Origin of the sequence: Plantibacter sp. VKM Ac-2885 (genome assembly GCF_015351205.1) — a bacterium.
In the GTDB taxonomy this organism is placed as follows: Bacteria; Actinomycetota; Actinomycetes; order Actinomycetales; family Microbacteriaceae; genus Plantibacter; species Plantibacter auratus.
In genome coordinates this window covers 1-225,754 of the sequence record NZ_JADKSK010000001.1, presented here as the reverse complement: position 1 = coordinate 225,754, position 225,754 = coordinate 1, and the positions used below count along the sequence as shown (strand labels likewise).

220 protein-coding genes, 3 tRNA genes and 2 pseudogenes (1 of these 225 cut by a window edge) are annotated in these 225,754 nt (G+C 68.7%); 115 read left to right on the top strand and 110 right to left on the bottom strand.

All coding sequences use genetic code 11. The annotated features are described in order from the left end of the window. Positions 1-1,272 carry the 3' portion of an MFS transporter gene (locus ITJ66_RS01115; RefSeq protein ID WP_194642915.1) on the top strand. The gene continues 78 nt to the left of window position 1, outside the view, so 1,272 of the gene's 1,350 nt are visible here — the last part of the coding sequence; its start codon lies beyond the left edge, outside the window; the stop codon is at positions 1,270-1,272. Positions 1,273-1,351: 79 nt separating this feature from the next. Here the strand turns inward: ITJ66_RS01115 and ITJ66_RS01110 are convergent, their stop codons facing one another. The 4 genes from ITJ66_RS01110 to ITJ66_RS01095 form a co-directional block, all read right to left on the bottom strand. Beyond that, positions 1,352-1,717 carry a hypothetical protein gene (locus tag ITJ66_RS01110; protein ID WP_192018882.1) on the bottom strand — a complete coding sequence of 122 codons (366 nt, stop codon included), beginning with the start codon at positions 1,715-1,717 and terminating at the stop codon, positions 1,352-1,354. Positions 1,718-1,781: 64 nt separating this feature from the next. Then, positions 1,782-2,222: a hypothetical protein gene (locus tag ITJ66_RS01105; RefSeq protein ID WP_194642913.1), complete on the bottom strand. Its 441-nt coding sequence runs from the start codon at positions 2,220-2,222 to the stop codon at positions 1,782-1,784. 1 nt (position 2,223) lies between these two features. Then, positions 2,224-2,745, bottom strand: a complete 522-nt coding sequence (locus ITJ66_RS01100) for a GNAT family N-acetyltransferase (protein ID WP_194642911.1) — start codon at positions 2,743-2,745, stop codon at positions 2,224-2,226. A 12-nt stretch (positions 2,746-2,757) separates the two neighbouring features. Further along, positions 2,758-3,756 (bottom strand): acetylxylan esterase, encoded by a 999-nt coding sequence (locus ITJ66_RS01095; protein WP_194642909.1) that lies wholly within the window; start codon positions 3,754-3,756, stop codon positions 2,758-2,760. Positions 3,757-3,851: 95 nt separating this feature from the next. Between ITJ66_RS01095 and ITJ66_RS01090 the strand changes: the two genes are divergently transcribed. After that, positions 3,852-4,673, top strand: coding sequence for a DeoR/GlpR family DNA-binding transcription regulator (locus tag ITJ66_RS01090; protein WP_191939973.1), 822 nt, complete (start codon positions 3,852-3,854; stop codon positions 4,671-4,673). A 61-nt stretch (positions 4,674-4,734) separates the two neighbouring features. Here ITJ66_RS01090 and ITJ66_RS01085 read toward each other — a convergent pair whose 3' ends face one another. From ITJ66_RS01085 to ITJ66_RS01065, 5 genes are all read right to left on the bottom strand, one after another. Next, the gene (locus ITJ66_RS01085; protein WP_194642907.1) at positions 4,735-5,628 is read right to left on the bottom strand and encodes a LacI family DNA-binding transcriptional regulator; all 894 of its coding nucleotides are present in this window, start codon (positions 5,626-5,628) and stop codon (positions 4,735-4,737) included. A gap of 73 nt (positions 5,629-5,701) precedes the next feature. After that, positions 5,702-7,606, bottom strand: a complete 1,905-nt coding sequence (locus ITJ66_RS01080; protein ID WP_194642905.1) for a BNR-4 repeat-containing protein — start codon at positions 7,604-7,606, stop codon at positions 5,702-5,704. Positions 7,607-7,645: 39 nt separating this feature from the next. Continuing rightward, complete coding sequence (locus ITJ66_RS01075; RefSeq protein ID WP_194642903.1) at positions 7,646-8,980, bottom strand: ABC transporter substrate-binding protein; 1,335 nt, start codon at positions 8,978-8,980, stop codon at positions 7,646-7,648. A gap of 95 nt (positions 8,981-9,075) precedes the next feature. Further along, positions 9,076-10,014: a carbohydrate ABC transporter permease gene (locus tag ITJ66_RS01070; protein WP_228501415.1), complete on the bottom strand. Its 939-nt coding sequence runs from the start codon at positions 10,012-10,014 to the stop codon at positions 9,076-9,078. Then, positions 10,011-10,916 (bottom strand): carbohydrate ABC transporter permease, encoded by a 906-nt coding sequence (locus ITJ66_RS01065; RefSeq protein ID WP_228501413.1) that lies wholly within the window; start codon positions 10,914-10,916, stop codon positions 10,011-10,013. The genes ITJ66_RS01070 and ITJ66_RS01065 overlap by 4 nt, the downstream gene beginning before the upstream one ends. A 215-nt stretch (positions 10,917-11,131) precedes the next feature. Between ITJ66_RS01065 and ITJ66_RS01060 the strand changes: the two genes are divergently transcribed. From ITJ66_RS01060 to ITJ66_RS01045, 4 genes are all read left to right on the top strand, one after another. After that, positions 11,132-11,671 (top strand): hypothetical protein, encoded by a 540-nt coding sequence (locus ITJ66_RS01060; RefSeq protein WP_137242905.1) that lies wholly within the window; start codon positions 11,132-11,134, stop codon positions 11,669-11,671. A gap of 75 nt (positions 11,672-11,746) precedes the next feature. After that, positions 11,747-12,178: a hypothetical protein gene (locus ITJ66_RS01055; RefSeq protein WP_194642901.1), complete on the top strand. Its 432-nt coding sequence runs from the start codon at positions 11,747-11,749 to the stop codon at positions 12,176-12,178. Between the two features lie 88 nt (positions 12,179-12,266). Then, complete coding sequence (locus tag ITJ66_RS01050) at positions 12,267-12,668, top strand: peptidoglycan-binding protein (RefSeq protein ID WP_165766954.1); 402 nt, start codon at positions 12,267-12,269, stop codon at positions 12,666-12,668. A gap of 81 nt (positions 12,669-12,749) precedes the next feature. Continuing rightward, positions 12,750-13,163 carry a peptidoglycan-binding protein gene (locus ITJ66_RS01045; protein ID WP_119863533.1) on the top strand — a complete coding sequence of 138 codons (414 nt, stop codon included), beginning with the start codon at positions 12,750-12,752 and terminating at the stop codon, positions 13,161-13,163. Positions 13,164-13,248: 85 nt separating this feature from the next. Here ITJ66_RS01045 and ITJ66_RS01040 read toward each other — a convergent pair whose 3' ends face one another. The 5 genes from ITJ66_RS01040 to ITJ66_RS01020 form a co-directional block, all read right to left on the bottom strand. Further along, positions 13,249-15,351, bottom strand: coding sequence for an alpha-galactosidase (locus ITJ66_RS01040; RefSeq protein WP_370582528.1), 2,103 nt, complete (start codon positions 15,349-15,351; stop codon positions 13,249-13,251). Positions 15,352-15,358: 7 nt separating this feature from the next. After that, a complete protein-coding gene (locus ITJ66_RS01035) occupies positions 15,359-16,681 on the bottom strand; it encodes an ABC transporter substrate-binding protein (RefSeq protein WP_085511468.1) in 1,323 nt (440 codons plus the stop codon). Between the two features lie 78 nt (positions 16,682-16,759). Beyond that, positions 16,760-17,629: a carbohydrate ABC transporter permease gene (locus ITJ66_RS01030; protein WP_079704354.1), complete on the bottom strand. Its 870-nt coding sequence runs from the start codon at positions 17,627-17,629 to the stop codon at positions 16,760-16,762. After that, positions 17,626-18,570, bottom strand: a complete 945-nt coding sequence (locus tag ITJ66_RS01025) for a carbohydrate ABC transporter permease (RefSeq protein ID WP_194642899.1) — start codon at positions 18,568-18,570, stop codon at positions 17,626-17,628. The genes ITJ66_RS01030 and ITJ66_RS01025 overlap by 4 nt, the downstream gene beginning before the upstream one ends. Further along, positions 18,567-20,576: a beta-galactosidase gene (locus ITJ66_RS01020; RefSeq protein ID WP_194642897.1), complete on the bottom strand. Its 2,010-nt coding sequence runs from the start codon at positions 20,574-20,576 to the stop codon at positions 18,567-18,569. Before ITJ66_RS01020 ends, ITJ66_RS01025 begins: the two co-directional genes overlap by 4 nt. Positions 20,577-20,727: 151 nt before the next feature. Here ITJ66_RS01020 and ITJ66_RS01015 point away from each other — a divergent pair, with 151 nt between their 5' ends. Beyond that, positions 20,728-21,750, top strand: a complete 1,023-nt coding sequence (locus ITJ66_RS01015; RefSeq protein ID WP_194642895.1) for a LacI family DNA-binding transcriptional regulator — start codon at positions 20,728-20,730, stop codon at positions 21,748-21,750. 78 nt (positions 21,751-21,828) lie between these two features. Here the strand turns inward: ITJ66_RS01015 and ITJ66_RS01010 are convergent, their stop codons facing one another. From ITJ66_RS01010 to ITJ66_RS00985, 6 genes are all read right to left on the bottom strand, one after another. Then, positions 21,829-22,110 carry a hypothetical protein gene (locus ITJ66_RS01010; RefSeq protein ID WP_194642893.1) on the bottom strand — a complete coding sequence of 94 codons (282 nt, stop codon included), beginning with the start codon at positions 22,108-22,110 and terminating at the stop codon, positions 21,829-21,831. A gap of 86 nt (positions 22,111-22,196) precedes the next feature. Next, a complete protein-coding gene (gene rarD / locus ITJ66_RS01005) occupies positions 22,197-23,099 on the bottom strand; it encodes an EamA family transporter RarD (RefSeq protein WP_194642891.1) in 903 nt (300 codons plus the stop codon). A gap of 54 nt (positions 23,100-23,153) precedes the next feature. Then, positions 23,154-24,395, bottom strand: a complete 1,242-nt coding sequence (gene manD, locus ITJ66_RS01000; RefSeq protein ID WP_079704346.1) for a D-mannonate dehydratase ManD — start codon at positions 24,393-24,395, stop codon at positions 23,154-23,156. Between the two features lie 30 nt (positions 24,396-24,425). Continuing rightward, positions 24,426-25,817 (bottom strand): MFS transporter, encoded by a 1,392-nt coding sequence (locus tag ITJ66_RS00995; RefSeq protein WP_194642889.1) that lies wholly within the window; start codon positions 25,815-25,817, stop codon positions 24,426-24,428. A gap of 63 nt (positions 25,818-25,880) precedes the next feature. Beyond that, complete coding sequence (locus ITJ66_RS00990) at positions 25,881-26,885, bottom strand: L-idonate 5-dehydrogenase (RefSeq protein ID WP_194642887.1); 1,005 nt, start codon at positions 26,883-26,885, stop codon at positions 25,881-25,883. Continuing rightward, positions 26,882-28,399 carry a mannitol dehydrogenase family protein gene (locus ITJ66_RS00985; RefSeq protein ID WP_194642885.1) on the bottom strand — a complete coding sequence of 506 codons (1,518 nt, stop codon included), beginning with the start codon at positions 28,397-28,399 and terminating at the stop codon, positions 26,882-26,884. The genes ITJ66_RS00990 and ITJ66_RS00985 overlap by 4 nt, the downstream gene beginning before the upstream one ends. 154 nt (positions 28,400-28,553) lie before the next feature. Here ITJ66_RS00985 and ITJ66_RS00980 point away from each other — a divergent pair, with 154 nt between their 5' ends. Further along, entirely contained in the window at positions 28,554-29,519 is a 966-nt protein-coding gene (locus ITJ66_RS00980; RefSeq protein ID WP_192018862.1) for a LacI family DNA-binding transcriptional regulator, read from the top strand. 24 nt (positions 29,520-29,543) lie between these two features. On the opposite strand, the gene ITJ66_RS00975 is transcribed toward ITJ66_RS00980, so the two are convergent. Genes ITJ66_RS00975 through ITJ66_RS00955 form a run of 5 tightly spaced genes read right to left on the bottom strand, consistent with a single transcriptional unit; the run spans position 29,544 to position 32,986 of the window. Further along, complete coding sequence (locus ITJ66_RS00975) at positions 29,544-30,317, bottom strand: ABC transporter permease (protein WP_194642883.1); 774 nt, start codon at positions 30,315-30,317, stop codon at positions 29,544-29,546. Then, positions 30,314-31,273, bottom strand: coding sequence for an ABC transporter ATP-binding protein (locus ITJ66_RS00970; protein WP_194642881.1), 960 nt, complete (start codon positions 31,271-31,273; stop codon positions 30,314-30,316). The genes ITJ66_RS00975 and ITJ66_RS00970 overlap by 4 nt, the downstream gene beginning before the upstream one ends. After that, positions 31,270-31,494 (bottom strand): helix-turn-helix transcriptional regulator, encoded by a 225-nt coding sequence (locus ITJ66_RS00965; RefSeq protein WP_079704339.1) that lies wholly within the window; start codon positions 31,492-31,494, stop codon positions 31,270-31,272. Before ITJ66_RS00965 ends, ITJ66_RS00970 begins: the two co-directional genes overlap by 4 nt. Then, positions 31,491-31,913, bottom strand: a complete 423-nt coding sequence (locus tag ITJ66_RS00960) for a hypothetical protein (protein WP_192018859.1) — start codon at positions 31,911-31,913, stop codon at positions 31,491-31,493. The genes ITJ66_RS00965 and ITJ66_RS00960 overlap by 4 nt, the downstream gene beginning before the upstream one ends. Beyond that, positions 31,910-32,986 carry an ABC transporter permease gene (locus ITJ66_RS00955; RefSeq protein WP_194642879.1) on the bottom strand — a complete coding sequence of 359 codons (1,077 nt, stop codon included), beginning with the start codon at positions 32,984-32,986 and terminating at the stop codon, positions 31,910-31,912. Before ITJ66_RS00955 ends, ITJ66_RS00960 begins: the two co-directional genes overlap by 4 nt. A 122-nt stretch (positions 32,987-33,108) precedes the next feature. Between ITJ66_RS00955 and ITJ66_RS00950 the strand changes: the two genes are divergently transcribed. Beyond that, the gene (locus tag ITJ66_RS00950; protein WP_370582527.1) at positions 33,109-34,266 is read left to right on the top strand and encodes a low temperature requirement protein A; all 1,158 of its coding nucleotides are present in this window, start codon (positions 33,109-33,111) and stop codon (positions 34,264-34,266) included. A gap of 118 nt (positions 34,267-34,384) precedes the next feature. Here ITJ66_RS00950 and ITJ66_RS00945 read toward each other — a convergent pair whose 3' ends face one another. Beyond that, positions 34,385-35,062, bottom strand: coding sequence for a hypothetical protein (locus ITJ66_RS00945; RefSeq protein ID WP_194642877.1), 678 nt, complete (start codon positions 35,060-35,062; stop codon positions 34,385-34,387). Positions 35,063-35,143: 81 nt separating this feature from the next. Continuing rightward, positions 35,144-35,230: transfer RNA gene (locus ITJ66_RS00940), tRNA-Leu, on the bottom strand. Between the two features lie 238 nt (positions 35,231-35,468). On the opposite strand from ITJ66_RS00940, the gene ITJ66_RS00935 reads away from it, so the two are divergent. The 7 genes from ITJ66_RS00935 to pknB all read left to right on the top strand — a co-directional run bounded on the left by ITJ66_RS00935 (position 35,469) and on the right by pknB (position 44,392). Continuing rightward, entirely contained in the window at positions 35,469-36,215 is a 747-nt protein-coding gene (locus tag ITJ66_RS00935) for a DUF3662 and FHA domain-containing protein (RefSeq protein ID WP_194642875.1), read from the top strand. After that, the gene (locus ITJ66_RS00930; protein ID WP_064294019.1) at positions 36,212-36,748 is read left to right on the top strand and encodes an FHA domain-containing protein; all 537 of its coding nucleotides are present in this window, start codon (positions 36,212-36,214) and stop codon (positions 36,746-36,748) included. The genes ITJ66_RS00935 and ITJ66_RS00930 overlap by 4 nt, the downstream gene beginning before the upstream one ends. A gap of 4 nt (positions 36,749-36,752) precedes the next feature. Then, positions 36,753-37,997, top strand: a complete 1,245-nt coding sequence (locus ITJ66_RS00925; protein WP_191939956.1) for a Stp1/IreP family PP2C-type Ser/Thr phosphatase — start codon at positions 36,753-36,755, stop codon at positions 37,995-37,997. Then, positions 37,987-39,384 (top strand): FtsW/RodA/SpoVE family cell cycle protein, encoded by a 1,398-nt coding sequence (locus ITJ66_RS00920; protein ID WP_079704333.1) that lies wholly within the window; start codon positions 37,987-37,989, stop codon positions 39,382-39,384. The genes ITJ66_RS00925 and ITJ66_RS00920 overlap by 11 nt, the downstream gene beginning before the upstream one ends. Then, positions 39,381-40,856, top strand: a complete 1,476-nt coding sequence (locus ITJ66_RS00915; protein WP_071261991.1) for a penicillin-binding protein 2 — start codon at positions 39,381-39,383, stop codon at positions 40,854-40,856. Before ITJ66_RS00920 ends, ITJ66_RS00915 begins: the two co-directional genes overlap by 4 nt. Then, positions 40,853-42,601 (top strand): protein kinase, encoded by a 1,749-nt coding sequence (locus ITJ66_RS00910; RefSeq protein WP_192018855.1) that lies wholly within the window; start codon positions 40,853-40,855, stop codon positions 42,599-42,601. The genes ITJ66_RS00915 and ITJ66_RS00910 overlap by 4 nt, the downstream gene beginning before the upstream one ends. Positions 42,602-42,700: 99 nt before the next feature. Beyond that, positions 42,701-44,392, top strand: a complete 1,692-nt coding sequence (pknB, locus tag ITJ66_RS00905) for a Stk1 family PASTA domain-containing Ser/Thr kinase (RefSeq protein WP_194642874.1) — start codon at positions 42,701-42,703, stop codon at positions 44,390-44,392. A gap of 114 nt (positions 44,393-44,506) precedes the next feature. Here pknB and ITJ66_RS00900 read toward each other — a convergent pair whose 3' ends face one another. The 3 genes from ITJ66_RS00900 to ITJ66_RS00890 are packed head-to-tail and all read right to left on the bottom strand — an operon-like array spanning position 44,507 to position 46,109. Then, the gene (locus ITJ66_RS00900) at positions 44,507-45,142 is read right to left on the bottom strand and encodes an aminodeoxychorismate/anthranilate synthase component II (RefSeq protein WP_194642872.1); all 636 of its coding nucleotides are present in this window, start codon (positions 45,140-45,142) and stop codon (positions 44,507-44,509) included. Next, positions 45,139-45,300, bottom strand: a complete 162-nt coding sequence (locus ITJ66_RS00895) for a hypothetical protein (protein WP_162852296.1) — start codon at positions 45,298-45,300, stop codon at positions 45,139-45,141. Before ITJ66_RS00895 ends, ITJ66_RS00900 begins: the two co-directional genes overlap by 4 nt. A 2-nt stretch (positions 45,301-45,302) precedes the next feature. Beyond that, positions 45,303-46,109 (bottom strand): class E sortase, encoded by an 807-nt coding sequence (locus tag ITJ66_RS00890; RefSeq protein ID WP_191939953.1) that lies wholly within the window; start codon positions 46,107-46,109, stop codon positions 45,303-45,305. Between the two features lie 78 nt (positions 46,110-46,187). Between ITJ66_RS00890 and ITJ66_RS00885 the strand changes: the two genes are divergently transcribed. Further along, entirely contained in the window at positions 46,188-46,433 is a 246-nt protein-coding gene (locus ITJ66_RS00885; protein ID WP_064294026.1) for a cell division protein CrgA, read from the top strand. Positions 46,434-46,814: 381 nt separating this feature from the next. On the opposite strand, the gene ITJ66_RS00880 is transcribed toward ITJ66_RS00885, so the two are convergent. Together ITJ66_RS00880 and ITJ66_RS00875 are read right to left on the bottom strand one after the other, a co-directional pair. Then, positions 46,815-47,507: a rhomboid family intramembrane serine protease gene (locus ITJ66_RS00880; RefSeq protein ID WP_228501411.1), complete on the bottom strand. Its 693-nt coding sequence runs from the start codon at positions 47,505-47,507 to the stop codon at positions 46,815-46,817. Between the two features lie 165 nt (positions 47,508-47,672). Further along, the gene (locus ITJ66_RS00875) at positions 47,673-48,230 is read right to left on the bottom strand and encodes a peptidylprolyl isomerase (RefSeq protein ID WP_064294028.1); all 558 of its coding nucleotides are present in this window, start codon (positions 48,228-48,230) and stop codon (positions 47,673-47,675) included. Between the two features lie 104 nt (positions 48,231-48,334). On the opposite strand from ITJ66_RS00875, the gene ITJ66_RS00870 reads away from it, so the two are divergent. Next, positions 48,335-48,859 carry a hypothetical protein gene (locus tag ITJ66_RS00870; protein WP_079704327.1) on the top strand — a complete coding sequence of 175 codons (525 nt, stop codon included), beginning with the start codon at positions 48,335-48,337 and terminating at the stop codon, positions 48,857-48,859. Positions 48,860-48,929: 70 nt separating this feature from the next. On the opposite strand, the gene ITJ66_RS00865 is transcribed toward ITJ66_RS00870, so the two are convergent. The 11 genes from ITJ66_RS00865 to dnaA all read right to left on the bottom strand — a co-directional run bounded on the left by ITJ66_RS00865 (position 48,930) and on the right by dnaA (position 60,936). Next, complete coding sequence (locus ITJ66_RS00865; RefSeq protein WP_079704326.1) at positions 48,930-49,352, bottom strand: NUDIX hydrolase; 423 nt, start codon at positions 49,350-49,352, stop codon at positions 48,930-48,932. Between the two features lie 74 nt (positions 49,353-49,426). After that, positions 49,427-49,499 (bottom strand) — tRNA-Ala (locus ITJ66_RS00860). Positions 49,500-49,554: 55 nt separating this feature from the next. Beyond that, a tRNA-Ile gene (locus tag ITJ66_RS00855) sits at positions 49,555-49,628 on the bottom strand. 87 nt (positions 49,629-49,715) lie between these two features. Further along, complete coding sequence (locus tag ITJ66_RS00850) at positions 49,716-50,123, bottom strand: DUF3566 domain-containing protein (RefSeq protein WP_056010202.1); 408 nt, start codon at positions 50,121-50,123, stop codon at positions 49,716-49,718. After that, the gene (gene gyrA, locus ITJ66_RS00845) at positions 50,113-52,737 is read right to left on the bottom strand and encodes a DNA gyrase subunit A (RefSeq protein ID WP_079704324.1); all 2,625 of its coding nucleotides are present in this window, start codon (positions 52,735-52,737) and stop codon (positions 50,113-50,115) included. The genes ITJ66_RS00850 and gyrA overlap by 11 nt, the downstream gene beginning before the upstream one ends. 126 nt (positions 52,738-52,863) lie before the next feature. Continuing rightward, positions 52,864-54,873, bottom strand: coding sequence for a DNA topoisomerase (ATP-hydrolyzing) subunit B (gyrB, locus tag ITJ66_RS00840; RefSeq protein WP_064294034.1), 2,010 nt, complete (start codon positions 54,871-54,873; stop codon positions 52,864-52,866). A 123-nt stretch (positions 54,874-54,996) separates the two neighbouring features. Next, positions 54,997-55,521, bottom strand: a complete 525-nt coding sequence (locus tag ITJ66_RS00835) for a DUF721 domain-containing protein (RefSeq protein WP_137242931.1) — start codon at positions 55,519-55,521, stop codon at positions 54,997-54,999. Beyond that, positions 55,514-56,734, bottom strand: a complete 1,221-nt coding sequence (gene recF / locus ITJ66_RS00830) for a DNA replication/repair protein RecF (RefSeq protein ID WP_194642870.1) — start codon at positions 56,732-56,734, stop codon at positions 55,514-55,516. Before recF ends, ITJ66_RS00835 begins: the two co-directional genes overlap by 8 nt. 160 nt (positions 56,735-56,894) lie before the next feature. Next, positions 56,895-57,785 (bottom strand): phosphogluconate dehydrogenase (NAD(+)-dependent, decarboxylating), encoded by an 891-nt coding sequence (gene gnd / locus ITJ66_RS00825; RefSeq protein WP_064294036.1) that lies wholly within the window; start codon positions 57,783-57,785, stop codon positions 56,895-56,897. 17 nt (positions 57,786-57,802) lie between these two features. After that, entirely contained in the window at positions 57,803-58,954 is a 1,152-nt protein-coding gene (gene dnaN, locus ITJ66_RS00820; protein WP_064294037.1) for a DNA polymerase III subunit beta, read from the bottom strand. 560 nt (positions 58,955-59,514) lie between these two features. Beyond that, positions 59,515-60,936 (bottom strand): chromosomal replication initiator protein DnaA, encoded by a 1,422-nt coding sequence (dnaA, locus tag ITJ66_RS00815; RefSeq protein ID WP_064294038.1) that lies wholly within the window; start codon positions 60,934-60,936, stop codon positions 59,515-59,517. A gap of 327 nt (positions 60,937-61,263) precedes the next feature. Between dnaA and rpmH the strand changes: the two genes are divergently transcribed. The 8 genes from rpmH (at position 61,264) to ITJ66_RS00775 (ending at position 68,414) form a co-directional block, all read left to right on the top strand. Further along, positions 61,264-61,401, top strand: a complete 138-nt coding sequence (gene rpmH / locus ITJ66_RS00810; protein WP_056010217.1) for a 50S ribosomal protein L34 — start codon at positions 61,264-61,266, stop codon at positions 61,399-61,401. Continuing rightward, complete coding sequence (rnpA, locus tag ITJ66_RS00805; protein ID WP_354002394.1) at positions 61,340-61,771, top strand: ribonuclease P protein component; 432 nt, start codon at positions 61,340-61,342, stop codon at positions 61,769-61,771. The genes rpmH and rnpA overlap by 62 nt, the downstream gene beginning before the upstream one ends. Then, the gene (yidD, locus tag ITJ66_RS00800; RefSeq protein ID WP_194642866.1) at positions 61,768-62,079 is read left to right on the top strand and encodes a membrane protein insertion efficiency factor YidD; all 312 of its coding nucleotides are present in this window, start codon (positions 61,768-61,770) and stop codon (positions 62,077-62,079) included. Before rnpA ends, yidD begins: the two co-directional genes overlap by 4 nt. 9 nt (positions 62,080-62,088) lie before the next feature. Then, positions 62,089-63,072, top strand: a complete 984-nt coding sequence (gene yidC, locus ITJ66_RS00795; protein ID WP_064294040.1) for a membrane protein insertase YidC — start codon at positions 62,089-62,091, stop codon at positions 63,070-63,072. A gap of 8 nt (positions 63,073-63,080) precedes the next feature. After that, positions 63,081-63,584: a R3H domain-containing nucleic acid-binding protein gene (locus ITJ66_RS00790; protein WP_064294041.1), complete on the top strand. Its 504-nt coding sequence runs from the start codon at positions 63,081-63,083 to the stop codon at positions 63,582-63,584. A 30-nt stretch (positions 63,585-63,614) separates the two neighbouring features. Then, positions 63,615-64,256 (top strand): 16S rRNA (guanine(527)-N(7))-methyltransferase RsmG, encoded by a 642-nt coding sequence (gene rsmG, locus ITJ66_RS00785; protein ID WP_194642864.1) that lies wholly within the window; start codon positions 63,615-63,617, stop codon positions 64,254-64,256. 2,197 nt (positions 64,257-66,453) lie between these two features. Further along, a complete protein-coding gene (locus tag ITJ66_RS00780) occupies positions 66,454-67,356 on the top strand; it encodes a ParA family protein (RefSeq protein WP_274500041.1) in 903 nt (300 codons plus the stop codon). Then, complete coding sequence (locus tag ITJ66_RS00775; RefSeq protein WP_194642860.1) at positions 67,356-68,414, top strand: ParB/RepB/Spo0J family partition protein; 1,059 nt, start codon at positions 67,356-67,358, stop codon at positions 68,412-68,414. The genes ITJ66_RS00780 and ITJ66_RS00775 overlap by 1 nt, the downstream gene beginning before the upstream one ends. A gap of 268 nt (positions 68,415-68,682) precedes the next feature. Here the strand turns inward: ITJ66_RS00775 and trxA are convergent, their stop codons facing one another. From trxA to ITJ66_RS00740, 7 genes are all read right to left on the bottom strand, one after another. Beyond that, a complete protein-coding gene (gene trxA, locus ITJ66_RS00770) occupies positions 68,683-69,003 on the bottom strand; it encodes a thioredoxin (RefSeq protein ID WP_064294045.1) in 321 nt (106 codons plus the stop codon). Positions 69,004-69,048: 45 nt separating this feature from the next. After that, the gene (gene trxB / locus ITJ66_RS00765) at positions 69,049-70,059 is read right to left on the bottom strand and encodes a thioredoxin-disulfide reductase (protein ID WP_137242937.1); all 1,011 of its coding nucleotides are present in this window, start codon (positions 70,057-70,059) and stop codon (positions 69,049-69,051) included. A gap of 151 nt (positions 70,060-70,210) precedes the next feature. Next, on the bottom strand, positions 70,211-71,827 hold the full coding sequence (murJ, locus tag ITJ66_RS00760; protein ID WP_194642858.1) for a murein biosynthesis integral membrane protein MurJ: 1,617 nt from the start codon (positions 71,825-71,827) through the stop codon (positions 70,211-70,213). Then, positions 71,820-74,159 carry a DUF6049 family protein gene (locus ITJ66_RS00755; protein ID WP_194642856.1) on the bottom strand — a complete coding sequence of 780 codons (2,340 nt, stop codon included), beginning with the start codon at positions 74,157-74,159 and terminating at the stop codon, positions 71,820-71,822. Before ITJ66_RS00755 ends, murJ begins: the two co-directional genes overlap by 8 nt. 134 nt (positions 74,160-74,293) lie before the next feature. After that, the gene (locus ITJ66_RS00750; RefSeq protein ID WP_194642854.1) at positions 74,294-75,973 is read right to left on the bottom strand and encodes a DHA2 family efflux MFS transporter permease subunit; all 1,680 of its coding nucleotides are present in this window, start codon (positions 75,971-75,973) and stop codon (positions 74,294-74,296) included. Positions 75,974-76,049: 76 nt separating this feature from the next. Continuing rightward, positions 76,050-76,775, bottom strand: a complete 726-nt coding sequence (locus tag ITJ66_RS00745; protein ID WP_137242941.1) for an IclR family transcriptional regulator — start codon at positions 76,773-76,775, stop codon at positions 76,050-76,052. Continuing rightward, positions 76,772-78,262, bottom strand: a complete 1,491-nt coding sequence (locus tag ITJ66_RS00740; protein ID WP_194642852.1) for an APC family permease — start codon at positions 78,260-78,262, stop codon at positions 76,772-76,774. The genes ITJ66_RS00745 and ITJ66_RS00740 overlap by 4 nt, the downstream gene beginning before the upstream one ends. Before the next feature lie 212 nt (positions 78,263-78,474). Here ITJ66_RS00740 and ITJ66_RS00735 point away from each other — a divergent pair, with 212 nt between their 5' ends. The 3 genes from ITJ66_RS00735 to ITJ66_RS00725 all read left to right on the top strand — a co-directional run bounded on the left by ITJ66_RS00735 (position 78,475) and on the right by ITJ66_RS00725 (position 82,639). After that, entirely contained in the window at positions 78,475-79,953 is a 1,479-nt protein-coding gene (locus tag ITJ66_RS00735; RefSeq protein WP_086472465.1) for an APC family permease, read from the top strand. 61 nt (positions 79,954-80,014) lie between these two features. Then, positions 80,015-82,057 carry a primary-amine oxidase gene (locus ITJ66_RS00730; RefSeq protein ID WP_194642850.1) on the top strand — a complete coding sequence of 681 codons (2,043 nt, stop codon included), beginning with the start codon at positions 80,015-80,017 and terminating at the stop codon, positions 82,055-82,057. A gap of 9 nt (positions 82,058-82,066) precedes the next feature. After that, on the top strand, positions 82,067-82,639 hold the full coding sequence (locus ITJ66_RS00725) for a hypothetical protein (protein ID WP_194642847.1): 573 nt from the start codon (positions 82,067-82,069) through the stop codon (positions 82,637-82,639). Between the two features lie 19 nt (positions 82,640-82,658). Here ITJ66_RS00725 and ITJ66_RS00720 read toward each other — a convergent pair whose 3' ends face one another. Then, entirely contained in the window at positions 82,659-83,039 is a 381-nt protein-coding gene (locus ITJ66_RS00720; protein WP_064294055.1) for a hypothetical protein, read from the bottom strand. 256 nt (positions 83,040-83,295) lie between these two features. Between ITJ66_RS00720 and ITJ66_RS19635 the strand changes: the two genes are divergently transcribed. Further along, positions 83,296-86,892, top strand: a complete 3,597-nt coding sequence (locus ITJ66_RS19635) for an efflux RND transporter permease subunit (protein ID WP_228501405.1) — start codon at positions 83,296-83,298, stop codon at positions 86,890-86,892. Next, entirely contained in the window at positions 86,855-88,480 is a 1,626-nt protein-coding gene (locus tag ITJ66_RS00710; RefSeq protein WP_137242946.1) for a methyltransferase, read from the top strand. Before ITJ66_RS19635 ends, ITJ66_RS00710 begins: the two co-directional genes overlap by 38 nt. A gap of 20 nt (positions 88,481-88,500) precedes the next feature. Here ITJ66_RS00710 and ITJ66_RS00705 read toward each other — a convergent pair whose 3' ends face one another. Together ITJ66_RS00705 and ITJ66_RS00700 are read right to left on the bottom strand one after the other, a co-directional pair. Further along, positions 88,501-88,758, bottom strand: coding sequence for a Txe/YoeB family addiction module toxin (locus ITJ66_RS00705; RefSeq protein ID WP_064294057.1), 258 nt, complete (start codon positions 88,756-88,758; stop codon positions 88,501-88,503). A 5-nt stretch (positions 88,759-88,763) separates the two neighbouring features. After that, positions 88,764-89,015: a type II toxin-antitoxin system Phd/YefM family antitoxin gene (locus tag ITJ66_RS00700; RefSeq protein ID WP_064294058.1), complete on the bottom strand. Its 252-nt coding sequence runs from the start codon at positions 89,013-89,015 to the stop codon at positions 88,764-88,766. 150 nt (positions 89,016-89,165) lie between these two features. On the opposite strand from ITJ66_RS00700, the gene ITJ66_RS00695 reads away from it, so the two are divergent. From ITJ66_RS00695 to ITJ66_RS00685, 3 genes are all read left to right on the top strand, one after another. Next, positions 89,166-90,110, top strand: coding sequence for a DnaJ domain-containing protein (locus ITJ66_RS00695; protein WP_137242947.1), 945 nt, complete (start codon positions 89,166-89,168; stop codon positions 90,108-90,110). An 88-nt stretch (positions 90,111-90,198) separates the two neighbouring features. Beyond that, positions 90,199-91,149, top strand: a complete 951-nt coding sequence (locus tag ITJ66_RS00690) for a G5 domain-containing protein (protein WP_194642845.1) — start codon at positions 90,199-90,201, stop codon at positions 91,147-91,149. Between the two features lie 109 nt (positions 91,150-91,258). Continuing rightward, a complete protein-coding gene (locus ITJ66_RS00685; RefSeq protein WP_194642843.1) occupies positions 91,259-91,810 on the top strand; it encodes a type 1 glutamine amidotransferase domain-containing protein in 552 nt (183 codons plus the stop codon). A gap of 296 nt (positions 91,811-92,106) precedes the next feature. On the opposite strand, the gene ITJ66_RS00680 is transcribed toward ITJ66_RS00685, so the two are convergent. Together ITJ66_RS00680 and ITJ66_RS00675 are read right to left on the bottom strand one after the other, a co-directional pair. Beyond that, entirely contained in the window at positions 92,107-92,370 is a 264-nt protein-coding gene (locus tag ITJ66_RS00680; RefSeq protein WP_064294061.1) for a GlsB/YeaQ/YmgE family stress response membrane protein, read from the bottom strand. Positions 92,371-92,466: 96 nt separating this feature from the next. Next, positions 92,467-92,640 carry a CsbD family protein gene (locus ITJ66_RS00675; RefSeq protein WP_064294062.1) on the bottom strand — a complete coding sequence of 58 codons (174 nt, stop codon included), beginning with the start codon at positions 92,638-92,640 and terminating at the stop codon, positions 92,467-92,469. 194 nt (positions 92,641-92,834) lie between these two features. Between ITJ66_RS00675 and ITJ66_RS00670 the strand changes: the two genes are divergently transcribed. Beyond that, positions 92,835-93,917 (top strand): alpha/beta hydrolase, encoded by a 1,083-nt coding sequence (locus ITJ66_RS00670; protein WP_161578587.1) that lies wholly within the window; start codon positions 92,835-92,837, stop codon positions 93,915-93,917. 10 nt (positions 93,918-93,927) lie between these two features. Here ITJ66_RS00670 and ITJ66_RS00665 read toward each other — a convergent pair whose 3' ends face one another. Together ITJ66_RS00665 and ITJ66_RS00660 are read right to left on the bottom strand one after the other, a co-directional pair. Beyond that, positions 93,928-94,848, bottom strand: a complete 921-nt coding sequence (locus tag ITJ66_RS00665) for a hypothetical protein (protein WP_124767816.1) — start codon at positions 94,846-94,848, stop codon at positions 93,928-93,930. A 111-nt stretch (positions 94,849-94,959) separates the two neighbouring features. Next, on the bottom strand, positions 94,960-95,733 hold the full coding sequence (locus ITJ66_RS00660; protein ID WP_194642841.1) for a 1-acyl-sn-glycerol-3-phosphate acyltransferase: 774 nt from the start codon (positions 95,731-95,733) through the stop codon (positions 94,960-94,962). A gap of 119 nt (positions 95,734-95,852) precedes the next feature. Here ITJ66_RS00660 and ITJ66_RS00655 point away from each other — a divergent pair, with 119 nt between their 5' ends. The 3 genes from ITJ66_RS00655 (at position 95,853) to ITJ66_RS00645 (ending at position 98,640) form a co-directional block, all read left to right on the top strand. Further along, positions 95,853-96,464 (top strand): TetR/AcrR family transcriptional regulator, encoded by a 612-nt coding sequence (locus ITJ66_RS00655; protein ID WP_064294065.1) that lies wholly within the window; start codon positions 95,853-95,855, stop codon positions 96,462-96,464. A gap of 156 nt (positions 96,465-96,620) precedes the next feature. Next, entirely contained in the window at positions 96,621-97,067 is a 447-nt protein-coding gene (locus tag ITJ66_RS00650) for a Fur family transcriptional regulator (protein WP_191939941.1), read from the top strand. Positions 97,068-97,182: 115 nt separating this feature from the next. Then, positions 97,183-98,640, top strand: coding sequence for a catalase (locus ITJ66_RS00645; RefSeq protein ID WP_079704299.1), 1,458 nt, complete (start codon positions 97,183-97,185; stop codon positions 98,638-98,640). A gap of 72 nt (positions 98,641-98,712) precedes the next feature. Here ITJ66_RS00645 and ITJ66_RS00640 read toward each other — a convergent pair whose 3' ends face one another. After that, complete coding sequence (locus ITJ66_RS00640; protein ID WP_137242951.1) at positions 98,713-98,925, bottom strand: hypothetical protein; 213 nt, start codon at positions 98,923-98,925, stop codon at positions 98,713-98,715. A gap of 97 nt (positions 98,926-99,022) precedes the next feature. Next, a complete protein-coding gene (locus ITJ66_RS00635) occupies positions 99,023-99,658 on the bottom strand; it encodes a uracil-DNA glycosylase (protein ID WP_158596626.1) in 636 nt (211 codons plus the stop codon). 136 nt (positions 99,659-99,794) lie between these two features. On the opposite strand from ITJ66_RS00635, the gene ITJ66_RS00630 reads away from it, so the two are divergent. From ITJ66_RS00630 to ITJ66_RS00620, 3 genes are all read left to right on the top strand, one after another. Continuing rightward, entirely contained in the window at positions 99,795-101,273 is a 1,479-nt protein-coding gene (locus ITJ66_RS00630; RefSeq protein WP_124767811.1) for an MFS transporter, read from the top strand. A 63-nt stretch (positions 101,274-101,336) separates the two neighbouring features. Then, positions 101,337-102,170, top strand: a complete 834-nt coding sequence (locus tag ITJ66_RS00625) for a siderophore-interacting protein (RefSeq protein ID WP_124767810.1) — start codon at positions 101,337-101,339, stop codon at positions 102,168-102,170. 109 nt (positions 102,171-102,279) lie between these two features. Continuing rightward, positions 102,280-103,155, top strand: coding sequence for a hypothetical protein (locus tag ITJ66_RS00620; RefSeq protein ID WP_124767809.1), 876 nt, complete (start codon positions 102,280-102,282; stop codon positions 103,153-103,155). A gap of 18 nt (positions 103,156-103,173) precedes the next feature. Here ITJ66_RS00620 and ITJ66_RS00615 read toward each other — a convergent pair whose 3' ends face one another. After that, positions 103,174-103,566, bottom strand: a complete 393-nt coding sequence (locus ITJ66_RS00615; RefSeq protein WP_124767808.1) for a (deoxy)nucleoside triphosphate pyrophosphohydrolase — start codon at positions 103,564-103,566, stop codon at positions 103,174-103,176. A gap of 214 nt (positions 103,567-103,780) precedes the next feature. Between ITJ66_RS00615 and ITJ66_RS00610 the strand changes: the two genes are divergently transcribed. After that, positions 103,781-107,314, top strand: coding sequence for a bifunctional RecB family nuclease/DEAD/DEAH box helicase (locus tag ITJ66_RS00610; protein ID WP_194642839.1), 3,534 nt, complete (start codon positions 103,781-103,783; stop codon positions 107,312-107,314). On the opposite strand, the gene ITJ66_RS00605 is transcribed toward ITJ66_RS00610, so the two are convergent. Then, entirely contained in the window at positions 107,289-107,912 is a 624-nt protein-coding gene (locus tag ITJ66_RS00605; protein WP_124767806.1) for an NAD(P)H-dependent oxidoreductase, read from the bottom strand. The genes ITJ66_RS00610 and ITJ66_RS00605 overlap by 26 nt on opposite strands. 93 nt (positions 107,913-108,005) lie before the next feature. On the opposite strand from ITJ66_RS00605, the gene ITJ66_RS00600 reads away from it, so the two are divergent. From ITJ66_RS00600 to ITJ66_RS00590, 3 genes are all read left to right on the top strand, one after another. Then, positions 108,006-108,587: a TetR/AcrR family transcriptional regulator gene (locus ITJ66_RS00600; protein WP_370582526.1), complete on the top strand. Its 582-nt coding sequence runs from the start codon at positions 108,006-108,008 to the stop codon at positions 108,585-108,587. A gap of 143 nt (positions 108,588-108,730) precedes the next feature. Continuing rightward, positions 108,731-110,281, top strand: coding sequence for a S1C family serine protease (locus ITJ66_RS00595; protein WP_241160973.1), 1,551 nt, complete (start codon positions 108,731-108,733; stop codon positions 110,279-110,281). Between the two features lie 125 nt (positions 110,282-110,406). Beyond that, positions 110,407-111,624: a DUF429 domain-containing protein gene (locus ITJ66_RS00590; RefSeq protein ID WP_194642835.1), complete on the top strand. Its 1,218-nt coding sequence runs from the start codon at positions 110,407-110,409 to the stop codon at positions 111,622-111,624. An 8-nt stretch (positions 111,625-111,632) separates the two neighbouring features. Here the strand turns inward: ITJ66_RS00590 and ITJ66_RS00585 are convergent, their stop codons facing one another. Beyond that, positions 111,633-112,130, bottom strand: a complete 498-nt coding sequence (locus ITJ66_RS00585; protein ID WP_124767802.1) for a DUF2809 domain-containing protein — start codon at positions 112,128-112,130, stop codon at positions 111,633-111,635. Further along, on the bottom strand, positions 112,127-113,491 hold the full coding sequence (locus ITJ66_RS00580; protein WP_370582525.1) for an LssY C-terminal domain-containing protein: 1,365 nt from the start codon (positions 113,489-113,491) through the stop codon (positions 112,127-112,129). The genes ITJ66_RS00585 and ITJ66_RS00580 overlap by 4 nt, the downstream gene beginning before the upstream one ends. 63 nt (positions 113,492-113,554) lie before the next feature. On the opposite strand from ITJ66_RS00580, the gene ITJ66_RS00575 reads away from it, so the two are divergent. After that, positions 113,555-114,838 (top strand): M18 family aminopeptidase, encoded by a 1,284-nt coding sequence (locus tag ITJ66_RS00575; protein WP_137242961.1) that lies wholly within the window; start codon positions 113,555-113,557, stop codon positions 114,836-114,838. Positions 114,839-114,929: 91 nt separating this feature from the next. Here the strand turns inward: ITJ66_RS00575 and ITJ66_RS00570 are convergent, their stop codons facing one another. The 3 genes from ITJ66_RS00570 to ITJ66_RS00560 all read right to left on the bottom strand — a co-directional run bounded on the left by ITJ66_RS00570 (position 114,930) and on the right by ITJ66_RS00560 (position 119,102). Next, a complete protein-coding gene (locus tag ITJ66_RS00570; RefSeq protein ID WP_192019996.1) occupies positions 114,930-116,015 on the bottom strand; it encodes an NYN domain-containing protein in 1,086 nt (361 codons plus the stop codon). A 65-nt stretch (positions 116,016-116,080) separates the two neighbouring features. Continuing rightward, positions 116,081-117,559 (bottom strand): SulP family inorganic anion transporter, encoded by a 1,479-nt coding sequence (locus tag ITJ66_RS00565; RefSeq protein ID WP_124770051.1) that lies wholly within the window; start codon positions 117,557-117,559, stop codon positions 116,081-116,083. A gap of 130 nt (positions 117,560-117,689) precedes the next feature. Next, positions 117,690-119,102, bottom strand: coding sequence for an aminopeptidase P family protein (locus ITJ66_RS00560; protein ID WP_194642833.1), 1,413 nt, complete (start codon positions 119,100-119,102; stop codon positions 117,690-117,692). A 181-nt stretch (positions 119,103-119,283) separates the two neighbouring features. On the opposite strand from ITJ66_RS00560, the gene ITJ66_RS00555 reads away from it, so the two are divergent. Beyond that, positions 119,284-119,667 (top strand): hypothetical protein, encoded by a 384-nt coding sequence (locus ITJ66_RS00555; protein ID WP_198425018.1) that lies wholly within the window; start codon positions 119,284-119,286, stop codon positions 119,665-119,667. 33 nt (positions 119,668-119,700) lie between these two features. On the opposite strand, the gene ITJ66_RS00550 is transcribed toward ITJ66_RS00555, so the two are convergent. Further along, positions 119,701-120,261 carry an Lrp/AsnC family transcriptional regulator gene (locus ITJ66_RS00550; RefSeq protein ID WP_079003723.1) on the bottom strand — a complete coding sequence of 187 codons (561 nt, stop codon included), beginning with the start codon at positions 120,259-120,261 and terminating at the stop codon, positions 119,701-119,703. A 174-nt stretch (positions 120,262-120,435) separates the two neighbouring features. Here ITJ66_RS00550 and ITJ66_RS00545 point away from each other — a divergent pair, with 174 nt between their 5' ends. From ITJ66_RS00545 to ITJ66_RS00525, 5 genes are read left to right on the top strand one after another with little or no spacing between them, the layout of a single operon-like run. Further along, a complete protein-coding gene (locus tag ITJ66_RS00545; protein ID WP_197977346.1) occupies positions 120,436-122,019 on the top strand; it encodes an ABC transporter substrate-binding protein in 1,584 nt (527 codons plus the stop codon). After that, the gene (locus tag ITJ66_RS00540; protein WP_228501403.1) at positions 122,003-123,076 is read left to right on the top strand and encodes an ABC transporter permease; all 1,074 of its coding nucleotides are present in this window, start codon (positions 122,003-122,005) and stop codon (positions 123,074-123,076) included. Before ITJ66_RS00545 ends, ITJ66_RS00540 begins: the two co-directional genes overlap by 17 nt. Next, positions 123,073-123,954, top strand: a complete 882-nt coding sequence (locus ITJ66_RS00535) for an ABC transporter permease (RefSeq protein ID WP_079704282.1) — start codon at positions 123,073-123,075, stop codon at positions 123,952-123,954. The genes ITJ66_RS00540 and ITJ66_RS00535 overlap by 4 nt, the downstream gene beginning before the upstream one ends. Positions 123,955-123,992: 38 nt before the next feature. Beyond that, the gene (locus tag ITJ66_RS00530; protein WP_194642830.1) at positions 123,993-124,814 is read left to right on the top strand and encodes an ABC transporter ATP-binding protein; all 822 of its coding nucleotides are present in this window, start codon (positions 123,993-123,995) and stop codon (positions 124,812-124,814) included. Next, entirely contained in the window at positions 124,811-125,590 is a 780-nt protein-coding gene (locus ITJ66_RS00525; protein ID WP_079003721.1) for an ABC transporter ATP-binding protein, read from the top strand. The genes ITJ66_RS00530 and ITJ66_RS00525 overlap by 4 nt, the downstream gene beginning before the upstream one ends. Before the next feature lie 94 nt (positions 125,591-125,684). Here ITJ66_RS00525 and ITJ66_RS00520 read toward each other — a convergent pair whose 3' ends face one another. Next, positions 125,685-126,452 (bottom strand): DUF1353 domain-containing protein, encoded by a 768-nt coding sequence (locus ITJ66_RS00520; protein WP_194642828.1) that lies wholly within the window; start codon positions 126,450-126,452, stop codon positions 125,685-125,687. A 179-nt stretch (positions 126,453-126,631) separates the two neighbouring features. On the opposite strand from ITJ66_RS00520, the gene ITJ66_RS00515 reads away from it, so the two are divergent. After that, positions 126,632-127,570: a phosphodiesterase gene (locus tag ITJ66_RS00515; RefSeq protein ID WP_229939153.1), complete on the top strand. Its 939-nt coding sequence runs from the start codon at positions 126,632-126,634 to the stop codon at positions 127,568-127,570. 242 nt (positions 127,571-127,812) lie between these two features. Next, a complete protein-coding gene (locus ITJ66_RS00510; RefSeq protein ID WP_194642826.1) occupies positions 127,813-128,892 on the top strand; it encodes an SDR family oxidoreductase in 1,080 nt (359 codons plus the stop codon). Between the two features lie 107 nt (positions 128,893-128,999). Here the strand turns inward: ITJ66_RS00510 and ITJ66_RS00505 are convergent, their stop codons facing one another. After that, complete coding sequence (locus ITJ66_RS00505; RefSeq protein WP_194642824.1) at positions 129,000-130,745, bottom strand: stealth family protein; 1,746 nt, start codon at positions 130,743-130,745, stop codon at positions 129,000-129,002. An 82-nt stretch (positions 130,746-130,827) separates the two neighbouring features. On the opposite strand from ITJ66_RS00505, the gene ITJ66_RS00500 reads away from it, so the two are divergent. From ITJ66_RS00500 to ITJ66_RS00470, 7 genes are all read left to right on the top strand, one after another. Next, entirely contained in the window at positions 130,828-132,279 is a 1,452-nt protein-coding gene (locus ITJ66_RS00500; protein WP_194642822.1) for a CCA tRNA nucleotidyltransferase, read from the top strand. A 129-nt stretch (positions 132,280-132,408) separates the two neighbouring features. After that, positions 132,409-133,725 (top strand): sugar ABC transporter substrate-binding protein, encoded by a 1,317-nt coding sequence (locus tag ITJ66_RS00495; RefSeq protein ID WP_194642820.1) that lies wholly within the window; start codon positions 132,409-132,411, stop codon positions 133,723-133,725. 38 nt (positions 133,726-133,763) lie between these two features. After that, the gene (locus ITJ66_RS00490) at positions 133,764-134,783 is read left to right on the top strand and encodes a D-2-hydroxyacid dehydrogenase (protein ID WP_137242971.1); all 1,020 of its coding nucleotides are present in this window, start codon (positions 133,764-133,766) and stop codon (positions 134,781-134,783) included. A gap of 243 nt (positions 134,784-135,026) precedes the next feature. Beyond that, entirely contained in the window at positions 135,027-136,655 is a 1,629-nt protein-coding gene (locus ITJ66_RS00485) for an ABC transporter substrate-binding protein (RefSeq protein WP_079704272.1), read from the top strand. Between the two features lie 124 nt (positions 136,656-136,779). After that, positions 136,780-137,853, top strand: a complete 1,074-nt coding sequence (locus ITJ66_RS00480; RefSeq protein ID WP_124767788.1) for an ABC transporter permease — start codon at positions 136,780-136,782, stop codon at positions 137,851-137,853. Positions 137,854-137,855: 2 nt separating this feature from the next. After that, positions 137,856-138,980 carry an ABC transporter permease gene (locus ITJ66_RS00475; RefSeq protein ID WP_194642818.1) on the top strand — a complete coding sequence of 375 codons (1,125 nt, stop codon included), beginning with the start codon at positions 137,856-137,858 and terminating at the stop codon, positions 138,978-138,980. Then, positions 138,977-140,698 carry an ABC transporter ATP-binding protein gene (locus tag ITJ66_RS00470; RefSeq protein ID WP_194642816.1) on the top strand — a complete coding sequence of 574 codons (1,722 nt, stop codon included), beginning with the start codon at positions 138,977-138,979 and terminating at the stop codon, positions 140,696-140,698. Before ITJ66_RS00475 ends, ITJ66_RS00470 begins: the two co-directional genes overlap by 4 nt. A gap of 118 nt (positions 140,699-140,816) precedes the next feature. Here the strand turns inward: ITJ66_RS00470 and ITJ66_RS00465 are convergent, their stop codons facing one another. Further along, positions 140,817-141,131 (bottom strand): YbjQ family protein, encoded by a 315-nt coding sequence (locus ITJ66_RS00465; protein ID WP_064294105.1) that lies wholly within the window; start codon positions 141,129-141,131, stop codon positions 140,817-140,819. Positions 141,132-141,395: 264 nt separating this feature from the next. On the opposite strand from ITJ66_RS00465, the gene ITJ66_RS00460 reads away from it, so the two are divergent. Together ITJ66_RS00460 and ITJ66_RS00455 are read left to right on the top strand one after the other, a co-directional pair. After that, entirely contained in the window at positions 141,396-141,623 is a 228-nt protein-coding gene (locus ITJ66_RS00460) for a hypothetical protein (RefSeq protein WP_194642814.1), read from the top strand. 116 nt (positions 141,624-141,739) lie between these two features. After that, positions 141,740-143,458, top strand: coding sequence for a bifunctional 3'-5' exonuclease/DNA polymerase (locus ITJ66_RS00455; RefSeq protein ID WP_194642812.1), 1,719 nt, complete (start codon positions 141,740-141,742; stop codon positions 143,456-143,458). A 76-nt stretch (positions 143,459-143,534) separates the two neighbouring features. Here ITJ66_RS00455 and ITJ66_RS00450 read toward each other — a convergent pair whose 3' ends face one another. Both ITJ66_RS00450 and ITJ66_RS00445 read right to left on the bottom strand, forming a co-directional pair. Continuing rightward, positions 143,535-144,638 (bottom strand): hypothetical protein, encoded by a 1,104-nt coding sequence (locus tag ITJ66_RS00450; RefSeq protein ID WP_194642810.1) that lies wholly within the window; start codon positions 144,636-144,638, stop codon positions 143,535-143,537. Next, a complete protein-coding gene (locus ITJ66_RS00445) occupies positions 144,635-145,942 on the bottom strand; it encodes a heparan-alpha-glucosaminide N-acetyltransferase domain-containing protein (RefSeq protein WP_194642808.1) in 1,308 nt (435 codons plus the stop codon). The genes ITJ66_RS00450 and ITJ66_RS00445 overlap by 4 nt, the downstream gene beginning before the upstream one ends. A 204-nt stretch (positions 145,943-146,146) precedes the next feature. On the opposite strand from ITJ66_RS00445, the gene rpsF reads away from it, so the two are divergent. The 5 genes from rpsF to dnaB all read left to right on the top strand — a co-directional run bounded on the left by rpsF (position 146,147) and on the right by dnaB (position 149,824). After that, on the top strand, positions 146,147-146,554 hold the full coding sequence (gene rpsF, locus ITJ66_RS00440) for a 30S ribosomal protein S6 (protein WP_217485263.1): 408 nt from the start codon (positions 146,147-146,149) through the stop codon (positions 146,552-146,554). A gap of 5 nt (positions 146,555-146,559) precedes the next feature. Then, positions 146,560-147,081 carry a single-stranded DNA-binding protein gene (locus ITJ66_RS00435; RefSeq protein ID WP_194642806.1) on the top strand — a complete coding sequence of 174 codons (522 nt, stop codon included), beginning with the start codon at positions 146,560-146,562 and terminating at the stop codon, positions 147,079-147,081. Between the two features lie 65 nt (positions 147,082-147,146). Then, positions 147,147-147,410 carry a 30S ribosomal protein S18 gene (gene rpsR, locus ITJ66_RS00430; protein ID WP_056010351.1) on the top strand — a complete coding sequence of 88 codons (264 nt, stop codon included), beginning with the start codon at positions 147,147-147,149 and terminating at the stop codon, positions 147,408-147,410. A 12-nt stretch (positions 147,411-147,422) separates the two neighbouring features. Further along, positions 147,423-147,875: a 50S ribosomal protein L9 gene (rplI, locus tag ITJ66_RS00425; RefSeq protein ID WP_194642804.1), complete on the top strand. Its 453-nt coding sequence runs from the start codon at positions 147,423-147,425 to the stop codon at positions 147,873-147,875. Between the two features lie 575 nt (positions 147,876-148,450). Beyond that, the gene (gene dnaB, locus ITJ66_RS00420; protein ID WP_369808454.1) at positions 148,451-149,824 is read left to right on the top strand and encodes a replicative DNA helicase; all 1,374 of its coding nucleotides are present in this window, start codon (positions 148,451-148,453) and stop codon (positions 149,822-149,824) included. Between the two features lie 571 nt (positions 149,825-150,395). On the opposite strand, the gene ITJ66_RS00415 is transcribed toward dnaB, so the two are convergent. Then, positions 150,396-150,668 (bottom strand): hypothetical protein, encoded by a 273-nt coding sequence (locus ITJ66_RS00415; RefSeq protein ID WP_194642802.1) that lies wholly within the window; start codon positions 150,666-150,668, stop codon positions 150,396-150,398. A 67-nt stretch (positions 150,669-150,735) separates the two neighbouring features. Further along, positions 150,736-151,698 (bottom strand): Imm47 family immunity protein, encoded by a 963-nt coding sequence (gene imm47 / locus ITJ66_RS00410; RefSeq protein ID WP_194642800.1) that lies wholly within the window; start codon positions 151,696-151,698, stop codon positions 150,736-150,738. An 847-nt stretch (positions 151,699-152,545) separates the two neighbouring features. Between imm47 and ITJ66_RS00405 the strand changes: the two genes are divergently transcribed. Then, positions 152,546-153,055, top strand: a complete 510-nt coding sequence (locus tag ITJ66_RS00405; RefSeq protein WP_370582524.1) for an RES family NAD+ phosphorylase — start codon at positions 152,546-152,548, stop codon at positions 153,053-153,055. Positions 153,056-153,101: 46 nt separating this feature from the next. Here ITJ66_RS00405 and ITJ66_RS00400 read toward each other — a convergent pair whose 3' ends face one another. Continuing rightward, complete coding sequence (locus tag ITJ66_RS00400) at positions 153,102-153,599, bottom strand: CGNR zinc finger domain-containing protein (protein WP_137242992.1); 498 nt, start codon at positions 153,597-153,599, stop codon at positions 153,102-153,104. Between the two features lie 85 nt (positions 153,600-153,684). On the opposite strand from ITJ66_RS00400, the gene ITJ66_RS00395 reads away from it, so the two are divergent. Then, complete coding sequence (locus tag ITJ66_RS00395) at positions 153,685-154,557, top strand: alpha/beta fold hydrolase (protein WP_194642798.1); 873 nt, start codon at positions 153,685-153,687, stop codon at positions 154,555-154,557. A 62-nt stretch (positions 154,558-154,619) separates the two neighbouring features. Here ITJ66_RS00395 and ITJ66_RS00390 read toward each other — a convergent pair whose 3' ends face one another. From ITJ66_RS00390 to ITJ66_RS00380, 3 genes are all read right to left on the bottom strand, one after another. Beyond that, positions 154,620-155,495, bottom strand: coding sequence for a hypothetical protein (locus ITJ66_RS00390; protein ID WP_194642796.1), 876 nt, complete (start codon positions 155,493-155,495; stop codon positions 154,620-154,622). Between the two features lie 93 nt (positions 155,496-155,588). After that, complete coding sequence (locus ITJ66_RS00385) at positions 155,589-156,518, bottom strand: hypothetical protein (protein ID WP_194642794.1); 930 nt, start codon at positions 156,516-156,518, stop codon at positions 155,589-155,591. A 129-nt stretch (positions 156,519-156,647) separates the two neighbouring features. Then, positions 156,648-157,886, bottom strand: coding sequence for a hypothetical protein (locus ITJ66_RS00380; protein WP_194642792.1), 1,239 nt, complete (start codon positions 157,884-157,886; stop codon positions 156,648-156,650). On the opposite strand from ITJ66_RS00380, the gene ITJ66_RS00375 reads away from it, so the two are divergent. After that, a complete protein-coding gene (locus tag ITJ66_RS00375; RefSeq protein WP_137242997.1) occupies positions 157,887-158,774 on the top strand; it encodes a MerR family transcriptional regulator in 888 nt (295 codons plus the stop codon). Positions 158,775-159,000: 226 nt separating this feature from the next. Here ITJ66_RS00375 and ITJ66_RS00370 read toward each other — a convergent pair whose 3' ends face one another. The 3 genes from ITJ66_RS00370 to ITJ66_RS00360 all read right to left on the bottom strand — a co-directional run bounded on the left by ITJ66_RS00370 (position 159,001) and on the right by ITJ66_RS00360 (position 161,564). After that, a complete protein-coding gene (locus ITJ66_RS00370) occupies positions 159,001-159,345 on the bottom strand; it encodes a cupin domain-containing protein (protein WP_194642790.1) in 345 nt (114 codons plus the stop codon). Between the two features lie 51 nt (positions 159,346-159,396). After that, positions 159,397-160,614, bottom strand: a complete 1,218-nt coding sequence (locus ITJ66_RS00365) for a Fic family protein (RefSeq protein WP_194642788.1) — start codon at positions 160,612-160,614, stop codon at positions 159,397-159,399. Positions 160,615-160,727: 113 nt separating this feature from the next. Next, positions 160,728-161,564 (bottom strand): hypothetical protein, encoded by an 837-nt coding sequence (locus ITJ66_RS00360; protein ID WP_194642786.1) that lies wholly within the window; start codon positions 161,562-161,564, stop codon positions 160,728-160,730. Between the two features lie 133 nt (positions 161,565-161,697). Here ITJ66_RS00360 and ITJ66_RS00355 point away from each other — a divergent pair, with 133 nt between their 5' ends. Continuing rightward, on the top strand, positions 161,698-162,417 hold the full coding sequence (locus tag ITJ66_RS00355; RefSeq protein ID WP_194642784.1) for a hypothetical protein: 720 nt from the start codon (positions 161,698-161,700) through the stop codon (positions 162,415-162,417). An 81-nt stretch (positions 162,418-162,498) separates the two neighbouring features. Then, positions 162,499-163,185, top strand: coding sequence for an ankyrin repeat domain-containing protein (locus ITJ66_RS00350; protein ID WP_137243004.1), 687 nt, complete (start codon positions 162,499-162,501; stop codon positions 163,183-163,185). Positions 163,186-163,310: 125 nt separating this feature from the next. On the opposite strand, the gene ITJ66_RS00345 is transcribed toward ITJ66_RS00350, so the two are convergent. From ITJ66_RS00345 to ITJ66_RS00320, 6 genes are all read right to left on the bottom strand, one after another. Next, positions 163,311-163,673 (bottom strand): hypothetical protein, encoded by a 363-nt coding sequence (locus ITJ66_RS00345; RefSeq protein ID WP_137243005.1) that lies wholly within the window; start codon positions 163,671-163,673, stop codon positions 163,311-163,313. 64 nt (positions 163,674-163,737) lie between these two features. Continuing rightward, complete coding sequence (locus tag ITJ66_RS00340) at positions 163,738-166,593, bottom strand: FAD-binding and (Fe-S)-binding domain-containing protein (RefSeq protein WP_370582523.1); 2,856 nt, start codon at positions 166,591-166,593, stop codon at positions 163,738-163,740. A gap of 118 nt (positions 166,594-166,711) precedes the next feature. Further along, complete coding sequence (gene nagB, locus ITJ66_RS00335; protein ID WP_194642782.1) at positions 166,712-167,497, bottom strand: glucosamine-6-phosphate deaminase; 786 nt, start codon at positions 167,495-167,497, stop codon at positions 166,712-166,714. 19 nt (positions 167,498-167,516) lie between these two features. After that, positions 167,517-168,413, bottom strand: coding sequence for an N-acetylmuramic acid 6-phosphate etherase (murQ, locus tag ITJ66_RS00330; RefSeq protein WP_194642780.1), 897 nt, complete (start codon positions 168,411-168,413; stop codon positions 167,517-167,519). A gap of 87 nt (positions 168,414-168,500) precedes the next feature. Then, positions 168,501-169,664 carry an anhydro-N-acetylmuramic acid kinase gene (locus tag ITJ66_RS00325; protein WP_370582522.1) on the bottom strand — a complete coding sequence of 388 codons (1,164 nt, stop codon included), beginning with the start codon at positions 169,662-169,664 and terminating at the stop codon, positions 168,501-168,503. Then, entirely contained in the window at positions 169,661-170,986 is a 1,326-nt protein-coding gene (locus ITJ66_RS00320; RefSeq protein ID WP_202937948.1) for an MFS transporter, read from the bottom strand. The genes ITJ66_RS00325 and ITJ66_RS00320 overlap by 4 nt, the downstream gene beginning before the upstream one ends. Positions 170,987-171,188: 202 nt before the next feature. Between ITJ66_RS00320 and ITJ66_RS00315 the strand changes: the two genes are divergently transcribed. From ITJ66_RS00315 to ITJ66_RS00305, 3 genes are all read left to right on the top strand, one after another. After that, positions 171,189-172,079, top strand: a complete 891-nt coding sequence (locus ITJ66_RS00315) for a MurR/RpiR family transcriptional regulator (protein WP_194642774.1) — start codon at positions 171,189-171,191, stop codon at positions 172,077-172,079. A gap of 21 nt (positions 172,080-172,100) precedes the next feature. Next, the gene (locus tag ITJ66_RS00310; RefSeq protein WP_194642772.1) at positions 172,101-172,619 is read left to right on the top strand and encodes a MarR family transcriptional regulator; all 519 of its coding nucleotides are present in this window, start codon (positions 172,101-172,103) and stop codon (positions 172,617-172,619) included. A gap of 75 nt (positions 172,620-172,694) precedes the next feature. Then, positions 172,695-173,099, top strand: a complete 405-nt coding sequence (locus ITJ66_RS00305) for a VOC family protein (protein ID WP_194642770.1) — start codon at positions 172,695-172,697, stop codon at positions 173,097-173,099. On the opposite strand, the gene ITJ66_RS00300 is transcribed toward ITJ66_RS00305, so the two are convergent. After that, entirely contained in the window at positions 173,054-173,563 is a 510-nt protein-coding gene (locus tag ITJ66_RS00300) for a hypothetical protein (RefSeq protein WP_194642768.1), read from the bottom strand. The genes ITJ66_RS00305 and ITJ66_RS00300 overlap by 46 nt on opposite strands. A 143-nt stretch (positions 173,564-173,706) precedes the next feature. Beyond that, positions 173,707-174,180: a GNAT family N-acetyltransferase gene (locus tag ITJ66_RS00295; RefSeq protein ID WP_194642766.1), complete on the bottom strand. Its 474-nt coding sequence runs from the start codon at positions 174,178-174,180 to the stop codon at positions 173,707-173,709. Between the two features lie 121 nt (positions 174,181-174,301). Between ITJ66_RS00295 and ITJ66_RS00290 the strand changes: the two genes are divergently transcribed. The 8 genes from ITJ66_RS00290 (at position 174,302) to ITJ66_RS00255 (ending at position 179,558) form a co-directional block, all read left to right on the top strand. Continuing rightward, a complete protein-coding gene (locus ITJ66_RS00290) occupies positions 174,302-174,859 on the top strand; it encodes a dihydrofolate reductase family protein (RefSeq protein ID WP_194642765.1) in 558 nt (185 codons plus the stop codon). Positions 174,860-175,024: 165 nt separating this feature from the next. Continuing rightward, positions 175,025-176,053, top strand: a complete 1,029-nt coding sequence (locus tag ITJ66_RS00285; protein ID WP_194642763.1) for a hypothetical protein — start codon at positions 175,025-175,027, stop codon at positions 176,051-176,053. Beyond that, positions 176,050-176,421 carry a GntR family transcriptional regulator gene (locus tag ITJ66_RS00280; RefSeq protein ID WP_194642761.1) on the top strand — a complete coding sequence of 124 codons (372 nt, stop codon included), beginning with the start codon at positions 176,050-176,052 and terminating at the stop codon, positions 176,419-176,421. The genes ITJ66_RS00285 and ITJ66_RS00280 overlap by 4 nt, the downstream gene beginning before the upstream one ends. Before the next feature lie 73 nt (positions 176,422-176,494). Continuing rightward, positions 176,495-176,878, top strand: coding sequence for a cupin domain-containing protein (locus tag ITJ66_RS00275; RefSeq protein ID WP_071262105.1), 384 nt, complete (start codon positions 176,495-176,497; stop codon positions 176,876-176,878). A 131-nt stretch (positions 176,879-177,009) separates the two neighbouring features. After that, complete coding sequence (locus ITJ66_RS00270; protein WP_228501401.1) at positions 177,010-177,507, top strand: NUDIX domain-containing protein; 498 nt, start codon at positions 177,010-177,012, stop codon at positions 177,505-177,507. Between the two features lie 68 nt (positions 177,508-177,575). Then, a complete protein-coding gene (locus tag ITJ66_RS00265) occupies positions 177,576-178,034 on the top strand; it encodes an NUDIX hydrolase (protein ID WP_194642758.1) in 459 nt (152 codons plus the stop codon). A gap of 86 nt (positions 178,035-178,120) precedes the next feature. Then, positions 178,121-179,020 carry an arginase family protein gene (locus ITJ66_RS00260; RefSeq protein ID WP_194642757.1) on the top strand — a complete coding sequence of 300 codons (900 nt, stop codon included), beginning with the start codon at positions 178,121-178,123 and terminating at the stop codon, positions 179,018-179,020. A 229-nt stretch (positions 179,021-179,249) separates the two neighbouring features. Beyond that, positions 179,250-179,558 carry a hypothetical protein gene (locus ITJ66_RS00255; RefSeq protein WP_194642756.1) on the top strand — a complete coding sequence of 103 codons (309 nt, stop codon included), beginning with the start codon at positions 179,250-179,252 and terminating at the stop codon, positions 179,556-179,558. A 112-nt stretch (positions 179,559-179,670) separates the two neighbouring features. On the opposite strand, the gene ITJ66_RS00250 is transcribed toward ITJ66_RS00255, so the two are convergent. The 4 genes from ITJ66_RS00250 to ITJ66_RS00235 form a co-directional block, all read right to left on the bottom strand. Continuing rightward, the gene (locus ITJ66_RS00250; RefSeq protein ID WP_086472353.1) at positions 179,671-180,507 is read right to left on the bottom strand and encodes an alpha/beta fold hydrolase; all 837 of its coding nucleotides are present in this window, start codon (positions 180,505-180,507) and stop codon (positions 179,671-179,673) included. 249 nt (positions 180,508-180,756) lie between these two features. After that, positions 180,757-181,827, bottom strand: coding sequence for a S41 family peptidase (locus ITJ66_RS00245; RefSeq protein WP_194642755.1), 1,071 nt, complete (start codon positions 181,825-181,827; stop codon positions 180,757-180,759). Between the two features lie 104 nt (positions 181,828-181,931). Then, positions 181,932-182,159, bottom strand: coding sequence for a hexameric tyrosine-coordinated heme protein (locus ITJ66_RS00240; protein ID WP_194642754.1), 228 nt, complete (start codon positions 182,157-182,159; stop codon positions 181,932-181,934). A gap of 27 nt (positions 182,160-182,186) precedes the next feature. Then, complete coding sequence (locus tag ITJ66_RS00235) at positions 182,187-182,735, bottom strand: carboxymuconolactone decarboxylase family protein (RefSeq protein WP_194642753.1); 549 nt, start codon at positions 182,733-182,735, stop codon at positions 182,187-182,189. Between the two features lie 122 nt (positions 182,736-182,857). Here ITJ66_RS00235 and ITJ66_RS00230 point away from each other — a divergent pair, with 122 nt between their 5' ends. The 3 genes from ITJ66_RS00230 to bla are packed head-to-tail and all read left to right on the top strand — an operon-like array spanning position 182,858 to position 185,093. Continuing rightward, positions 182,858-183,742: an AraC family transcriptional regulator gene (locus ITJ66_RS00230; RefSeq protein ID WP_192003914.1), complete on the top strand. Its 885-nt coding sequence runs from the start codon at positions 182,858-182,860 to the stop codon at positions 183,740-183,742. 8 nt (positions 183,743-183,750) lie between these two features. Continuing rightward, positions 183,751-184,158, top strand: coding sequence for an SRPBCC family protein (locus ITJ66_RS00225; protein WP_194642752.1), 408 nt, complete (start codon positions 183,751-183,753; stop codon positions 184,156-184,158). Further along, positions 184,155-185,093, top strand: a complete 939-nt coding sequence (bla, locus tag ITJ66_RS00220; RefSeq protein ID WP_194642751.1) for a class A beta-lactamase — start codon at positions 184,155-184,157, stop codon at positions 185,091-185,093. The genes ITJ66_RS00225 and bla overlap by 4 nt, the downstream gene beginning before the upstream one ends. Before the next feature lie 14 nt (positions 185,094-185,107). Here bla and ITJ66_RS00215 read toward each other — a convergent pair whose 3' ends face one another. Next, on the bottom strand, positions 185,108-186,157 hold the full coding sequence (locus ITJ66_RS00215; protein WP_194642749.1) for an SDR family oxidoreductase: 1,050 nt from the start codon (positions 186,155-186,157) through the stop codon (positions 185,108-185,110). An 85-nt stretch (positions 186,158-186,242) separates the two neighbouring features. Here ITJ66_RS00215 and ITJ66_RS00210 point away from each other — a divergent pair, with 85 nt between their 5' ends. The 9 genes from ITJ66_RS00210 to ITJ66_RS00170 all read left to right on the top strand — a co-directional run bounded on the left by ITJ66_RS00210 (position 186,243) and on the right by ITJ66_RS00170 (position 191,828). After that, positions 186,243-186,557, top strand: coding sequence for a helix-turn-helix transcriptional regulator (locus tag ITJ66_RS00210; protein ID WP_194642747.1), 315 nt, complete (start codon positions 186,243-186,245; stop codon positions 186,555-186,557). A gap of 98 nt (positions 186,558-186,655) precedes the next feature. Further along, positions 186,656-187,264: a DUF3887 domain-containing protein gene (locus ITJ66_RS00205; RefSeq protein WP_194642746.1), complete on the top strand. Its 609-nt coding sequence runs from the start codon at positions 186,656-186,658 to the stop codon at positions 187,262-187,264. Between the two features lie 520 nt (positions 187,265-187,784). Next, entirely contained in the window at positions 187,785-188,309 is a 525-nt protein-coding gene (locus ITJ66_RS00200; RefSeq protein ID WP_370582521.1) for a hypothetical protein, read from the top strand. A 205-nt stretch (positions 188,310-188,514) separates the two neighbouring features. Next, positions 188,515-188,766, top strand: a complete 252-nt coding sequence (locus ITJ66_RS19630; RefSeq protein WP_228501399.1) for a hypothetical protein — start codon at positions 188,515-188,517, stop codon at positions 188,764-188,766. 9 nt (positions 188,767-188,775) lie between these two features. Beyond that, positions 188,776-189,192 carry a MerR family transcriptional regulator gene (locus ITJ66_RS00190; RefSeq protein ID WP_194642744.1) on the top strand — a complete coding sequence of 139 codons (417 nt, stop codon included), beginning with the start codon at positions 188,776-188,778 and terminating at the stop codon, positions 189,190-189,192. Between the two features lie 152 nt (positions 189,193-189,344). Next, entirely contained in the window at positions 189,345-189,788 is a 444-nt protein-coding gene (locus tag ITJ66_RS00185) for a hypothetical protein (RefSeq protein WP_194642742.1), read from the top strand. After that, positions 189,781-190,107, top strand: a complete 327-nt coding sequence (locus ITJ66_RS00180; protein ID WP_086472344.1) for a transcriptional regulator — start codon at positions 189,781-189,783, stop codon at positions 190,105-190,107. The genes ITJ66_RS00185 and ITJ66_RS00180 overlap by 8 nt, the downstream gene beginning before the upstream one ends. 111 nt (positions 190,108-190,218) lie before the next feature. Next, a complete protein-coding gene (locus ITJ66_RS00175) occupies positions 190,219-190,572 on the top strand; it encodes a UBP-type zinc finger domain-containing protein (protein WP_194642740.1) in 354 nt (117 codons plus the stop codon). Continuing rightward, entirely contained in the window at positions 190,569-191,828 is a 1,260-nt protein-coding gene (locus tag ITJ66_RS00170) for an FAD-dependent oxidoreductase (RefSeq protein ID WP_194642738.1), read from the top strand. The genes ITJ66_RS00175 and ITJ66_RS00170 overlap by 4 nt, the downstream gene beginning before the upstream one ends. Positions 191,829-191,868: 40 nt before the next feature. On the opposite strand, the gene ITJ66_RS00165 is transcribed toward ITJ66_RS00170, so the two are convergent. Next, the gene (locus tag ITJ66_RS00165; protein WP_194642736.1) at positions 191,869-193,089 is read right to left on the bottom strand and encodes an MFS transporter; all 1,221 of its coding nucleotides are present in this window, start codon (positions 193,087-193,089) and stop codon (positions 191,869-191,871) included. A gap of 31 nt (positions 193,090-193,120) precedes the next feature. Further along, on the bottom strand, positions 193,121-193,936 hold the full coding sequence (locus tag ITJ66_RS00160) for an SDR family NAD(P)-dependent oxidoreductase (RefSeq protein ID WP_228501397.1): 816 nt from the start codon (positions 193,934-193,936) through the stop codon (positions 193,121-193,123). A gap of 174 nt (positions 193,937-194,110) precedes the next feature. Between ITJ66_RS00160 and ITJ66_RS00155 the strand changes: the two genes are divergently transcribed. Next, positions 194,111-195,190, top strand: a complete 1,080-nt coding sequence (locus tag ITJ66_RS00155) for a GlxA family transcriptional regulator (RefSeq protein ID WP_194642734.1) — start codon at positions 194,111-194,113, stop codon at positions 195,188-195,190. Here ITJ66_RS00155 and ITJ66_RS00150 read toward each other — a convergent pair. From ITJ66_RS00150 to ITJ66_RS00130, 5 genes are all read right to left on the bottom strand, one after another. Further along, positions 195,187-195,990, bottom strand: a complete 804-nt coding sequence (locus ITJ66_RS00150; RefSeq protein WP_194642732.1) for a family 1 encapsulin nanocompartment shell protein — start codon at positions 195,988-195,990, stop codon at positions 195,187-195,189. The two genes, ITJ66_RS00155 and ITJ66_RS00150, sit on opposite strands and share 4 nt — an antisense overlap. 2 nt (positions 195,991-195,992) lie before the next feature. Beyond that, positions 195,993-197,060: a Dyp-type peroxidase gene (locus ITJ66_RS00145; RefSeq protein WP_194642730.1), complete on the bottom strand. Its 1,068-nt coding sequence runs from the start codon at positions 197,058-197,060 to the stop codon at positions 195,993-195,995. Between the two features lie 9 nt (positions 197,061-197,069). Then, positions 197,070-197,969, bottom strand: coding sequence for a helix-turn-helix domain-containing protein (locus tag ITJ66_RS00140; protein ID WP_194642728.1), 900 nt, complete (start codon positions 197,967-197,969; stop codon positions 197,070-197,072). 95 nt (positions 197,970-198,064) lie between these two features. Further along, positions 198,065-199,282, bottom strand: a complete 1,218-nt coding sequence (locus ITJ66_RS00135) for a cupin domain-containing protein (protein ID WP_194642726.1) — start codon at positions 199,280-199,282, stop codon at positions 198,065-198,067. 127 nt (positions 199,283-199,409) lie between these two features. Next, a complete protein-coding gene (locus ITJ66_RS00130) occupies positions 199,410-199,955 on the bottom strand; it encodes a hypothetical protein (RefSeq protein WP_194642724.1) in 546 nt (181 codons plus the stop codon). 184 nt (positions 199,956-200,139) lie between these two features. On the opposite strand from ITJ66_RS00130, the pseudogene ITJ66_RS00125 reads away from it, so the two are divergent. Next, positions 200,140-200,961 (top strand): annotated as a pseudogene (locus ITJ66_RS00125) (helix-turn-helix transcriptional regulator); the annotation flags it as partial. A gap of 38 nt (positions 200,962-200,999) precedes the next feature. Here the strand turns inward: ITJ66_RS00125 and ITJ66_RS19625 are convergent. From ITJ66_RS19625 to ITJ66_RS00100, 6 genes are all read right to left on the bottom strand, one after another. Continuing rightward, positions 201,000-201,569 carry a hypothetical protein gene (locus ITJ66_RS19625; RefSeq protein ID WP_370582520.1) on the bottom strand — a complete coding sequence of 190 codons (570 nt, stop codon included), beginning with the start codon at positions 201,567-201,569 and terminating at the stop codon, positions 201,000-201,002. A 97-nt stretch (positions 201,570-201,666) separates the two neighbouring features. Next, the gene (locus tag ITJ66_RS00120) at positions 201,667-202,527 is read right to left on the bottom strand and encodes a helix-turn-helix transcriptional regulator (protein WP_194642720.1); all 861 of its coding nucleotides are present in this window, start codon (positions 202,525-202,527) and stop codon (positions 201,667-201,669) included. 7 nt (positions 202,528-202,534) lie between these two features. Beyond that, complete coding sequence (locus tag ITJ66_RS00115) at positions 202,535-204,166, bottom strand: chromosome partitioning protein ParA (protein ID WP_194642719.1); 1,632 nt, start codon at positions 204,164-204,166, stop codon at positions 202,535-202,537. A gap of 124 nt (positions 204,167-204,290) precedes the next feature. Then, on the bottom strand, positions 204,291-205,025 hold the full coding sequence (locus ITJ66_RS00110) for a FadR/GntR family transcriptional regulator (protein ID WP_194642717.1): 735 nt from the start codon (positions 205,023-205,025) through the stop codon (positions 204,291-204,293). Positions 205,026-205,066: 41 nt separating this feature from the next. Beyond that, a complete protein-coding gene (locus ITJ66_RS00105) occupies positions 205,067-206,533 on the bottom strand; it encodes an APC family permease (protein WP_194642714.1) in 1,467 nt (488 codons plus the stop codon). 61 nt (positions 206,534-206,594) lie between these two features. Further along, complete coding sequence (locus ITJ66_RS00100) at positions 206,595-207,374, bottom strand: carbon-nitrogen hydrolase family protein (protein ID WP_194642712.1); 780 nt, start codon at positions 207,372-207,374, stop codon at positions 206,595-206,597. A 125-nt stretch (positions 207,375-207,499) separates the two neighbouring features. Here ITJ66_RS00100 and ITJ66_RS20060 point away from each other — a divergent pair. The 4 genes and pseudogenes from ITJ66_RS20060 to ITJ66_RS00085 all read left to right on the top strand — a co-directional run. After that, positions 207,500-208,093, top strand: a pseudogene (locus tag ITJ66_RS20060) (NAD(P)H-dependent flavin oxidoreductase); the annotation flags it as partial. 91 nt (positions 208,094-208,184) lie between these two features. Further along, positions 208,185-208,481 (top strand): hypothetical protein, encoded by a 297-nt coding sequence (locus ITJ66_RS20055; protein WP_370582635.1) that lies wholly within the window; start codon positions 208,185-208,187, stop codon positions 208,479-208,481. A 70-nt stretch (positions 208,482-208,551) separates the two neighbouring features. After that, positions 208,552-209,211 carry a hypothetical protein gene (locus tag ITJ66_RS00090; protein WP_192003894.1) on the top strand — a complete coding sequence of 220 codons (660 nt, stop codon included), beginning with the start codon at positions 208,552-208,554 and terminating at the stop codon, positions 209,209-209,211. Continuing rightward, positions 209,208-209,474, top strand: a complete 267-nt coding sequence (locus tag ITJ66_RS00085; RefSeq protein ID WP_056010480.1) for a hypothetical protein — start codon at positions 209,208-209,210, stop codon at positions 209,472-209,474. The genes ITJ66_RS00090 and ITJ66_RS00085 overlap by 4 nt, the downstream gene beginning before the upstream one ends. 213 nt (positions 209,475-209,687) lie before the next feature. Here ITJ66_RS00085 and purB read toward each other — a convergent pair whose 3' ends face one another. Together purB and ITJ66_RS00075 are read right to left on the bottom strand one after the other, a co-directional pair. Next, positions 209,688-211,070 (bottom strand): adenylosuccinate lyase, encoded by a 1,383-nt coding sequence (gene purB / locus ITJ66_RS00080; RefSeq protein WP_064296029.1) that lies wholly within the window; start codon positions 211,068-211,070, stop codon positions 209,688-209,690. Then, the gene (locus tag ITJ66_RS00075) at positions 211,067-211,594 is read right to left on the bottom strand and encodes a low molecular weight protein-tyrosine-phosphatase (protein WP_079704175.1); all 528 of its coding nucleotides are present in this window, start codon (positions 211,592-211,594) and stop codon (positions 211,067-211,069) included. Before ITJ66_RS00075 ends, purB begins: the two co-directional genes overlap by 4 nt. A 176-nt stretch (positions 211,595-211,770) precedes the next feature. On the opposite strand from ITJ66_RS00075, the gene ITJ66_RS00070 reads away from it, so the two are divergent. After that, the gene (locus ITJ66_RS00070; protein ID WP_137243043.1) at positions 211,771-212,079 is read left to right on the top strand and encodes a hypothetical protein; all 309 of its coding nucleotides are present in this window, start codon (positions 211,771-211,773) and stop codon (positions 212,077-212,079) included. Further along, entirely contained in the window at positions 212,072-213,514 is a 1,443-nt protein-coding gene (locus ITJ66_RS00065; RefSeq protein WP_194642710.1) for a hypothetical protein, read from the top strand. Before ITJ66_RS00070 ends, ITJ66_RS00065 begins: the two co-directional genes overlap by 8 nt. Positions 213,515-213,534: 20 nt before the next feature. On the opposite strand, the gene ITJ66_RS00060 is transcribed toward ITJ66_RS00065, so the two are convergent. Beyond that, complete coding sequence (locus ITJ66_RS00060) at positions 213,535-213,927, bottom strand: phage holin family protein (RefSeq protein WP_086472327.1); 393 nt, start codon at positions 213,925-213,927, stop codon at positions 213,535-213,537. A 100-nt stretch (positions 213,928-214,027) separates the two neighbouring features. Between ITJ66_RS00060 and ITJ66_RS00055 the strand changes: the two genes are divergently transcribed. From ITJ66_RS00055 to ITJ66_RS00005, 11 genes are all read left to right on the top strand, one after another. Beyond that, entirely contained in the window at positions 214,028-215,179 is a 1,152-nt protein-coding gene (locus ITJ66_RS00055) for a histidinol-phosphate transaminase (RefSeq protein WP_370582519.1), read from the top strand. Beyond that, complete coding sequence (locus ITJ66_RS00050) at positions 215,176-216,315, top strand: thiamine pyrophosphate-dependent enzyme (protein ID WP_194642708.1); 1,140 nt, start codon at positions 215,176-215,178, stop codon at positions 216,313-216,315. The genes ITJ66_RS00055 and ITJ66_RS00050 overlap by 4 nt, the downstream gene beginning before the upstream one ends. Further along, positions 216,312-217,292, top strand: coding sequence for an alpha-ketoacid dehydrogenase subunit beta (locus ITJ66_RS00045; protein WP_079704170.1), 981 nt, complete (start codon positions 216,312-216,314; stop codon positions 217,290-217,292). Before ITJ66_RS00050 ends, ITJ66_RS00045 begins: the two co-directional genes overlap by 4 nt. A gap of 26 nt (positions 217,293-217,318) precedes the next feature. Then, positions 217,319-218,692 (top strand): dihydrolipoamide acetyltransferase family protein, encoded by a 1,374-nt coding sequence (locus tag ITJ66_RS00040; protein ID WP_194642705.1) that lies wholly within the window; start codon positions 217,319-217,321, stop codon positions 218,690-218,692. Between the two features lie 97 nt (positions 218,693-218,789). Continuing rightward, positions 218,790-219,764 (top strand): metal ABC transporter solute-binding protein, Zn/Mn family, encoded by a 975-nt coding sequence (locus tag ITJ66_RS00035; RefSeq protein ID WP_194642703.1) that lies wholly within the window; start codon positions 218,790-218,792, stop codon positions 219,762-219,764. After that, positions 219,761-220,615, top strand: a complete 855-nt coding sequence (locus ITJ66_RS00030) for a metal ABC transporter ATP-binding protein (protein WP_194642693.1) — start codon at positions 219,761-219,763, stop codon at positions 220,613-220,615. The genes ITJ66_RS00035 and ITJ66_RS00030 overlap by 4 nt, the downstream gene beginning before the upstream one ends. Next, the gene (locus ITJ66_RS00025) at positions 220,612-221,511 is read left to right on the top strand and encodes a metal ABC transporter permease (protein WP_192019540.1); all 900 of its coding nucleotides are present in this window, start codon (positions 220,612-220,614) and stop codon (positions 221,509-221,511) included. Before ITJ66_RS00030 ends, ITJ66_RS00025 begins: the two co-directional genes overlap by 4 nt. Positions 221,512-221,603: 92 nt before the next feature. Continuing rightward, on the top strand, positions 221,604-222,005 hold the full coding sequence (locus tag ITJ66_RS00020; RefSeq protein WP_079704165.1) for a Fur family transcriptional regulator: 402 nt from the start codon (positions 221,604-221,606) through the stop codon (positions 222,003-222,005). 7 nt (positions 222,006-222,012) lie between these two features. Continuing rightward, on the top strand, positions 222,013-223,101 hold the full coding sequence (locus tag ITJ66_RS00015) for a permease (protein WP_370582518.1): 1,089 nt from the start codon (positions 222,013-222,015) through the stop codon (positions 223,099-223,101). Continuing rightward, positions 223,094-223,906, top strand: a complete 813-nt coding sequence (locus ITJ66_RS00010) for a TIGR03943 family protein (protein WP_228501393.1) — start codon at positions 223,094-223,096, stop codon at positions 223,904-223,906. Before ITJ66_RS00015 ends, ITJ66_RS00010 begins: the two co-directional genes overlap by 8 nt. Further along, positions 223,896-225,362, top strand: coding sequence for a hypothetical protein (locus tag ITJ66_RS00005; protein WP_194642691.1), 1,467 nt, complete (start codon positions 223,896-223,898; stop codon positions 225,360-225,362). Before ITJ66_RS00010 ends, ITJ66_RS00005 begins: the two co-directional genes overlap by 11 nt. The last annotated feature ends 392 nt before the right edge of the window (positions 225,363-225,754 follow it).

Sequence of the window (225,754 nt, the reverse complement as noted above, 5' to 3'; positions counted from 1 at the left end):
GAGCGATCACGCCGCATGCGGAAGGTCATCTGGGCCGCCGGAGCAGGTCACTTCGTCGAATGGTTCGACTTCGGCCTCTACGGCACGCTCGCGACCGTCATCAGCCTCAACTTCTTCCAGCAGGGCAACACGCAGGCGGCCCTCCTGTCCGCATTCGCGGTGTTCGGCGCCGGCTTCGTGATGCGCCCCCTCGGTGGCCTCTTCTGGGGCTCGCTCGGTGATCGCATCGGCCGGAAGACCGTCCTCGCCACGGTGATCCTCGTGACGTCCGGAGCGACGGTCGTGATGGGCCTCCTGCCGACGTTCGACCTCGTCGGCCTCTGGGCGCCGATCCTGCTCGTGATCGTGCGGCTCGTGCAGGGCTTCGCCGCCGGGGGCGAGAGCTCGGGTGCCACGACGCTGCTCGCCGAGTACGCCCCGTCCAACCGACGCGGCTTCGTGACGAGCTTCATCGACGTGTTCGGGTTCGCCGCCTTCGTGGTCGGTGCCGGCCTCGTCCTGCTGTTCACGTCGACACTCGGCGCAGACGCGCTCAACGAGTGGGGCTGGCGTGCGCTGTTCTTCCTCGCCCTGCCGCTCGGCCTCGCGGGCCTCTACCTGCGGAACAAGCTCGAGGACACCCCGGAGTTCCAGGCGATCCAGGCCAAGGGGGCCGTGTCGAAGTCACCGTTGCGGACCTCGTTGCGCACGTCCTGGAAGGCGCTGCTCTTCTGCGTCGGCTTCGTCGTGATCAAGGCCGTCGGCCACTGGATCCTCCAGACCTTCATGCCGTCGTACCTGCAGACCGACCTCGGCTACTCGCAGCCACTCAGCTACGGGGTCACCGTGCTCGGGCTGCTCGCGATCGCGATCCTCGTCCCGTTCATGGGCCTGCTGAGCGACCGCATCGGCCGGAAGCCGGTGATGATCGCCGGTTGCGTCGGGTTCCTGGTCCTCACCTACCCGACGCTGATGCTCATGAGCGCCGGCAACTTCGCGGCCGCGGCCATCGCCATGGTGATCCTCGGCGTGTTCATGGCCGCATACGACGGCGCGTCGAGTGCCGCGATGGCCGAGCTGTTCCCGACCAGCATCCGTTACGGCTCGATGGCGATCGCGTACAACCTGTCGGTCGCCGTGTTTGGTGGGATCACGCCCTACTTCGCGACGTTCCTGATCGCCTCGACGGGTAACCGGTTCGCGCCCGCGTTCTACGTGATGGCGGCCGCGCTCATCACCTTGATCGTCGTGCTGCGGGCCCGCGAGACGGCCAAGCTGCCGCTCCCGCGCTGAGCGACCCGGACGAACGCCGGCGTCGACCAGAGGGGTCGACCAGAGGGGTCGACGCCGGCGTTTGTCGTGCGGGTCCGACTCAGCGGGCGAAGTCGCGGAGGTCGAGGTCGGGATCCTCGAGCACGTCCGAGGTCTCGATGGAATCGCGTGGCTCGTAGGCCGTCGTGGACGGACGGATGTCGTCGAGGTAGCCCTGCAGGCGCGATTCGGCCTCACTGAAGTCCGGTACGTCCTGATCCCAGGCGTGCGGCACGGACAGCACGTCGTTGCCGAGACCGATCACGAGCTGGGCTGATGCGTCTTCGACGTCGGAGTCCACGACGATCGGAATGGTGACCGCTTCAGCGCGTCCGCGCTTCGCGAGCTCCGCCGTCAGTTCGACCAGCAGGGCCGCGACCTCGTCGGTCGTCACAACGTTCTCACCCGCGTATGTAATGCATCGCATGCATCAACCCTGCCGGATCAGGCCTGGAACCTCAGGCCCCTTGACACCCGGTGGGGCCGGATGACTAGGCAGCTCCGAGGCCGGACTCGGTCGAGGACGACCGGCGGCGGCTGGTCCGCCACGCTCGCCACGCTCCCGTCGACCAGAGCGCCCAGACGACGAGAAGCGGTTGGAACACCAGTCGGACACCGCGTGCGAGATCACTGTCGAGCCCGAAGGCGTCGGTGCCGCGGACGAACTGCTCGATGTTGCCGGGGAACACCGCGACGAAGAACGCGGCGACGATCCAACCGACGGCGACGCGGTACCGGGCGAGAAGGATCAGCGAGAGGCCGAGCAGGATCTCGACGACTCCCGACGCCACGACGACCACGTCGACCGGCAGGGGCAACCACTGCGGCACCTGGGCGACGAACGACTGCCGCGCGAAGGTGAGGTGGCCGACGCCGGCGAAGACGAGGGCCGCTCCGAGGAGCCAGCGGGCGAGTGTGCGGACGAACTCCATCTCAGCTCGCAGCCGTCACGGCGTACTTGAAGCCGCGGTGCGAGCCGACGAAGCCGAGTCGTTCGTAGAAGCGGTGGGCGTCGACTCGGGCCTCGTCGGAGGTCAACTGCACGATCGACGAACCGGTCGCCGGAGCGGCGACGTCCGTCACCCAGCGCATCATGGCCGATCCGACACCACCGGAGCGCAGGCTCGATGACACACGCACCGCTTCGACCAGCAGCCGTGTCGATCCGCGACGGGCCATCCCGGGGATGCGGGTCAGCTGCATCGTCGCGATGACGGCCTCCGCCGCGTCGACGACCAGCAGGATCTCGTTCGCCGGATCGTCGATGAGGTCCGCGAGCGCACGCTCGTAGGCGGGGAGATCGCTCTCCTGGGCCTGGTCACCACGGGACGCGCTGATCGGGTCGTCGGCGAGGAGCGCCATCAGCGCGTCGAGGTCGGCGAGGGTGGCCCGGCGAAGCAGCAGTTCCTGTCCCGGCGTGGTGAGGGTGGTGGGGAGCGTGAGCGCGGCGATCATCGTTCCACCCTCTCACCTCTCGCTGGCAGCTCCTGCCACCGCGAGCGCGACCGACCGGAGTGCGTGCGCCCTCGTCGCCGCGTACGACTCCTCCAGCACGGCTTCGAGCCCCGGGTACTCGGTGTGCCCGGCGGGGAGGACACTCAGCTCGAGGTCCTCGAGAGCGTTGGCGACGGCGAACTGCCCGGGTGGTGGCACGTGTCCGTCCCAGAGCGCGGCCTCCACCCGCACCGGCACGTGGATGAACCCCGCGGCCGTCGAGGCGTCGAAGAACCGCAGGACCTCGCGCACCTCCGGGTGCTCGGCGACGTGGTGTCGCACACGCTCCCCGCTCCCCTCGCACGGCAGGCGCAGACGCAGGTCGTACTGACCGAAGCTCGGCACCACGAGCGTCGCTCCGACGAAGCGGTCGTCCCACGGCAGGGCGAGCGCACCGATCCCACCGCCGAAGCTCTCACCGACGAAGTAGAGCGGGAGCGGTCCGACGACGTCGAGCAGCGCCGACGCCGCGTGCCAGAGGTCGACGGCACAGCGGCCGAGCGCGTACCGCTCGACGCTGTCGATGCCGAACAGGACATGCCCGTCCTCCGGTGTCGGCGCTCCGAGTCCCGCGTTGAAGACGCCCTGGCCGCGTGCGATCGGGAAGATGACGGCGGCCTCGTCCGGGACGCGGGACCAGTCCGGCGCGTCCCGCCCGCCGTAGCCGTGCCCGTGCACCATCCCGAAGCGCGCCTGCCCGTCCGCCGGCGTGGCGAGCCATCCGCGGAGGCGAAGGCCATCGGCGACCGTGTGCTCGACGACGAAGACCTCGTGGGCACCCTGTCGGCCGATCGGGGTCAAGACCGGATCCGGAGACACCTCACGTGCCGCCGCGTACCACCCGCGCCACAGCTCCTCGAATCCGGCCGGCGGCACGACCGGTTCGATCGCCAGGAGCGCCTCGAGGTCGTAGCCGTAGGTGCCGTCGCGAACCTCGTCGCCGAACCAGTCCCGATGTCGTACCTCACACATGCGTTGTCCGCCTCCGTCTCGTCGTCGTGGATCGCCGGTACCGAGGTTCGCCGTGCGCGCGTGCCAGACTGGCAACCGGGTCGAAGGAGGACGCTGTGCTCGGTGCGGAACGCAGATCGCAGATCATGTCGGAGGTGCGCCGCAACGGTGCGGCGAGCGTCGTCGACCTCGCGACCGCACTCGGCGTCAGCGAGATGACCGTGCGACGCGACATCGAGCAACTCGCGACGGAAGGCCTCGTCGACCGCGTCCGTGGTGGCGCCACCACGCCCCGCCTGCCCGACCGTGCCGAGCTGGGCTTTCCCAACCAGGCACGCCGACTGCTGGCCGAGAAGCGCGCCATCGCCCGTCGCGCGGCCATCCTCGTCGAGCCCGGCATGTCGGTCGGCCTGTCCGGCGGGACCACCACCTGGACCCTCGCCCAGGAGCTGCGAGCCATCCCGGAGCTCACCATCGTCACGAACTCCCTCCCGGTGGCCGACGTGTTCGCACGGCCCGACCGCGCCGACGAGCCGTACACCCAGACGGTCGTGCTGACCGGCGGCGTCCGCACCCCCTCGGACGCCCTGGTCGGTCCGGTCGCCGTGCGCGCGATCGAGTCCCTGCACTGCGACGTCGTCTTCCTCGGCGTCCGCGGGATCGACCTGCAAGCGGGACTGACGACCTCGAACCTCCTCGAGGCCGAGACCAACCGGGCGTTCGTCGGGGCCGGGCGCCGCTCCGTCGTCCTCGCCGACCACTCGAAGTGGGGCGCCGTGGGGCTGACGACGATCGTCGACCTCCGCGAGGTGGACCACCTCGTCATGGACGACGACGTGTCCGAGGACGTCGAGACCACGCTGCGCGCGCAGTTCGGCGAGGTCTGGCTCGCCCCGGTCGCCTCCGCTTCGGTGGACGACGACCGTATGGACGCCTGACCGCGACACGTCCAGCACCCCGGCACAGCGGAGCGCCGGCCTGCCCTGCCGCTCATGGACCTCAGCGTGCCGTGCTGTCGCGCACGACGATCCGCGCGTCGACGACCACGTGCCGGACCGGGGTGTCGGCACCGGGCGGGGCGGCGATCTGGCGTTCGAGCTCGGTGAAGGCCGCGCGCACGATCGCGTCGTAGTCGGGAGCGACCGTCGTGAGTGACGGGGTCGAGAACTGGGCGGCGTGGACGTCGTCGATGCCGATCACCGCGACCTCCTCGGGCACCCGTCGGCCGGCTTCGTGGAGGCCCGCGAGCACGCCGAAGGCGATCGAGTCGTTGGAGCAGACGACGCCGTCGAGCTCGACGCCCTCGGCGGTCATCCGACGCATCACGCGGCGTCCCTCTTCGGGGGTGAACGCGTCGACGTGCCCGATGAGCGAGGGCTCTTGCGCGAGCCCGAGCCGCGCGACCACGTCCCGATACCCGGCGTACCGCTGATCCGCCGCGTCGGACGGACGTTCGTCCCTGGGCCCGATGAACGCGATACGAGAGCAGCCGGCCTCGGCGAGGTGCGTCGTCGCGGCGTCGGCGGCCGCCCGGTTGTCGATGGAGATGTGCGTGAACGGGCTCACCTGGATGTGCTCGCCGAGGAGCACCAGGGGCCCCGGGGAGGTCCGCCGCGTGAGGTCGCCGACCGTCAGCGAGCGGGGGATGTGGATGAGTCCGTCCGTGAGCGGCAGGCCCACCCCGTTGGCGATGTCGACCTCGCGGTCGTGGTCGCCCTCGGTGTGCTGGATGAGGATCGACAGTCCGCGCTCGTCGGCGCCGCGGACGAGGAGCGTCGTGAGCTCCGCGAAGTACGGTTCGTCGAGGTTCGGGACGGCGAGCGCCACCATGCCCGTGCGCGAACGGCGCGGTACCGGTGCCGACCGCTGGGAGCCGAAGGCGGCGTCCGACATGGTGCTGCTCCTCACTGCTGACCGGGTGGATCCCGGCCGCTCGGGACCGTTGCGGTCCCGACTGAGCACAACGCTATCCCGGGACATCGTCGTTCCTCGCGGATTCGGTGGCCGGTGCCGCGATCGCCTCGATCTCGAAGACCCGCGCGACGTCGGTCGCCGAGGCGGACGGGTCGGTGATGAGGAGGCGCACCGCGTCGACCACGAGTCCGTCCACGGACGCGGTGACGGTGCCTGCGGCGTTGTCGTCGAACCGTCCGACCTCGACCCAGGCACCGCCCGTCCGGATCTCGATCGTGAAGTCACGGAGCACCGAATCGGTCGAGGCTCCCCCGGCGTAGCCGCTCTTGACCCTGACCTCGGCGAGCGCCGTCGGGGTCTGCCAGGCGGCCGTGATCGTGGGTGCAGTGTCGCCGACCGCGGAGATCCAGCGACTCGCGTCCGTGCACACGCCGTCGACGGCGAGTGCCCCGCCGGTGTCGGCTCGCAGCGCGGAGGAGGCCGTCACGGTGGCTCCGAGCGCGACGTTCGTCCCGCCGAGCTCGCCTCGGAGTCCGGACACGATGTCGGCGAGCGTGGTGCCGCCGGTCTCCGCGGCCGTACCGCGGGGGATCGAGGCCCAACGCAAGGTCCCGCGGGTGGTCTCGCTGACCGGCGCCGTCAGATAGAGGACGTCCGTCCCGCTCGCGGTCTCCGCTCGCAGCCGCTGCGGGCCGGACGCCGGATCACCCACCGCACGAGCCGCCCAGCCCGAGTCGGCTCCCCCGCGCTCGAGTCGGACCACCTGGCTGCGGTTCTCGCCGCACACCTGCACGGCGAGGACCGCGTACACGCGGTCGACACCACCGGCGCTCGTCGTGTCGATGCCAGCGACCGTCGAGACGCCCGAACCGAGCGCGGAGACGTCGATGAGCGACTCGTCGCTCCAGGCTCCGCCGTCCCATGAGGCGTAGCGGACGTCGTATGCGGTCTCGTCGGCTTCGACGAACCGGTAGACGATCCCCGCGAGCGCCGTGCCATCGAGGGCGAGTTTCGCGGTCTGCAGCGCCGGCGTGTAGCTGCCGATGGCCTCACCGGCACCGAAGGGGCGCCAGACGACGGATCCCGGGGTGGTCGGGGTGATCGGTCCGGTGAGCGCTGTCCCCGCGACGTCGGCGAAGGAACCGTCGGACGGGTCGTACGTCGCGTACGACCCGAGGTGCCGCGCCGGGTCCGCCGGGAATGGGCCCCATTCCCACAGCACGTGGACGCGGCCGTCGGCGTCCACCTCGAGGTCGTCGGGATAGAAGGAGTAGCCGGTCGCTGCGGCGACCACCGCTTCGCGTTCCCAGACACCGGTGTCGAGGTCGTACCGATAGAGCCGCCCCTCACGTCGTCCTTGTGCGTCCGTCCCGACGCGCACGAGTACCCAGGCGTCGCCGTCCGGCCCGCGCGCCGTCACCGGATAGGTGATCGCCGCGTCGAGGTCGGGCATGGACGACGTCGTCTCCACGAGCGAGGTGACGTCGCCGGGTGCACTGGACCGGAACACGTTCCACTGCTCGTTGTGCATCGACACGAAGGCGTGGATGATGCCGTCGCCGTCGACCACGATCGACGGCTGGTTGTGACCGTTGTCGTCGGTGAAGGTCACGCAGGCACCGCCGGCCGTCGAGCGCAGGCACCCTTCGGTCCATGTCCCGTCCGCGCCCCGCGAGGCCAGGTGCACCTCGTGCTTGGACGCGGTGGACGCCGGCGCGTTGAAGGCGAAGTAGGAGACACCGTCGACGACGTCGAGCGGTCGCCACCAGCCGGCCTGGTTCGACGTGTCGACGGTGACGGGCACGGTCTCGACCGAGTCGGTCACCGTACTCGCACCCTCGTCGCTCCGCACTGGTCCTCCTGGAGCGGCGACCGCCGGCGCCGTCACCCCCAGCGCGAGGACCGTGAGTGCGGCCGCGGCGAGCGCGCGGACGGTGTTCGATGAGCTGCGTCGCATGGTTCCCCCGGTGCCGGTCACGATCGTCCGATCCGCGGCTCAGCCGACGAGCTTCTGCGCGGCTGCCCCGGCGGCCTTCATGGCTTCAGCGGGCTTCTCCTGGCCGACGAGGACCGCCTGCACCTTCTCCGCGATCTTCGTCTCGATCTGCGAGTACTGGACGAACTTCCAGAACGGGTTCGTCGAGCTCGTCTTGGTGATCCGGTCGCTGAAGTTCGTGGCGAACGAGTCGTTCTTCACGGCGTCGGAGTTGAGCGCGTCCTCGGTCGCCGGCGGCAGACCACGGGCAGCGAAGTCCTCGAGCACGGTCTCCGGGTCGGACGTGACCCACTGGGCGAAGTCCGCTGCGGTGCCGGCGGCCGGACCGTCGACCACGGCGAGCGCCCCGCCCCACACGAGCGCACGGGGCGTGTCCCCCTGCTTGAGGACCGGCCGGGAGACCGGCTGCAGCTTGCTCGCGAAGTCGGGGTCGGGTGATTCGCCGGTCACGGCGCTCCGTCCGACGATCGCGTCGTCGTAGATCGCGGTGCGTCCCTGCGCGAACAATGAGCGTGCGTCGAAGCGGTCGACGTCTGCTGCGATGAGGCCCTGGTCGTACAGGCTCTTGTACCAGGTGACCGCCTCGATGCTCGCGTCGTCGCCGATCGTGACGGTGTCCCCGTCGACCAGCGGACTGCCGAAGGTCTGCATCCAGATGAGGATGTCCTTCAGCTGCGCGGCCTTCGTCGACGCCGCGTAGGGGATCATGCCGTTGCCGAGGCCCTTGAGCTGCTTGAGTGAGCCCTCGAACTCGTCGATCGTCGTGGGGAACTCGCCGATGCCGGCCTGGTCGAGGATCGCCTGGTTGGTGACGAGGCCGATCGCGCCGATCGTCCACGGGAGGCCGTACTGCACGCCGTCGAACGACGCGGCCGTGAGTCCCGCCTTCGTGTAGCCACGTCCTTCGGTCAACCCGGACACGTCCTGCAGCTTGCCGAGGCTCGCGAGCGAACCGAGCCAGGCGACGTCGACGTGGGCGACGCCGGAGAACTGCCCGCCGCGCACCTGCAGCATGAGCTGGTTGATGTACTCGTTGTAGGGGAAGGAGACCTCGCCGACGTCGATCTTGGCCTTGCCCTCGTATTTCTGCAGGAGGCTCTGGATGGCGGGTGCCGAAGCCTTCTCGGTGAGCGACCAGCTCGCGAAGTCGAAGTCGGTCGCGGTTCCGCCGGCGGTCGCCTTCGGGATGGAGCCGGCTCCTGGGGCGGCTCCGGTCGGGGCGCACCCTGCGAGGGTGGCCGCGGCGACGCCGATGCCGAGGAACTGCAGGGCGCGGCGGCGGGTGATGACGGTCTGCTGTGCGGCGGTGGCGAAGGACGGGGTGGTGTGGGACATGGCTCCTCCTCGAGCGTGATCCTGGTGGGACGTGTCTGGGTTGGTGGAACGGATTGTGGGGAGGCCCGGCCGCGGGCCGGTTCGGGGTGCTGCGCTCAGCCCTTCACGGCACCGGCGGTCAGTCCGCCGACGAGGTGACGCTGCAGGGCCATGAACGCGATCGCCACGGGTAGGGAGACGACGAGCGATGCGGCCATGAGCTCGGGCCAGGCCGTGGCGGCCTCGCCGACGAAGGTGTTCACGAGGCCGGGCGGGAGCGTCTGCTTGTCGGGACCCGCCAGGGTGAGCGCGAAGATGAAGTCGTTCCACCCGCGGACGAAGGCGAACAGGCCCGCGGCGACCAGGCCGGGTGCGGACAGCGGCAGCACGATGGAGTGGATGATCCGCAGTCGAGACGCCCCGTCGACGCGAGCCGCCTCGATGAGTTCGTCCGGGATCGTGTCGAAGAACCCCTTCAGCATCCAGACGCACAGCGGCAGGGTGAACGTCGTGAACGAGAGCACCAGCGCCGCATAGGTGTTCAGGAGTCCGTAGGCGCTGAACACCGAGTACAGGGTGATCAGCAGCAACGCCTGCGGGAACATCTGCGAGGCGAGCACGAAGTACATGAGGGATCGACGCCCGCGGTAGCGGAACTTCGAGAACGAGTAGCCCATGTAGGCCGAGACGATCACGGACAGCAGGGCGGTGATGACGGACACGATGATGCTGTTCCGCAGGTAGCCGAACAGGTCCGGGTTCGATGCGAGGGCGGTGTAGGCCTCGAAGCTGATCTCCGTGGGGAAGAGCTTCGGTGGGTAGGAGAAGACCTGGGCTCGCGGGGTCAGCGAGGTGGCCAGCAACCAGTACACCGGCAGCAGCCCGAAGCCGCCGCAGACGATCACCGCGACCCAAGCGCTGATCCGGACCGCCCGGCTCTCCGAGCGGAAGAGCGACGGTCGGCGTCGCAGCGTGCCGAGCTCGGTCGCGACGAACGGCGGTTGCGGGTCCGGTGTGGTGTCCTGCGGTGCAAGCGGGGCGGTGGAGACGCTCATTTCTGCTCGCCTTTCTCCGAGAATCGGACGTAGACGACGACGAGCGCCATCAGGAGGATGAGCCAGAGCAGTCCGAGGGCGCCCGCGTGGCCGAGGTCGAAGCCGCGGAAGGCGGTCTCGTAGACGGCGGTGGCGAAGGTCTGGGTGCTCCCGGCCGGACCGCCGCCCGTCAGGACGTAGATGATGTCGAAGTGCTGGAAGTTCCAGATGAACTCGAGCAGCAGGACGAGGCCGATGATGCCCTTCAGCTGCGGGACCGTGATCGAGAAGAAGCGTCGGATGGTCCCGGCGCCGTCCATCTCGGCCGCCTCATGGAGTTCCTGTGGCACGGTCTGCAGGCCGGCGAGCAGCATGACCATGATCCAGGGGAAGGACTGCCAGGTCTTGGCGACGATCACGGCGAACATCGCCGTCTGCGGTTGGGCGAGCCAGGCCTGCGCGTCGACCCCGAACAGGCCGAGGACGGCGTTCGCCACCCCGTAGTTCGCGTTGAAGATCCACATCCAGAGGAACGACACGACGACACCCGGAACGAGCCAGGGGATCAGCATGAGTCCGCGCAGCATCTTGGCACCGCGGATGCGCGTGTTGAGCGCGAGGGCGAGCGCGAAGCCGATGATGAAGGGGGCGATGGTCGTCCCGAGGGTGAAGACCATGGTCTGCCCGAGCAGCTTGAGGAAGTCACCCTGGAGCACGTCGATGATGTTCTGGAATCCGACGAACTCGCGTCCGGGGACGACCAGGCTCTGCTTGAAGAACGCCGTGACGAGCGCGGTCAGCAGCGGATAGGCGACGACCGCCACCAGGAGCGCGAGCCCCGGGAGGACGAGGACGAACGCGAACATCCCGTCCGGCATCCGTCTTGGTTTGTTCGAAACTGTATCTAACTGTGAAGTCGTCATACTCACATCCTTGTGAGGAGCATTCCGCTGCATGCGGGGCCTCCTGGGGCGGCGGCGCTCTTATCAGCGGCCAAGTGTTGTTCAGCATGCCCGGTGTCCGCGTGACAGGTCAACGCGCGGTGGTCACGGTTCAATAACGGACTGTTCGTACTTGATTGAAACTGTCTCTTAAGAGCGTCCGTCCGCTGCCGGAGTGGACATGGGAGAGTTGATGGGTGAACTACGACCTCAGCGCTCCTGCTCGCCGCGACATCAAAGGCCTCACGGCCGCCATCGAGTCGGCCGAGGACGCTGCTTCACTGCAAGCGCGTCTGAGCGTGCCCCGCTACGGCGTGTTCGACCTCGTCGGCCGGGCCCGCCGCTCGCCGATCATCGGCGGACTCCTCCTGGCCGGCACGGCACTCGATCAGAACGGCAAGCCGACGAAGCCGTTGCAGGTGCTCGAGTCGATCCCCGAGCTCGACCCCGTCGACCCCGACGCCGGTGCTGTCGCCGCTCAGCTCGCCGAGCTCTCACACGGCGACCTCGTCACGGTGCGGTTCTCCGATGGCGCTTACGGCGACTTCGGAGTGACCGGCATCGCCGTCTGGTCGGTCCCCGGCACCACCTTCCTCGTGGGCGGCTGGCTCATCGGTTCCGCGGGTGCGCCGGCGCCCCGGGTCACCGAGCTCGTCCGTCTCGCACCCGTCGGCGACCACCCGTGGCCCGTCCCGGCCCAGATCACCGTCGTCGGCGAGGACATCGGCATCGACTGACCGCGCTTCGTTCGCCCGAAGAAGGGCGAACGAACAGACACCGGAGGCGCTGGGGGGGGCGAACCGATGAGCAGGATGGTCCGCGAAGTCGTCTCGGCCGGGATGATGTGCCTCCCGTTGACAGCTGGGATCGTCGCTGCCTGGACCGTTCTCCCGACCGCACCCCCGACGCTCGACGTCCACGTCGACCGGAACGGAGTGGTCGACGGTACCGCGCCGACCTGGCTCATGGTCGCAGTCCCGCTCGTGCTGTCCGTAGTCGCCGCGATACTCGGCCTCGCCGGGCTCCGCGAGTCGTGGCAGGCGAACCGTCGGGTGCAGCGAGCTCTGGCCGGAGGAGCAGCCGTGCTGGATCTCGTCGTCTGGATGTGGTCGGTGGAGTTCACCCGATTGGCCGGCACGGGAGCCGACCTGGTCGCGCTGCCGGTCGTCCTCTCGGTGTTCGGCGCGATGTTCTGGGGCGTCCTCTGCTTGGTCGTCACCCCGCCCGATCTCCTCGCGGACTGAACCCGGGCATGGGCACCACTGCCCATTCACCGCTCGAGACGCTCGACCTACGCTCGTGGGGTCCGAGCAGTCGACCGAGAGGAACATCATGACCACACGAACGATGCGCAACAGGATCACCATCGCGGGGGCCGTCCTCGGTCTCGCCATCGCCGGCTCCGTCGGCGGGGTCGCCACCGCCGCCCCAGCCGAAGCCGCAGGTCAGTGCGTCGACTACCAGTACTCCATCGGCGGCGACGGCGGGTGCGTCGCCAACATCCAGACGCTCCTCAACGCCTTCAAGACCGGAGGTCCCCAGCTGGAGGTCGACGGCCAGTTCGGCGAGCAGACGCGAACGGCCGTCATGGCGCTCCAGAGCACCTTCGGCGTGGAGCCCGACGGGGTCGTCGGCCCCGACACCTGGGCCCAGATGTGCACCCCGCACATGGGCCCCGGGCCGATCACGTGGTACCCCTACGATGCTGCTCGTGCCTCCGGCTGCAACATCTGATGGGCACCACTCCCCATTCACCGCTCGAGACGCTCGACCTACGCTCGTGATGTCCGAGCAGTCGACCGAGAGGAACATGACATGACCACACGAACGATGCGCAACAGGATCACCATCGCGGGGGCCGCCCTCGGTCTCGCCATCGCCGGCTCCGTCGGCGGGGTCGCCACGGCTGCACCGGCCCAAGCGGCGGGCCAGTGCGTCGACTACCAGTACTCCGCCGGCGGCGACGGTAGTTGCGTCGCCAACATCCAGACCCTGCTCAACGCCTTCGGACCGAGGATCCCCGGTGGTGTGACCAACCTGGAGGTCGACGGCCAGTTCGGCGACCAGACCCGAGCAGCCGTCGTCGCCTTCCAGACGTACTGGGGCATGCAGGTCGACGGCGTCGTGGGCGCCGAGACCTGGAACATCCTCTGCGGGCCGCAGATGGGCCCCGGGCCGATCTCGTGGTACCCGTACGACGCGGCGCGCGCCTCAGGCTGCAACATCTGACCGGACCCGCACGACGACACTCCCTCGCCCGTGTTCGGGCGAGGGAGTTCTCGTTCGCCCGGGAACGGGCGAACGAACGCGGCGGCTACTCCGCGTCGAGGGTGAAGAGCTGCGCCTGCTCGGGAGCGAGGAGCGGCATCGCGATCCCGACCTCGGCCAGCGCGCGGCCGGTGAGCACGACCGAGCCCTCGGTCAGCCACACCGGCGGCACGTCCTGGATCGACCGGGCGGGCGCGCCGAGGTCGAGTGGGCGGACCCGATAGCGACGCTCGGGATCGAGGCCGGGCACCCGGAGCGGCGCGGGGATCGCCGTCAGCGGCGCGGCGAGCGCCACCTGCGCGACGATCGCGGACGAGCGGTCCTGGGCGATCACACCGTGCGCGTGCAGTGCCGGGTCGGCGCTGTCCATGCGGACGACCTCGCCCGTGTGCAGCAGCGGGCGGAGGCGCTTGTAGTGCGCGATCCACGCCGCGATCAACTCGAGTTCCGACTCGCTCGCCTCGTTGAGGTTCCACTCGATGCCAGCGCTCCCGAAGAGCGCCGTGGCGAGGCGGAACGCGAGGTCCGAGGTGCGCCAGGTGGTGTGCGAGCGGGCCGCACCGAGGTGACCGCCGAGATACTCCGGTGGAACGACGAGCGCCGTGTAGCGCTGGATCGACTGCCGCTCAAGCGGGTCGTTCGTGTCGCTCGTCCACACCCGCTCGACCCGCTCGAGGATGCCGAGGTCGATCCGCGCGCCACCTGACGCGCACGACTCGATGTCGACACCGGGGTGCAGCGCACGCACCTCGTCGAGCAGTCGGTAGAGCGCCGTCGTCTGCCGGTGCGCCGAGCCGCCGAGGAGGTCACGGTTGTGGTCCCACTTGAGGAACGCGATGTCGTACTCCGTCAGCAACGCGTCGAGTCGTCCGAGGAGGTACGCGAAGACGTCCGGGTTGTCCAGGTCGAGCACCCGTTGGAAGCGCCAGGTCGGAGCGTCCGGATGCCCGAGGACCCAATCGGGATGCGTGCGCGCGAGCTCGGAGTCGGGGTTCACCATCTCCGGCTCGACCCACAGGCCGAAGTCCATGCCGGCGCCGTTGACCGCGTCGATGAGTGGCGACAGCCCGCCCGCCCAGCGTTCCGGGTCGACGAACCAGTCGCCCAGCGCACGGCGGTCGTCCGTGCGACCGGTGAACCAACCGTCGTCCAGGACGAACCGCTCGACACCGACGCGCTTCGCCTGCTCGACGAGGGTGAGCAGTGTCGGCAGGTCGTGGTCGAAGTACACGGCCTCCCAGGTGTTCAACACCACCGGGCGGGGCTTCGTGATCGTGCTCCACGAGCGGATCCAGGGGTGCAGTCGCGCGGAGACGCCGTCGAGACCCGCGTCGGAGTAGACGGCGACCGTCCACGGCGACTCGTAGGTCTCCCCCGGTGCCAGCGTGACTTCACCGGGCGCGAGGAGTTCACCGGAGCCGGTGACCACGGGACCGAGTGGCGAGCGCTCACTCCAGATCACCTTGTCGCCGCTCCACGCGAGGTGGGTCGCCCACACTTCGCCGCTGCGGAAGTCGAAGCCGGGTGCGCCCGCGACGGACAGGAACGCGTCGTCGTGACCGGGTCGTCCGTGACGGTGCTCGCGCGTCCAGGCACCCTGCCCGAGGCGGTGGCGCTGCGGCGTGCGCTCGTGCGTCCAGAGACCGGTGAAGTCGAGGAGTTCGGTGGCGCGGCCGGGAACCGGGAGCACGACGGCGAGGGCGTCGACGGCGAGCGGTCGGTCGACCTCGGCGTCGTTCCGCACCGTGTGCCGGACGCGAAGCACACCCTGGGGGGTCAACTCGATCGTCGAGACGATCGTCACCGCGGCGCGCTCGTCGGACGTCGTCAGGATCAGCGAGGTGTCGGTGGCCTGCTGGTCGATCAGCCGCAGCGCGAGCAGGTTCGACGCATCGGTTCCGCCCGGCCGGTGCACGCCGACACCCGGGCGGCCGCTCCAACCGTCGAACACGGTGGGCAGGAGGCTGAGGCGCGGCGGGGCGTCGATGGAGGAGGGCGGGATCGCCGGCGTCAGCCCGTGGGCGAGGGCGATGAGGGAGTCGGCGGCGAGTTCGCCGACATCGGCTCCCCAGTGGAGGATGGTGGGCACCTTCGTGCCGCGGGCGTCGACGATCAGGCTGACGCCCGCGGCACGAAGGTGGTGGATCACTGTTCTGTTACTCCTTGACGGGGATGGACTGCGCCTTCAGGGCGTCGATCGTCGCGGACTGGCCTTTGGTGAGAGCGTCGAGCAGGGTTCCGTCACCGGAGACCGCAGCCTTGAAGCCGTCGGACACGTCGTTGTACGTCTGCGTCATCGTCGGACCCCAGGCGAAGTCCTCAGACACCTCGGAGGAAGCCTCCGCGAAGACATCGTAGATCGGCTGTCCGCCGTAGAAGTCGACGCCCTCCTTGAGGACGGGCAGGTTCAGGCCCTCCTTCGTCGCCGGGTAGATGTTGGCGCTCTTGTTGAGCATGGTGAGCGCCTCATCGGAGGTGTTCAGCCACAGCGCGAACTTCGACGCCTCATAGGGGTGCTTGGAACCGGTGAAGACGGCGGTCGAGGAACCGCCCCAGTTGCCAGCCGCGGAGTCGCCGGCCTCCCACTGTGGAGCCTTCGCGACGGCCCACTTGCCGGCGGTGTCGGGAGCACCCGACGCGATGGAGTTCGCGCCCCAGACGGCGGAGTTCCAGGTCCAGGCGGCGCTGGAGTTGTAGGCGTTGTCCCACTCGGTCGTCCAGGTGGGGACGGTCGAGACGAGGTCCTCGTCGATCAGGTCCTGCCAGTAGTCGGCGACCTTCTTGGAGGCGGGGTCGGTCAGATCGACGGTCCAGTCGGAGCCGTCGTTGTCGAACCAGCTGCCGCCGGCCTGCCAGACGAAGCCGGCGAACTGGTTGATGTCACCCTGCGAGAAGTTGGTGATGTAGGCACCGGTGGCGCGGACCTGCTTGGCGGCCTCCTTGTACTCGGCCCACGTCGTCGGGATGGCGATCCCGTTCTGCTCGAACAGGTCGGCGCGGTAGAACATGGCCATCGGGCCGGAGTCCTGCGGGACGGCGTAGACCGAGTCGGACTCACCGAGCGAGACCTGACCCCAGGTCCAGTCGACGAAGTCGTCCTTGGCGGCCATGACGTCGTCGCACGCACCGAGGTCCATGAGGCCGTTCTGCACGCGGAAGTTCGGCAGGGCGTCGTACTCGATCTGGCCGAGGTCGGGGGCGTTGCCGGCCTTCAGCTGGTTGAAGAAGTTCTGGTACGTACCGCTGTTGCCGTTCGGGCCGGTCTGGACCTTGACCTGGATGTCGGGGTTCTCCTTGTTCCAGACGTCGACGACCTCTTCGATGCCGGGGATCCAGGAGGTGAAGCTGAGGTCGACCTTGCCCTCGGCCGGGGCGCAGGAGGCAGCAGCACTGCCGCCCTCCGACCCGGTGGAGGAGCAGCCGCTCAGGACGACGGCCGACAGCACCGCTGCGGCGACCGCTGTTCTCTTGAGGTTCATAGCGAATCCGTTCTTCTGTGAATGGTGCGGGATGGGTGTTGGTGCGGGATGGAGAGGAGTGTCAGCTCGTCGGTCCGACTACTTCACGGCGCCGGCACCGAGGCCGGAGCGCCAGAACCGCTGGAGCAGGAGGAAGGTGATGACGAGCGGGATGATCGACAGGAATGCGCCGACGAGGACGTAGAGGCGCAGCTCGGGGATCTGGTTGACCTGCGAGTTCCAGGAGTAGAGCCCGAGGGTGACCGGGAACAGGGCTTCGTCGCGCAGCATGATGAGCGGCAGGAAGAAGTTGTTCCAGATGGCGACGAACTGGAAGAGGAACACGGTGACGAGCGCCGGGAACATGAGTCGCACGGAGATGGTGAAGAAGGTCCGGATCTCACCGGCACCGTCGAGACGCGAGGCCTCGAGGAGTTCCTCGGGCACGCTCGACGCCGCGAAGATCCGCGTCAGGTAGACACCGAAGGGGCTCACCAGCGAGGGCAGGAAGACCGCCCAGAACGTGTTCGTGAGGCCCACCTGGCTGAAGATGAGGAACAGCGGGAGCGCGAGCGCGGTCGCGGGGACGAGCACACCGCCGAGGACGACGTTGAAGATCAGGTCGCGTCCCGGGAACCGGTACTTCGCGAGGGCGTAGCCGCACATGGCCGCGAAGAGCGTGCCGAGCAGTGCGCCGAGGCCGGCGTACAGCACCGAGTTCAGCATCCACTTGAGGTAGACGCCGTCGCGGTAGGCGACGAGCTGGCCGATGTTCTCGAACAGGTTGAAGTCAGCGAACCAGAGCGGAGCCGAGTTGCCGAACTGCGCTGACGACTTCGTCGAGGCGATGAACAGCCACCAGATGGGGATGAGGAAGTAGAGCGTGAAGACGAGCATCACGATGAGCGCGCCGGCGCGCGACAGGCGGCTCTCCTGCGGGCCGCGGCCGGTGGACAGGATGGCGGTCATTTGCCTTCCTTTCGCTGCGTGAACTTCAGGAACCCGAAGGAGAGGACGAAGGTCGCCAACGCGAGCACGACCGAGAAGGCGGCTGCGAGGTTCACGTTCGGGATGGACGAGGTGGTGTAGACGGTGAGGTTCGGGGTGAAGGTGCTGCTGACGGCCGAGCTGAAGGTGCGGAACACCTGCGGCTCGGCGAGCAGCTGCAGCGTGCCGATGATCGAGAAGATCGCCGTGAGCACGATCGCCGGCATCACGAGCGGGATCTTGATCGACCAGGCGATGCGCGCCTGACCGGCGCCGTCGAGCCGGGCGGCCTCGTAGATCTCCGTCGGGATGGAGAGCAGCGAGGAGTAGATGATGAGCATGTTGTAGCCGACGAACACCCAGGTGACGACGTTCGCGATGGCCCAGAGCACGAGGTCGGCCGAGAGGAAGTCCACGCTCTGCGTGACTGCGGTGAACGGCGACAGGTTCGGCGAGTAGAGGAAGCCCCACATGATGGCGGCGATCACGCCGGGCACCGCGTACGGGACGAAGAACGCGAGACGGAAGAACCGCTTGCCTCGTAGGAGCGGTGAGTCGAGCAGCAGCGCGAAGAGGAGCGCGAGCCCGAGCATCACCGGCACCTGGACGACGCCGAACAGGAGCACCCGTCCGACGGACTGCCAGAACGGGCCGTTCTGGAAGACCTGCACGTACTGCGCCAGTCCGCCGAACACCTCCCGTGCTTGACCGAAGGTGCCGTCACGCTCGATCACGAGCAGCGACTGGTAGACCGCGTACCCGATCGGCACGAGGTAGAACAGCGTGAACAGCACGGCGAACGGGACGATGAAGATCGCGATCGCCCGCTTGTGCTGCACCACCGCCTTCGGCAACTTGGCCGCCCTCGGCGGGCGGACGGGCCGTGGCGACGTCGCCTCGGCCGTCTCGATGTTGACGCTCATCGCGTGCGGTCCTCTCTGATGACGCGCACGGCGCCGGCTGGCACGCGTGCGATGGAGTCGACGGGTTCGCCGGTGACGAGCTCGCGCCCGCTGGCCGGCAGCTCGACGTCGTTCGTCGAGTGGTTGATGAGGAAGAGGTAGCTCCGTCCCTCATCGGCGCGGCGGACGACCTCGAGGCCCGGCTGGTCCGGATCACCCTGCGGCAGCGCCCCGGCCCCCGCGGCTGCGTCGCGGAGCACCTCGTCGAGCGCGACGGCATCCAGGTTCGTCGCGAGGTACCAGGCGTCGCCGCCACCCGCGATGCGGTTGCGCGTGACGGCCGGGCGACCGGCCGACGGGCCGTCGGCGAAGGAGTCGACGACCTCGGCACCGCGGGCGCGGGTCCGCTCGGACCAGGCCGTCGCGGTCCGGCCCGACGCGAGCGTCAGCACCTGGCCGGGGAGGACGGGGGCGAACTCCTCGACGTTGACGCCGAGCAGCTCACGGAACGCGCCGGGGTAGCCGCCGGGGCGGACCCGGTCCTCCTCGTCGGCGATGCCGCTGAAGAACGTGACGACGGCGTGCCCACCGGCTGCGACGAAGTCCGAGACGACCGCGGCCTCGCTGTCGCGCACCAGGTACAGGTTCGGGACGACGACGAGCCGGTAGGCGGAGAGGTCGGCGCCCGGACGCACGACGTCGACGGTGTGACCCAGACGACGCAGCGACGCGTGGACCGCGTGGACCTGCGAGAGGTGGTCGATCGCGTGGGTCGGGCGACTCTCGCCGTCGGCGGCCCACCAGTTCTCCCAGGAGAAGAGGAGGGCGACATCGGCCTGGACGCGCGTGCCGGTGATCTCGTCGAGTCGGTCGAGGGTGCCGCCCAGCTCGACGACCTCGCGCCACACGTCCGAGTCGGTACCCGCGTGCGGCAGGAGGGCCGAGTGGAACTTCTCCGAGCCCTGCAGCGACGCCCTCCACTGGAAGAAGCAGATCGCCTCGGCGCCCTTCGCGACGTGCGTCAGGGAGTTGCGGGTCATCTCGCCCGGTGCCTTCGCGAGGTTCTGCGGCTGCCAGTTGACCGCGCCGGTGGACTGCTCCATGAGCAACCACGCACCGCCACCCGCGAGACCGCGCGTGAGGTCGCTCGCGAACGCGAGTTCGGCCGTGGGGTCCGCGAGGCGGTTGTCGAGGTAGTGGTCGTTGGCGACGACGTCCATCTCGGGCGCCCACTGCCAGTAGTCGAGGTTCCGGATGTGCGCGGTGACCATGAAGTTGGTCGTGACTGGCACCGAGCTGTGGCGGCGCAGGACCTCGAGCTCGGCCCGGTAGTAGCCGAGGAGCTCGTCGGAGGAGAAGCGGTGGAAGTCGATGACCTGGCTCGGGTTCCGGCTCGACAGGGTCAAGCGCGGCGGCAGGATCTCGGCGAAGTCGCTGTACTGCTGGCTCCAGAACGACGTGCCCCACGCGGTGTTCAGGCGTTCGATCGTCTCGTAGCGGGCGCGGAGCCAGCCCCGGAAGGCCTCGGCGCTCTCGTCGTCGTAGCAGAGCGCGTTGTGGCAGCCGAGTTCGTTCGACACGTGCCAGAGCTCGACGGCGGGGTGCTCGCCGTAGCGTTCAGCGACGCGCTCGACGAGTTCGAGGGCGTAGCGACGGAAGACCGCGGACGACGGGCACCAGGCCTGGCGACCGCCGGGGAAGCGCGTCGTCCCGTCCTCGGTCTCGGGGAGGATCTCCGGGTGCCGGAACGTCAGCCACGGTGGCGCCGATGCGGTGCCGGTCCCGAGGTTGACCCGGATGCCGGCCTCGTGGAGCAGGTCGAGGATCTCGTCGAGCCCGGCGAAGTCGAACTCCCCCGGCCGTGGCTCGAGGTGCGACCAGCCGAAGATGTTGAGGGCGACGAGGTCGACGCCCGCCTCCTGCATGAGCGCGACATCTTCGCGCCAGACGGACCGATCCCACTGCTCGGGGTTGTAGTCGCAGCCGTAGGCGATGCCGTCGTGGCTGAACGTGGGGGTCGTGCTCATGGTGCCTTCCGCGATCTGTGAACGTGCACAGATCGAAGAGCGACAACTCCACGTTGAGAGTCTGTGAACGTACACAGAGTAGGCGTGCGTTTCTGAATCTGTCAACACGGAGCCCTCCGAAGGCCGCCCCGACCGGCGCTAGGGTGGAGCCGTGACCCCTCCGCCGACCCGACGCAAACGAGCGACGGTGCACGATGTCGCCGTCGAGGCCGGCGTCTCCCGGGGCACGGTCAGCCGGGTCGTCAACGGCGAGCGCTACGTGTCCGCTGAAGCGCGCGAGGCTATCGAGGCCGCCATCGAGAAGGTCGGCTACGTGCCGAACACGGCCGCCCGGAACCTCGTCATGCAGCGCACCCAGGCCGTCGGTTTCGTCGTCCACGAGCCGCACAGCCTGTTCGTCGACGACCCCAACATCGGCAACATCCTGCTCGGGGCGAACGAGGCCCTGTCACAGGCAGACCACCAGCTCGTCTGTCTGGTCGTCGACTCCGAGCGCGACACCGACCGCATCACCCGGTACCTCTCGGGCGGCTTCGTCGACGGGGTGATCATGGTGTCCGCCCGCCAGAACGACCCGATCACGCGCGTCATCGAGCGCCTCGGCCTCCCCGCGACCTTCGTCGGCCATCCGCCCGACCTCCGTGAGCTCCCCTTCGTCGGGATCGACAACCGGTCGGCATCGGTCGACATCACCGGTGAGCTGATCGGCGCCGGCCGACGGCACATCGGCATGATCGCCGCAGCCCTCGACCGGGATTCCGGCTCAGACCGACTCGCCGGATTCCGCGATGCGCTCGGCGACCGCTTCGACGAACGACTCGTCGTGGAGGTCCCGCTCTACTCGCACCAGGACGGCTTCGCCGGCATGTCGGAGCTGCTCCGCCGCGAGCCGGCCGTCGACGGCGTGTTCGCGGCTTCGGACGCCGTCGCGGCCGGAGCGCTCGAAGCCCTTCGGGCGGCAGGGCGGAGCGTGCCGGAGGACGTGTCGGTCGTCGGCTTCGACGACTCGGCGTGGGCGCTCCGTTGCCACCCGCCCCTCACCACGGTCCACCAGCCGGCGGCGGCCGTCGGTCAGCGCGCGGCGGAAGTGCTCCTCGCGCAGCTCCGGGGCGAGACGATCTCGCCCATCGGCTCGTTCGTCCCCACGTCGATCGTGCGTCGCGGGAGCGTCTGACCCTCTTCGTTCGCCCATTCTTGGGCGAACCAGCACTCCGTCGCCCAAGAATGGGCGAATGAATGCCGGTGGAGCGACTCAGAGCTGCGGCGACGGCCGTCGGATCGCGGCGCGCTTGGCCTCGTCGAAGGTGTCCACATGCAGCCATTCAGGCGGGCTGGGCGCCACGATGAGGACGTCGTAACCGGCGCCCTGTGCCTCGACGTATGCGAGACAACATTCGGGTGAGGAGGGATCGGCGTCGTTCGAGATCCGCCATTGCCGGGCACCGATCGGGACGACGTGGTGCCGTTCGGACGAGTCTCGCGCTGGAGGAAACGGCGACTCGAGCGACAGTGCTGGAGCATGCTTCGTAACCATGCCATCAGGTTAGGCGCGCTCGCGGAACGCGTCCCGAGGCTTGACTTCACAGGTTCGCGGCGACGCGCCGTGCTGGGGGACGGCGGTCAGCGCGGGCGTCGCACGGTCTCGAGCCCCAAGAGCACGAGGGCCGCCACGATCGGGCCGTAGACGAACCCGTCGGCGAACGTCAGGGATTCGCCGAGGAGCAGGACCGCCACGAGGACCAGCAGCACCGGTTCCAGGTAGCTGAGCAGTCCGAAGACGCCGAACGACAGCAGGCGACTCGCGACGAGGTACAGCACGAGGGCGACGCCACCGATCACCCCGAGGAGCACGATCCCCCAGCCCAGCTGCGGGTGCGCGGCCAGGACGGCGAGTGAGGCCGGTTGCAGCGCCAGCACGATTGCGACGGGGACGAGGACCGCCAGCTCGAAGCAGAACGCACCGATGGAGTCGAGCCCGGCTCGGCGCCGGATCGCGAAGTACACCGGGTAGCCGACGGCGACCGCGATGGTCGCCCAGGACAACCCACCGGCCACGACGATCGCGGCGGTGACGCCGATGGCGGCTGCAGCGACCGCAGCGATCCGGAGCGGTGCGAGTCGCTCCCGATGCAGGACGACGCCGACCACGACCATCGCCAGTGGCATCAGCAGGTAGCCGAGCGCGAGTTCCAGCCCGTGCCCCGTCTGCGGTGCCCAACCGAAGAGCCACAGCTGCAGGGACAACAGGAGCCCGTCGAGGACGACCACGAGGACGAGGAGCGGACGACGTGCGAGACGGACCGCGATGTCGCGGACGTCCCGCCACCACCCGAACACCGCGATGAGCGTCGCCAGCACCGGCACCGTCGCGATCACGCGCCAGGCGAAGATCTCGTTCGCCCCGAACGGTTCCAGCAGCGGTGGCAGGAAGAACAGCGCCGCGAACAGGAACGAGGCGACGACGGAGACGAGGACCCCGCGGGGCGTCGTCTCGCGATGCTCAGGGGGAAGGGCGGCCGTCACGGGTCCTCACCCTATCGTCGGCGCGACCGCCGGCCGATGCTATGCCGCCGCCACTCACCAGTCGTGGACGGTGCCGTCCGTCAGCCGGTTCACCGGCAGGTACGCCTTCGTGTACTCGAACGCCGCAGCCGCGTCCTCGTCGAGTTCGACGCCGAGGCCGGGCTGCTCGCCGGGGTGCAGGAAGCCGTCGTCGAAGGTGAAGGAGGTCTGGAACACCTCGAGGGTCTGCTCGTTGTGCGGCATGTACTCCTGGATCCCGAAGTTGTGGATCGCGAGGTCGAGGTGCAGCGCTGCGGCCATCCCGATGGGCGAGATGTCGGTGGGGCCGTGGATGCCGGAACGGATCCCGTAGATCGCCGCGAAGTCGAGCAGTTTCTTCATCGCCGTGATGCCACCGGTGTGCGTCACCGCCGAGCGGACGTAGTCGATGAGGCGCTCGGTGATGAGGGTCTGGTAGTCGTACACCGAGTTGAAGACCTCGCCGATCGCCAGCGGCGTGGTCGAGTGCTGGCGGACGAGTCGCAGGGCGGTCTGGTCCTCCCCCGGTGTGCAGTCCTCGAGCCAGAAGAGCTTGTACGGCTCGATGTCCTTCGCGAACCGGGCGGCCTCGATCGGCGACATGCGGTGGTGTCCGTCATGCAGGATCCGGAGGCCCGTCCCGAAGTCCTCGCGGATCCGTTCGAAGACGCCCGGCATGTGCGCGAGATAGCCGGCGGTGTCCCAGGACTCCTCGGTCGGTGCCGTGGCCGCCGAGCCGTCCGCCGCGCGCTTCGCCGGCTCGTAGTCGTAGCGGACGCCGGGCCCTGAGGCGGACACCCCGTACACCTGCCCGAGCCCCGGCACACCGGTCTGCACGCGCACCGCGGTGAACCCGAGCTCCTGGTACCCGGTGATCGCGTTGGCGAGCGCCTGGTAGTCCGTCCCCGAGGCGTGGGCGTACGCCCGGATCCCCGACCGACTCGCGCCGCCGAGCAGCTGGTACAACGGCACCCCGGCCTTCTTGGCCTTGATGTCCCAGAGCGCCATGTCCACCGCGGCGATGGCCGCCATCGTGACGGGGCCGCGCCGCCAGTAGGGTCCGCGGTACAGGTACTGCCAGGTGTCCTCGATGCGGTCCTCATCGCGGCCGATCAGCATCGACGCGACGTGGTCGCCGAGGTACGACGCGACAGCGAGCTCGCGCCCGTTGAGGGTCGCGTCGCCCCAGCCCACGACACCGTCGCTGGTGGTGATCTTCAGGGTGACGAAGTTCCGGCCGGGACTCGTGACGATGACGTCCGCGCGTTCGATGCTCATGAGGTTCCTTTCGAGGAGGTCGGATGCCGGTCAGATGGCGTCGCGCGGGTCGGTGAGGTCCCGACCGGCGACCTCCGGCATCCAGATGGACGCGACCAGGGCGCAGAGGGTGAAGACGCCGAGCATGATGATGATCGGGATGAACGAACCGGTGGCGGCGGACACCCAGGCGGCGGCGATGACGGGGCCCGCGCCGGTCGCGACGATCGCCGCGATCTCCCGGGCCATCGCCGTGTAGGTGTAGCGGTTCCGCGCGCCGAAGAGTTCCGGCAGGGTCAGGTTCTCGAGCGACGCGAAGCTCATCACGGCCAGGTTGTGCAGGACGACGTAGCCGACGAACACCTGGACGGTGTCCTTGCTGTGGATCATGAGCATGGTCGGGACGATGATGATGAGCGCGATGATCGCCCACACCATGTACATGCGCTTCCGTCCGTACCGGTCACCGAGCCAGCCGGAGAGCGGCACGGTGATGAAGGCGACGAGCGAGGAGACGATGACGGCGTTGACCCCGATCGACCGGTCCAGCAGCAGGACGACGGTGATGTAGCTGATGAGGTACGTCTGGACGAGTCCCGAGTTGCCGGCCTGACCGAACCGCAGGAGGAGCGCGATGCTGAACGCCTTGATCGGCTTGCGGTTCATGGCCTCGAGGGTGCGGAGGTTGCCGGTCTCGGTCGCGAGGGCGATGGTCTCCTGCTTGGTGAGCGCCTTGCCGTCGACGACGTCGTCGCGCTCCTCGAAGACCGGGCTCTCCTTGAGGTTGAAGCGGACCCAGACCGCGAAGAGCATGATCACGACGCTGCCGATGAAGGGGATGCGCCAGGCCCAGGCGATGACCTCGTCCTCACTGAACGCCAGGAGCAGACCGGCCCACAGCGCGGAGGCGAGCAGGGTGCCGCAGTTGGTCCCGAGCGCCACGAGCGATGCGATGATGCCGCCTCGCTTGGCCGGGGCGTACTCGGCGAGCATGACGCCGGCGCCCGAGATCTCGGCACCGGCTCCGAAGCCCTGCGCGATCCGCAGGAGGACCAGCAGGATCGGCGCGAGGATGCCGACCTGCGAGTAGGTCGGCAGGAAGCCGATGAGCGTCGTCGACAGGCCCATGAGCAGGATCGTGTAGAAGAGGACCTTGGTCCGGCCGGTCTTGTCGCCGAGCCGGGCGAAGAAGAACGCGCCGACCGGACGGGCGACGTAGCCGACCCCGTACGTCGCCATCGCGGCGACGACGGCCATGGCCGGGTCCTCGTTCGAGAAGAAGAGGTCGGCGAACACGAGCGCGGCGGCCAGCGAGTAGAGCTGGTAGTCCATGAACTCGAGCGCGGTGCCGAGCCACCCGGAGATGGCGGCGCGGACGAGGTCGCGGACGGATCGGTTCGCGGTGGGGTCGCCGGTGGCGACGGACGATTTGGGTTCTGACATGAGGTACTCCTTCGGACCTACGGGATGCAGCGGAAGTTGGGGTGGGAGTGTGCGGTGGGTGGCTCAGAAGGCGAGGAGCACCTTCGCCGAGCGGGACGAGTCCCGAGCGACGGCGAAGGCGTCGACCGCCTCCTCGGCTGGGATGACCTGGGTCACGACGGGGTCGAGGAGATCGCCCTCGGCGAGGAACGCGATCGCGTCGTCGATCTCGGTGGAGAAGCGGAACGCGCCGCGGATGGTGAGCTCCTTGGCGAGCATGGGGGCGAGGTTGATCGGGCTGTCGGCGTCGGGGAGCATGCCGACCTGCACGATCGACCCGCCTCGTCTCGCGGCCCGGACCGCCTGGGTCAGGGCGACCGGCGCGCCCGAGCATTCGAAGACGACGTCGTAGGACTCGTCGGCGACGGCGTCGCGACCCACGAGCAGGAGCTCACCGGCTCCGACGGTCGCGGCGCGTTCCAGTGCCTGTTCGCGCATGTCGCTCGCCGCGATCGACGCTGCACCGGTCCGGCCGGCCGCGGCGACCACGAGCAGACCGATGGGCCCGGCACCGATGACGAGGACCCGCGCGCCGCGCACGTCGTCGGCCAGCCCGACCGCGTGCATGGCGACCGCGAGGGGTTCGGCGAGCGCCGCCCGCTCGAGCGGGAGTCCGTCGGGCAGGACGCGCACCATCGAGTGTTCGACGATCAGGTACTCCGAGGCCCCACCCTGTCGGTGCGGGTTCGCCGCGGCGCTCCCGAGGTAGTCGCCGCCGGGCCTCAGGTGTGGGCGGTCCTCGAGCCCCGGCAGGGTCGGGCCGTATCGCGCCGGGTGCACGGTGACCCGGGTGCCGGGGGCGAGCCGACCGGAGGGGTCCACGTCGACGACGGCCGAGAGCTCGTGGCCGGGGGTGAGCGGTTCCCGGATGACGTACTCGCCGTTCGCTCCGTTGAAGTAGTAGTGCAGGTCGGAGCCGCAGATACCGACGTACCGCACTCGGAGGCGGACCTCGCCGTCGCGTGGTTCCGGCGTGGGGGTGTCCTCCCAGCGGATGTCCTCCGCGCCGTGGATCGCGAGCGTCTTCATCGGTGGGCTCCTGTCGTGGTCATGGGTGCCTGCGAGGCGGCGATGCTGTCGCGGATGGCCGCGTCAACGCCGTGTCGACGGATGGTGTCGATCAGTTCGCCGACCCGCGAGATGAAGGTCGGCTGCTCGGCGAGATCCTGCCCGAAGAGGTGCAGCTCGGCGATAACCCGCTGCGCGAGATGCCGACCGTCCGTCGACGTGTCCGCCAGCCGGGTGAGCTCCTCGCGGGCCGGATCGACCATGGCGCGCGCGTGCGGACCGGGGTCGAACCCCGGCATCGGGGCGATGCAGGACAGGTAGGCCGCAACCGTGAGGGCGATGAGGTGCGGAACGGATCCGGCCTCGAGCAGACGGAGTGCGGGTTCCGGGATGCGCTGGCGGAGCTTCACCGATCCGTCGGTGCCCACCTGCGCCGTGCGGTGCCCGAGGGCGTGGTTGGCCCAGCGTTCGAAGAGCTGCCGCTCATACGTGCGGACGTCGACGCCGGACGGGAACCGCACGGACGGTTCGTACTCGTCGCGGAGGATCGCCAGTGCGGCGGATTCGACGGCGGTGTCGGCGATCGACTCCGAGATCGTGGCCACCCCGCGGAGCGCACCGAGGTAGGCGATGAGCGAGTGCGTCCCGTTGAGGAGCCGCACCTTCATCTGCTCGTACGCCCCCACCTCGTCGGTGAACACGGCGCCTCCGGCCTCCCAGGCGGGACGCGCAGCGGCGAAGCGGTCTTCGATCGCCCACATCGTGAACGGTTCGGCGGAGACCGGTGCGTCGTCCCGGACGCCGAGGCGGGCTGCCACGAGCTCGCGCAGTTGCGCGGTCGTCGCCGGGACGATGCGGTCGACCATGCTGGACGGGAAGGCGACCGCGCTGTCGAGGTAGGCGAGTGCTTCCGCGCCCTCGGTGCCGCGCAGTTCGGAGAGGAAGGCTCGGACGAGCGCCTCCGTGCGAGCGCCGTTCTCGCTCAGGTTGTCGCAGCTCAGGATCGTGATCGGGGCGCCGCTGCCGGAAGCCCGCCGCTGCAGACCGCGAGCGAGCTGGCCGATGGTCGTCTGCGGGGCACCTCCCCGGAGGTCGGCTGCGATCAGCGGGTCGTTCAGGTCGAGGAGGCCGGTCGACGGTGAGGCGCTGTAGCCGTGCTCAGTCACGGTCAGCGTGACGACCCGGATGCGGTCGTCCGCGAGGGTACCGACCACGCGCTCCGGATCCTCCGTCGCGACGAACACGTCGGTGTGCACCGCAGGCACGGAGAACGAGGCCCCGGTGGGTGAGATCTCGGCGACCGTGTAGCGGAGATCCTGCGCTTGCATGGCGTCGACGACCGCTCGGGACCGGGATGCGACACCGACGATGCCCCATTCATCGCTGCCCGCGCTGAGCGCAGCCGCCGTGTAGACGGCCTGGTGCGCTCGGTGGAAGTTGCCGAGGCCGAGGTGCAGGATGCCGGCGGCGGACGGTTCCGGGTGCTCCGGACGCGGGCCCGAACCGGCGCCCAGTCGCGGCGGCAGGGCCGTCATCGCCGAGCCTCGGGGCACTGCGTCGTCGGCTGGAGGAGATCCGCGTCGATCATCATGAAAGTGATTCTGAATGGTTTGTACAAAGTTTGTCAAGTAGTTTCATGGCAGCGCGATGCCGCATCATGAGTACACCCGACCCCGCGAAGGATCAACCGTGACCGCCACCCTCACCGATGTCGCCCGTCACGCGGGCGTCTCCATCGCCACCGCGTCGCGGGCGTTCGGCGAGCCGGATCGCCTTGCGAACGCGACGCTCGAGCGGGTCCTCACGGCGGCGGCGGACCTCGGGTACTCGAACCCGAACGGCTCGACGGCGGAGAAGACCTTCGGCGTCATCGTCCCCGACATCGCCAGCCCGGTCTACGCGACACTCCTGAAGGGCGTCCACGCCCAGGCCTGGCAGGGACGCCACCGCCCGGTGTTGTTCGACACCGATGAGGACCTGCATCGGGAGCACGAGCAGCTGGAACTGGCGCGGAAGCTCAACGGGATGCTCCTCTGCTCGCCACGCCTCCCGGACGACGAGATCCGCGCGCTCGTCGGCGACACCCCGGTCGTGGTGGTCAACCGCATCATCGACGGCCTGCCCTACGTCGTGATGGACACCGAGAGCGGGCCACGGCAGGCGGTCGAGCACCTCGCCGCCCTGGGTCACCGACACATCGCCTACGCGGCCGGTCCGAAGCACTCCTGGGCGGACCTCCGCCGTGGCGACGCGGTCGCGGCGGCATGTGCACAGCTCGACATCGAGTTCACCCGCCTGGGCCACCAGGCGGCCTCGATCCAGGGCGGCCTCGCCGCAGCGGCCACGATCGTGGCGAGCGGCGCGACGGCGGTCATCGCCTACAACGACCTCGTCGCCCTCGGCATCGACGCCGGGATCACGTCGATGGGCAAGCGCTGCCCCGAGGACCTCAGCATCATCGGCACCGACGACATCGAGATGGCGTCCATCCGCCAGCCCGGTCTCACCACCGTGCGGCTCGCGATCAACCGGTGCGGGTCGTTGGCGGTCGAGGTGCTGCTCCACGCCATGGCCGGAGGGTCGCCCCGTTCGGTCGCGAGTCTCGACTCGCAGCTCATCGTGCGCGACTCGACGGCACCCCCGCGCCGGGCCTGAAGCGACGGACGGCAGCTTCGCCGATCAGCCGGCGTCCCATCGGTGGAGCCGGGCGGCCGCGAGACCCGACACGAGCGCGCACGCCGCCATCAGGCTCCAGACCACCGCGAGCGGTACGGGCTGAGGGCCTTGGGAGATGGTCGCCTCGAGCGCGCCGACGATCCAGGTCGTGGGCAGGAGCCGGAAGAGACCGGCGACCCACTCCGGAAGGAACGCGAGCGGGAAGAGGGCCCCGGACGTGGCCAGAGCGAGCATCGGCAGCAGGTACGCGAGTTGCATGGCGATGTCCGGGTTCGACAGCCGGGCGGCGAGGAGATAGCCGAAGCCGAGCAGCATCGCGCCGCCGAGCAGCATCGTGACGGCGACCGCGACGAGATCGGAGAGCGGACGGGTCGGCACCGTCCAAGCGGCCAGGGCGAGGATCACCGCGGCCTCGCCGACGACCATCCCCACACGGATCGGCAGGTGTCCGAGCAGGTACGCGTCGCGTCGGGCCGGCGAGGTCGACAGCGCCCGCAGCAGGCCGGTGCTGCGATGCCGGACCAGCGGGACCGTGGTGAGCATGAACGCAATCGCCATCAAGCCCGTGCTCGAAACGAGCGGGAGGCCTCGCTCCAGCACGCCGGCCGGGGTGCCGGACGCCGTCGCCACGAGGGCGTCCACACCCCAGAGCAGTCCGATCAAGGCCAGGAAACTCGCCACGAGCGCGATGATCGAGCGCGGGTCCCGGACGAGGTCACGCGCGTGAGCCGCGGCGAAGCTCCGGACCTGCGCTGGGAACGCATGCGTCGCACTCATGGGCTGTGGGCCCGGTCGCCCTCGGCTGCAGACGTCGGCCGATTCGCGAGATCGACGAAGAGATCCTCGAGTGACCCGTGGGCCACTCGGAACCCGCGCGGTCTGAGACCGGTGGAGAAGGTGAGTCGGCGCAGCACGGCGTCAGGGTCGTCGGTCACGATCCCGACCAGGCTGACGGCGCCCTTCGCCGTCACGGTGATCTCGCCGGGGATGTCGTGCGAACGCAACTCGTCCGCGGTGGTCCGGCCGGGGACTTCGAAGGTCACCGTGGCCGTCGCGGCGTGTTCCCGGACCAGGGTCTCCGGCTCCCCCGAGGCGGCGATCGAGCCGTCCACGAGGACGGCGATCCGGTCGCAGACCTGGGTGGCCTCGTCCATGTGGTGCGTCGAGAGCAGGATCGTGGTCCCGCGTTCCTGCTGGCGCCGAATGATGCTCCAGAGGTTCCGTCGGGCCTGCGGGTCGAGTCCGGCCGACGGCTCGTCGAGGACGACGATCTCGGGATTGCCGATCAACGCGATGGCGATCAGCAGGCGACGCTCCTGGCCGCCTGAGAGGTGCTTGACGCGCACGCGCCGTGCCTCCCCCAGGTCGAGCTCGTCCAAGACCTCCTCGGGGCGCCGCACGTCGCGGTAGAACGACGCGAAGAGGTCGAGCGTCTCCGCGACCGTCAGCGTCGGGAACAGGGTGGCGGCCTGCGGCTGCACCGCCATCCGCTCGGTCACGTATCGGCGGTCGATCGACGGGTCTCGTCCGAGCACCCGGACGGTTCCGTCGGTGGGACGGAGGAGTCCGACGATGGTCTCGAGCGTGGTGGTCTTCCCGGCGCCGTTCGGTCCCAGCAGTCCGAACACCTCGCCCGCGTGGACCCGGAGGGAGACGTCGCGCAGGACGCTCCGGTCGCCGTAGCGCTTGCTGAGCCGGTCGACGGTGACGACCACTCGGTCCGATCCGTTCATCGTCGTCCTCCAGACGGCGGGGCATCGTGTTCACCCGGGAAGAAGATCTCCTCGATCGGGCGGGAGAGCAGTGCGGAGACCCGGAACGCCAACGGCAGGGAGGGGTCGTAGCGCCCGGTCTCGAGTGCGTTCACCGTCTGCCTGGAGACGCCGAGTGCCTCAGCGAACTGGACCTGGGTCCACCCGCGTTCGGTGCGCAGGGCGCGGACGTCGTTCTTCATCGGGTGGCCCGGAAGGAGACGACACCGATGGTCACGCCCCAGACCGCCATCCCGCCGATGAACACCCACCATTCCGGCTGGGGGACGACGACACCGGCGGTCGACAGGAACACGACCGCGAGGCTGATCAGCATCGCCGCGCCGAACCCGATGGCGAGACTCAGCACGATCACTCCGCGCTGCAGTTCGTCGACACGGCGCACGTGCCGGATGAGGGCGATCACGATCCACACCACCGGCACGAGCGGGACGAGTGCGACCGCGACGGCTGCGGGCGATCCCGGCTCGGTGGGGAACAGCTCCGGCAGGAAGAGGAACGTCACGAGGAACCCGACGGCACCGGCCGCGATCTCCCACATGTATCTGCGGGACGCACGACGCTCCTGCGGCGTCGATCCCCGTGTCGTGTGTTCGTTCATGCTGCCACCTCTCGTTGCGTGTCGGACATCGTGGTCGTCCACCCATCGCGCTCGGACTGATCCCACTCGAACCACCGCACGGCGAGCACGCCTGCTGCGACGGTGACGAGCGACATGAGCCCCCAGAGCGCGGGGACGGGGAGGAACGGTTCGGCCCCGGTCAGTGAGGCACTCGCGGCGGCGACGAACCAGGTGGTCGGCAGGCAGTTCATGGCGACCTGCACGGCGGCGGGGAGGATGGACTGCGGCAGGAGCCCGCCCGACGCGAACACGAGCCCGATCGTCACCATCACCATCGTCTGTTGTGTCGCCTCGGCGTTCCGCGATCGGGCGGCGAACACCAGCGCCAGAGCGAACAGCATCGCCGCTCCGAGGAGGAACGAGACCCCCAGGGCCAGGAGGTCCACGCCGTCGACGTACCTGCGCCAGACTGCGATCCCGGTCGTCAGCACCAGGATCCCCACCGCCACCAGCGCGCGCAAGGGGAGCTGGGCGAGGAGGAAGGTCGACCGGCGGAGCGGCGTCACGCCGAGCAGCCGGAGCAGCCCGCGCTCCCGCATCGCCACGAGTGGGACGGTCGTCCCGATGAACGCCAGGCTCGCGACCCCGACCAGGACCACGATGCCGAGGTTCTCCTGGAGCGGGTCGATCTTCACATCGCCCTCGTCGTCCGTCACCGTCACCCCGTGGGCCGGGACGCCTGCGTCGCGCAGCCCTCGCCAGATCGGGTCCCACGCAGCCTGGTCCGCGGCGTCGAGCACGACCAGGGCGCGCCCCTCGTGCACGGTCACCCGCGTGTTCCGATCGGGAGCGCCGTCGGCGACCACCCGCACACCGGCCCGTTCCAGCGCCGACGAGACTCCCGGGTCGTCCGTGTCCAGCGCGACGACCGGAGCAGGGCCCAGGACGACGAACGCGAGCCACATGGAGACGTAGATCACGAGGATGATGCCGGTCATGAACCACATCGAGATCCCGGTGAGCGGGCTCCGGAGCACGTCGCGAGCGCTCATCGACGCCAGCCGCCGGAACGCGGCGCCACCGCGTCGGGCCGACGTGTCGTCCGCCGTCATCGTCGGCGCACCTGGACGATCGGGGTCGAAATGACAAGGAAACCTGACATACGTCAAGCATGCTTGTCATCCGGTGATGTGTCAAGCTTCCTTGGCAACGACAGGCACGGCAGGATGGGATCGTGCTGAACCGACTGGGTCTCCTCCGTATGACCGGCCGCGACCCCGGTGAGGGGCACCGGGTGGCGAGCCCGTTGGAGCTGCTCTTCGATCTCGTCTTCGTCGTCGCCGTGTCCCAGGCCTCGCAGAACCTCCACCACGGGATCGTCGAGGGCCACGCGGCGGAGACGACCGTCTCCTACGCGATGATCTTCTTCGCCATCTGGTGGGCGTGGATGAACTTCACCTGGTTCGCCTCCGCCTTCGACACCGACGACTGGCTGTACCGCCTCACGACGATCGTCCAGATGGCAGGTGTCCTCGTCCTCGCCGCCGGGGTGCACGATGCGATGGTCGACGGCCAGTGGGCGATCATCACCGTGGGATACGTGATCATGCGATTGGCGATGGTGGCGCAGTGGGTGCGCCTCGCGATCTCGGATCCCGAGCAACGGGCGGTCGCGCTCCGATTCGCCATCGGCATCAGCCTCGTCCAGGTGCTCTGGGTCGCCCGTCTCGCCCTGCCCGTCGAGGGGCAGTTCTGGACCTTCTGGCCAGCCATGCTGCTGGAGGTCCTCGTACCGGTGTGGGCCGAACGCATCCACCGCACCCCCTGGCATCCGCATCACGTCGCGGAGCGATACGGGCTGTTCACCCTCATCCTGCTGGGCGAGAGCCTGCTGGGGTCGGCGAACGCCATCATCGACGCGGCCAACAGCGACGAGCGGATCGATGGGCTCGTCGGCCTGGCCGTCGCCGGCATCGTCCTCGCAGCCGGCATGTGGTGGATCTACTTCAGCCGGGAGCAGGGCGATCGGCTGACCTCGTCACGCGAGGGGTTCGCCTTCGGGTACGCCCACTACGTCGTCTTCGCCGCCGCCGGTGCCGTCTCGGCGGGCATCGAGGTGGAGCTCGACCTCCTGACCCACGCGGGCGAGCACCTCACCGCGTCCGACGCGTCGTTCGCGCTGACCGTCCCCGTGTCGGTGTTCATGGTCGCGGTGTGGGTCGTCCTCCTGCGCGACAGGATCTCGACGACGGCCTCGGTCCTCTTCCTCCTGGCCGCCGCAGCCGTGCTCGCATCTGCGGCAGCGCCGATCGTGACCGTCCTCGGGACAGCAGCCGCCGTCGGGCTCGCCGTCCTCGTCCTGGAGGTGCAGCGCATCCGCGGGCGTCGGTGACGCCGCCATGCATCAGCAGCAGTCGGATCCTGACCTTCGGGACGTCTTCACTGCACGTTCGAAGCGGCTGCACGGAGCACTTCACGTCGCCGAACCGGGCACGTGACGGACTGACCGGTCACCGCCGTGGGCGGGCGTGACCACCTTTGGCCAGATCCATGTACCAGTTGTAGAGCGAGGACCGCTCCGCCACGAGCTCGAGGTACACCTGCCGCGCGCGTTCATCGTCCGCCACGAGGAGGTAGCGCTCATCGTCGAGGATTCCTCCGACACCGGCGGTCGTCGTCTCATAGGCGTACTGCTCCTCGATCGACGTCATCGCCCGCAGTTCGTCGAGGTACCCGACGAGGACCGGAAGATAGGCGCCCTGCGCGATCCGCCAGGCGGCCTTCTCCTGCGCGCGCCGGAAGCAGATCGCCAGATCACGCGGGAGCGCGCGCGCGAGTGGTTCAGGATCCCCCGCCGTGCCGGGCGCCGCGCCGAACGCCCTGACGAAGTCGACCCGCAGCGAGTTGCCAAAGGTGCTGAACGCCGCAAGATCTCGGGTCGACTCGGCCGAGATGACGAGGGTGTAGCCGTCGTGGTAGCTCGACGGACGGTGTGAACTGCGGCGATCCGGCACCGCGAGCGGAGCGTTCACCCACTCGCGGACGATCGCCGACGTGCGGTCGCGATCGTCGATGTGCGTCTCGGCGCTGCTGAACGCCGACGAGTAGTCCGCCAGCAACTCCAGCAGCACTCGACCGTCGTGCAACATCGTGATCGCGATGCTCACCGGCTTGCGGAGGGTCTCCATGTCGACACGGTAGCGGTCGCGGCCCGCCACCGGGAACGACGAAGGCCCCCGATTCCTCGGGGGCCTTCGTGTCACATCCACTGGTGCGCGAGGCGGGACTTGAACCCGCACGCCCTTTCGAGCACTGGCACCTGAAGCCAGCGCGTCTGCCAATTCCGCCACTCGCGCGAGACACCAGACGTCACCGCTCTCGCGGCAACTTATCGAGGATAGCACGCGGAGCCCGGGTGGCAGAACACCGGAGATCCGCGCCAGAGCAGGACGAAACGGCCCCGACGGTCCGGTGTCGATGCTGATCTCCTGCTGCCGAGCGGGTGAACACCTGGCGTCGGCGCCCGCGTCGATTGGCCTCGTGTGCAGGCAAACCGTCTAACATTGCCTGGACACCGACACGAATCGAGAGACCGTGGGCATTCTGGACAACTTCGAGAAGGGACTCGAGCGCGCCGTCAACGGCGCCTTCGCGAAGACCTTCAAGTCCGGACTCCAGCCGGTCGAGATCACGAGCGCGCTCCGACGCGAGCTCGACACCAAGGCCGCCGTCGTCTCCCGCGACCGCATCCTCGTGCCGAACAAGTTCACCGTCCGCATGTCGCTCACCGACTTCGAGCGCATGGACGCCATCGGCCCCTCCCTCATCGACGAACTCGGTTCGCTCGTCCAGAAGCACGCCAAGAGCCAGGGGTACTCCTTTCCGGGTGCCGTGACCATCAAACTCTCCGGCGACCGCTCCCTCCCCGACGGCCTCGTCCAGATCGACAGTGTCAACCTCAAGGGCTCTGTCACCTGGGCACCCGTGCTCGACATCGGCGGCAAGCGCTACCCGATCACGCAGGCCCGCACGGTCATCGGCCGCGGTACCGAGGCCGACATCACGATCCCCGACACCGGCACCTCGCGGAAGCACGTCGAGATCCTCTGGGACGGCAACGCCGGTCAGGCGCGCGACCTCGGCTCGACGAATGGCTCGAAGCTCAACGGCCAGCCCTTCCGCCAGGCGGCCCTCTCCCCCGACTCCGTCATCGAGATCGGCCGCACCAGGATCGTGTTCCGGGTGGTCGCCAAGGCCGGCGGATCCGATCGCCAGATGAGCGACGCGACCCGACGTCACGATGTGTCGTCGTTCGGCGACTCGTGGGGGGACGGCGCGTGAGCGAACTGACCCTGCTGGTCCTCCGCATCGGCTTCCTGCTCCTGCTCTGGACGTTCGTCTTCGGCATCGTCTACGCCCTCCGCACCGACCTCTTCGGACCGCGCGTCCGGAAGCCGCAGCAGCAGTCGTCGAACGGAGCTCCGGCCACCCCACCGCAGCCGATGCGCGCCGCGACCGCCCCGGCCCCCAGTCGGCCCGCTGCCGGTGGATCGAGCGGCACGCCTCCGCGCGCCACGGTTGACAACACCTCGCGCCTCGTCATCGTGTCCGGCCCCAAGCAGGGCACCGAGCTCCCGCTCGGCCGCGAGCCGATCACCATCGGTCGTTCAGCGGACTCCGGCCTCATCATCCGCGACGACTACACGTCCACGCATCACGCACGCCTCATGCTCTGGAACGACGAGTGGATGGTCCAGGACCTGGATTCCACCAACGGCACCTTCCTCGCAGGCAAGCGCGTGAGCGTCCCGACGCAGATCCCACTCGACACCCCCGTCAAGGTCGGCCAGACCAGTTTCGAGTTGCGGCGGTAACCCGGTGACGACCAGCGGCGCCGGCGCAGCGCTCTCCCACGTGGGTAAAGTGCGCTCAAACAACCAGGATTCCGGATACTCCGGGCATCACCTGTTCGTCGTCGCCGACGGCATGGGTGGCCACGCCGGCGGTGACGTCGCCTCGGCGATGGCACTCAACCGCATCATCGAGGCCGACGAACCGTATCCGTCCTCCGAAGCCGCTGAGGCGACGCTCCAGTCCGCGATCCTCGCGGCGAACTCCATCCTGGGCGACACGGTCTCGAAGCACCGCGAGCTGACGGGCATGGGCACCACGGTCTCCGCGCTCGCGGTCATCGGCAACGAGGTCGCCATCGCCCACATCGGCGACTCCCGCATCTACCTCTTCCGTGAGGGCGAGCTCAGTCAGATCACGGTCGACCACACCTTCGTCCAGCGCCTCGTGGACTCCGGCCGGATCACGGCCGAGGAAGCGATGGTCCATCCCCGCCGATCGGTGCTGATGCGCGTCCTCGGCGACGTCGACGCCTCCCCCGAGATCGACACGATGACGCTCGGGACGCAGCCGGGTGACCGCTGGATCCTCTGCTCGGACGGTCTGTCGGGCGTGGTCGACGAGACGCACATCACCGCGACCCTCACCGAGCAGCTGTCGGCGCAGCGCACTGCCGAGAAGCTCGTCCGGCAGAGCCTCGACCGCGGTGCACCGGACAACGTCACCGTCGTGGTCGTCGACATCGTCGACGAGCCGGTGAGTGACGGTGAGCCCGTCGTCGTCGGTTCGGCCTCGAAGCCGGTGGCCTTCGCGCTCACCCCGTCGGTGAAGAAGCCGTCACTCATCCCCAACAGCTGGCTGCACCCGGGGCGGGTCACCTCGCTCGGCAACTCGCACTTCGAGCCCGCCTCCGAGGACTACCTCGACGAGCTCATCGAGGAGGACGAGCGTCGCGCGAGACGTCGGCGCATCACCTGGCTCGTCGGCCTCATCGTGGTCATCGTCGCGATCGTCGGCGGTGTCGTGCTCGGGTACGCGTGGACCCAGACCCGCTACTTCGTGGGAGGCGACACGGACACCGTGGTCATCTACCAGGGCATCCAGCAGGACGTCGGCCCCATCAAGCTCTCGAACGTCAAGGAGGACACCGGCATCCCGCTCGGCTCGCTCTCCGACTTCGACCGCCAGGCCGTCGACCAGACCATCAGCGCGTCCTCGTTCACCGAGGCCCTCGACATCGTGAAGCGATTGCGGGTGACCGATGACCAGTGACGTCGCAGCCCCCATCCAAGCCGACACCGGCGTCATCAAGACGATGCGCCGACTCCGGCTGCCGAAGAAGCTCCGCAACCTCGAGCTCGCGCTGCTCATCTTCGCGTTCGCCATCAACGCCGTCGCGGTCATGCTCGTGCAGCTCGGCGCCCTCGGACACCTCGATTTCGCCCTGATCACCTTCGGCTCGGGCCTGTCACTCCTGGTCCTCGCCTTCCACATCGTGCTGCGCTACACCGCGGCGGAGGCCGACCCCTTCCTGTTGCCGATCGCCACCGTGCTCGGCGGCGTCGGCATCGCTGAGATCTACCGGATCGACATCGCCCTCGGCGACTCCGGTTGGGCGAGCGCCGCGGTCCGACAGATGGTGTGGAGTGCGATCGCGATCGCCGGGGCCATCGCCGTGGTCCTGATCATCCGCAACCACCGCGTGCTCTTCAAGTACACGTACATCGCCGGCCTCTTCGCCTTCGTCCTCCTCCTGCTGCCCCTGCTGCCGGGCATCGGTCGCGAGGTCAACGGAGCCCGCGTCTGGATCGGCATCGGCGACGCGGTCACCTTCCAGCCCGGCGAGATCGCGAAGATCGCTCTCGCGGTGTTCTTCGCCGGCTATCTCGTGCGCACGCGAGACAGCCTCTCGATGGTCGGCAAGAAGTTCCTCGGGATCCAGTTCCCCCGTCTGCGCGACCTCGGCCCGATCCTCGTGGTGTGGGCGATGGCGATGGGCGTGATCGTCTTCCAGCGCGACCTCGGAACCGGTCTGCTCTACTTCGGCATGTTCCTCGTCATGCTGTACGTCGCGACGAGCCGTGCCAGCTGGATCATCATCGGGCTGACGATGTTCTTCGCCGGTGCGTTCATCGCCGGCCAGACCCTCTCCTACGTCGCCGGTCGGTTCCACAACTGGTGGGACGCCTTCAACCCCGAGGTCTTCGACCGCGACGGCGGCAGCTACCAGCTCGTGCAGGGCATCTTCGGCCTCGCGCACGGCGGACTGCTCGGCACCGGGCTGGGCCAGGGCATGCCCGAGATCACCCCCGTCCCCCAGAGCGACTACATCATCGCCAGCCTCGGTGAGGAGCTCGGTCTCGCCGGTCTCTTCGCGATCTTCGCGCTCTACCTGCTGCTCGTCTCGCGGGGCTTCCGAGTCGGCTACGCCGGCACCGACGACTTCGGCAAGCTCCTCTCGATCGGCCTGGCGTTCACCGTCGCGTTGCAGGTCTTCGTTGTCGTCGGCGGCGTGACCCGCATCATCCCGCTCACGGGGCTCACCACACCCTTCCTGGCGGCCGGCGGGTCGTCGCTCGTCGCGAACTGGATCATCATCGCCGTCCTGCTCCGCATCTCCGACACGGTCCGAACCCAACCCAAGGCGGTGGTCTCATGAATCGCGAACTCAAGCGGGTGAGCATCGTCGTCCTGGCGATGTTCCTGGCGCTCTTCGGGTCGACCACCATCATCCAGATGTTCCAGGCCGACACCCTCAACGCCGACGGTCGCAACACCCGGACGCTCTACGACAGCTACCGGACGGAGCGGGGGCCCATCCTGCTCACGGACGGCACCGCCATCGCTTCGTCGGTCGCGAGCGACGACGAGTACAAGTACCAGCGCGTCTATGCCAACGGCCCGCTGTACGCGCCCGTCACCGGCTACTTCTCGCCCACCCAGGGCTCGTCCGGTCTCGAACTCGCGACGAACGACCTCCTCAGCGGCACGTCGAACTCCCAGTTCCTCGACTCCATCAACCGGCTCATCTCCGGTCAGGCCCCGAAGGGTGCCGCGGTCGAGGTCACCTTGGACCCCGTCGTTCAGCAGGCCGCCTTCGACGCACTCGGCGACCAGGAGGGCGCGATCGTCGCCATCGAGCCGAAGACGGGCAAGATCCTCGCCTCGGTGTCGAGCCCCGGCTACGACCCGAACGTCCTGGCCAGCCACGACAACGCGGCCGTGCTCGACGCCTATCGGACCCTCGACGACGACGACCGCCAGCCGCTCCTCAACAAGGGCGTCGACGGCGACCTCGATCCGCCCGGTTCCACGTTCAAGCTCGTCACCGCGGCCGCCGCGTTCGCCTCGGGCGACTACACGCCGGAGTCGGAGTTCCCGAACCCCTCCACCTACACGCTGCCCGGGACGAGCACCGTCATCCGCAACTCCGAGGGCGGAAGCTGCGGCGGCGGGGCGACGGTGTCCATCGCGACGGCCGTCGAGCTCAGCTGCAACATCCCGCTCGCGGAGCTCGGCGTCGAACTCGGCTACGAGAAGATCCGCGACATGGCGCAGAGCTTCGGCTTCAACATGGACGTCAACATCACCGGAACGGGACTCAACCCCATGCCGATGCAGCCGAGCACCTTCCCGAACGCGCTGAGCGACGACCAGACCGCCATGGCCGCCTTCGGGCAGTACACCGTGCGGGCCTCGGCACTCCAGATGGCCATGGTCTCGGCCGGCATCGCGAACGGCGGCATCGTCTGCAACCCGCAGCTGGTGAACCGCGTCGTGAACCCTGATCTGAGCGTCCTCAAGGAGTTCGAACCGGCGCAGCTGTCGCAGCCGATCTCGAGCTCGGTGGCCAAGGAGATCACGGACATCATGGTCCAGGGCGTCCAGAGCGGTGCTGCGACTAATGCAAGAATAGATGGGGTCGATGTGGCTGGAAAGACAGGCACGGCACAGAACGGATCCGACGATCCGTACACGCTGTGGTTCACCGGTTTCGCGCCTGCGGACGACCCGAAGGTCGCCGTGGCGGTCGTTGTTGAAGATGGCGGTGGACTCGGACAGGACGGTTACGGCAACCTCGTGGCCGCTCCGATCGCGAAGAAAGTACTAGAGGCGGTGCTGAACAAATGAGACCGACAGCCGGGCTGACCTTCGGAGGTCGCTACGAACTGCAATCTCGCATTGCGATCGGTGGCATGGGCGAGGTGTGGCAGGCCACTGACCTGGTCATCGGCCGGACCATCGCCATCAAGATCCTCAAGGACGAGTACATGGGGGACCCCGGGTTCCTCGAGCGGTTCCGTGCCGAGGCACGGCACGCCGCACTCGTGAACCACGAGGGCATCGCCAACGTCTTCGACTACGGCGAGGAGGACGGCAGCGCGTTCCTCGTCATGGAACTCGTGCCCGGTGAGGCCCTGTCCACCGTGCTCGAGCGCGAGCGTGTCCTGCCCACCGACAAGGTGCTCGACATCGTCGCGCAGACCTCGTCCGCGCTCCAGGCCGCGCACGCTGCAGGCCTCGTCCACCGCGACATCAAGCCGGGCAACCTGCTCATCACGCCGGACGGCCGCGTCAAGATCACCGACTTCGGCATCGCCCGAATCGCCGACCAGGTGCCGCTCACGGCCACCGGTCAGGTCATGGGCACCGTGCAGTACCTCTCGCCCGAGCAGGCGAGCGGACACCCCGCCTCGCCGTCGACGGACATCTACTCGCTCGGCATCGTCGCGTACGAATGTCTCGCCGGACGCCGTCCGTTCACGGGAGAGTCGCAGGTCGCCATCGCGATGGCGCAGATCAACGAGCAGCCGCCGGAGCTCCCCGTCACGATCGCCGAGCCGGTCCGCCGGTTCGTCATGTCGATGATCGCGAAGAACCCGGTCGACCGTCCGGCATCCTCCGCCCACGTCGCGCGCGCCGCTCAGGCGCTCCGTCGAGGCGACCTCAACGCCGCGGCCGCAGCCGTCCCGATGATCCTCGGTGGTGCTGGCGACGCCGCGACCACCGTCATGGACCAGACCCGCCGGATGCCCGCAGCCGACGACGCGACCACGCAGTTGCTGTCCGCCGCCGAGGCGGACCAGCTCGAGGACGACGTCGAGGGCGAGGGCGAGAAGAAGAAGCGCAGCAAGTGGACCTGGCCGCTCATCGGTCTGGTCGCGTTGCTCGTCATCGTGCTGGTCGGTTCGCTGATCGCCGTGTTCGCCAACCAGGGCAACGATGCCGGGGGCACCACGCCCCCGCCGACGACGTCCGCGGCGCCGAAGCCGACGAAGACCCCGACGCCCACACCGACGCCCACACCCACGGTGTTCCCGATCAACCTGAGCGACCTCCAGGGCAGGTCCTTCGACGAACTCAACACGATCTTCAGCGCGCCGCCGTACAACTTCAGCGTGTCGAAGAACGTCGGCAATGCCGCGACCTCGCCGGAGCAGGTCAACACGGTGTACGACGTCAACCCGACGGGTAACGTGAAGACCGGGTCGGCTATCACCCTCACCGTGTACGGGGAGATCGCGGTCATCGACCCGCCCACGGAGGCGCCGAAGTTCGACCAGTCCGTCCTCAACGACGCCGGTCAGCTCGAGATCCCGAAGGATGCCGCGTCGACGACGATCCGTGTCGACTGGCTCGCGGTGCAGAACGCCTGCCCGAGCGGAACCGACTTCCTGGGCTACACCGTGACGGTCACCGGCGGAACGTTCCAGAACAACACCTCGGGTGAGTTCGACGCCAACACCACGTTCGGTACGGTCACCGTGGACACCCCCGGATCCCTGTCGGCGACGTACGCGGTACGGTGCAGTACAGGCACATCGTCGGGTTCCCCCGCACCGTCGCCCATCACCGTCGTCAAGGCGACTTCCTAGTACCGCTTCGAGTGCTCTCAGGGGCATCCCTGAGAGCACTCGAAGCGTGCCCGGGTAAGCTGTTAGTGTTTGTCCTCCAAGCGAATTCAGGGGTGGTACGTGGCTGACGATCAACGCCTGCTCGCAGGCCGATACGTCGTCGGCGACCTCATCGGTCGCGGGGGCATGTCCAACGTCTTCCGCGGCGTCGACACCAAGCTCGGTCGCACCGTCGCCATCAAGGTCCTGAAGTCCACGCTCGCCACCGACCCCGCATTCCGCTCCCGTTTCCGTCAGGAGGCGCAGGCCGCCTCACGGATGGCGCACCCCACGATCGTCCGCGTCTACGACGCCGGCGAGGAGCGGGTGAAGGACGGCTCCGGTCACGACCTCATCGAGCCCTTCATCGTCATGGAGTACGTCGAAGGGCGCATGCTGAAGGACCTCATCGCCGAGGGCCCCGTCGAGTCCGAGGAGGCGGTGCGCATCGCGCACAGCATCCTCACCGCGCTGGAATACTCCCACCGAGCCGGCGTCGTGCACCGCGACATCAAGCCGGGCAACGTCATGATCACCACGGCCGGCGACGTCAAGGTAACCGACTTCGGCATCGCGCGCGCCGTCTCCGATTCGTCCACGACGGTCGCCCAGACGACCGCCATCCTCGGCACGGCCGCGTACTTCTCGCCCGAGCAGGCCAAGGGCGAGACGGTCGACGCCCGGACCGACCTCTACTCCACCGGCGTGGTCCTCTTCGAGATGCTGACGGGCAAGGCGCCCTTCCGCGGCGACACCGCCGTCGCGGTCGCGTACCAGCACGTGAGCGAGCGCCCGGTGAAACCGAGCTCGATCAACCCGAAGGTGTCGCCGGCACTCGACCAGGTCGTCCTCCGAGCCCTCGCGAAGGATCGCTTCGAGCGGTACCAGAGCGCCGTCGAGTTCCGCGAGGACCTCGACGAAGCCGGAGCCGGCCATGTCCCGGTCCGACGCGACGACCACGACTCGCTGTTCGGCCCATCTCCGACGGCGGCGTCCAGCACCGAGCAGGCGATCCGTCAGCTCACCTCTGACGACACCGTGACGCGTACTCAGCGCCGGCCACCGGTCGTGTGGATCTGGGCTGCCATCGCCGGTATCGCCGTCATCCTGTTCTCACTCGTGTTCTGGGTGGTGCAGCTCCCGCCCGCGACAAGCATCTCCACGGACTCCCGAGAGGTGCCGGATCTCGTCGACGCCACGTGGGAGAGCGCGAACAGCACGATCGAGCAGCTCGAGCTCGTCCCCACCAAGTTCGACGAAGCGAGCAGCGACTACGATGCCGGGCACGTCATCCGCACCGACCCGCCAGGCGGCACCACGGTCACGAAGAACACGCAGATCAAGGTCTACGTGTCGACCGGTCGCGCTCAGGTCGAGGTACCCGACGTCACCAACCAATCCTCCGAGGCCGCGTGGGCCGCGGTCACCGCTGCCGGCCTCACCCAAGGCTCCGTGACCCGCGAGAACTCGCCGACCGTGCCGGCAGGTGTCGTGCTGCGGATGGATCCCGGAGCGGGTACCTCCGTCGACCAGGGGTCCACGGTGAACCTCGTCGTCTCCAGCGGGAACGTCACGCTGACGGACGTCGTCGGGCAGCCACTCCTCGACGCGACGAACTACCTGCAGGATTCGACGAGGCAGTTCACCGTGCAGCCGCAGGCCGACGCGACGTGCAAGGCCGTCGCCGGCGACCCGGTGACGGCCATGTCACCCGCACCGGGCGACATCCCGCAGAAGTCGGTCATCACACTCACCTACTGCACCGGTCCATAGGCCCCGCTGGTTCCTGAGCCTGTCGAAGAGCGGTCCCTGCGCACGCTCACCGCTCCCTGAGCAGGCTCTCCGGTCCCTGAGCCAGCTCTCCGGTCCCTGAGCCTGTCGAAGGGCCTACCGGGTCATGAGCGGACTGAGCCCTCGTGCCCGCTGATGCGCACCGGTGAGCCCGGCCGTCTCGAGCCAGTTCGCCAGGAGCTGGTAGCCGCCCTCGGAGAGCACCGACTCCGGATGGAACTGCACACCGTGGATCGGGGCGTCACGATGGCGGAGGCCCATGATGACGCCGCCGGTCGTCCGGCTCGTCACGACGAGCTCCTCGGGAACGCTGCCGTCGACGACGGCCAGCGAGTGGTACCGGGTGGCGTTGAACTGCTGCGGGATCCCGCGGTAGAGGGCACTACCGTCGTGTTCCACGAGCGAGCTCTGCCCGTGCATCAGCTCGTCGGCGGTGTGCACGGTCGCTCCGAACGCCTCGGCGATCGCCTGGTGGCCGAGGCACACCCCGAGGAGCGGTGTCCCGGTGCGGCACGCGGCGCGCACGGTGGCCAGCGAGATCCCGGCGTCAGCGGGCCGGCCGGGTCCGGGCGAGACGAGCACGCCGTCGAACTCGAGGATCCGCCGCTCGAGGTCGTCGAGCGCGATGCCGTCGTTCTGCACCACAAGGGTCTCTGCGCCCAGTTGTTCGACGTACCCGTTCAGCGTGTAGACGAAGCTGTCGTAGTTGTCGATGACCAGGACTCGGGTCATTCGTCGCCGACGGTCACATTCTGATCGACGATGAACGAGTCCACGTAGGGGAACACCCAGGTGAAGAGTGCGGCCACGACCGCCACGAACAGGACGACGAGGATGATGATCCTCAGCCAGACGGGTCCGGGCAGGACCCTCCAGAGTGCGCCGTACATCGTCAGCCTCCAGCGGCCGCGACGGACGCGGCGATCTCGGCGGGCGGCCCGGCGGACAGCGGCTGCCAGGACTCGTACACCGCGTAAGCGATACTGCGTTCCGCTGTCGAATAGAGCGGGTTGCAGGTGGTCAGGGTGAGGATGCGCTGCGTGGGTGCGACGCCGTCGACCTGTGGGACGGGATTGAGGACGTCCACCTGGGTGGGCAACACGTAGGTGATGTTCCGGAACACGTAGGTGTAATAGCCGTCGGCCGTCTGGACGTAGACCTTGTCGCCGATCTGCAGGTCACTGATCAGGGTCATCGCGCCGCCGTAAGCCTTGCGGTGACCGGCGACGACGAAGTTGCCGACCTCTCCGGGCATCTGGGTGCTCGGGTAGTGACCGACGCCGAGGTCGAAGCTGTTGAGGACGGTCGCGGTGTCGACACCCTCGGCGACCACGCGGCGGTAGTCGGCACCGTACCGCGGCACGTAGAGCACAGCGAACGGGTCGCCCGGCGCGGGCCGGGCGGTCACGGGCGGCTCACCGTAGTTCGGCGCGCCGGTCGCATCGACGGTCGGTTCGGGCGCCGGAGCGCTCTCGGCGTTCTTGATCCACTCCTGCGACTGGTTCGACGCGGCGTTCGCCTGGCTGCCGGCCATGATCATGTCGTTCCACCAGAGCTGCCAGGCGAGGAACAGCAGGACCACCATGCCCGCGGTGATGAGCAGCTCCCCGGCCACCCCGAAGACGCTGATCCGGTGCTTCGACGGCGCTCTGCGCTCAGCGGCGCGTGCGCTCGCTCGCGAAGGTAGGTCGTCGGTCACGCATGGATTCTACCGAGAAGAACTCGGGATCGGCTGATCCCCAAGGCACCGATTGGGGTGAACAGGTAGAATGTCGGCATGGCACGCACGAAGTCACGAAGCAAACCGTCCCGCGAACCCGAGCAGACGAGCGGCGAACCCGCACCGAACGCGGTCTGGTTCAAGCCGGTCATGTTCGGCTTCATGCTCCTCGGCCTCGCCTGGATCGTCGTCTACTACCTGAGCGGCACGCTGCTCCCGATCCAGTCGCTCGGCCCATGGAACATCCTCGTCGGCTTCGGGATCGCCTTCATCGGCTTCCTCATGACCACCAGGTGGCGCTAGCCTCTCTCACTTCACGTCGTGCACAGCGGGTCGTCCTCTCGGACGGCCCGCTGTTTCGTTGTACTCGGGATCCGGCGTATCGAGTTCTCCACAGGAATGTGGAGAACTTCCGAGTTATCCACATGCCGGTGTGGAGAACCGCAGGGAGTCCCGGAAACACGGGGAACCACACCGGTGTAATTATCCCCAGTGTTCATAACTCTGTGGATAACTCGAGAAACCTTCAACGTCTGCTGCACGGTTGTGGCGCGCCGCCGGGCGCACCACTGGTCGACGCGGGTCACCGGGCAGTACCCGGTCACGGATTCGAGCCCGGTCACCGAGCCAAACCCGGTCACTGAGCCAAACCCGGTCACTGAGCCTGTCGAAGTGCGGTCCCGCTCAGAGGAGGGCGGGCAGCAGGCTGGCACCCACGAGGACGACGCTCAAGGCGCCGATCAGGACCGCCTGGAGCGGCTGCTGCGTGCGCTTGCGGGTGTTGACGAGGATGAGGCCGACGAGGGCGCCTCCGACGAGCCCGCCCAGGTGGGCCTGCCAGGCGATGTTCACGCCGGGGATGAAACCGATGACGAGGTTGATGCCCAGGAGCACCAGCAGCCCGCGGGTGTCGGCACCCATGCGTCGCTGGATGACGAGGAACGCCCCGAGGAGACCGAAGATCGCGCCCGAGGCGCCGACGACGGCCGTCCTCGGGTCGGCGAGGAACAGGACACCGACCGAACCGGCGAACCCGGCGACCAGGTAGAGGGCGAGGAACCGCCAGTGCCCGAGCATCGTCTCGAGGATCCGGCCGAAGATCCAGAGCGTGTACATGTTCAGCAGGATGTGGAAGATGAACCCCTGCGAGTGCACGAACACGGCGGTCAGCATCCGCCAGGGCTGGAAGGCGCCGTACGACGGATCGGAGTACACGCCGGCGTAGAGGAGCGCGTTCGTGACGCCGAGCCCGGGGATCCACTGCAACAGGAACACGAACGCCGTCACGGCGATGATCGCGTACGTGACGATGGGGGAGGAGTTGCTGATCCTCGCGCCGAGGCGGTTGCGAGGGGCGCTCTGTCGTTGCGCCTTCATGTCCTCCGGACAGATGAAACCGACTGCCCCGGGCGTCTGGCATTCTCCACAGATCGTCCGACCGCAACGCTGGCAGAGCACGAAGCTCTGTCGGTCGGGGTGGCGATAGCAGAAGTTGGCCGACGGATCCCGGGGCAGGGTCACGGTCTGTCCTCCGAGCGGGGCCTAGGCCTCGGAGATGGTGACGCTCTCGAGGACGACGGGCTCGATCGGCTTGTCGCCGGCACCGGTCGGCACGGCCTGGATGGCGTCGACGACCGCGCGGGACTCGGCGTCGGCGACCTCACCGAAGATGGTGTGCTTGCCCTGGAGCCACTGCGTGGGAACGGTGGTGATGAAGAACTGCGAACCGTTCGTGCCCTCGACGGCGCCCGTGATGGCGTTGCGGCGCTTGCCGGCGTTCGCCATGGCGAGGATGTAGGGCTCGTCGAAGTTGAGCTCCGGGTGGATCTCGTCGTCGAAGTTGTAGCCCGGGCCACCGGTGCCGGTTCCGAGCGGGTCGCCGCCCTGGATCATGAAGGCCGGGATGATGCGGTGGAAGATGAGGTCGCTGTACAGCGCGTCGTTCCGGGTCTGGCCCGTCTTCGAGTCCGTCCACTCGCGCCCGCCGGTCGCCAGGTCGGTGAAGTTCTTGACCGTCTTGGGAGCGTGGTCCCCGAAGAGGTTGACCTTGATCTCACCGTGGTTGGTGTGCAACGTGGCGACTGCGGTGTGCTTTGACATACTCCCAATTCTTGCACAAGGGTTCGGGACTCTCGGATGGTATCCAGGGGTCTAAGTGGCAAGATGGAGGTTACGTTGTTGCCGCGATCATTGGAGATGACCACATGAGCCTGTCACGCAAGCGCCGGAAAGAGCTCAAGAAGCTCAAGGGTTCCGCTGCCGACCTCTGGGACTCCCAGCAGGATGTTCTGAACCACGCCAACGAAGTCGCTCGTGAGGTGAGCCGTCAGCTCGGGAACTTCTCGAAGGAGCAGGTGGTCCCCGTCGTGCGCGACACCTACGAGCACCGCGTCGTCCCGACGGTCGACCGGGGGATCAAGGTCTCCCGCAACGCCGTCGACGGCGTGCGCAAGGGCATCTCGGATGGCGTCGTCCCCGCTGTCGGTGGCGTCGTCGGTACGGTGCTGAGCATCGGCGACATCGCCAAGGACACCCGCGTGCAGGCGGCCCTCCGTCGCCTCCACGTCCCCGAGCAGGTGCTGCCCGCCAAGAAGGGCGCGAGCGCCGGTACCGTCATCGCGATCGGCCTCGGCGTCCTCGCCGCTGCCGGTGTCGCCTACGCCGTCTGGCAGACGTTCCGCGCAGACGACGAGCTGTGGGTCTCCGACGAGGAGCCTGCCGCTTCCTGATCTCGCTTCGCACGACGCAGCCCCTCGCCGGTTCCGACCGGGGAGGGGCTTCGTGTTGTGACGGCTGTGCTCAGATGAGGCCGGCGAAGCGTCGTCCGACGTCGACGAGGCTGACGCGGTCGAGTGAGCCGACCTCCTCGAGCGGGTACCACGCGGCGTAGTCGGTGCTGCCGTCGGCCTCGTAGGTCAGCGTGCCGCCGGTGAGGTGCGCCCGGTAGACGATGCGCAGCGTGTGGAGCGGCCCGGTGGCCGTCGTGCTGAGGCGACGCTCCGCCGGCACGACCTGCGAGTCGACGCCGATCAGGTCGTCGAGCTCGGCGTGGTAGCCGGTCTCCTCGAACACCTCGCGGACCGCAGCGTCGGCCGGGTCCTCACCGGGGTCGATCCCGCCGCCCGGGAGCGTCCATCCGCTGTGTCCGCTCTCGTTCCAGTGGGAGAGGAGCATGCCCCGTTCGTCGACGATGACGGCATATGCAGCGACGCGGATATCCATGCCGCCAGCCTAACCGCCGGTCCCCGCGACAACGGAGAACGCCCCCGGCGTCTGCCGAGGGCGTTTCTGGACTGTGGAGCCTGGGAGAATCGAACTCCCGACATCCTGCTTGCAAAGCAGGCGCTCTACCAACTGAGCTAAGGCCCCGGATGGAGCAGATCCGGGGATCCGATCCAATCGGTGTGTTACTGGTCGTGCAGGGTGGGGCTACCAGGACTTGAACCTGGGACCTCTTCGTTATCAGCGAAGCGCTCTAACCGCCTGAGCTATAGCCCCGTTTTGAACCTTGTTGAGACTACCCGATTCCCGCCGCAACTCATAATCGAGCGGCGCCGCACTGGGCGGCGCCGTCCCGACGGAGCGTCAGTTGTTGGTGAACCCGACGAGGAGGCCACCCGTGATCTTCACACTGAGGTTGTAGAGCCCCGCGAGAAGGGCTCCCATCAGCGTGATGACGATGAGGTTGAGCAGCGCCACGATGCCGGCGAAGGCCATGACCTGCGGCAGGTTGACGTACTGCAGGATGTTGTTCCCCGGGCCGGCGATGTCGGTGAACAGGCCACCGACCTTCGTGAAGACACCGGTGGTGTTCAGCACCGTGTAGACGAGGAAGAAGAACACCACGATGACCACGGCGACCGCGATCGCCGCCAGGAACGACAGCTTCACCGCCGACCAGAAGTCGATGTACACCAGCTTCAGGCGCACCTGCTTGGTGCTGGTGCGTTTGGTCGACTTCTTGGCCAACTTCTCTGCGACGCTACTGCTCATCTACTTCTTCCTTCATCGCCGGAGTCTCGTCCGGCACGGATGCCTCGGGTTCTGCACCCTCCGTGGCGGCTGCGTCTGCAACCGTCTCCGGAACATCCTGGGTCTCAAGGTTTCGGTCACTGTTCTTGGCCAGCGCGATGATTCGGTCGCTCTCCGCGAAACGTGCGAAGACGACGCCCATCGTGTCGCGCCCCTTCGCTGGAACTTCGGCCACGGCAGACCTTACCACCTTGCCACTGGCAAGAACCACAAGGACCTCGTCGCTCTCATCGACGATCAACGCGCCCGCGAGCGTGCCTCGATCGTCGTTCAGCTTGGCCACCTTGATGCCCAGACCGCCGCGGTTCTGGCCGCGGTACTGGTCGATGTTGGTGCGCTTCGCGTAGCCGCCCTCGGTCACGACGAAGACGAACGCCTCGCGTTCCTCACCCTCGACTGACGGCAGCACCGACGCCGAGAGCAGCTTGTCGTCGTCGCGGAAGTGCATGCCGATCACGCCGCTCGTCGCTCGTCCCATCGGCCGCAGGGTCTCGTCGCTCGCCGTGAAGCGGATCGACATACCCTTGCGGGACACCAGCAGGACGTCGCTGTCGTTCTCCACGAGCAGTGCGGAGGTGAGCTCGTCACCCTCGCGCAGGTTGATCGCGATGATGCCGCCCGAGCGGTTCGTGTCGTACTCCGAGAGCGCCGTCTTCTTGACGAGGCCGTCGTGTGTCGCGAGGACCAGGTACGTCGCGGCCTCGTAGTCGCGGATGTCGAGGATCTCGGCGATCTCCTCATCCGGCTGCATGGCGAGCAGGTTGGCGACGTGCTGGCCCTTGGCGTCGCGGCCGGCCTCCTGCAACTCGTAGGCCTTCGCGCGGTACACGCGGCCCTTCGTGGTGAAGAAGAGGAGCCAGTGGTGCGTCGTCGTCACGAAGAAGTGGTCGACCACGTCGTCCGCGCGCAGCTGGGCACCCTTGACACCCTTGCCACCGCGGTGCTGCTGACGGTAGTTGTCGCTCCGCGTGCGCTTGATGTACCCGCCGCGGGTGACGGTGATGACCATCTCCTCTTCGGGGATCAGGTCTTCCATGTTCATGTCGCCGTCGAAGCCGAACATGATCTCGGTGCGGCGGTCGTCGCCGTACTTGTCGACGATCGCGGTCAGTTCCTCGCTGACGATCTCACGCTGGCGGACCGGCTTCGCGAGGATGTCCTTGAGGTCGGCGATCTGCGCTTCGATCTCGGCGGCCTCGTCGATGATCTTCTGACGCTCGAGGGCGGCGAGACGACGCAGCTGCATGTCGAGGATCGCGCTGGCCTGGAGCTCGTCGATCTCGAGGAGGTCCATGAGGCCCGTGCGCGCCTCGTCGGCGGACGGCGAACGGCGGATGAGCGCGATGACCTCGTCCAGGGCGTCGAGCGCCTTCAGGTAGCCGCGGAGGATGTGTGCGCGCTCCTCCTTCTTGCGGAGTCGGAACACGGTGCGGCGGACGATGACCTCGACCTGGTGCGTCACCCAGTTGGTGATGAACCCGTCGAGCGGCAGCGTGCGCGGGATGCCGTCGACGATCGCGAGCATGTTCGCGCCGAAGTTGTCCTGCAGCTGCGTGTGCTTGTAGAGGTTGTTGAGGACGACCTTCGCGACCGCATCGCGCTTCAGCACGATGACGAGCCGCTGGCCGGTGCGACCGGAGGTCTCGTCGCGGATGTCGGCGACGCCGCCGAGACGGCCCTCCTTGACGAGGTCGGCGATCTTCAGCGCGAGGTTGTCGGGGTTCACCTGGTACGGGAGCTCGGTGACGACGAGGCAGGTCCGGCCCTGAATCTCCTCGACGTTCACGACGGCCCGCATGGTGATGGAACCGCGACCCGTGCGGTAGGCGTCCTGGATGCCCTTGATACCGAGGATCTGCGCGCCGGTCGGGAAGTCCGGCCCCTTGATGCGCTGCATGAGCGCCTCGAGGAGCTCTTCCCGGCTGGCCTCGGGGTTCGCCAGGTGCCACAGCGCACCGTCGGCGACCTCGCGGAGGTTGTGCGGCGGGATGTTCGTGGCCATGCCGACCGCGATGCCGACGGAACCGTTGACGAGGAGGTTCGGGAAGCGCGCCGGCAGGACGACCGGCTCCTGGGACTCGCCGTCGTAGTTGGGCTGGAAGTCGACGGTCTCCTCGTCGATGTCGCGCACCATCTCCATGGCGAGTGGGGCCATCTTCGTCTCGGTGTACCGAGGGGCGGCCGCGCCGTCGTTGCCCGGTGAGCCGAAGTTGCCCTGGCCGAGCGCCAACGGGTACCGAAGGCTCCACGGCTGGACGAGGCGGACGAGCGCGTCGTAGATGGCCGTGTCGCCGTGCGGGTGGAACTGACCCATGACGTCGCCGACGACGCGCGCGCACTTGGAGAACGAGCGGTCGGGGCGGTAGCCGCCGTCGTACATCGCGTAGATCACGCGGCGGTGGACGGGCTTCAGACCGTCGCGGACGTCGGGCAGGGCGCGGCCGACGATGACGCTCATCGCGTAGTCGAGGTAGCTGCGCTGCATCTCGAGCTGCAGGTCGACCTGGTCGATCCGTCCGTGCACGCCGTGGTCCTCGTCCGGGACCGTGATCTCGTCGTTGGTTTCGTCTGCCATGTGTCTACTGACTCTTTCGATTGCGGAGCTGAACGATCTTCGCTCCCCGAGCTTGTCGAGGGGCTATGTCGGGGCCGGACGGTCCTCGAGGCTGTCGCACTTCGACAAGCTCAGTGACCGGGCCGGCTAGATGTCGAGGAAGCGGACGTCTTTCGCGTTCTTCTGGATGAAGGTCCGGCGGGACTCCACGTCCTCGCCCATGAGTGTGGAGAAGATCTCATCGGCGGCCGCGGCGTCGTCGAGGGTGACCTGGAGGAGCGTCCGCGTCTGCGGGTCCATCGTGGTCTCCCACAGCTCCTTGTAGTTCATCTCGCCGAGACCCTTGTAGCGCTGGATCCCGTTCTCCTTCGGGATGCGCTTGCCCGAGGCGACACCGTCGGTGAGGAGGGCGTCGCGTTCGCGGTCGCTGTACACGTACTGGTGGTCGGCGTTCGACCACTTCAGGCGGTAGAGCGGCGGCTGCGCGAGGTACACGTATCCGAGGTCGACGAGCGGGCGCATGTAGCGGAACAGGAGGGTCAGCAGCAGCGTCGTGATGTGCTGGCCGTCGACATCGGCATCGGCCATGAGCACGATCTTGTGGTACCGCACCTTGTCGGGGTTGAAGTCCTCACCGATGCCGGCACCGAAGGCCGTGATCATGGCCTGGACCTCGTTGTTCGCGAGCGCGCGGTCGAGGCGTGCCTTCTCGACGTTGAGGATCTTGCCACGGAGCGGGAGGATCGCCTGGGTCTCCGGGTTGCGCCCCTGCACGGCGGAGCCGCCTGCGGAGTCACCCTCGACGATGAAGATCTCGGACAGCGACGGGTCCTTCGACTGGCAGTCCTTGAGCTTGCCGGGCATGCCGCCACCCTCGAGGAGGCCCTTGCGACGGGCCGTCTCGCGGGCCTTGCGGGCGGCGAGACGAGCGGTCGCGGCCTGCAGCGCCTTCCGGATGATCTCCTTGGCCTGGTTCGGGTTGCGGTCGAACCAGTCGTTGAGCTGCTCGCTGACGACCTTCTGCACGAACGCCTTCGCCTCGGTGTTGCCGAGCTTGGTCTTCGTCTGGCCCTCGAACTGCGGCTCGGAGAGCTTCACGGAGATGACGGCGGTGAGGCCCTCGCGGACGTCGTCGCCGGAGAGGTTGTCGTCCTTCTCCTTGAGGATGCCCTTCTCACGTGCGTAGCGGTTCACGAGCGTGGTGAGCGCCGCGCGGAACCCTTCTTCGTGGGTGCCACCCTCGTGCGTGTTGATCGTGTTCGCGTAGGTGTGGACGCTCTCGTTGTACGCCGTCGTCCACTGCATCGCGACCTCGAGCGCGATCTTGCGCTCGGTGTTCTCCGACTCGAAGGAGATGATCTCGTCGTGGACGAGCTCGGCACGCTTGGCCTTGTTCAGGTACTCGACGTAGTCCTCGAGACCGCGCTCGTAGAAGAAGACGTCCTTGCGCTGCGAGTGCGCCGCCGAGTTGTCGTCGACGTCGTCGGCCTCGATGGCGTCGCGCAACGGACGCTCGTCGGCGAGCTCGATGCGGAGGCCCTTGTTGAGGAAGGCCATCTGCTGGAAGCGGGTCCGGAGCGTCTCGTAGTCGAACTCCGTCGTCTCGAACGTCTCGGCGCTCGGCCAGAAGGTGATCGTGGTGCCCGTCTCGGAGGACGGCTCGTCCTCGTGGAGCGGGGCGTCGGGGACACCGTGCTGGAAGCTCTGGCGCCAAACCGAACCCTGACGACGGACCTCGACGGAGAGGCGCGTGGACAGTGCGTTGACGACGGACGAACCGACGCCGTGGAGCCCACCGGAGACCGCGTACCCGCCGCCGCCGAACTTGCCGCCGGCGTGCAGGATGGTCAGGACGACCTCGACGGTCGACTTCTTCTCCACCGGGTGGATGTCGACCGGGATGCCTCGACCGTTGTCGATGACGCGGACGCCGCCGTCCTCCAGGATGGTCACGAGGATCGTGTCGCAGTAGCCGGCGAGGGCCTCGTCCACGGAGTTGTCGACGATCTCGTAGACCAGGTGGTGCAGACCACGTGGACCGGTGGACCCGATGTACATACCGGGCCGCTTCCGGACGGCTTCGAGACCTTCGAGAACCTGGATGGCACTTGCGCCGTAATCAGAGTCTTGGGCGTGCGTGTTGGGTTCTGATGTCATAGGAAAAGAGGGCTCCAAACCGTCGAGATTCGACGGTTCCATCCTACCAAACAGACCCCGTGAAGCCGCGAGAAAACGCCCGTTTGAGGCACTTTTCCATGCCCGGAGGCCGTATTTGCCTCCCTAGCCGTAAGTATCGCGTGGACCACGCCCTGGGATCGACCTGGGGCCTCTTTTCCAGGAGGGTGCTCCGGGGCCCTGGAAACGGATCGTGTCGACACCGGCATCGGGATAGCGTTCGGCGATGCGGACGAGGATCTCATGGCGCATGTGCCGCAGTTGCGTCGCCCAGGCCGTGGACTGGCATTGGACGATCAGGACGCCGTCCGCGATCGACACCGGTTCGGAGTATCTGGCGGTGTCCTCGCCGCACAACTCCGCCCAGTTCCCGAGGACCTCGTGCTGGGCGAGCGGCGAGTTCCACCCGAGTCCGGCGGTCAGTGAATCGATGACCGTCCCGAGGCCCTTCGGGTCGCGACCGACACCGTACGGCACCGAGTCCTGCGGCCCCTCGGCCGAGCGTTCGCGGCGCTTGCGATCACGGGAGACCCGTTCGCCGCCGAAGATCTCCTTGAACCGGAGGTACACCGTGGCGGAGAGTTCCCCCGCCGGGTCGGCGTCCCGTCCGAGTCGCCGCGGCTCAGTCATGCGTCGACTCCGTGGGGCTCACGACGGAGGCCGCCTCGTCCGGACCGTCCACGATCCGTCCGGCCTCGATGCGCACGACGTGCGCGGTGAACCGTTCGGGGACGTCGTCGAACACGGCCGCGGTGATGATGACCTGGTCGTACTCCGCGACCGCGGCCGCGAGGCGTTCCCGGCGACGCGAATCGAGCTCGGCGAAGACGTCGTCGAGGATGAGCACCGGATCGCCGAGGGACGAGTCGGCACGGAGGAGCTCGGCTGAGGCGAGTTTGGCGGCGAGCGCGAACGACCACGATTCGCCGTGGCTCGCGTAGCCCTTGACCGGCAGCCCGTTGAGACCGAAGAACACGTCGTCTCGGTGCGGTCCGACGAGCGTCAGGCCCCGCTCGAGCTCGGCCGACCGGCGCTGCGCGAGCGCCGCACGGAACCGTTCCGCGATGCGCGCCAGATCGACAGGGGCGCCCGGCTCCACGCCCTCCGTGGGATCGGCGGCTGCCGACTCGTCCTCGGCATCGGTGCCGGCGATACTGAGGACGGGCAGGAGGACCGGTCGGTGATTGTCGCCGGCCACGGCCTCGTACGCGGCACGCAGTGGCCCACCGAGCATGGCCAGGAGCTGCAGACGTTCAGCGATGATCTCCGTGCCGTACTGCACGAGTCGGTCGTCCCAGAGGTCGAGCGTCGCCAGGGGCCCGGACTTCAGCCCACGCGCCCTCGCCGATTTGAGGAGCGAGTTCCGCTGCTTCAGGGAGCGGTCGTAGTCGGCCATCACGCCGGCCAGCCGGGGGATCCGCTGCACGAGGAGCTGGTCGATGAACCGCCGACGCGCCGACGGGTCGCCGCGGACGATCAGGAGGTCCTCCGGGGCGAACAGCACGGTGGACACGTACCGCGGCAGTTCGCGCGGCTTGATCTGGGACCGGTTCACCTGGGCGCGGTTGGCCGAACCCCGGTTGAGTTGCACCTCGGCGAGCAGCTCACGACCGTCGTGCACGATGCGCGCCCTGATGATCGCCGCGTCGGCACCGTGTCGGATAAGCGCCTGCTCGGAGGAGACCCGATGAGACCCGAGGCTACTGAGGTATCCGATCGCCTCGACGAGGTTGGTCTTGCCCTGGCCGTTGCGACCCACGAACAGATTGGGTCCGGGTTCGAGCGCCACGTCGACCACCGCGTAGTTGCGGTAGTCGGTGAGATTCAAGTGCCGCACGATCACCACGTCACCCTACCGCCTCGCCCTGACGCCGAACGGGTCGGGGCGCCGTCGGACGTCCGAGCGCGCCCGTCACGACGACGCAGGGTGAACGAAATCGACCCTCCAGCGAAGCGGAAGGCTCCGGGAGGGTCGATTTCGTTCGTCAGGAGACGTCGTGTCGTCAGTCGTCGGCCTTCTTGACCGCGTGACCGCCGAACTGGTTGCGGAGTGCGGCGACCGCCTTCATGGCCGGCGAGTCCTCCTGGCGCGACACGAAGCGGGCGAAGATCGATGCCGAGATGGTCGGGACGGGCACCGCGTTCGCGATGGCCTCCTCGATCGTCCAGCGGCCCTCGCCCGAGTCCTCGACGTAGCCCTCGATCTGCTCGAAGTCCGGGTCCTCCTCGAGGGCGCGGACGAGGAGCTCGAGCAGCCAGGACCGCACGACGGTGCCGCGCTGCCAGGCCTTGAAGGTGCCGGGCACGTCCTTGATGATGTCCTCGCGCTTGTCGAGGAGCTCGAAGCCCTCGGCGTACGCCTGCATGAGCGCGTACTCGATGCCGTTGTGCACCATCTTCGCGTAGTGGCCGGCGCCGACCTCTCCGACGTGGACGAAGCCCTCATCGCGCGGGCCTTCAGGACGCAAGGCGTCGAAGACGGGCATGACCCGCTCCACCTGCTCCTTGGAACCGCCGACCATGAGGCCGTAGCCGTTGTCGACACCCCAGACACCGCCGGAGACGCCGGCATCGATGTAGTCGATGCCCTTCGCCGACAGCAGCTCAGCGTGCTTGAAGTCGTCCGTGAAGCGGCTGTTGCCGCCGTCGATGATCAGGTCGCCGGCCTCGAGCAGGCCGTTCAGCTCCTCGACCACGGAGTCGGTGATGGCCCCGGCGGGGACCATGACCCAGACCGTGCGAGGTGCCGGGAGCGCAGCGACGAGGTCGCTGATCGTCGCGACGTCGGTGACATCGGGGTTCCGGTCGAAACCGGTGACCTCGATGCCGTTCGCACGCAGACGCGTGCGCATGTTGTTGCCCATCTTGCCGAGACCGACGAGACCGATGTGCATGGTGGATCCTTTGCGTGTCAGCGCAGCAGCAGGTTCGGCTGCAGCAGGTACTTGTAGCTGTCGGCACCCGGCTGATCCTTGGAGGATTGGCTCGTGATGAGCATGGGTCCCGGCTTGTTCGTGTTCTCCGTCTTCGTGAACGAGAACCGCACGTACTCGCTCCGGACCGCGGTCAGACCGTCGATCAGGAACTGCGGCTTGAGGGAGAGCACGATGTCGTCGCCGGTGAGGAGGGCGTCGATGCCCTCGGATGCCTGCGCCTGCTCGGATCCGACGGCTTCGAGCGTGAGGCCGTCGATGGTGAAGGTGAAGCGGAGGGCCGCTTCGCGCTCGAGGACGAGCGACATACGCCTGGTCGCCTCGATGAGTTCCGCGGTGTTGATGATCGCGTAGTTGTCGGTCGTCTCGGGGAAGAGCCGCTTGACCGGCGGGAAATTGCCCTTGATCAGCAGCGAGGTGACCGTCTTGCGGTCAGCCCGGAACGCGATGAGCTCGCGGTCGTCACGATTCGTGATCGCGACGTTGATGTTGCCGCTGTGGCCGAAGGTCTTGCCGACCTCCTGGAGCGTGCGGGCCGGCACGAGGGCGGTGATCGTCTCGCTGGAACCGTCGCCCTGGCCCGAGTCCCAGTCGATCTCGCGGACCGCGACGCGGTAGCGGTCGGTCGCGACGAGGCTGAGGCTCGTCTTGGAGACCTCGAGCTGCACGCCGGTGATGACCGGGGTCACGTCGTCGCGGCTTGCGGCGACGGCGACCTGGCTCACTGCGGTGGCGAACTCATCGGCAGGCACGAGGCCGAAGTCGGCGTCGACCTGAGGGATCGTCGGGTACTCCTCGACGGGCATCGATCCGAGCGTGAACCGGGCAGAACCACAGGTGACCTCGATGCGGTTCTCGACCTTGCTGAACCGGACGGGCGCGTTCGGAAGGCGGCTGGCGATCTCCGAGAGCAGCCGACCGTTGACGAGTGCCGTGCCGGCCTCCTCGACCTCGGCCGCGATGCCGGTCTGGCTGGAGACCTCGTAGTCGAAGGAGGACAGGATGAGACCATCGTCACCGGCTTCGATGAGGATGCCGTTGAGGATCGGCAGCGTCGGGCGCTGCGGGAGCAGCTTCACTGCGAACGAGACGGCTTCGCTGAATACATCCCGGTTGACGCTGAATCGCACGACAAGTCCCCTGTCTCTGGCTCTCGATGACGTCACCAATGCTAGTGGGTCTGCTTCCGGGGTCGAGTGGGACGAGGTGCTGTGGAGAAGCAAGCCTGGGGAAAGGTTGTTTGGCGGAGAGATCATTGAATTAACGGTTAACAGTCTTAACCGGTGTGGAAACTGTGGATAAGTCCGCCGAACCCGCTCGAACACAGGGAACTACATGTGTGTAACTTGGTGGCGGCCTGTGGAGAGAACGACGCGAGGGTGTGGGACGCGGAGGCGGGTGAACGGTGTTCACTCACAAGCGTGCCCGGAGCTTCCACATCCCTCCACAGGTTATCCACAGGGCTGCGAGGCCGGAATGTGGACAGATCGGACGCGGATCATGTCGTCGAATGAGCGCTCGTCGTCGCCTGATGAACGAAATCGGCCCCTTGAGCGCACCGAGTGCGTCGAGGGGCCGGAAACGTTCATCAGGACGCCTCAGGCGCCGTAGCGGTTCCCCGGTCCCCGAGCCTGTCGAGGGCCCTTCGACAAGCTCAGGGACCGAGTGAGGCTCAGTGACCGAACAGGGGTCAGGCGCCGTAGCGGAGGTTCTGCTTGATGCGGCTCGTGAGCTCGGTCACCTGGTTGTAGATCGAGCGCTTCTCCTGCATGAGGTCGGTGATCTTCCGGTTGGCGTACATGACCGTCGTGTGGTCCCGGTTGCCGAACAGCTGACCGATCTTCGGGAGCGAGAGGTTCGTGAGCTCGCGACAGAGGTACATCGCGATCTGCCGCGCCGTCGCCACGGCCTGCGACCGACTCGAGCCGTACAGGTCGTCGACCGAGAGCTTGAAGTAGTCGGCCGTGGTGTTGATGATGTCGATCGGCGAGATGACGTTGTCGTCGTCGAGGCTGATGACGTCCTTCAGCACCGTCTGGGCCAGCGTCATGTCGACAGCGGTCCGGTTCAGGCTCGCGAACGCGACGACCCGGATGAGCGTGCCCTCCAGCTCACGGATGTTGCTCGACACCTTGGTGGCGATGAACTCGAGGACCTCGTCCGGGATGTGCAGCTTCTCGTTCTGCGCCTTCTTGCGCAGGATCGCGATGCGGGTCTCGAGGTCGGGAGCCTGGACGTCGGTGATGAGTCCCCACTCGAAGCGTGAACGCATCCGCTCTTCGAAGCCGGTGAGTGCCTTCGGCGGCAGGTCGCTGGTGATGACCACCTGCTTGTTGTGATCGTGGAGGGTGTTGAAGGTGTGGAAGAACGCCTCCTGCGTCTCCGCCTTGCCCTGGAGGAACTGGATGTCGTCGATCAGCAGGATGTCGATGTCGCGGTACCGCGACTGGAAGAACGAGCCGCGGTTGTTGGCGATCGAGTTGATGAAGTCGTTCGTGAACTCCTCGCTGGACACGTACCGGACGCGGATCCCCGCGTAGAGGTTCATCGCGTAGTGGCCGATGGCGTGGAGGAGGTGGGTCTTGCCGAGCCCGGAGTCGCCGTACACGAACAGCGGGTTGTAGGCCTTGGCCGGCGCTTCAGCCACGGCCACCGCGGCCGCGTGCGCGAACCGGTTGGACTGGCCGATGACGAAGTTGTCGAAGCTGTACTTCGGGTTGAGTCGGGTGTCGTTCTCGCGCGCCGGCAGCGTGGGCGTCGGGGTCAGCTGCGGCTGCGGTGACTCGAGCGGCGCCGGGTCGATGTGCTGGAAGCCGGTCTGCTCGTACCGTTCCTCGACGATGTCGGGGTTGACGACGATCGCGTAGTTGCCGACGGGACCGCCGTCGACGATGGACGCGAGTGCGGCGAGGATCGGTGCCCGCATGCGCTGGTTGAGCATGCCCATCGTGAACTCGTTGGGCACCTCCAGGTAGAAGGTGCCGCCCATGATGCCCTTGGGGACGATGAGGTTGAGGAACCCGCGGAGCGGCGGGGTGATGCGGTCGTCGACGGAGAGGATCTCGAGCACCGATTGCCAGGTCTCAGCGATCGCATCGTCGGCGTCCGACATAGTTCTCCCCACACATACTCACAGGTTCATCCACAGGCTCTCCCCTGAGTATTCGGGGCTGAGCGCGGTGCTATCCACACGCTGTGCATAACCCGAGGGCTTACGCTAACAACACGTCGCCCCAGTCCCAAATCACTGTACGGCCGCCCTGCGTGTCACTGCTACAATTTCTGAGAATCCTGTGGATAATCATTCGTTTGGGCGCCGCTGGTTTGACCTTCGCGCGAGTAGACCGTAGGTTTAATCAGTTGACTTCTGCCCACGGGCACCCTTCCGTACCCTGCTGCCACCTGTGCAGTGGTGGGTCATGATCCGGAGATCGTAATTATGAGCAAGAGAACCTTCCAGCCGAACAACCGTCGTCGCGCCAAGAAGCACGGCTTCCGTCTGCGCATGCGCACGCGTGCCGGCCGCGGCATCCTGTCGGCTCGTCGCGCCAAGGGCCGCACCGAACTCTCCGCGTAGAGCCGTCGTGCTCGAGCGTGCGAGCCGGATCACGTCCGGCGACGACTACCGAGGGGTAGTTCGTCGCGGGTCCCGGTTCGTCGGCGAGCACACGGTCACGTACGTACGCATGAACCCGAAGGGCGGACAGCCGCGCTTCGGGTTCATCGTTGCGAAAACGGTCGGAAACGCAGTGACCCGCAATCTCGTCAGACGTCGCTTGAAGGCCATCTGTCACGACAGCGTCGTTCACGCTGCCCGCGGCGCTGACGTGGTCATCCGTGCGCTGCCGTCTGCAGCGACGGCTCCGTTCGCCTCGCTCCATGCCGAGGTCGATCGAGCCTTCGCCAAACGCGGCGTCATCGCCGAGGCTGCGGACGCGCACCGATGAACGGCGTCATCGCTGCCACCTGTCTCGCGCCCCGCAATGCTGCGGTGCTGGCGCTTCGCGGGTATCGCGCCGCGATCTCCCCGCTGTACGGCGACGTCTGCCGGTATTACCCCAGCTGTTCCGCGTACGCTCTGGGAGCGGTGCAGCAACACGGTGTCGTCGTCGGTTCGGCGATGGCAGCGGTGCGCATCGCGAGATGCCACCCCTGGGCAGCACCTCGTTTCGACGAGGTACCGCCCAAGAAGAACTTCCGGTACAGCGTCACTTCTCACGGATTTGTCGTGCAACCGAGCCACGGAAAGGGCTGACCCGCACCTATGGACATCATCGGCACAATTCTCTGGCCGCTCAAATGGGCGGTCGAGCTGCTCCTCGTGGGCTGGCACCTGCTGTGGACGGCCATCGGACTCGACCCCGCGGCCGGTCTCACCTGGGTGCTCTCGATCGTCGGGCTCGTCCTGGTCGTCCGTGCGGCACTCATCCCGCTGTTCATCAAGCAGATCAAGAGCCAGCGCAAGATGCTCGAGATCGCGCCGCAGATGAAGAAGGTGCAGGAGAAGTACAAGGGCAAGCGCGACCAGGCCAGCCGTGAGGCGATGTCCCGCGAGACGATGGAGCTGTACAAGAAGCACGGCACCTCCCCCGTCAGCGGTTGTCTGCCGCTGCTCGTCCAGATGCCGATCTTCTTCGCCCTGTTCTCCGTGCTCAACGACGCCCAGAAGAGCAAGGCCGGCGTCGGTCCCCTGAACGAGACCCTCGCCGTGCAGTTCGGCGACGCGAACCTGTTCGGGATCGCTCCGCTGCACACGAGCATGCAGGCGGCACTCGCCGGCAACCCGGTCAACTGGGCGGTCGTCATCATCGCCGCCGTCATGGTCATCCTCATGTGCGCGTCGCAGTTCATCACGCAGCTGCAGATCGTGTCGAAGAACATGTCGGCCGAGACGAAGGCCAGCCCGCAGTTCAAGCAGCAGCGGATCCTCCTCTACATCCTGCCGTTCGTGTTCCTCTTCTCCGGCTTCGCCTTCCCGCTCGGCGTCATGTTCTACTGGCTGACGTCTAACGCGTGGACGATGGTGCAGCAGTTCCTCGTCATCCGGAACATGCCGACGCCTGGTTCCGACGCTGCGAAGGCTCGTGAGGAGCGTCTCGCGCGGAAGGGCAAGCTCATGACGCCGAACGGCGACGTCATCTCGATCTCCGAGGCGCCGGTACCCGAGAAGAAGACCCCGACGCAGCGCCAGCAGCCCATGGGCAAGGCGCGTGCGAAGAAGCAGCAGACCGACGGACGAGACAAGTAGGAGTATCGGTGACTGACCAGGAACTGGCCCCGGCCCAGGACGAAGCACCCACCATCACGCAGCTCGAAGAAGAGGGCGACGTCGCAGCGGACTACATCGAAGAGTTCCTCGACATCTGCGACATCGATGGCGACATCGACATCGATGCCCGCAATGGTCGTGCGTACGTGTCGATCGACTCCCCCACGGAGAGCAACCTGCGTCTCCTCTCGCGTCCCGACACGGTCAACGCGCTGCAGGAGCTGACCCGCCTGGCTGTTCAGAACCGCACCGGTGGCTTCTCCCGGCTCATCCTCGACATCGGCGGATCCCGCGAAGCGCGTCAGCAGGAGCTCGGCGCCCTCGTGGAGCGAGCGGTCGAGCGCATCGAGGCTGGTTCCACCGAGGCGGCACTCCCCCCGATGTCGAGCTACGAGCGCAAGCTCGTCCACGACATCGTGTCGGCTCGCGGCTTCGTGTCCGAGTCGCACGGCGAAGGCCGCGACCGTCACACCGTCATCACCCGCGGCTGACGCGGCCTGATCGTTTCACGTGAAACTGCGATGACTGACGTGCCTGCAGGACTCGAACCGGAACCGGCGGAAGCGTCCGAGTTGTTCGGTGACCGGATCGATGTCGGTCGTGCATTCGCCGCGAACCTGGCGGAGTTCGGTGAGCCACTCGGGCTGATCGGGCCCCTGGAGCTTCCGCGTCTGTGGACGCGCCACATCCTCAACAGCGTGATTGTGGCTCCGCTCCTTCGTCCCGGCAGAGTCGGGGATGTCGGCACTGGCGCGGGGCTGCCTGGACTGGTCCTCGCGATCGCCCGGCCGGACGTCGAGTTCGTGCTCATCGAGCCGATGGAACGTCGAGTCGCCTGGCTCAACGATCAGGTCGGAGTCCTCGGGCTCGATAACGTCACCGTCGTGCGAGCGCGCGCTGAGGAGGTTCGTCTCGATGAGCCCCTCGACCAGGTGACCGCGCGCGCGGTCAGTGCGCTCCGCAAGTTGCTCCCCCTCACCGCTCCCCTGCTTCGGGACGGCGGAGAGCTGGTCCTCATGAAGGGTGCCGGCGCGCAGGCGGAGGTCGATGCATCGACCAAGGAGCTTCGCAAGTACCGGGTCTCCGGTGTCGAGGTTCGAACGCTTGGCGAGGGCGTTCTCGCGGAGCCGACCCGAGTCATCGTTGGAACCGTCCGCGGCTGAGGTCAGTCGGGAACGCTCGGGCCTCCGCGAGGGGCACCGCAGACAATCTTCCGCGGCTTGCGAGCTCTCGGGAGAATGGCTCCTGACGAACCGGCCCGGAACCTGCGGCCAATTCAGAGGTCCTGAGTTCGTCAGGAACGATTCTCCGGTCTAATTTGACACGAATCTGGGGTGCCGGGTGGGCCGGATTCGAGTGTTTTCTGACGTTTGCCAGCGGTAATGCTTCTGGTATCTCATATGTGTTCTTCACTTGGCCTGTAGCCCCAGTCTTGTGACGCGGCGCCGGCACCGCGATCGACGGGCGGCGATGCTCCGCGCTTCGGTGGTCGGCGCCCCCAGACGTCGATGCTGTTGTGCGCGGTGGCCGGCCAGCTAGCTGCCCCCTCGGAGATGACGGACGAGTGCGGGTGGCAACGGTGGACCTCCCAGGTTGGTGATCCGGTCGGGCGTGTCAGTGATCTGTGGCCTTCGTTCGAACCCCGGGTAGGTCCGAGGCGTTCCTTGGTTGCAGGGAAGATGCGTCACCCCGTCCCCGTCCCACACGTTCAACTGACTCGCGGGGGTGCATCACGTGGCGGACCTGTCGTTGGAGAACTGCTGCGAGATGCGCATTCCGCCAGTTCCCTATGTGCCTGCGGGCCGACTGGCGCCCGACCGTCGGCAGGCTCATGTGCACCGGCGGGTCGGCGCTGGCTGAGGTGTGGGTGAGCTGCCGGCCGAAGAAGGAGAGGATGGTCGGCCTGTTGCTATCGCGTGCGTCGAAGGCGCCCCGGTCTTGGAGGCTCTGGCGCCGTGCGGTGCGGTCACGCCGGAGCCCCTGCTGCTACTCCGAGCGCTTTCCCCGACGGGGCTGCGACGCACGGTGCACGGCGGCCACTCGGCGTAACGATGTGTCGAAGTGCGCCGGCGCTGCGGAGGTCGTGCTCGTGACTCCTGTCAGCTTGGAATGAGCTGGTGTACTTCCGACTGACGATGCATGGTTCTGCGCCCAGATAGGCTCGGCGGAGCGTGCTTGCCGCCGGAAGGATGAGATTGAGCGACGTTTCACGTGGAACGTGGGACGATGCCACTCGCTTGAGTTCTTCGTTTTCAGGAGTGGTTCCTATCGGCCTGGAGTCGTGTGTCCCAGTTCACTCAGTGAGTGCGCTCCCAGGCCGTCGTGCCGGGACCGCCGCGGTGTTCGATGTTTCACGTGGAACATGGGTGGCGGTCTGCTCCTGCGCGGCTGTAGCGCGGCGGTGGAGACAAGTTGAGTTCGACGAGCACAGGGCGCGGTAGCAGGCTGGCCTGCGCTCGAGACCACCCCATCCGTTGCGTTGGTCCTGTCGAGAGTGTTTCACGTGAAACAGCGGGCGGGTACGACGGACAGCGTGTGGGATCGGACCGGTTGCGTGATGCTTCGTCGCTACCGCTCCCCCACTGTCGGATCACCCCGGTGAGGCGGACAGCGGGCTGTGGCCAGAGGCTGGAAAGGCGCCTATCGATGTGAGCCGCGGGACGGCTCGGCGTGCACGGAGTCTTGGTTTCACGTGAAACGCTGGCGCGGACTTGCGCCAGTCGTACAGCTCTCCACCATACGAGCGCGTGGAGATAGCGCCTGTGGATAACTCTGTGGACAGTTCTCGCACGTAGCCGGAGGAACCGGCGATCCTCCGTGAAGAACCGGGCCCCAACCGACGTACCACCGAACTATGGTCAACACGCACCGGGGCAAGAGCCTGGACGTACTGGACCCGGCGTGGGGCGATCGGGTGCGAACTTCCGCGGAAAGACGCGGATCTCTGACTGATTGCAGAGGCACTTCCCCCATGGTTGTCAACATACGTCCGCCGGGCTCGTCTCGTGTTGATCTGACCAGCTTCGACCTGCACGCCCGAGGCGCACGCGGTTCCGCGGCATCGGGTATCTCGGAGCCCTGTGGATAACCCTGTGGAAGAGAGAGGGCGAGGCGTCCCTTCTGGGCGCCATGCGGGGCGATCGACGACATGCGGGTGTCGCGAAACGGCGCTCGAGTGCCGCGACGCTTCCACACTCCCCCGATCGCTGTCGGAGATCGCTCCCCTGGCGTCAGCCCACGCTGGTACGGTTGAAGTACACGTTTCGAGCAAGAAGGTTTCACGTGAAACAACCCGAACCAACGCATTCCGCGGCTCCCGAGCGCGACTCCGTTGGTAGCGCCTTCGACGCGTCCACGCCGTTGGCTCGCGAGCTCCATCATCTGACTGAGAGGCGTAAAGCCTTGGCTCACGCAACCCTGCCGACGCCCGACCACACTCGGGTCTTCACGGTCTCCAACCAGAAGGGTGGAGTCGGCAAGACGACCACCACCGTCAACATCGGCGCCGCCCTCGCTCGTTCCGGGGCTCGTGTCCTCGTGATCGATCTGGATCCCCAGGGGAATGCGTCCACCGCACTCGGCGTCGAGCATCACTCGGACGTCCCGAGTGTCTACGACGTCCTGATCGACGACTTCCCCCTAGCCGATGTCGTCCAGCAGAGTCCCGAGTTCCCCACGCTGTTCTGCGCACCCTCGACGATTCATCTCGCCGGCGCGGAGATCGAACTCGTGTCACAGGTCGCGCGTGAGCACCGACTCCGCACGGCGCTCGAACAGTTCATCCAGGACGCCGAAGAGCCGTTCCACTATGTCTTGATCGATTGCCCGCCGTCCCTCGGCCTCCTGACGATCAATGCCTTCGTCGCGGCCAAAGAGGTCCTCATCCCGATCCAGTGCGAGTACTACGCGCTCGAGGGCTTGAGTCAGCTCCTCAGTAGCATCCAGCTGATCCAGCGGCACCTGAACCCCGGGCTCGCCGTCAGCACGATCCTGCTGACGATGTACGACGGGCGCACCAACCTCGCGCAGCAGGTGGCCCAGGACGTCCGAGACCACTTCACCGGACAGGTCCTCGAGTCCGTCATCCCACGCGCGGTGCGCATCTCCGAGGCCCCCAGCTTCGGGCAGAGCGTCATCAGCTACGACCCCACCTCGCTCGGCGCGGTGTCCTATCTCGAAGCAGCGGCGGAGATCGCCAACCGATGGGCCGCAGGCTCCTCCGATACACCCGATACGAACCACCCTGAGGGAGTCAGTCACTGATGGCAACGAAACGAACTGGACTCGGTCGCGGGATCGGTGCACTCATTCCGACGACGAGTTCAGACTCGCAGGCGAACCGTCCCGTCGACGTCTTCTTCCCCGACAACCAGGGCACTGCCCGCAAGGCGGCGAAAGACGCTGCGACCGCCGCCGCGGACGCCGCGGCAGCAGAGGCGGCGGCAGGTGACGCCCCCACTGCACCGGACGCCGCTGCTACCAGGGCAGATGGGCCGCAGCTCGTGGCCGTCCCCGGTGCCCGGTTGGCGTACCTCTCCCCCGAACTGATCGTGCCGAACGCCAACCAGCCGCGCACGGTCTTCGATGAGGACCACCTCGCCGAACTCGTCACGAGCATCCGTGAGGTCGGCGTACTGCAGCCGATCGTGGTCCGGCCGATCCCTGGCGACGACGAGCGATACGAACTCATCATGGGCGAGCGGCGTCTTCGCGCTTCGAAGGAGGTGGGTCTCGACCGCATCCCCGCGATCATCAAGGACACCGCCGACGAGGACATGCTGCGCGATGCGCTGCTCGAGAACCTGCACCGATCCGAGCTGAATCCGCTCGAGGAGGCTTCTGCATACCAGCAGCTCCTGGCCGACTTCGGAATCACCCAGGACGAGCTTGCCAACCGCATCGGTCGTTCCCGCCCCCAGATCAGCAACACCATCCGCCTGCTCAAGCTGCCGGCGGCCGTGCAGCAGCGCGTCGCTGCCGGTGTGCTGAGCGCCGGACATGCCCGCGCCATCCTGTCGCTGACCGATCCTGAGGCACAGCAGCGCTTGGCCGACAAGATCGTGAACGAAGACTTGTCGGTGCGTGCCGCGGAAGCTGCGGCGGCTCAGGGCGTTCAGGCGAAGAAGCCGCGTCCGATCGCCGGATCGCGACGCGGGCAACTCGACGAAATCGCAGACCGCCTCGGCGACCGTCTGAACACCCGCGTGAAGGTGACGCTCGGCGCGAAGAAGGGACAGATGGTCGTGGAGTTCGCGACCATCGCCGACCTCAACCGAATCCTGAGCGAGCTTGGCGAGTCGGGATTCGGTCAGTCCTCCTGACGCTGTTTCACGTGAAACATGGGCCAGTCGGCCGCGGGGTACCGTATGCCCTTCGACAAGCTCAGGGACCAAGGCGGCGGAATCCGTGGATTGGCGGACGGCCGCCCCATCTCGGTTACTGAGCCTGTCGAAGTGCCGCGCGCGTGCTCTGTGATTGATAAAACCTGATCAGAGCGATAATTCGGGATGTTTCACGTGAAACACCCCGACAACGAAGAACCGCCCGACTCGGATGAGTCGGGCGGTTCCGTGATCTAGAAAAACCTGATCAGGCGAGGAAAGCTGCAAGATCCTTCTCGAGTGCTGCCTTCGGCTTGGCACCGATGACGGTCTGCACGACCTCGCCGCCCTTGAAGACCTTCATCGCGGGGATGGAGGTGATCTGGTACTTCATGGCCAGGTTCGGGTTCTCGTCGACGTTCAGCTTGAGAACGGTGATCTTGTCGCTGTTCTCGGAACCGATCGTGTCGAGGATCGGGCCGACCGCGCGACACGGACCGCACCAGGCGGCCCAGAAGTCGACGAGGACGGGCTTGTCGCTGTTGATGACCAGTTCGTCGAACGTGGCCTCGGTGACTGCATCTGACATGAGTGTTCTCCTTCGTGGTGGCCAGGCCGACAGCCTGGCCGTCGATCAAACGGTGGTGGTGAGCACTGGGTCGGCCGGCTGCGGACGACCGGCCGTCTGTGCTTCGCCGATGGCCGACGCTTCCCCAGCAGCCTGCTCGAGGTCTGCGAGGTAGTGCTCCGCGTCGAGGGCGGCGATGGTGCCGCTGCCGGCCGCGGTGATGGCCTGTCGGTACGTGGGGTCGATGACGTCGCCCGCGGCGAAGACGCCGGGGAGGTTGGTCTTCGACGAGCGGCCCTTGACGGCGATCGTGCCCTCGGGGGCGAGCTCCAGCTGGCCGTGGATGAGGTGCGTGCGCGGGTCGTTGCCGATCGCGATGAACAGGCCACCGAGCGGCAGATGGGTCTCCGTGCCGTCGGTGGTCGAGCGCAGCGTCACGCCGTCGACCGCGTCGGCACCGGTGATGCCGGCGACTTCGCTGTTCCAGATGAACTCGATCTTCTCGTTCGCGAACGCACGGTCCTGCATGATCTTCGACGCCCGCAGGGTGTCCTTGCGGTGGATGACGTACACCTTCGACGCGAACCGTGTGAGGAAGGTGGCCTCCTCCATGGCGCTGTCGCCGCCGCCGATGACCGCGATCGTCTTCTCCTTGAAGAAGAAGCCGTCGCAGGTGGCGCACCAGGACACACCGTGGCCGGAGAGCCGCTCTTCGTCTTGCAGACCGAGCTTGCGGTAGGCGGAGCCGGTGGCGAAGATCACGGTGTGGGCCTCGTGCACCTGTCCGTTGCCGAGGGTGACCGTCTTGACGTCGCCGTCGAGCTTGAGCTCGGTGACGTCGTCGTAGAGGACCTCCGTGCCGAACCGCTCGGCCTGCTCCTGGAGCTTCATCATGAGCTCGGGGCCCTGGATGCCCTCGGGGAAGCCGGGGAAGTTCTCGATCTCGGTGGTGTTCATGAGCTCGCCGCCGGCCTCGACCGATGACGCGACGAGCAGCGGCTGCAGCGAGGCGCGGGCAGCGTAGATCGCCGCCGTGTAGCCGGCGGGTCCTGATCCGATGATGATGACCTGACGCACGATGCTCCTCAGTGGTTCGTGGGCTCCCGGACCAGGTGGGTTCCGGGGTTCCGAGTGGTGTAACACATCCTAACCGGCCGCTATTCCGCTCTCCCCGGGGCCTCGGGCAGCTCTCAGCCGGTGTGCGTGAGGTGGTGTCGACGCGTGGGTGTCAGCGCCCGAACCGGGCGAGGACGGGCGCCAAGGCCGCCTTGAGCTCCGGCGTGCGCAGGAGGGCGAGCACCGCGAGGTACACGGCGGCCATCGCCGCCCCGACGACGGCCATGGTGACGATGGCGCCGGGGATCGTGGCGGTCGGGAACCCCTCCTCGCTGACACCGCCGAGCAGCAGCAGCACGACGACTCCGACCACAGCCGCAGGCACGGCGGCGGCGATGAACCGGACCAGGCTCAGGACGATACGTCGGCCGTCGAGACCCCCCAGCCGGCGCCGGAGCAGCAGTGCGGCGACCACGGTCTGTGCGATGCACGCGATCGTGATGGCGAGCGCGACGCCGGCACCCACCAGATGCGGTGGGAGGACCAGGAGCACGATCAGCGCCAGGAGGACGAACAGGAGGGTCTGGAACAGGGTGAAGAAGAAGGGCGTCTTCGTGTCTCCGAGGGCGTAGAAGGCGCGCTGGAGGACGAAGAGGATGCAGAAGGGCACGAGTCCGATCACGAACGCGATGATGATGCCGCCCATCGCCTGCGCCTGTTCGAACGTCTCGGCGAAGACACTGCCGAACGGCACGGCGACCACCATGATGACGGCCGCTGCGAGCACGATGAGGACGCTCACGACGCGGATGGCCCCGGAGATGTCGGCCTGCAGCCGCTGGATGTCCCGTCCGCGATCGCGTGTGCCCTGCGCGTGCTCGCTCATCCGCGTGAAATAGGCCGTCGCGATCGAGACGGTGATGATCGAGTGCGGGAGCATGAAGATCAGCCAGGCGTAGTTGAGGATCGCGACCGAGGGTCCCTTATCGCTCACGGAGGCGACGATCTGGGTCTCGACGATCCCCGCACCGGTCGTCAGGAGCAGCATGCCGAAGGTCCAGCTGGCGATCCGCCCGGTGGCGCGGAGGCCGACGCCTCGCCACTGGAAGTCCGGTCGGAAACGCAGTCCGGCCCGACGCCAGAACAGCATGAGGAAGGCGGCCTGGACGACGACGCCGAGGGTCGCGGAGCCTGCGAGGAGCACCGTTCGACCGTCGGTCCACTCACTGACCGCGAGGTCGCCGCGGCCGTACAGCGTGATGAAGGCGATCAGCCCGGCGATCGCGATGACGTTGTTGAGCACCGGTGCCCAGGTGAACGGCCCGAACATCTTGCGTGCGTTCAGGACCTCGCCGAGGACGGTGTAGAGCGCGTAGAACAGGATCTGCGGGAGACACCAGTAGGCGAACGCCGTCGCGAGCGCGAATTGATCAGGCGACAGCGTCGCGGCGACGATGAACACGAACACGGGTGCGAGCAGGGTGATGAGCGCGGTGGCCCCGCCGATGAAGACGAGGGTGATGGTGACGAGCTTGTTGATGTACGCGTTGCCACCGTCGGCATGGATCCCCGCACGGACGATCTGTGGCACGAGCACGGCGCTGAGCACGCCGCCGCCGATGATGACGTAGATCGTGTTCGGGAGCTGGTTGGCGATCGCGAAGGTGTCGCCGATGACCAGGACGCCGATGGCCTGAGCCACGAGGATCGCCTTGACGAAGCCGAGCAGTCGGGAGACGAGGGTTCCCGAGGCGAGGAGCGCGCTCGCCCTGCCGATGCCGTCAGCCATTCGTCTCCTGTCGTCCGGGTGACGACTCTACCGGGGGCTCACCGCCGGGGGGCTGACCGCTGTCCGGAGCATCTGCGGGGGCGGCGGACGTGGCACCCGAGCCGCGTCGCTTGGCTCGTCGACTGAGGACCATGCGGACCACACCGCTGACGAACAGCAGGGCGACGAGCAGGGCGAGGACGACGGCACCGATACCCTCCCAGTCGGCGCGGACGTTCACGCCCACGAAGGACTGGTCACCGATCGCCCGCCCGCTGGTGCTGAAGAGTTGCAGACGGAGGGTGACGTCGCCGTTGCCGATCTGTGACTGCACGGGGACGAGCACGGTGGCGCGCGAGTCCGCGGCGATCTCCTGCGTCACGGAACCGGAGATGCTCAACCGACCGTTGCTCGGTGAGGCCTCCATGACCACGGTGACGGGATAGGGCAGGTCGTTGCGCACGGCGAACGGCAGGGACACCTCGCCGCCGACCATGTTGATGCGACTGCTGTCGGTGACGCGCACCGACGCGAGGACCGTGTCCGTCCGTTCCTGCTGCGCGGTGACCGCCGATCCCCAGTCACCCTCCGCACGCAGCCAGCCGGCCGCGAGGCTGGAGAGCAGGGTGGCGCGCTCCCGTCCGGTCAGCAGCTCGGGTTCGTCGAGCACCGAGGAGAAGGCGGTGACGTCCTGTTCCTCGTCGAGGAGGACCTGCACGTCGGACACGCGTTCGCTGTCGGGTGCCATCGCCCCGAGTGTCGCCGCGGCCGGAGGCTCGGCGAGCGTCGCCGCCAGGGAGGTCTGCGCCGTGGCCGGCAGGGAGCGGAGCGCATTCACGGTGTCGGCGAGGGCGGGCAGGGTCGCGTCCACTCCCCGAGGCAGCACGGCGACGACCGCCCCGCCGGACGACCCCTCCGTGCCGATGGCGGCCGCCCGCGCGTTCACGTCGGCGATGGCGCTCTCGAACGCGGCGTCCGTCGTGGCGGCGGCGGCGTCGCCCAGCGACTCGGCGAGGCCGTGGTCGGCCAGCAGCGTCTGCGCCGTGCCGACCGTCGCCGAGGCGCGCACGGTCTGTCCGGTGTCGGTCGTGTTCGCGGAGTCGAGCATCGTGACCGTTCCGCCCGACGCGGCGAAGACGGCGAGATCCGCATCGGTCACCGCGCCTCCCGCCCACACGATGCTCGGGAGCGAGTAACTCCAGCTGAGGAGCTCGTCCATGGTCGGAACGGTCGGTACCGCCTGGCCGGGGGTCTCGGAGGGGCTCGGTGTGGGTGTCGGCTCGTCCGACGGAGTGGCTGCCGCCGACGGGTCGGCCGCTGTGGCCGGCGAGGACCCCGCCTGCGGCGTCGGCTGGACGTCGTCGGGCCCGGTGGTCGGCGACCCGGTCGGGGTGGGCGTCTCGGTCGGCTGCACGACGGGGAAGTCGGCGACGTTCAGGGCGAAGGAGAACGAGCTCGGGGCCAGCAGTCGGTCGAGGCCGGCTTCGGCCTGTACAGCGGGTTCGGCGTCGCCGTACTGGAGCGCGAACGTCTCGTTCGGTGCGGCCTCGAGGCGGGCGAGCCAGGCGACGGCGCTCTCCGGTGCGCGCGTGCCGAGCGCGCGGACGGACGCGATGATGCGTGGGTCGATCCCGAGCGCGATCTGCTCGCCGAAGAGTGCGTCGAGCTGCGTCGTGAGCGCACCGTCGTCGGCCGTGAGCTCGGCGAGTTCGTCCGCATCGAGGAGTCCGCCGTAGCTGAGGGGCACGGTGAGCGGGGCGACGAGCGCGACGGTGGCTGACGTGGGTTGTCCTTGCGCCCGCCAGACCAGCGCCGTCCGACCTCCGGCTGCGGTGTCACCCGCGACGTAACCGGCTGAGACGCCGTAGGAGCCCCACGCGTCGGTGTCGTCGAAGCCCAGCGCCGGAGGAGTGAAGTCGAGCCCGCTGACGACGTACTGCTGTCCGGCGATGAGTTCGGGGATGTCGATCGTCCGCACCACGGTGGTGCCGGCGGGGGTCGCGGCCGCGTCCGCCCCGGTCGTGTCGAGCCAGGCGTCGAGCGCCGCCGTGCCGGTGATCCTCGCCGTGGTGACCGCCACGGACACGGAGCCGGCGGGGAGATCGGCGTCGGTGCCGTTCGTGAGCGTGATGCCGAACGAGGTGAGGGACGAGGGTTCGACCGCTCCCCCGTCGCTCGGACTCACCTCGACGGACACGAGGCCGTCGGGAGTCGATGCCGTGTTCGCGCTCAGCTCGGGGGAGGCGATCGCGCTGGAACCCGTGGACCAACCGCCGGCGGACACCACGGCGAACGACAGCGCGGCTGCGGCGAGGGCGCTGAGGAGGCGTGGGCGGTGGCGGTGGCGTGTCATGGGCGGTGGGGACGGTCCGCTCGGGCGGAGCCGTCCGGTGACGATTGTACGGGGGCCTCCCAGTCGAACCTGGGTGCTGATGTCCTGGGAGACGTCGATTCGCCGCCGGCGGAGGTGTGAGGCGGCCTCGAGCCCTACGTCCGCGAGGTCGGGTCGGACGTCTCGGAGGAGTCCGTCCCGTCCACTCGCGCTCCGGCTTCGTCCTCTCGGTCCTCCCGGCGCCCGGCCCCGAGCGACAGGGTGGCGAGGAAGCCGACGGCCAGGAATCCTGCAGCCGCGAACGCTGCGTAGCGCGTGCCGTCAGACAGGGCGATCCTGGCCTCCTCGGCAACCGTCGCGGTCGCCGGGTTCGCGTCGAGACCGGCGATGGCGGCACCCGAGCTGTCGACGACACTCGTCACGAGGGCGTCGCGCTGCGCGGTCGGCACACCGGCGTCCTCGAGTCGTCCGTCGAGGACCGACGCCGTGCTCACGAAGAGGATGGTCCCGAGGACGGCGATACCGAGTGCCGAGCCGATCTGCCTCGCCGTGCTCTGTGTCCCGGAGCCCTGGCCGCTCTGCTCGACGGGTACATCCTTCAGGACGACGCCCGTCAGCTGTGCGGTGGCGAGACCGACGCCGAAGCCGTAGACGAACAGGAACGGCACGATCGCGAACCATTCGGTCGCCGGCCCGACGACCAGTCCGATGCCCGCGACACCGATGATCTCCGCGACGATGCCGACGCGGACGATGAGGACGGGCGCGACCCGGTTGCCGAACGCGCCGGCGAACCCGCTCGCGACGAAGGAACCGATCGCGAGGGCCAGGAGGATCAGACCGGTCTGCAGTGCGCTGTAGCCGAGGACGAACTGGAGCCAGATCGGCAGGGAGAGGATGATGCCGAACTCCCCCAGGGAGACGATGAGGGCGGCGATGTTGCCGTTCCGGAACGATGGCAGCGAGAACAGGGAGAACGCGATGATCGTGCTGCGCCCCTGGCGCATCCGGTGGCGTCCCCAGAGGACGAACGCGACACCTGCGACGACCGTGACCATGAGGGCCACAGGTACCGGTGAGAGGCTGAACGGCCAGGTCCAGTCCCCGATGACGAGCGGGTTGTCGGTGAGCCACCACCCGAGACTCCGGCCCTCGATGAGTCCGTAGACGAGGGACGCGCTCGTCAGGATCGACAGGACGGCTCCGACGGCGTCGATGCGGTCGGTCGCGGGTTCCCGTGACTCCCCCACGAGCAGGAGGAGTCCGACGATGATGAGGACACCGAGCGGCACGTTGATCCCGAACGCCCAGCGCCAGGAGAAGTCGGTGGTGAGCCAGCCGCCGAGGAGCGGACCGACCGCCACCATGCCCCCGATCGTGGAGCCCCACACCGCGAAGGCGATCGCACGGTCGCGGCCTCGGAAGGTCGCGTTGATGATCGAGAGGGTCGTCGGCAGGATCATCGCGCCGCCGACGCCCTGGATGACCCGGGACAGGATCAGGAGGTCGCCCGTCGCCGCGAGGGCGGCGAAGACGGAGGCTCCGCCGAAGACCACGACGCCGACGAGCAGCATCCGACGACGGCCGAACCGGTCGGCGAGCGTGCCGAACACGATGAGCAGCGCGGCGAAGACGAGCGTGTAGGACTCCTGGACCCACTGCACCTGGGTCGAGGAGATCCCGAGGTCGTCGACGATCGACGGGATCGCCACGTTGACGATCGTCGAATCGACGATGATGAGGGCGACGGCGATGCTGATGACGACGAGGCCGAACCATTTGCGACGGTCCGACGGCGAGCGCTCAGGCTTCGCGGAAGGCGTGGACTCCGTCATGCGCGGAAACGATCAGCTGGCTGCATATTCTGATTATGCGCCTTCTCGAGGCTGATGTCACACGGACGTCCGGCGGTCAGACGAGGAGCGGCTGCAGCTGACGCGAGCCGTCGATCAGGAGGTCGAGGAGTGCGGCGGGGCGCTCGATCCGCTCACTCGGTGCCGAGAGCGACAGCCCCGCGACGAGACCGCCGCGGTCGTCCCGGATCGGGACCACGAGGCAGCCGTGACCGGGCGTCACCTCACCCACTTGCCGTGCGTACCCGAGTCGTTCGACGTCGTGGATCAAGGGCTCGGCGTCCCGGAACGGCCGCTGGACGAGCCCTGACCAGTCGTATCCGCCGTGAGCGAGCTCGTGCAGGAGCAGACGCCCGATCGCGGAGGTGTCGAGACGCCTGACGATCCGCTGCTCGTCACTCAACGGGAAGTCGGGATCCGCATCCGCGATCCTGATCCGATCGCCCTCGTACCGCACGAGGTGGACGCCGCCTCGCACGCTCGACCGCAATCGTCCGATCACCTCGCGCGCAGCGAGCGGGGGTGGTGCTGGAGCGACGAGGTGGGCGAGCTCGACGACCTTCCGTCCGAGCGCGAATCCACGGAGATCGGGCATGCGGACGAGGTATTCGTCCTGGACGAGGAGGTTGAGGAGTCGGTACGTGGTCGCCCTCGGCATGTCGAGTCCGGCCGAGACCTCCTGCGCCGTCACACCTGCACCGCATCGCGCGACCTCCTCGAGCACGGTGAGCGCGCTGTGCACGGCCTTCGGTTGTCGGGCGCGGAGCTCGCCCGAGCCGCTCACCGGGGCTCCGCGGACGGTCCGCCGAGCACGTCGGCGCTCACCGTCTCGTCGTAGACCCCCACGGTCGAACTCAGCCACGGTCGGCGTCGATGCCGAATCGCCCAGATCGCGATGCCGAGCGCCATCGTGATGAGGAACACCCAGACGCCGACAGCCCGCTCGCCGGCGCTCTCGACGACCAGATAGACGACGAGCGCGACGGACAGCAGCACCCCGGCCACCACCGCTCGCAGGAGCGGCCAGAGCGTCAGTTCTCCGATCCGCCAGAGGAAGACCGGGGCTGCGATGCAGACGAGGACGTAGGCGGTGATGTACCCGGCCGCGGCCACGACGATGAGGACCTGCATCGCCGCCCAGGCTCCTCCGGTCAGTACGAGCGCGAGCACCGAGACGGGCGTGACGATCGCCAGAGCCGAGATGATCGCCACATGGGGCGTACGGAACCGGCCGTGCGTGGTCCCGAGGCGCGACGGGAGGACCCCCTCTCGACCCATCGAGAAGACGACCCGCGAGAACGCCGTGATGGAGGCGATCGCACAGGCGAGGAACGACGCCGCGACGGACAGGTCGAGCAGCAGCCCCATCCATTCGACGCCGAAGGCCAACGCCAGGTCGTTGATGGGTGTCCGGGTCGCGGTGATGTCCTCCCCCAACGCCGCGAAGCCCGCCAGCTGACTGTACGAGGTGACGAGGAAGAGGAGACCCGCGCCGACGACCGTCCAGACCAGGGACCGGGGGATGCTCGCGAACGGCCGGCGGGCTTCGACGCCCAGCGTCGAGGAGCTCTCGAATCCGACGAAGGCGGTCACGGCGAGGACCGATCCGACCGCGAGGTGTTCCGGGGAGGCGTCCAGCCCGAGCACCGCCCAATCGGGCGTCGGTCCGAGCTGCGACAGGAGCACGCCCACGAGGATGAGGATGGTCGCGACTGAGGCGCTCTCCACGATCAGGGTCACCCGGGTGGACAGGTGGATCCCGCGGACGAGCACGACGAGGCAGACGACGGCCATGCAGACGAGGAGTGCGGACACGACACCCGTCGAGCTCGGCATGCCGGGCCAGAACCGGTGCAGCAGGATCGACAGGTAGTACCCGGCACCGGCCAGGGCGAACATGGCGATGAAGCCGTACCCGATGAGCAGCGCGACGCCCGTGACGAAGGCCGCACCCGTTCCGAGCCCCTTGGAGACGAAGGTGTACAGCGAGCCGGTTGCGGCGATGCGCTTCGCGAACACGTTCACGGTGGTGGCGACGAGCAACGACAGCAGCATCGCGATGGCGAGCGACCACATGGTCGCCCCGCCCGCGGTCACGGTGACGATCAACGGGATCGTCGTCGCAGCGGCGGACGGCGCCACCGCCGAGACGGACTGGGCGAACACGTCGATGAACCCGACACTGCGCCGCTGGAGGCCGTCGACCGGTGACCGGGACTCGAGACCACGGACGCTCGGAGGATTGCTGATCGCGCGTTCCAGAGCCGTCACGTCCCTCACCTCCTCCTCGTCGTTCAGGCTAGGCGCGTCCCGTTGCACCGGCGTGGCGGGCGTGTTTCGGCTTCATGACCGTCAAATGAGACAGCGGTGTCGACCGGTCTCATTCGGTGCCGAGCAGGTGTTACGGCGACGAGACGAGGCGGCAACAGGAGACCGGGATGCTGGCCTCGTCCCGATACCGCCGCATTGCTCGAGGAGTGTCCATGACCGTCACGAAAGGTCCGGCCACCGATGCCGGACAGCCCACCCGGTCCCTGAAGGGATCGCTCGGCGTCACCGCCATCGTCTTCATGGTCGTCGCCGCGGCGTCGCCGTTGACGGTCGTCGGTGGAGCCGCACCGCTCGGCATCCTGCTCGGCAACGGGGTCGGCTTCCCGAGCATGTACGTCGTGTCCGCGGTGATCCTCCTGCTGTTCGCCGTCGGACTCTCGGCCATGACGCGGCACGTGCCCAAGCCGGGTGCCTTCTTCACCTTCGTCGGATACGGGCTCGGCAAACCGGCCGGTCTCGCGTCGGCGTTCCTCGCCCTCCTGACCTACACGACCATCCAGGTGTCGGTGTACGGCTACATCGGTTACCTGCTGAGCGTGACCTTCGCCGGCCTCGGTGCTCCGGAGATCCCCTGGTACCTCTACTCGCTCGCGTCGATCGCCGTCGTCGGTCTGCTCGGCTACCGCCACATCGACCTCAGCTCGAAGGTCCTCGGCGTCCTGCTCGTGGCGGAGGTCGGGATCGTCCTCGTCCTCGCAGGGGCGGTCATCGTGACCGGAGGTGCCGACGGGCTGTCGGCCGAGCCGTTCGTGCCCGAGCAGGTGTTTTCCGGGTCGCCCGGTGTCGGACTGATGTTCGCGATCGCGGCGTTCATCGGCTTCGAGGCGACCGCGATCTTCCGAGACGAGGCGAAGGACCCGTCTCGCACGATCCCGCGGGCGACCTACATCGCGGTGATCGGGATCGGCCTGTTCTACACCCTCGCCTCCTGGGCGCTGGTCATGGCCTGGGGCCCGGACGACGTCCTCGCCGTGGCCGGTGAGGATCCCGGCGCGATGATCCTCCGCACCACCCTGCTCTACCTCGGCCCGGTCGGAGAGCTCGTCATCAACGTCCTCCTCATCACGAGCATGTTCGCCTGCGTCCTCTCCTTCCACAACGTCATCACCCGGTACCAGCACACGATGTCGAACGCCGGCGTCCTGCCGGGCCGGCTTGGCGGCGTCCACCCCAAGCACCTCTCGCCGCACACCTCGTCGCTCGTCCAGAGCGCCACCGCGGCGATCCTGATCGTCGTCTTCGCCGTGCTCGGTCTCGACCCCGTCCTGCAGGTGTTCACGTGGTTCGCCGGCGTCGCGACCCTCGCGATCGCGATCCTGATGGCGGTCACGAGCCTCGCGGTGATCGTGTACTTCGCTCGCACGAAGCAGGATCGGCGGGTGTGGAACACGGTCGTCGCACCCGGCCTCGGGTTCATCGGACTCGTCGGTTCGGCCGTCGTGATCGTCGTCTACTTCCCGATGCTGGTGGGAGACGTGGATGCGGGCGGCAACCCCGTGTTCGGAACCGTGAGCGCCGTCCTCCTCGCCCTCATCGCGGTCTGCCCCGTCGTCGGCCTCGTGCAGGCCGCGTACCTGCGTCGTCGTCGCCCGGCCGCCTACGCCGACGTCATGGACGCCATCGGCGGTTGACCATCCGACCCTTCCCCTCACCTTCCGAGACCAGCCGCATCACCGAACCAGGAGCCTCACGATGACCATCACCGACCCCACAAACCTGCGCAGCGCCGACGACGACGCCCCCGTCCAGCACCCGCTCGCCAGCCTGTCCGCACCCGAGTTCGACCGCATCCGCGACATCGTCACCGGCTTCGACGACTTCACCGAGACGACCCGGTTCGCCTACGTCGGCCTCGAGGAGCCCCACAAGCGGGCGGTGCTCGCCTGGCAGGCCGGCGACGGTCCACTGCCGGAACGCCTCGCCCGCGTGATGTTGCTCGACATGGCCACGGGTCGATCGACGGACAACGTGGTGTCCATCGACAGCGGGTCCCTGCTCAGCACGGTCGTCCTGGACGGTTCCCGCGGCCAGCTGCCCATCCTCATCGAGGAGTTCGACGCCATCGCGGAGATCGTGGCGGAGGACGAGGGGTGGGTCGCCGCCCTCGCCGCCCGTGGTTGCACGGTCGACGAGGTGAAGGTCGTCCCGCTGTCGGCCGGCTTCTACGACTATCCCGAGGAGGTCGGGCGCCGGATCGTCCGGGTCCTCGCGTTCCGTCAGGACTACCCGGCCGACCACCCGTGGGCCCACCCCGTCGACGGACTGAGCGCCTATGTCGACACCGCCGCGCGACGGATCACCCGCCTGATCGACGCGACAGCCCTGGCGATCCCGGCGGAGCCCGGGAACTTCGACGACCCGGTGGTCCAGGGTGCTCCGCTCTCCTCGCTCAAGCCGATCGTCATCACCCAGCCGGAGGGTCCGAGCTTCCAGGTCGACGGCGAGTTCGTCGAGTGGGGCAACTGGCGGTTCCAGGTCGGGTTCGACGTCCGTGAGGGCCTCGTCCTCCGGCAGCTCTCGTTCGACGATGCCGGCGAGGAACGACCGATCATCTACCGGGCGTCGATCAACGAGATGCTGGTCCCCTACGGTGACCCCTCCCCCGTGCGCTTTTGGCAGAACTACTTCGACACCGGCGAGTACCTGTTCGGCCGGTTCACGAACTCCTTGGCGCTCGGGTGCGACTGCGTGGGCGAGATCAAGTACTTCGACGCGGTGCTCGCCGATGAACTCGGCAATCCGTTCACGATCGAGAACGGGATCTGCATGCACGAGGAGGACTTCGGCACCCTCTGGAAGCACTCCGACCTGTACACCGGCTCGAACGAGGTCCGGCGGTCGCGTCGGCTGGTCATCTCCTTCTTCACGACCGTCGGCAACTACGACTACGGGTTCTACTGGTACCTGTACCTCGACGGCACCATCGAGTGCGAGTCGAAGTTGACGGGCATCCTCTTCACCTCCGCGTACCCCGGGCTCGACGCGGAGGGCGCCGACTACCCGTACGCCTCGGAGGTCGCGCCCGGGCTCGGTGGGCCGTACCACCAGCACCTTTTCTCGGCCCGTCTGGACATGATGGTCGACGGTCTGTCGAACGCGGTCGAGGAGGTGGACGCGGTCCGGGTGCCGATCGGGCCGGGGAACGAGCACGGCAACGGCTTCACGAAGCGGGTCACGCGGCTCAGCACGGAAGCGGGGTCCGGGCGCGTGGCGGACGGTTCGGCCGCTCGAGCCTGGCACATCGTCAACACGGAGAAGACGAACCGGATGGGACGCCCGACGGGGTACGTGCTGTACCCGCAGGAGTCGCCGACGCTCATGGCCGACGCGTCGTCGTCGATCGCCAAGCGGGCGGAGTTCGCGACGAAGCACCTCTTCGTGACGAAGTACGACCCGGCTGAACGATACGCGGCGGGCGACTTCGTCCACCAGAACCCGGGTGGCGACGGGATCACGCGCTTCATCGAGGGCGACGAGTCGATCGACGGCGAGGACATCGTGCTCTGGCACACCTTCGGACCGACGCACTTCCCCCGTCCGGAGGACTGGCCGGTCATGCCGGTGGACTACGCCCGGTTCACGCTCAAGCCCTACGGCTTCTTCGGCAAGAACCCGACCCTGAACGTCCCGCCGAACGAAGCGGTCGGGCACTGTTCGCACGACACCGGCGCCGCGCACGTGGGACACGGCGGTCACGACCAGGGCGCCGAAGAGCACTGTGGCCACGGGCACTAGGCCGCGGCGATGAGCGAGGTCCTACATCTCGGGGCGCTCGTCCCGGCCGCCGTCGGTGCCTGTTGCACCGTCGGCGGCCGACGCGGACCCCTCGACCTCGTGGCCGCGATCGTCATGCTCGCGGCGATGCTCGACCTGGCGACCGGTGTCGGGATGCTGCATCCGTTGCTCTGGGCCGTCGTCCTGATCGTCCTCGCCGTCGCCTCGGCGGTCCGGCTGCGGTCCATCGCCGGGCTGCCGACTCCGGTCGGTGACGCTGTGGCGCTCGCCACCACGCGTCACCGTGCGGCGATGACCGCGCACACCTCAGGCGGCCTCGTGATCATGGCGGCGCTCGTGTGCACCATGGCTGGTCATGCCGCCGGGACCATATATGCAGGATCGGGCATGCACCCGGCAGGACATCAGATCGGGACGGTCGCCCTCCCCGCCGTGCTCCTGACGGGCGGCATGGCGGGGTTCGTCGCCCTGTCCACGCGGCTGGCGGTCGAGGCGGCTCGACGGCGTGAGCGGGTCGTGGTCGTCGAGGTGGTGAGCATGACGGTCTCCGTCGTCACCATGGGGCTCGCCGCGGCGCTGTGACCTGGGCGGCGGCGTCGATCTACTCGGCGTCGTCGCCCTCCCACGGCGGCCGGGCTACCTTGCCGGACATCCGCCATACCGCTCGGGTCAACTCGGGGTGCACGCGGGCGATCTCACGGAGTACCTCGTACTCCAAGTGGTCCGCGTTGTCGCGGTGGTCCTGGGCGTCGTCGAGCGACGAGTACCCGGCGAGCCGCGCCATCGCGTGCTGGGCGGCCAGACCCCGGGCGTGCAGCGCGTCGTCCCGGAGGACGGCGACGACGAGCTCGTCGACCGTCGGCATCGAGGGCAGGAAGTCCCAGGGGTCCTCACCGTCGCGGGCGCGGTGCTCGATGATCACCTCGCGCTCGAGCTGTGCGTCGCGGCGCAACCTGGGGAGGTCGACGGCCTGCAGATCCACGTACCCTCCTCGCTCCGGCGCACCCCGCGGCGCGCACTCGGGTATCAAGGGTACGCCCGGTATCGGTGGACCATGCCGTCAAGGCGCAGCTCCCTCGCGGCCGAGGCTGGTACCGCAGGACCACCGATGTCGTCCGATCGGCGGATGCCGGGGTCGCATCAGGTCCATCCTCATGCGGATGTGGTCGGTGGCGGCGCTCCATAGCGTGGAGTGGGGCGGATCGCGCCCACTCCGCGACCGAGAGGCCCGTCCTTCCATGTCATTCCTCACGAGGCTCAGCCTCGCCAATCGACTGATCGTCGGCCTCATCACCGCGGCGATCGTGGCCTTCGGACTCTTCGCGGTCGGTTCCTTGAAGCAGGAACTGCTGCCGTCCGTGCAGCAGCCGGGTGCCGTCGTGGCCGCGACCTACCCCGGCGCCTCACCGTCGTCGGTGGAGCGCGAGGTCACGAAGCCAGTCGAGCAGGCGGTGCAGGGGGTCAAGGGCGTCACCGGCGTCACCTCGACGTCGGTCAGCGGTTCCACGTCCGTGCAGGTGAGCTGGGACTTCGGCCAGGACGACGAGAAGATCGTCGGTGACATCCGCAGCGCCCTCGCCGGCTTGAAGAGCACGCTTCCGAACGACACGACCACCGAGGTCTATGCCGGTGGAAGCGAGGACATCCCCGTGCTGCAGCTCGCGGTCGCGTCCGAGGACGAGTCCGGTGAGTTCGCGGGCAAGGTCGAGAGCACGGTGCTCCCCGCGCTCCGTGGGATCGCCGGCGTGCGTCAGGTCGATCTCGCCGGTGAGAACGCCACGCAGCTCGTCATCACGATGCGTCCGGCCGACCTCGCGGCCAAGAAGGTGACCGCGGAGGAGGTCATGGCGGCCGTCCAAGCGAGTGGTGTCATCACGGCTGCCGGGACGAGTGTCGACGCCGGCAAGGAGCTCTCGATCGAGGTCGGCTCGCCCGTCGGCTCGCTGGCCGAGTTGCAGGCCCTGCCAATCCAGCACGAGGACGGGCCCTTCGCGCTCTCCGCCGTCGCGGACGTGGAGCTCGTGCCCGCAGCCGAGACCTCCATCGCCCGGGCGGACGGTCTCCCGTCGCTGTCGCTCACCATCCTCAAGGACCCGTCGGCCAACGCCGTCCAACTCGCCCACACCATCCGTGACGCCCTCCCCGGGCTGGAGCAGGAGCTCGGCTCGGGTGCGGCGTTCACCGTCGTCTTCGACCAGTCGCCGATGGTCGAGCAGTCCATCCACGACCTCTCCGTCGAGGGCGGGCTCGGGCTGTTGTTCGCGATCATCGTGATCCTGGTCTTCCTGCTGTCGATCCGGTCCACGATCATCACGGCCGTGTCGATCCCGCTCTCCCTCCTCATCGCGATGATCGGTCTGTGGATCGGCGACTACTCGCTCAACATCTTCACGCTCGCAGCGCTGACCGTCGCGGTCGGGCGGGTGGTCGACGACTCGATCGTGGTGATCGAGAACATCAAACGTCGGCACACCGGGCGGGCGATGACGACCACGAGTGTCGTCGAGGCGGTCCGCGAGGTCGCCGGGGCCGTGACCGCGTCGACGATCACGACCGTGGCCGTGTTCCTCCCGGTCGCCTTCGTCGGCGGGACGGTCGGCGAGCTGTTCCGACCGTTCGCCGTCACCGTGTCGGTCGCGCTCATCGCGTCGCTCGTGGTGTCGCTCACGATCGTGCCGGTGCTCGCCTACTGGTTCATGCGAGGCTCCTCCGCCCCGGTTGTGGGCAAGGTCACCGACGACGCGGCCACCGAAGAGGCGTCCGTCGTCGAGGACGAGTCCGAGGCGTACTCGAAGCTCCAGCGCGCCTACCTGCCGGTCCTGCGCACCGCCCTGAAGCGTCCGGTCGTGACCCTGCTCGTGGCGGCGGTCGTGTTCGCCGGGACGATCGTCTCGGCCGGGTTCCTGAAGACCGACTACCTCGGCGACATCGGGGGCGAGAACACCGTCACGGTCACCCAGGAACTCCCTGAGGGGACGAGCCTCGACGTGACCAGCGACGCGGCCGCGGCCGTGGAAGCGGTCCTCGCGAAGACCGCGGGCGTCTCCGGGTACCTGACCACCGTCGGTGGGAACGGCTCGAGCAACACGGCACAGATCAGCGTGACCGTCGGTGAGGAGAGCTCACGTGAGGGCGTCGCCGACACCATCCGGAAGGCCGTGGCGAAGCTCGACGACGTCGGAGAGATCACCGTCGGTGACGCCGCAGGCGGATTCACCGGTGGCGGTGGCGGCATGGAGGTCACGCTGCAGGGTGAGGACCCCGTGGCGCTCGCCACAGCTGCGGCCGCGGTGCAGGACATGCTCGGCGGTACGGACGGCCTCCGCGATGCGACGAGCGACCTCGCCGACGAGCAAGGTCTGCTCAAGGTGAACGTCGACCGCGCCGCCGCCGCCCGGTACGGCTTCACGCAGGAGCAGGTCGGCCAGGCCATCGCCAGTGCGCTCCGCGGCACGCCGATGGGTTCGGTCATCCTCGAGGGCTCGTCTCGCGACATCATCGTGCGGTCGCAGCGGGTCGGCACGACACCGGCCGAGATCGCCGCGCTCCCCCTTCCGGTCAGCGCGCTGCAGCAGGCCGCGGCTCAGAAGGCCGCGACCGACGCCCTCACGGCCGAGCAGGACGAGGCCACCCAGCGTGCGAAGGACGAGGCGGCATCCCAGGCCGCGACCCAGCGCTCGGAACTCCAGGAGGCCCGCTCGACCGCGGCGTCGCAGCTCGACGCCCTGCGGGCTCAGCTGAGCGCGTTGCAAGCGGCTCCCGTCGAGGTGCCACCGGTCACGCCCACGACACCGGAGGAGGAGGCGGCACGGCAGGCCTATGAGGCCCGCGCCGCCCAACTCGTCGGGCTGAGCGACGCCATCTCCCAGCTCCAGGGTTCGATCACGACCATCGACGAGCAGCTGACCGCGATGCGGGACGCCGAGAGCGAGGCGGCCGAGCAGCAGGCGGAGGCGGACCGCCTCACCCAGGCGCAGAAGGACCTCGCCAACGTCAGCGCCGTCCCGATCCCGGTCAGCGCCGTCGCGCAGGTGGGCGAGGAACGCGCCGCAGCGGCGATCACGCGCATCGACGGCGTCCGGACCGTGACCGTGTCGGCGACGCCGACGGGTGACGACCTCAGCGCGACGACGCTCGCCGTCCGGGAGGGCCTCGACGGCCTGGACCTGCCGAGCGGGGTCACCGCCTCGGTCGGTGGTGTCGCCCAGGACCAGGAGGAGTCGTTCGCGCAGCTCGGCCTCGCGATGCTCATCGCGATCGTGCTCGTCTTCATCGTCATGGTGGCGACGTTCCGGAGCCTCCTGCAGCCGCTCATCCTGCTGGTCTCCGTGCCCTTCGCGGCGACCGGCGCGATCGCGGCCCTGCTCATCACGGGGACCCCGCTCGGCATCCCGTCGATGATCGGCCTCCTCATGCTCATCGGCATCGTCGTCACGAACGCGATCGTCCTCATCGACCTGGTCAACTCGTACCGGGCTCGGGGCGACGGCATCGACGACGCGGTCCTGCACGGAGCCCGACTCCGTCTGCGGCCGATCATCATGACCGCCTGCGCGACGATCTTCGCGCTCGTGCCGATGTCGCTCGGCCTCACCGGCGGTGGGGTGTTCATCTCGCAGTCGCTCGCGATCGTCGTGATCGGCGGCCTGGTGTCGTCGACGCTCCTGACGCTCATCCTCGTGCCCGTGCTGTACCTGCTGCTGGAGCGCCGGACCGAGCGCCGTCTGGCGAAGCGCGAGCGGAAGCGCACGGCGAAGGCCGCGCAGCGCGAGGTCGAGGAGCACGACGAGCAGACCGATGAGGACCTCGACGCGATCCTCACCACGGATCGCTGACGGCGGCTGCAGGGTGGGCGGCTCGGCCCACCCCGCAGCTGGCACACTGGTGGGCGTGGACCAGCGACTGATCGACCTCCTCCGTTCCGACCTCGATGCGGCCGGGTACACGGTGGAACGGGTGCGTGGTCTCTGGGGTGAGACGGCCGAGGCCGCCCTGCACCGCTCCAACCGGGTCGTGGCGATCCGCTCGCTCGACGAACGCCGCTGGACGGCGGGAGCGGAACCGCTCGCGACACTGGCGACACTCTTCGTGCTCGGTGTCGCCGTGGGGGCCGATGACGCGACGCGTGCTCTGCCGTCGCTCGGTCTCGACGGCGCGGTGGCGCTCGGTCTCGTCGGTTTGAGCGACGACGGATCGGTCGCCCCGGCCATCGACCTGCGTCCGTACGCCTGGGTCGACGCCAACGGGAGCGGTGCCTGGTGGATCGCCTCCGACCTGGGCGAGCTCGCTCTGGGTCATGAGCTCGGCGAGGAGCACGTCCTCGGGGTCGGCGGCGCATCGATGACCCTGAGCGGCATCATCCTCCCCGAGCGAATCGGAACGGCACTGGACCTCGGTACCGGGTGCGGCATCCAGGCGCTCCACCTGTCGCGGATCGCCGATCACGTGGTCGCGACGGACATCTCCGAACGGGCCCTCGAGCTCGCCGCACTCAACGCGCACCTGAACGGCATCGACTCGATCGAATTCCGCCACGGCAGCATGTTCGAACCCGTCGCCGGTGAACGGTTCGACCGCATCGTCTCCAACCCCCCGTTCGTCATCACCCCGCGTGCCGAGGGCGTGCCGAGCTACGAGTACCGCGACGGCGGTCTCGTCGGCGATGCGCTCGTCGAGTCCGTGTTTCTCGAGGCCGCCCGGCACCTGACGCCCGGCGGCGTGGCGCAGTTCCTCGGGAACTGGGAGTACCGCGACGGCGCCGACGGGCTCGAGCGCGTCGCCGAGTGGGTGGATCGCAGTCCGGAACCGGTCGACGCCTGGGTCATCGAGCGCGAGGTGCAGGATCCGGCCGAATACGCGGAGACCTGGATCCGGGACGGTGGCACCCGCCTCGGAACGCCGGAGTTCGAGCGCCTCGCGGGAGCCTGGCTCGACGACTTCGCGGCTCGGGCTGTGACCGGCGTCGGCTTCGGGTATGTCCTGCTCCGTCGATCGGACCCGTCCACTCCGCTGCGCCGTTTCGAGCGGCTGCACGGGCAGGCGGGTTCGAACGCCGCCGGGCTCGGTGCGCACCTCGCCGTGTGTCTCCTCGCACACGACTGGCAGGTCGCGCTCGACGACGAGCAGCTGCTCGGCGAACGCGTCATCCTCGCGGGCGACGTCACCGAGGAGCGCCACTACTGGCCCGGGGACGAAGACCCGACGGCGATGACCCTGCGGCAAGGTGGCGGCTTGGCCCGCTCGGTGGGCATCGACACGGGCCTGGCGGGGCTCGTCGGCGCCTGCGACGGCGAGTTGACCCTGGGAGCCATCATCGACGCGATCGCCCAGCTCGTCGAGGTCGATGCGGCGGAACTCCGCGCCGAACTCCTCCCCCGGGTCCGCGCACTGCTGGACGACGGCATCCTCCTGCCGAGCTCCTGAGGTGTTCCGGCACGTCGGCCTTACTCGTAATGGAAGCGTGCCTGGGCGATGAGGACGCCGTCGTCCGTGAGGCGGTAGACCAGTCGATGTTCGTCGGTGATCCGTCGTGACCAGAATCCTTGGAAGCCGTGCTTGAGCGCCTCAGGTTTGCCGATGCCCTCGTTGCCGTTCCGGATGATGTCCTTTAGGAGGAGATTGATCCGTTTGACGATGCGCCGATCCTGTTGCTGCCAGTGGCAGTAGTCCTCCCAGGCGGCGTCGGACCAGATGAGCCGCACGCCGACTACTCGACCAGGTCGTGCTCGGTGCCCGCGCCGGCCTCGAGGTCGTCGATGGCCTGGAGGAGCCGACGTGCGTTCGACGGCGTCCGGAGCAGATACGCCGATTCCTTCAAGGACTCGTAGTCGTCGAGCGCGACGATCACGACCGGGTCGCGCCCCGCTCTGGTGATGATCACCTCCTCGCGGTCGTCGAGGACCGAATCGAGGGTGGCCGCGTAGTTCGCGCGGGATTCCGAATAACTGAGGGTACGCATCAACATCCTCCAAGTACAACAAACTGTACGTCGGCTGGTTTGAGTTGTCCACAGCCCCGACCGGGTGCCGGTTCGGGCGGTCTTCCAGGTGATGGCGATAGTCTGCCGTGTCGGACCGACCGACGCCGCCGACGAAAGCGACCACCCTCCATGCCGGAGAGCCCACTCTCAGCCAGCCCGTACGAGGTGCTCGGCGTGAGCACGACGGCGACGCAGGACGAGCTCCGGAGGGCCTACCGACGGCTCATGCGCGAGACCCACCCCGACCTCGGCGGAAGCGCGCGACAGTTCAACGCCGTCCAGCTCGCCTGGGAGCGCGTCGGGACCGAGCAGGACCGAGCCGCCTACGACCGCGGGCGCAACGTGCCGTCCTCCGACACGGGCGACGACGACGCTCCGACCTGGTCGGCGTCGACCACTGGTCGGTCGGGTACGCAGCGCGCCGACTCACGCCCTCGCGCTCGCGCCTACGGGCACCCCGGCGGAGACTCGCGCGAGGCCTACCTCGGGCTCATCCGGGAGTGGGTCGGCCGTGGTGTCCCGCTCGACGACCCCTACGACCCGAAGCTCGTCCGCTCGGCACCGCGCGAGATCCGGCACCAGTTGGCCAACGCGCTCGCCGAGGAGCAGACGGCGCGCACCGTGGCGACGCTCGGCATCGGATACACGGTCTGGCACGACGTCCTGGCTCCGGGCGAGGCGAAGCTCGACCACGTCGTCCTCGGCCCGACCGGCCTCTTCGCGGTCAAGTCGGAGGACTGGGGTGGGCCGGTCCGGGTGCACCGTGGAGAGGTCGTCGGCGAGACGCTCGATCCTCGCGAGGAGCCCGTCCGGTCGATCGTGCGCTCGGCGCGGACCGTCGCGAAGGCGGCGCGCGTGAAGTTCACGGCTTCCGTCATCGTCGTGCCGGACGGCGCCACCCCGGAGTCGGTGGAGTTCATCGGTCGCAAGCATCCGGTCACGGTCCTCGTCGAGCGCTCCCGCCTGGCCGACCTCCTCCGCACCGGCCTCCCGGGCGTCGACCGCATGGGTGGCAACCAGCTGTTCGACATCCGCACGCGCCTGCAGCAGACCATCCGCTTCGTCGGCCTCTGACACGCGCCGCGACACGGCACGGGAGGAATCCCCTCCAGCCCCACTCGGGGACCTTGTGCCGTCGTGCTCCAGGGCCCAGCATCAGGGCATGACGTCTCCCGCGGGCTGGTATCCCGATCCCGAGCAGACCGGCCAGCAACGATGGTGGACCGGAGTCGGCTGGGGTGGGCAACGCGTGCCGGCGGCCGTTCCCGCTCCCCCGGCCGCCGCCCCTGCCGCTGTACCGGCTGCGGCCGGGGCCACCCGGACGCGCCGCCTCGGCCCGCTCCACATCGTCCTGCTCAGCCTCGTCGGAGCACTGTTGCTCGTCAGCGCCGTCGGTGGCGCGTTCTGGGCGATGCTCGCACTCGTCGCCCTGGTGGCCGTGGTGATCGGCGTGGTCGCGCTCGTCCGTGGTCGCGTCTCCTCCCTCGGGATCCGCAACCGCGGGATCGCGGCCGCGGTGATCGGAGCGGCCCTGTGCGTGTTCGTCGTGGGCGGGAGCGCCAATGCGGCCATCCACCCGGTCGGGAGCCGGCCCGCGGCACTGCTGTCGGCTCCGGAGGGGACGTCCGTCGCCAAGCCGAGTGCCACGCCGTCCCCCACCCCGACCGACGTCGTCACCGAGGTGACGGAGGTCGTGGAGATCCCGTTCGCCGTGACCGAGGTCCAAGACCCGAACATCGACGTCGGCCAAGTCGTCGTGACGACCACGGGCGTCCCCGGACAGCAGACGAACACCTACCGCGTCACCACGCGAGCCGGGGCCGAGATCGCTCGAGAGCTCGTCGCGCAGCTCGTATCGGTCCAACCGGTCGCGCAGGTCACGTCCGTCGGGACGCGACAACCCGCTCCGCCGCCTCCCGCTCCCGTCGCCGAGCCGGCCGGCGGAGGGTGCGACCCGAACTACGAGGGGCAGTGCGTTCCGGTCGCGAGCGACGTCGACTGCGCCGGCGGAAGCGGCAACGGGCCGGCGTACACGCCCGGCCCGGTGTACGTCGTCGGGAGCGACGTCTACGACCTCGATCGGGACGGCGACGGCATCGCCTGCGACACCTGAGCAACCCCGTTCGCGCTCGGCGGAAGCCCGGGTCCGCGAGGTGGAGCCGAGCGTATCGTCGCTGTCGAGGCGCCGGACGGTGCCTCGACGCTGACGGATTGGAGCGACGATGAGCGCAGCACTCAACGGCAAGCAGGTGGCCTTCCTGCTCACGGACGGCTACGAGGACAGTGAACTGACGAGCCCCTGGGAGGCGGTCACCGGAGCCGGAGCGACCGCCCAACTGGTGTCGCCCGCCACCCAGGACGTGACCGGCAAGAACGGACACGTCCAGCCCGTCGACGTCGCGGTCGCCGAGGCGTCCTCCGACGACTACCACGCACTCGTGCTGCCGGGCGGCGTCGTCAACGCGGACGACCTCCGCGTGGACGAGTCCTCGGTCGCCTTCGCGAAGGCGTTCTTCGAGCAGGGCAAGCCGGTCGGGGTGATCTGCCACGGCGCCTGGATCCTCATCGAGGCGGACGTCGTCCGCGGTCGCGAACTCACGAGCTACCCGAGCCTCAAGACGGATCTGCGCAACGCGGGTGCATCCTGGGTGGACGAGGAGGTCGTCGTCGACCAGGGACTCGTGTCGAGCCGGACGCCCGACGACCTCCCGGCCTTCAACGCGAAGCTCGTCGAGGAGATCGGCGAAGGCGAGCACGAGGGCCAGCACGCCTGACTCCGGTCGCAGCGCGACGCACGAACGCCCGGTCCTGGTGGACCGGGCGTTCGTGCGTGCGGGTCAGACCCAGCCGCAGATCGCGCGCAGCAGCTCGAGCAGCTTCCGGTAGAAGTCCATGAGACCCCCTCCTCTCATATCAGATGCTGATATTTGACATCAGTCATCCTGGCAGAGCACAGGAGGTCGCACAGTCCCCGGAACGGCGGACACCGTGCTGTCGGCGACGTCGTCCAGCACGCACGAACGCCCGGCCCCTTGGAGGGGCCGGGCGTCCGAGTGCTGTGTGGAGGCGCTTACGCCTTCTTGTTGCGGGTCAGTGCGCCGTAGATGAGCAGCACGACGATCGATCCGCCGATGGCGAGGAGCCACGTCTGCAGCGAGAAGAACTCCTGCAGGTTCGCGCCGAAGAGGATGCCGCCGAGCCAGCCGCCGAGCAGTGCTCCGACGACGCCGAGCAGCAGCGTGATCAACCAGCCGCCGCCCTGACGGCCCGGAAGGATTGCCTTGGCGAGGGCGCCGGCGATGAGGCCGAGCAGCAGGAAGCCGAGAAAACTCATGATGTCTCCAAATGTGATTACTGGATCGAACGGGGTGCCGGTCGACCGTGTTACCGCCCCCGCCGGTGGGCGGGGGCAGCCACTGTATCGCGAGGACTAGTGCTTGAACGCGTCCTTGACATTCTCGCCGGCCTTCTTGGCGTCGGCCTTCGTCTGGTCGGCCTTGCCCTCTGCGACCTTGCTGTCGTCGCCGGTGACCTTGCCCAGAGCTTCCTTCGCCTTGCCCGCGAGGTCCTCAGCGGCGTTCTGGATCTTGTCCGATGCACTCATGGCGTTCTCCTTCGTCTGCGTTGGAAACCGGTGATGATGTCCGGTCATCGGGTAAGACGCAGCTCGGCGGGCATTCGTCACGGAATCCGTCGAAAAACTTCCCGGGCGCCGGCGGAGTGCGATCGAATGCGAGACTGGAGGTTCGTGTTCCGCCAGGCAGCGCCGCCGTCCAGACCCGCCAGGAGGTGAATCGCTTGAGGACAGCACCCCCTCGCTCGGGCTTCGCGCGCTTCCTGCGTGTCGTCCGCAACACGATGTTCTGGATCATCGGCGTGATCCTCGCTATCGCGCTGGTGATCTTCGTCTGGTTGCAGCTGACCCCGTGGCCGGGCTCGATGGTCATCCGCATGGCCTTCGACGAACGGGCCAAGGTCGTGCAATCCGACCTCGTGAAGTACGTCCCAGACGGTGTCGACGTCCGACAGGACATCCCGTACCGCTCCGGCGACGCGGACGCGCTGCTCGACGTCTACACGCCCGACGGGGTGCGCGGCAGCGGTGCCGCCCTCCCGACGATCGTGTGGGTGCACGGTGGAGCGTGGATCTCCGGCAGCAAGGAACTCATCTCCAACTACATGCGCGTGCTGGCCGGCGAGGGGTACACGGCGATCGCGGTCGAGTACACGATCGCGCCAGAGGGCCAGTACCCGTTGCCCATCGAGCAGGTCGCCGACTCGCTCGGCTACCTCGACGCCAACGCTCGCGCGCTCAACGTGGATTCGTCCAAGCTCATCCTCGCCGGTGACTCCGCCGGTGCCCAGATCGCCGCCCAGGTCGCGAACGTGGTCACGAGTTCCGAGTACGCCAGCTCCATCAAGGTCGAATCGCCGATCGAACCGGAGCAGCTCGCCGGGGTGGTCCTCGCCTGCGGGGCCTACGACCTCAGCCTGGTCAACGCCGAGGGCAGCTTCGGGTGGTTCCTCGACACGGTGCTCTGGTCGTACTTCGGAGCGCGCGACTACAAGACCCGACCGGAGGTGGCGTCCGCGTCCGTCGTCGACTATCTGACGGCGAAGTATCCACCGACGTACATCACGGTCGGCAACTGGGATCCGCTCTACCCGCAGTCGGTCGAGTTCAAGGCGAAGCTCCAGGGCCTCGGTGTCGACGTGCAATCGATGATCTTCAACCCGGACTTCCGACCGGGGCTCGAGCACGAGTACCAGTTCCTGCTCAACGACCAGGGCCGGTTCAACCTCCAGCGCATGGACGCCTTCATCGACGGCGTCACCGACACGAGTCTGCCGTTCGGCCAGCAGGGTCCGCCCGTCCGCTGAACGATCGGCGTCAGGGCAGGCGGATGCGTTCGCCGTCCTCGACGAGACGACCGTGGAGCACCGCCTGGGCGAGCGTGAGGTCCAGCCAGCGTCGAGCGGTCTCACCGAGGCGACCGTAGCCGAGCACGGACGCCGCCTGCATCGGCAGCTGCTCGCGGTCGACCTCGTGCTCGGGGCTCGCGGTGATCACGAGCTCCATGGCGTTGCAGATCTCCGCGGGACTGATGTCGGTGACCGCGCGGTGATCGCGATGCACGACCCGGCGGACGCCTCGCCACGTGACGACGTCGAGTCCGGTGGGCCAGGCGAAGCCGTTCTGGACGACGAACGCCTCCGTCACCAGCGCTGACAGCTCGGTGCGGGACTCCTCGGACGGTCGGTCGACGCCGAAGCGCCGGGCGACGATGGTCACGAGTCGCGGGACGGCGATCGGGCCCTCGGTCGTGAGGATCGTCGATGCGACGCGGGTCACGGCGGCCTTCGTGAGCTCGAGGTTGTCGAGGACGGACGCGGGGCCGATGACGGAGTCGTCGGCGAGCTCGAAATCGGTGATGGCGACGCTCAGGGGGACGACCGGGGCCGACGCGGTGACGGGGAGGGCGACCGGGTCGACCAGGCCGGTCGTGGACCGGTCATGGGCTGGTGCTACCTCGCCGACGTCCGGGCCGGCGACGGGCGTCCGGGGTGCGTGCGCGTCGCGGTCGTCCAGCGGCGCCGAGTCGTCGGGCTGCTGAGTAGGGGGTGTCGGCGTCGCCCGGGATGTGGGATCCGGCGTGCGCCGTGGCGAGTGGTCCGCTGCGGACTCGGCGTCGTTCGTGTCCGGCGTGGCCGGCGTCGAGGGGTCCTCCGAGAGCGCACGTTCAGCGCGTTCGCGCCAGGCCTTCGGGAGCCATGTCGACTTCGCGACGAAGCCGTTCCACCCGCGACTCACGGTGCCACGCTCCGCTCGGAGCGCGGGCTGGCGGAGCGACGATGCCCTGCGGGGTGGGTCGACGAGGTCAGAGGTGGCACCTCCACAGGATAGACCGCGGCGGACGTGCGCTCAGCTCGCCGTCTGCCGACGCGCCTCACGTCGGCGCTCGCGTTCGAGGTCGGCGGCTGCAGCCTCGGCAGGCGTGGGAGCCGTTCCGCCCAGGGCGCGAGGTTGCCACCACGCCCCGGTCCCATTGACGGGATAGTCGCGTTGCAGCTCGTCGACCATGCCCTGCAGACGGTCGCGGAGCTGCTCGGTACTCGTGCCGACGTCATCACCGGGCGCGACGATGATCGGCTCGCCGAACGAGAAGTGCACGGGGACCCCGAACCGCTCGCGGAAGCCGACCCGGTGGTTCTTCGTCATGAGGCGATGACCGCCCCAGACCGCGACGGGGATGATCGGCACGCCGGCCTCCTGCGCGAGGCGCACCGCGCCCGACTTGAGCTCGCGGACGGTGAACGAGGCGCTGACACCGGCCTCGGGGAAGACCCCGACCAGCTCGCCGCTGCGGAGTGCTGCGACGGCGTCGGCATAGGCGGCCGCACCGGCACGCATGTCGACGGCGATGTGCCGCATGCTCCGGAGGAGACGGCCCACGATGGGCTGGTCGAAGGCACCCTGCTTGGCCATGAAGCGGATACGGCGGCGGTTGTGGAGCACGGTCGCCCACTCGACGAGTGCGAACTCGAGGTACCCGAAGTGGGTCATCGCGACCACCGCGCCCCCCTCGTCGGGGAGGTGCTCGATGCCGGTGGCGTGACGGCGCAGGCGCCAGAAGCCGAAGAGGGAGCGACCGACACCGACGGCGGTGTCGTACACGGGCTCGATGCGGCGTCTCATGGCGACACCGTACGACAGGGACCTGGGGAAGTACCGGGCTGGACACCTGGGGAAGGACCGGGCTAGGGGCGCCTCGGGAACCCTTCGCCGGCGGACCGCACGCCCGATACGATCGCAGGATGACGGTGACGCAGACGGGCCGCTCCCGCGGCAGTTACGCCAAGACGGCGGCGAGACGCCGGGAGATCCTCGAGGCGGGGATGGACGTCTTCGCCGAGCAGGGGTTCCGCAGTGGATCGCTCCGCGAGGTCGCGGAGCGCGTGGGCATGAGCCAGGCCGGCCTCCTCCACCATTTCTCGACCAAGAACGATCTACTCGCCGCGATCCTCGACTTCCGGGACGACCGGGATCGCGAGGAGTCCGGCATCGAGATCGGGAGCGGCATCGAAGGCATCCGCGGGCTCCTCCGCCTCGTCGAGCACAACATGCGCGTCCCCGGTCTCGTCGAGCTCCACTGCGTCCTGTCCGCCGAGGCGACCTCACCGGACCACCCGGCGCACGAGCACTTCGTCCGGCGGTACAGCTGGTTGATCGACGGGATGACCGTCTCCTTCGAGGTGATGGCGCGCGAGGGCCAGCTGGTGGCCGGCGTCGAGCCTGCGAGCGCGGCACGCATGCTCATCGCGATGATGGACGGTCTCCAGCTGCAGTGGCTGCTCGACCGTGATTCGGTGGACATGGCCGAGGAGACCCGACGTTCGCTGCGGCCCCTGTTGACCGTCGAGCTGTAGCCCGCGCTCCCCCGCCGTGACCGGGAATTCTCCACATCCGGCGTCATCCATCGGTCCACAACTCATATCTGATATTAGAGTTGGGGTGGCTGCGGGACAACGCGGAGGGGAAGTCCTTATTTTGACTAATTCAAAACAACTCGGTACGGTGGCTGCATGAACGGATTGGAGGTGGAGTCGGCGACGTTCGACTTCAACACGAAGATCCGGGCAGCCGGGCTGCGGGTGACCACGGGACGCCTCGCCGTCCTCGAGATCCTCGCCCGGACACCGCACGCTGATGTGGAGCAGGTGGTCGCGTCCTTGAAGCCGCGAGCCCCGCAGACCTCCCCACAGGCCGTGTACAGCGTGCTCAACGCCTTCGTCGCAGCCGGTCTCGTGCGCAGGATCGAACCGGACGGCCATCCCGGCCGGTACGAGCTGCGCGTCGACGACAACCACCATCACCTGGTGTGCAGCTCGTGCGGCGCCGTGGTCGACGTCGACTGCACGCAGGGTGCGGCGCCATGCATGCACCCCGACGACACGGCTGGGTACGTCATCGACACGGCCGAGATCACGTTCTGGGGCGTATGCCCCGCGTGCCAGGCGGATGCTGCCTGACGCCGTTCCACAGACCACTCGACGGCACCTCCATGCCGATCGTCAGCTGTCACCGCCAAGGTGGCAGTGCTGAATCCATCCGACCGTCCGACCAGCCCCACCCTCGAGGAGAGACATGTCCGAGACCAGCTACACCACCACCAACAGCGGAGCACCCGTCGCGAGCGACGAGCACTCCCAGAGCGTCGGCGCAGACGGAGCGATCGCGCTCCACGACCACTACCTGGTCGAGAAGCTCGCGCAGTTCAACCGCGAACGGGTGCCGGAGCGTGTCGTCCACGCCAAGGGCGGCGGTGCGTTCGGACGGTTCGTCACGACCGGTGACGTCTCCCAGTTCACGCGCGCCGCGCTGTTCCAGCCGGGCGTCGAGACCGAGATGCTCGCACGCTTCTCCACCGTCGCCGGTGAGCAGGGCAGCCCCGACACCTGGCGCGACCCCCGTGGCTTCGCGCTGAAGTTCTACACGAGCGAGGGCAACTACGACCTCGTCGGCAACAACACGCCGGTGTTCTTCATCCGCGACGGCATCAAGTTCCCCGACTTCATCCGCTCGCAGAAGCGTCTCCCGGGTTCGCACCTGCGCGACCACGACATGCAGTGGGACTTCTGGACGCTCTCCCCCGAGAGCGCGCACCAGGTCACCTGGCTCATGGGCGACCGCGGCCTGCCGGGCTCCTGGCGGCACATGGACGGCTTCGGGTCGCACACCTACCAGTGGGTCAACGCCGCAGGCGAGCGCTTCTGGGTGAAGTACCACTTCAAGACCGACCAGGGCATCGAGATCCTCACGCAGGACCAGGCCGACCAGATCGCCGGCGAGGACGCCGACTTCCACATCCGCGACCTCTCCGAGGCGATCACCCGCGGTGAGCACCCGAGCTGGACGCTGTCCGTGCAGGTCATGCCCTACGCCGACGCCGCGGGCTACCGCTTCAACCCGTTCGACCTCACCAAGGTCTGGCCGCACAGCGACTACCCGCTCATCGAGGTCGGCAAGATGACCCTCGACCGCAACCCGGAGAACTACTTCGCGCAGATCGAGCAGGCGACCTTCGCGCCGTCGAACTTCGTCCCCGGAATCGCGGCGAGCCCCGACAAGATGCTCCTGGCCCGCATCTTCAGCTACGCGGACGCACACCGCTACCGCGTGGGCACCAACCACGCACAGCTGCCGGTCAACGCGCCGCACGCGCCGGTGCACACGTACTCGAAGGAAGGTGCCATGCGCTACACCTTCAACGACGCGGACGCGCCGGTCTACGCACCCAACTCGGTCGGTGGCGCCCACGCCGACCCTGCGCGCGCCGCTGAGTCCAACGGCTGGCAGTCCGACGGCGAGCTCGTGCGGGCAGCCGCGACGCTGCACGCCGAGGACGACGACTTCGGCCAGGCCGGGACCCTCGTGCGCGAGGTGCTCGACGACGCCGCCCGCGACCGCCTCGTCGGCAACATCATCGGCCACGTCTCGAAGGTGACGCGCCCCGAGCTCCGTGCCCGGGTCATCGCCTACTGGACCGCCGTCGACGGCACGCTGGGCGCTCGCGTCGCAGCGGGCCTCCCGCCGCTCGTCTAGAGCCCACCGCCGAGAGCGCGGAAACGGTCGCCATTCCTCGTGGATGGCGACCGTTGCTGCGCTCTCGCGGGGTCAGAACCCCATCGGGCCGCCGCCACGGCGCGGCACGCCGCCGGTGCCCTCCGCGAGGCCTCTCGCGCGTTCGCGCTCGACCTCCGCGTCGTTGTCGTGCGAATGGTGTTCGTCGGCCGAGCGGGCGGCGCGGTCGCGCCGTGACACGTACCAGACGGCCGCGATCGCCAGGAGGACGAGCGCGGCGAGGATGACGATGGTGCCGATGTCCATGTGATGCTCCTCTCCTCGTCCATCGACCCTAACGAGGCCTCAGATGCACGCAACCCCCTCGCCCGACGGGCGAAGGGGTTGCGAAAGGGGTGTGTGATCAGCCGGCGACCTGTTTGGCGCGGGCGAAGACCTTCTCGATCTCCTCGCGACGACCCGGCTGCTTCAGCGACAAGGGCGAGGGGTGCGGAGCGTTGAAGGCGCTGTAGGTGTTGCCGAGCAGGGGCTCGACGTGCTTCCACCAACCGTCCTGGGCGTGGGGTCCGCAGAGGACGACGACGCGCAGGTTCTTGAGGAGGGGCAGGAGGGCGCGCAGTTCCATCGCTCCCTGAGCGACCTCGGGCGCGTTCGGCTTCTTCCGCCCGGCGCTCAGGTACCACGGGACGATGTTCCACACCATGACGTCGTCGAAGCCGATGTCGTTCCGCAGATTCCAGAGGCTCTCGGCGATCGGGTCGTCGTTGTCGACCGAGGCGAAGCCGGATCCCGGGGCGTCGAGGCTGTCGGGAGCAAGCGTCCCCGGGGCGTCGAGGAGGATCAGCGTCTTCGCGTTGACGGCCGCGTCGGCCGGGTCGACGAGCGGGAGGACGAGGTCCGCCTGCCGCCGTCCTCGGCGGGTCATCATCGCGTCCGACCAGTCGCGCAGCGGTGCGAGTGCCGGCGACTCGGCCAGCATGCGGTGTCGTTCGGCCAGTTCGTCGGGGTCTTGCAGCCCGCGAGGGGCATCCATATGCATCTTCCGAGCGTAGCCCGTGACGGCTGCCCCGTCATCGTCTGAGCCGGTTCTGAGGCTGAAGATGCTGCACAGGACGGTGGATTCGTGTCCGTCAAGCCGGGGCGGACCGGGTTGACGCGGGCCTAGGCTGGCCAGGATGACTGACGAGCGAACCGCCCCCGACGACCGGACGAAGTGGCGCGCGTTCGCCATCTGCGTGTCGGTCGCCGCCCTCACGATCCTCGACCTCTCGAAGGTCAATGTCGGACTGCCGTCGATCGAGCAGGCGCTCGACGCCGGCCCGACCGCCCTGCAGCTGATCGTCGCCGGGTACGCCCTGGCCTTCGGTCTCATCCTCGTGCCCGCCGGGCGTTACGGCGACCTGCACTCGCGGCGTCGCATGTTCATGATCGGCCTGAGCGTGTTCGGGGCGGCCAGTCTCGCGTGCGCCGTCGCACCGAGCGTCGGCATCCTCATCGGCGGGCGGATCCTCCAGGGCATCGCCGCGGGTCTGCTGATGCCGCAGGTCATCGGGCTCATCCAGCAGTTGTTCGTGGGGAAGGAGCGCGGCCGCGCCTTCGGGCTCTTCGGAGCCATCATCGGCCTCTCGACGGCGTTCGGACCGACGCTCGGCGGTCTGCTCATCGCCATCGGCGGCCCGGAGGACGGCTGGCGCCTGCTCTTCTGGATGAACGTCCCGCTCGCGATCATTCTGTTGCCGATCGCCGCCCGATTGCTGCCCAAGCAGCAGCCGCACGAGGCGGGTGCCGGATCGCTCGACCCGGTGGGCATCGTGTTCCTCGGTCTCGCCGTGCTGTCGCTCATGCTGCCGTTCGTCCTGACGACCGGTTCCCCGGGCGACGACCCGGCGCGTTGGTGGTTGCTGGTCGCGTTCGCCGTCTTCGCCGGCCTCTTCGCCTGGTGGGAGGGTCGCTACCAACGCGCCGGGAAGACACCCGTCGTCGACTTCTCCCTGTTCAAGCTCGGCAGCTACCGCAACGGCGTCCTGATCTCCACGACGTACTTCGCGGCGATGCCGGCCACCTTCCTCACGCTCACGCTGTTCGTGCAGCAGGGGCTCGGGCTCGAGCCGGTCTTCGCGGGCATGATCACGATCCCCTTCGCCCTCGCCTCGGCCGTCAGCTCGTGGTTGAGCGGGCGGGTCGTCGACCGCCTCGGACGCCCCCTGGTCGTCGGTGGGCTCGTACTGGTCGTGGTGGGGTTCAGTCTCAACTCGCTCCTCGCGTTCATCACGCCCCCGGAGATCACGCCGTACGCGATGGGTGCCGCGATGCTCCTGGCCGGCATCGGCGGCGGCGCGGTGATCTCTCCCAACCAGACGCTGATGCTCGCGGACATCCCCGTGGCCTCCGGTGGTGTCGCCGGATCGATCGGTCAGCTCGGCCAGCGCATCGGCACCGCGGTCGGGCTCGCCGCCGCGACGGCCACCTTCTACGCGACCGTGTACTCGGAGAACGGCGGCGATGCGTCGGGCGCCTCGCTCGACGTCTATCACGACGCGTACCGCAACAGCACCCTCGTGACGATCGGCTTCGTCGTCGTGGCGCTCGTCTTCGCGCTGCTCGACACCCGTTCGCGGAAGGTCAACGCCGTCGCACCCGAATCCTCCAAGTAAGGGTGACCTGAGTTAGGGTAGCCTCAGTCGCGGCCGCCGGAGCCGCCGGAGGAAGGGGCTCGAGTGGCTCGCACGAATGCCGAGACGGCGCGCATCAAACCCGAGGCGGCGACACTCCTCACGCTGCGGGTCGTCCGCCGCTCGCGTATCTCGCCGAACATCGCCAGGGTCACCCTCGGTGGCGGTGACATCGCCGACTTCACGTTCCTCGGTTACGACCAGTGGTTCCGGTTCTTCATCCCGGTCTCCGAGGGCGGGCTCGAGCGGCTGCCGACCAAGCTCGACATGCTGGCCTACGCCAAGTACCTCGCGATCTCCAAGTCCGTGCGACCGGTGCTCCGGAACTACACGGTGCGGGATTTCCGGCGCGACGGGCCCGACGGGCCGGAGCTGGACGTCGACTTCGTCATCCACGGGTCGGCCGCCGAGGGGACTGCGGGGCCTGCGGCGAGCTGGGCCCAGTCATGCGAGGTGGGCGATGCGGTGGCACTGCTGGACGAGGGGCGCATGTTCAACCTCCCGGCCGACGTCGACCGGGTGCTGCTGGTCGCGGACGAGACCGGACTCCCCGCCGTCGCAGGCATCCTGACCTCGCTTCCGGCGTCGACCGTCGGGACGGCGATCGTCGAGATCCCCTCCGCCGCCGACGCGCAGGACGTGCGAGTCCCGGACGGGGTCGAGCTGCGATGGGTGGTCCGAGAGGATCCGCACGACATCCCTGGACGAGCGGCGCTGGCGGCCGCGACGGCCCTCGGCGTGCCGCCCAGCCCGTGCTACGGATGGGTCGTCGGAGAGCAGTCCCTGGCCGCGAACGTGCGTCGGCTCTGGGTCCGTGGTGGCATGCCGAAGGACCGTGTCATGTTCTGTGGCTACTGGAAGGCCGGCAAGGCGCACTGATCGGCCGCTGGTGTCGGCGTTCTGGTCGACCTCGCCGCTAATTGGGTCGATCGCCCGAATTCGGGGTGTCCCCGACGCGCTGGGCTGACGGCTCCACTAACCTCACGACATGCCTTCTCCCGCCGGTGCGACCGGAAACACGATCGGCGCGCTGCCGACCGGCGTCGCGACGGGTCTGATCCGGACGGTGACCGGTGGATCCGCCGACCGGGCGTTCGAGGTCGATGTCCCCGAAACAGCCTCGAGCGCTGCGGACACGTCGTCGCACTCGCACGACGCCCTCCGCAGCTGGGACGTCGTCCGCTCCACCTTCCGACCAGGTGAGGCCCTGACCTTCGACGAGCGCTACCGGTACGCCCAGCTCCCCCTGATCGACGCCGACCACCCGCTCGCGCTCGCGGCGAGTCCTGACGGCGTCTACCGTGGCGGGCGGTACGCCGAGGCGCGCCTGGCGGTCGTCGTCCCCGTCCCGATCGAACGACTGTTCGTCGATCCGATCTTCCTGAGCTACGAGGCCGATCTCGCCTCGGCACCCTTCGCCCCCAAACTCGCACGAGGCATCGAGCTCCGACGCGCCCACCGCTTGCACGCGACGCTCTCCTCCATCGATGCGGACTCCGGGTTCCTCGACGGGCTGAGAACGAGCGTCGGCGCGTTCACGCCCTTCCGGGTCAGGCTGGCGGGCCCCGTCATCGGCGGCTTCAACCGCGGACGCTGTTACCTCCCCGCCATCGCGGACGCCTTCGGCCCCATCCAGCGGGCCGTCGGTGGGCGTCCATCACCGCTCGTCGGGGTGGGCCTGCACCACTTCCGCGATGAGCTCGACGCTGCCGAGACCGCGGCGCTCGCCGCATTCCTCGAGCGTTGGCGCGACGTCACCCTGTTCGAGTGGACGGTCACCGAGCTGGCGATCACCTCGACCAACGACGATCTCGTGCTCAGTGGACGCACGCTCGCGCGCATTCCGCTCCACGCGGCCGACTGACACGCCGCATCTCCGGGGTCAGCTCGCGGTGAGTCGCCTGACCATCGGGAGGTCGGGGGTCGCCCAGTCCAGTCCGAGGAGCTGTTCGCGGGTGACCCAGCGCAGTTCGTCATGGTCCGTGCTGTGGACCGGGGGTGCCCCTCGGAAGACGACCTCGTAGCAGGCGAGGTCGATGACGAGCTCGCCCACGGTGACGGTGGAGCGGTCCAGCAGCGCCCCCACAGCGACGTCGGCGTCGAGCTCCTCGCGCAGCTCACGAGCCAGCGCGTCCTGCGGTTGCTCGCCGGGCTCGACCTTGCCGCCGGGGAACTCCCACAGTCCACCGGACGCCCGCCCGGGTGCCCGCCGACATGCGAGCACGGTGTCGTCCTGTGAGGCGACACCCGCGACGACCTGGATCGTGGTGGTCATCATGCGCTCCTGTCCCGTGGCGTCGTGGTCGCTGTCCAGGCTAGGGGACGCGGGATTGAGGGTGCCCGACGCCGCTCCACAGACGGCTCCCCCTTGGCTGACGACAGCCTGCGTCCCGCGGCGGCGCCGTGGTCGGTGGTGCGTGCCAGACTGACAGCGATCGGAGGCGGACCAGCCCCCGCAGTAGTCGTCTCGAAAGGCACCCACCGCACCGATGTTCCTCCTCGACGGTTCCGCCATCACGAGCGCCAGCGACCTCTCCAACGCCTCCTACTGCGAGTTCGCCTTCCTGCGCACGGTCGACGCGAAGCTCGGTCGGATCGAACCGATCGTCGAGCCCGAGGACGAGATGCTGATGCGCACCTCCAAGCTCGGCGACCAGCACGAGCTGCGCGTCCTCGAGTCGTACCGCGCCGAGTTCGGCACCGGCGTCGTCGAGCTCGACCGCCCCGACGTCCGAGACGCGGTGGCGCTCGCCGCAGCCGTCGAGTCGACGATCACGGCGTTCCGCGACGGAGCCCCGGTCGTCTTCCAGGCCGCGTTCTTCGACGGATCGTTCATCGGCTTCGCCGACTTCATCGTGCGCCGGCCCGACGGCCGGTATCGCGTGCAGGACACCAAACTCGCGCGCTCACCGAAGGTGACCGCCCTCCTCCAGCTCGCCGCCTACGTGGAGCAGCTGGAGACGGCCGGGATCCCGGTCGACGACGACGTCGACCTCATCCTGGGAGACGGCACCGTCAGCACCCACGCGGTGGCCGACATCCTGCCGGTGTACCGTCGCCGCCGTGCGCGCCTGCTGCGGATCGTCGCCGAACGGCTCGAAGCCGACGCCCCGGTGGCCTGGGGCGATCAGCGCTACAGCGTCTGCGGACGATGCGCGTGGTGCGACGCCGAGATCACAGCCTCACGCGACGTCCTGCTGGTGGCCGGGCTCCGGTTGACGCAGCGCGACCGCCTGCTGGCGGCCGGCATCGCCACGATCGACGATCTGGCGTCGCTCACGCTCACCGGGTCGACCGAGCGACCAGGGCCGCACGGGCCGTCGGGTGGCGCCGGCGGGACGGTCGACGGCATCGCCGAGAGCACGCTCGCTGCGCTGCGCGAGCAGGCGCACCTGCAGCTCGAGCCGTCACCCGCCGCCGGCGTGCCGGAGTTCCGCGTGCACGACGCCGCGGCGCTCGGGCTCCTGCCGCAACCCGATCCGGGCGACGTCTTCTTCGATTTCGAGGGCGACCCGCTGTACACCGAGGGCGAGCCGGGCGACGCCCGACGGGGTGACCGCACGAGGTGGGGCATCGACTACCTGTTCGGCCTGGTCGACACCGACGGCCGGTTCCGATCCTGGTGGGCGCACGACTTCCATGAGGAGCGCACGGCCCTGATCGACTTCCTCGCCTACCTCACCGCCCGCCGTGCCGAGTTCCCGGGCATGCACGTGTACCACTACGCCGCCTACGAGCGGACGCACCTGCTCTCGCTGGCCGCCCGGCACGGGGTCGGGGAGGACACGATCGACGACCTCCTCCGCGAGGCCGTGCTGTTCGACCTCTACCCGTTCGTCCGCAAGACGGTGCGTGTCGGATCGCGGTCGTACTCGATCAAGAAGCTCGAGCCGCTCTACATGGGTGAGGACCACCGCGACAGCGACGTCACCGACGCCGCGGCATCCATCACCGCCTACGCGGAGGCGCGCGAGCTGAGTCGGAGCGGCGACCCGGAGCTCGTCGCCGAAGGCGAACGGAAGCTCGCCGAGATCGCCGAGTACAACGCGTACGACTGCGAGTCGACCCGTCGGCTGCGGAACTGGTTGCTCGACCTCGGTGCGGAACGGGGCGTGCTGCCGGGCACCTTCGTCACCGACGCACCTGAGCCCCTGGTGGACGAACCGACGCCGCTCCACGACGCGCTGACGGCGTTGGCCGGAGACCCCCTCGACCCCGAACGCTCCGACGACGCCACCGCGTATGCGCTCGCGGCGGCCGCCATCGACTACCACCGGCGTGAGCACAAATCGTTCTGGCAGGAGCACTTCTCCCGACTCATCGCCGCGCGCGACGAATGGGAGGACACCCGGAACGTCTTCACCGTCACCTCGGGAATTGTCGAGCGCGACTGGTTCCGCGAGGGACGGCAGCGCAGCGACCGCCGTCACGTCCGACTCCGCGGCCGATGGGCTCCCGGCAGCAGTGTGAAGGTCGGCGCCGACCCGTTCGCGGTCTACGACCACCCGGGACCGTACACGCTCCCCCGCGCCGAGCCCGGCTCGCGACCGGCGGGGCAGATCACGGTCCTCGAGGTCGACGACGACTCCCTGCTCATCCAGGAGACGCTCAAGACGGATCGTGAGCCCTACACGGAGCTGCCGGTCGCGCTCACGCCGTCTCCTCCCCCGCGACCCGGAACACAGGTCGACGCGATCGCCGAGTGGGGGCAAGCGGTCCTCGACGCCTCTCCAGGGTGGCCGGACGACGGCGTCGTCGACATCCTGCGGCGACGGTCGCCCCGCACGAGCTCGGGTGAGCCGCTCCCCCACCGCGGAGACGGGCGGACGATCGAGGACGTGACCGCCGCGTTGCTCGACCTCGACGACTCGGCGCTCGCCGTCCAGGGGCCGCCCGGAACCGGCAAGACCTACGTCGCCTCGCACGTCATCACGGCCCTCGTGCAGCAGCACGGCTGGCGGATCGGGGTCGTGGCGCAGTCGCACGACGTCGTCGAGAACCTCCTCGAGCGTGTGGTGAAGGCGGGGCTCTCCCCCGCGCTCGTGGCGAAGACCCTACGATCCGGTGCCGACCCGGATGCTGAGCGCGGCTACACGGTCCTCCCGGCCAATGGTCATGGCGCGTTCATGGCCGAGCAGACCGGCGGCTTCGTCATCGGCGGGACGGCCTGGGACTTCAGCAACCCCAACCGGTTCGACCGGAGATCGCTCGACCTCCTCGTCGTCGACGAAGCCGGTCAGTTCTCGCTCGCCTACACGATCGCGGGGAGCGTCGCCGCGCGGAACCTCCTGCTCCTGGGCGACCCGCAGCAGCTGCCGCAGGTGAGCCAGGGGACGCATCCCGAACCGATCGACACCTCGGCCCTCGGATTCGTGGCCGACGGTCGCGACGTCCTCCCTCCGGAACTCGGCTACTTCCTCCACGAGACCTGGCGGATGGATGCCGCGGTCACCGAGCCGGTCTCGCGATTGTCGTACGGCGGCGAGCTGCGCTCAGCAGCGGCCACGACGAAGCGGCGTCTGGAGGGTCGTGCGCCGGGACTGCACGTCGTCCCGGTCCACCACGTCGGAAACGCGACGAGTTCGCAGGAGGAGGCCGACCGCGTCGCCGAGCTCGTCCGGTCGAGCATCGGGCTCCGCTGGACCGATCCGGATGCCGGCCGCATCGACGACCCGGTGGGCGAGGCCGACATCATCGTCGTCTGTCCCTACAACGCCCACGTCGCCGTCGTCCGAGCGACGCTCGACGCGGCCGGGTTCGACGGGGTGCGCGTCGGGACCGTCGACAAGTTCCAGGGTCAGGAGGCCGTCATCGCGATCGTGTCGCTGGCCGCGTCCTCCCCTGCCGACGTCCCGCGGGGCATGTCGTTCCTCTTGATGAAGAACCGACTGAACGTCGGGATCTCCCGCGCCCAGTGGGCGGCGTACCTCGTGCACTCCCCCGCGCTCACCGAGTACCTGCCGGTCACGCCGGAGGGCGTGGCCGAGCTCAGTGCCTTCATCCGGTTGGTCGACGGCCACTGACCAGCTCCGCCGGGGCTGCGGAGGGGCGAGGATTCCGTCGCGCCGCGTCGGTGCGACCGTTCTGCGCCGCCTTCGCGAGCCACCGCTGACGCTGCTCCACGGTCGAATCCTTCACCCGACCGAACCGGTTCACGGCGACCGGCTTGATCCCGCAGAACCGGAGGGTGGTGGTACGGAGTTGCTTCACCGTCGTGTCGCCGACGAGCGGCAGGTACCACGAGGGCGAGTCCGACGTGACGATCACCCGACCGGTACGGCCCGCCAGCAGCCCCTCAGGGAGGCCGTTGGACTTCATCCGGTAGGCGCGACGGGGCAGCAGCAGGCGATCGAAGAACCCCTTGAGCAGTGCGGGCACCGATCCCCACCAGACCGGAGCCACGATCACGATGTGGTCCGCGGCGAGGATCTGCTCCCACGCCCGTTCGAGGTCGGGTTCCAGGTCTTGACGGCGGGTGTAACCGAGGCGGAGGTTCGGGTCGAACGCGAGGTCGCGGACGGCGAGGACGGTGGCGTCGCCGTGCGCCTCCGCGTAGCTGGTGGCGAGGGCGGCGCAGAGGGACCCGGGGTTCGGGTGTCCGTCGATGACGAGGGCGGGCATGAGTTCTCCAACAGTTGTAGGTCTGGACAGTGCCAAGAATCTGGACACTGTCCACTTCCGGCTGGAACCGACTCTACGGGTACGATGTTGCTTGTGTCAAGATCGACGACGACGTACCACCACGGCAACCTCGGGCCGGCGCTCGAGGACGCTGCACTCGAACTCATGCGGACGCAGGGCCATGCTTCGTTGAGCCTGCGGGAGGTCGCACGCCGTGCCGGGGTCAGTCACAACGCGCCGTACCACCACTTCGGCGACCGGACCGCGCTCCTGAAGCGGCTGAGTGAACGCGGCATGGCCGAGCTCTTGGACGCCATGCGCGAAGAGCGGGAGGTGACGGCGGGTCGAGACCCACGGGAGGCGGCCGTCCGGATCGGTTCGACGTATGTGCACTACGCGGCGCAGCACCCGGAGCGGTTCCGCCTGATCTACGACCCCGAAGTCTGTGTCCCCGGCTCACCGAGTGAGGCTATGGCGCCACTCATCGGAGGCGTCGAGGCGCTGCTCGCCGAGACGACGGCGTCGCTGGCCCCCGGCGCCGAGCCGCAGGTCATCGCCGCCCTGACCACGGCGGTCTGGGCGGCGGTCCACGGGCTCGCGGAACTCGTCGTCGCCGGACACATCTCCGAGGCAGCGGCCCGCCCTGCGCTGGAGGCGTTGCTCACGCGACCCTGAGGTGGCGTCTCGCATGGAGCCTGTACACGATCGTCATCCGGGAAACGGTCGGGAAGCTCAAAGGTCGTTCATGGTCGAACCAGACGATTCACTCGGATTGCGGGAGTCAGATGATCTCAGCACCCCCGCCGAGAGGAATCCCCGTGAACACCACCCCAGACCCAGAACGCCCTGAGCCGCGTCCAACGGACGGCACTCGAGCGGCGGAGACGCCGCAGTCGTCCCCCGCTCTCGATCCGTACCAGCCGCCCACCGGCTCGTACCAGCCCCAGCCCGGTGTGGACGTCACTCCCCCGGCCGGCTACCCCGGGAACACGGCCGCGGGTGGTCAACGACGCGAGCCCACGACGCCCTTCGGTTACGCGACGGCTCCCCACGCGACGAGCGGTCAAGTGTGGCCCGGTCATCACCAGGGCCCGCAGGGTCAGTACGGACCGTACGCCGCCGGCCAGGGCCAGTACGCGCCCTCCGGCACCTGGCAGCCCCAACCGTACGGACAGCAGACGATCCCTCAGCCGCTGTCGACCACGGGTACTCCCGCGAAGAAGCAGCCCATCGGCTGGATCATCGCCGCCGCGACGGCCGCCACGGTCGTGTCCCTCGTGACCGGTGGCCTCGGCCTCGCTTCGCTGGCGGCCGGCGCGTTCCAGAGCGTCGCCGCCTCCTCACAGGTGACGGAGACGGTGCCGGACGACGGCGGTCAGAGCTTCCGCGCTCCCGGTGGGCAGCCTGGGCCGCAGCAGGCGACGCCGGATGCCGCGACGGCGAACACCCGGAGTGCCACCGCCGCTGAATCCGTGGGAGTCGTCGACATCGACACCGAGCTGGCCTACCAGGGGGCCGCCGCCGCGGGAACCGGGATGATCCTCACCGCCGATGGCCAGATCCTGACCAACAACCACGTCGTCGCGGGAGCGACGAGCATCGTCGTCACCGTCGTGGCGACCGGAGAGAAGTACGACGCACGCGTCGTCGGGACGGATGCCACGAACGACGTCGCGCTCCTGCAGCTCGACGGCGCCTCAGGGCTGGACACCGTCACGATCGACGACGACGGCGGCGCAGCCGTCGGTGACGCCGTCACCGGGGTCGGGAACGCCGGCGGCACGGGTGGGACGCCCAGCGCGGCGGACGGGTCCGTGACCGCCCTCGAGCAGGACATCACGGTCCAGGATGAGGCGACCGGGGCGGGCAAGCAGCTGACCGGATTGATCCAGACGGACGCGGACATCCAATCGGGCGACTCCGGCGGGCCGCTCTACGACTCGGAGGGCGAGGTCGTCGGCGTCGACACCGCTGCCTCCTCCGGTGGGACCGACATCGACGGATTCGCCATCCCGATCGACGACGCGTTGTCCATCGTCGACCAGATCCGCACCGGCGTCGAGACCGACACCGTCACGATCGGCTACCCGGCCTTCATCGGGATCGGTCTGGCAGCGTCCGGCGCAGCCCAGACCGTGCCGGGTGCCGTGGTCGGTTCGGTGATCGAGAACACGCCGGCGGCGTCGATCGGCCTCGCAGCCGGCGATGTCATCACCGGCCTCAACGGTGTCGCCATCGACTCCGCTCAGACCCTGACGGCGACGATGGCGACGCTCGAGCCCGGGCAGACGGTCTCCGTCACCTGGACCACGGCGAGTGGAACCTCCCAGACCGCTGACGTGACGCTGATCGAGGGCCCGGTCGGCTGATCGCGTGGTCGGGACGCTCGACGACTCCTCACCTCCGGCCCGCCGCCGGATCCGAGGAGTCGTCGACGTCTGCCCAGTAGGCTCGGGAGGCGGTGCCTCGCCGCGTCCACCGGAAGGAACCGCTCGTGACCCGCTTCCTCGGAGTCGACCTCGCCTGGGGCGAGGGGACCGGCTCCCGCGCGGCGAACGAGTCGGGACTGGTGTGCATCGACGAGACCGGGACCGTCATCGAGGCCGGGTGGGCCGTGGGGATCGACGCCGTCGTCGCCTGGATCGTCGCCACCGCCTCACCGGGCTCCGTGATCGCGGTCGACGCCCCTCTGCTCGTCCAGAACGAGACCGGCATGCGTCTCTGTGAACGTGAGGTCGGGCAGCGGTACGGGCGCTGGCAGGTCTCGGCCTACCCGTCGAACCTCGGCCTGCCCGCGCTCGGTGGTGTCGCGCTCTTCACGGCGCTGGAGGCGGCGGGGTTCCAATACTTCGACGGACTGAGCACGCCGGCGGCGGATGCCGTCGTGTTCTTCGAGGCCTATCCCCACACCACGTTGGTGGGTGCCGAGGAGTTCGGGTATCCGGATGCGCGGCCCCGCTACAAGCGCCTCGACCCCGGTCTCCCAGTCGCCGAGCGACGGCGACGCCGCGCGGAGGTCTGTGACGACCTCATCTCGCGCCTGCAGGCGCTGACCTCGGCGACTCCGCCACTCGACCTCGACACCCACCCGGTGACGGCGCTCCTCGTCGCGGAACCGTCGCCGCTGAAGGAGTCGGCGCACAAGCACCGCGAGGACCTCATCGACGCGGCCATCTGCGCGTGGACGGCATCCGCTTGGTCCCGTTGGGGGCTCGAACGGTTCCAGGTCCTCGGTGCCTCGGATGCTCCGGACGACCGTGGGCGTGTTCCGACGCTCCTCGCGATGGCGCGACCCGAACAGCGCCCCAAGCCGGACATTCCGATGTCGGCATATATCACTTCGTCTCCAGGACTGGCATCCTCGCCACCATTGGAGCCCGTCGCGCCGCGAGCCACAACAGTTCACAACCTCGATGAAGGACATATGAAGAAGAAGGCATACGCTCAGGACGACGCTCCGGCGGAATCGAACACGATCGAGTTCGTCCCCGGCGGAGCGGCGAACGCCGACGCGTCACCCGCAGCCTCGACGCGAGCGCCCTCCCCCGCTCCGACGACCGTCGAACTCCTGCGCAGTGCCACCTGGCACCTCGAGCACGCACGGGTGGTGGGTCACCCCGACGACGTCGAGTTCGAAGCGGCGAGGTCGGCGTTGGCGGAGGCCGTCTTCGACCTCGAGCACGTCCAGTACGGGGAGACGACTCGCGGCTAGGGCACCCGTCAGGCGGGTCCGGAGTCCGATCGGCGCCGCGCCGCCCGGTCCGCCCGTGCGCGTCGTTCGAGGATGTCGTTGCGAACCCAACGGATCACCAGCGACATGGCGAGCGACAGGAACAGGAACGCCGCCGCGCCCAGGGCGTAGGAGATGAAGTCCGTCGGGATGAACGTCGTGCCGAGCACGAGCGCCGAGGGCGGCCACTGGTCCGCGAGTGCGGCCGGCACGCCCGTGGCCTGGAAGCACTCGATCGCCGCCGAGAAGCCGAACGCGCCGAGGGCGATCTGCCACAGCGGACGCCGTGGGGCGGCGAAGGCCAGGAGGAGCGCGACGAGCACCGTGTAGAGCGCGTTGGTCACGGGGTTCGCCCAGGCCGCTGCCACCGACCAGTGCACCGTCAGCCCGGCGACGATCGTGATGATGGCTGCGCCGAGGAGCAGCGCGCGCTTGAGCGAGGTGGCGGGGCGTGGCCCCTCGTCCGTCTGGTCGGGTGCGTCGGTCATGCTTTCGTCCTCCGGGTGCGTCGTTGTCGCCCACGGGCCCAGTCACGGGCCTCGGTTCCGGAGAGGGCGAGGATGATGGAACAGTCGACCGCGAAGCCGATCAGGTTGGTCTGCAGCGTCAATCCGCCGGCGCCGGCGACATAGCTCGCGGCGAGGGTGGCGATGGACGTCGAGCTGAAGGTCATGGCGAGCAGGCGCGCGAGGTTGCCTCCCCGATGGACCCGCCAGGCGAGGACGAGGTAGCAGAGCGTCACCACGGCCGACAGGGCCAGCACGGCTCCGACGACCCACGGGATGAGGACGACGTCGTCGGCCGTCGCGGCCGTCGCGCGGGCCTCCGAGATGACCTGCTTCCAATCGGAGACCAGGAGGACACCGGAGAGCACGGTGGACAGTGCCGCGACGACCATGAGGACCACACCGACGGTGGTGTCCAGGGGCCGCGGGTCGCCGGCCCGGATGAGGGAGCGCGTCGGGGGAGCGTCGGCGGCCGGCAGGGTCGCCGCCGGCGGCACGACCACGGCGCTGAGATCGATGATCGGCAGGTCGCCGTCGGTGACGATCGCGTCGCCTCCGCCGTTCCGCGAGTGGTAGCCGGTGGAGAAGTTGTCGATCACGGACGTCGACGCCCCGAGGTCCGCGGCCGCGATCGACGCGACGATGTGATCGCGTTCGTCGTCGACGTCGTCAGCGATCCGATGGGTCACCTGCAGGGTGAAGACGCTGATGCCGACCGATCTGTCGTACGTCCCGGCGGCCAGCCAATCCGCCTGGTAGCCGCCCGGGAGCAGCCAGCCCTCGGGGGTCGGCCAGAACCGGACGTGGTGCCGCTTCCCCGGGCTCCCGTCGACCTCCTGCTGGTAGCAGAACGCCTGGCGACGACCGAACAGGTAGAGCGACGAGACGGGCGCCTCCGAGTAGCTGCGCCTGGTCAGCGTCGAGGTCACGATCCGCAGGTTCGCGCGCAGGCCGAGGTCGTCGGCGAGCGTCCAGCCCGCCGAGAGCATCGCCATGTGGATCTGCTCCTCCCGACCTCGGAGGCCGAGGTTCACGGGATCACCGAGGATGCCCTCGCGCGTGCGAGTGCGTCCGATGAAGTAGTCGGGCAGATAGACGCGCGACAGCACGGTGTGCAGGCGGGGGAGGATCAGGTAGGCGATGACGAGGTAGATGACGAGGATGAACCAGGCTTGGGCCCAACCGCGGGCGAACGCCTCGGTGAGCAGCACGTACGCCAGGAAGACGGCCGCCGCCGTGCCGAAGGCGAAGAACCAACCGTCGACGATGCGTGCGATCCGTCCGCGACGATCCTCGGACAGGCCGCTTGCGGGCCCGATGAGGTCGCTCCGGGTCTTCGTCACCCGTCCAGGGTAGGGCCTGGTGCATCCACGTGCCGGGTGCGCGGGTGGTGGGAGGATGGTGGGATGGACTCCGTCGCCCACATCACCGACCTTGCCGACTTCATCGTCGCCTCACCCACCTCGTATCACGCGGTCGCGGAGAGTGCTCGGCGCCTCACGGCGGCCGGCTTCACCCGGCGGCTCGAGACCGAGTCCTGGGACGGCGGCGCCGGCCGGTTCTTCGTCGAACGCGAGGGCGCGGTGATCGCCTGGGTGCAACCTGAGCAGGCCCACGCCACGACGCCGTTCCGCATTCTCGGCTCGCACACGGACTCGCCGAGCTTCAAGCTCAAGCCGAAGCCGACGACCGGCGCCCACGGGTGGCTGCAGGCCGGGGTGGAGGTCTACGGCGGACCGCTCCTCAACTCCTGGCTCGACCGCGAGCTCGAACTCGCCGGACGCCTGGTGACGCTCGACGGGACCGTGCACCTCGTCCGGACCGGCCCGTTCCTCCGCATCCCGCAGCTCGCCGTGCACCTCGATCGAGGTGTCAACGACGGCCTCGTCCTCGATCGCCAGCGCCACCTGCAGCCGGTGTACGGGGTCGGTGACCTCGCCCACGCCGACGTGCTCGCGCACCTGGCGGCGATCGCAGGCATCGATCCCACCGCGATCGCCGGGTACGACGTGCTCGTGGCCGACACCCAGGAGCCCCGGCTATTCGGTCTCGACGGTCAGCTGTTCGCCGCCGGACGCATGGACAACCTGACCTCGGTCCACGCCGGACTCGCGGCGCTGCTGGCCGCGAGTGACGGGGGAGCGACCGATGACGCCGCACACATCACGGTCTTCGCCGCCTTCGACCACGAGGAGCTCGGTTCGGCCTCGACGTCCGGTGCCAGCGGTCCGTTCCTCGACGACGTCCTCACCCGCATCGGCGCATCGCTGGGCGGGACGACGTCCGAACGGCTCCAGGCCTATGCGGCCTCCTGGTGCCTGTCAGCAGACGCCGGCCACGCGATCCACCCGAACTACCCGGAGCGCCACGACCCGGCCAATCGGCCGATCGCCGGTGGCGGGCCACTGCTCAAGATCAACGCGAACCAACGCTACGCGACCGACGCCCTCGGGGCCGCGCTGTGGGCCCGGAGCTGCGCCGCCGCAGGTGTGCCCTCGCAGGACTTCGTGTCGAACAACACGGTGCCGTGCGGCTCGACCATCGGCCCACTCACCGCGACACGGCTCGGCATCCGGACGGTCGACGTCGGGACGCCGCTGCTGTCGATGCATTCCGCCCGCGAGCTGTGCCACATCGACGATCCGACCGCCCTGAGTGCAGCGGTCCAGGCGTTCTTCCGGGGCGCCTGAGCAGCGCCGGAGCAGGAGATCCGCGCGGCAGCAGGACGCCCGAAGGCGGACGCTCCTGCTGCGGCGCTGATCTCCTGCTGCCGGGCCGGGCTCAGCCCAGTTCGCGCAGTCGGAGACGACGTCCGTCGGGGCTCGCGTCCGGGTTCACCTCGACGAGGTCGGACCGGGAGTTGATGAAGTCGCTGAACGAGCGGTAGCCGAGCGGCTTCTCCTTGAACGCCGGATCCATGCGGATCATCTGGTTCTTCACCTCGGCGTTCAGGAGCCAGTCCTCGTCGTCGTTCTTGGCGTGCACGAGACGGAGCGCACGAACGAGGAGCTCGGTCGCCGCGCGCTGTGCGTCGGGGCCGGAGGGGTCCGCGGTCTCGTCGTCGGTGTCGTCCAGGTCGTCGGCGTCGCGGTGGCTGAAGACCGGCTCGGTGAAGAGGCCGCCGATCCGCGGAGGTGTCTGGGCGACTGGTGCTTCGGCCGTCGGCGTAGACCCGGACGAGGCGCGACGACGCCCGCCGGACTTGGGCGTGGACTTCGGTGTCTCCTCAGCGGAGACCTCCGCCGTGCTCTCGACGGCGGCAGGGGTCCGGGGCGTGCGCGTGACGACCGGGCGGACGATCCCGGGGATGTCGTCGTAGTCGGAGAACTCGTCGCACGCCGCCATGAGGGCTCGGCTCGTCGCGCCTGCGACACCGATCCCGATCACGTGGCGTCCGAGGCGTCGGCAGCGCTGCGCGAGGGAGATGTAGTCCGAATCGCCTGCGACGATCACGATGTGCGTGAGGTCGGGGAGGCGGAAGAGGTCCTCGACGACGTCGACGGCGAGGCGGATGTCGGCACCGTTCTTCATCGCCTTCGTCGTGGGGAACATCTGCGTCAGGTCGACCGCGCGGTCCACGAGGTCCTTCTGGTACGCGGAGTTGACCGGCTCGGACCAGTCGGCGTAAGAACGGCTGATGACGATGTTCCCGAACGACGAGGTGTAGTCGAGGATGGCGCCCACGTCGACGCGAGCGGCCTGCAGGCGCTCGGAGATCTCATCGCCTTCGGGTGCGGCGGAGGGCACGTGGGACCGCGCGCGATCCCGGCTGAACGCCGCCTTCCCGTAGAGCTGGTTGTAGCGCGAGATGACGATGTTGTCGAAGTCGATGTAGACCGCGACTCTGGGCGTTCCGGTTTCTGCCATGACTCCATCATCCTCTGGTGGCCTGCGAATCGGCGACTTCGTCGTCGGGCGGGGGAGCCCTCGGCTCAGAGGTGGCCGGTGAGCTTCCCGTGGAAGGCCGAGCTGCGTTCGTCGAGTCCGGTGAACACGACCTCCTTGCCGTGCGCGGCGTACTTCTCCTGCACAGCATCGAGGACGGCGACGCTCGAGGCGTCCCAGATCTGCGAGGCGGTGAAGTCGACGACGACGTCCGCGGGATCGGCCGCGTAGTCGAACTGTTCGACCAGGTCGTTGCTGCTGCCGAAGAACAGGGGGCCGATGACGCTGTAGCGGACGGAGGCGGCGTCGTCCGCGAGGACCCGGCGGACGCGGATCACGTGGGCCACGCGCCGCGCGAAGAGCACCATCGCGAGGACGGCTCCTGCAGCGACGCCGATCGCGAGATTGTGGGTGATGACGACCACCGCGACGGTCACCACCATCACGACCGTCTCGGGGATCGGCATCCGTCGCAGGGTCGACGGGCGCACGCTGTGCCAGTCGACGGTCTTGATGGCGACGATCATCATCACGGCGGCCAGCGCGACCATCGGGATCTGCGCCATCACCGGGCTGAGCGCGGTCACGAGCAGCAGGAGGAAGACGCCGGCGATGAAGGTGGAGATCCTCGTCCGAGCGCGGCCCAGTTTGACGTTCACGACCGTCTGACCGATCATCGCGCAGCCGGCTATCCCGCCGTACCAACCGGCCAGGATGTTGGCGACGCCGAGTGCCCACGACTCGCGCCCCTTCGACGACGTCGTGTCGGTGATGTCGTCGACGAGTTTCGCCGTGAGGAGGGTCTCCATGAGCCCCACGAACGCGACGCTCAGCGCGGTCGGCCAGATGATGCCGAGCGTCTCGAGGTTCAGCGGCACGAGCAGCGCGGTCAGCCCGGGGAGGCCGCCGGAGACGTCGCCCTGGTCGCCGACGGTCGGCACGGCGGCGTGCGCGATCATCGTGATCGCGGTGACGACGACGATGGCGACGAGCGGCGCCGGCACCGCGGTGGTGAGCTTGGGGAGCAGCAGGACGATCAGCACCGTGATGACGAACAGCGGGTAGACGAGCCACGGGACGCCGAGCAGGTGGGGGACCTGGGCGACGAAGATGAGGATGCCGAGCGCGTTGACGAAGCCGATCATCACCGAGCGGGGGATGAACCGCATGAGTCGGGAGAGACCGGTCACGCCGAACACGATCTGGATGAGGCCCGCGAGGATCACCGCGGGGAGCAGGTACTCCACGCCGTGATCCTTGACGAGCGGCGCGACGACCAGGGCGACGGCTCCCGCGGCGGCCGTGATCATCGCCGGGCGCCCGCCGAGGATCGACATCGAGATCGCGAGGACGACGGAGGCGATAAGGCTGACCTTCGGGTCGACGCCGGCGATGATCGAGAAGGAGATGACCTCGGGGATGAGCGCCAGCGTCGTCACGATCCCGGCGAGGATCTCGACACTGAAAGCCCTGGGGTTCCGCAGGGTCGCGATGACGCCGGGGCTCGGGCGGACGGCGGTGCGCATGGGCGCGTCGGGCTGACTCACCGTGCAAGCCTAGGCGCGTTCACAACGCAGGACGCCCCGGCGAGTCGCTGCTCGCGCCGAACGGAAGGGCCGCGACACGCGGCGACCGTCCTGAGTCGTGAACCGTCGGTCAGCTCCGCAACCAGGCCTCGAGACCGTCCGCGCTGATCGGGAGTGCTGCGGAGAGGACCTCGTGGCCGGTGGCGGTCACGAGCAGGTCGTCCTCGATGCGGATGCCGATACCGCGCAGCTCCGGCGGCACGGTGAGGTCGTTCGCGTGGAAGTAGAGGCCCGGTTCGACCGTCAGGACGGCGCCCGGCTGCAACGGCTCGTCGAGGTACCGCTCGTCGCCGATGCGGGCGCAGTCGTGCACGTCGAGTCCGAGATGGTGGCCGGTGCCGCTCGGCAGGTAGCGGCGGTGCTGCTGGCCGTTCGGCGACATCGCCTCGTCGACCGACACCTGCAGGATGCCGAGTTCGCGGAGGCTCGTGGCGATCTGCTCGTAGGCCGTGTTCCGCATGTCGATGAACGACCGGCCGGGGCCCACCTCCGACATCGCGGCGCGGTGGGCCCGCTCGACGTGGTCGTGGATCTCGCGCTGGGCCGCGGTGTAGGACCCGCTCGCCGGGAAGGTCCTCGTGACGTCGGCGGTGTACAACGAGCGGGCTTCGACACCGGCGTCCATGAGGATGAGATGCTCGGGGAGGACCGGACCGTCGCAGCGCGTCCAGTGCAGCGTGGGAGCATGCGGTCCGCTGCCGATGATCGTCGAGTACCCGACACCGTTGCCGAAGGTGCGGGCGTGGCGCTCGAAGGTCGACTGCAACCAGCGTTCTCCGCCGAACTCGATGGCGGCGGGCAGTTCGCGCACGACCGAGCGGAACCCGCCGACCGTGGCGTCCACGGCGGCGCGGAGCTGCGCGATCTCCCAGTCGTCCTTGACGAGCTTCGCGGCGGACAGGGCGATGAGGAGCGCTCGCGACGCCGCGAATCGACCGTCGACCCGGGGCTCCGGGGCGCCTGCGCGGAGCGCGTCGGCGGGTACGAGGGCGAGGGACTCGTCCAGCACCTCGAGCGAGCGGACCTCGATGCCGAGCGCCTCCGCCCACTGGGGGAGTCCGGCGGACGGGCCGATCCAGAGCTCGCCGCGCATGGCGTCGGCGTAGAACGCCTCCTCACCGGGACCGACGGGCTCGGCGAGGTACAGCGTCGCGTCGTGCCCACCGGCGGTCGGCCGCATGACGAGGACGGCGCCCTCCGCCTGACAGGAGGTGAGCCACACGAAGTCGCTGTCGGGCCGGAACGGGAACTCGGTGTCGTTCGCGCGCGTCACGGCGCGTCCCGCGGTGACCACGAGCCACCGGCCGGGGAACTGCGCGCTGACGACGTCGCGGTGACGCCCGGCGGCTGCGCCGGCACCCTCGGCGAGGTCGACGGAGCGGTCCACCGCACCCCAGCCCGTCGCGAGGTACTCGCGGAACGCGTCGTCCCGGGGGAGCGGCTGGGTGCGGGGGTCGCGGAACTGCAGGCTGTCTGGACACATGGAGATCAGTAAGCCACCCGCGGTGGACGCCGTCAAGCTGCGACGCCTGGAGCCAGCGGAACATCTCGTCGGTGTCGTCAGATCCGGCGTTTCGTCCTGTCCGACCGGCTCAGGTGATGGACGGGATGGACGGATCGTCGGCAGGTTGACACCTGTTCGGACGCCTCCGCAGAATGACGGCATGACAGGAACCGCCGACACCGGCACCAGTGCCACGCTCGATTTCAACCTCGATGCGAAGGTGTTCGACATGGTGTCGTCGTCCGCGAGCGTCGTCGACGCCGACGCGCCCACGCGATTCGTCTACCACGAGACGCACGGCGTGCTCTGGGGCGAATACGTCGGCGACACCGTCTCCGTCGGACGGTTCTGCGGGGTGCGCACCGGCGAACGCATCGACATCTCGTTCGTGCACCGCAATCGTGCCGGCGACCTGACGACGCGCGGCGAAGCGAGCTCGATCATCTCCCGCGCCGAGGACGGCTCGTTCGTCCTCACCGAGGACTTCATCGGCCCGGACGGGCAGGCCCACGTCAGCGTCTGTCGGGAGATCGCCGCCGCCTGAACCGGCCAGGGCCGGCGCGCCACCGACGCCCGGTCAGCGTCCGCGTCGCTCCGGCACCCGCTGGGCGCGCTCGTCGCTCGTGCGGACGAACCGCGTCATGCCGAAGCGCTCGCCGGAGTCCTCGACGCTCGTGCGCTCGGACCTCGTCATGCGGAGCGACACGTTCGACCGCTCCTCGTCCATGAGGAAGACGGTCGTCGTCGCCTTGATGGACGGCCACTGCGCGAGCCGGGTGGCGACCAGTTCGTGGATCGCCGCCACGTCGGGGGCCCGGATCAGCATCATCGCGTCGTGCTCGCCGGTCGTGACGGCGAAGTACTCCAGCTCCGGGACCGAGGACAGCCGCGCGCGGAAGTCCGCCCATTGGCTCTGGCGCAGCGTGATGAAGACCATGGCCGCGACACCGAGCCCGACCGTGGCCGGCTCGATCTCCGCGTGGACCCCCTTCAGGACGCCGGCGCGGAGCATCGCCTCGTAGCGCGAGTAGGCGTTCGAGCGGGAGATCCCGAGTTCCTCCGCGAGTGCGGCGACCGAAGCCCGCCCGTCCTCCCGGAGCAGCTCCAACATGCGGATGTGGGTGTCGTCGAGTTGCATCGATTGCTCCAAACGTCCAGATTCGGCGGTGGTCCTGGCGGTCGATTGAGAGGATATGGCAGATTCGCCGCGAAATCGAGACAATTCTTCTTTGGTAACGGCTTGTGGATTGACGAATGATCGCGTATCGCACTACTTTCAGCTCATCCCTCCAACCAGATAAGGAGCTCCACCTTGTCACGATCCTTCAGCCGCACGAGCCGGCGCGGCATGGCGGCCCTCGGCCTCGCCCTCGCCGCCGGCCTTGCGCTCAGCGCCTGCTCCCCCTCAGGTGGCTCCGATGACAGCGCGGGCAAGTCGCTCGTCGTCGACGCGTCCTTCGACCTCAAGACCGCCGACCCGAACCGCGAGTACGAGACGACCGGCTCGATCGTCGCGAAGGCGCTCTACGAGACCCTCCTCACCTTCAAGGGCGACGACGTCACCGCCCCCGTCGACGGCCTCGCGAGCTACGAGATGAACGCCGACAACACGGTGATGACCCTCACGATGAAGGACGGCAAGAAGTTCTCCGACGGCTCCGACGTGACCGTCGACGACGCGGTGTTCTCGCTGCAGCGCGTCCAGGGCGTGAAGGGCAACCCGTCCTTCCTGCTCGACGGCGTCACGATCGAGAAGACCTCGGACACGACCCTCACGCTCACCTCGGCGACGCCGAACCCCGCCCTCCCGTTCATCCTGCCGAACCCAGCCCTCGGCGTCGTGAACAAGAAGGTCGTCGAAGAGAACGGTGGCAGCGCGACCGCCGACGACGCGGCCGAGTCGTTCCTCAACACCACTTCCGCGGGCTCCGGCCCGTACAAGCTCGAATCCTTCGACGCCGCCTCGCAGGTCGTCTTCACGGCGAACCCCGAGTACACGGGGACCAAGCCCGCGTACGAGCGCGTCGTCCTCCGCAACGTGCAGGGCCCGACCCAGAAGCTCAACGTCGAGGCCGGTGACTCGCAGGTCGCCCTCGACCTGAACCCCGACCAGGTCTCCGAGCTCGACGACTCGAAGGTGAAGATCATCGCGAACCCCTCGCGCTACATGATCTTCCTCATGCTCAACCAGGACCCCGCGATCAGCGACATCACGAGCAACCCGAAGTTCCTCGAGGCCGTCAAGCTCGGCATCGACTACGACAAGATCGTCGACCTCGCCGGCGACGGTTCCGTCCGTCCCGGTGGCTTCATCCCCTCGATCTTCAACGGTGCGCTCGACGCCGCCGACGGCAACCAGTTCGACGCCGATGCGGCGAAGGCGGCCCTCAAGGAGTCCGGCTACGCGGGCGAAGCCGTCACGCTGAACTTCCCGAACGACATCACGGTGCAGGGGCTGTCGCTCCAGAGCATCGCCGAGTCGGTCCAGGCGCAGCTGAAGTCGGTCGGCATCACCATCACGCTGGCCCCGGCTCCGGTCGCCACCGAGCTGGACGCTTACCGCGACGGCAAGGAGACCGTGGGTCTCTGGTACTGGGGCCCGGACTTCCCGGACCCGTCGAACTACCTCGCGTTCACGCCGGGCGAGCTCGTCGGCCTCCGTGCGGGCTGGCCGGCCGGTGCCGACCCGACCGTGACCGACCTCGCGAACGCGGCGCTCGCCGCGACCGACACGGACGCCCGTGCCGCCGCGTACCAGGACCTCCAGAAGGCGCAGAACGCGAGCGGACCGTTCATCCCGCTCCTGCAGCCGGCGCAGAACGTGGTCACCGCGACCACGATCACCGAGGTTCCGCTGAACCCGACCTGGACCGTCGATCTTGCCGGAATCAAGTAGCGTCGCACCGACGACGTCCAGCGCGCGAGCGGGTCTCCACCCGCTCGCGCGCTACCTCGGCATCCGGCTCGGACTCACGGTCCTCCTGATGTTCGGGGTGACGCTCGTCACCTTCACGCTGACCAACCTCGTCCCCGCGGACCCCGTGCAGGCGGCGCTCGGTGAGCAGGCCGCAGCGGATCCGACGATCGTCGCGCAGTTCCGCGAGAGCGCCGGCCTCGACAAGCCACTGCCCGTCCAGTACGTCACGTACGTCGCGAACCTGTTCCAGGGTGACCTCGGGACCTCGCAGCAGACCCGCGGCGCCGTCGCGGACGAACTCGGTCGCGCTTTCCCGGCCACGGCCGAACTGGCGCTCACCGCCATCGTCATCTCGATCATCATCGGCGTCGGTCTCGGCATGTGGGCCGCGCTGCGACGCAAGACGATCACCGACCAGGTCATCCGGGTCGTGAGCCTCATCGGCATCTCGGTGCCGTCGTTCTGGCTCGCACTCGTCGTCTACTTCGTGTTCTTCTCCCAGCTGCACTGGTTCCCGGGCTCCGGGCGGCTCTCGCCCGCGGCGATCCCGCCGCCGAAGGTCACCGGGATGTACACGATCGACGCGTTGCTTGCCGGCCAGTGGTCGACCTTCGGCGACGCCATCGCCCACCTGATCCTGCCCGCCTCGGTCCTGGCGCTCTACACGATCGGTCTACTCACCCGGTTCGCACGGTCGGCGATCCTCGAGGTGCTCGACCTCGACTACGTCCGGGCAGCGCGGGCGAAGGGCCTTCCCGGCCACGTCGTCGTGACCCGGTACGTCCTCCGCGGTGCGCTCGTCCCCATCATCACCGTGCTCGGCGTCGCCTTCGGGTCGCTGCTGTCCGGGACGGTCCTCGTCGAGAAGGTGTACTCGTGGCACGGCCTCGGCGAGTACGCGTACTCCGCGGCGACCAAACTCGACCTGCCCGCGATCATGGGCGTCGGGCTCATCGTCGGCTTCGTGTACATCGGCCTGAACTTCCTGGTCGACGTGCTGTACGGCTTCATCGACCCGAGAGTGAGGGTGGCATGACCGACGTCCTCGCCGTCCAGACCAAGCGCAAGGGCCGCCTCCGCATCTCGAAGCAGCTGCGCACCCCGCTCGCCGTCGCGGGTGGTGTGATCGTGCTCTTCTGGCTGCTCGTCGCGGTGCTCGCGCCGTGGATCCGGCCGTTCGACCCGCTCGCCCAGGACTTCGACCGGCTGCAGGCCCCGAGTGCCGCGCACTGGTTCGGCACCGACCAGGTGGGCCGCGACGTCCTGTCCCGGGTCGTCAGTGGCGCGCAGGTCTCGATCCCGCTCGCCCTCATGCTCGTGATCTTCGCGATGCTCATCGGTTCGCTCCTCGGGGCGATCGCCGGCTACTTCGGCAAAGCCCTCGACGAGACCATCATGCGGATCGCCGACCTCGTGTTCGCGTTCCCGACGATCATCCTCGCGATGGTCATCGCCGCAGCGCTCGGCCCGAGCCTCACGAACGCCGTCATCGCGATGCTCATCGTGTCGTGGCCGGCCTATGCCCGCGTGACGCGTTCGCTCGTCATCGGAGCCAGGGGTGCCGAGTACGTCATCGCCGGTCGTCTGCTCGGCAACGGACCGTTCACCTCGCTCGGCAAGGACATCCTGCCGAACGTCGTGTCGCCGGTCGTCGTGCTCGCCACACTCGACGTCGGTACGGCCATCCTGCTGTTGTCGGGTCTCTCGTTCCTCGGCCTCGGTGCCGTCCCGCCGACGCCGGACTGGGGCGCGATGGTGTCCGACGGGGTGCAGAACTTCTCCTCCTGGTGGATCGCGGTCTTCCCGGGACTCGCCATCCTCACGGTGGTGCTCGCCTTCAACTTCCTCGGCGACGCCCTCCGCGACGCCCTCGACCCCCGGTCGCAGGAAGCCGTTCAGGGGCGCGCGCTGTGAGCGGCGCGCGCGGTGCGAGCGACCCGAAAGGACGCGACATGACGCAGGCAGCAGGCGGCAGCGGTGGCGGGATCGTCATCGAGGGGCTCACCCTCGGCTTCGGTCGCGGGGCAGCCACCAAGCAGATCCTCCGCGGCATCGACCTCGAGGTCCCCGCCGGTCGCATCACCGGACTGGCCGGTGAGTCAGGGTCAGGCAAGACCATGACCGGGCTCGCGATCTGCGGGCTCCTGCCGGCCGGCGCGGACCTCGGCGGCAGCATCCGCTTCGACGGCACCGAACTCGTGGGGCTCAAGCAGCGCACCATGAACCGATACCGCGGCACGGAGGTCGCGATGATCTTCCAGGACCCGACCGCGAGCCTGCACCCCATGCTCACGGTCGAGGCCCAACTCGTCGACCACTACCGGCACCACACGGGAGCCTCGAAGGCGGCCGCCCACGCGCGGGCGCTCGAGATGCTCGGCCTCGTCGCCGTCCCGAACCCGGAGGCGGCGCTGCGCAAGTACCCGCACCAGTTCTCGGGCGGACAGCTGCAGCGCATCGCGATCGCCTCGGCGCTCATGTGCGAGCCCTCCGTGCTCATCGCCGACGAACCGACCACGGCCCTCGACGTCACGGTCCAGGCCGGCATCCTCCGCCTGCTGCGGAAGCTGTGCGACGAGCTCGGGATCGCGATCATCCTCGTCACCCACGACCTCGGGGTGATGTCGGCGCTCGCCGACACGATCGCGGTCATGCGGCTCGGCGAGATCGTCGAGCACGGCAGCCGGTACCAGGTCATCACCGATCCGCAGCACGAGTACACCAAGGCGCTCATCGACGCGCTGCCCGACACGGGAACGGAGGCGGCGTCATGACGCTGCTGCACCTCGACGACGTCCACGTGACGTACAAGCTGCCCGGTCGCGGCACGCTGAACGCGGTCGACGGCGTGAGCTTCGACCTCGAACCCCGACAGGTGCTCGGCCTGGTGGGGGAGTCGGGCTGCGGCAAGTCGACCCTGGCGCGAGCGGTCTGCGGCCTGGAACCGACTTCTGGTGGCGCGATCACGTTCAACGGCACGCCGATCGGCAAGCTGGGCCTCCGGAAGCGCGCACCCGAACTGCTGCGGATCCAGATGGTCTTCCAGAACCCGTACGCGTCGCTGAACCCGCGCCGCACGGTCGGGAGTCAGATCGAGGACGGCCTCCGGGTCAACCCGGTGCGCGACGCGTGGGACGTCGGTCAGCTGCTCGAGCACGTCGAGCTCGACGCCGCCAGCCGCACCCGCTACCCGCACCAGTTCTCGGGTGGCCAGCGGCAGCGCATCGCGATCGCCCGGGCCATCGCGGCGGGCCCCGAGCTGCTCATCGGCGATGAGCCGATCGCGTCGCTCGACGCCTCCCTGCAGGCACGGGTGGCGAAGCTCATGCGGAAGCTGGCGGTCGAGACCGGCGCGGCGCTCCTGTTCATCAGCCACGACCTGTCCGTCGTGCGGGTCATCGCGGACGACGTGGCGGTCATGAGCGCCGGTCGCATCGTCGAGCACGGTCCGGTCGACCGCGTCTGGTCCGACCCGCAGGACGCCTACACGCAGCGGCTCCTCGCGGCGATCCCGGTCGTCGACGGACTCGGCACCCTCCCCGGCGCCTAGCCGGACCCCTGCTCCGTCCCTGTCTCAGGAGCGTCTCGGCGTGTCGGGTCCCCCGCGCTCGACACGCCGAGGCGTTCCTGAGTCAGGGAACCGGTCAGCGGAGGGTCGGCGGGCCGACGGGGCCGGGGGAGTCGTCGATGAACGGGCGGTCGATCGTCTCCCGGACGAGCAGTTCGAGGAGGCGGAACGCGCCGACCGCCGCGAGCTGGACGAGGAGGAGCGGCCCGAGGAGCGCACCGGCGTACGGCAACCAGACGAGGAGTCTCCGTTCCTCCCGCCAGCACACGGCGAGGACCGCGGGTGCCATCGCGAGGCCGAGCCACCCGGGCGTCGGAGCGCCGAGCACGGGCGTGACGAGTCCGATCGTCGCGACCCAGACGGCCAGGACCCCGAGGACCGACTGCCCGATCAGTACGGCGGCGATGCCTGGAGCGTGCCTGACGTACCGCTCGACCGACACGACCGCCCACATGAGCCAGGCCCGGAGGAGCGGCACCCGCTGCTGGCGGAGGCCGACGCGGAACTGTCGATCGTCCTCGAACCGCTGCTCGAGTGCTTGGTCCGCCGGGAGCCCGAGTGCGAGGAGCGCCCGGTGGTCGTGCACGACGGCCGGCGCGGACTGCCGGCCGTAGCTGCCGATGAAGCTCCACAGGACGCCCGGGACGGACGCGAGGTCGGTCCATCCCTCCGTGCGGCCGCCGTCGTGCCCGCCGTCGGACGCCGGTGCCCACACGACGGGACCGTCAGGTGCGTGCTCCTGGAACCCGATCCGCCGTTCGAGCCGGAACCGGCGTCCGGTCGGGGGGATCTGCGCCAGATCGATCCGCTGCAGCGGCTGCTCATCGTCGTCGAGGTAGGGCATGCGGACATCCTCCCGCAGCCCACCGTCAGGTGTGAGTCCCCTGGATGTCGGCTCGTGACCTTGCTCACGAGTTTCCCGCGTCGTAGCGTGGCGTTCCGTTGCCGTTCAACCGAGTCTGGTCAGATGGTCAAACAGCTGCGATGCGGTTCGGAGAGCATCGCTCGAACGAGAGTTGTCACGTGAGTCTTCGCACGGCCGAGTACCCGAGGCCCGATCACTTCCTGCTCCATGTGAGCGACACGCACCTCCTCGCCGGCGGGGGGAGCCTCTACGACAGCGTCGACAGCGAGACGCATCTGCGTCACCTGTTCGCCGAGTTCGAGGCGTCCGGAGGTCGGCCCGAAGCGATCGTCTTCACGGGTGACCTCGCCGACAAGGGCGAACCCGACGCGTACGACCGCATCCGCTCCATCGTCGAGCCGGTCGCCGAGCGCCTCGGATCGCAGATCATCTGGGTGATGGGCAACCACGACGACCGCCAGGCGTTCCGGGCCGGGCTGTTCGGTGAGGTGCCGACCACCCGCCCGGTCGACCGCGTCTACGACGTCAACGGCCTCCGCGTCATCACCCTCGACTCCAGCGTCCCCGGGCACCACCACGGTGAGGTGTCGGACGAGCAGCTCGACTGGCTCGCCGAGGAACTCTCGACGAAGGCGCCCCACGGCACGATCCTCGCGATGCACCACCCGCCCGTCCCGAGCGTGCTCGACCTCGCCGTGAGCGTCGAGCTGCGCGATCAGGCGAAGCTCGCCGAAGTGCTCGAGGGGTCCGACGTCCGGAGCATCATCGCCGGGCACCTGCACTACTCGTCGACCGCGACCTTCGCGGGCATCCCGGTGTCGGTCGCCTCGGCCACGTGCTACACGCAGGACCTCAACGTGCCCGTCGGCGGGACGCGTGGTCGCGACGGCGCGCGGGCGTTCAACCTCGTCCACGTGTACGGCAAGACGGTCCTGCACTCGGTGGTGCCGCTGGGGGAGACCCCGCCGCTGCACTACATCGACGCCGAGGAGAGTGCGCGCCTGCTCGCTCGCGACGGCATCGAGCTTCCCGTGTCGGACACGGTGCCGGTGCAGCCGGAGCCGCCGCTGACGATGCCGATCGGCGTCCTCGTCTAGGGCGGCACCTCCCCGCTCCCTGAACTTCCCTCCGGTCCCTGAGCTTGTCGAAGGGCCTCGCCTTTCCCCGCTCCCTGAGCCTGTCGAAGGGCCGCACGTTCCCCGCTCCCTGAGCTTGTCGAAGGGCCGCACGTTCCCCGCTCCCTGAGCCTGTCGAAGGGCCGCAGCCCGGCAGGGTACCGCAGCCCGGCGGGTCCGCCGTTCCGGGAGCCTCCCCGGTCCGACGCGCCTATCGTGGACGGATGACCTCCCCAGAAGCACCCCGCACCGCACTCGTCGTCGGCGCCAGCGGCATCACCGGTTCCGCGATCGTGTCGCAGCTCCTCGAGGACGGTGGCTGGCGGATCCTCGCCCTCTCTCGCCGCGCGCCGGCGGCCCACCCGCAGGTCGAGCACGTCGCGGCCGACCTCCGGGACGCGGCCGACCTCGCGCGCGCCCTCGGTGGCACCGGCGTCACCCACGTGTTCTTCACCGCCTGGTCACGTCAGGACACCGAGGCCGAGAACATCAGGGTCAACGGCGGCATGGTCCGCGACCTGCTCGCCGCCCTCTCCGCCGAGCCCGTTCAGCACGTCGCCCTGGTCACCGGCCTGAAGCACTACCTCGGCCCGTTCGAGGCCTACGCGGCGGGCGAGATGCCCGACACCCCGTTCCACGAGGACGAGGACCGACTGGACACGCCCAACTTCTACTACGAGCAGGAGGACGAGCTCTTCGCCGCGGCTGCGCGAGCGGGGTTCACCTGGTCGGTGCACCGCTCCCACACCGTGATCGGACATGCGGTGGGCAACGCGATGAACATGGCGTCCACGCTCGCGGTGCAGGCGGCGCTCTGCAAGCGACTCGACCGACCGTTCGTGTTCCCCGGTTCCGAGACCCAGTGGAACGGCCTCACCGACATGACCGACGCCGGACTCCTCGCCGAGCAGATGCTCTGGGCTGCGACCTCACCGGCCGGTGCGGACGAGGCGTTCAACATCGTCAACGGCGACGTCTTCCGCTGGCGCTGGATGTGGCCGCGACTGGCGGCGCACCTCGGCGTCGAGCCGGAGGGCTTCGACACCGAGCCGCGTCCGCTCGAGCAGCAGATGGCGGGCGTCGAGGGCACCTGGGCCGAGGAGGTGGCCGAACACGGTCTCGTCGAGGCCGACCTCTCCCGCGTGGCGTCGTGGTGGCACACCGACGGCGACCTCGGCCGGGACATCGAGGTCGTCACCGACATGGGCAAGAGCCGACTCGCCGGCTTCACCGGCTACCGGCGGACGCTGGACGCCTTCACCGCGATCTTCGACCGCCTCCGCGCAGAGCGCATCGTCCCCTGAGCTTGTCGACGGGCGGCACTTCGACAAGCTCAGTGACCGGGTTCGGCTCAGTGACCGATTCCGGTCCCTGAGCACCCCGTCCGGTCCCTGAGCCTGTCGAAGGGCGGTCAGCTGAGCTTGGCGGGCTCGATCTCGAGCGCGCTCGGCACGGCGGCCTCGCGCTCCCACGGGGCCGGGAACGGGAAGTACCGCTCGAGGAAGTCGATCACCGCGGTGGTGCGCTGCTCCACCGAGATCTCCGGCCGGCTGCCGTCGTTCAGGCAGAACATGTCCTGGTCGCGTCGCTTGAGGAGTCGTTCCATCTGCCCGAGCGACTGCTTGAGCGTCGTCTCGATGTAGCGGACCTTCGCCTGGGTCTGCTGCACCGCGCGACCCGTCATGAGGCCGTAGTAGTGGTAGAACGAGTTCGTCACCGAGATGTTGTCGGCCGCACGGAACGCGCTGTGGGAGGTCGCGCGGAACTCCTCCGCGAACTCCTGCTCCATCTCCGCCATGATGCTCCGGCGGAGGGGCGCGGCGCAGTGCTCGAGGTGACGGGTGGTGACGCGTCCGAAGCGCTCGTGCAGGAGTCGACGGTTCACGCGGGCCGCGTTCTCGAAGCCGCTGCGCGAGGGGTCGTTCGCCCCGAGGCCGATGCGGGTGGTCGCCTCCACGAACTTGCTGATGCCGCCCGGTGAGAAGAACAATTCGGGACTGATCGGTCGGCCGAGGAACATGTCGTCGTTGGAGTAAAGGAAGTGCTCCGACAGCCCCTCGATGCGGTGCAGCTGGCTCTCGACGGCCATGGAGTTGTGCGTCGGCAGGGCGTCGAGGTCGCCGAAGAACTCCTCGCTGCGCACGATGGTGACCTTCGGGTGCTCCGCCAGCCATTCGGGCGCGGGGGAGTCGGTCGCGATGAAGATGCGTCGGATCCACGGGGCGAAGGTGTGCACGCTGCGAAGGGCGTACTTGAGCTCGTTGATCTGGCGGAAGCGGGCGTCGGAGTCGTCGCCGTCGCCGACGACGTAGCTCTGCATCCGCTTGGCGCGGGCGCGTTGGAACTCCTCGGAGGAGCCGTCCACCCACGAGAAGACGAGGTCGATGTCGAAGGTGACATCGCTCGCGAGCGCGCCGAACATGTGCTCGAGCGTCCGCCAGCTGCGTCCGTAGCGTTCGACGGTCGTCTCGACGGCCTCGGTGCGGGGCATGTACGTCCGCATGAGGACGTTCTCCACGGGAGCGGTGATCTCCTCGTCGCCGAAGCGCCAGAGTTCGAGCTGCAGGGCGGTCTCCATGCCGTAGCGGAGGCGGCCGAGCGGTTCGATGCGCGGCCGGTACAGCCGGAACACCTCGGCCTTGCGGGCGCCGGTGAGCAGGCCGTCGGAGAGGAGGTGCGGATCGCCGGCCGGCTTCACCGTCGACATGCGCGCTTTGAGCGGCACGCTGTAGAAGGGCTCGTCGGCGAACGCCTCCGCGAGTGCGGTCTGCAGGCGCTTGCGCAGGGAGCGGTCGACCACGATGACGGGGCGGTCGTGCTCGCCCCGGATGAGGAGGTATTCGATCTCGGCCGCGTCGAGCACGTCGGCGACGGCGAGCAGGTCCTCCACCATCGACTGCTGTGGGGTCAGGTGACCGTTGATGAGGGTGTACACGCCCTTGCGCTGCACGACGTCGGGGCGGTCGAAGCGCTGCGATCGGGAGCCACCGGTCACGAGGACGAGCTCAGGGGCGGTGGTGAACGGGAGTTCCGGCGGAATCGGGTCCTTCGCGGTACTGGTGAAGGCCGTCGGTGCCTGAGTGCCGACGGTTGGCCGCTGGTCGTCGAGTTCGTTCGTGATCGTGTCCGCCTCTGGTCTGCTGGGGAGTGGGTTCATCGTTATTGTACGGCCGTCGCCCGGGACCGCTCGCGGCTTGACGACGACGGGGTCGCAGGCGGCGTCCGGGTACGATTGACCCATGGTGAGCGTGGCGGAATCCTTGGTGCGCCTGCAGGACCTGGCCTCGTCGCCCGTGGTCGCTCGGGTGGCGTCGGCGTTCGACGAAGCCGGGTACGAACTGGCCCTCGTCGGCGGACCGGTTCGCGATGCGATGCTCGGTCGCACCGTGAGCGACCTCGACTTCACGTCGAACGCCTCGCCCGACCAGATCCTCGCGGTCCTCAAGCCGATGGCGAGCGCCTGGTGGGACGTCGGCCGCGACTTCGGGACGATCGGCGCGAAGGTCACCGTCACCGACGACGACGGCGTCGAGCACGCCGACACGGTCGAGATCACGACCTATCGGGCCGACGCCTACGACGGCGTGACCCGCAAGCCGGTCGTCGCGTTCGGCGACACCCTCGAAGACGATCTGCGTCGGCGCGACTTCACGGTCAACTCGATGGCGCTCCGCATCCCCGAGATCACCCTCGTCGACCCGTCCGGCGGCGTCGAGGACCTCGTCGCCCACCTGCTGCGGACGCCGAGCTCGCCCGAGGTCTCCTTCGGCGACGACCCGTTGCGTATGCTCCGAGCCGCGCGGTTCGCTTCGCAGCTCGGCTTCCGGCCCACCGACGACGTCATCGAGGCCATGGAGGAGCGTCGCGAGACCATCTCCATCGTGAGCCCCGAGCGCATCCAGGCCGAGCTCGGCAAGCTGCTGGCCACCGACCACCCGCGCGCGGGCCTCGAGCTGCTCGTCGACACCGGCATCGCCGACCTCGTGCTGCCCGAGCTGCCCGCGCTCCGGCTGGAGCCCGACGAGCACCACCACCACAAGGACGTCTACCAGCACTCGCTCACGGTGCTCGAGCAGGCGATCGGCTACGAGCACTCGCGGCACCCCGGCGAGGCGCCCGACCTCGTCCTGCGTTGGGCCGCGCTCCTCCACGACATCGGCAAGCCGGCGACGAAGAAGACCGGCCCCGGCGCAGCCGTCACCTTCTACCACCACGACCTCGTGGGTGCGAAGCTGGCGAAGAAGCGCCTCACCGCGCTCCGGTACGACGGCGACACGATCAAGAGCGTCGCGCGGCTTGTCGAGCTGCACATGCGGTTCTTCGGGTACTCCGAGGGCGTGTGGGCCGACTCCGCGGTGCGGCGCTACGTCCGCGACGCCGGTCCGCTGCTCGAGCGGCTGCACATGCTCGTCCGCGCCGATGTCACGACCCGCAACCGGCGCAAGGCCGACCGCCTCGGCTTCGCCTACGACGACCTGGAGCAGCGCATCGTCGAGCTCCAGGAGCAGGAGGAGCTCGAGTCCGTCCGGCCCGACCTCGACGGCAACCGCATCCAGGAGGTGTTGGGCATCGCACCCGGTCGCGAGGTCGGCGAGGCGTACCGCTGGCTGCTGGAGCTGCGTCTCGACGAGGGCCCGCTCGGCGAGGAGGAGGCCACCCGCCGCCTCCTCGACTGGTGGTCCTCCCGGTGACAGCTCCACCTGCCCGCGAACTGTCACAAACGCACAGTCAGACGGCGTCACACTGACCGTTTCTGACAGCTCGCGAGCGTTCAGACTGAACTGCTAGCCTCCCTGAGGTTCACGGAACGAAGGATTCTCATGCTCAAGCGACACGCCGCCCTCGCGATCGCGGCCGCCTCCGCCCTGATGCTGAGCGGTTGCGCCGCCGGATCCACGGAGCGCACGACGGTCACGGTTCGCGTCTGGGATGCCGCCGTCGCCGACGCCTATGAGACCTCGTTCGCCGCCTTCGAGCGAGAGAACCCCGACATCCGTGTCCGCGTCGACGTCGTCGAATGGGCGGACTACTGGACGAAGCTCCGCACCGACGTCGCGGCGGACACCGCTCCCGACGTCTTCTGGTTGAACAACTCCTATCTCGCCGGGTACGCGGACAGCGGGAGCGTGCTCGACGTCGGGCAGACGCTCGGCAAGGACGCCTCGAAGGACTGGGCGCCGAGCGTCGTCAGCCAGTTCACCCGGAACGACAAGCTCTGGGCCGTCCCGCAACTGTCCGACGCCGGCATCGCGGTCTACTACAACGCCGACCTCCTCGACGCGGCCGGCGTGAAGCCCGCCGAGCTCGAGGAGGCGACGTGGTCGCCCGACGCGACGAAGGACACCTTCCTGCCCCTGGCGAAGAAGCTGACGAAGGACGCAGCCGGGGTCTCGGCCGACCAGCCCGGCTTCAACCCGGCGGCGCCCGCGACCTACGGCACCGGCCTCGGGTACGACCTGCAGGCCGTGCTCCTGCCGTTCATCGGCTCGAACGGCGGGAAATACCAGGACGGCGACGACTTCGCGTTCAACGACCCGAAGACGAGCGAGTCCGTCAACTACCTCGTCAACGCGATCAACGGTGCCAAGGTCGCCCCACCGGCCGCTTCCACGAACGCCGACGGCGACTTCTCCCGCGACGCCTTCCTCCAGGGCAAGGTCGCGATGTTCCAGTCGGGGCTCTACAGCCTGAAGGCCGTGCACGACGGTGCCGACTTCCGCTGGGGTGTCGCCGAGCTCCCGGCCGGCCCTGCGGGCAAGGTCAGCGTCACGAACGGGATCGCCGCAGCGGGCAACGCGGCCACGAAGCACCCCGACCAGGTGAAGAAGGTGCTCGCCTGGTTGGGCAGCACCGAGGGCAACGCCCCCGTCGGTTCGTCCGGCTCGGCGGTCCCCGCCGTCACCGCGGCCCAGAAGCAGTACTTCGACTACTGGAAGGGCCAGGACGTCGACGTGCAGCCCTTCTTCGACGTGATCGCCGACGACGCGAAGACCATCGCGCCGCCGACGGGTGCCGGGTACGCGAAGGGACTCGCCGCCTACGACCCGATCTTCAAGGAGATCTTCGCGGGCACGACGCCCGTCGCCGACGGTCTCAAGAAGGCGCAGGAGGCGGCCAACGCCGCCATCAACGACTGAGTCCGGGCGCAGGGCATCGCAGGGCATGATGGACCATCATGCGGATCCTCATCGCGAGTCACCTCGAGCCTGAGTACGTCGAGGCGATCGGCGCCTCCCACCCGGATGTCGAGGTGCTGTACGACCCGACGCTCGTCGCGGTCCCGCAGTACGTCGCCGATCACCGTGGGCCGGCACCCGAGCTGTCCGCAGCGGACCAGCAACGGTGGGCGGACATGCTCGCCCGGGCCGACGTCGCGTTCGACTTCGACTGGCAGGACCCGGCGGCACTGCCGGAGCGCGCCCCGAACCTGAGATGGATCCAGGCGACGAGCGCCGGCATCGGTGCGTTCATGCGCCGGACCGGACTCGACGGCAGCGGCATCACCGTCACGACGGCGGGCGGCGTGCATGCCGTACCACTCGCCGAGTTCGCCCTCACCGGGGCGCTCTTCGTGGTGAAGGGTGTTCCGTTCCTCCAGCGACGGCAGCGTGAGCGCCGGTTCGAGCGGTACACGACCAGGCAGCTCGCCGGGATGCGGGTCACGGTCGTCGGCGTCGGCGGCATGGGGTCGAACGTGGTGCGGACCTTCGACGCCATCGGCGCACGGGTGACCGCGGTGGGTCGGGTCGGCGGCACCTATGAGCTCCCCGACGGTGTCGAGCTGAGCGATGTGGACCGGCTCGACGAGGTGCTGCCGGGCACCGACGTGCTCGTCCTCTGCACGGCGCTCACGCCCGAGACCGAGAACCTCATCGACGCCGACCGGATCGCGCTCCTGCCCGACGGCGCCGCCATCGTCAACATCTCCCGCGGGCAGGTCGTCGATGAGGACGCGCTGATCGAGGCACTTCGGTCGGGCAAGCTCGGTGGCGCGGCGCTCGACGTCTTCCGCGAGGAGCCGCTGCCCGCGGACTCACCGCTCTGGGACCTCGACAACGTCCTCATCTCGCCCCACTCGGCGTCCACGGTCGAGAGCGAGAACGCGACGCTCACGGCACTGTTCATCGAGAACCTCGCCCGCTACCGTGCAGGCGGACCGCTGCTGAACCGGTTCGACGCCGAGCGCGGGTACTGACCGACCCCGGCCATCGGGGCGTCGAGGCCGGGATCTCGGTGGCGTCCGAACCTGGCGAAACGCGCGGTCATTGCGCTAGAGATGTCGCTCGCGCACGTTTCGTGCTCGTAACGAATCTGCACCGGAAGGCTTCTCGGTTTGAGGGATTTGTTCGGAGCGTGCTGTAATCCTCTACAAGCACGTGCGAAGAACCTGCACACAGCCGTGCCGTCTCTCACACACAGAAAAACGAGGTCGACATCAATGTCATCCCCACGTAGTGGATTCCGGAAGAGCGCCGTCGCGCTCGCGGGTCTGTCCATCACCGCCCTCGCCCTCGCCGGCTGCGCCGCCGGTGGCAGCGGCTCCAGCAGCGGTGCCAGCGGCACGATCGTCATCGGCACGACCGACAAGGTCACGACGCTCGACCCGGCCGGATCGTACGACAACGGCTCCTTCGCCGTCATGAACCAGGTCTTCCCCTTCCTCCTGAACACGCCGTACAACAGCCCCGACGTCGAGCCCGACATCGCCGAGTCGGCCGAGTTCACCTCGCCGACCGAGTACACGGTGAAGCTCAAGAAGGGCCTCAAGTGGGCCAACGGCAACGACCTCACCTCCTCGGACGTGAAGTTCAGCTTCGACCGTCAGCTGGCCATCGCCGACGACAACGGCCCGTCGTCGCTCCTCAGCAACCTCGAGAAGACCGACGCGCCCGACGACCTCACCGTCGTCTTCACGCTGAAGACCGAGAACGACCAGACCTTCCCACAGGTGCTCTCGAGCCCCGTCGGCCCGATCGTGGACGAAGACGTCTTCTCCGCCACCGAGGTCACGCCCGACAACGACATCGTCAAGGGCAAGGCGTTCGCCGGCCAGTACACGATCGACAGCTACAAGTTCAACGAGCTCATCTCGTACAAGAAGTACGCCGACTACCAGGGCCTCCTCGGCGAGGCGAAGAACGACACCGTCAACGTGAAGTACTACACCGACGAGTCCAACCTGAAGCTCGACGTCAAGCAGGGCAACATCGACGTCGCATCGCGCAGCCTCTCCGCGACCGACATCGAAGACCTGAAGAAGGACAAGAACGTCAAGGTCGTCGACGGCCCCGGTGGCGAGATCCGCTACTTCGTCTTCAACTTCGACACGATGCCCTACGGAGCGACCACCGCTGACGCCGACCCGGCGAAGGCGCTCGCCGTCCGCCAGGCCGCTGCCGACCTGATCGACCGCGCTGCGATCGCCAAGGACGTCTACAAGGACACCTACACGCCGCTCTACTCCTACGTGCCCGCCGGCCTGACCGGTGCCACCGAGTCCCTCAAGGGCCTCTACGGCGACGGCGACGGCGGCCCGGATGCCGCCAAGGCGAAGGAGACGCTCGAGGCAGCCGGTGTGACCGTTCCGGTCGCGCTCAACCTCCAGTACAACGGTGACCACTACGGTTCCGGCTCCGGCGACGAGTACGCGCTCATCAAGGACCAGCTCGAGGCCGACGGCCTGTTCACCGTCAACCTGCAGCAGACCGAGTGGGTGCAGTACTCGAAGGACCGCACGACGGACGTCTACCCGGCGTACCAGCTGGGTTGGTTCCCGGACTACTCCGACGCGGACAACTACCTGACGCCGTTCTTCGCCACGGACAACTTCCTCGCGAACCACTACGACAACCCGGCCGTCAACGACCTCATCAACGAGCAGCGCTCGACGACGGACGCGGACGCACGGACCAAGCTCATCGAGCAGATCCAGGACACGGAGGCGGCCGACCTGTCGACCATCCCGCTGCTCCAGGGCGCTCAGGTGGCGGTCGTCGGCAAGGACATCGAGGGCACCGTCCTCGATGCGTCGTTCAAGTTCCGCTACGCCCCCATCACCAAGGGCTGAGTAGCCTGACCAACTGATAGCCGACTATGGTGAGTCGGACGTCGCGATCGGGGTGGCTCCACAGAGCCGCCCCGATCGTCTGTCCGGGCTCTACCGAGTCGGTGATCGAGGAGGATCCACTGCAATGACGGCAGCTGTCGCAACCCCACCCCCCAAGGCGGCCAGACGTTCCGGAGGTGGCGGACTCTGGCGGTACCTCGTCATCCGCTTCCTGCTGATCATCCCGACGGTGTTCATCCTCGTCACCATGGTCTTCTTCCTGATGCGCCTGACCGGTGACCCGATCACCGCGGCGCTCGGAGGTCGCCTCCCAGCCGACCAACTTGCGGAACGCATCAGCGCCGCCGGCTACGACCGGCCGCTCTTCGTCCAGTACTTCGAGTTCCTCGGACAGATCGCCGTCGGCAACTTCGGCACGACGATCTCCGACAACCGCCCGGTCATCGAGGTCCTCCTCACCTACGGCTCCGCGACCCTCGAACTCGCGATCTACGCCCTCATCGTCGCGTTCATCGTCGGCATCCCGCTCGGCATGCTCGCCGCCGCCCGCCGCGACCGCTGGCAGGACGCGGGCCTCCGCGTCTTCGCGATCCTCAGCTATGCCACCCCGGTGTTCTTCGCCGGCCTGCTGCTCAAGCTGGTCTTCTCCGTCTGGCTCGGGATCCTCCCGGTCGCCGGTCGAGCGAGCACCGGCACCGAGCTGACGCTCCAGACCATCTCCAACCCGTCCGGCATCTACCTGATCGACGCGATCCGCCTCGGCGACCCGACGGCGATCAGCGACGTCCTCGCCCACGCGGTGCTCCCGGCGATCGCCCTCGGCCTGTTGACGGCCGGCGTCTTCCTGCGGCTGGTCCGCACCAACGTCATCGGCACGCTCGGTTCCGGCTACGTCGACGCGGCCCGGTCGCGCGGCGTCAGCGAGTTCCGGCTCGTGACGAAGCACGCCTACCGTCCGGCGCTCATCCCGATCATCACGGTCATCGGCCTGCAGATCGCGCTCCTCCTCGCGGGCGCGGTCCTCACCGAGACGACGTTCGAATGGAAGGGCCTCGGCTTCATGCTGAGCGAGTACCTCAAGGCGCGTGACTTCGTCGCCGTCCAGGGGATCGTCGCGCTGCTGGCCGTCATCGTCGCCCTGACCAACTTCATCGTCGACATCATCGCGGCGATCATCGACCCGAGGGTGAGGTACTGAGCATGAGTGCTCCGACAGCCACCACCGCCGTGCAGACCGCGCCAGCGAAGCGTCCGCTGCGCGACCGCCTGCCCGTCGTGAAGCAGTTCCGCCAGTCGGTCGGGCTGCAGCGGGCGATGCTCGTCATCGGTCTCGTCGTCACGGGCGTGTTCGTGCTCATCGCGATCCTCGCGCCGCTCGTCGCGCCCTACCGGTTCAACCAGCTGCGCGGCGACGACGGTTCGTTCGGCACGCAGCAGGCGCCGAACGCGACGAACCTCCTCGGCACGACCGTCGGCGGGTACGACGTCCTGTCCCGGGTGCTCTGGGGCGCCCAGACCGCGCTCTTCGTCATCGTCTCCGCGATCATCCTGTCGATCTTCATCGGCGTCCTGCTCGGGCTCGTCGCCGGGTACTTCGGTGGCTGGCTCGACCGCGTGCTCGTCGTCGTGTGCGACGCGGTCTACGCCTTCCCGTCGCTGCTGCTCGCGATCGTCATGTCGATCGTCATCAGCCGCGGGCAGTCGAGCCTCTGGGGCGGCATCCTCGCCGCCGCGATCTCGATCACCGTGGTCTTCATCCCGCAGTACTTCCGGGTGATCCGCTCCGAGGTCGTGCGCATCAAGAGCGAGGCGTTCGTCGAGTCGGCGAAGGTCATCGGTGCGTCGAGCTCCCGCATCATGTTCCGTCACGTGCTGCGGAACGCGACGCGGACCCTGCCGCTCATCATCACCCTCAACGCCTCCGAGGCCATCCTCACGCTCGCGGGGCTCGGCTTCCTCGGGTTCGGCATCGAGCCGACTGCGGCCGCCGAGTGGGGCTACGACCTCAACCGGTCCGTCTCCGACGTCACGAGCGGGATCTGGTGGACCGCGCTGTTCCCCGGCCTCGCGATCGTGCTCGTCGTGCTCGGCATCACGCTCGTCGGTGAGAGCCTCAACGACCTGTCCGACCCGCGTCTGCGCAGCCGTCGTCGTGTCGGTGCGTCGAGCGGATCGGTCGCTGCGACGTCGAGCATCACGACCACCGGCGGCACGCCCGACAGCCCCGGTGGCGCCGGGATGATGGACGCCGAGTCGCTGGGAGCCGTGAGCGACGCCGCGGCGGACAGCGATCAGGAGAACCGACGAGAGGACGAGCGCTCATGAGCGAGTCGACGCCGACCACCGGTCCACGCGACCTCGGCACCAAGGACATCGTCAGCATCCGCGACCTCGGGGTCTCGTTCTCGACCGACGCCGGCGCGGTGAAGGCGATCAACGACATATCGCTGTCGGTCGCACCGCGCGAGATCGTCGCGATCGTCGGTGAGTCCGGCTCGGGCAAGACGGTCACGGCCAAGACCATCCTCGGTCTGCTCCCGGAGACGGCCACGGCCTCCGGCGCGGTCGTCCTGCGCTCGCGCGACGGTTCGACCGAGCAGGACGTCGTCACGGCGTCGGCGGAGCAGCTGCGGTCCATCCGCGGCAGCGACGCGGCGATGGTGTTCCAGGAACCGTCGACGGCCCTCAACCCCGTCTACAAGGTGGGGTGGCAGATCGCCGAAGGTCTCCGCGCGCACGGGTCGTACACGAAGGCCGAGGCGCGGGCCAAGGCCATCGACATCCTGCGTCGCGTCGGCATCCCGGAGCCGGAGGAGCGGGTCGACTACTTCCCGCACCAGTTCTCCGGCGGACAGAAGCAGCGCATCGTCATCGCGATGGCGCTCGTGCTCGACCCCGGACTGATCGTGGCCGACGAGCCGACGACCGCGCTCGACGTCACGGTGCAGGCGGAGATCCTCGATCTCCTGCGTCGGTGCCGCGACGAGTTCGGGACGGCCATCGTCCTCATCACCCACAACATGGGCGTCGTCGCCGACCTCGCCGACCGCGTCGTGGTCATGTACCAGGGCGACATCGTCGAGGAGGCTCACGTCCAGGAGCTGTTCTCCTCACCGAAGGCCGAGTACACCAAGAAGCTCCTATCGTCGGTGCCGCACGTCGGCCGCGGCAAGAGCTCCGCGCCGGCCGAGGTCGAACGCGGGAAGCAGCTGCAGCTCGGTGAGCCGGTGGTCGTCGCGAAGGGACTCGAGATCGAGTACCCGGGTCGTTTCGGCCGTGCCGGGTTCCGGGCGGTCAAGGGCGTCGACTTCACGATCCACGCGGGCGAGGTCCTCGGCCTGGTGGGGGAGTCGGGGTCGGGCAAGACCACGATCGGCCGCGCGATCGCCGGGCTCACCAAGGTGACCGGCGGCTCGCTGTCGGTGCTCGGTGTGGAGATGAACCGGGTGAAGGAGCGCGAGTTCGCCCCGAAGCGCCGCGAGATCGGGTTCGTGTTCCAGGACCCGGCGACGAGCTTCAACCCGCTGCTCACGATCGCGGAGTGCGTGGCGGAGCCGCTCATCGTGCACGGCCGCTTCGGCGACGCCCGAGCTGCCCGACGCCGGGTGGACGAACTCCTCGAAGCGGTGCAGCTGCCGAAGGCGTTCGGCGACCGGTTCCCGCACGAGCTCTCCGGTGGGCAGCGGCAGCGCGCTTCGCTCGCGCGGGCGTTGGCGCTCGAACCGGCACTGCTGGTCGCCGACGAACCGACCTCGGCACTCGACGTGTCGGTGCAGGCTCGCGTGCTGGAGCTCTTCGCCGAGCTGCAGCGTGAGTTCGGGTTCGCGTCGCTGTTCATCAGCCACGACCTCGCGGTGGTGGACATCCTCGCCGACCGCATCGTCGTGCTGTATCGCGGCGACATCGTCGAGGAGGGGCCTGGCTCAGCGGTGCTCGGTGCGCCGAGCGACGTCTACACGCGTCGTCTCCTCGCGTCGCTCCCCGTGCCAGACCCGGCCGAGCAGGCCGTCCGTCGCGAGGAGCTCAAGCGCCTCCGCGCCTGACCCTCCTTCGGTCCCTGAGCCTCACCCCCCCCGGTCACTGAGCTTGTCGAAGTGCGCCCTTCGACAAGCTCACGGACCGGGATGGAGCTCAGGGACCGCGTCGGTTCAGGCCCCGACCTCAGCCGAGCTTGACGGCGGTGCCGTAGGCGACGACCTCCTGGTAGTTCTGGCCGACCTCGGCCGCGTCGAACCGCATCGCGAGCACCGCGTCGGCACCGAGCGCGGTGGCCGCCTCGATGAGTCGCTGCTTCGCCTCCTCGCGGCTCTCAGCGAGCTGCTTCGTGAGCCCGGAGAGCTCACCGCCCAGCAGCGCCTTGAAGTTGGCGCCGAGTTGCACGCCCGCGTTGCGTGCACGGACCGTGAGGCCGGTCACCTCGCCCAGCACTTCGGTGACCTGGCGGCCGGGGACATCGTTCATCGTCGAGATCAGCATGCTCGCAGTCTGGCACCGCTTCGCCCACCCCCATAGGGGGGATGTCCCGCCTCCGAGGCCTGCCCCGGTCGCCGAGCCCTCTCGCGGTCGCCGAGCCCTCTCGCGGTCGCCGAGCCCTCTCCCGGTCGCCGAGCCCTCTCCCGGTCTGAGCTTGTCGAAGTGCAAGCACGGTGGCGCCTCACCCTTCGACAGGCTCAGGGACCCCCGATATCGTGCGCCGAGGCTGTCGGGACGGCCAACACGAGAGCGCTCTAATATATCTGTATGTCGAACCCCGAATCGCCGATCACCACGCACGGTCCACGGCCGCTCCAGATCCGCCAGGGTCTCACGGCCGGATCGATCGTCGCGTTCCTGACGATCATCATCGGCGTCCGAGCGGGCTTCGGCGTCGCCGAGTACCTCGGTTCGGCGCTCTGTTTCGCCGAGCTGCTTCTCGCGGCGTACCTGGTCATGACGCGGGTGAACCTGGCCCGCGGCCGGAGGCGCTGAACGCCCCTGCGCTGCCTGCACGAGACCCGGACGGAATCCCCGATTCCGTCCGGGTCTCGTGTCTCCAGCGAGTGCGCGCGTCGGGCGAGGTCGGCGGGTGACGGCAGACTGGGGTGGTGCACATCGTCCTCCAGCAGCTCGACGGCGCCCGCGTGCGCGTCGTGCACCTCGAGGACCGCCCCACTCCGTCCGGCGAGCCACCTCCGGTCTCCGAGACCACCATCCCGCGCGCCGACCTCGCGGCTTTCGTCCGGCGTCTCGAAGCCGAGCCGAACCCGCCGCGCTGGGTCTGGGACGACACCACGCTCTGGTACCCGGCGCTCCTCGCCGCGGGTGTCCGGGTGGCCCGCTGCGTCGACCTCCGGCTCTCCCACAACCTCCTCCGCAACGCCTCCTTCACCGCCGACTCCGCCCTCGCGACGGCTCCGGCCGGCCCGTGGGACGAGGTCCTCGATCCGCGCGTCGCCCAGCGTGCGGAGGCCGTCGGGACCCTCTTCGACCTCGACCTCCCGGGTGGCGAGCGCGATCCCGTCGCCGAGTTCACGCTCCAGCGTGACGCCGTCGACGGCGCGACACCGCAGGGACGCTCGCAGCTCGGACTCCTCCTCGCCGCCGAGTCCGCCGGTGCCCTCATCGCCACGGAGATGACCTTCGCCGGTCTTCCGTGGGACGCCGAGGCCCACGACCGCATCCTCGCCGAGGCCCTCGGCCCCAAGGTGCCGCCCGGTGTCCGTCCGGCGAAGCTGGCCGCGGTCCTCGAGGAGGTCAAGGCCGCCCTCGGGGTGCAGGAGCTCAGCCCCGAGTCGCCTGGCGAACTCCTCAAGGCCCTGCAGCGTGCCGGCATCAACGCGACGTCCACTCGCCAGTGGGAGCTGCAGGAGATCGAGCACCCCGTCATCGAGCCGCTGCTCCGGTACAAGAAGCTGTCCCGCCTCCTCACCGCGAACGGTTGGACGTGGGTCGAGACCTGGGTGAAGGACGGACGCTTCCGCCCCACCTACGTGCCCGGAGGGGTCGTCACCGGCCGCTGGGCGTCCGACGGCGGCGGTGCCCTCCAGCTGCCGCACCAGGTCCGCGGTGCCGTCCTCGCGGACGAGGGCTGGCGTTTCGTCGTCGCCGACGCCGCGCAGCTCGAGCCACGGATCCTCACGGCGATGTCCGGCGACCGCGCGATGGCCGATGCCGGACGCGGCGTCGACCTCTACCAGGGCATGGTCGACGTCGGCGCGGTCGACACCAGACCGCATGCGAAGATCGCGATGCTCGGTGCCATGTACGGCGCGACGACGGGGGAGAGCGGGCGCCTCCTGCCCCGGCTCACGAGGGCGTTCCCGCGGGCGATCGAGTTCGTCGAGACGGCCGCCCGTGCTGGGGAGCGCGGGGAACGGGTCAGCACCCGGCTTGGTCGTACCTCACCGCTGCCTGGCGAGACCTGGCGGGAGATCCAGTCGGCCGCATCGATGGAGGGCGCGAACGCCGCCGCGACCCAACGCGCCCGCATGGAGGCGCGCAGCTGGGGTCGCTTCACCCGCAACTTCGTCGTGCAGGGCACAGCCGCCGAATGGGCGCTGTGTTGGATGGCCGGCCTCCGGACACGGCTGCAGGCGCTCGCCGCAGAGACGGTCGGTCCGGCGGCCGCGCTCACCGAGTCGGCCCACCTCGTCTTCTTCCTCCACGACGAGATCGTCGTCCACTGCCCCGAGCACCAGACCGAGCGGGTCGTCGCCCTCGTGCGCGAGGCGGCTGCTGAGGCCGGTCGCCTGATCTTCGGCACCGCGCCGGTCGAGTTCCCGGTCACCACCGCCGTCGTCACCTCCTACGCCGACGCCAAGTAGCCCGCGAACTGTCAGTTGATGCGGGTGTGCGCGGCCCGCACTGTTCCGAAGTGACAGTTCGCGGGCTGGGACGGGCTCAGCCGCCGGTGATCGCCCGGACCGCGTCGCCGATGATGAGGTACCACCCGTAGACGGCGAGGGCGAGCCCGATCAACCACCACCAGCCCGTCCGCCGGGACAGGCGTCTACCCTGCCCGGCCACGCCTCGGGGCGGACGGATCAGCGGGAACGAACCCCGCATCGTCGCCGCGTCGAGCGGTTCCAGTCGGCGATCCCGCCAACGCTCCCACTGCGTGATGCGCTCGGTCAGGATGTCGACGACCGACATCAGCCACGTCCACACCTCGGGGTCGAGGGTCGAGAGGTCCTTGGGTGAGTATAGGAAGAGGTGGTCGTCGACGATCTCGACATCGAGTTCGGCGACGGTGTCGATGAACCGCGCCATGATGTCGGGCGTGAAGAGGTAGAGGGCGTCGGTCTCGTACCCGCGCGGGCAGTACAGCTCGAAGTGGCGGTCGAAGTCGCCTTCGAGTGAGAGCCGCTGGTCCTTGGCGTAGGTGACGGGCAGGCGGGGGTGCAGGAGCGAGTTGTTGCCGACGGCGTCCAGGACGATGTGGGGGAGCGCTACCGGTAGCCGGAGTGCCACGTAGCCCCACCGATGCTCCTTGCGGTTCCGTCCCGAACCGATGGTCGTGCGCAGGTTCCCGACGGACAGCGGCGACCTGCCGTCCCGCCACAGCAGGTCCCTGACCACGCTCGTCCCACCCATCGTGAAGATGAGGCCGGGCAACGCCACCGGTATGGCGAACGGCCGGTAGCTCAGGCCGTTCGCCCGCGCGAACCGGTCCAGCCGGTACTGGCGGACGCCGCTGCGTCGTCGGACCGTCCGCACCAGCAGGACGAGCATGCCGACGGGCAGCGCGAGGTAGGGCAGGAGGATCAGGGCCGACCAGTCCCATGGCTCATCCGGCATCGAGCCGTCTTCGAGTACGAACCACCAGGCGGAGAGGAAGAGGACCGGCAGCACCGCCAGCACGACGGCGGGCCAGATCGCCGCCATGAGTGGTGGACGGACCTCGCCCGGGAGACCGGTGCGGTACTCGCGGAGTGCGCGTCGGTCGATCCGTTCCGTGAGTGGTCGCGTGTCCAGCGTCGAGGTTCGTGTCGTCGGAGCGGTCATCGTACGTGGGGTGTTCCGTGCGGTTCGGGCGCAGGCGCCATCGTCGCGGGCGTCCGGTCACGGCGGTTCGCGGCGACGGTGAGTGCCCGGCCGGCCGCGTGGACCAGGGCCTCGAGCGGTCCGCGACGCTTGGTGAGGGCGATGATCCAGCCGAGGAGGAGCGCGCCGGCGACGTGGACGAGCCAGAGCTGGGGGCTCGAGATCAACCACGCCGTGTCCGCATACGTCCCGGCGATCGCGGCGATCAGGGCGCCCACCGACGCCATGAAGACGTGCGCCGAATAGACGGTGAGCGGGGCGGCCCCGGCGCCGGTCGCAGGCAGGAGCGCGAGCGACCAGCCGCGGTTCAGGACGCTACCGAGCGCCAGACACAGGCCGATGACGACCGCCGCGATCCCGATCGTGAAGACGAGGTCGAGCGTGGTGCCCGAGTGCGGGGCGCGGGCGACGAGCCACCAGAAGGATTCCGTGGGGCTCGTGCCGTACATCCCTTCGGCGAGGGCGTCCTCGACGGCGGTGATCGTCGTCGGATCGGGCTCGAGGCCGCCGGTCCAGGCGCGCGCGATGCCCTGGACACCGCCGACGGGACCGAGGAGCAGGGCGGCGAGGCGATCCGCGGCGACGGCGACGGCGAGTCCGATCGCCGCGAGCCGGAGTGCGAACCGTCGCAGGGTCCCGTCCGCCCGCGCATCCATGAGCAGCCGGCCGACCGCCATCCCGACGAGGACGTAGACGATCCACGTGAGCGCCGGGTACACCCCGGTGAGCAGCAGCCCTCGGGCGAACCCGCCGCCCGAGACGTCGAACCAGGACGCACTGCCGATCTCGGGGGAGTCGACGCCACTGAGCGGCACCCGGAGCGCCTGCGAGCAGATCGGCCAGACCACCGCCCAGACGCCCGCGACGATCAGCAGCGTGCGCGGACGCCATGTGACAGCAGGGATCGCGAGCCAGAAGGTCACGCCGTAGTAGGCGATGATCACGTAGATGCCGCCGGGCAGCACGCCGAGGGTGAGGCCGAGGACGAGCAGGGCGAAGCCGCGTCCGAAGAGGTTGAGTCGCGCCGCGGCGGGAGAGCCGGCGGCGAGGTCGCGGCGGCTGGTGAGGACGATCCCGATCCCGGCCAGCACCGCGAACAGGGCCGCGGCCTTGCCCGACAACACCTCCGTGATCGGCGTGTGTCCACCGGTCGCGACGTCGAAGGCCCAGACGTGCGTGGCCATCATGCCGATGAGGGCGAGGAAGCGCGCGAGGTCGAGACCGATCAGTCGGTCGGCGCGCTGTCGGCTGGTTGGGCTGCTCATCGGGTCCAGCATCCCACGCGTGGCGGCTCCGCGACAGGCCTGCGGTGGCGGTACGGGCTCCCGTCCGGTACGCTGTGAAGGTTGCCCGGGTGCGTCCGCTCTGTTCTCGCCCGATCGCAACGATGCTTACACCCTCCTGCCACAGAAAGTCTGTGGCCGTTCGAGTCCGAAGGAGGTGGGTTAGTGACGCATCAGTACGAACTCATGGTCATCCTCGACCCCGAGATTGACGAGCGCACGGTTGCACCGAGCCTCGACAAGTTCCTCAACGTCATCCGCAACGATGGTGGAACCATCGACAAGGTCGACATCTGGGGCCGTCGTCGTCTCGCTTACGAGATCAACAAGAAGACCGAAGGCATCTACGCCGTCGTGGACTTCACTGCGACGAGCACTGCCACGCAGGAGCTCGACCGTCAGCTGAAGCTCTCCGAGGCCGTCATGCGCACCAAGGTGCTGCGTGCCGAAGAGGCCATCGCTCAGGTCGCCACCGAGACGAAGCGCAGCGAAGAGAAGGCCGCCCGCAAGGCTGCCGCCAAGCCCGCTGCTGCTGTCGCCGCGGCTCCCAAGGCAGACGCGGCTCCGGCTGCGGCTGAGACCAAGGAAGCCTAGGGCTCATGGCCGGCGAGACCGTCATCACCGTGGTGGGCAACCTGACCAGCGATCCGGAACTGCGTTTCACGCAGAACGGCCTGGCTGTCGCCAACTTCACCATCGCTTCCACGCCGCGCAACTTCGATCGCGCGACGAACGAATGGAAGGATGGCGAAGCGCTGTTCCTGCGCGCGAGCGTCTGGCGTGAATTCGCCGAGCACGTGGCCGGATCGCTCACCAAGGGAAGCCGCGTCATCGCGACCGGGCGTCTCAAGCAGCGTTCCTACGAGACGAAGGAAGGCGAGAAGCGGACTTCGATGGAACTCGAAGTCGACGAGATCGGCCCTTCGCTCCGGTACGCGACCGCGACCATCAGCCGTGCACCCTCGGGTGGCGGCGGCGGTGGTCAGCAGCGCGGCGGCGGAGCTCCGCAGGTGCAGCAGAACGAGCCCTGGGCTCAGAGCGCACCCGCAGCTTCCGGCGGCACCGGCGGTGCAGATGCCTGGAACACTCCGGGCAGCTACAGCGACGAGACCCCCTTCTAAACAGATTCGATCGGTCCGGTTCTGCCGGCTAGCCGATCACTCCATTCACACGCAAAGGAACAACCATGGCTGGAAAGTCGAGCGGCGACCGCCGCAAGCCTGCCCGCGGTGCTAAGGGCGGCAAGAACGTCGCTCCCGCGAAGGCGATCCGCGTTGGTGTCATCGATTACAAGGATGTCGCCACGCTTCGCAAGTTCATCTCCGAGCGGGGAAAGATCCGTGCTCGTCGTATCACCGGTGTCAACGTCCAGGAGCAGCGACTCATCGCACGTGCGGTCAAGAACGCACGCGAGATGGCGCTCCTGCCCTACGCCGGCTCTGGCCGCTAGGAGGCGCCGCACATGTCGAAAGTTATTCTGACGCACGAGGTCTCCGGCCTCGGCTCCGCTGGTGACGTCATCGACGTCAAGAACGGCTACGCTCGCAACTTCCTCGTGCCCCAGGGTTTCGCGACCCCGTGGACCCGCGGTGGCGAGAAGCAGGTCGAGCAGATCAAGTCGGCCCGCGCTGCGCGCGAGCACGCCACGATCGAAGAGGCCCAGGACCTGAAGGCTCGCCTCCAGGCCACCAAGGTCAAGCTCACGGTCAAGACGGGTGGCGAAGGCCGTCTGTTCGGTTCCGTGAAGCCGGCCGACATCGCGAATGCCGTGGCGGAAGCCGGGCTGGGCGAGGTCGACAAGCGCAAGATCGAGATCCACACCCCGATCAAGTACGTCGGCGAGCACGAGGCCACCATCAGCCTCCGCGACGAGATCGTCGCCACGATCACCCTTCAGGTGGTCGCGGCCAAGTAGTACCCGCCGTGCGGTGTCGGGCCCTCGGGTCCGGCGCCTCATGCACGTCGTGATGAGCGCGATGGCGGTGGACCGAGAGGTCTGCCGCCATCGCGTTTTTCTGTGCCCAGAACAGGGGCGACGCGTCGCTCCGACACCTGTGTGCTACACCTGTTTCGCCCTCTGCGTCAAGCAAGTTGTACACAGGTGACCCCCGTTCTCCCCAACGTTCGACACAGGATCGAAAGAACTTTCCACACACAGCCTGTGGAATCAGAATCTCCTGGTCAGAGGCGTATTGGGTGGCAGAAAAACTTCTCTCTCCACAGGTTTCCCCACAGCTTGTGCACACGACACGCGGCGTTTCCCCCGATCTCTCCACAGAGTTATCCACAGGCAGAGTTGGTTGTGGAGACGAGTGGCCCTATCGTGAGTCATCGGCGTCTCGGAACAGCCGGGCGAGCAGGCTGAGCAGCCCTCGTCCGTAGCCCTCGAGTGCCCCGCAGGGCCCGTGCGTGTCGCATGTTCCTGCTACACCTGAGTCGTCACCACCAGCACCACCCGAGTCCACATCGAGAAGGGATGTCCACTTGTCGATCGCTCACCTCAACCGCTCCGAAGGCGGCGGCTCGTACGACGAGCCGCGCGGCAATGAGCGGGTCCCTCCGCACGACCTCCTCGCGGAGCAGAGCGCACTCGGCGGCATGCTGCTGTCGAAGGACGCGGTCGCCGACGTGGTCGAGACGCTCCGTGGCGTGGACTTCTACATCCCCAAGCACGAGGTCATCTACGACGCGCTCCTGACGCTGTACTCGCACGGTGAGCCGACCGACGTCATCACCGTCACCGACGAGCTCGTCAAGACGGGCGAGCTGTCCCGCGCCGGTGGAGCTGACTACCTCCACACGCTCACGAGCCTCGTGCCGACCGCGGCGAACGCCGGCTACTACGCCCGCATCGTCGCGGAGCGCGCACTGCTGCGTCGTCTGGTCGAGGCTGGCACCCGCATCGTGCAGATGGGTTATGCGGCTGAGGGTGAGGCCGTCGAACTCGTCAACTCCGCGCAGGCCGAGATCTACGCCGTCTCCGGCAACCAGGAGGTCGAGGACTACGTCCCGCTGACCGATGCGGTGAGCGCTGCGATCGACGAGATCGAGGCCGCCAAGCACACCGACGGTTCCATGACCGGCGTCCCGACGGGCTTCCGCGAGCTCGACGAACTGACGAACGGTCTGCACCCAGGTCAGCTCATCATCGTCGCCGCCCGACCCGCTATCGGTAAGTCCACGCTCGCGCTGGACTTCGCCCGTGCCGCCTCGGTCCACTACAACCAGCCGTCGATCTTCTTCTCGCTCGAGATGGGGCGCAGCGAGATCGCGATGCGTCTCATGAGTGCTGAGGCATCCGTGCCGCTGCAGCTCATGCGTAAGGGAACCGTCGACTCGCAGGACTGGACAAAGATCGCGCAGGTGCGTGGCCGCATCAACGACGCTCCGCTCTACATCGACGACAGCCCGAACATGACGCTCGTCGAGATCCGCGCGAAGTGCCGTCGACTCAAGCAGCGCGTGGGCCTGAAGATGGTCGTCATCGACTACCTGCAGCTGCTGACGTCCGGTAAGCGTGTCGAGAGCCGTCAGCAGGAGGTCTCGGAGTTCTCCCGTGCGCTGAAGCTCATGGCGAAGGAGCTCCAGGTGCCCGTCATCGCCCTGTCACAGCTGAACCGTGGTGCTGAGCAGCGTGCCGACAAGATGCCGGCGCTGTCCGACCTCCGTGAGTCGGGCTCGATCGAGCAGGACGCCGACATGGTGGTGCTCCTGCACCGTGAGTCCGCCTACGAGAAGGACAGCCCGCGAGCCGGCGAGGCCGACCTCATCATCGCCAAGCACCGTAACGGCCCGACCCGCACGATCACCGTGGGCTTCCACGGGCACTTCTCGCGCTTCGCCGACATGGCGCCGGGGATGTAGGTGTGAACGCGCCACGCAAAGTGACGCGTGGCCAAACTTCTTGTCGTTTCGTGTGAAGCGCGACAGATTATTTGGCATTTCTGCCTCGGCGCGTCTCTTCAGCACAAGAGACGGGGCGCCCCGGTGAGAGCAAACCCGAATTGCCCTCTGGTCCGGCCGTGGCGGAACCCGATCCGCCGCGGCCTGCTTTCAACCTTGGTAGGTGAAGTCACTCGAGTTCGTCTATCCAGCGGTTCACCGTACGAGATCGGCAGATCCCAGTGTGCAGGGGAAGCTTTGGGCTGCTTGGCGTCTGTGTACGTGGGCTGAGGCCACGAAACCGGGCTCATGCGGACTCGAGTTTGCAGGTGGTGTCGACTACCCGACGTCGGTACGCACTCTGGCGTCACCGTGACTGTGCAAAGGGATTGGAACGGAGAAGCCCCACGGCTATTCGGAGGGGACCGGAGTAGCCGTGGGGCCCGAGCGACGTATCCACTTCCGCTCGGAAGTGCAGTGCTGCGGTCGTTCGGGGAAACGGGTGCAGCACCGCGACTGGAGCTGGATGAGAACAGCTCCGAGGGGACGGGATTCAGGACGACGGGCGGACGAACTTCTCCGGCGGGGTACGAGTGCCGGCGAGGAACGCGGCGAGGCCGGCATCGAAATCCATGGCGGAGCCGACGAAAAGTGCACTCTCGTCGGGAGCGACGTAAATCGTCCCGCCCCCGCGCGTGGTATGCACGACGCAGACTCCTGCACCGTCCTCGAGCGGGATACTGCGCAGTTCTGCGTCGGGATCGAGTTGAGCGAAGTACCGCTCAGCCACCGTTACAAGCTGTTCGTTGTCGCGGGATCCGTTCATGGGAGCCTCCCAGGGGTCGTGAGGAGCACATCGAGTGAGATTCCGAGCACTGCACGGTCGCTCCGAGTCAGAGTCGGTGGCCGTAGAAATACTTCGCCCCGCGGACCCAGTCCTGGCGACTGAGTGCGTCGACGTAGGCGTGCACGGCGTCGAGCCGGTCGCCGTTCATCTGCGTGTCGTAGTCGACGGGACAGTCGACACCGGACCAGATCGACAGGAGACTCCCCGGAACGATGATCCCTAGCTGTTCCCCGGAAGCCGCAGCGATCGATGCCTGTTCGACGAGTCTCCGTGCCAACAGCGAGGGGTGAGCGGGCTGACCGTAGAGGACGTATGCTGTCCGATCAGTCGACTGGATGGCGCGGCCGACGTGCTCGGCGAGTTCGTCGGGGGACGGAGAATCGCCGAGTTCCGCCTGGAACGGCACCAGGCTGGCGATGGCCTGGAGCAGGGCCTCGGAGATCTCCGGGTCTTCGTTCCAGTCCTCGAGCAAACCCAACATCAGCGCCACAGCCTCGATGGACATCATCGACGTGCTGCTGTGCGCGAAGGTAACGACCGTGGACGGAGCCGCATTCGTCAGGAATGCCATCGTCTCGAGGTCGGCCAGGTCGTCGTGCGTCGCAACCGACGCGAACACTCGGACAGCGAAGTCCGTGAATGGCTGGTGACGCACCGTATTGAGAAGATCGATGAGGATGCTCTTCGGATCGAGATCGCCGACCCTGAAGGAGTCGAGTGCTGCGAGAAGGTACTCGTCCGGCGTCCGCGCGGCACGCAGTGCTGCTGCGCGATCCGCAGCCGTCGCGCTCGATACCGGGCCGAACCATTTGCTGCGTTGCAGTTCGATGGAGATCGTCATGGCTGGCTCCTCTCGGTCGTCGAGCCTACCCGTCGCTGCCACGCCATGACGCTGATCGATCCGGAAGGCGATCACTTCGGTGCAGTTCGGGTTCGCTCTTGCGTCGATGTTCAGCCACTCCGGATTGGGCGTCCTACCGTATTGGCCAACGCAGAAGTCGGTGTTCACGTCGGCAAGGGCATCGGACGACACACGGTTCTCGCCGGTGAGTGGACATTGTCGACATCTGATACGCGGCCGACCTCATGGTGCACGGCGACCGGTTGAGACCGCCATCGTTACTGGAGGGCGCTCAGCGGTTTATCGTGGATAACGCCAACGTCACACGCTGTTGTGGGACGGTCAGTAGGTCGGCTCGATCCTCATGTCCGTTCCCCGCACCGACCCAGGGCCTACGTTCTAGCGTGAAGCCCGTCGATGCTGGTTTCTCTCACCATCGAAAGCGGGATGGTCGGGAATGCTGCTTTCTCGTGGTGGGGTGGGTCGCGAGCGACGCGCTCCACGGAACCAACGCCAGCGGATGATCGCCATGACGAGCGCCACCGCGCCGGCGCCGCCAGGGAGGATCGCGATGAAGATCCCCGCCGTGAGCCTCTCCTGATCGCCACTCGTAACTCCGATGACGACAAAGAGCGCGGCGGCGCCGAGCATGAGGAGGCCGAGGGAGCCTAGCCCCCAGGGGCTGACCACCGGCCAGAAGTGCGGACCCGCCTGCCGTTCGTCGGTCAGCCAGGGAAACGGCCCACGACGAAAGTCGGGGCGGGGCGGACGAGTCACGTCCAGCTCCTGATACGCGTCACGGCTACCCGCCGAACTTCGGGACGTCGATGCTCACGGTGTCGTCCACGCCGTCGATGCCGGTGCTCGTCATCTTCTCACCCTACTGCTCACCCCAATCATGACTTCCGCACGAGATCGCGAACACTGCCTGCGCCTGAGTTTGGCACCTTGCCCATCGTCGGTTCTGGATCGGCACCGGGTCGCGCGCGACATTCCGCGGTGAGAAGCTTGCGTTGTGACCGGTATCGACCTGACCTTCGCGCCACCGCTGAGGGGCACGTTCTATCGCGCCGTCGACCCGAGCTTCCGCGAGTTCGCGATCGCCGGATCGCGTGCCGCCGGGCGCTACTCGCGGGCGAACGAGCCGACGCTCTACCTGAGCTCGTCCATCGATGGCGTCGAGGCCGCGATGATCGCACACCAGGATGCTCGGGCGGCGGCGCGCGAGATCGTGGAGGTCGATGTCGAGGCGTCCGGCATCGTCGACCTGCGCGACGTGGGAGCGCTGGAGTCGGCAGGCATCGACCTCGCCGACGCGACAGCCCCGTGGCAGGACCTCGCCGCCGCCGGAGGCACGCCGACGTCGTGGAGGGTCCGCGACCGCCTCCTTGCCGGCGGCGCGAACGGATTGATCGATCCCTCGCGCAAGCTACCGGGGCTCTGGCATCTGGTGCTCTTCCGCTGGAACGAGCCTGGTGCGCCGGTCGTCAGCTTGAGAGGGATTCATGTTGCCGCCGCGAACTGATGCCGTAATACGACGTTCGTCCTGATCCGAGCGTGTGCCGGGCCGCTCAGCTCTGAGCGCGGCGCGCATGTGTGCGCGCCTTCATCCGGTTGCCGCAGACCGCCATCGAACACCACTTCGCGGTGCCAGGTCGACTGTGGTCGACGAGGAACTGCGTGCACTCGTGGTTCGCGCAGGCGCGGAGGCGCCCGGGGAACTCCGTGATCACGCTCGACCACGCCAGCACGACCCCCGCCACCAGGCGATCGTCGTCAGGGACCTGAAGCTCCCAGACCACGCCGTCCGGGGTGATGCGCGGCATGCGCACGGCATCGTCGAGGATGCCCGCGAGGTCTCTGATCGCTCCTCCGTCATCTCCACGGACCATGGTCTGCAGCGCCTGTCTCGCACGTCGGAGGCGCGCCACCTCGTCCACGGATCCCGTGCCGCCCCAGCTGCGCGCCAGGTCCCGTCCGGTCGCCCCCTCTAGACGGTCGGTCGGGGTGCCCTCGACGACCGGCGCACTGTTCAACAGGCCCAGCAGCAGCTCCTCGTCGCGAAGCATCGTTCTCCGTTCTCGTGCGCCGGCCAGCGCCCTGGATCCATGCTACCGTCTGGCTAACCAGTAAAACAATCTAAAGGGGTTAGCAATGGTCACCGTCCACCACCGCACCGTCTCGATCGACGGGCTCGACGTCTTCTACCGCGAGGCCGGCCCGGCAGACGCTCCCGTGCTCCTGCTCCTCCACGGGTACCCGAGCAGCTCCCACATGTTCCGGCACCTCATCCCGGCCCTTGCCGGCCAGTACCGCGTCATCGCTCCGGACCACATCGGCTTCGGTCGCTCCTCCGCCCCCTCGGCCGACGAGTTCGAGTACACCTTCGCGGCCCTCGCCGGGGTCACCGGCCGGTTCCTCTCGACCATCGGAGTGACGCAGTACACGATCTACGTCCAGGACTACGGCGCCCCGGTCGGCTGGCGACTGGCCCTCAACGACCCCACTGCCGTCGTCGGAGTCATCTCCCAGAACGGCAACGCCTACGAAGAAGGCTTCGTGCCGAGCTTCTGGGACCCGATCTGGGCCGACGCCGCCGAACGGACCACCGAGACGCGCGACGCGCTCCGTCCAGCCCTCGGCCGGGAAGCCGTCGAATGGCAGTACACCCACGGCGTGCCGGACACGACGACCGTCGACCCCGATGCCTGGGAGCACGACCTCGCGCTCCTCGCCCGTCCGGGTCAGGACGACGTGCAGCTGGCGCTCTTCCGCGACTACACCACCAACCGGGACCTCTACCCCGCGGTGCACGAATGGCTCCGCACCTCACAGGTACCGGTCCTCGCGATCTGGGGGCGTAACGACGAGATCTTCGCCGCCGCCGGCGCCACAGCGTTCACCCGCGACGCCCCCGATGCTCGCATCGAACTCGTCGACGGCGGACACTTCCTCCTCGAATCCGACCTCGACCACGTCGCTGACACCATCACGGACTGGCTTCGGGCGACTGACCGAAGCGCATAGCCCGCCGGGTCGGTCCGTCCACCTGGACCGAGGCCAGCGGCGGCGCGTTCGGCTCGGACGGCTCAGGCTGCTGGCGGGTTGATCGTGAGTTCGCCGGGGAGTCCGGAGGCTGCGAACGCCGCTTGGATGGCGGCGGTGACCTGGTCATCCGGCTTGCTGAGGTTGGCGTGGAGCGTGGTTTCGCCGTCGGCGACGGTGTAGATGATGCTGTCCAGGCCCGATGATCCCTGGAACGGGATGGTGAGCGCTTCGAGGAACTCGGCGAGCGCGGCGGGCGGTGTCTCGTCAGTGGTGATGCGTACGCCCTTGTAGGCGCCGGTGCCGCTGTCCCAGGTCAGGGTCCACCGGACGGGACCGACGGTGTCCTCGAGGCGGTCGCCGGTCGTGTGCTGACGGAGCAGGTCGACGAAGTCGGTGTACCGTCCCCGCTCGGAAGCGTCCAGATGGGCTGGGGCGTCGGTGGCGAAGTACAGCGTGATCGGCCCCGGCCTGGCCAGGTGTTCGGCGACCGACACCCAGCCGTCGTCGGAGATGGTGTTCCAGTTCTCGGCGAACACGGTCGAACGGGCGGCCGTTTGGACGGTGCTGATGTCGCAAGGTGCGAAGCGGTCGGTGGGTGCGAGTGACTGCAGGACCGTCGCCGTCTCATCGACCGTGATGTCCTCGTCGAGGTCCACCGACAGGGTGCAGCTCGAGCCGGAGCTGTAGGTGAACTCCTTCGCGTACGCCGAGACGGTGCCGTGATCGCCGACGACCTCCTGGAGGGCCGGTGTCACCCGCCAGGCGGCGATCCTCATCGTCGAACAGGAGTACAGGATCAGCGCTGCGATGCAGGCCATGGCGATGAGGAGGACGAGCACGACGATCCGGCCGGCCCTACTGCGGCGGGTGCGTGGCGATCTCGGCCGGGGTTCGTGAAGGGTCGGCTGGACGAACACGTCAGACCCTTTCCTGGGTGGCCGACCTGCGTCGGCGTCGGCGGCCGGTGCCGACGTCGGCCGCGCGCGGTCTGATCGTCGCCGTCGCCGACATCATCGTCGGGAGAAGAGCCGCTCGAACAGCGAGGGCTTCGGAGCGGGCTGGCTGCCGGCGATCCGGCGCATCCGTGCCTGGATCTCCGGATCGCTCTGCATCGCCAACATCGCCAACCGCGCCGATCCGAGACCCCACTGCGACCAGTGCTTCGCGTGGGCAGTCACCGCCGTGATCTGGCTGAGCTGGTTCAGATCGCTGAGTTCCCGCCATCGCGTGAGGTCGAGCAGCGCGATCTCCTCGGCATAGGTCTCGTTCACCCGGGTGATCCCGGCATTGCCCGCTCGACGGCGCGCAGGGGTCTCGGCCGAGGCATCGCCCGTCGCGAGGTGGATGGTGGCGAGCTCGTCGAGCAACTCCTCGAACACCGCGTGCAGCTCGGAACGGACCTTGGGGGCTGTCGCGATGACCTGGTCCTCCTCGGTCCTCCACGCGATGAGCACGGCGCCGGAGCAGAGGCGGCACAGTTGCTTGGGCACGATGCGGGTCGTGGCGTAGCCGCACTGGCAATACCCCGCGATGTTGGCAAGGGTGTCGTCGAGTGAGACGAAGGTGCTGTTCTCCTCCGACTCCGCCTCCTCCACGGACTCCATCAGCAGCAGGGCTCCGGGCACGCCGACGGCCGCTGCCCGTCCGACGTAGGTGCCGGGCACCCGGGTGATCTTCGCGGTCCACAGGTCGACGTCCTCGGTGCTGAACAGCCCACTGGCCTGACGGACGTACTCACTGACGCTCCGCTCGACGATCGTCTCGAGCTCGGTGTCGAGTCGCTTCATGGCCGCGTCGTCCGACGGGTCGTCGAATCGTTCGTTCAGCGCGATCACGGCTTCGCGGCCGCGAGCCACGATCGCCTGGTGCACGGCTGCCGCTCGCGGGTTCCGCTGCAGCAGCAGCTCCTCAGTGCCGAGTATCTCGATGCTCGTGATCATGGGGTTCCTCGCAATCGGGGACACCGGATCATCCGGTGTGCTGACAGGACGTGTGCCCAGTGGAGCCGCGCCGGGTCCGACAGCCCGCAGGACGAGCCCACCGTGGACCGGCTACAGCGGCCCAGCACCTCAGCGGGTGAAGGCGATGGTGCCAGCAGCGTCACGGGTCAACACCCCCGTGTAGGAGACGGTCAGGATGGGCAGGGCGTCGTCGGAGAAGCGGATCCGGAACGCCGACGTGGCGTGATACTCGCCGTCGATCAACACGATCTCCGGACCCGGCTCGCGGAACCATTCAGCCGTCACCGCATCACCGAGCGGTCCTGGCAGCACACTCGTCAGCTCTTCCGGACAGGACGGTCCGACGAAGTGCTCGGCCCCGCATGCCGCCTGCAGCCCCTCGATCGCCGCGGCCAGTCCGGGTTCCACGTCTGACATGAACGCCGGCGAGAAGCTGAAGCCGTCTCCCGTGGCCTGTCCATCGGCATCGACCAGATCCGGGACGTACGCGGTGAACGCATCCTCTTTCCCGATCAGCTTCACCAAGCCGGTCGGATCCTCGAAGGCCACGGCATAGGCGCCGGGGAGCAGCTGCAACTCGTTTCCGTCCTCAGCGAGCACGTACTCCAATTGATCGTTGACGGTCACGGTACCGACCGACTCCATTCGGCTGATCGTGATCGGGCCGTCCCCTCGCCAGCTGGCGATCCTGAGTTCTCCCTCTTCAGGCACGACCCTCAGTTCGAGCCGTCCGGCTCCCTCGGCGCCCTCGAGCGTGTAGTCGACGGTGGCGGTGAACCCGCCTGCGTCATAGCCCGTCGTCTTGACGATGCGCGCGTCAGACGGGAGCGCGTCGGACGCGCGGTAGAAGTCGTCGTCGATGAACTCCTCGGGGAAGTCGATGCTGGTCAACGCAGCAGCCTCGGTCGCTTCACCCGCCTCGAGGTGTGCGAAGAACGCTTCGACGAGCGCGATGCTGTCGGAATCGTCCGTGTCGATGGGACGTGCGCAGGCCGTGAGCGCGAGCGCGACGGCGCAGACGACGGCGGCGAGGCGCGCAACCCGTACCGAACGTCTGATCTGTGGCCTCGCGGTCGCGCTCGGCACCTCCACTGGCGGTGCGCCCCGGAGACTCACTGGTTCAATCCGACAAGTGTGATGCGATTCCCCATGGCCAAACAGTACTGGTCCCGCTCTGCCGAGCGAATGGGGACCGCTCCCCATCATCACGGCGGCGGCGGGCCGCTCACTGGCCGGGGTCCGACGGAACGCGTGAGCAACTGGACGCCACATCGTGCGCGGACTTGCACCTGCCGTAGCGTCATGTGGTGCAGTGGACGTATTCCGCCCACCGAGGAAGGCCCCCACATGTTCTCGTCCTTCACCCCACCGCGCCAGGTCACGATCGGAGGCGCCGCTGCGTTCGTCGGCACCACCCCACGGGCGATCCGTCACTACCACCAGATCGGTCTGCTCCCTGAGCCCGAGCGGGGGAGTGACGGTCGCCGCCGCTACGGCTACGACGAGATGATCCGGCTGCTGTGGATCCGTCGGATGGCGGACGCCGGCATCGCCCTCGACGACATCCGCGACGCCTTCGCGGACGGCGGCGCCGACACCGACGACGATGTCGCGCGCATCCTGGACCGCCTGGAGGGCTCCCTCATCGCTCGGCAGGCGGAACTCGAGCAGCAGCGGACCGCCGTGCAACGCATGCGTGCGCAGGGCAGCAGGTTGGGGCTGCTCTCCGACGTCGTGAGCGACCGCCTCACAGACCTGCCCGAGGGTGCTCTGCGGCAGGACGACCTGGACACCCTGCTCGTGACCGAACGGATCTTCGGCGGGCTCGGCGCGTCCGTCCAGGCGTCGCGGTTCATCGCCCTGGCCACCCACCCGGAGCTGCGGGAGGAGTCCGACCGGGTCGACGCCGCCGAAGCAGCGCTCGACGACACGGTCGCTGTCGACGACCCCCGGGTGGCGGAGATCGCCGCCGAACGGCATGCCTTCGAGGCGGCCCTCCGCACGGTCATCGAGGACTCCGGTCTGGCGCAGACTGACGACGACCGCTTCGACGCGTGGGACGAGTCCCACCCCCTTCCCGACGACGAGGACGGCGCAGGCTCGACGTGCGGCTCGACGAGCCTCACCGAGGCCGTCCGGATGATGCCCTACGACTTCTCCCGCGCACGCCTGCGGTGCATGGAACTAGTCCTGGAACTCGATGCGCTCGACCTCGCGCCACCGGTCGAACGCTGAGTCGTCGACCGCGATCGTCCGTGTCGGGACTGGTCGGCACCGCGCCGAGCCGATCCTCGCGAGGCATCGGGGCCCCGGGGGACCTCTCGGGGCCCGTCCGCGGTCAGACCCGGATTCGTGCGGGTCCGACACCTCCGACACCGACCGTCACGTCCACGCCCAATGCCGCTTGGTCGGACGTCAGGCGGGCACTTCGCCCATCGTCAGGCGGGCACTTCGCCCATCGTCAGGCGGGCACTTCGCCCATCGTCAGTTCAGGCTCGACGCCGGCCGGCATGGGGAACCAGGCGACGAAGGTGACGCCCTCGTCGGTCGCGTCGAAGACGATCGTCTCGTCAGCCGGCTCGTGGAAGGTGTCGCCGGCACGCAGGACGGTCTGTGGTCCGGCCCCCACTTGGAAGTTCACGGAGCCGGTTTCGATGGTGCCGAAGACCGGGCCGTTGTGCCAGTGCGGCCCGACGTGGAAGTCGGGGGCGATCGTGATGCGTCGCACTTCGACGGAGGCGAAGCTCGGAGCCCCATCGAGCGTCACCGTGCTCAGGGTCGTTCGTTCGATCGGGGATTCACTCATGGGTCGATGATGCCAGTGGTCGGTGCTCGGCGGCGCCGGGCCGACCAGAGGTCAGGAACCTCCCCGACGACGACGGGCCCGTGCGCCGAACTCGTCCAGCGCCTGCAGGACCTCGCTGGCCTGCCAGTGGCGGTTCCGTCGGCCGGCGCTGGACTGGACGAGGATCCCGGCGTCGACGAGCTTCTGCACCGAGGTGTCCGCTGTCGAGAAGTGCAGCCCCAGGGTCGATGCCACCAGCGACGTCGTGATCACCGGCTGCCGCAGGAGCAGCTGCTTCAGACGCTGCACGGATGAATCGCTGCGCACCTTCACGGTTTCGTCCCACCGCTCTGCGATCGACGTGATGTCGCGCTCCAGCGTTCGGCCGTTGGCGACCGCCGCGTACGCGGCTTCCGTCATCGTCTCGATGATCGGGCGCAGGTCACCGGATCGGTACGCCGTGAGCGCGCGGAAGTAGTGGTCAGTGTCGCCGAGCAGGCCAGCGGACACGGGTACAGTGACGTTCCTCGTCACGTCAGCTGCCCGCAGCATGCCCTGCACGAGCGCGCGGCCAGTGCGTCCGTTGCCGTCCGGGAAAGGGTGGATCGTCTCGAACTGAGCGTGAGCGATCGCGATCTGCGCCATGACGGGCACATCGAGACGGTTCGCGAACGTCATCACATCCGTCATGAGCTCAGGCACACGATCCTGGTGCGGGGGGACGAATGCGGCGCCGTGCGGGGAGAAGCCGGTTCCGTCGATCCACACCTGGTCGTCGCGCCACCGACCCACGATGTCGGGATCGGACCGCTCCAGCAGTGCGCGGTGCATCGTGAGGATCGCCTCGGGGTCCAAGCGATCCGCCAGCGCCACGGCCGCCTCCATGGCGGCGACGTTCTGCACGACGAGCTTGGCGTTGACCGACGTCGAGTCGCCGATCTCGGCGAGCGCCACCTGCTTCGCGCTCGAGGTGAGATGCTCCACCTCGGAGCTCGATGCGCTCTCGGTCCGCAGCAGGATCGACGAGAACGGAGCCGCGAGTGTGCCGACCTCGGCGTCGAAGCGGGTCAGCTCGCGGCCGGCGTCCTCGCTTGCAGCCACGAGGTCCGCGGGCAGCTCGACAGACAGATCCGCGATGACGGGTGGGACTGCCGCCTGGTATGGGCCCGCGGCCAACCGGCGGCGTCGCTTGGACGCGACCGCGTCGCTGTCGTGCGTCCATGGCCGCGGTTCGTAACTCGTCGCCGGCCAGGACCGTTCCAGCCCTGCGGAGTCGGTAGGCGAGATCATGGCGCTACCTTATTCGGGTTTACTGAAATTACCCCGAATACAGATCGCGATCCCGAGCATGGTGAACGCGACGGCGATCACCACGGTCGGGACGGCCTCGGGTACATCAGCGATCAGGACGGATGGCCGATCGTGACGCTCTCCCGTTCGGCGCGAGTGAGTTTGACCCGGGCGAGACGAATCCGCTGCCCGCCCTTCACTGGTCGCGGAAGGGCCACGGTGAGCGGTCCCTCGTCCTGGGCGCCGAACAGGCAACCGTCCGCTTGTGGAAACACCACCGTCGCGGGAATGGCGCGGAAGACGCCGATCTGCTGCTTGAGCACCGCCAGTCGGTGGATGTCGAATGCATGCGCCACCGTGGCCGCGCGAACCGTGCGCAGGGCGCCCGCGAACACCCACGTCGGCATCCGCGGGCCTGAGACGAGCATGAACGGCTTCTGGAGATCACGAGCGCGAGCTTCACCCCTGCCGCCGACCAGGCGCTGATCGTAGGTGATGGTGGGCGAACCCTCGCCACCCCATTCGGCGAGGCCGCTCGGTGCCTGTAGGGCGACCCAGCCGTCCTTGCGGAAGATCCCGAACTCTCGCCGGAGGCGCACCTGAATCGACACCACCGAGATGGCGATCAACAGGACGCCCGCGGTGACCCACCCCGCCACAGCCGGCCTCGAGAGCCACTCCCCGAGCGCGCCGATGCCCGGCTCGGATGCGGCCGTGAAGGCGTCGACGAGTCCGAAGGCCTGTGGGATCAGGAACGGGATCCCGAGCACCAGCCCGAGTATGGAGTACTCGCCTTCAGTCTTCAACCGGCGACGGAAGCCGCCGAGGGTGCTGATCTCCTGCTCGATGCTCCACCGCAACTCGTCGAGGCGGCGAGGATCGACGCTCGCTTCCCAATCCGGGCCGAGCCAGCCACGCACCGGCCCACTGTCGTTCCGAGGAATGCTCACAGAACCCAGGGTAGAGGCACCGCCGCACTGCTCGACGAGTGGCCGAGAGACGTGTTCCGACTCAGTAACCGGTTGCGACATCCGTTTGGGGAAGCTATCTTCCTATAAACACGTTTCATGAACATTGGGGGAGATGATGATTCGCAAGAAGATCCTGGTACTGCTCACGTCCGGACTGGTGGTCGCCGGCGGACTCGGCGGTGTGGCGGCTAACGCCGTGGCGAGCTCCGCGGAGGCGCCGGCGGAGGCGACCGCGACGCCGACCGAGAGCGCGACGCCGACCGCGACCACGCCGCCCGCCGAGTCCACGCACATCAATGAGTTCTACCTGCAGGGCCTCTGGCAGCGATTCTTCGAGGTTGGTACAGCCGCGATGGCGTCCTGCATGACTGAAGCGGGGTTCGGGTTCGACGACACCAGCTTCGACGGGATGCCGCCAGGTCTGAGCGAGGCCGACCAGGACGCCTGGCAGGTGGCTGCGGTCCCTTGCCTGGAGGAGCGCGACGCGGCGACCGCTGCTGCCGAGGCGGCCTACGTCCCGACCGACGAGGAGCGTGCCACGGCACTGGCGTTCGCGACGCAGTATCAGGGCTGGATCGATGCGATGCGCTCATGCATGGCCGACCGCGGTCACGAGTTCGTGGGCGCCGTCGACATGACGCTCCAGGCCTACCCGTATCCCGAAGGTCAGCAGGCGACCGGAATGCCCGACGGCCTGTCTCCGGAGGAGAGCCACCAGTGGAAGTTGGATGCCACCGGCTACGACTCCAGCTACCCCGAGTCGGAGCAGAGCACCTGGGACGCGTCCTGCGGATTCGTCGCCGACGCCGCCTACGGTGGGCCCGGTCACTGATCGGTCTGTCGAGAGTCGGTCTCGTGTCCGCCACAGAGCGTCGGACACGAGACCGGCCACCGAGTGGGTGAGGATGGGGCCATGCGCGCAATCTTCACGGACATCGTCAACGGGGCCGAGCAGCAGGTCCGAGACCGGATCGCACAGGATCCGTCGGTCGTCGGAGCCGTCGCCGCGGGTACGCCGAAGCAGTACGCCGGACAATCCACTCTGCAGGTGGCAGTCCGTTCCGGCGAATTCGCCATCGCGCACTTCTTGCTGGCGAGCGGCGCCGATCCCGGGTTCGTCGACGTCGATTCGCCGAGTGGATGGGCCAAACCTGTGCTCCACGATGCGCTCGTGGCTGCAGTGCAACGCTCACGCTGGATGCGTCAGACGTTCACTGCGCAGTCGGAGCGAGCGTTCCGAACGGTGAACAGCGCATCGAAGTCGGACGACGCATACAGCGTCGTCGTGGCGCTGCTCGATGCGGGCGCCGATGTACGCGCAGTGGATTCGAAAGGATGCACGCCGCTCGGTCGCGCCGCACGCGCAGCACACGATGTCCTTCCTCGCAGGCCGCACGGACAGCCCGATGCGCGAGACGGCAGACCGTTGAACCCGGAGCTCGTCGAAGACCTCTCGCGGATCTTCGACCTCCTCCGCCAGCGTGGGGCCGACCCGGCACTCCGAGAGCCGCAACTGGACATGTCGTTGAGCACCTACTACGAGACCGAACTCGTCGGGGCTTTCCTCGCAGGCGACGCGCGACCGGATCCCGCACCGTAGTCGACGCCTGCCCTGCCCATGGTGGGGGGCAGTGGAGTGCGGGGTCATTCGGCTTGGAAGCCCTGGTCGTCGGTCTGTCGACGATCACCTCCTCGCTGGATGCCGGTCCGGGTCGTCATCCACGGTCACCGGATGCGTGTTCCGGCGCGGCGGGCCGGGCGAACGGAGCCCCCGGCGAGGACGAGCAGCGAGCTGGCTGGGATGGCGAGTACAGCCATCCCCGCGGCGGAGAGGGAGCGCCGATTGGCGCAGACGTCGTAGGGCGGCTCCGAGGTGTCTGTCGAGACGATCCCGCGAGCGACCATCCGGTCGCCTCCCGCGCCGAGCTCGCGGGGCCAGACGGCGACGACCACGGATGAGCACACGGTGGTGTATCCGGGATGATCATCGCCGTCGACCCGCTCGTGGACGGTCGACGGGAGGAACGCGAGCACGCCCATCGCCACGACGGACGCCAGCCCGGCCACGTAGTGACACTTAACGCGCATACGTGACACCAACTGGTGGGATCGTGACAGGTCGGTCCAACCGGCCGGCAACCCGGTGCGGGGATCAGCGCGGGCCGACGGACGCGCTGCCCGCGGGCGCTGACGACGCGGCGTCGAGCAGTTCGAGTACGTGGCGGTAGTCCTCGCCCGTTGCGCGGGTCATCCCGAGTTCGCAGGTGCGGTTGCAGGACGCGTGTGCGTCGGCACCCAGGGTGGCGACCTCGGCGGCCTCGGCCTTCGTCGCCGACGCCGTCAGCTCGGGGTGCAGCATGCCGCGGTCGCCGGCGAAGGCGCAGCAGCCCCAGTCGTCCGGGACGTGCACGCGCTCGGCCACGGCTTCGCCGATCAGCACCAGATCCGGGTCGAGCCCCATCTGCCGTGAGGAACAGGTCGGGTGCAGGACCAGTTGCTCGATCTGCGCTGAGACGTCGACCCGAGGCAGGATCTCCCGGGCGGCGAAGGCCACCGCGTCCTCGACGACCACGCCGCTCTCGCTGAGGAGCTTCGCGAAGCCCTCCGTGCAGCTCGACGCGTCGCTGACGACCACCAGGCCACTGTCGGCCACGGCCGCTCGGATGCGTTCGACCGTGCGCTGCTCGTTCACCGCAGCGCCGGACGCGAACCCCTTGGACGACCACGGGGTGCCACAACAGATCGACTCGACGCCGTCGGGCACCATCATGCTCAGGCCCGCCCGCTCGAGGAGCCGGGTGAAGGCGCCCATGACGCCGTCCCCGCCGTCCGCCGCGCCGAACATGCTGTTCACGCACGCCGGGACGTAGATGCCGACGGTCGGACCGTCATCGGCGCCCACCGTCCGACCGAGTGCCTTCCGCGAGCGTCCGCCGCCCGGTAGATCTCCCGAGTACTTCGGCACGGTGTCCGCGCCGAGTACGGCACGCGCGACGTCCGTCACCGCACCGACCACCGGAGCCGGCAGGAGCTTCGCGCCGGAGAGCGCGACCGAACCGATCCTGGTGACCGGCCCCCAACCGGTGGCAGCCGCCTTCCAGCCCGCGGCGGCGACCGGAGCCGCCTCCGTGCGCCGGATGCGCTTGACCAGCGCGCCCGTGTTGATCTGGACCGGGCACGCTGTCTGGCACATCCCGTCGACGGCGCAGGTCTGCACGCCGGCGTAGTCGTAGTCGTCCGCGAGTTCCTCGGCGAGGGCGACGTCCCCGCGAGCGCGAGCGGACTCCTCGGCGCGGCGGACGACGATGCGCTGCCGCGGCGTCAGCGTCAGGTCGCGACTCGGGCAGACGGGTTCGCAGTACCCGCACTCGACGCAGCGATCGACCTCCTCCTCGACGGTCGGCTGGAGCTTGATCCCCTGGAGGTGTGCCTTGGGATCCTCGTCGATCAGCACGCCGGGGTTCATCACCCCGGCCGGGTCGACCAACCGCTTCAGCTCGAGCATCACCCCGTACAGCTCATCGCCGTACTGTCGGCGGACGTACGGTGCCATGGCGCGACCCGTGCCGTGCTCGGCCTTCAGGTTGCCGCCCGCCGCGAGGACGAGGTCGACCATCTGCTCGGTGAAGCCGTTGAACCGGCCGAGCGCGGTGTCGCCTTCGAACCGGTCGGTCAGCATGAAGTGGATGTTGCCGTCCTTCGCGTGGCCGAAGATGACCGAGTCGCGATAGGCGTGCTGCACGAAGAGCTCCTGCAGGCTCGCGCAGGTGTCGGCGAGGGCGGCGGTCGGCACGACGATGTCCTCGAGGAGGGCCGTGGTGCCGGAGGGTCGCGCTCCCGCGACCGAGGCGTAGAGACCCTTGCGGAGCGCCCAGGCGCGCGACCGCTGGGACGTGTCGCTCGAGAACACCACCGGCGCGTGCACGTCCAGACCGTTCAGGAGCGCACCGCCCGCCGTCGCACGGTCCCTGAGTTCGACGGCGTCCTCGGAGCGGTATTCGACGAGGAGTGCCGCGTGATCCTGCGGCGTGAAGCCCTGGATCTCCGCCGGGCTGCCAGGGAGACGCTGCCCGACGGTCAGGGACGTGGCGTCCATGAGCTCGAGCGTGGCGGCTCCGGACGCGACCAGCTCGGGCAGCGCGCGCGTCGCCGCGTCGAGGGAGGGGAAGACGGCCAGCGCCGTCGACACCAGCGGGAGGACGGGGACGGTGCGGAAGGTCGCCTCGGCGACGAATGCCAGCGTGCCCTCCGAGCCGATGATGAGGTGCTGCAGGACGTCCACGGGCGACTCGAAGTCGAGGAACGCGTTGATGCCGTACCCCATGGTGTTCTTCAGGGAGAACTGGCGCTCGATGGACGCGACGGAGGCCGGGTCCGATCGCACGCGGCGCTGCAGGCGCTCGATGCCCTCGGCGAGCTCCGGTTCCGCTTCGTGAAGCTGTCGGTCGGCCGTCGGGTCGGCCGTGTCGATCGTGGTGCCGGACGGGAGGACGAACACCATCGATTCCAGCGTCCGATAGGTGTTCTCGTCGATCCCGCAGGCCATGCCGCTGGAGTTGTTCGCGATGACGCCGCCGATCGTGCACGCCACCTCGCTCGCCGGGTCCGGGCCGAGGCGGTAGCCGAGTCGCGTGAGTCGCGCGTTGACCTGCGCCACCGTCGCCCCCGGCTGCACCCGGACGCGCTTGCCGCCGTCGAGCACCTCGATGGACTTGAACCGCTGCCTGGTGTCGACGATGATGCCGGAACCGGACGCCTGACCGGACAGGCTGGTGCCACCCGACCGGAACGTGACGGGCGCGGCGGACCGCGTCGCCGCCCGGAGGATCGATGCGACCTCGGCAGCGCTCTCCGCGATGACGACCGCCTCGGGCGTCAGTAGGTAGTGCGATGCATCCCCGGCGTACGCGGCCAGGTCGATCGCGCGGGTGCGGATCCGGGAAGGGTCACCCACGGCTTCGCCGATGGCTTCGGTGATAAGGGACGGGACGGTGGTCGGGTGTGCCACGAGGCTTCCTTCTCGAATGCGGGCGTCAGCGGGGTGCAGGGGAGCGGGGTGCTGGGTTGCGGCTGCGGTGGCCGGACGCCTCAGAGGATGGGGCGTCGTCGGCCATCGCCCGGCCGATTCATTCGAAGCGTTGCCAGTCCGGCCGGTTGTCGTAGGTGTAGCGATAGTAGTCCGACAACCGCAGCCCTGATGCCGCCGCCTCGTCGACGATGACGGTGGCGTGCTCGTGCAGCTGGAGCGCCGACCCGGGGACGAACGCGCTGAGCGGTCCTTCGACGGCGGCCGCGACGGCGTCCGCCTTCCCGGCGCCCTGAGCGACCAGCACGAGCTCGCGCGCGTCCAGGATGGTCCCGAGTCCCTGCGTCATGCAGTGGGTCGGCACCTGGTCGGGCGAGTCGAAGAAGCGGGCGTTGTCCTGGCGGGTCTTCGGCGCGAGGGTCTTGATGCGCGTGCGTGACGCGAACGACGACGTGGGTTCGTTGAAACCGATGTGTCCGTTCGACCCGATGCCGAGGATCTGCACGTCGATGCCGCCGGCCTCGGCGATGGCCAGGTCGTACTCCTTCGCGGCGGCCGCCAGGTCTGCGGCGCGGCCGTCCGGGACGCGGACGCGCGAGGGGTCGAAGCCGAGCGGGGCGACGACCTCGCGCGCGATCACGCTGGCGTACGACTCCGGGTGGTCGGCGGGGATGCCCACGTACTCGTCCAGCGCGAAGCCGCGCGCTTCGGCGAACGACAGCGAGCCCGCCTGGACGCGACGGGCCAGTTCCGCGTAGATGCCCTGCGGGCTGGAACCGGTCGCGAGCCCGATGACGGCCTGGGGTCGCCCGGCGACGATCGACGCGATCTTCGCGCCGGCGACGCGACCGACCTCGGCGGCGTCGGGAAGGATGATGATCTCCACGGTGTCCTCTCGTTCCTGCTCAGGCGCTCGCCGCGGCCACGGCCGAGCGGACGTCGCCGTCGTGCGATTCGAGCAGCCGGGCGGCCGTCGCTGCGTCCACGTCGGCGAGGAGCATGACGACGGCGGTCTTGGCGTGCGACCCGGCCTGCTCCAGGGCGGCGTCGGCGATCGACCGCTCGACACCGGTGGCGTCCGCGACGATCCGCTGCGCGCGGTCGACGAGCTTCTCGTTGGTCGGCTTCACGTCGACCATGAGGTTGGAGAAGACCTTGCCCGAGCGCACCATGGACGCGGTGGACAGCATGTTGCAGACGAGCTTCTGTGCGGTGCCGGCCTTCAGCCGGGTCGAGCCGGTGAGCGCCTCGGGGCCGGTCATCACCTCGATGGCGATGTCCGCCTCGGCGCTGATCCTGGCGTTCCGGTTGCAGGACACGGCGATCGTCCCCGCGCCCAGGTGGCGTGCGTAGCGCAGGCCGCCGATGACGTACGGGGTGCGACCGCTGGCCGCGAGACCCACGACGACGTCCGTGGGGCGGAGGTCGGCCGCGATGAGTTCCGCGGCGCCGAGCTCGATGTCGTCCTCGGCACCCTCGACGGCGACGACGAAGGCCTGCTCGCCCCCGGCGATGAGCCCCAGGACCTCGGCGGGGTCGGTGCCGAAGGTCGGGGGGCACTCGACCGCGTCGAGCAGCCCGATCCGACCGCTCGTCCCTGCACCGAGGTAGATCAGTCGTCCTCCCTGCCGGCGGGCCTCCGTGATGCGCTCCACGGCGCGCGCGATGCTCGGCAGTTCCGTGCGGACCGCGTCGGCGACGAGTCGGTCCTCGTCATTGATCACCTCGAGCAGCCGGAGCGTGTCCAGCGTGTCGAGGTCGACCGTGCGCGGGTTGCGTCCCTCGGTGGAGAGCGCTGCCAAGGTACTCGATGCTTCAGGCACGAACGGCCCTCCGTTCTGGGTCGGACGGGCTGACGCCGTCGTGGTGGTCCGTGGGGCTGTCGACGGTCATGCTTCGAACCGCAGCGAGCGAGGCGGCCCGTCGAGCGTCCGCGTGGGGAGCGAGCGTCCCGGGACGATCGCGCCCAGGACGCTGCCGTGCGAGGCGCCGGTGGCCGAGGGGAGTGACCCCGCCTGCCCGTTCACCGTCAGGAAGCCGAGGACGGCGAAGGCGAGCGCCTCCTTCGCATCGGACGGGAGGCCCGCGTCGTCGCTGCTCACGACGTCGGCCTCGGGGAGTGCAGCCCGGATGCGCGCGACGAGCTGGGGATTGCGCACCCCTCCGCCGGCGAGGATGACGCGCTCCACCCCACGGACGGCGTCGGCGACGGTCCGTGCGGTCAATTCGGTCAGGGTCGCGACGAGGTCCTCGATCGGAAGGGTCGGACGGCCGGCGAGCTGCTCGCGGAGGTAGTCGAGGTGGAACAGTTCCTTGCCGGTCGACTTCGGGGCGGGGCGCTGGTAGTACGGCTCGCGCAGGAGGAGGTCGAGCGTCTCCTCGTCGACGGTGCCGCGCGCGGCGAGCTCGCCGTCGGCGTCGAACTGGCGGGCGCCGTCGGTGTGCTCGGCGACGACGGCGTCGATGAGGGCGTTCGCCGGTCCGCTGTCGAACGCGATCGGGTCCTGGCCCGGCCGCACGATGGTGGCGTTGGCGATGCCGCCGAGGTTGACGGCCGCAGCGGTCTCACCGCCCAGCCAGAGCGCGTCGATCATGCTGACCAGCGGAGCACCCTGCCCGCCGGCCGCGACGTCACGCGAACGCAGGTCGGCGACGACGGTGCAACCGGTGCGTTCGGCGATCCACGCCGGCTGGCCGAGCTGGAGCGTACCCTCGACCCGGCCGTCCTCGACCCAGTGGTACATCGTCTGGCCGTGGGAGACGATCAGGTCTGCCTCCCCGTTGCAGAGCTCCGCGACCGCTCGGACCGCGAGGTCGGCGAAGGCCTGCCCGATCCGCGTGTCCAACCGACAGATGTCGTCGACACTGGTGGTCGCCGGTGGCAGGGCTGCGGTGATCGCGGCTCGCAGTTCCGGGTCGTACCCGGCGGTGAGCATCCCGAGCGGGCGGACGACGAGGGTGTCGCCGTCCACGCTGATCTCGGCTGCTGCGGCGTCGATCGCATCGTGCGAGGTGCCGGACATGAGGCCGATGACGCGCATCGGGCGGCTCACTTGCGCAGCTCCGCCCGGTGGGCGTTCCCGCGGAGCGTGGCGATGGCGATCGCGCTCACGAGGCAGGTCGCCATCACGTAGTAGGCCGGGACGTCGACGTTGCCGGTCGAGGCGATCAGCGAGGTGATGATGAGGCCGGCGCTGCCCGAGAAGACGGCGTTCGAGATCGAGTAGGACAGTCCGAGACCGGTGTACCGCACGGAGGTGGGGAACATCTCGGCGAGCATGGCGGGGCCAGGGCCTGCGATCAGGCCGACGACCGCGCCAGCGACGAACACGGCGAGGCCGTGGACACCGACGCCGAGCTCCGGGTTCTGCAGCACGTTGAGCAGGGGCAGCGCCAGGATCACGATGAGCCCGGTGCCGGTGAGCATCACCCAGCGCCGACCGATCTTGTCCGACAGCCAGCCGGCCGGGAGGATCGTCGCCGCGAAGCCGGCGTTCGCGAGGACCGTGGAGATCAGTGCCTCCTGGAAGGACGCGTTGAGGCTGCTCTGGAGGTAGGAGGGCATGACGACGAGGAAGGTGTACCCGGCGGCGGACCAGCCCATCAGGCGGCCGATCCCCAGGAGGATCGCCTTGGCGGTCTCTGCAGCACCCGCACGCACGACCACCGGCTTGGCGACGTCGGTGGTGTCTGCGGCGGCGACCTTCTGGAACTCCGGGGTCTCCTCGAGCTTCAGGCGGAGGAACAGGGCGACCGCGCCGAGGGGGATGGCGAGCAGGAAGGCGATCCGCCAGCCCCACGCCGCCAGATCGGCTTCGGACAGCAGGGATGCCAGCAGGGCGACGGTGCCGGCGCCGCCGAGGAGTCCGAGCGCGACCGTGAACGACTGCCACGATCCGTAGAAGCCACGCTTCCCGGCCGGGGCGAACTCGGTCATGACCGAGACGGCGCCACCGAACTCGCCGCCGGCGGAGAGGCCCTGCAGGATGCGCACGATCGTGAGCAGGATGGGCGCCGCGATGCCGATGGAGGCGTACGTCGGGAGGATGCCGATGAGTGCGGTCGCCCCGGACATCATGACCAGGACGAGGATGAGCGTCGGCTTGCGGCCGATCCGATCGCCGATCCGGCCGAAGAGCGCCGCCCCGACCGGGCGGAAGAAGAAGGCGATCGCGAAGGACGCGTAGGTCGCGATGAGCGACTCGATGCCGGTCTGCTGGCCGTCGCTGAAGAACTGTGCGGCGAGGATCGTGGCGAGGAACCCGTAGATCCCGAACTCGTACCACTCGATGAAGTTGCCGACGCTGCCGGCGACGATCGCCCGGCGTCGGGCGGTGCTGCTGATCACGTCGCTGCGTGGTGTGGAGCTGGTCACGGGACCTCCCTTGGTTCCTGGATCGTGCATGCCGGCAGCACCCGCGGTACTCCGCTACATGTGTCGGCCAGTCCGCACCTGAGGAGGGCACTGGTCGCGAGTCGGTGCAACAAACATACACAATTCGATGGTGGATGGTAATTTCCATACATCCCGACGGTGGGTGCCGACGGTACAGTGTTGACGGTCGAGAGGAGCACCGATGGGAGCCGACGTCCACCGGACATCACGGGCGGTGTCCACCGAGGTGCGCGCCCGTCTCGACGAACTCCGTCCCTCCGAGCGGCGGATCGCCGAATCGCTGCTCGCCGACCCGGGCGCCTTCGCGACGCGGTCGGTCGCCGAGATCGCGGAGGAGGCCTCGACCTCGACGACGACGGTCGTGCGCTTCACGCGCAAGATCGGCTACGACCGCTTCAAGGACTTCCGACACGACCTCACCGAGGAGAACCTCCGCGAGCGGCTCGCGCTCGCCGGGACGAACGTGCAAACGCCCGACATCGTCGCCGGAGACAGCCTCGACGACATCGTCGCGAAGGTCGCCGCGAACGAATCGCTCTCGATCGCCGACACCGCACAGGCGCTCGACACGGCAGCCCTCACCCGTGCGGTCGCAGCGGTCGCCGGCGCTCGCCGGGTCGACATCTTCGGTGTCGGAGCGAGCTCCATCGTCGCCGTCGACCTGCAGCGGAAGCTCTCGCGGATCGGGCGCGTGGCGCTCGAATGGCCCGACCCGCATGCCGCCTGGACCGCCGCTGCGATCCTCGACGAGCAGGCGGTCGCCGTCGCGATCTCGCACTCCGGCGCGACCGCTGACACCGTCGACTATCTCCGGCTCGCGGCCCGCTCCGGGGCGACGACCATCGCGATCACGAACCACGCGGAGTCGACCCTGGCGAGCAGCGCGGACATCGTGCTCCAGACGTCCGCGCGGGAGACGGCGTTCCGCTCGGGAGCGCTCGGGAGTCGGATCGCACAGCTGATGGTCGTCGACTGCCTCTTCATCGGCGTCGCCCAGGTCGACTCCGAGGCGTCCATCGGTGCGCTGCAGCGGACCTTCGACGCGGTCCGGGAGCGCCGCTCCTCCGAGTGATGTCGGCGCGGGGGTGTCGGCGTGCGCGTAGCTGCCCCGCGAGTCCGGTCGCACCGCCCCGGCCTCAGCGGCGACCGGCTCGCGGCCTGGGCCTCCGTCGCCACCCTGGTGGAGCGGCTTCCCGCGGCGCTCGACGCCCAGCTGCAGCGCGACAGTGGGCTGAGCCACTACGAGCACGGGCTGCTCTTCGCGCTCGACACCGCCCCGGACCGCACGCTCCGGATGAGCACGCTCGCCGGGTATGCGAGCAGCACGCTCTCCCGGCTCTCCCGAGCGATCTCTCGACTGGAGAAGCAGGGCTGGGTGCGACGCGAGGTCGATCCCACCGACGGTCGGTTCACCCTCGCCGTCCTCACGGACGACGGCCACACCCACGTCGCCCGGTCGACACCCGCGCACCACGCCCTGGTCGAGGAGCTCGTCTTCGGCTCGCTCACGGAGGCGCAGGTGCGGCAACTGGCCGAGATCAGCGCGCGGATCGCGACGGCGATCGATCCAACGGCTCCATGGGCGCCGGCCAGTGGACGTCCGACGTCCTGAGAGAGCTTCGCTCGTGCGGGCGGCGACGGAAAATGGTCCTTGTCGACCCGCTCAAGCCGGGCGTAGCTTGACCGCATGAGCCTCTTCATCACGTGTCCGGTCGAGAGCGTGGAACGCGCGACCGCCTTCTACGACGCCCTCGGCTGGACTCGCAACGCCGCCATGTCCACCGATCAGGTGTCCTGCTTCGAGATCGCGCCCGAGCAGTACGTCATGCTCGGCAGCCGCGAAATGTACGCGAGCGTCGGCGGCACTGAGGAGCTGATCGGTGGACCGGACACGCCTTCGAAGGTCACGGTCTCCTTCGACCTCGGGAGCCGCGAGGCGGTCGACGAGCTCGTCGATCGGGCCGGCGCCGCGGGTGGACGGATCGGCGACACCGACGACTACCCGTTCATGTACCAGCGCCAGTTCGACGACCCCGACGGGTACCACTACTCGCCGTTCTGGATGAAGCCCGACGCCGAGCCGACCGACTGAGCGACCTCGCCGCGACACGGCACGGCGAGCAGGTCGCCGGGCGCGAGGTCGCGGGGGAGCAGCACGTACTGCTCCGTTCCGGCCTCGCTGTCGAGGTGGAACGACACCGTGTGCGTCGTCGACGCCCGGCCGATCAGCCGGAGTTCCGACCAGCACGGTTCGACGTCTGAGAGGCAGGCGTCGAGGGTGAGGCGATGGCCGTTCTCGCCGAACGCCGCATCGACGACGCGCATGACGACCACGGTGGTCTGCTCGACGGGAGACGGGCATCCACCAGTGCCGGGGATCACCGCTGTCGCCGAGTGGACGCACGGGGTTCCGAACTCCTCGACCAGGCGCAGCATCGGAACGTCGTCGACGATCACGTCCGTGGTGCTGAGGTGGGTGTGTGCCGGCCAGCGGTCTGGGACGAACGGGTCCGGGATGCTGCGGCGGAGCGAGGGCAGGATCGTCGTGAGGGTCATGACCTCCGGTCTACGCCTCACCGTCTGCCCGAGTCGCGGTCCTCACGGGATCCATGCGTCGTTCCCCGGAACCCAGACGGTCTGCTCACGTTCCGTGCGGGCGGAGGGGGGCATCAGGCCTCGATCATGGCTGGCATCTCCTGTCAGAGTTCGCGCGCGAACGACACCGTCGTGGCCGTGCGTCCGGTCTCTGCGAGTCCCGCCTTCAGGAGGACCCGCTGGGATGCGACGTTCGTGACGTCGGTCTCAGCGGCAGCCCGTTCTGCGCCGTGCGCTGCGGCGAACGCCAGTGCGCCGACGACCGCTTCCGTCGCGAGTCCGACCCCACGAGCGGCGGGAACGAGACCGTAGCCGAACTCGACGCGGCCATCGCTGTCGGGTGGGCCGAAGAAGCCGAGTCCACCGACGGCCGTCACGTCGGCGTCACGGATGACGTACAGCGTGAAGATCGGGTCGCCAGTGGTCGATTCCGCGAGGCCACGGAGCGGGCCGAGCTCATCGGCGAACGGATACTCCGGGTGCCAGTCGTCACCGTCGCGCTCGTCGCGTTCGACGATGCGTCGTGCGAGCGCCGGTGAGATCGGTTCGAGGGTGGTTCGTTCGGTGCGGATGATCATCGACGCCAGTCTGGCAGGGCGACGAGGCACACGTGATCGACATCCGACCAGTGACGTGGTTCGCTGGCAAGACGGGTTCCCAGCGTCGGGAGGCCGTCGATCCGTGAGGGAGCGCAGTGCGATGAGACCACTCCGATACTCGATCAACGTCACGCTCGACGGGTGCTGTCATCACGAGGCGGGACTCCCGCCCGACGAGGAGTCGATGCAGTACTGGACCGCGCAGCTTGCGCGGGCCGACGCCCTCCTGTTCGGCAGGGTGACCTACGAGATGATGGAGTCCGCCTGGCGGAGACCGGCCTCGGGCACCTGGCCGGACTGGGTCGAGCCGTGGCAGGTCCCCTTCGCGGAGACCATCGACCGGGCGAAGAAGCACGTGGTCTCGAGCACGCTGGGTGACGCCAACTGGAACGCGGAGCTGATGAGAGGCGACCTCGAGCAGGCGGTCCGGCGGCTCAAGCAGGAACCGGGCGAGGGCCTGTGGGTGGGCGGGGTGACGCTGCCGCTCGCGCTGGCCGACCTGGGACTGATCGACGAGTACGAGTTCTTCGTGCAGCCGGTGCTCGCCGGACGCGGGCCGACCCTGCTCGCCGGGCTGCGTGAGCGCATCGAGCTCCAACTCGTGGACCGCCGGGAGTTCCGCTCAGGCGCGGTCGCCATGCGGTATCGGCCGGCGTGACGTCGCCGCCCAGAGTGCCCGTTCTGCTTCATCGGCCCCTCGCAGTGAGTAGAACGCGCACTTTCGAGCCCTGATCCGAACTTGAGCTGCGTGCGCAGTACAAGTTTGTGCTACCTTGTCAGCACAAGGCGCGCTGCGCTCCGTCCGACGCTCCGAGAGGTACCGATGCTCACGACACTCCTCATGCTGCTGTCCGAGGTCAAGCAGATCCTGCCCCTCGAGAACGCACTGACCTTCGGCTTGGTGATCTTCGCGCTGTCCTGGGTGCGCCCGCGTCGCATCATCTCGTTGCCCGATCGAGGCCCCCGTCGCACCGTCCTCCGCTGGGCAGGGACGGCGGGCGCCGTCGCGATCGTGGCCACCGCGACCCTCGCGAGCGCTCTGAACGTCGGCGTGTACGACGCGTCCGGATACGACGGTTGGTGGCGGCGACCGGCACCGCTCGTCGTGGCGACCATCGTGATCGTGATCGCGGCGCTCGCCTTGCGTCGTGTCCCCGTGCCCGCGCCGGGTGAGCGAGCGATCACGCCACTGCGGGCGTGGAACACCTTCGCACCGCGGGTGTCGCTGTGGATCGCGGGCATCGCGGCGTCGCTCGCCCTGGTGACCGCCACTTGGCAGATCGCCAGTGCGACGACGGCACCCGAGAACGGCCAGTTCTTCGGACATGTCCCCGACTATTCGCCCCTGCCGATCTACACGAACTTCAACAACGGGTTCGGTTACGTGTCCGGCTCGGGGTGGCCAAACCACCTCGCCACGGTCATCGTCATCCTGCTTGCGGCACTGACACTCGCCCTCGTGCTCCGCACCGACGCCAACCGGCCGATCCTCGCCCGGTCCACCGCGCCGAGTGTCCGACCGGACCGCGAGTCGACCGCCCGGGTGTTCACGCTCCTCATGCTCGCCGGCCTCACCGCCACGCTCGGCGCCGTCTGGATGCACGTAGGTTCGGCGGGGACGTCGCTCGTCGGGATCGACGAGTACTGGGTGTCGGAGAACGTCTCGAACACGCGCCTGTTCATCGACGGCGGATACAGCGCGATCGCCCGACCGATGAACCTCGCCGGCTACGCCCTCCAAGGAGCCGGTGTCGCTCTGGCACTCCGAATCGCGGTGGACACCGTCAGAGCGGCGCTCGCCACACGAACGCGCTCCGACGCGGACGTCGAGTTCGCCGGGTCGGCTCGATGAACCACCTGTCGGCCGACGAGATCACCGAACTCTTCCGCGGCGCGATCCGGTCAGGGCTGCTGGGAGACGGCGACCGCCTCCCGACGGTGCGGCAGACCGCTCGGGACTTCGCGGTCGCTCAAGCCACGGCGGCGAAGGCCTATCGTGCGCTCGAACAGGAAGGTCTCGTCGTGACCCGTACCGCGGCCGGCACCCGCGTCGCCCCCGGAGCCTCGCGGGCGCCGCAAGCGGTCATCGAACGGGCTCGTGCGCTCGTCGAGGCGAGCGATGCGGCCGGGGTGGCCGTCGAGGACGTCCTGGCGATCGTCCGTGCGATCGCGAACCGTAGCGCGGAGGAGCCGTCGACGGCGGACCGGCTGGACGGCTGACCGAGCCGGCGCGCACCGAGCCCGAGGGGCTATACCGCGCCACGACGCACGACAGCCGGGAGAGGATGGAGGCATGACCGCTCTCTCCGGAATCGATATCGCCGCCGAACTCCGACAGGTCGAGGCCCATTGGACTCCCCGAGTGGTCGGGCGGGTCAACGATCAATACGTGAAGGTCGCGAAGCTCCTCGGGCAGTTGGTCTGGCACGACCACGCGAACGAGGACGAGATGTTCCTCGTCGTCTCGGGCACGCTCCGTATTCAGCTCCCCGACGATGAGGAAGTCGTGCTCACGCCGGGCCAGTTCTTCGTGGTGCCGCGGGGCGTGCAGCACAATCCCATCGCCGACGAGGAGGTCGAGATCGTCTTGATCGAGACCGTCACGACCGCCCACACCGGCGACGTGATCGTCGAGGGCACGGTGCCCGTCGAGCGTCAGCTGGGCGACTTCCGCTGAGGGCATGATCGCCGGACGGCGCTCGACCGTAGGGTGGGCGGATGCCTGTTCCGGATGAATCACGTTGGACCACGCTCGAGAGGACGACGGTCCACCGAGGTCGGGTCACCTTGGTCGATCACGAGGTCCGATTGCCTGACGGGTCGCGATCGAGGTATCTCGTCGACGAGAGCGTTCCCTTCTCCGTCGCCTCGCTGATCATCGACGGCGACGACGTGCTCCTCGCCCGGCAGTACCGATACCCGCTCGACCGCTGGATCCACGACCTGCCGGGCGGTGCCGGTCGAACGGACGAAGCCCCGCTCGAGGCCGCCCGGCGTGAGCTCGAAGAGGAGCTCGGTGTCGTTCCGGACGACCTCCGACCGCTGCACACCTTCTTCATGAACCCGGGGCGAGCGTCCTGGCCGACACACCTGTTCATCTCGACTCGAGGCATCCGTTCCGGCCTGGCAGACCTGTCGGATCCCGCGGAGCAGGTGCGGCTCGTGCGCATCCCGCTGTCCGAGCTCGACGCACTGATCGCCACCGGGACGATCGTCGACCCACCGCTCATCGTCGCCCGAGCCGTGGCGGCGGCCCAGGGCATCCTCCCGCCGCTGGGAGTGGCAAACGAGCAGCTATCTCGGTGAGCGCATCTGACTGAGAGCTCGAGCAGCCGGCACCGGTCACGCTCCCTCGATTCGGGTACGCTCGCGGCGTGAACGAAGACGAGACGCTCGTCCATGTGACGCTCGACGCGCCGTGGCTGCCTCCTGGAGGAAGGGCCGAGGTGATCCGCCGGACGACGCCACCCCGGCCGATGGCGGTCGTGCGCCTGCTCCTGCGCGACTCCGACCAGGTGTTCTGCGTGCCAAGGCAGGGCACAGGGCGGCTCGATCTGCCGATGCTCGAGGCTGCATCCGATGATGTCGACGGCACGGCGGCCGTTCGTGAACTGGCGCAACGCATCACCGGTGAGCACGCGGGCACGCACTTCATCGGCGCCGTACGCAACGTCGTGGAGGCACCGGCCGACGGATACGACTGGCCGGCGCCGGTCGCCCACTTCGGCGTGTGGGCTTCGGACGTGGCCCCGATCACTGACGGCACGTGGGTGCGTCTCGACGATGACGAGCATCAGCTGCGCGACCGACACTGGTACCCGTTGGTGGGCTGATGCGCACGACGCAACCGCTCGTCGGCGGATGATCTGGCCGGGAGGCTGCACTGTCGACTGTCGGCGCGCTCTGTCAGGCTGACGGGATGATCGCTCTCATCTCCGCTCCGACGAACCTCGGGCTCCGCCCACCGGAGCGGGGGAGCGTGCCCGGCGCGGACAAGGCCCCGTCGGCTCTGCGCGAGGCCGGACTGTTCCGTCGGCTCGAAGCGGCCGGAGCCCGTGATGCGGGCGTTGTCCTGGCCGGGCGGTACCTCGACGACGACGACACCCGCCCGAGCGGGCACGTCCGCAACGAAGCGGGGATGGTCGATCATGCGCGGCGCCTCGCCACGCGGCTGACGGAGGTCCTCGACGCCGGCGATGCACCGCTCGTCATCGGAGGCGACTGCAGTGTCCTGATCGGGATCGGTCTGGCGTTGTCGCGCCGTGGGCGGGCAGGGCTGGTGCACGTCGACGGCCACACGGACTTCAGACATCCCGGCAACAGCGATGCCTGTGCGAGCGTCGCGGGGGAGGACCTGGCCGCCGCCGTCGGCCTGCACTGGCCGGCGATCGCGGACATCGACGGTCTCGGCCCGTACTTCGAATCGCGACGCGTCGCGCACATCGGGCACCGCGATGACGACGCGGAAGCAGCAGAGGCGCGCGAGACGCTCGGACTCGTCATCCCGGCCCGGCGGCTCATCGAGCAGCCCGCCGGCGACGTGCGTGTCGCGGTGCACGAGGTGGTGGGCCGCGGCTACTGGCTGCAGCTCGACGTCGACGTCCTCGACGCGAGCATCATGCCCGCAGTCGACAGCCCCGATCCCGGAGGCTTGGACGCGCCGCAGTTGCGTGCGCTGTTGGCCGAACTCGCTCCTGGCGCGGTCGGAGCATCAGTGACCGTCTTCGATCCAGACCTCGACCCCGACGGTCGCTACGCTCGGCGGCTGAGCGACGTCCTCGCCGATGGGTTCAGCGAGCTCGGTTCGGCGATCGAGTAGGGCCGACAGCTCAGCGCGGCGACCTGACCGGAACGAGGCAGTCGACCTCGGTCATGGTAGGAAGGTGCCCATGCGCCGCGCCGTCAGCACTCTCCTCGCTCTTTGTCTCGTCGGCGTACTGGCGGGGTGTGGTGTGTTCGACCGAGGGCCGAGTTACGAGTCTGCCAAGGAACAAGCGCTCTCCTTGCGTCAGGAGTTCGAAGCGACGTTGCCGGGCGGAGCGTCGACAGTGAGCCAGAACGACGTGGACCTCGCCTGCAGCGGCGGTGCCGTCCAGTACGACGGCAGCATCACCGTGAGCGTCGCGGAGGACTTCGATCGCAACGCCTGGTTGGACGAGGCTGCAGCGATGTATGCCGACAGGGCGGCCTGGAAGGTCGGGAAGGTGGTCGCAGCCGACGACTCCTCAGACCTCACGAGCGGCGTCTCCTTCATCTCCGATGACGGCTACTACCTGCGTCTCGACGAATTTGCTGACACGTCCGAGTGGGGGCCGGTCATCGTCCTGTCCGCGTCCGGTCCGTGTGTGCGTCGCTGAGCCGAGCGTCCGTCCAACAGCAACTCGCGGAATCCGCCGATGGGTCGGCCATCATACGAACGGCGCACCCGAGATCATCCGGGTGCGCCGCACGTCTCTGACGTTGGTTCCCTTACTGCTCGATGAAGGCGAGGAGGTCGGGGTTGATGATGTCGGCGTGGGTGGTCAGCATGCCGTGCGGGAAGCCCTCGTAGACCTTGAGGGTCGCGTTGCTGAGGAGCTCGGCCTGCTTGATGACCGCGTCCTTGTACGGCACGACCTGGTCGTCATCGCCCTGCATGCAGAGGACCGGCACGGAGATCGCCTTGAGGTCCTCGGTCTGGTCGGTCTCGGAGAACGCCTTGATGCCCTCGTAGTGCGCCACGGCGCTGCCGGTCATGCCCTGACGCCACCAGTTGTCGATGACGGGCTGGGACACCGTGACACCGTCGCGGTTGAAGCCGTAGAACGGGCCCGAAGCCACGGCCTGGAAGAACTCCGCCCGGTTCGCAGCGAGCGCGCTCCGGAAGCCGTCGAAGACCGAGATGGGCGTCCCTTCGGGGTTGGCGTCGGTCTGCACCATCAGCGGAGGCACGGACGAGACCAGGACGGCCTTCGCCACACGACCCTGTGGCTCGCCGTACTTGGCGACGTACCGCGCGACCTGGCCACCACCCGTCGAGTGCCCGATGTGGACGACGTTGCGCAGGTCGAGGTGCTCGACGACCGCCGACACGTCGCTGGCGTAGTGGTCCATGTCGTGGCCGGACCCGATCTCCGAGGACCGCCCGTGACCGCGTCGATCGCTGGCCACCACGCGGTACCCCTTCGACAGGAAGAAGAGCACCTGCGCGTCCCAGTCGTCCGACGACAGCGGCCAACCGTGGTGGAACATGATGGGCTGCGCCGCCGGGTCGCCCAGATCCTTGTAGTAGATTTCCGTGCCGTCGTCCGTTGTCACGAATGGCATGACTGACCTCCAAGCTCATGTCGAGCCAAGCCGCGCTCGGAACGACTCTCGCGAATTCCGCTTCCACGGAATGTGGGAGCGCGACCACGGTAACGCGACGCGGCGGCCGATTCACCGGTCTGTCGAAAGTCCCGACACCTGTCCAATCCGGTTGGTGCAGACGTCCAGTTCCGAGCGGCCGAGAGTGCTCGTTCTGCACTTCCGGAGCAGTTCGGCGAGCAGAACGGGCACTCTCGGTGGACGGATCGTTCAGCCGCGGTCGGCGAGCCACGTGCTGATCGCCGCGGGGAGCTGCGTGAAGTCCTCGACGGCGGTGTCGGGCTCGATCGGAACGCCGTAGCGCTTGCCAGTACGGTCGGCGTCGACGGCCACGGTCAGATTGACGACCGCACCGTCGTAGAGGCGGACCGGCTGGTTGGCCGTGCTGAAGCCGTAGCTCGGTTGCCCGAACACGTGCACGTCCGACTGCCCGATGAAGGCGATCGCGACCGCCTCGGCGGAGCTGCCGGTCATCCCGTCGATGACCACGGCGATCGGGCCGTCCACCTTCGGCTGCGGCTTCGTCGCCGCGCTCTGTCGGTTACCGTCGGACGACACGGCGCCGCCCGACACCGAGACGACCGTCGACCTGTCGACGGACTCGAAGGTCTCGACGGTGCCGTCGTCGAGCAGGGGTGCCACGGCGGCCACCATCGGCCACACGTTGCCGCCATGGTTGTCCCGCAGATCGACCACCCATGCCGACGTGTGGGGCGCGGCGGCGGTGATCGCGTCGACGGCCGTGTCGATGTATCGCTGGCCGAAGGAGTCGCTCCCGGAGCCGCCACCGATGAGTGTCGGGAGCCGGATGGTCGTCACACCGTCGGTGGACGTGACGGTGGGCGGTTCGTTCTCGGCCTCGGACCCCGACGACGGGCCGAACAGCTCCGCCGCGGCCGCAGGATCGTTGAAGGTGGTGTGCGGACCTCCCAACTCGGTCGCCGCCTCCGCGATCGGTCCGTAGGTGTCGGCGTAGTCGGAGGCGTCCGCGACGGAGGCCATGGCCCGTGCCCGCACCTCGGCGTAGCGTTCCGGTGTGGCCGCGACACCCTGTCGCATGGCGTCGAGCGCGACCTCCGCGTACGTCTGCGGCGACGGCGGGACGAGGTAGATCCCGTACGACCGCAGGAGCGGCGCGGCGACGACGGCGCCGCCGACCACCAAAGCGAGGAATGATGCCGTGACGACGGCAGCGATGAGGCCACGCCGACGCCGACGACGTCGCTGTTCCATGGGGGCCGGTGATGGCAAGGGCGGTCGACTGCGGGTGATGCCGGGCATGCCTCCAGGCTACGAATCGTCGATGCTCGAATCGTCAGCCCGCAGGACGATCCCGCTCGCGGAGTGTCATCCGCGGGCGGGATCGTGGTGCTTCGTCGTGTCGCTCAGCGCCAGTATCCGTTCGCCGCGCTGACGGTCTGGAAGTTGATCGCGATGACCTGGGAGGCGCCCATCAGGCTGTCGGCGTTCTCCGCATACGCGACCCGTAGGCGTGCACGGACGTCCGCGTCGGGCTGGGTCATCTTGACGCCGGTCCTCGAGAGCTTGATCGCGAGTGCGTAACCCTCCTCGGGTGTCGGGGTCAGCAGGCTCGGGAACCAGGATTCGGACATGTCGGTGCCTGTCGTTCCCGGTCGAGCTCAGGCGACGCGACGGAGCGGCACGGTCGGGAAGTCGACCGGCACCTCGAGCGCGACGTTGAGGTAGTTCGTGAACAGATTGAGGGCGACCTGACCCACGATCTCGACGATCTGCTCGTCGGTGACATCGTGCGAGCGCAGCGCCTCGACGTCGGAGGCGGGGATCTGACCCCGGAGTTCGACGAGCCGCAGGGCGAACGCGAGGATCGCGGCGGTCTTCGGGTCGTCCGACTGGCCCGTCTGCGCGGCGGACATCGCGTCGCGGCTGACACCTGCCTTGCGACCGAGGGCCGAGTGAGCGGCGAGGCAGTACTCACACGCGTTGCGATTCGCGACGGCGACGGCGATCTGCTCGCCGAGCGCGGCGCCGAGCGAACTGCTCGACCCGAACGCGCCGAAGGCCGACCACATGCTCGTGAGCGCGGCGGGCGAGTTGGCGACGGTCGCGAACATCGCCGGTACGGTTCCGAACGCGGCATGGATCTGGTCGAGCTGCTCCTTCGTGGTGCCGGTCGCGGTCTCGGGGTCGACGAGGGGGATGAGTGACATGAGGGGTTCCTGTCCTGATTGCCCCGGTCTTTCCGGGGATGCCTCCATCCTGTGGGTCAGTATCGGACGATTCGATGCATTTCGTCTGGACTTCAGTGCAGATCGTCTGCCATGCTGTCCGCATGCCACCCGTGGACCGCCTGTCGTCGATGCTCGAGCACTTCAGGATCCGCGCAAGCCTCTTCCACGCCGGTCCGCTGTGCGGCGTGACGACGTTCGCGGCGTCGCCCGGACGAGGCTTCCTCCACGTGCTCCGTGACGGCGAGATGTCGGTGACCCACCAGCAGGCCGACGGTCGGCTGGAGACCGTCATCGTCGATCGTCCGAGTCTGTTGTTCTACCCGAGGCCGCTCGAGCACGCCTTCCACAACGCGCCCACTGAGGACTCCGACTTCGCCTGCGCCACGATCGACGTCGACGGTGGGGCCACGCACCCACTGCTCCTGGCGCTGCCGCCCGTCGTCGTGATCCCGCTCGACGCCGTCACGACGCTCCGGCCCGCCCTCGACCTGCTGTTCTCCGAGGTCGACGCCGGCGCCTGCGGGCAGCGGGTCATCGTCGATCGCCTGTTCGAGGTGGTGCTCATGCAGCTCTTCCGCTGGATGCTCGACCACACGGACGAGGTCGGCCTGCCGGCTGGGCTCCTCACGGGGCTGGCGGATCCGGCTCTGGCACGCGCCCTCGTCGCGATCCACGAGGCTCCGGGTGAGGCGTGGACACTGGCCTCGATGGCCGACGAGGCGCGGCTCTCGCGCAGTACCTTCGCGGCGCGGTTCGCCTCACTGGTGGGCGTGCCGCCCGCCGAGTACCTGACCACGTGGCGGGTGACGCTCGCGCAGGGCATGCTCCGCGCTGGTGAGCCGGTCGGGCTCACCGCCTCGCGCCTCGGCTACGCGAGCGCACCGGCCTTCTCCCGCGCCTTCTCCCAGCGGGTCGGCGCCTCACCGCGGGCGTGGCTCGCTGCGGCCGTCGACGTGCCTGATGGCTCGCGCACCGAGGTGGCATGATGCCGTCCATGAGAAGTCGCCACGTGAGCCGGGTCATCAGCGCCTCGCCGGAAGCCGTCTACGAATACGCGTCCGACGTCGACAACCTCCCGCGGTGGGCGGCCGGGCTCGCGCAGGCCGAGGTGGTGCGCGAAGGTGACTCGCTGTTCGTCGAGTCGCCGATGGGTCGGGTGGAGGTCCGGTTCGTCGAGCGCAACCATCTCGGGGTACTCGACCACGATGTGACCCTGCCGTCCGGGACCGTCGTCACCAACCCGGTGCGCGTCCTGGCCCATCCGGAAGGTGCCGAGGTGGTGTTCACGGTGCGTCAGATCGAGCTGGACGACGACGCGTTCGCGCGTGACGTCGCCATGGTCGAGGCGGACCTCGAGCGCCTCGATCACCAGGTCGCTGGGCAGGCCGGCGTTCGTCGATGACGCGGAGCACCGGTGGCGTCGTCGCCGTCGCCCTGGCCGGTGGGCTGGTGCTCGGGCTCGTGGGGTGCGCCTCCGCTCCTCCGTCCCCTTCGGCGTCGCCGAGCTCCCCAACCTCGGCGCCAACGTCGGCCCCGCCCACGTCGATGCCCGACCGGTCCGTCGAGTTTCAAGCCCTGGAGGCCGAGTTCGGCGCTCGCGTCGGCGTGAGCGCCGTCGACACGGGGACCGGCGCCCGGTTGTCCTACCGCGCGGACGAGCGCTTCGGGTACGCATCGACGATCAAGGCGCTCGCCGCAGCCGTCTTCCTCCACGAGGTGCGCGGCTCGGCGCGTGACGAAGTCGTCACGTGGTCGGCCGAGGATGTCGAGGCGGCCGGCTATTCGCCGGTGACGAGTGAACAGGTCGAGACCGGCCTGGCCCTGTCGCAGCTCGCCGAGGCCGCCGTCCGGCGGAGCGACAACACGGCCCTCAACCTCGTCCTCGCGCGGATCGGTGGGCCCGCCGCGCTGGATGCCGCCCTCGTCACGTTCGGCGATGAGGTGACCGAGGTCGTCAACGCGGAGCCGCTGTTGAACGTGATCGAACCGGGCAGCACCGATGACACCACCACCCCTGCCGCGTTCACCGACGACCTGACCGGCCTCGTCGACGGCTCCTACCTGGACCCCGCCGACCGGGCGACGCTCCTCGCCTGGATGAGCGGCAACGCGACCGGCGACACCCTGATCCGGGCCGGTGCTCCGGCGGGATGGCAGGTGGCCGACAAGTCCGGGGGTGCGGGTGGGATCCGGAACGACATCGCGATCATCGACCGGCCGGGCGGCGACCCGATCGTCCTGAGCATCCTCACGAACACACTCGACCCGGACGCCGAGTACGACGATGCGTTGGTCGCAGAGGCGGCGAGCGTCGCGCTCGCCGCCTTCGAGCAGTAGCCGGGCTCCGACGCTTACGGGATGAGTCGCTGATCGCGGAGGTCCTGGAAGATGCGGAGGAACATCGCCTCTGTGTCGACGTACTCGTGGAACCCGGCTCGGCGGGACTTCGAGGTGTCGGCGATGACGTCGTAGTCCCACGCGAAGACGAAGTCGCCGAACGCCCAAGACGACACCTCGGCGTAGCTGGTGGGCGCGAGGCCGTGCCGCTCGACCATCGCGTTCCACAGGGCCTCCTTGTCGGCCATCACCTCGACGAGGCTCATCTCGAGTGGAGGCGCAACGTCGAGGTCGAAGAAGGCGGCGATCTTCGGCCACATCGACGACCACCGGAACACGTCGCCGTTCGTGATGTTGAACGCCTCGTTGCGTCCGGCCTCGTGCGTCGCGGCCCACACGGTGGCCTTCGCGAGGAGGTCGGCGTCCGTCATCTCGATGAGGCTCGTGTACGCGCCGGGCTTTCCGGGGAATCGCAACGGGATGCCGAGCTCTTTGCTCATGGACGCGTAGACGGCGATGACCATCGCCAGGTTCATCGGGTTGCCCAGGCCGATCCCGGCGACGACCGACGGCCGCAACGCCGACCATGACCAGGCCGCCCCGACCTGGCGGCGCTCGAGGAACTGCTGCTGGTCGACGTTGAACTCCGGCGGCATGTGCGGCGGGTCGGACTCCTTCGCGGGTGTCGCGAAGGGGCCCAGATGTGCGCCGTAGACCTTGTAGCCCTGCATCAGGCTGATGTGTTCGAGGCCCGGCGCGACGGGTTCGACGGCGTCGACGACGTTGGTGAGCATCGCGAGGTTCGGCGCGACGAGCTCGGCCCAGCTGGGGCGGTCCTGGTATGCGGCGTAGAACAGGTGCGTCACCTCCGACAGGCCCCGCAACTGGCGGATGGTCGCGTCGCGGTCGAGCAGATCCACCGCGAGGTGCCTGACGGATCCCCGGTCGGTACCGCCGCGGCGGGACAACCCGATCACGTCCCAGCCGAGCCCCTCGAGGTGGGTGATCAGGTTCCCGCCGATCACGCCGCGGGCTCCCACCACCAGTGCTGTGTGCTGTGTCATGACATCTCCATCGTTAGATCGCGATTTACCGATCCATAGTGTTGCACAACATCGTGGAATCGCGATATTGCGATATGGTTGACGGATGACGAACGTTGACGAGTTGGACCTGGTGGCCGTCTTCAAGGCGCTCGGCCACCCGACGCGCCTGGCCATCCTGGGGTGGTTGAAGGATCCTGAGTCGTTCCCGCCGCAGGATCAGCCGGCGGCCGAGGTCGGCGTGTGCCTCAAGCACATCCAGGCGAGGGCCGAGGTGTCGCAGTCGACGGCCTCGCAGTTCATGGCCACGCTCCAGCGCGCCGGCCTCGTGACGTGCACCCGGATCGGCCAGTGGTCGCACTATCAGCGCGACGAGGCCGCGATCGAAGCGCTCGGTCGGCATGTGACGCTCGCCGTCTGAGCTTTCGCCTCGACTCGCCCCCAGGGTGGCTCGAGCGCCTGAGTGGCGACGGCGTGCAGGGGCTGGACATTGCCCGCGTGTAAACGTAAGGTTTACACATGCAAGAAAAATTGACGGATGTGCTCGCAGAGCTGGCGGCGCGCAGTGACCGGCTCCTCATGGCGCCGGTCCTCGGCGACCCGGCGGATCCGACCCGCTTGGTACTCGGGGCGCTCGGCGTCCGCGAGAGTGCTGAACGCGTCGTCATCGCGGCGGTGCAGCAGGCCCGCCGCGACGGAACCAGTTGGCAGGCCATCGGCGACGCCCTCGGGGTCACCCGGCAGGCGGCGTTCCAGCGCTACGGCAAACCCGTCGACCCACGAACAGGAGCTCCCATGAACACCACCCCGCTTTCCGATGCCGCGGCGCTCGCCGTGACCGTGATCGACGACCTCGCCGCCGGTCGGTGGGAGGACGTGACGTCGCGCTTCGACCAGACGATGCGCGACGGCTTGCCCGCGACCGCGCTGGCTGGCGCCTGGGCGCAGATCGCCGGTCTGGCGGGAGCCTACGAGTCGCACGGCGAGACCGTGGCCTCGAGGGCCGCGGACGTCACCATCACGAACACGTCGCTCGCTTTCGAGGCCGGTGACTTCGTCGCGCGCATCTCGTTCCGCGACGACCGGACGATCGCCGGGCTGCACATCCTGGATGCGGCGTCGGCATGAGCCGCCGTGACGGTCGTCGGGGTCTGGTGGACGTCTCGGTCGACGGCCCGGATCTCGTCATCACGCCACGAGGGTGGTGGGGCTTCCTCAGTCTGCGTCGGCGGATCCGGCTTCCACGTGCCGCGATCCGTTCGGCTTGCGTCTCCGGAGATCCGACGGCGGAGGTCCCGGTCACATGGAGGTCCGGTGGCACCGGGACCTTCGCGGTCCGCGCCGGGTACTGGCGGGGTTCCGGGGTGCGATCCTGGTGGTGCTACCGCTATGGACAACCTGCCGTGCTCGTCGAGCTGGCACTCCCTCGCCTGCGGGCCGTCGTGGTCATGACGGACGACGATCGGGCTACCGTCGACCAAATAGTTTCGCTTCAGGCAACGATCTGATAGTTTCTTCAGGCGCAACGACTGCGGGTCCATCATGAACTACGACGACGCGCAGGATCGATTGAACGCCGCACGGGACGCGTTGCGCCGCGCCTGCAGGGGCACGTGCGCGACGGGGCGGGCGTCCGTAGGATGTTCGCGTGATCCTGTCTCGCACGCCGGCGCTCCTGTCGGCCGGACTGTTGGCCGCCTCGATGTTGCTGAGTGCCTGCGCTCCAGCGAGCACGTCTCCGACCGAGGGTGCGCCACCCGCGACGTCGTCGGAGGCTCCCACGGCGAGCGCGTCGCCGCTCCCCGAATCTGCTCCCGCCGCGATGGGAGCGGTCGACGGGTTCCTCGCCTGGCTCGACGCCTCGCGGAAGCCCGACGCTGAGACCGCGTGCCGCCAGCTGTCTCCGGAGCTCGTGATCCGCATGCTTGCGGAACTCGATGCGCAGGGCCCGGTGCGGGCCGGTACCTGCGAGGAGATGATCACCACCACCGCTGAGCTCTACCGGGCGGCCGGCCAGGATCCCGCCGTCGACATCGCCGTGCAGGAGGAGACTGCAACGGCTGCCACGCTGTTCGTCACCTGCCTGTCCTCCGGTGACTGCGGCACGGTCGTGATGGAGCGCCCCGGCACCGACTGGATCATCACCGAGCTCTCGCAGGAGTGTGCAGCCTAGGCCTTGACCTTGCACCGGGGTGCAGGGTCGACAGTGAGGACATGACTTCCTCGATCGTTCGACGCACCGTCCGCCTGTCCGCCCTGTATGACCTCGTCGTCACCGCCGGGTTCGCCCTACCCTTCACTGCGCCGACGCTCTTCGCCGGATTGGGTGTCATCCATTCCTCACTCGTGCTTCCGGGGTCGTTCCCGACCCTGGAGACGTGTTCGCGGTGATGTTCGCCAACCTCATGGGTTCGCTCGTGGTGGTCTGGTCGGCCTTCCGGCTGGTGCGCCCGACGTGGGCGGCCGGTGTGGCCGACACGGCCGGGAGGTTGCTCTTCTCGCTCGGCATGGGGGCCGCGTTGCTGCATGGCGCGTCACTGCTGGTCCTCGGGATGCTCGTGTTCGAGCTGGTCTGGGCGGTCGTCCAAGGCGGCGTCATGCTGTCGGCTCGTCGAGCGGCCTTGGCCTAGGGTCGGCTTGTGCGTATCGCTGAGCTGGCCCGGCTGGCCAAGGTGAAGGTGTCCACCGTCCGGTTCTACGAACGGTCCGGTGTGCTCGCCGAGCCCGAACGGACCACCGGCGGTTATCGCGACTATCGGGAGACCGATGTCGTCCGCCTCCGGTTCCTCCGTCGCGGCCAGGAGCTCGGGTTCACGCTGGCGGAGCTCCACGACTTCGACCGGCTGTCCCAAACGGCGCGGAGCGGCGGCGCTTCCGCCGGTGACGTCGCCGCCGCGGCCGCGCAGAAGCTGCAGGAGATCGACGAGAAGGTCGCCGACCTGCAACGGACGCGTTCCGCCATCTCGGATCTGCTCGATGCCCAGTGCGCCGATCCGTCGGTGCCCTGCCCGATCGTCAGTGCCCTCGCCGGTGTGGTGGAGGCCGAGTCGTCCTGATGGGGTCGCCGCGGAGCTCCCGCCGCCCTCATCCTGCGCCACCGCCACCGCCACCGCCACCGCGACCTCGAGCGCAGTGAGCTCGACGTTGATTGTTTCCTTTGGGGAAACACTGTGATAGTTTCTTCAGACGCAACGACTGGAGGTCGATCATGGATCATGAAGACGCACAGGACCGCTTGAACCAGGCACGAGACGCCTCGCACCGCTCCGCACGCCAGGGAGCGCTCACCACCGCCATCCTCACCGCGGTCCTCATCATCGCGCTCGGGGTCGTCGTCGACCTCGACATGGTCTGGCTACTCGGACTCGTCGCGATCGGGTTCGTCGCCCTGTCCCTCGCGCGCCCGGTGAAGCTCCGACTCGACTGGTCGGACCGGACCGGCGTGCTGCTGCTCACCGCGAGTGGCGTGGCGGTCGCCGTGGTCTACGTCGTGACCCAGTGGATCGCCCGTTCCGCCGGCGTCTCCGTACCGAACACGGTGTCCGCGCTCGTCGCAGCCGTCGTCGTGTTCGCTGTCTGTCTGCCTGCACTGGTGCGCCTCGCGAACGGCTCCACGCCGCTCCGCGGACGGTCGGGGTCGCGCGATGCCTGACGACGATGGAGCCGAGGACGCCGCGGTCAGCCGCCAGCCGCTGAACCCGCTCTTCCACGAGCCTGCCCGCCTCGCCCTGCTATCCGCGCTCGCGCCCGCCGAGTACACCGACTTCGCCTCGCTCCTGCGCATCACCGGCGTCAGCAAGTCGGCTCTCTCGAAGCACCTCTCGGCGCTCGCCGACGCCGGGGTGGTCGAGGTCGGGAAGAGCGACACGGACCGCCGCGGACGCCGTATCGCGCTCACCGCGGAGGGCAGGGTCGCCTTCGACTCCTATCTCGACGCCCTGACCGCGATCGTGCAGAACGCCCGGGGCTGACGGGCTGCCGCTCGCAGTTCTCGATTTCCGACTGAGGTCGAAGCGGGTCGCCCGCCGAGAGACGTACGGTGAGTCCACGTCACCGCAGCACGAGCCGAGATGAGGTCCACCATGGACGATGTCGAGCAGTACATCAAGCCGGACGTCCCGCCGTCCGGACCCGGTTGCGTCGAGTGCGAGGCGACCGACAGCTGGTGGCTGCATCTCCGCCGCTGCACGTTCTGCGGGCACATCGGATGCTGCGACGACTCCCTGAACAAGCACGCGACGAAGCACGCGACCATCACCGGTCATCGCGTGATCCGCAGCTACGAGCCGGGCGAGGACTGGTTCTACGACTACGGCACGGAGGAGTCGTTCGCCGGTCCCACCCTCGCGCCCCCGCTCAGTCACCCGCGCTCGCAGACGGTCCCCGGGCCGCACGATCGTGTCCCCGCCCAGTGGGAACGACTCCTCGGTTCATGACCGTTGTCGGGGAGGTCGCGATCGCGCCACTGCTCGTGTTCGAGCGTTCGTTCGGTCGCGAGGCCTTCGCGATCCGCGACTACCTCACCCGCAGCGGTGTCCCGTTCCAGACGGTGGTCGTCGAGACGGACGAGGACTGTCAGGCACAGCTCGGTTCGGGTCTGACGGAGGCCCGGCTCCCCGTCGTCGCCTTCCCTGACAGCACCCGGCTCGCTGACCCGACGCCTGCGCAGATCGCTGAACACTTCGGCTGGATCAAGCGACCGCAGCGCAGCGAGTACGACGTGCTCGTCTACGGCGCCGGACCGGCCGGGCTTTCGGCCGCGGTCTATGCGGCGTCCGAAGGACTCGATGTCGCTGTGGTCGAACGGGATGCCGTCGGTGGCCAGGCAGGATCCAGCAGTCTCATCGAGAACTACCTCGGCTTCGCGCACGGCATCTCCGGCGCAGCCCTCGCGGAACAGGCGCGACGACAGGCGATCGCGTTCGGCGCCGAACTGCTCGTCATGCGTCACAGCCTGAGCCGGAGCTTCGGCGACCATCACATGCAGGCCGAGCTGGCGGACGGCTCGCGACTCTCCGCGCGGGCGGTCGTCTGTGCGACGGGGGTGCAGTGGCGTCGCCTCGGATTACCGAAGGAGGACGAGCTGGAGGGCTCCGGTGTCTACTACGGCGCCGGCACGAGCGAAGCGTCCTCGTGCGTCGGCGAGCACGTCTACATCGTGGGCGGTGCGAACTCGGCGGGCCAGGCGGCGATGAACCTCGCCGCGCACGCCGCGCGCGTCACCGTCCTCGTCCGGGGTCCGTCCCTGTCATCGACGATGTCGACCTACCTCCTCCGGCGACTGCTCGCGGCGTCCAATGTCGAGATCCTCGTGGACACCACGGTGACAGCGCTCCACGGCGACGATCGCCTCCGTGGCCTCACCATCGACTCGGCGGGGACGACCACGGAGGTCCCTGCGCCACGGCTGTTCATCTGCATCGGAGGTCGCCCGAACACGGCCTGGGCAGAGGATTCGGCGGTCGCCCTCGACAGCCGCGGGTTCCTGCTCACCGGCGGCGACCTGCAGCCGGACCACCTCGCGCAGTGGCCGCTCGCGCGTCAGCCGATGCACCTCGAGACCAACCAGCCCGGTGTGTTCGCCGCCGGTGACGTCCGCGCCAACTCCATCAAGCGGGTCGCGTCGGCCGTCGGTGAGGGCGCGATGGCGGTCTCCCTCGTCCATCGCTACCTCGCCGAGACGTTCGGGTAGGCCGAAGCGACACCGCCCGTTCAGCGGCAGCCGGGCCCGGTCAGGGGCGTCCGGCCGCTCGCCGGGTCATCGCGACACCGGCGACCACCGTCGTCACCAGTACGAGTGAGACGAAGATCAGGAGCACATCGATCTCCGGTGCGAAGGTGAGGGCGAAGCCGATGGCCAGCACCGGGAGGGCGAGGCCGCAGTAGGCGATCAGGAACACGAGCGACAGCGTCTCGCCCCGGCGGGCGGGGTCGGCGAGCGATCCGGCGGTCGCGATCGCCGACTTGAACAGGACGCCGACACCGAGTCCGGCGATGACACCACCGACGAGGAAGACCCCCAGCTGCGGCAGGACCGCCCCCGCGGCGACCGCGGCGAGTCCGACACCGCAGCTGACCGTCGCGATCAGGAGCTGGCGCTGCAACGGGAGTCGGGCGAGCAGCACCTGACCGAGCGCGGCGGCTCCGAACACGGAGAAGGTCGTCACACCGGCGAGCAGGTGGTCGGGGGCGTCGAAGGTGCCGATGAGGATGGTGGGCGCGAGCGAGGTGAACAGTCCGAGGAGCGCGAACCCCGCGAAGGCACCGAACCCTGCCGCGATGAACGCCCCGCGGGACGACGCCGGGACCGCGAGGCGCTGTGGTCGATAGCGCCTCCGTGGTTCGCTCTGCTCGACGGTCTCGGGCACGGAGACCATGACGATCGCGGCGATGACGAGCGCGACGAGGAACACCGCGTGCGGGAGCACCAGCGGGTTCGGGAGGAACTCGGCGAAGAGTCCTCCGATGAGTGGTCCGAGGGCGAGACCGCCCAGGTTGCTTGCCCCGGCGACCGATGCCGCGACGATCGAGTTCTCGTCCGGCCGGGCGACCGCACGCAGCTCGCCGAGGTGAGCGGTCGCCGTCGCGGTGAGCACGCCGACGCTGACGCCGTTGACGACCCGCGCGACGATCAACCCCTCGACGCTGCTCCAGAGGAGGAACAGCACTGCCGACAGCGCCGAGATCAGGATCGCGATGAGCAGCATCCGCCGCCGCCCGACCCAGTCGCTGATGTGGCCGACGAAGAAGAGGCTGAACACGACGCCGACGGCGTAGGCGGCGAAGATGACGGTGATCGTCGAGACGGGGAACCCGTCCCTCGCCTGGTACAGCGCGTACAACGGCGTCGGGACGGTCGAGTAGGCCATCACCAGCAGGAACGTGGTGGCGACGATCCAGAACCCGGCACCGTGGGAGACGTGGGATCGGGTCGAAACAGGAGAGGTCGTCATCGGGTCGCTCGGCTCTCGATCGGTGTCGACGTCAGGGCAGGATCGAGTCGACGTAGCCGCCGTCGACCCGGAGCGCGCCGCCGGTGGTGCCGGACGCGAGCGGCGAGGCGAGGTACACCACGAGGTTCGCGATCTCGATGGGTTCGAGGAGGCGGCCGATCAGCGACTGCGGGCGGTGCAGCCGCATGAACTCCCGCTGGGCGTCGTCCCACTCGAGCTCGTCGCCGACGAGCTGCCGGACGAAGGTCTCCACGCCCGGCGTGTGGGTGGGGCCGGCGATCACCGAGTTCACCGTCACGCCCGTCCCGGCGGCAGCCTTCGCGAAGCCGCGGCTCACCGCGAGGAGTGCGGTCTTCGACATGCCGTAGTGGATCATCTCCTCGGGGATGACCACGGCGGAGTCGCTGGCGATGTCGACGACACGACCCCAGCCGCGTCCGGACATGCCGGGGAGCAGGAGCCGGGTGAGGCGAGCGGCTGACAGCACGTTGACCTCGAACATCGACCGCCACTGCTCGTCGGTGATGTCCAGCGGCGGTACGGCCTCGAAGACACCGAGGTTGTTGACGAGGATGTCGACCTGGCCGGCCTCGGCGACGAGCCGCTCAGCTCCCTCCCGGGTGGTCGCGTCAGCCGTGATCCCGCGCACCGACTCCACCGATTCGGTGTCGAGCGAGAGGACGGCGGCCTCGAGGCGATCGGCGTCGCGGCCGTTGACGATGACGTCCGCCCCGGCCTCGACGAGCCGCGCGGCGATGGCGTAACCGATCCCGCTCGTCGAGCCGGTCACCAGCGCGGTGCGATGGGTGAGGTCGAGGGGGATGGTCCCTGCGCGTTCGAGTCGCATGAGCGGATCTCCTTGGGCGTCGTGGAGTGGATGGGCCGGATCCCAGGCGGCGGGCCGGTCCGACCGAGGCTACGCCGACGTCGGGCCGGAGTCTTGGGACGTTCGTCGGCGGCAGGTGCGACAGAAGTCGAATCCGACGTTGGCCGGGGCGCTCTCGTCGGGCAGGATGTGGGGATGAGCCCGCCCCAGCAGGTGCCAGGACCACAGCCCACCCTCGGAGGACCCGCGCGACGACGCCGCGTCGGGATCTTCCTGTTCGACCAGGTGAAGACGCTCGACTTCGTCGGCCCGGCCGAGGTGTTCACCGAAGCGAACCAGCGGGTCGACGGCTACGACGTCCGGTTCTTCTCCCACGACGGCCAGGACGTCGTCACCTCGATGGGACTCCGGGTCGGCGTGGACGCCGCCGCGGCCGACAGCGGACCGCTCGACCTCGTGATCGTCCCGGGGAGCGAGTCCGCACCACAGGTGTACCGCCCGGAGGAGGTGCAGACTGCTGTCCGCCTCCTCGCGGCCCGAGCCGAGCGGGTGGCTTCGATCTGCAGCGGCGCGTTCGCCCTCGCGGTCACCGGGCTCCTCGACGGCAAGTCGGCGACGACCCACTGGAAGTTCACCGGCGCGCTCGCCACCGCCTACCCTTCCATCGACGTCCGTCCCGACTCGATCTTCGTCCGCGACGGTGACACCTACTCCTCGGCCGGGGTCGCCGCCGGGATCGACCTCGCGCTCGCGATCGTGGAGGAGGACCACGGCGCGGACGTCGCACGCTCCATCGCGCAGTTGCTGCTCGTCTACATGCGCAGGTCCGGCGGCCAGTCGCAGTTCTCCGCCTCCGTCCGCGCGAAGCCGGCGCGGACCTCGATCGCGAAGGCCGTCGCGGACTACATCCACGGCGATCCGACCCGGGCGGGATCGTTGGCCGACATCGCCGCACACGCGAACGTCGGCGTCCGCCATCTCAACCGGGTCATCCGGGACGAGCTGGGCATGACGCCCATCCAGTACGTCGGCTCGCTCCGACTCGACGTCGCGCTCGGCATGCTGGAGGCCGGGGACACGGTGGGGCAGGTCGCCGCTGCCGCCGGGTACGCCAGCCCGATCGCCTTCCGCCGCGCGTTCGCGGCACGGTACAACACGACGCCCTCCGAGTACCAGCGACGGTTCCGCACGACGGGTGTCGGCGTGGCCGAGGCGTCCCTGCAGACCCGGTCGCCCCTGGCTGACCCGATCGTCGGCGCCGTGTCGCCGCGCTAACGGATCGCGACGGCAGCCTCTGGCGTCACGACGCGGAAGCTGAAACTCTCCTCCAGGTACAGGCTCACCGACTCGGCCGAGTGCGCCGCATAGCCGAGGGCGATGTCCTGACCGGATTCGAACAGGAAGTCGCCGCCGCGTCGGCTGAGGACGACGGCTCCCTCGATGCCGGGCGTCCAGACGACCTCCCCGCCGAGGATCGCCTCGATGTGCGAGGACAGCCGCGCACCACCGCTGTCATTGCCGCCCGTGACCGACACCCAGCCCGGTGCGTCGACGGCCAGGGCGTAAGGGCCGCCGACCCCGGCTCGCGCGAGCGTCTCGACCGCCGTGGCGACCACCTGTGCGAACCGCGTCGGGTCGTCGTCCCGCGTCAACAGAGGGTGCGGCGAGGCAGCCGTCGCACCCGTGTACCCGGCCGCGGACCAGCCGGACAGGATCGCCGCGTTCTCCACCGTGGACAAGCGGGTGACCGCGTCGTCGAGCGGGGAGAGGTCCACATCGAGCGCGCCCCTGGCCGCGCTGTCCAGCTCGCTACGCACGAGCGCGAAGTCGGCACGCACCTCCGTCAGGGGCAGCACCGCGCGCTGTCGGGCGATCACCGCCTCCATCGGGGCGTCGACGACCGCGCCGACACGGCCGATGTCGGTGGAGGAGTGCTCCCAACCCAGCGGGCCGGCGAAGTCGACCACCCGTCGGCCACCGAGCACCGGGGTGAGGCGCGCACGGGCCTCGTCGTCGAGCATCTGCCAGGTCTCATCGGTGATCGGTGCGAGGTGTCGGAAGAGATGGTTGTTCACGGTCACGTCCTTTCGGGTGCGGTGCGGAGCGACCCGAGACCGAGGGAGCCGTCGGCGGTCGAGGGTGGCGTGGCAGGGACGACGGCGCTCGCCGGATCAGCGGGGCCGGACGGGGCCGGATCGTCGTCCATCGCCTCGAGGAAGGCGGCGCTCGGAGCGAAGAACACGGAGCCGGTCTGGGCCGTCGAGAAGTCGAGGAGTCGGTCGTGGAGTCCTGGCGGGTCACCGATGAACATGCGCTCGAGCATCCGCTCGATGACCCAGAGCCGTCGGGCGTACCCGATGAAGTAGGTGCCGAACTCGCCGCCGGCCGGACTCCCGAACGGCATGTTGTCGCGGAGGATGTCGTGCTCGGCACCGTCGACGACGATCGTGGACAGGGTCTTGTGCGACTTCTGGCCGGTCTCCGCATCGTCGAGTTCGACGTTGTCGGCCTTGGTGCGGCCGATGATCGCCTCCTGCTGCTCGGTGGTGAGCGCCCGCCAGCGGTCCAGCGGATGCGTGTACTTCTGCACCACGACGTAGCTGCCACCGGCGAAGGCAGGGTCCTCGTCACCGACGAGCGTGGCGTCGGGAAGGTCCTGGCCGACGGGGTTCGCGGTGCCGTCGACGAAGCCGAGCAGGTCGCGGACGTCGAAGTACCGGAAGCCGACCGTCTCGTCCACGACCTCGACGGCGTCGCCGAGCAGGTCCAGGAGCTGCCGCTCGAACTCGAAGCACAGGTCGCGTCTCGCGGCACGGATGTGGAGCAGGACGTCGCCGGGCGTGGAGGGTGCGGTATGCCGGTCGCCGACGACCGCGGAGAAGACATGGAGCTCCCTCGGCGCGGGACCGCGGGTGAGCTCGCTCCAGACGCGCGCGCCGATCCCGACGGTGCAGGAGAGGGCGGCGTCGAGGTCGCGGAAGGCGACGTTCTTCAGGACGTCGGCGACACCCGCCAGGGTGCTGCGGACGGTGTCGATCGCGCCGACAGCGTCGCGCACGGTGAGCACGAGGAAGACGGCGGTCCCGCTGAGCGGCGCGTCCACGGCCTGAGGCTCGATCGGGACGCGTCGCGCCGAACTGGTCACGTCGCCCTCCTACTCGGTGCCCGCGGACTGCGGGTGCAGCTGCCGCACCGGGGCGACGACACGGGTCTCCGGAACACGTCGGCGTCGGCTGGACGCGGACGACCGCTCCGACGCGGTGGGGACGTCGTTCCAGAGGCGGAGCAGCTTCAGCGACAGATGCAGCGTGCTCCGCTTCAAGCCGTCGGCAAGCGCGTCGCGCACGACCTCCGGCATGGTGTCGAGCCGGTAGTAGAGCGTCGTGCGGTGGATGTGGAGCCGCTCGCACGCGACGACGACGTTGCATCCGGAGTCGAGGTAGGTCTCGACCGTCTCCCGACGCACGGGATCCGCGTGCCAGAGTTCGTCGGCCGCCGGCGACGCCGAGGTCACGAGCTGCGGCCCGCCACCGATCGCGTGCAGGAGTCGCCAGCCGCCGAGATCCTCCGCGCGGGTCGACCCGAGCGCGTCCCCGACCTGACCGACGATCTCGGCAGCCGTGCGGGCCTCGTCGACGACGCCGAGCAGGTCGTCCTCGTCCGCGTGCAGCACGGCCGAACCGATCGCGGAGATGCGGACACCGGCCGGCGCGACGGAGCGGACCCACTCGTCGACGGGTGAGGCGGCGCGTCGTTCGGAGGTCACGAGGACGAAGCCGCCGACGTGATCGAGGACGAGCGTGTGGTCGCGGCCGTCGTGACGGAGGGCCCGCGCATACTCGTCCCGCTCCATCGTGCTCGTGGTCCCGAGCAGCACCGAACGCACGACCACCTCACCGTAGGAGTCGAGCCAGCGCCTCGCACGCGCGGTCCTGAGCGCATGGCGCCGCCGATCGCGGTGGTCGCTGAGCATGTCGATGAGGACGAACGCCCGGTCGTCCGAGATGGACCAGGAGCCCTCGGCCGGTTCGATCGTGCTGCGTTCGCTGTTCATCGGTGCCTCCGCGCGGTTGAACGAGTGGTGTCCCGCTCAAGCTAGGACGGATGGCCCTGGGCGAGCGTGGCCCGCCGAGAGCCACCCTGCCCGGATCACGGACGCAGCGGCGTGATCCCCTGCGGTTCCCGGGGGAAGGTCGCCAGGGTCGCCTCGTCGATGTTCAGGTGTGCGGCGACGAGCGACGGCGGCACGTGCGCCAGCCAGTTCGCGAGGGAGACCTCCTCGTAGCGGTCTGTGCGGAACACCTCGAGGAACTGGAGCACGTCGTCGCCGGTGTTCTCCACGTAGTGTCCGAGGTTCTTCTTCACGACGCCGATGTCGCCGGGGCGGAAGTCGGTCGTGTTCGCGTGGGGTCCGGTGTTGAACACGGTCATGCGCGCTGAGCCGCGCAGGTAGTACTGCCACTCGTCGGCGTTGGGGTGCCAGTGCAGCTCGCGCATCGACCCGGGTTCCACCGTCACGAGCGCTGCGGCGACCGACTGCGACAGTGGGAAGTTGGTGCTGTCCGCGATCTGGATGCTCCCACCGCTGTTCCGGTGGAGTGGCTTGGACCGCGACAGTCGGAAGATGATCGGTTCCGAGGCTCCCCACTCGACACCGGCGTCCTCCTGGTCCTTGGCGAGCGGGCCGGGCTCGTCGCCGGGGAAGATCCAGAGGTTGTGGAGCGGGATGTCCGCGAAGGTCTCCTGGGCCACCCCGAAGTTCTTCGCCAGCACGTCCGGCGGTGTGTGGGCGAACCAGTCGGTGAGGAGCAGGGTGTTGGACTCCGACTGGTCGCCGTCGTCGAACGCGAGCACGAACTCGGCGCCGTCGGGACCCAGCCCCTGCAGGGAGTGCGGCGTCCCGGCGGGGAAGAACCACAGATCGCCTTCCTCCACGTCCTCGACGCTGGGCATCCCGGATCGGCTGAGGGTGGTGACCCGGCACCTGCCACGGGTCATGACGGCCCACTCGGCCGTCTGGTGCCAGTGGAGCTCGCGGATGCCGCCTGACTCGAGGTACATGTTCACGCCGGCGATCTCGTCGGAGATCGCGAAGTCCTGCTTCGTCACCTCGCGCGCCCACCCGCCGTCCTGCACACGGCGGGGCGAGATGTTGAAGGACGACCAGAAGAACGCCTGCGTACTGATGTCGGTTCCCGGAGCGTCGATCTGGTTCGGGAACTGGCTCGCGACAGCCGGGTTCTGCGGGCCGGTCATCTGTGTGCTCTGCGGATGGCGGAGGGTGTTGACCTCGCCCTCCGCTGGAAGATCCGGGTTGCCCAGACTCGGGGTCTCGTGGTGCGGGACGGTGTCGTCCGTCGAATCCATGGTGTTCCTCCTCGCTCCGCCGCGCTGCGGCCTGGATCGCCTCCACCCCAGCAGGGACGGTGCGACAACCCTTCCGACGGATGACGAGATCGTGCCCGTCGGCGGTCGGATCGTGGCGGCCCGCTCGTCAGGTTCGGTCGGGGGACTGCCCTGCGAGGACCGCGAGCAGCTGTGCCGAAGCCTCGTCGCACGCTCGCCAGATCACGAGACTCAAGCCGAAGTGCTCGGGGACCTCCAACTGGAGGTAGCGCAGCTCGAGACGCCCGAGATCCGGGCGGTCGAAGGTGAACGTCTCGGCCGCATCGGGTCGGAGGCCTGGTCCCAGCTCGGTCCAGGCCTCGGCGAAGCGACTGTTCCCGGAGCGGAGCTCGTCCACGAGGTCCTCGAAGACTTCGTCCCACTCGTGGGTGCCGAGCGACTTCCGGAGCTCGCCCACCACATGTTCGGTGACGAGGCCGGGATCAGGACTCGCCTGGAGGATCTCCGGGCGGAGGAAGGTCGAGCGCAGCAGGTTGGCTCCTGGACGGAAGGCCTGCGACAACGCCTGAGCGAGGCGGTTGGCGTGCAGCACCGTGAAGTGGCGGTCGTGGACGAACGCGGGGACGGCCGACCAGGAGTCGACGAGATCGACCAGGTCCCGAGGGAGCCGATCGGCGGGTCCGCGCTCAACCATGCGACCACGATAGTGACGTCGGGCAGCGACCGGGTGGGACGCGCAGGGTCAGGCTCAGCGAGCGACCGATGGTCGGCCGACATGTCCAGAAACGACCCATGATCGGCCGCGGAGGGGTGCATGCATCCGAGCGTGCTGCGGGAGGATTGGCGTCGATCCCACTCGCTCTCCGGAGGACGCGGCGATGTCACCAACTCGGCTGTCGAATGCTCTCGGCGAGTTCCTCCGCGCGCGCCGGGAGTTCGCGCGGCCGGAGCAGGTCGGCATCGGCGCCGATGCCTCCCGACGGGTGCCGGGCCTGCGTCGCGAGGAGGTCGCGCACCTTGCGAGCATCAGCCCCGAGTACTACCTGCGGATCGAGCAGGGTCGTGTGCGGCGGCCGTCGGAGCAGGTCCTCCTCGGGCTCGCCCGTGCCCTGCTGCTGGACGACAGTGGACGCCGATACCTGCTCCGCTTGGCGAGTCCGAGGCCGTTCATGCGCGCGGTCGACGACCGGTCGACGCAACTCGACGACCGGGTCGCCCGGCTCCTCGCGCACTGGTCCGGTACGCCCGCGTATGTGAGCGACGACAATCAGTACGTCGTCGCCGCGAACGCGCTCGCGCGGGCGTGGGTGCCGCAGGGCATGCTCGACCCCGGGGTCAACCTGCTCGTCTCGGCCTTCGAGCAGTACGCCGACTTCCGAGGCACCACGTCGCCCGACGCACCGGAGTACGACCGCATGCACCGGGAGTGGGAGGGGACCCTCCGTGACCTCACCGCCCCGCTCCGCTACTACGGCCGACCGGACGATCCGCGCCTCCAGGAGATCGTCGGGATGCTCTCGGCACGGCACCCGGTGTTCCGGACGATCTGGGCGGAACATGTCGTCAAACCGCAGATGTCCCGGCGGACGCGCACGTTCATCGAGCCCCTCGGCTGGGTCGACTTCCGGTCGCAGACCTTCGAGGTCCCGCACACGGACCAGTTCCTCACCGTGTTCTTCGACGAGCCAGGCTCAGCTGCGGCGGCGGCGATCGCCTACCTCGCAGCCCGGGACGCGCTTCAGCGGGAGGGCACCGGATCGCTCGACGTGGAGGGCTCGTCCGGCGAGACCGCCTCGGACAGCCGCTTCAGCCGCGCCCGGGACGATGCTCCCGTCGGGACGAAGACCAACAGCAGATCGCCCTCGGGCCCGGGCGCGTTCAAGACGTTGTAGACCATGCGGACCTCCCCGGCCGGCGTGGGGAAGACGATGGGGCCCGACGTCCCGGAGTGCCCGTCGCCCGATGCCCAGGTCTGGGCGAAGTCGCGCGACTTCGCGGAGAGTTCGCCGATGATCCGAGCCGCGGGACGATCCGCGTCGTGCTCCTCGATCGACCGCTTGAGGAGCTCCGCGGTGGTCTCCGACATCCGGGTCCACAGCGGATCGCCGACGACCCGGTCGGGGGAGAGGAACGCGAAGCGCGCCAGGTTGACGCCGGTGTGGAACGCCGGCGTCAAGCGTGCCGCCGCCGGATTCGCCTCGAGGACATCCAGCGTGCGGTCGCAGAGGACCACGGGTACCTCTCGCCACGAGTCGATGAAGTCCCTGATCCGGTCCCGGCGCTCACGCACGCCCTCGTTCGCGATCATGCGTCCACGGTAGGCGCTGCGACCGCCGTCGGCTACCCCTCTGGTGCCCGCCGGCCCACCTCGGTCAGCGTGCGCCGGTCATCGCTCCTGATGGCGGTCAGTCGGCCCGGGCGGCGAGGTAGGCGAGCGCCGCGGCCCCTGGGGAGCCGCGCTCTGCGAAGACCGTCGTCAACTGATGACCGGGCCAGTCGGGGACGAGGAGGTGTTGATACTGCAGCTCGACGGTCCCGAACTCGTCGATCGAGGCCCGAAGTGGACCGCCGGCGAGGGGACGGGCGTCATGGCGAGCCCAGAGGCGGGCGAACAGCGGACTGCGGGCGCTGAGGTCCTCGACGATCGTCTGCAATCGAGGGCTGCTCGGATCGCTGCTGTAGCGGAGCGCTGCGACCACGGCCGGGGCGCTCACCTCCCACTCCGGGGCGATGGACTGCACCCGATCGTCGAAGTACCCGAGCACGTCGTTCTGCCCGACGTCGAGGAGGCCGCCGCCGATGCGTCGCGCGAGCGCGTTCGATGCGACGATGTCCCGGTTGCCGTCGGTGATGTACGCCCCGGTGTCCGACCAGTGGTCGAGGAGTGTCGTGTCCGGGACGGATCGTCCGGCCGGTGCTGGCGTGCCGGCGTCCAACGGTCGGCGCTCGGCCGGGAAGAGGTCGACGTCATAGGCGAGCCGGAAGAGGTAGTCCACGGCGTGCTCGTCGAGTCGAAGGGCCCGACCGATGCCCGCCAGCACCTCTTCCGACGGGCGCTGATCCCGCCCCTGCTCGAGGCGGAGGTAGTAGTCGGCGCTGACGTCCGCGAGGGCTGCCACCTCGGTGCGTCGGAGTCCGGCGACCCGCCGCCCGTCCTCCGGGACGAACCCCGCGTCCTCCGGTCGGACCAGTCCTCGACGAGCCCTGAGGTAGTCGCCGAGCGCGGCCGCCCGCGTGATTCCGGTCTCCGATGCTCCCTGCGTCATGGCCCGGTCAGAGTCCGCGCGACACCGCGGCTGCCGCTGCGAGCCACGCCCGCTGCGTGCTCGACCGCAGGGCGTCGTGACGGATGACGCCGTTCTTCAAGGCGGGATCGAAGGGGACGACGACCACGTCGCGCACGTAGGGTCGGAAGTCCTCGGCGTACGCGTTGGCGATCGACGTGTCCTTGGCCTCGGCCTCGGAGACGATGACGACGGCATTCCGCGCGAGTTCAGCACCGCGCTCGCTCACGCGGCTGACGGCGGTGAGGGTGAGCCGCGCGCCCTCCTTCTTGTCCTCGACGGTCGTGGTCGGGATGACGAGCTGGTCGGTCAGCTCCACCATGCGCCGCCAGTTGGGGGCACCGGCAGAGTTGCCCGAGTCCATGACGATCAGGCGGTAGTACTTCGCGAGGACGCGATGGACGAGGTCGACCTCGTCGGCGGTCACCACATGCTCGCCGTCGGCCGCGGATCGCAGCACCTCGTACTTGTCGCCGGGCTGGTGGTGGACGAACCGCGACAGGTCGGCTCGCTCGGCGCCGGGGGAGAGGAGGTCACTCGCCGCGGCGAGGAGGTCGAGGACGGTCGAATCATGGCCGCCCTGCTCGGTCCGCCAGCCGAGCGTGCCCATGGTCTCGTTGTTGTCCCAGGCCGCGACGCCGCCACCGCCGTACCGGGCGAAGACGGACGACAGGTTGACGACGGTCGGCGTCTTGTTGGCGCCGCCCTTCTGGTTCGCGACGGAGATGGTGCGACGCCTCGGGAAGTGGCGTGACACGGCGTGGACGTCGTCACGCTCGGCGCGCTCGCTCGCGGACGGCGGCACCGAGAAGCCGAGCTTGTTGAGCAGGCCGGCGAGCCCGTGCTGCGCCGGGCCGATCGTGGGCGGCGCGAGGAACGAGGGCGCATCGCGCAGGTCGCGGCGAGCCGGGGCGGCCGGCTGGCCCGGAGCCTGCTGCTGCTGTGGGATCGGGTGCTGCTGCTGCGCGGGCGCGGCCGGCGGTGCCTGCACCGAATGCTGGGCCGGGACCGCCCGCTGCGCCGGCACCGGCTGCTGCGCGTTCGGCTGGTTCGAGACCGGCTGGAACGGCGGTGTGCCGAACGCGGGCTGCTGCACGGTCGGGCGCTGCGGCGGGACGGGCTGTGGTGCCGAGGTCGCCTGCGGGTTGGCGGAGACCGGCGGCGTGGGCTGCGCCGGGACCGGCGCAGCCGTCGACGGCTGGGCGGGGGTGGCGCGGGGCGGTGTCTGCGGCTGAACCGGGGCCGGACGCGCGGGTCCCGGCTGGGCGGGCGCGGGCGGTGGAGCTTGGATGAGCGGCACCCGTTGCGCGGCAGCGGGCGGTGGCGTGGTCCGTTGTGCGGTGCGCGCGGGCGCTGCGGACTGTGGTTCCTCCTGCAGTTCGCCGTCGACACCGATGAGGAGCACGGTGACGCTCGTGGGGTCGGTCACCGTCACGCGGATCGGTCGACCCGCCTTCCGGGCCTCCGCCTGCATCAGTTCGACGAGCTGGCGGCGGGCCGTTCCCGCGTCGGTGGCGGTCAGGTACTGCTCGGCGGTGCCGACGCGGAACACGCCGGAATTGTCCGCCAGCAGCGATGCCGTCATCGGCGGGAAGTCCTGTATCGAGGCCTTGTCGATCATGCTCTCACTCCTTCGCGGCGGGGGTGAACCCGTCCCCACTATGCCTTAGTACGGCGCATGTCGGATTTCCGGCCCCAGCCGTGACGCCTCGCCGAGCGTGCTCGTTCGGTCGTCTCCAGGCGCTTCAAAGAGTGGATTGCGCGCCGTCGGTGGGGCCCGCGAGGCCGACGTACATCGAGCGGTGGAGCTCCGCGACGTGGTCGAAGGCGAGGCGACTCGCTGCTGCCGCATCGCCGTCACGGAGCGCGGCGACGAGCTGGGCATGCTCCTCGTTCGAGGCGCGCAGGTACTCGATCCGGTAGGGGATGAAGTAGGAGTACAGCTCGCGGGACACGCGGTCGTGGAGGTCGGCCGCGCCCGGCACACCTGCCGACACCGCCAGCTCGGCGTGGAACGTCGCATCGGCTTCGCGGAACCGGCTCCAGTCCGGCTCGGTCCGCATGGTCGCCACGAGGTCGTCGAGTCGACGAAGGGAGGACGCCTCCGGCGCAACGGCAGCCCGTGCCGCCAGCCCGGCTTCGAGCGTCGCGCGCTGGTCGATGAGCGCGTGCACGTGGACGGCGTCCTCGCGGTAGGCGGCGATCTCGGGCACGGTGCCCACCGCGGGCGCATCCGCGATGAACGTGCCACCCGTGTTGCCCTGCCTCCGGACGACGACGCCCTCGTCGCTCAACGCCCGATAGGCGCGCCGCACCGACATCTCGCTGACCCCGAACGCTCGAGCCGCTTCCTCGGGTGCCGGGAGCCGTTGGCCGGGCACCAGCATCCCGAGCTCCAGCGCCAGCGAGATGCGCGCGCGGACGGTGTCGACGGCGGTCGTCCGGCGGATCGCTCCGAGTGAGGGCGAACCCAGATCCATGGCACCCTCGTCTCGTCGCTGATCGACTCCGCGACCCTGGGTCAGCCAGCGGTCGGTTGGTCGGCGGTCGCCTCGCTCACCGCGCCGTCCGGCTCGGCGTCCAGAGGGAACCGCTTCCCCAACACGATACCGATCAGCATGGCGACCACGGGGATGAGGGCGAGCACGACACTCACGGTGACGCTTCCGCCGGTGACGAGCGTGAAGTTCGACAGCACGAGCCACAGCGCGAACGCGAGTCCGACCACCGCGAGGATCGGGAACACCCGCGCACCCCACGTGCGGCCGGCGACCAGCTCGGGTCGGCGCGCGAAGAACACGAGGACGGCGACCGAGGTCGTCAGCATGAGCAGCACCATCCCGACGGTCGCCACCCCGGCCATGGATCCGAAGACCCCGACGAGCGGGTCGAGGCCGGCGATGGCGAGCCCGGCGAGGACGATGGCCGCCGTCACGGTCTGCACGATCGAGGAGGTCGACGGCGAGTGGTGTGCGGGGTGACGCCGGCCGAGACGGGCGGGCAGCACCGCCTTCTGCGCCAGCGTGAACTGGTAGCGCGCGATGACGTTGTGGAAGGACAGCACGCACGCGAACAGGCTCGTGATGAGCAGCACCTGGACGACGTCGCGCATGATCGGGCCGAGGTAGGTCGTCGTCGTGTCGAGCAGGAGGTTGCCCTCGCCGGCGAGCGTCTGCTGGGCGACAGCGACGGCGTTCCCCGCGCCGACGCCCGTCACGAGCGCCCAGCAGGAGATGGCGTAGAACACGCCGATGATGACGACGGCCAGGTACGTGGCTCGCGGGATGGTGCGTTCCGGGTTGCGTGCTTCGTCCCGGAAGACCGCGGTCGCCTCGAAGCCGATGAAGCCGGTGAGGGCGAAGAGCACGGCGACGCCGATCCCACCGGTGAAGATGTTGGCGGGGTCGAAGGTCTCGACCGCGATGCCGTCCGCGCCGCCCGTCGCGAAGATGACGACGTCGAGCACGACGACCACGAGGATCTCGAGCGTCAGTGCGATACCCAGCACCTTCGCGCTCAGGTCGATGTGCCGGTAGCCGAGCACCGCCACGATCGCCATCGTCGCGAAGGAGTACAGCCACCAGGGCAGGCTCGGGCCGCCGAAGTACGTGACGAGGTCGTCGAGCGCCCACCCCATGTAGCCGTACACGCCCACCTGGATCGCCGTGTAGGCCACGAGCGCGGTGAACGCGGAGCCGAGACCGAGGCGCGAGCCGAGTCCGGCCGTCACGTAGGAGAAGAACGCGCCGGCCTCGCGGACGAACGGCGTCATGGTGACGAAGCCGACGGAGAAGACGAGGAGGATGACGGCCGCGAGGGCGAAGCCGATCGGGGCTCCGGCGCCGTTCCCGGTGCCGATCGCGATGGGGACGTTGCCGCCGATCACGGTGAGTGGTGCGGCGGCGGCGATCACCATGAAGACGATGGAGCCGGTACCGAGCTGGCCGTCGAGGCGCTGACGCGGCTCGACGATGGGGTTCACGGTCATGAGGTCACTTTCCAGGGGAGTCGGGGGACTCGGAGGGGGAGGGGAGGAAGGACGGGATCCTTCAATACAGCTCGGCGCGGCGGTCGGCGAGGTAGGGGTTCTCCTGCCTGGCGCGCTTGGTGGCCTCGGGATCGATCGTGGCGATCATGAGACCGACGGCGTCCCCGTCGAGCGCGTCGAGGACCACGCCGTCCGGGCCGACGATGCTGCTGCGGCCGACGTAGGTGAGGTCCCCTTCGGAACCGACGCGGTTGACGTAGACGAGGTGGACCTGGTTCTCCCAGGCGCGCACCGGGATGAGCCGATCGGCGATGTGCGCGTACGGCTCCATCTGCGCGGTGGGGACGATCACGACGTCGGCGCCGTCGAGGGCCGCCGCGCGGACGGTCTCGGGGAACTCGACGTCGTAACAGATGAGGACGGCGACGCGGACGCCGCCCAGGTCGACGGTCGGTGCGAGAGTGTCACCGGCCACGAAGAGCTGTCGGTCGAGCTCGCCGAACAGGTGCGTCTTGCGGTACCGGAGCAGCTCCGTCCCGTCAGGACCGACGAGGACGAGGGCGTTCGCGACGGCTCCGCCGGGGAGTGGTTCGGGCAGGCCGGCGAGGATCGCGATCCCGGTCTCGTCGGCGATGGCGGCGACCCGGTCGACCAGCTCCGGGGTGGCGAGCGGGGCGAGGCGGTCGCCGAGGTTGTAGCCGGTGACGAACATCTCGGGGGTGACGAGCAGATCCGCGCCGCGATCCGATGCCTGTCTGGCGGCGTCGGCGACGAGCGCGAGGTTCGCCTCGACGTCTCCGGGGACGCCGTGGTGCTGCAGTCCGGCGATGGTCAGGGTCATGGCGGTGGAGCTCCTCTGTGGGCGTGCGTCGATGCCCTCAGTAAACAGCTCAAAGTGAGTTGTTTGATGTCCATCATGTTTCGATCCGGTTTCACCCGCAAGAGGCGAGGGACATACTGGGGGGCGTGCGTGCCCTTCCTGTCGACGTCCCGATCGTGCTCGGCCCCTTCGGAGGTCTGTCCTCCGTCGAGCTCACCGCGACGGTGAGTGAGCTGGGCGGCCTCGGTTCCTTCGGTCTGTACGGTTATGACGCCGAGCGCATCGAGCGGACGGTCACGGCGCTCCGCGAGCGGACCGCGGCGCCCTTCGCACTGAACCTGTGGCTGCCGCGTGGCGACGAGCTGTCTCCTGACGACTCCGAGGCGTCCTTCGCAGCCGCGGTCGAGGCGCTCCGACCCGTGTTCGACGAGTTGTCGCTCGAGCTGCCCGATCGCCCGGCCCGGTACGTGCCGCCCTTCGACGAGCAGATCGAGGCCGTCCTGGAGGCGCGGCCCGCCGTGGTCAGCTTCGTCTTCGGGGTTCCACCGCGGCCGGTGGTCGACGCGGCGCACGAGCGGGGCATCGTCGTGGTCGGGACGGCGACCACGGTTGCCGAGGGACTCGCCCTGCAGGAGGGCGGCGTCGACGTCGTCGTCGGCACGGGCATGGAGGCCGGCGGCCACCGCGTCTCGTTCCTGCGAGCAGCCGAGGACTCCCTCGTCGGCCTGGTCGCCCTGATCCCGCAGCTCGTCGACGCCTTGGACGTCCCGGTGATCGCCGCCGGCGGTATCGCCGAGCGTCTCCGCGGCGACGGCCGAGCATCGGGCGGTCATCGTCTCGACGCCCGCCGACGGCACCGTCCTCACGCGCGCGATGAGCGGCAGGCTCGGCCGGGGTGTCCCGAACCGGGTGCTGCGCCAGATCGAGGCGTCGGGGGTCGTCGCCCCGTTCCCGGTCCAGAACTGGCTGACCGGGCGGTTCCGCACCGTCGCCTCCGAGCGGGGCGTCGCGGACCTCCAGGGCTTCTGGGCTGGGCAGGCGTCATTGCTGACCCGCGATCGGGCCGATGCTGCGGCCGTCTTCGTGGAACTCGCCGCGGGCCTGTCGGTCCCACCCAGGGCACCCTGACCCCGGTCCGCGTCCCCCGCAGGACCGCGTAAGCTGGAGAGGACTTCCTGCAAGAGATGAGACGTTCACCGTGCCCAGCATTCCGTTCGACGGCGCCAAGCACGATCGGTACTGGATGGTCCCGATCCTGCGTGCGGTGATCGCGCTCGCCACGGCGGGGGTCGTCACCTTCACGCAGGGCCACTCTTCGCAGTTCGGCCTCGTGGTCTTCGGGGTCTTCACGCTGTTGTCCGGCGCGATCGTCGGCGCCTTCGCGTTCCCGAACTTCTCCGACACCGTGACGCGCGCGTTCTTCCTCGGCCAGGGCGTCATCGGCGTCGTGACCGGCGTCTTCTCGCTGCTCGTGAGCGGCGGCGGGCTGAGCATCTTCCTCTACGTCGTCACCCTGTGGGCGGCCCTCACCGGATTCCTCGAGCTGTACAGCGGGATCCGCTGGCGCGGACGCCTCGCCGCGGCGAAGGACTGGACCGCGGTCGGTGCCTTCACGGTGCTGCTCGCCATCGCGACGCTCCTCGTCCCGCCCGGACTCGAGCAGCGATTCGCCGCCCCGGGAGGTGTCGAGGGTGTCCTCCGTGCGGACATCGTCGTCGTCGGCCTCGTCGGGGCATACGCCGCGATCATCGGCGTCTACCTCGTCATCGGCGGACTGTCGCTGCGGTGGGCGGGCAAGCGCCCGGTCACCGGCGCAGCCACCGACGACACCACCGGCACGGCTGGAGCCGCATCATGAGCAAGCCCAACCGCGACGACGTCCTGCGGCCGATCGAGCTCCTCGTGCTCTCGGGCGTCATGGGGGTCTTCACCGGCGTCGTCGTCCTGATGTCGACCCGCGAGATCGTCCTGTCGCTCATCGGCCTGGGCATCGCGTTCATCGCCTCGCTCGTCGTCCTCGCGATGCTGGCGCTCGCCGTGAAGCCCGACTTCCAGGAGAAGCTCGACCTCGACGAGCAGGACGGCGACGACAAGCGTCCGCCGCGCCCCTCCGGCCACTGACCGTCTCGTCCCTCCGGCCCGGAGCCTTCTTCCGGGCCCCGACTGCAGCGCGCCGTCCCTGAGCGTTCCTTCCGGTCCCTGAGCGTTCCCTCCGGTCCCTGAGCGTTCCCTCCGGTCCCTGAGCGTTCCCTCCGGTCCCTGAGCTTGTCGAAGGGCGCACGCCGACAGGCTCGGTGCCCGGTCTCCCGTTCCCCGAGCCTGTCGATGGGCGACCTACGGCAGGTAGTCCACCAGGTCGTCGGAGAGCCCGAGGTACGTCGCCGGGGTGAGCTCGAGCAGGCGCTGCTTCGCGGCGTCGCCGATGTCGAGCTTGGAGACGAACTCGACGAGCTCCGCCTGGCCGAGACGCTTGCCGCGCGTGAGTTCCTTGAGGAGCGCGTAGGGGTCCTCGATGCTCGAGCGACCCGCGGTCACCTCGGCGCGGATGACCGTCTGGATGGCCTCCGCGAGCACCTCCCAGTTGTGGTCGAGGTCCGCGGCGAGCACGTCCTCCGCGAGGTCGATCTGCCCGAGGCCGCCGAGGATGTTGTCGAGGGCGAGCAGCGAGTGGCCGAACCCGACACCGATGTTGCGCTGGGCGCTCGAGTCGGTGAGGTCGCGCTGGAGTCGCGAGGTGACGAGGGTGGCGGCGAGGGAGTCGAGGATCGCGCTCGACAGCTCCAGGTTGGCCTCGGCGTTCTCGAAGCGGATCGGGTTGACCTTGTGCGGCATGGTCGACGAGCCGGTGGCGCCCGCGACCGGGATCTGTCGGAAGTAGCCGATGGAGATGTACGTCCACATGTCCGTGGCGAGGTTGTGCAGCACGCGGTTGGCGTGGGAGATCTTGCCGTAGAGCTCGGCCTGCCAGTCGTGCGACTCGATCTGCGTCGTCAGCGGGTTCCAGTCGAGGCCGAGCCCCTCGACGAACTCGCGCGAGATGGCGGGCCAGTCCGCGTCGGGATCGGCGACGACATGGGCGGCGAAGGTGCCGGTCGCGCCGGAGAACTTGCCGAGGTACTCGTTCGCCTCGATCTGCAGGGCGATGCGCTCGAGTCGGTAGACGGTGACGGCGAGCTCGCGGCCCATCGTGGTGGGCGTCGCCGGCTGGCCGTGCGTGCGTGCGAGCATCGGGACGGCCCGGAAGTCGACGGCCTTGGTGCGCAGGGAGTCGAGGACGAGGCGCAGCTTCGGCAGCCAGATGGCGCGGACGGCCTGCGACACGGTGAGCGCGTAGGAGAGGTTGTTGATGTCCTCGCTCGTGCAGGCGATGTGGGTGAGTTCGGCGATGCGGTCGAGCCCGAGCTCGGACAGGCGGTGGCGCACGAGGTATTCGACGGCCTTCACATCGTGACGCGTGACGGCCTCCTTCTCGGCCAGCCAGTCGATGTCGGCCTGGCCGAAGTCGAGGTAGAGCGCGCGGAGCTGCTCGATCTCCGCCGGGGTGAGCGGGGAGGAGCCGAACATGGAGTGCTCGGTGAGGTAGACGAGCCACTCGACCTCGACCTGCACGCGGGCGCGGTTCAGGCCGGCCTCCGAGAGGTACTCTCCGAGCGCCGTCACGGCGGGGCGGTAGCGACCGTCGAGCGGGCTGAGCGGCTGGGCGGGGAATTCGGTCATGGGGTGGCTCCCTGGGTCAGTGCTGGTTCGAGCTGGTGGAAGAGGGATCTGCAGGCATGGTCGATCATGCCGAGGACGGTCTCGAACATCTGGGCGTCCGAGTAATAGGGGTCGGGCACGTCGCGGGTCCCGGAGGTGCTGTCGAAGCTCAGGAGCAGGTGCACCTTGGAACGGTCGGCGTCGTTGCCCGCCCAGGCCCGCAGGATGCGTTCGTGACTGCGGTCGAGGGCGACGACGAGGTCGTAACTGTCGAAGCGGTCGGGGTCGAACTGCTTGGCCCGGTGGGCGGTGGCGTCGTGGCCGTGCGCTCGCAGCGCGGTGACCGTGCGGTGGTCGGCGTGCTCGCCGACGTGCCAGTCGCCGGTGCCGGCGGAGGAGACCTCCACCACCCGCTCCAGCCCGGCGGCCGCGACGAGGTCGGTGAAGACGCTCTCGGCCATCGGGGATCGACAGATGTTGCCCGCGCAGACGAAGCACACGCGGAACGGGGTCGTGCCGGGGTCGGCCTCCCCGAGGGTGTTCATGCGTCTATTCTGGCCGACCGCGCCCGAGCCGTCGAACCGTTCTCAGCTGACTCCACTCCACAGCTCCACTCCGGTCGGCTTCCTCCACATCAGCACGGTGTGCCGTCGTGACCGCTCCGCCGGTTGGGCAGAGTCGAGCGTGATGCCGGCGGTGGGCGGGCGGAGGGCGAGGCGACATGGCGTTGGAGTACGACCCGTTGGCGATGGGCTTCCCGTCGCAGTCGACGGCAGAGGAGGCTGCCTCGATCCTCGAGGGGCGCGCTCGATGTCTTGAGGACGTCCTGCTCGAACTGGAGCCGGAGATCCTCAGGTTCGCGCAGGCGCGCAGTGGTCTCGAGTGGGTCGGGCCCGCAGCCGTGCAGTTCTCCTGGTCCGCGGACGAACTGGCCGCAGTGCTTCGTGGAGCGGCCGCTGCACTCGATGAGGGCCTCAGGAGCGCTCGTGGGGCGGCATCGGCGATCGCCGTGGGAGCGGGGCATGAGTGACGACCTCACCATCCGAGGAGGAGGCGTCGTAGCCGTCGCCACGGAGGATCATCTGCTCCTCGGCGCGCTGCTCCTCGAACTCGGCGAGGCCTGCGCGAGCTGGGCCGACCGCGTGGAATCGGTGTCGACCGACGACGTGTCCCTGGTGCCCGTCGGCCCGACGATCGTTCCCCAAGCCGATCCCGGGGCGGGAAGCGGGGCGGCTGCGAAGGCCGCCACCAGCTTGCGGCGTGCGAGCGACGATGCGAGCCGGTTGGGCGGGCATCTGATCGTCGGCGCGGAGCAGTACGGAGAGCTCGAGCGGATGGTCCAATCGTTGTTCACGTTCACCGGGGGCGCCGCGGGGTGGGTCCTGGGAGCCTCCCCATTGATCCCCCTCGGTGTCCTCGCCGCCGTTGGAGAGGTCACGCTCATCAGGACGGTGTTCCGCGGAATGTTGGGGTTGCTGTCCTCGGACCTGCAGGACGGCTTCGATGAGGCCTCGGTGAAGACTGCGCGTGAGCTGATGTCGTCACCCGCGTTCGTCGCCCTCGTGCGCGGAGTCGTATCGGGCTCCGACGAGTTCCTGATCGGCGCGTTCGGTCTGCCGGCGATGCTCGACGCGAACCGCCTGAGCGAGCAGGGCATCACCGGGGTGGCGTTCGCAGCCGCAGTCGCACTGCGCGGACTCGATCGTGCCGGCCTCCTCACTCCCGCGGCGCCGGTCCGCACGGTCGAGGTGAAGGCCCAGGGCGCTCCGGCGCCCCTGAAACCTCCGACTCGGTACGAGGACCTCGTCGAGCGGATGCCGCACGGGGGAGCAGGCTCGCCGCAGATCAGGATCGAGCGGTACGAGGACGCTTCCGGCGCCGACCAGTGGATCGTCTGGTCGGGTGGAACCATCGAGACCGGGTTCCCTGAGACGTCGACCGAGCCCTTCGACAACCGCAGCAATGTCAACGCCGTCGCAGGTCTGGAGGCGGAGAGCGCCGAAGCGACCCTCCAAGCCATGCGACTCGCGGGTGTCCCGGACGGCGCCTCCGTGCTCCACGTCGGGTACTCCCAGGGCGGCATCATCGCGTCCCGCATCGCCGCCAGCGGTACCTACGACTCCTCGGTCGTCACCTTCGGATCGCCGGTCGAATCCGTCGACTTCGCGGACGACCTCCCGCGCACCCATGTCGAACACACCGAGGACGTCATCCCCGCACTCTCCGGTGAACGACGCGACTCACTCAACGGGGGTACCGTCGTCCAGCGTTCGTTGTACGACGGAGGGCCACCGCCGGCCGGTGACGATCCCCTTCCGGCTCACAATCTCGACCGCTACCGGGAGACGGCGCGCCTCCTCGACCAGTCCTCGGAGGAGCGGCTCACGCCAGCGATCGACCCCCTCGCCGGGCTCACGGGCACCGGGGATGTCTGGCAGTACCGGGCCGACAAGGTCCTGCCGTGACCGGGTGGTCGAGCCGAAGGTCAGTCCTTCGCCTTGGGGCGGATGATGATGCCGAGCAGCCAGTTCACGATCGAGATGACGATCGCCCCGAGGACGCCCCACCAGAAGCCGTCGACGGTCAGGCCGAACCCGAACCAGCCGCTGATTCCGGCGGTGATGAGGAGCAGGAGCCCGTTGATGAGGAGCCCGATCAGACCGAGCGTGAGGATGTAGAGGGGGAACGCGAGCACCTTGATGACCGAGCCGATGATGGTGTTCACGACCGCGAAGATGAGCGCGACGAGCGCGAAGGTCAGGATCGTCTCCAGCGTGCCGCCAGGCGCGTACGGCGTCACGTTCACACCGGCGACGATGAGGGTCGTGACCCAGATGGCGAAGCCGTTGACGATCAGGTTCAGCAGAAAACGTCCCATGAGGGCAATCCTCCCACCCTTGCCACAGCGGGCAAAGGGCCGATTCGGACCGGCGCACTGCATTCCGACGCAGGTATCCTTCGCGGCCTAGACTCGTCGAGTGAGTGACAACCTGCCAACCACCGCCCAGCCGGCCGCTCAGCCGGGCCGGAGCCCGGTCCGTCTCCGTCCGGAGATCGCAGATCTGCCGCCCTACCGTCAGGGCAAGCCGGCCGCACCCGACGCCTTCAAGCTCTCCAGCAACGAGGTCCCGTTCCCGCCGCTCGACGCCGTCCTCTCGGCCATCACCGACACGGCTGCGGACTCCCACCGCTACCCCGACGGCGCCGCACTCGCATTGCGCACGGCGCTCGCCGAAGCCAACGGGGTCACGCCGGAACGCATCCACATCGGGGCGGGCTCGGTCGCACTCCTCAGCCAGTTCATCACCGCGACCGCCGGTCCGGGAGACGAGGTCGTCTTCGCCTGGCGCTCCTTCGAGGCCTACCCGGGTCTCGTGACCGTCGCCGGAGCAACATCGGTGCGCGTCCCGAACCGGCCCGACGGCTCCCACGACCTCGAGGCGATGGCCGCAGCCGTCACCGACCGCACTCGCGTCGTCATCGTCTGCACGCCGAACAACCCCACGGGCCCGGTCGTCGAGCGCGCCGCCTTCCTCGCCTTCCTCCGCTCCGTACCGTCGGACGTGCTCGTCCTCCTCGACGAGGCCTACCGCGAGTTCGTCACCGACGACGACGCCGTCAACGGCATCCCGCTCCTCGGCGAACACCCGAACCTCGTCGTGCTCCGCACCTTCTCGAAGGCCTACGGACTCGCCGGCCTCCGCGTCGGCTGGGCCATCGGCCACGAGCTCGTCCTCGACGGCGCCCGCAACGCGGCCATCCCGCTCTCCAGCACCGCGCCGGCGCAGCAGGCGGCCATCGCCGGACTCGCGAACGCCGAGGACATCCGAGCCCGCGTCGCGGTCATCACCGCACGACGCGACGACCTCGCCGCCGCACTCCGCGAGCAGGGCTGGTTCATCCCCGCGGCGCAGGGCAACTTCGTCTGGTTCGGCCTCGGCGAGCAGACGGCCGCCGCGAACGAGACCTTCCTCGCGCACGGCATCGTCGGCCGCGCCTTCCCCGGCGACGGCGTCCGCATCTCGATCGGTGAAGCCGAGTCGATCGAACCGCTCCTCGCCGCCGCTGCAGAGATCCTCGCCGGGCTGCCGGCCGACCACCCGACACGAGAGGGAGTGCGCTCACGATGAGCCGTTCCGGAGACGACCCCACCGTGCCCAGCGTCCAGTTCATCGACGCGGCCGGCACCTTCGCGCCGAACGAACACGCGGAGCGCTACCAGCCGTTCCTCGATCGCCTGACCGAGACCGACCTGCAGCAGTTCTACCGCGACATGGCGAACGTCCGCGCCTTCGACATCGAGGCGACGAACCTGCAGCGCCAGGGCCAGATGGCGCTGTGGCCGCCGAGTCACGGGCAGGAGGCGGCACAGGTCGGTTCGGTCCGTGCGGCGCGAGCCCAGGACCACATCTTCCCCTCCTACCGCGAACACGTCGTCGCGATGATCCGCGGCGTCGACCCCATCGACATCGTCCGCCTCATGCGCGGCAACACGCACGGCGGCTGGGACCCGGCAGATCCGTCCAACGGCAACATGCACCTGTACACCCTCGTGCTCGCCGCTCAGACCCTGCACGCGACCGGCTACGCGATGGGCCTGAACTTCGACAAGGCCGTCGGCACCGGCGACCCCGACCGCGACACGGCCGTGCTCGTCTACTTCGGCGACGGCTCGAGCTCCGAGGGTGACGCGAACGAGGCCTACATCTACGCCGCCAGCTACCAGACGCCGCAGGTGTTCTTCCTCCAGAACAACCAGTGGGCCATCTCCGTCCCCGTCTCCCGCCAGGCCCGCGAGCCGCTGTATCAGCGCGCGGCCGGCTTCGGCCTCGACAGCGTCCGCATCGACGGCAACGACGTGCTCGCGAGCTACGCGACGGCGGCGAAGCACCTCGACGACGCCCGCGCCGGCCACGGCCCGAGCCTCATCGAGGCGATGACCTACCGGGTCGGCGCCCACACCACGAGCGACGACCCGACCAAGTACCGCACCGACGACGAACTCCAGTCCTGGATCGCGCGCGACCCGATCGTCCGGTTCAAGACGTACCTCCAGGGGCTCGGCGCTTCCGACGCGTTCTTCGCCGAGGTCGACGAAGAGGCTGCTGCGCTCGCCGAGGACACCCGCGTCCGCACACTCGCTCTGGAAGCGCCCGGCCACGAGCTCATCTTCGACGGCGTCTACTCCGAACCGCACCCGCTCATGGTCGAGCAACAGGCCTGGCTCGAACGCTACGAGGCCTCGCTCGAAGGAGGCAACGCATGACGACGACCACCATGCCGATGGCCAAGGCGCTGAACGCCGGCCTCCGGAAGGCGATGACCGAGGACGACAAGGTCCTGCTGATGGGCGAGGACATCGGCCCGCTCGGCGGCGTCTTCCGCGTCACCGAGGGCTTGCACGCCGAGTTCGGCGGCGACCGCGTGCTCGACACCCCGCTTGCGGAGTCCGGCATCGTCGGCACCGCGATCGGCCTCGCCATGCGCGGCTACCGTCCGGTGTGCGAGATCCAGTTCGACGGCTTCGTGTTCCCGGCCTTCAACCAGATCACGACGCAGCTCGCGAAGCTCACCAACCGGCACGAGGGCAAGCTGCAGATGCCCGTCGTCATCCGGATCCCCTACGGCGGACACATCGGCGCGGTCGAGCACCACCAGGAGAGCCCCGAGGCGTACTTCGCCCACACCGCCGGTCTGCGCGTCGTCAGCCCGTCGACCCCGAACGACGCCTACTGGATGATCCAGGAGGCCATCGCCTCGAACGACCCGGTCGTCTTCCTCGAGCCGAAGAGCCGCTACTGGCCGAAGGGCGAGGTCGACCTCGACGGCTCGGCCGCGCCACTGCACGGTAGCCGCATCGTCCGCACCGGCACGGAGGTCACCCTCGCCGGACACGGCGCGATCGTGAGCGTCATGCTGCAGGCGGCGGAACTCGCCGCCACCGAGGGCACGAGCGTCGAGGTGGTCGACATGCGCTCGTTGTCGCCCATCGACTACGACCCGCTCGTCGAATCCGTCCGCCGGACCGGCCGCCTCGTCTACGTGCAGGAGGCGCCCGGCTTCACGAGCGTCGGCTCGGAGATCGCGGCGACCGTCACCGAGCGTGCCTTCTACTCGCTCGAGGCACCCGTTCTTCGGGTGTCCGGGTTCGACACCCCGTTCCCGCCGGCGAAGCTCGAAGGCGTCTACCTCCCGGATGCCGACCGCATCCTCGAGGCCGTCGATCGCTCGCTGGCGTACTGAACACCGAAGGAAGACGAGGAACCACGATGAGTGATCTCCAGTTCGAACTGCCGGACGTCGGCGAAGGCCTGACCGAGGCCGAGATCGTCGCATGGAAGGTCGCGCCGGGCGACGCCGTCTCGGTCAACCAGGTGCTGGTCGAGATCGAGACCGCGAAGTCGCTCGTCGAACTCCCGTCGCCGTTCGCCGGCACCGTCGGCGCCCTGCTCGTCCAGGAGGGCCAGACCGTCGACGTCGGGACGCCCATCATCAGCGTGAGCACCGGTGGCGGGGCGGCGACCGCCGAGCCGACCGCGCCCGCACCGGCGGTCGTCGAGTCGGAGGAGGCCACGCTGGCCGCCGACACCGCGGCGAGCGTCTCTCCCGCCGAAGAGCCGCGCCCTGGCGCTGTGCTCGTCGGATACGGCAGCGCCGGCAGCACCTCGAGTCGCCGCCGTGGCCGTGGCGCGACGCCCGTCGTCGAGCCGGCGAGCCCGGCCGTCACCCCGCAGCCGCCCGTGCGCCGCCAGCCGCCGTCGAGCATCCCCGCCGCGTCCGCGTTGCCGGTCATCGCCAAGCCGCCGATACGGAAGCTCGCGAAGGACCTCGAGGTCGACCTCACGGCCATCGAGGGCACCGGGCTCGCGGGTGAGATCACCCGCGACGACGTCATCCGTGAGGCCAGCCAGGCGAGCGTGTTCCGCAACATCGAGACACCGGAGTGGGCCGACGAGCGCGAGGAGCGTATCCCGGTCAAGGGCGTCCGCAAGGCCATCGCGACGGCCATGACCCGCAGTGCCTTCACCGCGCCGCACGTCTCCCTCTTCGTCGACGTCGACGCGACGCGCACGATGGAGTTCGTCAAGCGCCTGAAGAACTCGACGGACTTCGCCGGCGTCAAGGTCTCGCCGCTGCTCATCATGGCCAAGGCGATGATCTGGGCGGTCCGCCGCAACCCCACGGTCAACAGCGAGTGGACCGACCAGGAGATCATCGTCCGCCACTACGTGAACCTCGGCGTCGCCGCCGCGACACCGCGCGGACTGATCGTCCCGAACGTCAAGGAGGCGCAGGCGATGAGCCTGCTCGAGCTGGCGCGAGCCCTCGAGACCCTCACCCTCACGGCCCGCGACGGCAAGACGCCGCCGGCCGACCAGCAGAACGGCACGATCACGGTGACGAACATCGGTGTCTTCGGCATGGACACCGGTACCCCGATCCTCAACCCGGGCGAGGTCGGCATCGTCGCGCTCGGCACGATCAAGCAGAAGCCGTGGGTCGTCGACGGCGAGGTGCGCAGTCGGTTCGTGACGACGCTCGGTGCCTCCTTCGACCATCGCGTGGTGGACGGCGACGTCGCGAGCCGCTTCCTGGCGGACGTCGCGTCGATCATCGAGGAGCCGGCGCTGCTGCTCGACTGAGTACACCTGCTCAGGAACCTTCCAGCCAGGCGATTTTGAGAATCAGTATCAATAGGCGTACCGTTGGCCTTCTCACCCCGATCGAGAAGGTTCATCAATGCGCGCTCGCACCCTGCTCCCAGCCTTGGCCATCCTCCCGGCAGCCGCCCTCGTCCTCGCGGGCTGCTCCGGCAGCAGTGCGTCGAGCTCTGCCGACGACGGCAAGATCAACATCGTCGCCTCCACGAACGTCTACGGTGACATCGCCTCGAAGATCGGCGGCAAGGACGTCGAGGTGACCTCGCTCATCTCATCGGCAGCCCAGGACCCGCATTCCTACGAGGCGAGCACGCAGGACCAGCTCTCCATCAAGAACGCCGACCTCGTCATCGAGAACGGCGGCGGCTACGACCCGTTCGTCGACACGCTCCTCGACGCCGCCAAGAACGAGTCCGTCGAGGTCGTCAACGTCGTCGACCTGTCGGGCCTCGCCCCGGACGAGGACCACGCCGACGAGCAGCACACGGACGAGGCGCACGCCGAGGACGACGGCCACGACCACATCGAGGGCTTCAACGAGCACGTCTGGTACAGCTTCCCGACGATGGCGAAGCTCGCCGACGAGCTGGCCAAGGAGCTCGGCGAACTCGATAGCGCGAACGCCGCCACGTACACCGCGAACGCGAAGGCCTTCACGGAGTCCCTCGGCACGATCGAGACGGCCCAGGCCGCGATCAAGACCGCACACGACGGCGAGGGCGTCGCCATCACCGAGCCCGTCCCGCTCTACCTGCTCGAGGGCGCCGGACTCGTGAACCGCACCCCCGAGGCGTTCAGCGAGGCGATCGAGGAAGGCACCGACGTGTCACCGACCGTCCTCAAGGAGACGCTCGACCTCTTCGGCGGCGGATCGGTCGCGCTGCTTGCCTACAATGAGCAGACGAGTGGCGGCGAGACCGAACAGGTCAAGACCGCCGCGGAGAACGCAGGCGTGCCGGTGCTGTCATTCACCGAGACCCTCCCGGACGGCAAGGACTACCTCTCGTGGATGACCGAGAACGTCGACGCCGTGGCGGACGCACTGAATCGATGACCAGCGGTCCGACCGACGGCTCAGGTCCCGTCGACGTCCTCGCGCTCGCCGGGGCCGAGCTCGGGTTCGGCGGACGAACGCTCTGGGACGGCCTCGACCTCTCGGTGCGCCCGGGGGAGTTCCTCGCCGTGCTCGGCCCGAACGGCTCCGGCAAGACGAGTCTGCTGCGCACCATCCTCGGGCAGCAGCAGCTCGACCGCGGGACCATCAGGTTCGCCGGAGGCCCGGTGCACCGCGGCGACCGCCGCATCGGCTACATCCCGCAGCAGAAGCTCATCCCCGCCGGCACGCCGATGCGCGGTCGCGATCTCGTCGCCCTCGGCGTCGACGGCCACCGGTTCGGACTCCCCATCCGCACTGCTGCGACGAAGCGTCGGGTCGACGAGCTGATCGCCTCCGTCGGCGCGACCGCCTACGCCGACGGCGCGGTGGGCACCCTGTCCGGCGGTGAGCAGCAGCGGCTCCGCGTCGCCCAGGCGCTCGCGGACGACCCGATCCTCCTCCTCTGCGACGAACCACTGCTCAGCCTCGACCTCCAGCATCAGCGCGGGGTCAGCGAACTCATCGACCGTCGTCGGCGCGAGCACGACACCGCGGTGGTCTTCGTCACCCACGACGTGAACCCGGTGCTCCCCATGGTCGACCGCATCCTGTACCTCGCCGGCGGGCGGTTCCGGGAGGGCACCCCCGACGAGGTGCTCCGCAGCGAGGTGCTGTCGGAGCTCTACGGCACGCCCGTCGACGTGCTCCGCAGTCACGGCCGGGTCGTCGTGGTCGGCATCCCCGACAGCGAGACCCACCACCATCACCATGACGATCCGCACACCGGTGCGGTGGGGGTCGGCGCATGAACACCGACGACCTCTGGGGACGCCTGTTCAACTTCCAGGACTACGGCGCACTCCTCGAACTCGTGCAGAACTCGATCATCGCCGGCGCGGTCCTGGGCATCGTCGGTGGCCTCATCGGTGTGTTCGTGATGCAGCGGGACATGGCGTTCGCGGTGCACGGGATCAGCGAGCTGTCCTTCGCCGGCGCTGCCGGTGCGCTGCTGTTCGGGGCGAACGTCGTCGTCGGGTCCCTCGCGGGGTCCCTCGTCGCCGCGATCCTCATCGGCTTGCTCGGTTCGAAGGCGCGCGACCGCAACTCGATCATCGGGGTGCTCATGCCGTTCGGCCTCGGCCTCGGCATCCTCTTCCTCGCGCTCTATCCGGGCCGGAGTGCCAACAAGTTCGGGCTCCTCACCGGGCAGATCGTGTCGGTCGACGACCCGCAGCTCGGCCTGCTCATCGTCATCAGCATCGTCGTGCTGGTCGCGCTCCTCCTCCTGTGGCGACCCCTCAGCTTCGACAGCCTCGACCCGGACGTCGCCGCAGCACGCGGGGTGCCGAGCCGGTTCGTCTCGCTCGCCTTCATGGTGCTGCTCGGGCTCACCGTCGCGGTGTCGGTGCAGATCATCGGTGCGCTGCTCGTCCTCGCGCTGCTCGTGACACCTGCTGCCGCGGCGCTCCGGGTGTCGTCGTCGCCCGTCCTCGTCCCGGTGTTGAGCATGCTCTTCGGCTTCGTCTCGGCGGTCGGTGGCATCCTGCTCGCCATCGGTGGATCGCTCCCGATCAGCCCCTACATCACGACGATCTCCTTCCTCATCTACCTCGTCTGCCGCATCGTCGGGCCGCGCACCGCGTCCGGACGACGTGGTCGTCGGGCACCCGTCGGCGAGACGCGGCACACCCAGGTCGCGCGATGACCGTGGACTGTGCACCGCGTCCGCGCGGAGCTGCTTCGGAGCGTCCTCCGAGCGGTTCCCGGGTACCCTTGAAGCGACAGGCAGGAGCACCCGTGGCGAAGCGCAACACCTGGCAGCGAGAAGCTGTCCGCGAGGCCCTCGGCGGCAACGACGGATTCATCAGCGCTCAGGGTCTGCACGCCGAACTCCGCGACACCGGTTCGCCGATCGGGCTCGCGACCGTGTACCGCGCCCTCTCCGACCTCGCGGTCGAGGGCGAAGCGGACTCCCTGCAGTCGCCGGAGGGCGAGAACCTCTACCGCGCCTGCACGCCGGGCACCCACCATCACCACCTCATCTGCCGCAACTGTGGTCTCACCATCGAGATCGAGGCCGACGAGGTCGAAGCCTGGGCGCGCTCGGTCGCGTCGCAGCACGGGTTCACCGAGGCGAAGCACGTCGTCGACGTCTTCGGGCTCTGCGAGAACTGCTCGGCGGCGGCCCAGCGCGCGTGAGGCCGGAGTGAGCAGGACGACCGGAACCCTCGGGGTCGACGACGACTGGACCGCGCCCGACGACGACGGCGCGGAGCACTGGGGTCGCACCGAAGGACGTGATCCGCGGAACCTGCGGACACCGCTCCTGATCGGTGTCGCACTGCTCGTGGTGGTCGGGCTCTTCGCGCTCCGGGCGCTCATGCCGCTCGGTGAGGCGCTCACCCCGCCCACCGCGGTGCGCGACTTCGTGACCCTGACGCTCAGCGTGGTGGTGGAGTCCCTGCCGTTCGTGGTGCTCGGCATCGTGCTGTCGATCCTCGTGCAGATCTGGCTTCCCGACGGCTGGCTCGAGCGGTGGTTGCCGACGCAGCCGATCCTCCGCCGAGCCTGCATCTCACTGCTCGGCATGTTCCTGCCGGTCTGCGAGTGCGGCAACGTCCCACTCGCCCGCGGCCTCATCGTGCGCGGGTTCACGGTGCCGGAGTCGATCACCTTCCTGCTCGCGGCGCCGATCCTCAACCCCATCGTCATCGTCACGACGCATCAGGCCTTCGGCTGGGACGGCGGGATCCTCGTCGCCCGGCTCGTCGGCGGGTTCCTGCTCGCGAACCTCATCGGGTGGCTCTTCAGCAAGCACCCCGACCCCAGCTCGCTGCTCACGCCGACGTTCCAGGCCAGCTGCGAGGTGACCGAGCAGCACGGACACGAGCACACGAAGGTGGAGCGCAGCCTCCAGCAGTTCGTCGCGGAGGCGCGCGCGATCATGCCGGCGCTGCTCATCGGGTCGGCCGTGGCCGGTGCCGTGCAGGTGCTCGTGCCACGCGAGGTGCTCGTCACCCTCGGCGCGAACCCCGTCTGGTCGGTGCTCGCGATGATGACGCTCGCCGTGATCGTCTCGATCTGCTCGAACGTCGACGCCTTCTTCGTGCTGTCCTTCGGATCGACGTTCATGCCCGGCTCGATCGTCGCCTTCCTCGTCCTCGGCCCCGTCGTCGACGTCAAGATGCTCGCGCTCATGCGCACCACCTACACGACCAGGACCCTCGTGATCATCACCGCGGTCGCCGTGCTGTTCTCGGCGGCCCTCGGATTCGGAGTGAACGCCCTTGCCTGATCAGAACGCCACCCACGGACACGCGTACGCCGAGACGTCGGCGGTCGGCGATCGTCGCGTCCCCCTGCTCGAACGCCTCCGGCAGCGATGGTGGGGCGTGCTGCTGCTCGTCACCGCCGCCGTGTGCATCCTCTGGCTCGCGCTGACCGATCGCCTCGGGCTGTACATCCACCCGCGCTACTTCGTGTTCACGGTCATCATGGCGCTCATCGCGGTCGCGCTCGGCATCGTCAGCGTCCTCGTCCATGTGGACGTGGAGGAGGTGCCGAGGCGTCGTGGGCGAACGGCGCTGCAGATCGCCTCCGTCGTGGGCAGTCTCGCGGTGGTCGGCGCGATGGTGGTGCTGCCGCCGTCGACGCTCTCGGTCGCGACGGCCGACCAGCGCGCGGTGAACTCCGGCACGCTCGCGGGTGAGGTCCAGGGGCAGGACGCCCAGACGGTGCTGACCTCGAACCCGGACTTCAGCACCTTCGGCATCAAGGACTGGGCCACGCTGTTGCGCCAGACGACGCGTCCCGCCGACCTCGAGGGGCGAGCCTTCACCGGGGTCGGCTTCGTGATCGCCGATCCGGACGCGGCCGACGTCTTCTACGTCTCGCGGTTCGTCGTGAACTGCTGCGCCGTGGACGCCCAGCCGGTCGGTGTGCCCGTGCAGCTCGACGGTTGGGACCAACAGCTCAAGCCCGGCGACTGGGTCGAGGTCTCGGGCGCGCTCACCGCGAGCGACGCCTCGCATCTGCCGTTGGTGGTCGGGACGGCGAAGGTCGACAAGGTCGAGGAGCCGGCGGACCCGTATGACTACTGATCGCCGGGATGCTGCACGAGGCCGGTCGACCCAGGCCACCGGCGACCGCAGCGGTTTCGGCCGACTGGTCGCGATCGTGCTGATCGCGCTCGTCGTCATCGGCGGCGGCGCGGCCGTCGTGGGCTTGACCCAGGGACCGAAGCTCGTCCGTACGGTGGTCGATCCGACCGGACTCGTGGAGTCCTGGGGCCAGCTGGTCGTCCTTGCGGTGAACCAACCGATCGCGGATCTCGGCTCGGACCGGGTGCGCATCGAGCCTGCAGCCGACTTCGATGTCAGTACCGGGGCCGGCGGCATCACGCTGGTGTTCCCCGAGCCGCTCGCCTACGCGACGGACTACCGGATCACGGTCGACGGGGTCACCGCGCCGGGTGGCGGACCGGCAGCCACGCTCACGACGTCGTTCTCGACGCCGCCCGTCGAGGGGTTCTCCCTCGTGCGGAGTCCGGTCAAGGACGGCGGCTCGGCGGCGACGAAGCAGGATGACCGGATCGTGCGCCTCTCCATCGGCGGTGGTGAACCCGAGACCGCGTACGAAGCGGCGAAGATCCAGGAGTTCGCGACGATCGGTGACTCCCTGATCGTCGTGGAGCAGGAGACGAGCGGGCTCGGTCGCATCGTGGTGGTGGACACGACCGACGGGAGTACCCAGGAGGTGGCCCTTCCGATGGGTGGGATGATCACCTCCTTGCAGACCGCTCCGGCGCAGAGTCGGGTGGGCTTCCTGTTCACGGAGCAGTCGTTCGGTCGCGATGGCGGCGACAACCTCACGTTGTACTCGTTCGAGCTGCGGCAGGGGAAACCGACGGAGGCCGCCCGGGTCGGCGGGATCGACGGGGCTGCGGTCCAGGCGGCGGAGTGGTCGTTCGTGCCCCGGACCTCCTCGATGCTCGTCCGCACGGTGGACAACTCGCTCGAGCTGCTCGATCCTGCTGCGACGACCGATCCGGTGCTGCTCGGCCGGGCCTCCCTCATCTCGAGCTACATCCCGGGCACCACCAAGGTCGTCATCGAGCAGGTCGACGGTGTGGTCGTGCTCGATCTCGCGACGGGGAAGAGCGAACCGTTCGTCCTGCCCTCGGTGGCACCCACCGAGATCCCGGGACAACTCGTCGCACTGTCCGAGTCCCTGTCGGCCAGGATCTACGCCGACTACGACCGCGCCGCCGGAACCACGGAGCAGCGGGTACTGGCGATCAAGGACGGCGCGACCGCCGAGCTCTATCGACCCGACGCGGGTGCCGTCATCTGGTCACTGTGCGCGAGCCCGAACGCGGAGTACGTCGCGGTCGTCGTCGTCCCTGACTTCGCGAAGGCCGGCTTCGACGGGTACGCCAACGCGCCGATGCCCAACGGGCCCGAGATCGAGCTCGTCGACGCCCGCACCGGCAAGGTGGTCGGGACGCAGGCCGGTTTCGACCTGTCCTGGTGCGCCGGCACGGGTGTCGCGCAGTGACCCTGTGCCGACCCGTGCGCGGCCGCCTCGGCGAAAACCGCGTGATTCCGGGCGACACGCCCGGGATGCAAGCGGAATTTGCCACGATCCCGAGACACACGTAGAGTAATCACTCGTCACCCCAAAGGTGCGGGAAGCGGAAGAGCTTCTCGGCCTCAAGCGGGGACAATCCCCAGCCAAAAGCGAGAACATTTCGATGTTACCGTTTCAAGTCTCGGTTGGATGACTTCTTACTGGTGTCACTCGTGCTCAGCATGACTCTGTTCGCAGAGCGGCTGAAACGCCGAGTTGACAACAAGCCGGGAAGATGTAAGATAGAGAAGTTGCCCTGCAGGGCGGTCGTGATGGCCAAAGGCAGGAGCATCCGATCCTTGAGAACTCAACAGCGTGCA

What these genes read in the sequence shown, in the direction of transcription:
- ITJ66_RS00530 (WP_194642830.1), top strand. Translation starts at nt 123,993, where the DNA reads ATGACGCAGGCAGCAGGCGGCAGCGGTGGCGGGATCGTCATCGAGGGG.
- ITJ66_RS00965 (WP_079704339.1), bottom strand. Translation starts at nt 31,494, where the DNA reads ATGAAGAACGACGTCCGCGCCCTGCGCACCGAACGCGGGTGGACCCAG.
- ITJ66_RS00510 (WP_194642826.1), top strand. Translation starts at nt 127,813, where the DNA reads ATGACCTCCCCAGAAGCACCCCGCACCGCACTCGTCGTCGGCGCCAGC.
- ITJ66_RS00575 (WP_137242961.1), top strand. Translation starts at nt 113,555, where the DNA reads ATGGACTCCGTCGCCCACATCACCGACCTTGCCGACTTCATCGTCGCC.
- ITJ66_RS01055 (WP_194642901.1), top strand. Translation starts at nt 11,747, where the DNA reads ATGGTCCGCGAAGTCGTCTCGGCCGGGATGATGTGCCTCCCGTTGACA.
- ITJ66_RS00985 (WP_194642885.1), bottom strand. Translation starts at nt 28,399, where the DNA reads ATGACGGCCCTGCCGCCGCGACTGGGCGCCGGTTCGGGCCCGCGTCCG.
- ITJ66_RS00605 (WP_124767806.1), bottom strand. Translation starts at nt 107,912, where the DNA reads ATGCCCGCCCTCGTCATCGACGGACACCCGAACCCCGGGTCCCTCTGC.
- ITJ66_RS01105 (WP_194642913.1), bottom strand. Translation starts at nt 2,222, where the DNA reads ATGGAGTTCGTCCGCACACTCGCCCGCTGGCTCCTCGGAGCGGCCCTC.
- ITJ66_RS00275 (WP_071262105.1), top strand. Translation starts at nt 176,495, where the DNA reads ATGACCGCTCTCTCCGGAATCGATATCGCCGCCGAACTCCGACAGGTC.
- ITJ66_RS00450 (WP_194642810.1), bottom strand. Translation starts at nt 144,638, where the DNA reads ATGACCGCTCCGACGACACGAACCTCGACGCTGGACACGCGACCACTC.
- gyrA (WP_079704324.1), bottom strand. Translation starts at nt 52,737, where the DNA reads ATGGCAGACGAAACCAACGACGAGATCACGGTCCCGGACGAGGACCAC.
- ITJ66_RS00060 (WP_086472327.1), bottom strand. Translation starts at nt 213,927, where the DNA reads ATGGGACGTTTTCTGCTGAACCTGATCGTCAACGGCTTCGCCATCTGG.
- ITJ66_RS00135 (WP_194642726.1), bottom strand. Translation starts at nt 199,282, where the DNA reads ATGGATTCGACGGACGACACCGTCCCGCACCACGAGACCCCGAGTCTG.
- ITJ66_RS01070 (WP_228501415.1), bottom strand. Translation starts at nt 10,014, where the DNA reads ATGAGCGTCTCCACCGCCCCGCTTGCACCGCAGGACACCACACCGGAC.
- ITJ66_RS00520 (WP_194642828.1), bottom strand. Translation starts at nt 126,452, where the DNA reads ATGCCCTACCTCGACGACGATGAGCAGCCGCTGCAGCGGATCGATCTG.
- ITJ66_RS00990 (WP_194642887.1), bottom strand. Translation starts at nt 26,885, where the DNA reads ATGAAGACGCTCGCGATCCACGGCGCGGAGGACATCCGCTGGGAGGAC.
- ITJ66_RS00005 (WP_194642691.1), top strand. Translation starts at nt 223,896, where the DNA reads ATGACTACTGATCGCCGGGATGCTGCACGAGGCCGGTCGACCCAGGCC.
- ITJ66_RS00730 (WP_194642850.1), top strand. Translation starts at nt 80,015, where the DNA reads ATGACCATCACCGACCCCACAAACCTGCGCAGCGCCGACGACGACGCC.
- rsmG (WP_194642864.1), top strand. Translation starts at nt 63,615, where the DNA reads ATGACTGACGTGCCTGCAGGACTCGAACCGGAACCGGCGGAAGCGTCC.
- ITJ66_RS00570 (WP_192019996.1), bottom strand. Translation starts at nt 116,015, where the DNA reads ATGGCAGAAACCGGAACGCCCAGAGTCGCGGTCTACATCGACTTCGAC.
- ITJ66_RS00870 (WP_079704327.1), top strand. Translation starts at nt 48,335, where the DNA reads ATGAGCCTGTCACGCAAGCGCCGGAAAGAGCTCAAGAAGCTCAAGGGT.
- ITJ66_RS00230 (WP_192003914.1), top strand. Translation starts at nt 182,858, where the DNA reads ATGCCACCCGTGGACCGCCTGTCGTCGATGCTCGAGCACTTCAGGATC.
- ITJ66_RS00885 (WP_064294026.1), top strand. Translation starts at nt 46,188, where the DNA reads ATGGCACGCACGAAGTCACGAAGCAAACCGTCCCGCGAACCCGAGCAG.
- ITJ66_RS00025 (WP_192019540.1), top strand. Translation starts at nt 220,612, where the DNA reads ATGAACACCGACGACCTCTGGGGACGCCTGTTCAACTTCCAGGACTAC.
- murJ (WP_194642858.1), bottom strand. Translation starts at nt 71,827, where the DNA reads ATGGCTGACGGCATCGGCAGGGCGAGCGCGCTCCTCGCCTCGGGAACC.
- ITJ66_RS00550 (WP_079003723.1), bottom strand. Translation starts at nt 120,261, where the DNA reads ATGCAACTCGACGACACCCACATCCGCATGTTGGAGCTGCTCCGGGAG.
- ITJ66_RS00385 (WP_194642794.1), bottom strand. Translation starts at nt 156,518, where the DNA reads ATGATCACGAGCATCGAGATACTCGGCACTGAGGAGCTGCTGCTGCAG.
- ITJ66_RS00585 (WP_124767802.1), bottom strand. Translation starts at nt 112,130, where the DNA reads ATGACCGACGCACCCGACCAGACGGACGAGGGGCCACGCCCCGCCACC.
- ITJ66_RS00755 (WP_194642856.1), bottom strand. Translation starts at nt 74,159, where the DNA reads ATGACACGCCACCGCCACCGCCCACGCCTCCTCAGCGCCCTCGCCGCA.
- gyrB (WP_064294034.1), bottom strand. Translation starts at nt 54,873, where the DNA reads ATGACATCAGAACCCAACACGCACGCCCAAGACTCTGATTACGGCGCA.
- ITJ66_RS01010 (WP_194642893.1), bottom strand. Translation starts at nt 22,110, where the DNA reads ATGGTTACGAAGCATGCTCCAGCACTGTCGCTCGAGTCGCCGTTTCCT.
- ITJ66_RS01020 (WP_194642897.1), bottom strand. Translation starts at nt 20,576, where the DNA reads ATGAGCACGACCCCCACGTTCAGCCACGACGGCATCGCCTACGGCTGC.
- ITJ66_RS00465 (WP_064294105.1), bottom strand. Translation starts at nt 141,131, where the DNA reads ATGCTGATCTCGACGATGAACGATGTCCCCGGCCGCCAGGTCACCGAA.
- ITJ66_RS01025 (WP_194642899.1), bottom strand. Translation starts at nt 18,570, where the DNA reads ATGAGCGTCAACATCGAGACGGCCGAGGCGACGTCGCCACGGCCCGTC.
- purB (WP_064296029.1), bottom strand. Translation starts at nt 211,070, where the DNA reads ATGACCGAATTCCCCGCCCAGCCGCTCAGCCCGCTCGACGGTCGCTAC.
- ITJ66_RS00075 (WP_079704175.1), bottom strand. Translation starts at nt 211,594, where the DNA reads ATGAACACCCTCGGGGAGGCCGACCCCGGCACGACCCCGTTCCGCGTG.
- ITJ66_RS01030 (WP_079704354.1), bottom strand. Translation starts at nt 17,629, where the DNA reads ATGACCGCCATCCTGTCCACCGGCCGCGGCCCGCAGGAGAGCCGCCTG.
- ITJ66_RS00640 (WP_137242951.1), bottom strand. Translation starts at nt 98,925, where the DNA reads ATGGACATCGGCACCATCGTCATCCTCGCCGCGCTCGTCCTCCTGGCG.
- ITJ66_RS00710 (WP_137242946.1), top strand. Translation starts at nt 86,855, where the DNA reads ATGAGGACCTCGACGCGATCCTCACCACGGATCGCTGACGGCGGCTGC.
- ITJ66_RS00725 (WP_194642847.1), top strand. Translation starts at nt 82,067, where the DNA reads ATGAGCGAGGTCCTACATCTCGGGGCGCTCGTCCCGGCCGCCGTCGGT.
- ITJ66_RS00505 (WP_194642824.1), bottom strand. Translation starts at nt 130,745, where the DNA reads ATGAACCCACTCCCCAGCAGACCAGAGGCGGACACGATCACGAACGAA.
- ITJ66_RS00160 (WP_228501397.1), bottom strand. Translation starts at nt 193,936, where the DNA reads ATGCGACTCGAACGCGCAGGGACCATCCCCCTCGACCTCACCCATCGC.
- ITJ66_RS00630 (WP_124767811.1), top strand. Translation starts at nt 99,795, where the DNA reads ATGACTGACGAGCGAACCGCCCCCGACGACCGGACGAAGTGGCGCGCG.
- ITJ66_RS00300 (WP_194642768.1), bottom strand. Translation starts at nt 173,563, where the DNA reads ATGACCCTCACGACGATCCTGCCCTCGCTCCGCCGCAGCATCCCGGAC.
- ITJ66_RS00865 (WP_079704326.1), bottom strand. Translation starts at nt 49,352, where the DNA reads ATGGATATCCGCGTCGCTGCATATGCCGTCATCGTCGACGAACGGGGC.
- ITJ66_RS00040 (WP_194642705.1), top strand. Translation starts at nt 217,319, where the DNA reads ATGAGTGATCTCCAGTTCGAACTGCCGGACGTCGGCGAAGGCCTGACC.
- ITJ66_RS00620 (WP_124767809.1), top strand. Translation starts at nt 102,280, where the DNA reads ATGCCTTCTCCCGCCGGTGCGACCGGAAACACGATCGGCGCGCTGCCG.
- ITJ66_RS00345 (WP_137243005.1), bottom strand. Translation starts at nt 163,673, where the DNA reads ATGCGCGTTAAGTGTCACTACGTGGCCGGGCTGGCGTCCGTCGTGGCG.
- ITJ66_RS00850 (WP_056010202.1), bottom strand. Translation starts at nt 50,123, where the DNA reads ATGAGCAGTAGCGTCGCAGAGAAGTTGGCCAAGAAGTCGACCAAACGC.
- ITJ66_RS00115 (WP_194642719.1), bottom strand. Translation starts at nt 204,166, where the DNA reads ATGATCGACAAGGCCTCGATACAGGACTTCCCGCCGATGACGGCATCG.
- ITJ66_RS00895 (WP_162852296.1), bottom strand. Translation starts at nt 45,300, where the DNA reads ATGTACGGCGCACTCTGGAGGGTCCTGCCCGGACCCGTCTGGCTGAGG.
- ITJ66_RS00370 (WP_194642790.1), bottom strand. Translation starts at nt 159,345, where the DNA reads ATGAGTGAATCCCCGATCGAACGAACGACCCTGAGCACGGTGACGCTC.
- ITJ66_RS00225 (WP_194642752.1), top strand. Translation starts at nt 183,751, where the DNA reads ATGAGAAGTCGCCACGTGAGCCGGGTCATCAGCGCCTCGCCGGAAGCC.
- ITJ66_RS00415 (WP_194642802.1), bottom strand. Translation starts at nt 150,668, where the DNA reads ATGAACGGATCCCGCGACAACGAACAGCTTGTAACGGTGGCTGAGCGG.
- ITJ66_RS00660 (WP_194642841.1), bottom strand. Translation starts at nt 95,733, where the DNA reads ATGAGACGCCGCATCGAGCCCGTGTACGACACCGCCGTCGGTGTCGGT.
- ITJ66_RS00170 (WP_194642738.1), top strand. Translation starts at nt 190,569, where the DNA reads ATGACCGTTGTCGGGGAGGTCGCGATCGCGCCACTGCTCGTGTTCGAG.
- ITJ66_RS01085 (WP_194642907.1), bottom strand. Translation starts at nt 5,628, where the DNA reads ATGTCGGACGCCGCCTTCGGCTCCCAGCGGTCGGCACCGGTACCGCGC.
- ITJ66_RS00650 (WP_191939941.1), top strand. Translation starts at nt 96,621, where the DNA reads ATGAACGGATTGGAGGTGGAGTCGGCGACGTTCGACTTCAACACGAAG.
- ITJ66_RS01100 (WP_194642911.1), bottom strand. Translation starts at nt 2,745, where the DNA reads ATGATCGCCGCGCTCACGCTCCCCACCACCCTCACCACGCCGGGACAG.
- ITJ66_RS00375 (WP_137242997.1), top strand. Translation starts at nt 157,887, where the DNA reads ATGTTCTCGTCCTTCACCCCACCGCGCCAGGTCACGATCGGAGGCGCC.
- ITJ66_RS01110 (WP_192018882.1), bottom strand. Translation starts at nt 1,717, where the DNA reads ATGCGATGCATTACATACGCGGGTGAGAACGTTGTGACGACCGACGAG.
- ITJ66_RS01045 (WP_119863533.1), top strand. Translation starts at nt 12,750, where the DNA reads ATGACCACACGAACGATGCGCAACAGGATCACCATCGCGGGGGCCGCC.
- gnd (WP_064294036.1), bottom strand. Translation starts at nt 57,785, where the DNA reads ATGCACATCGGTCTCGTCGGTCTCGGCAAGATGGGCAACAACATGCGC.
- ITJ66_RS19635 (WP_228501405.1), top strand. Translation starts at nt 83,296, where the DNA reads ATGTCATTCCTCACGAGGCTCAGCCTCGCCAATCGACTGATCGTCGGC.
- ITJ66_RS00215 (WP_194642749.1), bottom strand. Translation starts at nt 186,157, where the DNA reads ATGACACAGCACACAGCACTGGTGGTGGGAGCCCGCGGCGTGATCGGC.
- ITJ66_RS00365 (WP_194642788.1), bottom strand. Translation starts at nt 160,614, where the DNA reads ATGATCTCGCCTACCGACTCCGCAGGGCTGGAACGGTCCTGGCCGGCG.
- ITJ66_RS01075 (WP_194642903.1), bottom strand. Translation starts at nt 8,980, where the DNA reads ATGTCCCACACCACCCCGTCCTTCGCCACCGCCGCACAGCAGACCGTC.
- ITJ66_RS00835 (WP_137242931.1), bottom strand. Translation starts at nt 55,521, where the DNA reads ATGACTGAGCCGCGGCGACTCGGACGGGACGCCGACCCGGCGGGGGAA.
- ITJ66_RS00180 (WP_086472344.1), top strand. Translation starts at nt 189,781, where the DNA reads ATGCCTGACGACGATGGAGCCGAGGACGCCGCGGTCAGCCGCCAGCCG.
- ITJ66_RS00910 (WP_192018855.1), top strand. Translation starts at nt 40,853, where the DNA reads ATGAGACCGACAGCCGGGCTGACCTTCGGAGGTCGCTACGAACTGCAA.
- rplI (WP_194642804.1), top strand. Translation starts at nt 147,423, where the DNA reads ATGTCGAAAGTTATTCTGACGCACGAGGTCTCCGGCCTCGGCTCCGCT.
- ITJ66_RS19625 (WP_370582520.1), bottom strand. Translation starts at nt 201,569, where the DNA reads ATGATCGCGAACGAGGGCGTGCGTGAGCGCCGGGACCGGATCAGGGAC.
- ITJ66_RS00945 (WP_194642877.1), bottom strand. Translation starts at nt 35,062, where the DNA reads ATGGAGACCCTCCGCAAGCCGGTGAGCATCGCGATCACGATGTTGCAC.
- ITJ66_RS00610 (WP_194642839.1), top strand. Translation starts at nt 103,781, where the DNA reads ATGTTCCTCCTCGACGGTTCCGCCATCACGAGCGCCAGCGACCTCTCC.
- ITJ66_RS00460 (WP_194642814.1), top strand. Translation starts at nt 141,396, where the DNA reads ATGTCGAACCCCGAATCGCCGATCACCACGCACGGTCCACGGCCGCTC.
- ITJ66_RS00635 (WP_158596626.1), bottom strand. Translation starts at nt 99,658, where the DNA reads ATGCATATGGATGCCCCTCGCGGGCTGCAAGACCCCGACGAACTGGCC.
- ITJ66_RS00085 (WP_056010480.1), top strand. Translation starts at nt 209,208, where the DNA reads ATGAGCAAGCCCAACCGCGACGACGTCCTGCGGCCGATCGAGCTCCTC.
- ITJ66_RS00105 (WP_194642714.1), bottom strand. Translation starts at nt 206,533, where the DNA reads ATGACCGTGAACCCCATCGTCGAGCCGCGTCAGCGCCTCGACGGCCAG.
- ITJ66_RS00735 (WP_086472465.1), top strand. Translation starts at nt 78,475, where the DNA reads ATGACCGTCACGAAAGGTCCGGCCACCGATGCCGGACAGCCCACCCGG.
- ITJ66_RS00615 (WP_124767808.1), bottom strand. Translation starts at nt 103,566, where the DNA reads ATGACCACCACGATCCAGGTCGTCGCGGGTGTCGCCTCACAGGACGAC.
- rpmH (WP_056010217.1), top strand. Translation starts at nt 61,264, where the DNA reads ATGAGCAAGAGAACCTTCCAGCCGAACAACCGTCGTCGCGCCAAGAAG.
- ITJ66_RS00035 (WP_194642703.1), top strand. Translation starts at nt 218,790, where the DNA reads ATGCGCGCTCGCACCCTGCTCCCAGCCTTGGCCATCCTCCCGGCAGCC.
- ITJ66_RS00495 (WP_194642820.1), top strand. Translation starts at nt 132,409, where the DNA reads ATGCTCAAGCGACACGCCGCCCTCGCGATCGCGGCCGCCTCCGCCCTG.
- ITJ66_RS01035 (WP_085511468.1), bottom strand. Translation starts at nt 16,681, where the DNA reads ATGAACCTCAAGAGAACAGCGGTCGCCGCAGCGGTGCTGTCGGCCGTC.
- ITJ66_RS00970 (WP_194642881.1), bottom strand. Translation starts at nt 31,273, where the DNA reads ATGAACGGATCGGACCGAGTGGTCGTCACCGTCGACCGGCTCAGCAAG.
- ITJ66_RS00960 (WP_192018859.1), bottom strand. Translation starts at nt 31,913, where the DNA reads ATGAACGAACACACGACACGGGGATCGACGCCGCAGGAGCGTCGTGCG.
- ITJ66_RS00480 (WP_124767788.1), top strand. Translation starts at nt 136,780, where the DNA reads ATGACGGCAGCTGTCGCAACCCCACCCCCCAAGGCGGCCAGACGTTCC.
- ITJ66_RS00120 (WP_194642720.1), bottom strand. Translation starts at nt 202,527, where the DNA reads ATGACGCAGGGAGCATCGGAGACCGGAATCACGCGGGCGGCCGCGCTC.
- ITJ66_RS00260 (WP_194642757.1), top strand. Translation starts at nt 178,121, where the DNA reads ATGATCGCTCTCATCTCCGCTCCGACGAACCTCGGGCTCCGCCCACCG.
- rpsR (WP_056010351.1), top strand. Translation starts at nt 147,147, where the DNA reads ATGGCTGGAAAGTCGAGCGGCGACCGCCGCAAGCCTGCCCGCGGTGCT.
- ITJ66_RS00775 (WP_194642860.1), top strand. Translation starts at nt 67,356, where the DNA reads ATGGCAACGAAACGAACTGGACTCGGTCGCGGGATCGGTGCACTCATT.
- ITJ66_RS00750 (WP_194642854.1), bottom strand. Translation starts at nt 75,973, where the DNA reads ATGACGGAGTCCACGCCTTCCGCGAAGCCTGAGCGCTCGCCGTCGGAC.
- ITJ66_RS00350 (WP_137243004.1), top strand. Translation starts at nt 162,499, where the DNA reads ATGCGCGCAATCTTCACGGACATCGTCAACGGGGCCGAGCAGCAGGTC.
- ITJ66_RS00995 (WP_194642889.1), bottom strand. Translation starts at nt 25,817, where the DNA reads ATGTCAGAACCCAAATCGTCCGTCGCCACCGGCGACCCCACCGCGAAC.
- ITJ66_RS00470 (WP_194642816.1), top strand. Translation starts at nt 138,977, where the DNA reads ATGAGCGAGTCGACGCCGACCACCGGTCCACGCGACCTCGGCACCAAG.
- ITJ66_RS00280 (WP_194642761.1), top strand. Translation starts at nt 176,050, where the DNA reads ATGAACCACCTGTCGGCCGACGAGATCACCGAACTCTTCCGCGGCGCG.
- ITJ66_RS00435 (WP_194642806.1), top strand. Translation starts at nt 146,560, where the DNA reads ATGGCCGGCGAGACCGTCATCACCGTGGTGGGCAACCTGACCAGCGAT.
- ITJ66_RS00185 (WP_194642742.1), top strand. Translation starts at nt 189,345, where the DNA reads ATGGATCATGAAGACGCACAGGACCGCTTGAACCAGGCACGAGACGCC.
- manD (WP_079704346.1), bottom strand. Translation starts at nt 24,395, where the DNA reads ATGAGCATCGAACGCGCGGACGTCATCGTCACGAGTCCCGGCCGGAAC.
- ITJ66_RS00065 (WP_194642710.1), top strand. Translation starts at nt 212,072, where the DNA reads ATGAGTGACGACCTCACCATCCGAGGAGGAGGCGTCGTAGCCGTCGCC.
- ITJ66_RS00050 (WP_194642708.1), top strand. Translation starts at nt 215,176, where the DNA reads ATGAGCCGTTCCGGAGACGACCCCACCGTGCCCAGCGTCCAGTTCATC.
- ITJ66_RS00525 (WP_079003721.1), top strand. Translation starts at nt 124,811, where the DNA reads ATGACGCTGCTGCACCTCGACGACGTCCACGTGACGTACAAGCTGCCC.
- ITJ66_RS00250 (WP_086472353.1), bottom strand. Translation starts at nt 180,507, where the DNA reads ATGCCATTCGTGACAACGGACGACGGCACGGAAATCTACTACAAGGAT.
- ITJ66_RS00285 (WP_194642763.1), top strand. Translation starts at nt 175,025, where the DNA reads ATGCTCACGACACTCCTCATGCTGCTGTCCGAGGTCAAGCAGATCCTG.
- ITJ66_RS00685 (WP_194642843.1), top strand. Translation starts at nt 91,259, where the DNA reads ATGAGCGCAGCACTCAACGGCAAGCAGGTGGCCTTCCTGCTCACGGAC.
- ITJ66_RS00645 (WP_079704299.1), top strand. Translation starts at nt 97,183, where the DNA reads ATGTCCGAGACCAGCTACACCACCACCAACAGCGGAGCACCCGTCGCG.
- ITJ66_RS00445 (WP_194642808.1), bottom strand. Translation starts at nt 145,942, where the DNA reads ATGAGCAGCCCAACCAGCCGACAGCGCGCCGACCGACTGATCGGTCTC.
- ITJ66_RS00165 (WP_194642736.1), bottom strand. Translation starts at nt 193,089, where the DNA reads ATGACGACCTCTCCTGTTTCGACCCGATCCCACGTCTCCCACGGTGCC.
- ITJ66_RS00305 (WP_194642770.1), top strand. Translation starts at nt 172,695, where the DNA reads ATGAGCCTCTTCATCACGTGTCCGGTCGAGAGCGTGGAACGCGCGACC.
- ITJ66_RS00155 (WP_194642734.1), top strand. Translation starts at nt 194,111, where the DNA reads ATGAGCCCGCCCCAGCAGGTGCCAGGACCACAGCCCACCCTCGGAGGA.
- ITJ66_RS00400 (WP_137242992.1), bottom strand. Translation starts at nt 153,599, where the DNA reads ATGCTTCGCGACGAGGAGCTGCTGCTGGGCCTGTTGAACAGTGCGCCG.
- ITJ66_RS00900 (WP_194642872.1), bottom strand. Translation starts at nt 45,142, where the DNA reads ATGACCCGAGTCCTGGTCATCGACAACTACGACAGCTTCGTCTACACG.
- ITJ66_RS00130 (WP_194642724.1), bottom strand. Translation starts at nt 199,955, where the DNA reads ATGGTTGAGCGCGGACCCGCCGATCGGCTCCCTCGGGACCTGGTCGAT.
- ITJ66_RS00210 (WP_194642747.1), top strand. Translation starts at nt 186,243, where the DNA reads ATGACGAACGTTGACGAGTTGGACCTGGTGGCCGTCTTCAAGGCGCTC.
- ITJ66_RS00295 (WP_194642766.1), bottom strand. Translation starts at nt 174,180, where the DNA reads ATGATCATCCGCACCGAACGAACCACCCTCGAACCGATCTCACCGGCG.
- ITJ66_RS00395 (WP_194642798.1), top strand. Translation starts at nt 153,685, where the DNA reads ATGGTCACCGTCCACCACCGCACCGTCTCGATCGACGGGCTCGACGTC.
- ITJ66_RS00500 (WP_194642822.1), top strand. Translation starts at nt 130,828, where the DNA reads ATGGTGAGCGTGGCGGAATCCTTGGTGCGCCTGCAGGACCTGGCCTCG.
- ITJ66_RS00975 (WP_194642883.1), bottom strand. Translation starts at nt 30,317, where the DNA reads ATGAGTGCGACGCATGCGTTCCCAGCGCAGGTCCGGAGCTTCGCCGCG.
- yidC (WP_064294040.1), top strand. Translation starts at nt 62,089, where the DNA reads ATGGACATCATCGGCACAATTCTCTGGCCGCTCAAATGGGCGGTCGAG.
- ITJ66_RS01065 (WP_228501413.1), bottom strand. Translation starts at nt 10,916, where the DNA reads ATGACGACTTCACAGTTAGATACAGTTTCGAACAAACCAAGACGGATG.
- ITJ66_RS00560 (WP_194642833.1), bottom strand. Translation starts at nt 119,102, where the DNA reads ATGTGTCCAGACAGCCTGCAGTTCCGCGACCCCCGCACCCAGCCGCTC.
- ITJ66_RS00100 (WP_194642712.1), bottom strand. Translation starts at nt 207,374, where the DNA reads ATGACCCTGACCATCGCCGGACTGCAGCACCACGGCGTCCCCGGAGAC.
- ITJ66_RS00290 (WP_194642765.1), top strand. Translation starts at nt 174,302, where the DNA reads ATGAGACCACTCCGATACTCGATCAACGTCACGCTCGACGGGTGCTGT.
- ITJ66_RS00955 (WP_194642879.1), bottom strand. Translation starts at nt 32,986, where the DNA reads ATGACGGCGGACGACACGTCGGCCCGACGCGGTGGCGCCGCGTTCCGG.
- ITJ66_RS00695 (WP_137242947.1), top strand. Translation starts at nt 89,166, where the DNA reads ATGCCGGAGAGCCCACTCTCAGCCAGCCCGTACGAGGTGCTCGGCGTG.
- ITJ66_RS00875 (WP_064294028.1), bottom strand. Translation starts at nt 48,230, where the DNA reads ATGTCAAAGCACACCGCAGTCGCCACGTTGCACACCAACCACGGTGAG.
- ITJ66_RS00315 (WP_194642774.1), top strand. Translation starts at nt 171,189, where the DNA reads ATGGGAGCCGACGTCCACCGGACATCACGGGCGGTGTCCACCGAGGTG.
- ITJ66_RS00915 (WP_071261991.1), top strand. Translation starts at nt 39,381, where the DNA reads ATGAATCGCGAACTCAAGCGGGTGAGCATCGTCGTCCTGGCGATGTTC.
- bla (WP_194642751.1), top strand. Translation starts at nt 184,155, where the DNA reads ATGACGCGGAGCACCGGTGGCGTCGTCGCCGTCGCCCTGGCCGGTGGG.
- ITJ66_RS00880 (WP_228501411.1), bottom strand. Translation starts at nt 47,507, where the DNA reads ATGAAGGCGCAACGACAGAGCGCCCCTCGCAACCGCCTCGGCGCGAGG.
- ITJ66_RS00700 (WP_064294058.1), bottom strand. Translation starts at nt 89,015, where the DNA reads ATGCGTACCCTCAGTTATTCGGAATCCCGCGCGAACTACGCGGCCACC.
- ITJ66_RS01080 (WP_194642905.1), bottom strand. Translation starts at nt 7,606, where the DNA reads ATGCGACGCAGCTCATCGAACACCGTCCGCGCGCTCGCCGCGGCCGCA.
- ITJ66_RS00475 (WP_194642818.1), top strand. Translation starts at nt 137,856, where the DNA reads ATGAGTGCTCCGACAGCCACCACCGCCGTGCAGACCGCGCCAGCGAAG.
- ITJ66_RS00245 (WP_194642755.1), bottom strand. Translation starts at nt 181,827, where the DNA reads ATGCCCGGCATCACCCGCAGTCGACCGCCCTTGCCATCACCGGCCCCC.
- ITJ66_RS01095 (WP_194642909.1), bottom strand. Translation starts at nt 3,756, where the DNA reads ATGTGTGAGGTACGACATCGGGACTGGTTCGGCGACGAGGTTCGCGAC.
- ITJ66_RS00490 (WP_137242971.1), top strand. Translation starts at nt 133,764, where the DNA reads ATGCGGATCCTCATCGCGAGTCACCTCGAGCCTGAGTACGTCGAGGCG.
- ITJ66_RS00920 (WP_079704333.1), top strand. Translation starts at nt 37,987, where the DNA reads ATGACCAGTGACGTCGCAGCCCCCATCCAAGCCGACACCGGCGTCATC.
- ITJ66_RS00205 (WP_194642746.1), top strand. Translation starts at nt 186,656, where the DNA reads ATGCAAGAAAAATTGACGGATGTGCTCGCAGAGCTGGCGGCGCGCAGT.
- ITJ66_RS00680 (WP_064294061.1), bottom strand. Translation starts at nt 92,370, where the DNA reads ATGAGTTTTCTCGGCTTCCTGCTGCTCGGCCTCATCGCCGGCGCCCTC.
- ITJ66_RS00045 (WP_079704170.1), top strand. Translation starts at nt 216,312, where the DNA reads ATGACGACGACCACCATGCCGATGGCCAAGGCGCTGAACGCCGGCCTC.
- ITJ66_RS00030 (WP_194642693.1), top strand. Translation starts at nt 219,761, where the DNA reads ATGACCAGCGGTCCGACCGACGGCTCAGGTCCCGTCGACGTCCTCGCG.
- ITJ66_RS00235 (WP_194642753.1), bottom strand. Translation starts at nt 182,735, where the DNA reads ATGTCACTCATCCCCCTCGTCGACCCCGAGACCGCGACCGGCACCACG.
- ITJ66_RS00655 (WP_064294065.1), top strand. Translation starts at nt 95,853, where the DNA reads ATGACGGTGACGCAGACGGGCCGCTCCCGCGGCAGTTACGCCAAGACG.
- ITJ66_RS00485 (WP_079704272.1), top strand. Translation starts at nt 135,027, where the DNA reads ATGTCATCCCCACGTAGTGGATTCCGGAAGAGCGCCGTCGCGCTCGCG.
- ITJ66_RS00140 (WP_194642728.1), bottom strand. Translation starts at nt 197,969, where the DNA reads ATGAACAGCGAACGCAGCACGATCGAACCGGCCGAGGGCTCCTGGTCC.
- ITJ66_RS00535 (WP_079704282.1), top strand. Translation starts at nt 123,073, where the DNA reads ATGACCGACGTCCTCGCCGTCCAGACCAAGCGCAAGGGCCGCCTCCGC.
- rpsF (WP_217485263.1), top strand. Translation starts at nt 146,147, where the DNA reads ATGGTCATCCTCGACCCCGAGATTGACGAGCGCACGGTTGCACCGAGC.
- ITJ66_RS00675 (WP_064294062.1), bottom strand. Translation starts at nt 92,640, where the DNA reads ATGAGTGCATCGGACAAGATCCAGAACGCCGCTGAGGACCTCGCGGGC.
- ITJ66_RS00240 (WP_194642754.1), bottom strand. Translation starts at nt 182,159, where the DNA reads ATGTCCGAATCCTGGTTCCCGAGCCTGCTGACCCCGACACCCGAGGAG.
- ITJ66_RS00555 (WP_198425018.1), top strand. Translation starts at nt 119,284, where the DNA reads ATGACAGGAACCGCCGACACCGGCACCAGTGCCACGCTCGATTTCAAC.
- ITJ66_RS00070 (WP_137243043.1), top strand. Translation starts at nt 211,771, where the DNA reads ATGGCGTTGGAGTACGACCCGTTGGCGATGGGCTTCCCGTCGCAGTCG.
- trxA (WP_064294045.1), bottom strand. Translation starts at nt 69,003, where the DNA reads ATGTCAGATGCAGTCACCGAGGCCACGTTCGACGAACTGGTCATCAAC.
- ITJ66_RS00355 (WP_194642784.1), top strand. Translation starts at nt 161,698, where the DNA reads ATGATGATTCGCAAGAAGATCCTGGTACTGCTCACGTCCGGACTGGTG.
- ITJ66_RS00110 (WP_194642717.1), bottom strand. Translation starts at nt 205,025, where the DNA reads ATGGATCTGGGTTCGCCCTCACTCGGAGCGATCCGCCGGACGACCGCC.
- ITJ66_RS01050 (WP_165766954.1), top strand. Translation starts at nt 12,267, where the DNA reads ATGACCACACGAACGATGCGCAACAGGATCACCATCGCGGGGGCCGTC.
- ITJ66_RS00690 (WP_194642845.1), top strand. Translation starts at nt 90,199, where the DNA reads ATGACGTCTCCCGCGGGCTGGTATCCCGATCCCGAGCAGACCGGCCAG.
- dnaA (WP_064294038.1), bottom strand. Translation starts at nt 60,936, where the DNA reads ATGTCGGACGCCGACGATGCGATCGCTGAGACCTGGCAATCGGTGCTC.
- ITJ66_RS00175 (WP_194642740.1), top strand. Translation starts at nt 190,219, where the DNA reads ATGGACGATGTCGAGCAGTACATCAAGCCGGACGTCCCGCCGTCCGGA.
- ITJ66_RS00565 (WP_124770051.1), bottom strand. Translation starts at nt 117,559, where the DNA reads ATGCGCACCGCCGTCCGCCCGAGCCCCGGCGTCATCGCGACCCTGCGG.
- yidD (WP_194642866.1), top strand. Translation starts at nt 61,768, where the DNA reads ATGAACGGCGTCATCGCTGCCACCTGTCTCGCGCCCCGCAATGCTGCG.